The organism is Microbulbifer mixtoriginis (SeqCode), from assembly GCF_052466765.1.
The window spans coordinates 2727501-2958186 of the sequence record NZ_CP174289.1; the positions used below are offsets into that span (position 1 = coordinate 2727501).

A 230686-nucleotide genomic window follows, 5' to 3' on the forward strand; every position below is an offset into this window, starting at 1 on the left:
ACACACGGCGGGTGCTAACGTCCGTCGTGGAAAGGGAAACAACCCAGACCGCCAGCTAAGGTCCCAAATACCAGTTAAGTGGGAAACGATGTGGGAAGGCCCAGACAGCTAGGAGGTTGGCTTAGAAGCAGCCATCCTTTAAAGAAAGCGTAATAGCTCACTAGTCGAGTCGGCCTGCGCGGAAGATATACCGGGGCTAAAACTGGTAACCGAAGCTGCGGATGCTCTTAGGAGCATGGTAGAGGAGCGTTGTGTAAGCCGTTGAAGGTGGATCGGGAGGTCTGCTGGAGGTATCACAAGTGCGAATGCTGACATGAGTAACGACAAGGGAGGTGAAAAACCTCCCCGCCGGAAGACCAAGGGTTCCTGTCCAACGCTAATCGGGACAGGGTTAGTCGACCCCTAAGGCGAGGGCGAAAGCCGTAGTCGATGGGAAACAGGTTAATATTCCTGTACTCGCTATTGCTGCGACGGAGTGACGGAGAAGGCTAGGCCAGCATGGCGATTGGTTGTCCATGTTTAAGGTTGTAGGCTGGGGACTTAGGCAAATCCGGGTCCCTAAGGCTGAGAACTGATGACGAAGCCCACTTAGTGGGTGAAGTGGTTGATGCCCTGCTTCCAGGAAAAACTTCTAAGCTTCAGGCAATAGTGAATCGTACTCTAAACCGACACAGGTGGTCAGGTAGAGAATACCAAGGCGCTTGAGAGAACTCTGGTGAAGGAACTAGGCAAAATGGTACCGTAACTTCGGGAGAAGGTACGCCGGTTTTGGTGATGGGACTTGCTCCCTAAGCTGAGGCCGGTCGAAGTGACCAGGTGGCTGCGACTGTTTATTAAAAACATAGCACTCTGCAAACTCGTAAGAGGACGTATAGGGTGTGACGCCTGCCCGGTGCCGGAAGGTTAATTGATGGGGTTAGCTTCGGCGAAGCTCTTGATCGAAGCCCCGGTAAACGGCGGCCGTAACTATAACGGTCCTAAGGTAGCGAAATTCCTTGTCGGGTAAGTTCCGACCTGCACGAATGGCGTAACGATGGCCACGCTGTCTCCACCAGAGACTCAGTGAAATTGAAATCGCTGTTAAGATGCAGTGTACCCGCGGCTAGACGGAAAGACCCCGTGAACCTTTACTACAGCTTTGCACTGAACTTTGAGCCTACTTGTGTAGGATAGGTGGGAGGCTTTGAAGCAGTAACGCTAGTTACTGTGGAGCCGTCCTTGAAATACCACCCTGGTATGTTTGAGGTTCTAACTCTGGTCCGTTATCCGGATCGAGGACAGTGTATGGTGGGTAGTTTGACTGGGGCGGTCTCCTCCCAAAGAGTAACGGAGGAGTACGAAGGTGCACTCAGCATGGTCGGAAATCATGCAATGAGCATAATGGTATAAGTGCGCTTGACTGCGAGTCAGACATGACGAGCAGGTACGAAAGTAGGTCATAGTGATCCGGTGGTTCTGTATGGAAGGGCCATCGCTCAACGGATAAAAGGTACTCCGGGGATAACAGGCTGATACCGCCCAAGAGTTCACATCGACGGCGGTGTTTGGCACCTCGATGTCGGCTCATCACATCCTGGGGCTGAAGCCGGTCCCAAGGGTATGGCTGTTCGCCATTTAAAGTGGTACGCGAGCTGGGTTTAGAACGTCGTGAGACAGTTCGGTCCCTATCTGCCGTGGGCGTTGGAAATTTGAGAAGAGTTGCTCCTAGTACGAGAGGACCGGAGTGAACGAACCTCTGGTGTTCGGGTTGTCACGCCAGTGGCATTGCCCGGTAGCTATGTTCGGACGGGATAACCGCTGAAAGCATCTAAGCGGGAAGCCTCCTTCAAGATTAGATTTCCCTGACTCCTTGAGAGTCCTAAAGGGCCGTGGAAGACTACCACGTTGATAGGCTGGGTGTGGAAGCGTTGTGAGGCGTTGAGCTAACCAGTACTAATTGCCCGTGCGGCTTGACCATACAACAGAGATGGTTACTAACGACTAGCTAAGCTAGCGGATTGTGGAATGAAAGACACACAATGATCGCTTGCGGTGTATTACTACAGATTGTTTTACCGACTTATTTGGGGTTATCGCCGGTCAACAGACCGAGGCAAACAGCGATAACACGGCAGGCCAAGCAAAATTGCTTATAAGACCAGCGCCAACCCAAGCCAGTTTGCCTGACGACAATAGAGTTGTGGAACCACCTGATCCCTTGCCGAACTCAGAAGTGAAACGCAACATCGCCGATGGTAGTGTGGGGCTTCCCCATGTGAGAGTAGGTCATCGTCAGGCTTCTAATCCGAAAAGGGCCACCCAATAGGGTGGCCCTTTTTTTATGTAAAAAAAATTGAATGCATCAAAAAATAAAAACAGAGAATAAAAAATAAATTCAAAATACAGAAAAATAAAAAGCCCAATCGAATTTTTACTCGCAACACTCCCGCCGAAAAATCCAACTCGCTAAAAGCTAATGAAAAAAGCGCAGGCTCTTAAAAGCTCCGAGGAGCCTTCCCTCCTATAAATAAAGCACTTTCTTAAATTTTTTCTGTAAGGAAAAAATGAAAATACAAAAAAATAGCGCGCTTTATTTAATCTGCACCTCAAGCACCACCAAAAAAACACCTGAAATTAAAAAGTGCTCTTTAGCCTAGAAAAATCATTGCGTTGAAAAAAACGGCGCAGAAATACCAATAAAAATACCGGTGATTTTTTGCACGTTTTAATGAACCTGTGCAACCACGGGGCCTGGCGCGGATATACCGCAGTTATGCACAAGTCTATCCAGACTTTCTGTTAATAACGCCAAGCGGTGGACAGTGGATAAATGGCTGGTGTTTTTTTACCCGTTGAAAAGGCCCCCGCAGAAACAGGGGCCTGAGCGTGGATATCCCTGAGTTATACACAGCTCTATCCATGGATTCTGTTAGTAATTAGCTCAAATAACACTAGAACTTATAAAACTATACAGTCAGAGCCTGTTTCTAGACCCTAGCCAGAGGGTGTCTTGCACTTTTAACTATACTGACAGGTCATAGGCGCCTAAATAGTTGTGCCGTGTGAATAACTTCCAGTTGGGACTAAGTGGTGAGGTGCACTAATGCGCTGGTCGATTCTTTATAGCTTGATTTTCCTGAGCCTGTTTCTGGGTAGTTTCACTTTTGCAAGTACCCTAATAGTGGGCAATAAATATGAAGGGACAGTCAGCTTTATTGACTTGGAAAATGGGAAGGAAATCAAGCGAACGGAAACTGGTGGATCTCCACACGAACTTATTTTGTCCCCGGATAAATCAAAGGTTGTGGTGGTTTCCTATTTGGAAGATGGCTACGTTGGCGAAGAGTTAAATGTCTTTGATGTGGCTACGGGCAAACGCTTGAGCATTATCGATATTAGCCCGCATATGGGCCCTCATGGTATTGCTTGGCTGGGAAGTGGTGATGACCTTATCGTGACCACTGAAGAAACTCATGATGTGATTAAGGTTGATACTGTTGCAGGCAAGGTACTCGGTTCTGTATCAACAGACCAGATAGGAAGCCACCTGCTGGCTTTATCTCCGGATACTAAAACTGCATATGTCACCAGTCGTGGGTCGGATACTTTCAGCGTGATCGATACGGACACTATGACCTTAAAAAAGACTCTTCCGGCCGGTGATGGTCCTGAGGCGGTATGGGTCAGTCCCGATGGGAAAGAGCTATGGATAGGTAATAATCGCTCAAAAAATATTTTCATCTTTGACACGGCTAGTTTAAAAAAGAAGGATGTCATTGATGTTGGTTACCTTCCCATTCGCATCAGTTTCCATCCCGAAGGGAAGCTGGTTGCAGTTGCGGATCTACAGGGAAACCGGGTGGTGATTTACGATGCGGCAACCCGCAAAGAGCTTAAGAGTATTGACTTAGGCGCTGCCTCTGCACGGGAACCGGCTTCTCTACTCTTTACCCCCGATGGTAAGTTTCTATATGCCGGATCACAGAGAGACGGGAAGGTGGTCGAAATAGATACCAACAAGTGGGAAATCAAGAGAATTTTTAGGGCTGGTCAGGGGGCTGATGGCTTGGAGTGGAGTCCGGTAACGATTCAGCCCGAGTAAATTCTATATAATATTTTTTAATGGTGGATGTTGTTAGAGGGCGACGGTGTAGATCATTAGATCCTGGGATTTTCCATCGATCGTAAGGTATGCGGGGATGGTGCTACTGTGGATTCCACCGGCCCGTCTTGCAACCGCAATGCTAGCGGTATTTTCAGAAAGGCAGTGTATTTTTATCTGGGCTACACCAGCTTGTCTTTTTAGTTCTTCGCAAATCCTCGCCACAACTTTCGCCATTACACCTTTGCCCTGGCAGTGAGCCGAGAGCCAGTAGCCAATTTCGGCACTCTTGTTTTTCTGATCAATTTCTTTGACACCGATTATTCCAGAGAGTTGGTCATTAAAAATGATCTTGTACCAGGCAGAGCCATTGTGTTTACTATAAATACGCTGGCAAATATATTGTTTGGTCGACTCCATATCCTGTACAGACTTTGCCCAGTACAAATATTTTTCCAAAAGTGGGCGGTTATCTTCTATTAGATAAAAAAGCTCCTGGGAATCTTTCTCCTGTAGAAATTCCAGATAAATATCTTCTGTTACCGTTAACCGCATGCGGTTTTTCTCCTTGGTGGTGGAATCTCTCAAGTGAGATGATGTTATAAAAATAAAGTTTTTTCTTAATAAGTTTACGAGGATTTGCCCCGGCACTTCAGACTTAGCGAATGAAACTCTTAAGGACTTTAGGTTTCCAGCATAAAGGTAACCGGGCCGTCATTGAGAAGAGACACTTGCATATCTGCGGCGAAGATTCCACTGGCTACCGGTGTAAATTGGGCATTAGCGCGCTCAAGAAAATAATCGTACAGGCCCTCGGCATGTTGTGGGCTGGCGCCGCGACTGAAGCTGGGTCGAAGGCCGCGTTCAGTTTCAGCGACTAGGGTAAACTGGCTCACGACAAGGAGCCCACCAGCGGCCTGTTGCACATTGTGGTTCATACGGCCGTTTTCATCGGGAAAAATCCGATAATTCAGTACCTTATGCAGTAATTTGTCTGCGCTTTCACGGTTGTCTTTAGACTCCACTCCCAACAGCAAGAGTATACCCTGCTCAATAGCACCCACCGACTGGCCAGACACCTCTACGCGGGCGTGGCTGACCCGTTGGATTAATCCTTTCATCTCAGACCTCTCTGTCTCTCTGGAACCCTGCGAGTAAATCGCCTAGATTAGCGGACTGATTCATGCTGAGAAACCGAGAATACCGTATGAAGAAACAGTTAATGGCACTCCTGGTTGGGGCTCTGGCCACAGCCGCTGTGCAGGCGGTGGAAACCTACCCCAAGAGTCAGACTATTGAGCACATAGATGAATACTTCGGTGTTGAGGTATCCGACCCCTTTCGTTGGATGGAGGATATGTCTAATGAAGAGGTTAAGGAGTGGGTCAAGGCACAGAACAAGCATGCGTTACCTCGCCTGAAGGATCTGCCAGGCTGGCAGAAGATCAACGATCGTCTCACTGAATTGTGGCGCTACGAGCGCTATGGCGTGCCCTATAAGAAAGGCGATAACTACTACTACGATTACAACAACGGCGACTGGGATCAGAACATTTTCTACCGCGCCGGGGAGCTTGCCCAGGATGGCAAGCCTATGCTGGACCCACGCAGCTTGAGTGAGGATGGCACCATCGCAGCGAAACGACTTAAGGTCAGCCCCAAGGGGCGTTACCTGGCCTATGGAATTTCGGATGGTGGCACGGACTGGACAGACTACCGTATTCGCGACTTAAAGACCGGCAAGGACCTAAAGGAGCAACTGACTGGGATCAAGTTCAGTGATGCCAGCTGGGCCCCAGATGAGTCGGGCTTCTATTACAGTCGTTACCCATTCAACAAGGATGGCAGTGCCGATGATAGCAAGCAGGTCGCTGTCTATTTCCATCGCCTGGGAGATTCCCAGGAGCGCGACCAATTGGTATACCGTATTACGGACCATCCCACTCGCAACCCTGATGCCGAGGTAAGCGATGATGGCAATTATCTGCTGTTCACCATTTTCGATGGTTATGATTCCAACGGCTTTTACTATCGCGACTTACGCGATGACACCGGCAAAGTCATCAAGCTGCTGGATGACTGGGATGGCCTCTATCAGTTTCTCGGTAATAAGGGCAGTACCTTCTTCTTCGAGACCAGTGCGGGCGCACCGCTGGGTCGGATAATTGCGATCGACCTGGCAAAGCCGCAGCGGAAATACTGGCGTGACCTGGTGCCGCAGGCAGGCAGCGCCCTGCAGAGTGCCAGCTATATTGGCGACCGATTCGTGCTGCACTATTTAAAAGATGCGAAGTCGCGAGTGCTGGTGACTGACACCAATGGTAAGAAGCAGTACGAGCTGAAATTGCCCGGCGTGGGCTCTGTGAAGGGTTTTTACGGTGAGCCGGATGAAGCGGAGACCTTTTATTCTTTCTCCAATTTCATTACCCCACCGAGTATTTATCACCTGAATGTGCAGACCGGTGAAAGCAAAATATTTAAGCAGCCGAAATACGCTGCAGACTTCTCTGACTTAACCGTGAGCCAGCACTTCTATAAGAGCAAAGACGGCACCCGTGTACCTTTATTCCTGGTGCATAAGAAGGGTATGAAGCGCGATGGCTCCAACCCCACACTGCTGTATGGTTATGGTGGTTTCAACTCTGCTCAGTTGCCACGCTTTTACAACCGCTTTGTGGGCTGGTTGGATATGGGCGGTACCTTGGCGCTGGCCAACCTGCGTGGGGGTAGCGAGTACGGTGATGCCTGGCATCAGGCGGGTACCAAGACCCAGAAGCAGAATGTCTTTGATGACTTTATCGCCGCAGCCGAGTGGCTAATCGCGGAGAAAGTTACCTCTCCAGAGAAGCTGGGTATCAGTGGGCGCTCCAATGGTGGATTACTCGCCGGCGCGACCCTGGTGCAGCGTCCGGACTTGTTTGCCGCGGCACTGCCGGTAGTGGGTGTGCTCGATATGCTGCGTTACCACACCGCTTCCGCCAACGCACGCCAGTGGTCCAGTGACTACGGTCTGAGCGAAAACCGCGAGGAATTTAAGGCATTGCATGCATACTCCCCGGTTCATAATACCCGTGAGGGCTCTTGCTACCCTGCCACCCTGATCACCACCGCCGACCGCGATGATCGTGTAGTGCCCTGGCACAGCTACAAGTTTGCGGCCGCGCTGCAGCGGGATCAGGGCTGTGAAAAGCCGATATGGCTCGCGGTGGAGACCCGGGCTGGCCACGGTGCCGGCAAGCCGGTGTGGATGCAGGTGGAGGACTTCGCCAACCAATGGAGCTTCCTCGCCCACCAGCTGGGAATGAAAATCGAGTAACCTTTCCCATCGACTCAATGTGTAGGTAGTGGGGGCCGTGTTGGTGCCCCCATTCAGACACTGCGGATTGGGTTTAACCCTGGGGCTGCATCAGCAACAGTGTTGGTGCACAGCCCACCTTGTCGAGATTGTAGTACTGCCTGCGGTTTACCCTCCCGGGGTGCGGAAGTCTTGGCAGAGGCTATCACTGGGTATGAATAACAAAAAATAATCATCCGGTGGATCTATGAAACATGCATTCGTGACCGGGGGCAGCGGCTTCCTCGGTGCCAACCTTGTCGAGCAACTGAAAGCCGATGGCTGGCGGGTAACCGCCATGCATCGCAAGACCTCCAACACAGAGAGGCTGCGCAACATGGGGGTGGAGCTGGTTGAGGCCTCCCTGAACGATTCAGACTCACTGCGCTCAGCTATTCCTGACGATGTCGATGCCCTTTTCCATATGGCGGCCAATACCAGTATGTGGCGCGGTGGCAATGCACAGCAGTGGAAGGACAATGTGGAGGGGGCGGCGAATATTGCAAAGGTTGCGAGGGAGAAAAGTGTTGGCCGTATGATCGTGACCAGTTCGATCTCCGCCTACGGTTACCACAAGGATACGATCACCGAAGAGAGCGAAAAGCGTGCAGACGATCCCCGCCATCATTATCTGTATACCAAAAAGCGTGAAGAAATAGCGGTACGCAAAGAGATCGACAAGGGATTGGATGCGGTATTTCTCAATCCTTGTGCAATCGTGGGGAAATTCGACACCAGTAGTTGGGCGCAGACATTTTTTCTAATCGATAAAAACCAATTGCCTGGCGTGCCGCCGGGTTGGGGGTCTTTCTGTCATGCCGGGGCGGTGGCTCGGGCGCATATCGAGGCGGTCGAAAAGGGTCGCTGTGGAGAGAATTATATCCTCGCCGGCACCGATGCCAGTTTTCTGGAATTTTTTGGCAAAATAGCCGAGCTGCTGCACAAGCCTGTGCCCAAGCGTACAACTCCCGCCTTCGTTATTCAGTCTATCGCCTGGTTCTCTGATGTATGGTCGCGTGTGAGTGGTAAGGAACCGGTAATTACCCCGGAAAAGGCCACCCTGGTGACGCGCCGGGTTGTAGCTAGCAGCTCCAAGGCAGAACGCGAACTCGGCTATCAATCAGAGGTGACATTGGATGCCATGTTGTGCGAATGTCGCGACTGGTTAGTAGAGCAAAAATTATTGGAGATAAAGTGAATCGCAGTAATATTATTTTTATCCTGGTTTCCTTGTTGTTGGTTCTGCAATTGATTCAGCACTATTTCTTTTCCGGAGCCCAATAGCACTAGTCCTCTCCTTTTTGCTGGCTGTGCTCGGTATTGTTACCGAGCGCCGTCACTGCTTGAGATTAAGGAAAATAAGTTTTAGGAACCTATTATGGAAGATAAACGCTGTGGCTGGTGCCTGTCCACCCCGCTATATAAAAGCTACCACGATGAGGAATGGGGTCGCCCGGTAACCGATGAGGCCACCCTGTTTGAGTTTCTGCTGTTGGAGGGGGCCCAGGCCGGGTTGTCATGGATAACCGTATTAAATAAGCGGGATAACTATCGCCGTCTTTTCGATAATTTCAATGCAGAAAAAATTGCGCGCTATACGCCGCGCAAGATAGAAAAGTTACTACAGGACCCGGGGATCATACGCAACCGTCTCAAAGTGGAGTCTGCGGTTAAAAATGCCCGCGCAACTCTGGCACTGCGAGAGAAAGGGCAAACACTCTCTGACTTTCTCTGGCAATTTACCGACGGCAAGGTGATCGTGAATAAACCCCGTTCCCTCAAGCAGGTACCGGCCAGTACAGCGGAATCTGATGTGATGAGTAAAGCGCTTAAAAAAGCCGGCTTTAGTTTTGTTGGCTCTACCATTATGTACGCCCATATGCAGGCCACGGGGATGGTTAATGACCATTTGCACACTTGCCCTGCGCGTCAGCGCTGCCTGGATGAAGCCGAGGCGGCGGGACTACTTTAGAAAGCAAATAACCGCTGTGGTTAGCCGGTTCCGATCTTTTTTATCAGCGCATTTGCCAATGAACAGGAGGACCCCTATGAGCCTTGATGGTATTGGTGAAAGTTACTGGCCTCTCTTCACTGCTGGCTTTTTACGGATTGCGGCCGCAGTGCTGGTTATTGCAGTGACTCTGGGGGTGGCCCACCTGGCGCGAAGCGCTATAAATCGATTAACCAGCCGGCTCGATGCGACACTCGTGCCGGTGCTGCGCAATATTGCGACCTGGGCTATTTATATTGTCGGGGCGCTGGTGGTTCTGGATGTGTTTGGGATCAATACCACGAGTCTGATTGCCTTACTCGGTGCCACCGGTTTGGCGGTGGGACTGGCCTTAAAGGATACCCTGCAAAATATTGCGGCCGGTTTTATTTTACTGAGTTTGCGCCCCTTTCGTGTCGGCGATGTGATTCAGTTTGGCCAGACCATGGGTACAGTGCGTCAGGTGGGTCTTTTTACCACTGCGTTGGATACTAGCGATGGCCTGCGAATTACAGCACCAAACAGCACCATTTGGGGGCAGACCCTCACCAATTACAGCCACAATCAGACTCGTCGTGTCGAAATAGTGGCGAGCATCGCCTACGGAGACGATATCGAGGCGGGTATACAGGTATTGCGCCGACTAGTGGCAGATGAACCGCGAATTCTACCGGAGCCTCAGCCGAGCTTCGAGGTTCGCGCACTGGGGGATAGTGCGGTGAACCTGCAAGTTCGGATTTGGACACCGACTGTTGAGTACTGGGATGTCTATTGGACTCTCATGAAGCGCTTGAAACCCGCCCTTGAGGGCGCGGGCTTAACGATTCCCTTCCCCCAGCGGGAACTGCATATTGTGCAGAAGCCCGAGTGGCCCGATCCCAGCTCCCCCGAGCCGAAGACATAACACAGAGCCCCAATGGTCCGCTATCTTAGGCGGAATCCTCACCAAGGCTGTTCGTCTCGACGCGCAGATATAGCGTTTGAAAGAGCTCGAATCGACAGTTCAAAGATTTCGTGTCAAAGTTAGCGGCGTTTTTTTGTACAACTTTTGACCGAGATAGGAAAATGCCGATTAAGCTGAACAACCCTTTGATCCCCAGCCTGCTGGCTGTCGCTATCCTTGCGGGCTGTCAGGGCGATAAGAGCGCTCAAGCAGGAGCGAATGCCGACAAAGCTCAAAGTGCCGTTGCCGAGGCCCCTGTAACCGTTGATGCGGTAGCTGAGACCAAGCGTCTGACCGAATGGTTGGATGCGCGTTACGAAGAGCAGCTGCAGTTCAGCCCCATGCAGCTGTCCTATCTCGGCCGCAAGGAGCAGTACGACCAGATCGACGATATGAGCGAAGCTGCTGAGGCGCGCCAGCTGGCCTGGATGGAAAAGGCCGTTGCAGAGCTGAAGAAGAACTTCGACTACGACAAACTGAGTCAAGAAGGGAAAACGTCCTACGATATTTGGGTTTACCAGTTTAAGCAGGCCAAAGCCGCCGAGCCCTTTAAGCGCCATGGCTATATTTTCGAGCAGATGGGCGGCGTGCAGTCGCAGCTGCCCAACTTTCTGCTGAACTTCCACAAGGTGGACAATATCGAGGATATGCAGGCGTATATCGCCCGTATCGGCGGTATTTCCCGGGCTATCAATCAGCTGCGCGAGCGCGCTGAGCAGTCTGCCAAAGAGGGCATTCGCCCACCGCGCTTCGCTTACGAGGGCGCGATCGAGCAGTCCAGCAAGCTGATCGACGGTGCTCCCTTCACCGATGGTGAGGACGCCCCCCTATGGGCCGGAGCCAAAGGCAAAGTCGCTGAACTGTTGGAAGCCGGCAAGATTGACCAGAAGCAGGCCGATAAGCTGACCGCAGATGCGCGCAAGGCTCTGGAGACCGAGTTCCTGCCTGCCTATAAGACCCTGGTTGCCTGGCTGAAGAAAGATGTACAGAAGGCCTCTGTAGAGCCTCAGGGCGCCAGCAGTCTGCCGAATGGTATGGCCTACTACAACCAGCGCCTGGCAAATACCACCACTACCAGCCTGACCGCCGATGAAATCCACAATATCGGCCTGAAGGAAGTAGCGCGTATTCGCAGCGAGATGGAGACCATCAAGAAGCAGGTGGGCTACGAGGGCAACCTGCAGGAGTTCTTCACCTTTATCCGTGAAGATGGCCAGTTTTACTATCCCAATACCGACGAAGGCCGCCAGGGTTACCTGGATGATTCCACGGCTTTCCTCGACAACATCACCAAGAAACTGCCGGACTACTTCGGCCTGCTGCCCAAGGCGGAGCTGGTGGTTAAGCGGGTGGAATCTTTCCGCGAGCAGGATGGTGGTGCCCAGCACTACTACCCGGGTACTCCAGACGGTTCTCGCCCTGGCATCTACTATGCGCACCTGTCTGACATGAGCGCCTACTCCACGACTGATATGGAAACTGTGGCTTACCACGAGGGCAACCCCGGCCACCATATGCAGATTTCCATCGCGCAGGAACTGGAGGATATCCCACAGTTTCGTACCCAGGCGCACTTCACCGTATATGTAGAAGGCTGGGCCCTGTACTCTGAGAAACTGGCTAAGGAGATGGGTGCATTCGAGGACCCCTACAACCTGTTTGGCCATCTGACCGCAGAAATGTGGCGCGCCATCCGCTTGGTAGTGGATACCGGCATGCACGCCAAGGGTTGGAGCGAGGAGCAGGCGGTAGAATACTTCCTGGAAAACTCTGCGATCCCTGAAACAGCCGTGCGCTCCGAAGTACGCCGCTATCTGGTGTGGCCGGGTCAGGCTACCGCCTACAAGATCGGGATGCTGAAGATTCAGGAACTGCGCAAGCAGGCTGAGGAGCAGCTGGGCGAAAAATTCGATATCCGCGGTTTCCATGACACCGTACTGGGTGGCGGTGCACTGCCGGTCCCAGTCCTGGAGAGCCGAGTGGCTGCTTGGGTGGACTCAATTAAGAGCGCTTAAAAGCTAACTTGGTTATTGAATTAAAGCCGGGCATTGCCCGGCTTTTTTATGAGGGTGACTCTTACCTTTCCCATTTTTAAATTGTTTGGCCAAAGAGAAAAAGTTAAAGCTCTCATTATTCATTAAACCTTAAGAGCGCAACGGAACTGCTGGGTAAATTTTCAAGCTGAAACTGTTGGGAAAGTTTGACAGTGAACTATGTGGGTTGGAGGGAGTTAAAAAATTGTTTTCTCAGAATTATTAGGTTGACTTAAGATTTTCTCAGCTTTTTCAGGTTTTTTAAAGTCGACGTTAATCCATTCGGTTGAGGTGTCGGATAATGTTTCTTAAGCTACATTTATTCTCTTTGATTAATTTTTCTGAGTAATATTTGAGGTGATGCAATAAGTCATAGTCGAATATGCCCACGAAAGGATGGTCAATATCTACGTTGAGAAAATCGTATTCGATACGCCCCTTTTGGGAAAGAATCTTGGCAATCTCTAAAGTGTAAAGTTGGTTTTTATCCATAGAACGCTGTATGTTGGTTAAAGCATCATGAGCCCAGTGAATGCGTCCCCATTTTCTCAGCGAGTGGTACTTCATACTTGAGCTTAGTAGTTTTGGGTATCCAGAGCACAAGACCAGTATGTAGTATTTTTTTTCTGGGAATTCATGAATAATGTCTCTTAGAATTAAACTAGACGGGTTGTTTATAGCTATAGCCGCATCTGCAAATACACAACAAATACCCTTTTCTTTAGCTGTTGGGTAAATTTTGAAGGAAGATTGAAAGTTGGACTTCATCGATTCAAAAGAGACTGGAGGGAAAGCCGTCTCGGCACTAGCTGCAGCTGTTACCAGTTGGTATAGGCTATTTGTAGGTAAATCTAGGGCCGCATCTCCTCGATTTTTGAATAAAAAGATTTCTCCACTATCTATGTTTAATGTTGGAATAATAACGTAGTTATCTAAATCATTAAATTTTAAATCTTTTGTGTAGTATTTCTCCATGATCTCATGTAGGCGTCGGCCGAAATAGGCTGGTGAGAAGAGCCCAGCCCCAGTGAGCAGCTTGTGATACCAGGGGGATTTAAAGATATAAGTAGTTTCATCTTTATAAATATTTATTAGGTAGTCTAGGTGAGAAATATTTTTCCCATAGTAGTCTGGAATAGCTTTACCTGGGATGTTGATTCCAGTTGCTATAACGGCTCCAGTGGATACTCCGGCAAAAACATCAAATACTTCATTAATCGGTTTTCCTAGGTTTTTTTCTATATATTGCAGGACATAGAGGGGGATAAGTCCGCGAACGCCCCCGCCCGTAATGATTAGTACTTTGATTGTGTCTTTATCTTGCAGATGATCTAAGTTTCTAACAAATCTTTTTGAGATAAATTCTCTGTTAAAGGTGACTGATTGAGGGAAGCATTTGTTATAAATGTAGGCCGTAAGAGCATAGGCTCCAGATAAAGTTGTTAAGGTGAAGAATAGTCTTTTGGTTAGCTGACCGGCCAGTTTCAACATAAAAGGAAACCATGTTTGTTCAGTAACTAGTCCTTAGGCAATGCACCTTTCTCATCGCGGAACTATTGTAATGTAAAATTTATACCTAATATGAAAATCGTTTGGTTTTGATTTATATGACCCCAAAGAGGAGAATGTCTTTTGATATCACCTGTTGAAAGTAAGGTGTCTAGCTTATGGAAGGAATTAGAACTTAAAAAAGGCTGTGTATGAAAAAAATTATCATTATTTTATGTTTGTTAATTGCCCAATTAGTTGCTGTTCCACTTTGGGCCAAGACGGATACTAAGGCGGTTTCTACCGAAATTACCGTGCGTGCCAAGGCCAAGGATGCCAAATTTATCGGTTCCTCCATTGGGGGTGCCATGGTCATTATCCGTGCGGCAGATACAGGGGAAATTCTCGCACAGGGCCTGACTCAAGGGAGCACCGGCGATACTGGTAAGATTATGAAGACCCCGCGTGAGCGCTATGTGCCTATCGCCGAGGGGGCGGCTAAATTCACCGCTAATCTGGAGATTAGTGAGCCAGTTTTTCTTACCATTGAGGTGCTGGCCCCCTACATCAAAAAGCAGGCCCGCGTGGTGGCGCAGACCCAGACCTGGTTGGTGCCCGGCAAGCCTATTGGTGGCGAGGGCTTGATTGTGGAAATCCCCGGCATGGTGGTGGACCTGCTCAGCCCACAGACTCACCTCTACACCGGTTTGGATAAGAGTCCATTCGAGATCCGCGCCAATGTGGTGATGATGTGTGGTTGTTCCTTCACCGATGGTGGCTTATGGGATGGCAGCAAGATTGAAGTCACTGCGATAGTGAAGCGAAATGGAGGCGAATTTGCCACAGTGCCACTGAAAATCCAGGACACTATGAATACCTTTAGTGCGCCCTTCGCCACGGATTTACCCGGCGTCTACGAAATTCTGGTTTACGCTTATGACGCTAAAACCGGAAATACCGGTGTTGATAGGGGCAGTTTTATTGTGAAATAAACTGGATTGGCCGGGGCCAAGGCAATGAGCAGAAATAGGACAGGGGACTATGAGGTGTTTATGCACGGTATGAATACGCGAGTCCCCGGCTTTTATCGCTCCGCTGTAAATCCCGGTCAGGTGCTCCTGCTGGGCCTCTGCTATGACGGGGCGTGAACAAAAGGGAGCGCTGTCCCGGCGCGAGCTGCTGGAGGAGCACCGCCCAGAACGGATCCACGCCCGCCTGGGGCGAGAGCCGAAATCTCAACGGGTCTCCGATTTTGTTCTGGGGGCCATCGATGGCTGCGTTACTACCTTTGCCATAGTGGCCGGGGCCTTCGGTGCGGGTTTTTCCGAGTCGGTCGTGCTGGTCATGGGGTTCGCCAACCTGATTGCGGATGGCTTCAGTATGGCGGTGAGCAATTACGAGGCCGTCAGTGTGGAGCGTGAACAAGCTGCGGCGGCGACGCGTATCGAACGCGAGCATATCGCACTGGTACCCGAGGGAGAGCGAGAGGAGATTCGCCAGATATTCCATCGCAAGGGATTTCGCGGGCAGGTGCTGGACGAGATCGTCACTACCATTACCGCCAATCGCCAGCTATGGATTGAGACCATGTTGGCGGAGGAATACGGTATCAGTCGGACCAAACGCAAACCTCTGGGCAGTGCTTTGGTGACCTTCTTCGCATTTATTGGCATGGGCACCGTGCCGCTGTTGCCCTACCTTTTCCCGCCACTGAACTCTTCACAACAGTTCTATAGCAGCGTTATTCTGGCGGCTTTAACCTTCTTTGCCATCGGTCTGTGCAAGGGCCTGGTATTTTCCCAAAAGGTTTGGATGGCGGGCTTCAAGACTCTGGTATTTGGTGGCGGTGCCGCCGCGCTGGCATTCGCTGTAGGCTTCTTCCTGCGCGACCTTATCACTTGACCTAGGCGGCTACTACCCGGTTGCGGCCACTGTTCTTTGCCCGGTACATACGCTTGTCCGCCTCCGCCAGTAGTTGGTTGTGAGGGTTGCCGCTTCCCTCTACCACGCCAAAACTGATGGAAACTTTTACCGGCTGTACGTAGCGGCGGCTCAGGGCCTCAACCTTGCGACGCAATTTTTCTGCCAGCACCCTGCCGCCGCGCACATCGGTATTGGGCAACAGCAACAGAAACTCCTCTCCGCCCCAGCGTGCAACAACATCCTCTGCGCGGGTGTTTTCCCCGAGAATTTTCGCTACGTCCTGCAAGATGCGGTCACCAAAGCCGTGGCCGTAGGTATCGTTAATGCTTTTAAAGTTGTCCAGGTCGCCAATCAGTATCACGTAGCGGCCCTGTAACTCCTTGTTGCGCCGTTCCATATCGTGGATAGCCCGGTAGGCCTCTCGGCGGTTCGCCAGCCCGGTGAGAGCATCGGTGGAGGCACTTTTTTCCAGTTCACCGGTGAGGCGTTCGAGTAGCTGTTGGGTGTGATGGCGACTGCTGTCGAGTAGTGCGGTGAGAGCGGTAAGAGCGCCAAAGACCGCAATAAAACGTGCGCGATAGGCGGTGTCATATTCCGCCTTCAGGCCGGGGAAATCCGGGTAGAAAAGAGCCGTCGCGGTGACTAGGCCGATGGCGATCAGCGCCACTGTGCCGGTCTTATAGCCGTATAAATTGATAAATCCTGGCACCAACATCACCGCCCACATTAGGCCAGTGTTGTTAACCCCGCCGGATAACAGCAGATAAAAGTAGAGTACCAATAAAAGAATGCCTACCAGTAGCGGTGTTTTTTGGCTGGGGCCCATCACATTGATGGTGACATAGGAGCAGAGTATCACTACTGCGGCGGCGGAAAGGGTCGTGGCCTGCAGAATATCGGCGGCGCTCAGGGCAATAACCGCCATGGCACCGGTTACTGCCATGGCAAAAATTAACATGTAGGAGGAGGCCATGATACGGCGGCGCAGGTCGATGCGCTCCAGCTCCGCCACCGGTGTGCCTAGTGCGGTGTGATGCTTGTTATACCCTGAGTTCATAGTCGTCTCTGTTCCTGTACAGACTGCAACTTCCGTCGGTCGTAAGCGCGATTCCTGTCACTTAATTCACCGGCAGAGTGAAGCTGCGCCGAGTATAGGAGGATTCGCCCGATGACCAAAGCCGCGAGCTACAGTATCTGTAAAGCAAACGTTAGAACTGAGAAACCGTGACACAAATTCATCTGACTTGGGGCAATATCCTGACATTACGTGGGGACGCACTGGTGTGCCCCGCGCACAAACATCTTATTCGCGGGCGCGGCCTTTCGGCGCAGATTTATGCACAGGGTGGCGTTGAACTTGCGACTCAGTGTGGTAGGCAACTGAAGTGTGCCGTTGGTGAGGCGCGGCTAACCAACGCCTATCATCTGCCGGTGGATTATCTGCTGCACACGGTTACGCCGCAGTGGAGCAGTGGTGATCAATGGGGCGCTTTGGCCATTGGCCAGCTACGGCGTTGTTATGAGAGTGTGTTGTGTCTTGCGAGGGAGAAGGGGTTGAAGCGTATTCTCTTTCCCGCATTGGGTGCGGGTACCAATCGATTTCCCCATGCCATTTCCGCACACCAGGCCCTGGAAGTTCTCAATGAGTATTCCGGTGAATTTGATCAACTGACGGTTTGTTTACATTCTCCCGCCGCTCTTGGAGAGTGGGAGAGGGTTGAGCGGCGTTTCTACACGGTGTGAGATTACCTGATCACAAAAGTGTACTGTCGTGCTTATTTAGTAAGGGCTAATTAAGCCTTTTCACAATGCCCTTGAAAAAGGCTGAAGAAGTTGTTCCTTAACTAGAAGTTAGGCACTTACAAAGCTGAGCGCGAGGAGATAATAAAGCTTGAAAAATCGTCCAGTGAATTTCAAGCCTCCCTACCCCGCATGGGAGCTAGACCTTCCCTCTAACCATTGGTATGTCCAGTGCCAGGTTGGCTTACAGTTTGCGAGTGGACAACGTGACGATTCGCTATTCCGATTATTGGCCAGGTTTTTATCCAGTGCTAAAGGCTTGCTGCACTTTGAGCGGGCGGGACACATCGATGTTCAGGGAGCTTATGACGATATTGCTATAGCCTATTGGGACAACGATGAATCAATGGGGAAATGGCTTAGGGAAGAAGCTACTGAGTTACGGGAAATTATTCAGAGTAAGTCGGGATTTTGGTATGAGGCATTAGCCGCTCCACGCTCACACTTTGAAGTATCTTCCTCCACACCTGTGGCTGACTGGGGGATTTTTCGCCACTTTGATATTTGTGAGCAGCATGAGCACGCTTACTGGGGTGCGATGCGGGATCGAATTAGTGCGGCGGAGAATGATGGGCTTCCGGGCCAACTGCAAACCTTGCGGGCAATACCGGTTGGGAAACAGTCAGATACAGAAATATCTCTTCCCGGTAATTTATGTATGATCCGTACAGTTCAAGGGTACTCGGCAGCCAGTTCCGCGGAGCGGCATGCCTACCGGGAATCTCTGTGTTCCGAGTATGAACAGGGGGTGCATTATTTGCAGTCAAACCCAATAGAATCGCGCTGTCTTAGTGCTCGCCTGTTAAATGATGAGCATCCTGCACTGGGCAGGCCGGACACTGAAACTATTGCTTGGTTTGCATCCCTGGCGGATTTGGAAAACTGGGTACATCACCACCCTACCCATAAAGCTATTTATGCGGCTGCGCAGTGTTATGCGAGTCGCTTCGCCTCTGGGATGCAACTTTTGTTGAGTCACGAAGTGGCAGTAGTGCCGCATGGCAAGGGGCGGGCTTTTTATCAGGGCTGCCATCCTGATACAGGGTTGAAGCGTTTTCTCAAGTAAAAGTAAAGTGTATCGGTAGCTCTCAGAAAAGTGATATAGACACCTTAAAATAAAAGCAGTGAAGTTATTTTAATGTGTTATTACATGGCAATTAAGTCGGTTCCATACGAAATTGATGACATTATTCGCAAGGTATATAAATACTCTGATTTGGGTAATTATCTCGATGAGGAGAATCGTTTTCTAAGAAATCTGGTTTCCGAGGGATCAACGCTTATAGATTTTGGTTGCGGTAATGGTCGTCATCTCAGGCTATTAAACGATCGTCTTGAACTCGGATTGGGAATAGATAATGACCGTGGGCATATTGCGAGTGCACGAAATTTGAGTAAAGGAATAAGAAACCTCCAATTTTTACTTGCAGATGCCAAGACATTTACATCGGAGCGTAGGTACTCTATCGCCATATCTATGTATAACACGGTTGGTAATATTTACCCAGCGAGTAGAGTCATCGAAGTAATGCAGAGTGTATGCCAACGTAAAGGGAAATTAATTGTCAGCGTTTTCTCAGAACAATCTATCGAAGAAAGAGTGGTGTTTTATCAGAAAATTGGTTTTGGTATAAAGCGGGTTTCAGAGAGTTCCATTCTGACAGACAAAGGTGTGGAGTCCTCTCATTATAGCAGGGTACAACTTTCTAAGTTGATTCCTGAGGCTGAAATTATACCCTGTAGCAAATTTGGGTGGCTGGCGGTTAAGTCAGTTTAAATGAATCTGATGACCGATTATCTCTTGTTAGATATTTCTTGCCACTGGGTTTTGTAACCATTTTAACCATACACTTTGTTAAAAAGTTTGTGCATCCAAAACTCGACATTATCAACACCTTCAATGGATTTATTACTGGCATGGTCTTCAATTGACAAGTCGGTCATATCCAAAAATCCTATGGCTACTAGGGTGGCTTCCCCAGAGGACTTTATTTCTTTTCTGGATGATACAAGCTCTAGAACGAGGTCATTTTCGAGTTTTTTAGCATGGTGAATAGCGAGTACCTTTGATTCTTTAGTGCTTTCATTAAATTTAAGTATCTTCATGGGGTTTAGTTTTAATTTATTGTTGTCAGGAAGGCAGCTGCCTCGAAAATTGTAAAAACTACAAGGTATTAATATTGGTGAAGGTAATTGTTGTTTCTGATATTTGGGGGCGGACAGAAGCCTTGGACGCCCTTTGTTTGCGAACTTTTGAGGATTATACAATCCTGGATCCATACTCCGGTAGTGAGATGAACTTTGAGATCGAGGGGGATGCATATAAATATTTTATCAACGAATGCGGCCTGGAAAGGTACTATTCCTATGTAAGTAGTTACATTAAAGAGCAGCGTTATAGTTATAATCTGCTGGGATTTAGTGTGGGAGCAACAGTCGCTTGGATGTTAGCCTGTAGTGATCAAGCTGAATTTATTAAAAAAACAGCCTGCTTCTATGGCTCCAGGGTTCGCTATCTTCTCAATGAGAGGCCAACCCGAAGTGTAGACTTTTTTCTGGCAAATAAAGAGCCCTCCTTTAATGTTTTGGAGTTCTCCCGCGAACTCTCCAATATACCGATGGTGACTTTACATAAAACACAGTTTTCTCATGGATTTATGAATAGTTGTTCTGAAAATTTTAATCCTGAAGCTTACAGGCACTACCGTGATTGGCTGAAAAGCTGGGCTAATGGCGCCTAGGCAACAGAGTGCGGAGAAGAAAAGGGTTGGAAGCTGAGGTCTGAAAAGGGAGGGCTAAGAAAAAAGGTCTGAATATTTTATGTAAAAAATAAAAGGACCCGAAGGCCCTTTTATTTCCTGGAAAAGTAAAATCTTAAAGATATTTACTGACAGGAGCTCGCTTCCCAGTACTGCGGCGCTGCAGCCGGAGACCACCAGTTGGGTCCTAAGGTAGAGACGTATACCTGGCCTTCGAAAGTTACCTTATCGCCAACTTCGTAGCCCGCATCACCCGCGTAGGGCTGTTGGAACACTGGGCAGGAATCTGCCGAGCCCTCATCGCCATTGTTGCCATCAGAATTTCCGTCTGTGTTGTCACCGGAACCGTTATCTGTATTGTCGCCAGATCCATTATTGGTGCCGCTGTTATCGTCTGACCCTGTACCGGAGTCGTTGCCAGAGTCGCCGCCGCTTGTTTGACAGGTGGTTTCACTCCACAGCGATGGTGCCGCACTCGGAGACCACCAGTTTGGCGCATGAGTGGATTCGTAGGCGACACCTTCAAAGACAACAACATCACCGACCGCATAGCCTGGATCGCCAGCATAGGGCTGCTCAAACGCTTCGCAGGCAGAGTTTCCGGTGCTGCCGCTATCGCCAGTGTCTCCAGTATTTCCTGTGTTGCCGCTATCGCCGGTGTCCCCAGTGTCGCCGGTATTTCCAGTATCACCCGTGTCGCCAGTACTTCCAGTGTCTCCGTTGCCATCATCCCCAGAGCTCGATCCGCCTTGCCCGAAGACCTCTAGCGCCGCATCCAGAAGTGGGTATTGGTATTGGTTATTCTCGCGCAGCATGCCGCCCCTGAGCTGCCAGATCATCACACCGCCCAGATCCTTCTCGACCACGTAACGGGAGCGCTCGGCGATTGAGGTAGTGTCCTCGAAGGAAATGAAGCCGCCATCCGGGAACCACCCATAGTGAGTGACTGCTTCTGGGTCGTAGGCGGTCTGGAATGATGCGTCGCTCTGCATTTTCTCAACGATCTGGTAGTAACGCGTCTCGGTGTCGGAACCCCAGTGAGCGACATCCTGCCCCGATGCGGCTTCGCCGATCGCGGTGGCGCCGGCGACACTGCGGCCGTAGTGGGACATGCCCAGGATGATTTTTTCTGAGGGGATATTGCCTTCAGTCATCCACATATTGCGGCAGCTGTCCGCGTCGAAGCCTTCGTAGACCTGGCCGGCATAGGGGTACAGCGGAGAAGTATGCTGAGCTACCGAGTCCCAGTCGCCACCGAAGTCGTAGGTCATCAGGTTGACGTAGTCGAGTGTTGCGCCGACCTCGGCGAAATCGTAGCCTTCTTGCGCAATCGATGGGCCGCAAGCGACGGCGGCGGTTAGCTCCAAGCGTTTGCCGGTCTCGGCTTCGACTTCATCGAAGCGCGCACGCAGCTCCTTCAGCAGTGTGGTGAAGTTCTCTTTGTCGATCGAACGGCCACCGTTGGCTGCATAGCCCGGATATTCGAAGTCGAGGTCGAGACCATCGAAGTCCCAATCGGTTAGCAGAGTTACCGCATTTTCGATAAAGGCCGCACGCGTGCTGGCGCTCTCCATCATCTCAGAGACTTTATGGGAGAGCGTCCAGCCACCTACGGAGAGAATCGCCTTGGCACCATCGTCGTGTACCGACTTTACGAAACCGGATTCGTGATCGTTCCAGCTCTGGCAGACTGCGTCCTGCTTGCTTGCATCGTACTGGCTGTAGGGATGCCAGAACGGCGGTGAGCACTTGACCGGACCATTGCCGGCGCCGCCGGAGAAAGATTGAGCCCCCATTCCGTAAAAGACATAGGGATCAGTAAAGTAGATGGTGCCCTCTTCGTCATTCCAGGCAAAGGCGTATTGCACATGGGTCAGTTTGGAAAAATCCACATTGTCGTGGGTGAAGGAGGAGTCGGCCCAATACTCCCAGTCGGCCCAGTAAGCAGAAACACGTTTGGTTTCCTGGGCGCTGACATTGGCACTCAGCACGAATGCCGCAGCAAGCGTTGCTACTTTTTTTAATCCAAATCCGCGCTCATTGCGGCACCCCACTAACATCCCTGTTCGATCCTGAAATTGCAGGAAAGAAAACATTACAGTGACCTCCCATGGGCCTTAATTACGATGAAACTTAGCGTTATAGAACTAAACTTTATAGTTGAGGAAATTGGAAAAAAACCGGGGGATAAAAGTTCCATCTGAAACTGAGAGTACCATCGTAACTAACTCATTTTTACCGATAAATTGTGCAAGAAAAGTGAAAGAATCAAGATGTAAACCGCTTTTTACAGGAGAAAATCAGTTTCTATCACATTGGGGTAATGTGATAAATGCTTGGTGGTGATGGTCGAATTATTAGAGTTATTTAAGAATTAATTTTTATGATGTGAGCAAAAAAAATAAAAATGGTATTGGTCTGGATAATACCCAAGGGCAGTTGCCTTGGTGTCGCTGTCAGCGCTTTCCAAAAATAAACAGCAATAAACGCTGGCTGCCCGGATAAAGTATTTTTTTCTAGTTTGCTTAAGTTTTCGGTGTAGGTTGTCACCAAGTGTGAAAAATAAAAAAGGGCCCTACAGGGCCCTTTTTAAGCTGAAGAAAATTTTAATTATTTCTTCGTGCGCTTACGCATATTTTCCTGCAGGATTTTTTTGCGTATGCGGATATGGTTGGGAGTCACCTCAACCAGCTCGTCCTCTTCGATAAACTCCAGCGCCTGCTCCAGGGTATGGCGGATGGGCGGAGTGAGGGTCAGGGCTTCGTCGGTGCCGGCGGCGCGAATATTGGTGAGCTGCTTGCCCTTGGTGGGGTTTACCACCAGGTCGTTGCCGCGGGAGTGGATACCGATAACCTGACCTTCGTAGATATCTTCGCCGTGGCCGAGGAACAGGCGTCCACGGTCCTGTAGGGCGAACAGAGCGTAGGCCAGAGTCTTACCGTTCACCATGGATACCAGCACGCCGTTGATGCGCTTGGCCACTTCCCCCTGTTTTACCGGGCCGTAGTGGTCGAAGATGCTGGTCATGATGCCGGAGCCGCTGGTCAGGGTCAGGAACTGGTTGCGGAAACCGATCATGCCGCGCGAGGGCACGATAAAGGTCAGGCGCACCCGGCCTTTGCCGTCCGGCTCCATATTGGTCAGTTCGGCTTTGCGCAGACCCAGCTCTTCCATAATCGGGCCCTGGTGCTGGTCTTCAACGTCGATCACCACCTCTTCGTAGGGCTCCTGGATCTCGCCGTCCACTTCTTTCTGCACCACTTCCGGACGGGAGACACCTAGCTCGAAGCCTTCCCGACGCATGGTTTCGATCAGTACCGACAGGTGCAGTTCGCCGCGACCGGATACGCGGAATTTGTCCGGGGAATCACCTTGCTCAACGCGCAGGGCTACGTTGTGGATCAGCTCTTGATCCAGGCGCTCCTTGATATTGCGCGAGGTAACGAACTTGCCATCCTGGCCGGCAAAAGGCGAGTCGTTCACCTGGAAGGTCATACTCACGGTGGGCTCATCCACGCTCAGGGCCGGCAGGGCCTCCGGAGTGTCTGGGTCGCACAGGGTATCGGAGATATTCAGTTCGCCCACACCGGTAATACACACAATGTCGCCGGCGCTGGCCAGTTCCACTTCGGTGCGCTCAAGGCCGAGGTAGCCCATCACCTGCAGAACCTTCGCCTTACGGGATTTGCCTTCGCGGTCCAGTACCACCACCTGCTGGTTGGGGGCCAGGGTGCCACGGGTGATACGGCCTACGCCGATAACACCGACATAGCTAGAGTAATCCAGGGCGGAAATCTGCATCTGGAAGGCGCCTTTTGGGTCTACCTTGGGCGGCTCAACCTTGTCCACGATCATCTGGAACAGCGGCGTCATATCGTCGGCCATATCGGTATCGTCGAGGCCGGCGATACCGTTCAGAGCGGAGGCGTAAACAACCGGGAAGTCCAGTTGCTCATCGGTGGCGCCGAGGCTGTCGAACAGGTCGAAGACCTGATCCATCACCCAGTCTGGGCGCGCGCCGGGGCGGTCGATCTTGTTGATCACCACGATGGGATTGAGGCCCTGCTCAAACGCCTTTTGGGTAACGAAGCGGGTTTGCGGCATGGGGCCGTCCACCGCATCTACCAATAGCAATACGGAGTCGACCATGGACAGTACGCGCTCTACCTCACCGCCAAAGTCGGCGTGCCCTGGGGTGTCGACGATGTTGATGCGGTAGTCGTTCCAGCGAATGGCGGTGTTCTTGGCGAGGATGGTAATGCCGCGCTCTCTCTCCTGGTCATTGGAGTCCATGACCCGCTCGGCGCCTTCGTCGCGACGGTCGAGTGTGCCGGACTGGGACAGCAGCTTGTCCACCAGGGTGGTTTTGCCGTGGTCTACGTGGGCAATAATCGCAATATTGCGCAGATTCTCTATCACTGGGGGCCTCTGGGCGTTAAATCTTGGTAAATCGGGGCGGGGGCCTGCGGGGTTTCTACAGCAGCATTCCGGCCAAAGGCGGCGATTATAGGGGGGCCGCATGACAATTGGGAGTGATTTTGAGTAAAAAATCACCGGTCGCGTTCAGAATGGCGACCAGAAGAAGAGAGCAGGGAGGGCGCGGGCGAATCTGCCGCCCGCGCCGGGCAATTACTTCTTGATGCCGTCGGGGCGGTGCGGGATCTGTGGGCGCAATACGCCCACATTACGGAAGCCTTCATCTAGCAAGTGAGAGGCATGTAGGCGGCTCATCACACCGCGCGCACAGTAAAGCAGGTACTCGCGCTCCTGATCTAGCTTGGCGAAGCTGTTATTGAGGCGGTAGAAGGGGATCGTCTCTACTTCGACACCCTCTAGCTTCAGCGGGTCCATTTCTTCTTCATCCGGGTGGCGGATATCGATGATTACTGCGTTGCCGGCCTCCTCACGGATCTCCACTTCCGGCGCCTCGCCGTCCACTTCTTCGATGACCTCGTCGATATTCTGAATCGATCGGTTGCCGATGGCGCGGTCGAGAATAGTAAAGTCGAAGCGGTTTTCCTCGGATTCAACTTTCTCGATCTTGGCACGGGTGGTGGGTTTCACCGAAATCACGCCGCAGTATTCGGGCATATTTGCGGCGAACTCTTCAGTGCCGATGGCCCGGGAGGTACGGATAATATCGGTCTTATCGGTAGTAATCAGCGGTCGCAGCACCAGGGTGTTGGTGACGCTATCGATCACTGACAGGTTTTTCAGGGTCTGGCTGGAAACCTGGGCGATGGCCTCGCCAGTTACCACCGCATCCACTTCCAGCTCTTTCGCGATAACGTCTGCGGCGCGCAGCATCATACGCTTGAGAATCACGCCCATGTGGGAGTCGTCTACACGCTCGAGAATTTCTGCCACCACTTCGTCGAAGGGCACGGTGACAAAACGCACCCGATGGGAGGCGCCGTATTTGTTCCACAGGTAGTAGGCCACTTCCTTAACGCCCAGTTCGTGTTGGCGCCCGCCCAGGTTGAAGAACAGGAAGTGAGTGCGGATACCGCGTTTCATGGTCAGGTAGCTGGCCACGGTGGAATCGAAACCGCCGGAGACCAGCGATAGCACCGGGTCCTGGGTGCCCAGGGGGAAGCCGCCGAGGCCGGGGTGCTGTTCCTCGATCACGTTGAGTTTGTCGTGGCGGATCTCCAATTTGACCGTGATATCCGGGTTTTTCAGCTTCACCCCGGCCGCCCCGGTATTCTTGTTGAGGCCGCCGCCTACGTACTGCTCCACATCGAGAGATTTGAAGTCGTGGTCGCCGGTGCGTTTTACCCGCACGCAGAAGGTCTTGTCCTTGAGGGCTGGGCCCCACACCGACAGGGTCTTCTCGTACATATCGTGCAGGTCGCCCAGGGGGAACTGGCGCACGCGGGAGAAGTTGGCAATGCCGGGGGTGTGAGAGAGCACCTCTTCAATGCGGCTGCCAAGGTGGGCCACGGCGTCCGGGGCGATCACATCGATCTTTTCCCAGTCTTTGCGCACCTGGATACGGTCGTCCAGCTGGCGCAGCAGGCGCTGTAGGTTGTCCTTGAGCTGGCGCGACATACGTTTGCGCACCGGATTGCTCTTGATGGTGATCTCGGGAAAAAATTTGACGACAAAGTGCATGGGAATCCGTGGGGTACCGCATGTTGATAGAAGGTGCGGCATTATAAACTAGCCGGACGCAAGTTGGTTGTGCACTGTTTGTGAGCAAGCTGGAGTATAAATGTGCCATTGTGGTGCATTTAGTTATGGCTGCACAGCCACAATACATCTATCCTGCCCCAGTCGGCCCAGTACTGGGGCCCGCACCGGCACCAGCCGCCGCTGCGACGCCACTGCCCTAATTTGGCACACTCTTTGCTTTATTTCACGCCAGGTAAAGAGCGAATGCCAGCAGTATAGGCATAGCGACCAAATACTTTTCAAGACCTGGAGGACAGCAATGTCAGCGAAAACACTCGGTTTGATTAATGAGAGTGAAGCTAAGTGGATAGACCTGCGCTTCACCGACACCAAGGGTAAAGAACAGCACGTATCTGTGCCCGTGTCAGAGATTGACGACGAGTTCTTCGAAGAGGGCAAGATGTTCGATGGCTCCTCTATCGCTGGCTGGAAGGGCATTAACGAGTCCGACATGATCCTGATGCCGGATGACGATACCGCTTTCCTCGATCCCTTCACCGACGAAAGCACCGTAATTATTCGCTGTAATATCGTCGACCCGATCACCGGTCAGGGCTACGAGCGCGACCCGCGTTCCATCGCGCTGCGCGCCGAGGAATACCTGAAGTCCACCGGTCTGGGTGACACCGCACTGTTCGGCCCAGAGCCCGAGTTTTTCGTCTTCGACGATATTACCTGGGGCGCCGAAATGGGTGGCGCCTTTTACAAGATCAACTCCGAAGAGGCGGCTTGGTCTTCCGGTCATAACTTCAGTGAGGGCAATATCGGTCACCGCCCCGGAGTGAAAGGCGGTTACTTCCCAGTGCCCCCGGTTGACTCCCTGCACGATGTGCGCGCCGCTATGTGTTCCGCTATGGAGCAGATGGGTTTGCGTGTTGAAGTACACCACCACGAAGTGGGCACTGCTGGCCAGTGTGAGATCGGCGTTGCCGCCAATACCTTGACCAAGAAAGCGGATGAGGTGCAGATCCTTAAGTACGCCGTACACAATGTGGCTCACGCCTACGGCAAGACCGCGACCTTTATGCCGAAGCCGCTGGTAGGCGATAACGGCTCCGGCATGCACGTGCACCAGTCCTTCACCAAGGATGGCGTTAACCAGTTTGCCGGTGATGCCTACGCGGGCCTGTCCGAGACTGCCCTATACTACATCGGCGGTATCGTGAAGCACGCGCGCGCCCTGAATGCGATCTGTAACGCATCCACCAACTCTTACAAGCGTCTGGTGCCTGGCTTCGAAGCCCCGGTTATCCTGGCGTACTCCGCGCGCAACCGCTCTGCATCTATCCGTATCCCTTACGTGACTTCTCCTAAGGGCAAGCGTATCGAGACCCGCTTCCCGGATCCGACCGCCAACCCCTATCTGGCGTTTGCTGCGCTGTTGATGGCGGGCCTGGACGGTATCAAGAACAAGATCCACCCTGGAGATGCCGCCGACAAGGATCTCTACGATCTGCCGCCGGAAGAATTGGCCGAGTACCCGACCGTTGCGGCGAGTCTGGAAGGCGCCCTGGATGCTCTGGATCAGGATCGTGCCTTCCTCACCGAAGGTGGTGTATTCACCGACGACGCCATCGATGCCTACATCGACCTGAAGCGCGAAGAAGTAGAGCGCCTGAACATGACCACGCACCCGGTCGAGTTTGATATGTACTACTCCGTGTAATGGCGAGCGGCATCACGACGATGCCGTCGAGCCGTTCTCGAAAAGCCCGCACCCTACTGGTGCGGGCTTTTTTATTGGAGGTACACTGATTGGGTTGGTTGCTTTTGCCGTCTATGGTCGATTTTGTATCTCTTGGACCCAAAAGCCCGCCCCTTTGAGACTGCGGCCCGCGTATTGGGCTGAGACAAGGACTACCGCTTCGCGGCTGAGTGAGTGATGGAAAATATGAAACTGCTTCAGGCCCTTTTCCTTGCTGTTCCCCTGGTGGCCTTTGCCGGCACCGATGGTGGGAATACCTCCAGTACTATTTACAAGGTCGTCGGCCCCGATGGTCAGGTGACTTTCAGCGATACGCCACCACCCAATGGGCAGGCGCAGGAGGTGCAATTGGCTCCCATTAATGTTCAACCCATTGCCCTGCCGCGAACCCTGCCAACTCGTAAATTGTCTCCAAAAGATGAGACTGACACCGGCAAGGAGGGCTATACAGGCCCGGTTTCTATCCAGATAGTGAGTCCCCTGGATGGCGCCACCATCCCGCCGGGACAGCGCTTTATTCCACTACAGGTAGACGTGCAGCCGGTGTATCCAGAGGGGGCGAGTTTCTTTGCGGTGGTAGATGGCAAACCCTGGCAGGGCAGCTCTTCTGGAGCGGGCCTGGATATCTCCCTGCTCGAGCGCGGCACTCATACTGTGCAGGCGGTACTCACCGACTCCAAGGGCCAGGTATTGGCACAATCTCAGGTGGTTACTCTCTATGTGAAACGTCCGGGTGGCAGATTGCCTGACAACTCGGCACCGCGTGCACCGCAAGCCCCCAGGGCTCCGGTTGGGCCGGGTATCCCCCAAGCCCAGCCCAGCCCCTAAATTTGCCCCGCCCTCAACGCCCTCACCGATAACTTCTTTTTTGGTGGGGGTCGCCGTTTTTATCCTTGCTGGTTGAATTTTGTTCTGCGCACTAAAATGGTGCGCACAGGGGTAAGCCATCTCAAGTGCTTCGGTGCATGTGTCAGCTGAATCGTTTAAAACCCCTAAGACCGAGTGGGTTGGGCAGTGCCTCCCAATAATTCCGTGCGCCATTTTGGTTTGCTTTTTGCACTGGCTAGATACAAGGGGTTATCGCGCCGGGCATAGGAGATTGTCCCGGCCCCTCGATGAAAAGCGGAAACGATTGAATGCTCAATGATCGCCAGTTGCGTCAGCTACTAGACAGCCTAACTTCAGCGGTACTGGTACTGGATGACCAGTTATCGCTTTGCTACCTGAATAATGCCGCCGAGGATCTGTTGGCTGCCTCCAATGCAAGGGTTGAGGGTATGCCTCTGCAGGAGGTGGTGAGGGAATCTAACGCCGCACTAAAAGCACTGCACAACGCGCTCCTCACAGGGGAAAAATTCACGGTGCGGCGCGCCCGCTGGCGCTTGCACAACCTAAAAACGCGCACCGTAGATTACTCCGTCAGCCCCGTACCGGAGCTGGGGGTATTGCTGGTGGAAGTGCAGCCGATGGATCGTTTGCTACGCATTGCTCGCGAGGATGCGTTGCTCAGTACCCAGGAGACCGCACGCAACTTGGTGCGGGGTATGGCTCATGAGGTAAAGAACCCCCTCGGAGGGATTCGCGGTGCCGCGCAGTTGCTGCAGCGTGAACTACCCGATGCCTCCCTCGAGGAATACACCCAGATCATCATTGAGGAGGTGGATCGCCTGCGTAATCTGGTTGATCGCTTGCTTGGACCGCGCCAGCCGGTACAGCTGGTGCCCAGCAATGTGCACGAGATCCTAGAGCGGGTGGCACAACTGGTCGAGGCCGAATGTGGGGGGGAACTACTGATTCGCCGGGATTACGACCCCTCTATCCCCGATGTGCCGGCAGACCCCGAACAGTTGATCCAGGCCTTGTTGAATATCGCCCGCAATGCCATGCAGGCCATCGATGAAAGTATTGGTCTCACTAATGGCGAAATGGTGCTGCGTACGCGGGTACAGCGCCAGTTCACGATTGGTCGGCGCCACTGCCCGCTGGTTTGCCGTATCGAAATAGAAGACAACGGCCCCGGTATTGCCGAGGAGATCCGCGAGCGTATTTTTTTCCCGATGATTTCCGGGCGCGCCGAAGGCTCGGGACTGGGGTTGTCTATCTCGCAAAACATCATCAACCAACACCGTGGCTTAATTAAATGCGACAGCCGACCAGGCCGCAGTGTATTCCAGATTTATCTGCCACTTGTTACCGAATCAGCCAATACAGGAACCTAGAGAATGAGCAATCGCGTTTGGATTATTGACGACGACCGATCAATCCGCTGGGTACTGGAGCGAGCGCTGTCACGGGAGGGGATTGAGACCCAGTGCTACGAGAGTGGTGATCGCGCACTGGATGATTTTTACAGCGACTCCCCGGATGTGGTGATCAGTGATATCCGCATGCCGGGCTCCGATGGCTTCAAATTACTGGAGAGATTCCAGGCGGAACGGCCGGGCCTGCCGATTATTATCATGACCGCGCATTCGGATCTCGACAGCGCCGTGGCTGCCTATCAGGGTGGGGCCTTCGAATATTTACCCAAGCCGTTCGATATCGACGAAGCGGTAGCGGTTACCCGTCGCGCGCTGGCGCACGCCAAGGAACAGGCCCAGGAAGAGCGTGCGGAGCCGGATAATGGCGCAAGCAACAAAGAAATTATTGGCGAAGCGCCGGCCATGCAGGAAGTATTTCGTGCTATTGGGCGCCTTTCTCATTCCAATATTACCGTGTTAATCAACGGTGAATCTGGAACCGGTAAGGAGCTGGTGGCTCAGGCCCTGCACAATCACAGCCCGCGCCGTAACAAGCCGTTTATTGCCCTCAATATGGCCGCGATTCCCAAAGACCTGATGGAGTCGGAGCTATTCGGACACGAGAAGGGTGCCTTTACCGGCGCCAGCGCTCAGCGGGCGGGTCGTTTTGAGCAAGCCAACAGCGGCACCCTGTTTTTGGATGAAATTGGCGATATGCCGGCGGATACACAGACGCGTCTGTTGCGTGTGTTGGCAGATGGTGAGTTTTATCGAGTAGGTGGCCATACACCGGTAAAAGTGGATGTGCGTATTATCGCTGCCACTCACCAGAACCTGGAGGAGTTGGTGCGCGAGCATAAATTCCGCGAGGATTTGTTCCACCGCCTGAATGTGATTCGGATTCATATCCCGCGCCTAGCGGACAGGCGCGAGGATATTCCACGGTTGGTACGTCACTTCTTTAATGCCGCCGCCGCCGATCTCGGCGTAGAGCCGAAAATTCTCAGCAAAGATGCGGAGGAGTACCTCTCCGGTCTCGACTGGCCCGGCAATGTGCGCCAGTTGGAAAATACCTGTCGCTGGATTACCGTGATGGCCTCCGGCCGTGAAGTACATATTGAAGACCTTCCGCAGGAATTGCATCAGCAGGGTAATGAAATCGAAACGCCACTGGACTGGCAAAAAGCCCTGCGTATCTGGGCCGATCAGGCACTGAGCGCCGGGCGCAAGGAAATTCTCAGTGAGGCCGTACCGGCCTTCGAGAAGGCCCTGATAGAAATCGCCCTAAAGCACACCGCTGGACGCAAGCGGGATGCTGCGGACCTACTGGGTTGGGGCCGCAATACTCTGACGAGGAAGTTAAAGGAGTTAGAAATTAATGGAAGTTAAGAATTGCTCAGCGCTTAACTTAAGGAAAAGCTTTATAAATAATTAAGCGGATATTTCTTTTAAATCTTAATCGCTGAATAAGTACATACTTTTTTTGGCTTCTCTACCAATATTTATTTATTCCACTTAAATGTATTGATAGAAGCCTGGAGAAAGTTCATGACTGCTGATGAGTTAAGTGTTCTCGATAGTGTGCCATTCCTATTCTGGGTAAAAAGTAGAGATGAGCAGTATTTATGGGGAAATCGAAAAATTTGTGAATTGGCTGGTGAGGATGTAGTGGGAAAGACCGATGACCAGCTGGTTTGGGCTGAAAATGCCTCAGCACTGAAGGCGGCAGATATTCGTGTTTTTAATTCCGGTAAGCCAGATTATTTACTTGAGCATGTGGTGAAATCCAGCAAGGGTGAGGAAACCCTTAGCGTTTGTAAGTGGCTCGATGATTTTGAGGGGCAGCAGTGTTGTTTTGGGATCTCTTTTGTTATCGAGTGACTTGAGGTTTGTTAGAGTGGGGTGGTCAAATTGGTAGTGGCCCCGTAATATCCGTGTTGTTTTAGTTCAAGGTTCCTATTCTTGTTTATCATCATAAGGTCAGTAATGTACAAGATTCTTGCCGATTTTAATTTGAAAGTGATTGTGGCTAAATCCCAGGACTCAATAGTTATAAGTCCTGGGATTCAACGAGCTTAAAGTATTTGATGAAACTAATTTTCTATATCGGTTTTTTTAAATCGGCCGATATAGCCGCCCCGGTAGTCTATCCTGCTGGAATCTGGGATGGAAAATAGAGCGTTTTGAGTCACTCGGATATAATAAAAATTCTCATCGATGTCTAGCAGCTCTGTGTCTCTCTCTCTCCATAAAACACATTCTTCAGATTGTCCTTCACAAGAGGCTAGATAAGGAAGAGTTCCATTTTCTTCAGTGTCCAGTGATGGATCATAATAGTGCTTAGTTATTAGGGTATCATTCTCAACCTTTTCCCAGGAGCCTATTCTCGGGCTGATGCCCCACTTGGATTCTGTCAATGGTTGTTCCTGATACAACGTTTCGATATGAAAAATTCCGTTATCTTTATAGGTTAGTGCATAGTTATAGTCAGTGAGAAAGGGTGCATTATATTCAAGCCTAATAGGAGTGGGTATATTTTTAGATACTTTCTCCATCATAAATCCAGAGAATATTTTCTTTTTATCGGTATTAGGGTTATTGCCTATGCCAATAAACCTCAGTGTTTTGTTGAAAAACCCAAGCGGAATGTAGCGGACTTCAGTGCCCCCCTCATACTTCACTCTTAGATCTTTATCAAAGGTGTATGAATATTTTTCACTGTTTTCTGAGGATACACCATAAACTATTTCCCCGGTGCTCTCAGTTTTATTGGTGAACTTTGCAGGAAATATGTCGCAGTCACAGTTTTGATATGTTTCTGGGTGATAAGAGGCTGCATAAAATTCCTCTGGTAGGGAGTCCCAAGGGAAAGTTAGCTTAGTGTCAGTTACATGAAAGTATCTGCTCTCAGTACTCTCGTAGTCCCCATCAGGGCCTTCACACATACCTTTAAAATCGATTTTTACTATCTGGCTATAAGGTGTTGTGAAAGCATGTTTTGCTTCAAACTCTCTATCCCGCATATTTACGCAGCTCTCTTCTATATAGTATTCCCATGTAGAGTCTCCGATGAGAGAGCCGCTTATATTGCCAAATTCATCCGTGCTTAGAGTAAACTTTCCTACTTCTGATAAGTCTGCTGATCCACTAGTTTGGTGTTGTGTGCTTAGCTCAATGAGACCGGTATCTAGAGTAGCATCTGAATCAGTTCTTCTTGTAGAGAAAATTATTTCTTCAGATGCATTGAGTTTGTAGCTTTGATCTCGCAAATATTTATTTTCTAGTAAATAATTAATAGATTTTAAATAGATGTCATGAGTATTTTTGCTTTGATTAATTATATCTTCAGACTTCTGTATGGAAAATTGAAAGTCTTTGATGAAATCTTTGGTGTTAGAGTATTTATCAACAGGAAAATAGTAGTTGTTTTTATCTGTTGTGGCGCTAGAAATAGTGGCCTTCATATAGGCGGCTAGCTGTATGGCTTCATCCAGTGGGACTTCGAAAGTATATTTTTTTAAATCCTCGACTGAAGTAATGAGTTCTCCATTGTTTGCCAAGTCAATAAGGTCTGCCATGACACCGGTGAAAGTTCCTACTGCAAATGCAGGGTTATTATTTAAATAACTTACTTCATTATTAATGGCTTTATCTTTTATGTCTGAAAATGATCCGGCATATGAGCGGAATTCGAAATCCCAGTCGTTGGGCATAGAACCCTTGGCCGAAAAAGTTACCAGTTCATTTTCGTGACTAGAGTCGACTTCAATACTAAATTCATTATTATTTTTTTGGTCGGCAATATATTCTTTCTCACCAATTCTGACAGTTATGACAGGAAAGTCCTTAAAGTCCTCGGTGAAAATACCATGTAGAGTGATTGCTGATGGGGAGGAGGGCTGTCCTGAGGTGTCGCCCCCGGTTGAAGGTGTGGATGGTGTAGATTGACTTGGGGTTGGCTCAGATGAATCGCCACTTTTGCTTCCACCTCCACTGCATGCACTAATTAATACTGTAGAAATAAGTAGTGTTCTATAGAGGTTGGTTATCCTTTTCATACATAGACTTCCAGTTGGTCGTGAAAATTTTGCGCATAATACATTTTTTATTTAAATATTCATCTTTGCGGTTGGTACGGCGGTGCTTCTACTTGTGTAGTTGGATGTGGCGTTAGTAGGTGTTTCAGCGTAGTGGCCGTTTGTGAGTCTTTACTATGGCTTCTGAGATTTTTTTAAAATATTTCTCTGAACTATGTGTGTGGGGAAATTGTGGAAAAAGTGTCTTTACAGATTGCTAAATCTGAGAGTTAAAAATTGGGGAATGATGATGGAGCCAAATAGGTAGCAGTCTTAGATATGTGATGATTGTGTTAAGCTGAAGGCTGCTTGAATGTATTGAGCTTTATCTAGTTGGTTTTTTTATAAAAAAGTTTGGGGTATTTTGAGGTATTTAAAGTTGACTCGATAATATTGAGGGGCAGCAGTGTTGCTCTGGAGTCTCTTAATTATTGAGTGAATTATTCAAAGGCAGTTATAAAAATCTGGAACTTATAAGCAATCCGGAGCTTACCTGGCAAACAAATTGATTATTGCTCTGCTCTTTCTGCTTTTTCCACGCCGAGTTTCTCTAGGTTTTTGACGATATCTTCAGCCGTAGTGGCGGGGTTGATATCTCTGTCTATTTTCAGAATGGTGCCATCTTTACCTATGTATACATTCACTCGCCGGGCGAGTTTTATAAAGGGGATTAAGACATCGTAGGCTTTGGCGACTTCTCCCGTAGGGTCGCTTAGTAGGGGGAAGTCAGCAGAATTGTACTTGGCAAACCGGACTTTCTCATCGAGTTCATCGGTGCTAGCCATAAAATAGGCAACGTTAAATGAGCGAATTTGCTCACCGTTTTTAACTAAGGATCTACATTCAATTGTGCAGTTCTTGGTAAAGACTCTGGGATACCAGGCGATTACTACCGCACTTTTTCCAACGTAGTCCTGTAGCGAGTGGGTTTTTCCATCTGTGCCCTTTAAGGAGAAGTCGGGTGCTTTTTGCCCGACCTCTAACGCCATCAGCGGCACGCTGAGTATTATGGCGACAATCAGGGTAAGCCAATATTTCATAGGGTCATCCGCTTCGGCAAAGGTGGCGTCTATGCTATTGCCGCTGTGTACTTCCAACAATTATATGACGCTGGCAGGGTGAGGACCCTCTGTAACTGTCATCTTTGCCAAGAGTGACTGAATAGTGCCTGCTGTGTGAGCCAGACTTTTCTGATATGGAGGGGGAGGTCTTATGTATTTCTGCGATAAGGCTTATGGACTTTCCTTGTCGCTGCTTTAGCTGTTTACCGTGTGGCTAGTGTTCTTCACCCTGGCTTTGGGTGTCTATTGGGGATCCAATATTCTCGACGACATCGAATCCCCTAACAGCGGTGCTGTTGCAGCTACCCAAGGTTTGTGGCGTTTATTTTAGCCTTTTCCTTCAGTATGACTTCGGATCGTTTTAATGAGCACGTAAGTTGATTACGGAGTATGTAGACTTTCGTGATTTTTATCCCCCTATCCCGGTAAGTGCGGTAGATAATGCGCGCAGTGAAGAGGTTCTCAGAGAGTTTTGGCAGTTAGTACAGAATCATATTATCAGACGCTATAAGGCCGACTATTTGCGAGCTACACCGCGTCAGATTGGTGGCAGGGCTGCCTTAGTGAGAATTCCCGCACTGCTGTGGTTGGCACTGTACTTTATGACTGTACTAGCAATGCTTGTTATTGGTTTTTAGTTGGGAACTTGCCGTGCTGGTTCGGATCGGGTGGTGCTGGCTATGGCGCTGACTTTTGCCAAGATGATTTTGTTGATTGCGGACCTGAAAAGAGCTAATGAGGGTGCGCAGATGGTGGATCAGGGACCGATGAGTAAGCTCAACCAGTGTCTCAGTGCGCTGCGAGAAGACCGGTCCAGGATTCTCGCAGCGCACCAATAATAAGAGAGTCCTAATTACGCATTATCTTTTTTATGCTGCATCAGCATATCTTTGTTTTCCGGTTTAGGGGGCATCAGCATATCTTCCGGATGGACAAACTCCCGCATAAAAATTTCCCAGAAAGCCAGGAACAGGGCTGCTAACAGGGGGCCCATGGCGAAGCCACTGATACCAAACAATATCAGGCCGCCCACGGTGGAAAATAGCACCAGGTAATCTGGCAGCTTGGTGTCCCGCCCCACTAGAATAGGGCGCAACAGGTTGTCGACCAGGCTGATAACGGTAAACCCATAAGCTAACAGAATGGTCGCCTTAACCGGCTCACCGATACCGTATAGATAGATCGCTGCGGGAAACCAGATGAGTGCTGCGCCAACGGCGGGTAACAGTGACAACAGGGTCATCAGTACGCCCCAAAGCAGTGGCGCGGGCAGGTCGAGGACCCAGAAAATAATACCGCCTAAGCTGCCCTGGGTAATCGCGACAACCAGGTTGCCTTTAATTGTGGCGCGAGTGACTTCGGCAAACTTGGCCAGCAGTAGGTGCTCGCGCTCATCCCCAAGGGGCAGTGCGTGAATGATTAAATTGACCAGCCTGTCGCCATCGCGAATCAAAAAGAAGGTGAGGTAGAGCATCAGGCCGAGCATGACAAAAAAGTTAACGGTGTTCTGCCCAACTTCTATGGCATTTTTTGCAATAAAACTGCCGGCATTCATCACGCCACCGAGAAGGCGCTGTTTTGCCTCATCGATGTCTACACCGATACCCTCGAGCATATCGTTCACTCGTGGGAAGGCATTGCGCACTTGCTCCAGGGATTTAGAGACATCAATTTGCCCTTCTTGTACCTTTTGATAGAGGGTCACTGCTTCATTGATAAAAGAAGTGGCCACCACCAGCACCGGTATTACCAACAATATGACGCACATAAAAAGCGTCAGCAGAGCCATAGAATTGGGGGAATTGGGAAAGCGCTGCATCAACAGCCGGTATACGGGATAAAAGATCAGAGCGATGGCACAAGCCCAAAAAATTGGTGTAAAGAAGGGCTTAATTAGTACTAAAAAAGCTACTGATACCAATATCAGCGAAAGAATAAATGAGCGCCTTTCTAATTTTTCCTGCACTGGGATTCCCTCTACTTCTGCAAAGCCCTGTGGTATCGGGCGCCTAATTTGCGATCTATCTAAGCAGAAGCAGGGGGGATTTACCAGCGCCTGTAACCGCAGGTGTCAACGTGAAAGCGGATACCTTTATAGATTCCCAGCCCCATATTCCATTCCTTGCCTTTGTGCTTGTGGATGTCTCTCAAGACAGGAACCAGCTGCTCGCGGGTAAATTTATTTTGCGGCACTACGTCCAGGCCACAAAAGCGCAAATGTTTACTGCCTTTGGAGCCACCAGCCTTACTGTTGTAACTGGTGGTACGCCAGCCGGAGACCACTGTAACAGGGCCGATACGCGGTACTATCTCCCGCTGCAGCACCCTGAGGGTGTAAATCATTGAGCCCCAGTTTTCCACCGGAGGAATGGCGAAAGGGGGCTCATCCAGATCCCGCCAGTCGCTGCCCTGGCGCAGGAGCTCAAACGGGCTTACTACCTGGTCCACTCGGTTGATCTGTAGAAAATTCTTCAGTTTGTCGAATAGAGCCTGGTTTGCATTTTGTTTTAGGAAGCGGCTGAACACTCGCTCGGAGGCAGCTGGGTAGCCCTGGATATCGTAAACCTCGGGGATTCCCGGCAGCGGCAGGAGTTCGATAGGACTGATGAGCCGTTCTCGCAGATCCCGTGTTTTCTCCGAGGTGAATAACAGCACAATAATAATGGCGATGAGCAGTAGCCCTCCCAGAATTATTAACCTGCGCCGTTGGTTTCGTGTATTGCCTGTCGGACGATCACTGTTGTCTTGCATAGCCATGCTTCAATCCACCAGTTGCCATGTGCGGTAGCCACAGGTGTCGATATGGAAGAGCAGCTCTTTACCGAGACCCAGGCCGAAATTGCTCTCCGGGCCCAGGCGTGCATGCAGAGCTTGCAGTTCTTCCGCGAGTTCACCTTGGCTAATGTGAGAGGTTGGAATCAGGTCGAGGGCGCAGAATGCCCGGTGGCGAGATTTGTCGGCGTGTTCTAGCTCGCGGTTGTAGCTGTCGCTACGGAAGCCGGAAATTACCGCCACTGGACCGATTAAAGGCACTATCTCATCGCGTAGTAGTTTCAAAGTGGAGACCATGTTGGTCCACTCACCCTGCGGCGGAAGGGCGAATGGTGGCTTCTCGAGCTCCAGCCATTCGCGACCCTGGCGTAGGAGGTTGCTCACTGCAGTCACTTCGCCTACCCCTTGGCTCTCTAGGTAGTCAGTGAGTGCCCGTACCCGCGTGCGGTTTTCACCATTGCGTAAGAAATGATTGAAGCTCTCTTCACTGGCGATGCGATAACCGCGGGTTTCGACATAGGGTTTTTCTTGCGACTTCAGCCATAGCCACAGCCATAATGCAGCCAACACTGCGGCGAGTAGCAGCGTCAGGCTGGCGACCACCAAAAAATTGATTCGCCGGCCGGGCGGCCGGTGGGGGTAGAGTGTCCTGAAGCGGGTAAAAGAATTGCCTTCAGTCATGGGGTACGGCTACAGCTCCGAAATATGCCTGAGACATGAAAGTCTTCGTGCCGACGCCTATTTCGTCGGCGCTTCTTTAAACACTATAGCCGCAAAAATCGACCTCTTACTGGGGGATTGAAAAACAAAAAAAGCCCCGGCACCTTGCGGTGGCGGGGCTTTTGCGCTTCTAAAAGAAGGCTATATCCAGCCGATCAGACCTTGGGACCGGCGTTTTTCACATCATCGCTGACATTGAATTTTTCAATGTTTTCGGCGAACAGCTTGGCCAGTTTACCGGCCTGGTCGTCGTAGGCAGCCTTGTCTTCCCAGGCTTCGCGCGGGTTTAGGTAGGACTTGTCGACGCCCGGTACTTCCAGAGGAATATCCAGGTTCAGGGTTTCCAGGTGCTCGGTGGCAGTACCTTCCAGTGCGCCGCTCTGGATAGCCGCAACTACTGCGCGGGTTACAGGGATCGGGAAACGCTTGCCGTTGTCACCAGAGCCGCCGGTCCAGCCAGTGTTTACCAGGTATACCTTGGAGCCGAAGTCTTCGATGCGCTTCATCAGCAAGTCCGCATATTCACGCGGGGCGCGCGGCATAAACGGAGCGCCGAAGCAGGTGGAGAAAGTCGGGTGAATACCGGCCTCTGCACCCAGCTCGGTAGAGCCTACGCGCGCGGTGTAGCCAGACAGGAAGTGGTATGCGGCAGCCTCTTTGGAGAGGATGGATACCGGGGGCAGCACACCGGATACATCGCAGGTGAGGAAGACGACGTTCTTCGGCTCGCCGGCGCGGTTTTCCAGCTGGCGCATCTCTACGTGCTCCAGCGGGTAGGAGCAGCGACCGTTCTCGGTGAGGCTGGTGTCACAGTAGTCGGCGGTACCGTTCTCGCTGGTGACTACGTTCTCGACGATAGCGCCGAAACGAATAGCGTCCCAGATTACCGGCTCATTCTTTTGGCTCAGGTCGATGGTTTTGGCGTAGCAGCCACCTTCCATATTGAAAACTGCACCTTTGCTCCAGCCGTGTTCGTCGTCACCGATCAGGTAGCGCTCAGGGTCTGCGGACAGGGTGGTCTTGCCGGTGCCGGACAGGCCAAAGAACAGGCAGGTATCGCCGTCTTTGCCAACGTTGGCGGCACAGTGCATTGGCATCACGTCTTTTTCCGGCAGCAGGAAGTTCTGCACGGAGAACATCGCCTTCTTCATCTCACCGGCGTAACGCATACCTGCCAGCAGCACGCGACGCTGGCCGAAGTTGATGATGACGCAGCCTTCGGAATTGGTGCCGTCGCGCTCTGGCTCACAAACGAAGTTGGGAGCGTGCAGGATGCGCCACTCTTCCTTCGCCTTGGGGTTGTACTTTTCGGCGCGGATAAACATGTTGCGGCCGAACAGGTTGTGCCAGGCGGTCTGGGTAGTTACAACAACCGGTAGGTAGTGGTCTTCGTCCTGGCCGACGTGCAGGTGCTGCACGAAGGTGTCGTCACCGGCTACAAATGCCTCTACGCGGTCCCAGAGTGCGTCGAACTTGTCCTGTGGGAAGGGGCGGTTCACATTGCCCCAGGCGATGCTATCGGCGGTGGAGGGCTCTTCTACAACAAAGCGGTCCGCCGGGGAGCGGCCGGTGCGGGCACCAGTTTCAGCCACCAGCGCGCCGGTGTCGGAAAGTTTACCCTCGCCGCGCTTAAGAGCCAGCTCTACCAATTTTGCTGGTGAAAGGTTTTTATAAACCAGCGCGGTGTCGTCGATCTGTGCCATTCGTCGATTACCCGTGAATGTTATGTTGGATAGTAAAAAATAGGAGCCGTCCAAGTATTAGACAGCCAGGCAAAATTTGGGGGGCGCATTATGGCAAAATTCAAAATAAGCGGGTAGCAAACACGGTCACTTTTCGCGCTTTGACAGCGCTGTCACCCCAAATTAAGGCATTCTGGATTCATAAGATCTATGTAGTATTTTTACCTTATAGATTTTGTGAATTTTTATGTTCTAAGTCGCGAATTGCCAGTAGCTGAGGCTGCTCAGTACTGGCAATAATTTCCCTAGTGCAGGGTGTGGGGTGGGGCATTGAGCAGTGACTCTACCTGCTCGCGATCAAAGCGGTATTGGGCATTACAAAACTGGCAATCGCTGATGATTTCGCCATTTTGTTCTTCCAGTAATTTGTAAACGTCTTCAGCACCGAGAGAGACCAGGGCGCGTGCGCTGCGCTCCCGCGAGCAACTACACTTGAAGCGAATAGTGTCGGTGCCCAGGGTAGCCGGTTTCAGCTGGTGGAACAGGCGGTGAATCAGCTCGTCGTGGGGCACATCGAACAGCTCTTGAGGGGTCACGGTATTTGCCAGGTGCAGGGCGGTTTCCCAGGCGTCGCGATTTTCCTCGGAGCTGGCGGCATTATTGCCGGGTAGCACCTGCAGCATAATACCACCCACGTTGCTGCCATCGCACTCCAGCCAGAAGCGTGTCTCCAATTGTTCCGACTGGGCAAAGTAATCCTCCAGACATCCGGCCAGGCTCTCTTTTTCCAGCGGGACCACCCCCTGGTAGCGTTCACCACGCTTGGGCTCCAGAGTGATAGCGATGACGCCGCGGGGGCCGATCATATCGCTCAGGCTGGCCTCTTCACTGATTTGGGCGCCACCGGCGACACGGGCAATGCCACGCAGGTCACTGTGGTGGGTACACTCGGCCATAATCAGCGGCACATCGCCCTCACCGCGGGCCTGCAGGCTCAATATGCCCTCGAATTTCAGGGTGGTGGAGAGTAGGCAGGCGGCTGCGAGAAACTCTCCCAGCAAATGTGCTACCGGTGCAGGCAGTGGATTGTGCTTGAGCACTTCGCGGTAGGCGTCGGTGAGGGTCACCATCTGCCCGCGAATATCATGTTGGGAAAAGATAAAGCGTTCCAGCTGATCGGACATAGATCGAGTGCCTCGGTATTAAAACCGCGGGATTTTAGAGGTGGATATGTCTAAATGGTAGCCGGCCTGGGTAATTGTGGCGCCGGCACCGGATACTAAGGTTGGCTGGGGAAGGGTTACCCGCAGCGATTGGCGATTTCCCGCTTGAGCTGTTCGGCCATTCTCTGGCGCTCCCGCTCTGAATAACGCACCTCTTTGCCATTTTTGTCGATAAAGGCCACCCGTCCATTAAGTGAATGCAGGCGTTGGCGCGCTTTCGTGCAAATACGCTGTTGCTCCTGTTGGCGTGCGTATTGCTCTTGTTGCTGGCGCTGTTGGTATTCCCGCTCGGGGGCAGTGGCCGAGGACGTGATCAGACTCGGCCTCTTCTTAGTAGCCTCAGCGGCATTGATTGGGCCCAATTGTCCGGAAATATCCTGGGCCTTGCCCTCGGCCGGGGGGCGATCACTGAAGTGCACACGGCCATCGGCATCGACCCAGCGATAGAGCTCACCGGCGCTGGTGTTGGCAGCCAGCAACAGGCTGCCAACTAGGATTCCTCTCAGTCGTTTCACGGCTTCTCCATAGCCCACACAGCGGGCCTTACTCCTCTTTATTGGCCAGTCTGCTGAACAGCCCCTGCGAGTGGCGCTGGGGGATATGGTAGGTCTGCAGAATCATTGCCTCTTGTTCTTGAGCTTCGGCGTGATCTAGCACCATGCGATAGCCGGAGCGATCGCGCAGCTCTACAAAATTCTCTTTGTTGGTTTCCATCAATTGGGCAAACTCGTCGAAGTCCGCGACATTGTGGCCATTCACCGAATCGATAATCCAGTTTTTCCAATCGTGGTAACCCAGGTTGACGTTGGCGGGCAGGACCTTGAGCGCAACCACCAGCTCGCGGCGGCTCTCGTCACTCCACTGGTTGCGTGCATAGAGATAATCGATTGGCGCCTTGGAATGCCAACTCTTGCCCCACCGCTTGATCAGGTTCATGTTCAGAGGCACGAAGACCACGCCGCCATAAATGTAATAGCGCGGCTGCTGGTCAAATTGCTCACCCACCACCAGGGCGCGGGAGGGTGGCGGTGCTGCCAGGGCCACTTGCGCACTTTTTTCTTCACCGTTGCGGGAAAAGCGCACCGGTAATTTGTCGCCGACATGATGGCGGTCCACCGCGTAGTGGTAGTTAGTGCGCTGGTTTTCACGCCATTCGACGGTGCGATCGGCGGCAACCTCGAAGCCATCAACTTCCAGCAACACGTCGCCGGGTTGGAAAATTTCGGCAGCGGGGGAGTCGCTAAATACCTTGACGATCATTGCGCCGTCCTGGTCCTCGCTGAGACCGGCAGCCTTCTTCATGGAAGGGCTCTCCAGGCTCTGGGTCACCAGGCCCAACTCGGGGAAGCCCTGGTGTTCGCCGTCTTTGGCGTCTTCGAGTACATGGGCGATTACGCTGGGAGGCACAAAATAACCCAGGTTTTCGGCGCTCTGGTTGGTCTGCATGGCCACACCGACGATGCGACCACCGGAAATGACCGGGCCGCCGCTATTGCCGGGGTTAATGGCCGCGTCGATCTGGCCGGCCATCAGATAGCTCTCGGCGTGGGCATAGTACTGGTGTTCCACCCTGGACAGTACGCCGCGGGTGATCGACAGGGACTTGCCGCCAATGGGGTAGCCGTACACGGTGACCTCTTCTTGCAGGTCCGGCAGTGTGCCCAGTGTCAGTGGGCGGGTGTCTTTGAAGAAACTGTCATCATCCACGGTGAGCAGAGCCAGGTCGGCGTCGTGGGAGACAAACTTCACTCGGGCGCGGAATTTCTTGGCGTCGCCGTGGCGTTGCACCTGAATAAAGCTACCGTTGGCCACCACGTGGGCGTTGGTGAGGATCTGCTTGTTGCGGATAACCGCGCCGGAGCCAGATAACTGCTTGGGGTTAAGCAACGCCCAGGGATTGAAGTAGTCCGGGGCGGCAGCAGTGGTGTAAATTTTGATTATCGAACGCTTGAGCTGCTCGTGTTCGCGGCTATCGGCGAGGGCCGTCTGCATTCCGAGCAGAAGCAGCAGGGAGATGGCGATCAGTCGTTTCATCGTGGCTGTTTTCTATCGGGTTAAGTGGGGGCAGTTTAGCAGCTATAGACAAAAATGGCGGAATTTTCACCACTTTTGTCATTTGAGCCTACTCCTGCTCGCGCAGGAAGCGGTGGATCTGGCGGCGCTGCTTTTTATTGGGTCGCTCGCGCTGAATCCCCGCATTGGCTGCCTGGCGTTCAGTGCGCTCCTTTTCGCGCCGGGCAATGCTGTCCTCGGTCTCGCGGTACAGGGTGCGGGCGATATCGGCACCGCGACGCTGGTCGGAGAGGGCAATAACCTCCACCTCAATCAAGTCCCAGCCTTGGCGGATACTCAAAAGCGCGCCAACGGTGAGATCTTTGCTGGCTTTGACCCGATGTCCATCGGCGTGCACTTTACCACCTTCGATAGCCTGTTTGGCGATACTGCGGGTCTTAAAGAAGCGTGCGGCCCAGAGCCACTTGTCGATACGTACTTTTTCCATCGAATCCTGTTGATCAATATAAACTTGGGCCCGGGTTATGCGGGCTTATTGTTACTGCGTTGCAGTGACATAATTTCATCGAAGTGATGAATCGCCGGGAAGTCGCTGATCTGCCGTTTGGGCCCGCGGCTGTCCGGCTGACGGATACACAACAGGTGGGCGATGCCATAGTCCTGTGCGGCGGCCAACACACTCTGGTTGTCGTCAACAAACAGCGTGCGCTCCGGGTCGAAGGCCACCTCCTCGCGCAGGGCGTGCCAGAAGTTTCCACTCTCTTTGGCATGTCCATAATCGTGGGAGGAAATGATGTCGTCAAACCATGGCTCGAGGCCGGTAATTTGCAGTTTGTGGTCGAGTCCATGGCGGTGTGCATTAGTGACCAGATAGGTGGGTTTACGCAGTTGTCGCAGTCCCTGCAGGAAGGCCTCGGTATGGGGGCGCAGGGCGATGCGCTCTTCGATCTCGCGCAGTATCGCGAGGATATCCAGCTTTAGAGTTTCCGCCCAAAAGTCCAGGCAGTACCACTCCAGAGTGCCGCGGCGTGCATCAATTTCCCGCTGCAGCTCTATTTGGGCCCGCTCGGGATCGAGACCGTGTACTTCGGCGTAGCGTTTGGGTAGATGGTCGAGCCAGAAATGGTTGTCGTAGTGCAAGTCCAGCAGGGTGCCGTCCATATCCAGCAGTACGGTGTCGATACTTCGCCAGTCGAGCATGGGGCCTGTCTACCTCTCTGTGGTGGGGGTGGGAAGCCAAATTGTAGCCTTCCCAAAATATCCCCAGTATGAAGGTGGGCATTATGCCTGGGCACGGCGTATGCCGTACAGGATGGCAAACTGAGCACCGTAATAGCTGAGCATAATTGCTGTGTCGGCTAGAGGTAGCGGTGCTATGAACTTATTCACAGCGATCAATGCGTCGGACAGCATAAAAGTGAGTGCACCGGCGAATAGCAGCCCGGAATTGCCCTGATGAGCCCCGGCGCCTAGGGCCATGGCGACAATGGCAAGCAAGTAAAGAAGCACTGCTGGCGCCAGCTCCCCCGCAGCGGGAAGTATCCAGCGGGCCAGTCCCACTGCGGCCAGCAGAACAGGCAAGATACGTATCAGACTGCGGCGTTTGCGGAAGTTGGCAAAACGCAGGAAATTGGCCGCGTAGAGAAGTTGTGCCACCAGGAAAGCACCCAGGCCAAAGATAAACTGGTGGGCAAACCTCATTTCCAGGAGTACATCGCCGAGTGCGGAAAAAGCCAGGGCCGCAAGTGTCAGAGTGCGAGTGAGCCCATCCAGGTGCCGCATCGCCATCAGGGCGAGAATGGCGATTGGCAGAGCTTTCAGCGAAGCCATCCACAGCCCTTGAATTGCCATGCTGTCGAGGAGCATAAAAAGAGCGGCAAAGAATATAAATGCTACAGGCATAAATAGGCTTGCATGAGTTGCATCATGGGCATCGGAGGTCATATTCGGATTCATGGCAGCGCCTTTATTTTTGGTTTTATGTTTATCGGAAAGAAGCCAGTCACTAAATGTGGCACAAAGACGTGTTACCACCAACCGGATCGCCATGAATTCACAGCTCCGTGTGAAACCAGTTCCTTATGTTGGCGGCGATTACTTGCAGAGGGATTTCCTTGTGGGTCTCTTGGGGCGGCGTACATCTGGGTTACTATCTGCGCACAGGAAATTATAAATCGGTGGACTGCCTGTCTGCCGTGAGAGCCATTAACGGAGAGCTTCATCAATGAAGGCAGCCAATATTCTGGAAACCATCGGCAATACCCCGCATGTGCGTATCAATCATCTGTTTCGCCCAGATATCGAAGTGTGGATGAAGGTGGAGCGTTTTAACCCCGGCAGCAGCATCAAGGACCGTATTGCCCTGGCGATGATTGAGGATGCAGAGCGCCGTGGTGCTTTGCAGCCCGGTGGTGTGATTATCGAGCCCACCTCCGGCAACACAGGTATTGGTTTGGCCATGGTGGCTGTGGTTAAGGGGTATCGATTGATTCTCACCATGCCGGAATCCATGTCATTGGAGCGGCGCCAGGTGATGAAAGCTATGGGGGCTGAGTTGGTGCTTACTCCCAAGGAGCAGGGTATGGGCGGGGCTATCGCCAAAGCCGAGGAACTATTGGCGCAGCATGAAAACAGCTGGATGCCACAGCAGTTCTGTAACCGTGCCAATGCCCAGGTGCATCGTGACACCACTGCCAAAGAAATCCTCGCAGATTTCCCCGAGGGGCTCGATTACCTGATTACTGGGGTTGGCACCGGTGGCCACATCACCGGTTGTGGAGAGGTACTAAAGGAATCCTTTCCCAAGTTGCAGGTTTTTGCCGTCGAACCGGAAAATTCTCCAGTGATCAGCGGTGGTGATAAAGGGCTGCACCGCTTGCAGGGGATTGGTGCCGGTTTTATTCCCGAGATACTCAATACCAAAATGCTGGATGGTACCATTTTGGTAAATGGAGAAGACAGTTTTGAAATGGCGCGAAAGTGCGCTTTGAAGGAGGGGATTTTTGTGGGTATTTCCTCTGGAGCGAGCCTAGCTGCGCTGAAAAAGCGCGAGGGCGAATTTGCGCCTGGTAGCCGCGTATTGATTTTTAGTTATGACAGCGGTGAGCGCTACCTGTCGGTGAAGGACCTTTTCCCCTCCTGAGACTTTATACTCACCACCTGAAAAATAAGGGAGTTTTAATGAATAGGGCATTATTGGAGCAGGTGATTGCAATCTGCAAAAACGCCGGTGAAGCTATCTTGGAGGTTTATCACAGCAGTGCTGAGCTGGAGGTGGACACCAAAGCGGATGACTCGCCGGTTACAGCCGCGGATTTAGCGGCACACAGAATTTTAGCCCCTGCTCTGGCGCAGCTGATTGACGGTGTACCGGTATTATCGGAAGAGCAGGAAATGCCATCATTTGCCGAGCGCAGCCAGTGGCAGCGGTACTGGATTGTGGACCCGCTGGATGGCACCAAGGAATTTATTCGTCGCACTGGTGAGTTCACCGTTAATGTGGCCCTTATTGAAAATGGCGAACCTGTGCTGGGGGTGGTGCATGTGCCGGTGCTGGATATCACCTATGCTGGCGGCAAGGGTGATGGTGCCTTTAAGCGCACAGTATCTGGCGATACAGAAATTCATGTGCGCCCGCTTAAGCCGCGCCTGGAAGCTGGCGATGCAGTGGAATTGGTTGCTAGCCGCAGCCATGGTGCCGGCGCCGTGGATCAACTGGTAGAGCGTATCGAATCCAAATTGGGTGCGGTGGTCTGTAAAAACATGGGTAGCTCTCTCAAACTGTGTCTGGTGGCTGAAGGGGCCGCTGATCTCTACCCACGGCTCGCACCCACTTGTGAGTGGGATACAGCCGCAGCCCAGGCGGTGGTTGAGGCTGCCGGTGGCACAGTGGTGGACGATTCCTTCAAGCTGCTGCGTTATAACAGCAAAGATTCTTTGCTGAATCCGTTTTTCTATGTGATCGGTGATGCATCTTACGATTGGCAGGATTTGCTAAATGCAGAGTCTCCAGTGAACTAAGCTTGCCATGCCCCCACTTCGGTGGGGGTTCTATTTATTTTTTATCAACCTTTAAAACCAGCACAAAAGGCCGGCGCTATGCCTCTTCAGGTGAGCCGCAAAGCTTCAGATCTGAATGAAACCCGCTGTTTACGCAGGCAGCTGGAACAGGAGATTGCCTGGTTACAGCGGCAGCAGGATGCCCTGGTGGAGCCGGACGCAGAAAATCAAAAATTCCTATGGCGCACTCTTAACGGCATGATTTTTTCCCGTAGGGCACTTCTCGGAAGAATGCCGCGCTAAATTTTTCGTCGTTCGCACCTTGATAAGGTTTAAATGTCGCAGTGGTTAGGTTGTTTGGCGTCGCCCCTCCAATAACCATTCCGGTTAAATAATGCAATCCCTCGCAATGAGGTTCAACTCCAACCTAGGCAATAAATTCAAAAATTAATTATTCAGCTTTCGGTTTATTCTGAAGTAATAGGTGCGGTTGCGCAGAGTTTATTTTATTGGGGAATTTGTTGATTTTCCTTGCCATATTTCGTTCGCAGTTTTGAAACCCGTCTACGCTTTGGAAAGCCAATGTATAAGAGAATTTTCTAATGCGCTATCCGGTTGTGCTTCACAACATTGAATACGCCGGCTTTGGTGCCATAGCACCCGACCTGCCGCATTGTCACTGCTATGCCGAAACTCTGGATGCCGCTCTACAAAAAATGGCGGAGACTATTTTTCAACGCCTGGAAGAATTACGGCAAGCTGGAGAGCCGATGCCGCAGCCTCAAGACGTCGACAATTTGCGGGATAACCCAGCATTTGCCGGTGGTATCTGGGCCATTATTGATGTGGAAAGCCTTTAAGGATCATTATCCATATAAATTTGGCATTCGATTCGGATAAGTTTCTGAGGTGGATAACCATGACAGCTAAGCTTTGGTAAGGGGGATGAATTAAAAAGCGTCGTGCTGCAAGGATGGATGTAATGAAGACGGTGTTATGTGTCTTGGCCTTACTGTTATCACCATTGGTCACTGCAGTCGAATGGAATAATCCTTTCGATGGTATTGAGTCGGGTGAATATCGAATTATTACCACGCTGGGACTGGGTTCAGGGGAATTACAGCTCAATAATCAGCGGGATTTTTTTGGTTATGTCAGCGTTGGCGTGACACCCGCCGTGGGTGTTTGGCAGGTGAATTTACAATTTTCCCGCTTTGATGATAATCACGTGCGAATTAATCAGGTGGGGCTCAATTTTAAAGTGGATTTTACCCTGAATTGTTACGTTCAGTGTCTCTACTGGATGGCGGGGTGGAATTATGCCGATGTTGATCTGAATGATGTGCGTAAATATGGTTATTGGTATCACAATAAAGACAAGTGGCACCTGTATGATATTTATGACAAGGATAAAGACTGGTATTACGACGGCCATTATTACCATGTGATCGATGCCAGTGGCAGCGATTCTTTCTGGAATCTTGGGGTTGGCTACCGGTTTATGTGGAACCAGGATTTTGATACTTCCATAGAATACAACTACAACGATATTAATTCTGTCTACCGAGTGAACCTTGGGCACTTACGTACTTTAAGTCTTAATTTTTCCTATCGCTTTTAAATATAAATTTATGTTAAGCGGAAAATTTGAGGTGTTTCCCGCTTAACATACTATGTCCGGTTTTTAAGACCAGTTAATTAGTCATCGTGTTTTAAATACGGTAAATGGTTTTTATCCATAAGGTCCTGCCGGGCTCATTAACCCTATCCAACTGTGGGAAGTTGGGAATTTCTGCACCTGCACGGCTGATATGTTCTGCATAGGTTTCATCTAGTAAGTTATCGACCCCTGCAGTGAATAGCAGCCGCTGGCTTGGGCGCCAACCTGCGTTAATTGACAGTACGTCGGCGGAATCTGTGGGCCCAAAGTCCTGTCCGATAATGTTACCTTTACCGATATCGACGCGATCCTGGCTGGCAATAGCCCGCCACAGAATACCCGCCGACCACTGAGCTTGCTCATAGTGCAGCCCCAGGCGTGTTTCCAGTGGGGGCAGTTGGGCCAGGGTGGTATTGTCTGTGTCGTTGGCACCACGCACTGAAGTGACCGTAAATTCGGTGCGCCAGTTTTCGTTTAATTGATAGCTGGCATCTAGTTCTAGTCCCCAGGTGCGTGCCTGAATATTGCGAATTACCGCAGCGGTACGCTTATCTCCAGGCTCCCCCATATCCATTGCGTTGCCCATCGAGGACATGGTGCCCAGGCCTGACATCACCGCAGCCTTCTGGTAATCATTCTGTACTAACAGGTAGTCGCGGATATCACTGGCAAAAGCGGAAATACTGGCAGATAATTTTTCAGAGCGATAGATAGTACCGATATCCAGTTGACTGGTTTTTTCTGACTCTATACTGAGTGCGCTATAGGAATCTGCTGCTTCGCGGGAAAATATTTCCCAGTAATCCGGGAAGCGCTCACTGTAGCCGAGCCCGGCGTAGAGGGTGGCAGAGCTCGTGGAGGTACTTGGCAGCGCCAATTCATAGCGTATAAAACCGCTGGGCAGTTGTTCTGAGCGGCTCTCACCAGCGGTGGGGTTATCGACCGAGGACATCATCGATAGCGAAATCGTCTCGCGCAGGTCGCGCACTTCCCAGTCATCCAGTCTGGCGCCGGCGATCCAGCGTTGATCCGGAGCGAATTGCCAGCTGGCTTCAGAGAAAATGCCCAGTTGGGAAAATTCCGCATCCGTATTCCAGTTGCGCTGGCGGTAATCAACCATCGTCTGGTTCATGCTCATGCGTCCACGATGACGGTTTTCCCAGGCATCCAGGCCTGCTGTCAGCTCAAAGTTATCCGCAGGATTCAGCTGCAGACTCAGCTTGGCACCAATGGTTTCGCTGTCTAAATTCATGACGACTGGATTGGCAGCCATTCCCGAGGGATTACGCAGGCTGTAATTATCCATGATGTGATCGACATAGTTGTAATAGATCTGCACTTCGATGGTATTCAGCAGAGCGCCGATATTGCTGCGGCGGTATTTGGCTTTGTAGCTCTCGCGTGCAAATTTACTGCCATCTACTCCACGGTCGGCATAGGCCGCTTCGGCATCGCTAAAAGCTGTTTCGAATTCCAGGCGGCTGTCATCATCGGGGGTCCAGGCCAGATTGGCTTTGCCACTCCAGCGCTCGTAACCGGAGTGCACCCGATTGCCGTCGCCATCCTCATAATCATCTGCAGAGGCAGAGGTTGCCGAACCGCGCAGGGAAAATTCTGGGGTTTTGTATGCCAGGTCAAAGAGCCCGTCTTTTCGATCGGCACTGCCGCCAAGCAGGCTCGCATGCATATCCCATTCGGGTTCGCTGGGGCGCTCCCGCTGTTGGTTGAACAGCACTACCCCGGCGGAATTGCCCGGTCCGTGAGTGACGCTCTGGGGGCCTTTAATTACCTCTATTTCGTCGAGGCTTTCGGGGAAAATATAGGCGGTAGGTGGGTCCATACGGCCGGGGCAGCCACCCATAAGAGACTCTCCATCCAATAACATGCCCAGGCGCGAGCCCCCCATACCGCGCAACAGCGGATCGCCACTGGTGCCGCCTTTGCGCACCACGGAAAAGCCGGGAATGGTTTTTAGGTAATCGGCGCCGTCGTTAGCTGGTAGGGGCTGTCGAGGCATTTTCGGGTCCGTCAGTAGGTTGAGCGGCAGTTCGGTTTTTACTCCGGTGACCACCATCTGCTCCATTTCCCCCTCTTTTTTTTCATTTCCCTCACTGGCCATTAGGGGAAATGGAAAGGTGCAACCAGCAATAATTGCCAGGCTCAGTGGTGTGTGTAATGGCTTTTTCTTTTGGAGTTTAACTTTTCGCATTGTGACTTATCCGTTTCTGGGCCGAAGGTCAGGCACGGCCATGGGGAGCACGGTAAAAATAGCGCGCACGGGTTTATCCCCGCCTGCTAAGCAGCGGGAATTCCAGTTTTTTTAGTGAAGCGGGTCTACGGCTGTTGCAATATCCCAACCAGAAAAATTACCGGCAAAGGTAGTGCAGCAAAGCGCAGAAACAGGCCTCGACTATTTAGTTTTTGAAAAATAAGAAAACCGAGGTTTTAAACTGGAGGGGCGCGGATAAGGGGGCGGCTGTAGTATAAAGAAAGAGCGGTGTTAATGCCGTTGCTGAAAAGGGGGAGAATATTCCCCTCGCTGGCGAAATGCAGGTCTAATGCAGGTACATGGACAAGACTGGCAGCGGCGGAAAAATTACAGTGATTGTCGGCAAAAGAATGCGCGGTCAGTGCATCGTGGTTGTGCCCACTGTGCCCATCACTATGGCTGTGATGATGGTCCTGAGCCTGGCTGGCCAGGGCATTTAATAACAGAGCGCTGCGGCTGTCGCCGTGGCAAAAATCGTAGGGGGTGCCCGCAGAAAAAGCGGCGGGCATAAACCCTGCGGGAACCAAACCACGGGCACTGAGAAACACCAGTAAAAGCAGCAGTGCCTGCCACTGTGGCAGGTGAGGGCGGTTTTTACGGGTGCGCGGGCGACTCATAAATAAGGTTCTTGAAGTTACCGGGATAGACTTAATAAATTCCCGAAGGCAAGTGGCAACAGATTACCCGCTGGCTGTAAAAAGTGCCACTATCGGTAACAAATTTTTCTGTTTGCAAGTTAATTAATTTGTACAGTCGCATTCGGATAAAACTATTATCCGATTTTTTTAACGCAAAAGAGATTTTAAGCGTGCGCTGATGCCATGAAAAAACTGATGTTTTTTCTTCGCTTTATCACCGCTTAAAAAATTGATTTGGATCGCCTGTCGTTTGCCGACAAAACTGGGGTAACCATGCCAACAATTATCCGTCACCTTAAAGGCCACCAGAGAGCCCGGTCCCGGTAGTAGTTCATCACTGTAGTCGTCCAGGCTCTTGCCGCTGCGCAGGATACGCAGGCGTCCAGTGGGCGCAGACCAGTCGTTGTTCAGATAGATCAGTACGGTAATGAGTTTGGTTTTGGAGTCCGTATGGATACGCCCATCTTTGGCTCGGGAGTATCCGCGCAGGGTGGCCATCATCGGTTTATCAGATAGATCCAGTGCAAATTTTTCACCGAGAATACCTCGCACCTCTGTGCTGCCAAATTGTTCGACAAAACTGCGCAGGCGTTCCGAAGTTTTGACATCCTCGATATTGAAGCTGCCGCCTTTGTCTAGAGGAGGGAAGTCTGCGATCAGGGCCCTGGCCTCATCGGAGGCCAGGGAGCGCTCTAGGTAGAAATGGGGGAAAGGGGAAGTCTTTACTTCGGCACTGCTGAGTCGCTCGATAGTGATTTGGGACATGGTCAATTTAAGCTCCCTATACTGTGGGATTATTTTTTTTAGGACATCGATAACATCACTCTTTGGTTACCTCTTACATCAAATACTTTGAATTCCCGGCTTTCATTACCGGTTAGATTTTGCCGCTGCGTTTCAAACGCCAGTAGGCTTCCACTAGCGCCTGGTGCAAAAGCTCCGGACGGGAATCCACCACTAGTACATTACAGGCTTGTAACTGTTGCAATAGGCGCGCACGGCGACGAAGAAAATCCCATGCGGCTGCGCCTTCGACGGCCTCGGAAAAATCCCCGATAGGCTTTTGTGCCATTCGGTCTACGGCGGTCTCCCGCAGGCTCGCCACCATCACTAAGTGATTGCGAGTGAGCAGCCGCACTGCGGTGAGCAGTTCGCTGCTGTCTTCATCGCGCAGGTTGGTAATTAGGATCACCAGTGCGCGGCGCTTGTGGGCACCCAGCAGTTGCTGGGCGGCGCCGCTGTAGTCCGCGCTGCCAGTGCCGGAGTGCAGATCGTAGACATTGTTCAGCAACAGGTTGATGGCGCTCTCACCCTTTACCGGTGGCAGTTGCCCGCCGGAGCTGTCCTGTGCGGCGGCGAAGGCCTGCAGACCCACGGCGTCGCCCTGCTTTATCGCCACATAGGCGGATAGCAGCAGGCCATTGAGGGCATGATCAAAGTGACTCAGTTCGCCATCTTTGGCGCGCATTCGCCGACCGCAGTCGAGCATATAAATAATTTCCTGATCGCGCTCGTCCTGGTATTCACGGCTGATCAGTTTGTGCAGGCGTGAACTCGCGCGCCAGTCTACCTGGCGCTGGCTGTCGCCCTGGCGATATTCACGCAGCTGGCGAAAATCCATGCCTTCGCCGCGGCGCTGCTGCTGATGCAGGCCGAGGTGGCGCAGGGTTTGCTCGGTGGAGAGCGCCTGCAGGGAGGAAATGCCGAGAAAATTGGGGTAGACCTTTACCGACTGTTCGCGGCCGAGCCACAGGCGTGTTTGCCAGAGGCCCCAGGGTGAGTCGGCGAGTACCTCGATTCGGCCAAACTCGGCGCTGCCGCGGCGATGGGGCACCAGACTGTACTCAATGGCAACTTCCTGATCAGGCTCCAGCAGCGCCCGGCGTGGTAATCCGTTGCTGCCCAGCTGTTGCGGTACGTTGTCACATACCGATAGCTTCAGGGCCCTCTGGCCATGGTTGCGCAACTTCAAATGAGCGCAGTTGCGCACGCCCAGGGCCAAATTGCCAGGCAGTTTGCGCTGGCCCTCCAGGCCCAGAATCCTGCGTCCGGTGAGGAAATCCAACAGTGCCGCGCTGATCAGCAATCCCCCAACTGTCCACCAGAGGGACTGCAACAGCTCCGCAGATTGGGGTGCCCAGATGCGCGCGGCGCTCACCGTAAGCGCAGCCAGGCACCAGTAGCCGAGGAGCTTCACCAGGCGGTGGCTGGGCCCGGGCCTTCCCAGCTGAGGTTTTGCGTATGAAACCTCTGTCGCAGCGACATCCTGTGTCACAGTCGCGGCGCCTCGACGCTATCGATAATCATGGCCAGAGCACTGTCGGTGGTCTCGCCATCAATTTCCATATCTGGGGACAGGCTCACGCGGTGGCGCATGACAGGGATCGCCATTGCCTTGATATCGTCGGGCAGTACAAATTCCCGCCCCTGTAACAGGGCGCTGGCACGTGCGGCCTGCAACAGGCCGATACTGGCGCGGGGCCCTGCCGGGCTGCGCAACTGGTTGGCGTCGCGGGTGGCGCGCACCAAGCGCACGGCGTAATCCAGCACCTGCTGGTCCAGGGCTACCTGGGGTACCAGGGCTTGCAGTTGTTGCAGTTGCTCCACGGTTATCTCGCCGGCGGACTTCTCTCGCAGGTGCTGCTCGATGCGGCCGCTGCTGGCGGCGGCGGCCAGTTTCAGCTCGGCCTCCAGGCTGGGGTAGTCGATCAGAACTTTGAGTAGGAAGCGGTCCAGCTCCGCCTCCGGCAGTGGATAGGTGCCCTCTTGCTCAATAGGGTTCTGGGTGGCCAGCACCATAAAGGGGCTGGGTACGGGAAATGCCTTGCCATCGATTGTGACCTGCTTCTCCTGCATCACCTCTAGCAGGGCTGCCTGGGTTTTGGCCGGGGCGCGGTTGATTTCATCCGCAAGCAGTAAGTTGGTAAATACCGGGCCGCGGCGCACTTCGAAGCGGCTTTCGCCCATGTTGTACATGGCATGGCCGGTCACGTCAGCTGGCATCAGGTCCGGGGTGAATTGGATGCGGCGGAAGTGACCGCCAAAGCAGCTGGCCAGGGTGCGCACCAACAGGGTTTTGCCAAGGCCGGGTACGCCTTCCAGCAATACGTGGCCGGAAGCCAGCAAGGCCACCAACACCTGTTCGACGACCTGCTCCTGACCGATCAGCAGGCGGTTGATATTGTTGCGTAGCAGTTGCAGTTGGGCTGAGGCAGCCTGCCAGTCCGGTGCCTCGGTGTGGGTTTTTGGTTCTGGGTTCAGGGTGGTATCACTCATAGGGCTGCCTCTATACGCTGCAGATTGCGCATTTGTTCGGTAAAGGTTTCTTCGCTGGTCGCCGGTGTGCCCCAAAGGCAGGCGACCAGTTTGGTTTCACTGAGGCCGGTGGCATCACTGAGGTGCTGGCACAGTTTGCGCTTGGTCTTGGCGTTGGCGTCCGCAGCGCCGAGCCGGCGCAGCAGCTCTTCGCGCTGGCCGCGCAGTAACCGTTCGCACTGGTCGTCGCGCCAGTAGTAGTGGCCGCAGGCGGAGATATGCTCCAACAGTGAGCGCCGGGCAATCTCAGGCGGAGGTTGCAACGGGCCAAAGCGGCGCGCACGTAGAACCAGCCAGCCGAGCAAGGCGAGTAGGGCGGAGATAAAAAACTCAGAAGCGTACTTTCTCGCTAAAAAACCCAGGGAGTCGAAACGAGGGCGGGTCAGAAAGACGAAATCGCCACTTCCGGCCAAAAGCTGCAGGAAATAGGCGTGGTCGAAATGGCCGATGCGGTGGGATTGCCAGATAGTGTTATCGGTCAGCAGGGTGATAACCCCTTGACCCCGCTCAAATTGCATAAAAGGCACGGCTTCGTCTTCGCGCCATACCTTGGCGAAGAATACCGGTGCGCCCTCAGCGCTGCTGTTATCGATCCCCTCGTGATAGAGCAGTTGGCCTGCGTCGAAATGTAATTGAATCTCAGCCCCACCGGCGGTAGGCAGAGTGATCAAGTCTTCCGGTTCAACATCAGGGTTGCGGGGTTTTTTCTTTTTGGTCTCGGCCTGCTCTTCGGCTTCGTCGATTTTGCGATTGTATTCGCGCATAGCCTCACCGGGGCTCTGCTCCGGGCTCAGTTCGGCATCTTCGCCCAACAGTGGCTGCAGGGGATGCTCAAAGCGATATTCCTCGTGGCCTTCTACGATGGAGACGCCCAGGTTTTCCAGCAGCCAGTCGCGTTCGGCACTGCCTCCTTTCTCGGAATCGAACCCTGCAGTACGTGCCACTACGATGGCGTGTCCCCCGCTTTCCACCCATTGCAGTAGCTCCTCAACCCGCTGGGGGTTGTAAGCTTGGCTGGAGTTAGCGATAAACAGAGTCGCATTTGGGGACAGCCCATTCAGGACGGAGATATTTTCTGCCTGGCGCGGTTCCAGCCCCACTTGCGCCAGGTAGTGCTCGGCGGCCAGAAACAGATTGCGCCGCGCCTCAGGCTCCCAACCGCGATCCTTTTCTTCTGTGTAGCGTTCAAAAAAGGTGAGAAATAACCATACCAGTGCCGCACAGAGCAGCAGGGCGAAGCCAATTACCAGACGTTTAACAGTCATTGCCGAACACCTCCTGCCACTGTTGGCACAGGCCGCCCAGCTGCTCATCGGCGGGGGGGCGATGAGCATAGGCCAGCTGTTGCCAACTGCCGGTGAGTTGCTGCACAAACTGGCTCAGTGGGGCGCTGACTGGGCGCAGCGCTTCCTGTGGTGATCGCTGGCGCTGGCTCACCAGCTGGGCACACTCGCTTTCGGTAAGGTGGTCGCCAAACTGGAACTGGAAATCCTCAATTAAATGGGACAGGGTGGAACGATACAGGAGGCCGAGACCGGCGCGTTGATCGCCGGTCCGCCACAGGCGTATTACTTCCGCACATACGTCGTCGGGCAGGCTGGACTGACGTACATCGAGTCCGAACAGGGTTTCTGGCGCTACCGGTTTTGTTTTGGGTTTGTGTTGCCAGCGCAAGCTGTTGAGGATGGCTTCGTGGTGGCGCCACCCCAGATAGAGCAAGCCGGCAATCACGCCAATCCACAGTAGTAACTCAATGGGCTTGGCGAGCAGTGCTCCCCAGTTGATGTCTGAGGAATCATCAGCCTCCTGAGAGTTTTGCATAAGCCATTTGAATAGCCATTCGAATAGCTCAATGATCCACTCGGGAATTTTTCCTCGCTCTTCTTCAATTTTTTTCAGGCGCCAGCCGCTCTCCTGCTCAATGCTGTGAAAATCCTCTCCGGCGAGAATCTCGTCAATGTGTTGTTGCGCTTGAGCTGGGGTTTGCAACGTTTCCGCATAGGCCTGTGGCGCCGGTGCAAAGGAGGTGCCGGCCAGGACGCACAGTAACAACATGGTGGCTAGGTGGGAGGTGCTAGTGGCGGTCTTTTTACCAGCCCGCTGAGTGTGTCGGTAGCGCTCGACCAAATCGCGGAATTGAATCTCGATATCCCAGCCTTCCAGCTCGATGCGCCGGCCGATATACAGGCAAAAGCCGCTGACGATATAAAACGGCGCCACCGCCGCCATAATAAGTAAACAGAGAATATTGGATGCCCATTCCAGCGCCAGGGTCTCGCCGCGAATCAGTGGAATCCATTGGATATTTGCCACAATCTGCTCGGGAATAAACAGATAAATCAAGATAAAGGCTGCGATGAGGAAGAAGGATTCCAGGTGAATACCGGTCAAGGTCAGCCAGGTGGCCGCACCGGAGTTTTTGCGGTGCAGTACACCGATACGCGCGCTATGAGCCGTGCCTTTGGATTGCTCCAATACGGTGACCGGCATATCAAAAGAGCGGGTCGGGCTCAGGCGACGGAGGGTGATCCAGGCGAGCCAGTCGGTGCGGTTGTGGCGGAAAAACTCTTTGAGTGCTGCCAGTGCAGATACCGGTGCGCCGAACAGAGTGCGGCTGATCATGAACAGCGGCAGGCGGTCAAACACCGGTTTTAACCACCAGAGAGCGAACAGTGACCAGCCGGGATGAGCTGGGAAGAACCAGGCTAAGGCACCCAGTACCAAAGCTGCCGGCAACAACCAGACCAGAAACATCGGCAGCCAGTGCTTGCGTGACAGGGCGACACCCAGATCGATGGACTCCCAGGGCGAGCGTAGGCGTGCCCTTACCGCCATATTTTTAATTTGCATGGCTGGAATCCCCGCGCCCAGCCAGGGCGAAGTAAACGAATACCAGCAGCCACAGCAGGGCGCCGAAACCTAACTTAATTGTTATGGGCGTGGTAGCGCTGGAGGACCAGAAGGCTTCGAGGAAGGCGGCGATCACCAGCATCAGGAAAGTGCCGTACATGATTTTCATGGCCTCGACACTGGCCAGGCGCAGCGCCACAGAACGGCGGTGTTGTCCCGGCTCTACCAGCGAGCGCCCTAACAACAGGCCGGCGGCGCCGGCCAGTACTATGGCGGTCAGTTCAAAGGCGCCGTGACCGATCACAAATGGGTAAAATGTGGAGACAAATCCCACTCGCGTGATATGCCCAAAAGCCGCACCGATAAATAGCCCATTAAAGACCAGGAAAAAGATGGAGCCGAGTCCGAATAGTATGCCCCCGGCAAAAGTGCGGAAAGCAATGCCAATATTGTTCTTGATGTAGAAGCCAAACATGGCCAGATCGGTATCGGAGCCGCGCTCGCGCCCCAGCACGCGGTTGCCGGGATCGTACATCGATTCCAAGGATAATACGTCTCCTGGCGACATCACCGCATAAATCAGTGCGTCGTTATTGTAGGTGCCGATGCCCATCACTAGGGCGGGCAGTAAAAACAGTGCCGTTGCCAACAACACTACGCGGCCATTGGCGCGCACCGCCTGGGGAAATCCGGCCAACAGATAGTGCAGCCAACCTTTGCGGCGCAGAGTTTGCTGGCGGTAAACCCGGTGGTGGGCCGCTGTAACCAGCTTGTTGAGGTGGTCGATCAGGCGGCTGGTATATTGACGTTCTTTGGCCACCGCCAGTTGCTGACACAGCTCCCGGTAGACGACCGGAAGATCCAGGGTGCTCGCCTTGGTACTTTTGCTATCACTTTTCAGCCAGGCTTCCAGCTGTGCCCAGCCGTCGCGGTAGCGATTCTCAAAATCTCTCTGTCTCATAACCCCTCAGCCCCTGCCGCCCAATAACCAACTACCCACAGAGCGCAGGTATTCCAGCGCATCGCTATCTCTCTTCTCGGTAACGGGTTCGAGCAAATTGGCCAGCTCTTGTTGGCGCGCTTCGCTCAGGTCTTCGTGGCGTTCCAGTAAACTGATCAGGGCCAGCTGGTCCTGTTGTTTGAAATTGCGCGGTGGTGGAAGAGGCGTTGTATCCGGCAGGGTTACAGGCACCTTGTCCTCGTCCTTGTAGATCACCAGGGTACCTGCGGCCAAGTCACCGAGACGCTGAAAGTGTCGCCCGAGGGTCATGGCAATAACGCCGGTGGCGTAAGCGAAAGGGAGAAAGTCGGTAAAGCGCAAAAGGTTGCGCACTATGGATGCACCCCAGGAGATGGGGGTGAGATTGTCGTTGACTACCATCAGGCCGAAGGCCTTCTTACCCGGTGTCTGGCCGCCGCGAAGCACTTCAAAAAACACCGGGTAGAACCACTCGAGCAGGAAGGAGCAGACCAGCCAGATTCCTATACCGGCGGTTTCGGCAAAGGCCAAACCTATACCCAGAGCGGTCAGTATTAGGGTGCGGTAAAACACATCCACGGCAAAGGCGAGGATGCGCGGCACAGGCCCTGCAGCCCGTGCACGCAGATCGATACCCTCAGGGGTTTCGACGTTGTAGGTGGTATCCAGCAAGCTACCACTCCTGTTGAGTAATCAATAAATCAAGCTTTGCTAGAGCCGCCGAACACTTGGCGATAAGCGATACCGTAGGCCACGGACATCAATGGCAGAGCAAAAATCAAGCCGATTAAGAAAGCAAAGCTTCCTACCAAGTAAATAGCGATGAGTAGAATCAAGAAACCGAAGAAGGTGAACCAGTTGTGAGTAATTGCCTTGCGCGAGGCTTCCATAGCCTGCCAAGCCCCCATATTTTGATCGACAATTAGTGGCAGGGCCATAATGTAGGCAACCATTAGGTAAACGCCTGGAATGATAAAGAGGGTGTAGCCTATAGAGATCAGTATGTAGGTCAGAATAGATACGAGTCCCAGGGGGATGATTTTATCGAAGTAGGCAAACACTTCGGTCCCGGTTGCTTTTTCTCCTCGTGCAATCTTAATTCCCGTCATGGCCATACCTGCCATTAGAGGAGCACACAACGCCACTAATGCAATAGGGCCTACAAGAGTCAAAAGCAGGAATGATCCAATATCAAAGGCGCCTAATAATGAGAGGCCAAAGAGCGAGAACAGTATGAACGCTAATGCAAAAACACCCACAAAATAGAGTATCAGGCCAATCCAGATGGTGCCGAGGTTGTTTAGGGAGAGTTTCCAGCCCTCGCTGATGGCATCGCCAATTGAAAAGGAATAATCTCCGGCAAGCCCCTTTTCAACAGAACCAAAGTCATTACTCTCTTCCCTGCCGGCCAATTCTGCCTGGGGGGCCTGATAAATATCACTCATCCTGTTTGATTTCCTTATTAAAAGTTAACGGATTGGGATGTGCAGAGCCTTGAAGACGAATATCGCACAGGCGCGTTGTGGGAACAATGCCACGCCAGTACAGCGGCAAATTAGGTGATGAATCTTTCTCAGCATAAAATTCCCCTTAGACGTAAAGAGGAAAGGTAATAATGAAGAAATTTCTATGGGCGGGGGCTGTGATAATAATGGTTATCACAGCTGGATATGTGGCACTGCCCTTTTATGCAATGGAACAGTTGCAGCGTGCGGCGCAAATGGCGGGTGCGCAAGAGCCAGAAAAAAGGCGAGAGAGTATCGATACGCTGGAACGCTACGTAGACTTTCCGGTATTACGTGACAATTTAAGAGTTCGTTTACAGGAACAGCTGCGCTCTTCTATGGGCAATTCAATTCCACAGGAATTTGATGAGCTACTAACCGCCGGTGCGAATTTTGTCATGGGGCCATTAATGCAACAGTTTGTAACCCCAGAGGGGGTCGCAGCCCTGTTGCGTGGCGGTGAGGACTTACAGGGGATGGAACGAAAGTTGTTTGGCCAGGACACAGCACCCCAGGCAGATTTCTATCCGCAGACCCGGCAAGATTCTGAAGAAAAGCCTGAGAGCAGTTGGAGACGTCTCAAATGGCGTTTTACCGATATTAACCACCTGAGTGCGGATTACGGGGAGGCCAACCGGGCAGAACTGCGGTTGATTATGCAGCGCAATGGGCTGCATTGGCAGCTGGTGGATATCGAATTACTCAATGGCACCGAGGGGGAAGGTTGATAATGGAGATGGATAGTTCGGTTAATGTGTTTGGCGATGCACTTATTCCCTGCAGCCTGGCACCAATGACCGGTTTTTTTCGCGACGGCTGCTGCAACACCTGCAAAGAGGATCAAGGCTCCCACACGGTTTGTGTGGAAGTAAATGATGAGTTCTTGGCATTTTCCCGCAGCCGTGGCAACGACCTGAGTACGCCGATTGAGGAGTACGGGTTTCCGGGGTTGGCTCCGGGAGACCGCTGGTGCCTGTGCGCCGCCCGCTGGTTGGAGGCCCAGCAGCAGGATAGGGCACCGAGAGTTTTTTTACAGCGTACCCATGTGAAAGCTCTGGAGATAGTACCTCTACAGCTACTGCGACAATACGCTGCAGATTTGAATTAATCAGTGCGGAAGAGAAATTGGCACAGTGAGCAAGCTGTAAAGATTTGCTCCGCTGTGCCAATGTCATTTATCCAAAACCCCAATCAGGATGGCAGGAAGTCGATGGAGTAATTGCGGGTTGTGGCTTTAACATCCGCAGAACCAAAGTTAATCATGCGGATCCTCGCCAGCAGCTTGCGCTCCAGGGCGGGGTTGTTCAGCTCACTCTCAATCAACTTGATGGACGAAATAGTGCCGTTTGCTTCAATCACCAGCTGCACGGTAATTTTACCCTGCAGGGTGGGATCTCGGCGTAAGGCACGGTCATAGATCGCATTGATTGCCGCCTTGTTGGCCTCCATTATGCCGCGAATGGCATTGTCGGTTCGCGCCAACTTCTCACCCCTGACTCTCCTGGCTGCCTGCTTGGCGGAGCCCTTTGCCTGGGCCTGCTCAACCTGGGTGGTTTGTCGGCCCGCCAGTGATACGCCTCCCGTGTCAGTGCTGATGCTCCCGGCCCTGACACCGCCGCTCGAAGTTTTGGATTTGTCACTGATCATATTGCGCTGTGTTTGTGCAGCAGTGGCGCTGCCGGCACTGAGCTGACCGCGGGTAACTTCACCCGTATCAAAACTCTCACGCATATCCAATAAATCGTCGGCCAGGGCATTGATGCCGCTGCTCGCCGCTTTTTCCCGCGCTTTTTGTATAGTGGCAACAGGGGGTGTCTCTACTTTACTGGGCTCGGGTTTCGGAGCCGGTTTCGGCTTTTCCTTCTCGACTTTTTTAGGTTCTGGTTTTTCTTTGGGTTTCTCTGCGTCAGGTTTTTTTTCCTCAGGCTTCGGTTTGGCCTTGGGTTTGGGCTTCGGCTTGGGGAGCTCCTTTTTCTCCAGGATAACCTTGGCCAGTTGTGGTGGCACTCGCTCTGCCTGTTCCCGGGTCAGCTCCGGCACTGGCGCAAAGGTAACGATGGAACCGCAAACGGCGAAGACAATAAGCCCTGCACGCAGGAACTTTATAAAGCGCTGGTCTTCCTGGTTGGAAGCGGACCAGGGCAACAGGGTTTCCTGTAGTTGCCAGGGGGCATAGCGGCTGGTTGCAGTGCTCATATCAGCTTTCCACCCCCGCGGGATCTATTGGTGCTGTCTGCTCAACAGCAAAAGAGATATCGCGGTAATCTGCCTGGGCGCAGGTCTGCATAATCTGTTTGAGCAACTCATAGGGAACCTGCTCGTCACCCATAATGGTGACCGAGCGTCCCCTTTGTTTTTGCTCGTCGCTGAGTTCACCGGCGCGTTCGGCGCGGTACTCCAGTTCCTTCAAGAGGGGCTCGATATTTTCCTTACCAGCGTCAATATCGTTAATGCCTACGATCATGCGATCACCAACGAATAATTGCTGATTATTGACCCTCACGACCGTAGTAACTTCCGGCTTTTGCTGAGAAGTGGACTTGGGTAGCTTGATAGTTTTGTCTGTTTGCAAAACCTGTACATCGCTAGTGGAGTTCACCAACAGGAAAAATACCAGAATGGTGAAAATGTCCATTAGAGAAACCAGATTGAGCTTCGATTGCTGTCGTTTCTGTCGCTGACGCCGCTCCTGTAATTTGGCGGCTGCGTTAAGCATCATTTTATTTCCCCACTACGGTTGTTTGCTGGGGGGCATCGCCCAGGGAAATCTGTGGGAACAACTCGGCATCGACGACTGATGCGGCAACTACTGCTCGATAGCTGCGTGCGGTATCCATAGCTGCCACCAGGGTTTTATAGGATGTACCTTTTTCCGAGAGAATGACCAAGTCGTCTTTCTCGATGGATTTTTCCCTTAAGTTACGCTTTATCTGCTGCAATATCAGGGAAACCGTTTCCATATCTGGTTCGCCATCGGTATTCTCCACTCGCCTGACTAGTTGCCCGGCCGGGTAATTGATATCAACATGTGCGGTGCGTAATACCAGTTCCAACTGTCGATTTTCCTGTTCAGTTGCACTACTGCTTCCATCACTGATGCCAGGAAGATTGAGTTTTAAAACTGAAATATGGGAAAACACCATATTGAGCAGCAGTACAGGAACCAGGATAGTCATCAGGCTCATAAAAGAGGTGATGTCCAGCTCTGCTTCCTCATGTCCACGGCGACGAATATTTAATTTCAACATGGCGAGAGCCCTCAGGCATTCACTGCGCGCTGCTGTTCCGTTTTTTGTGGGCGGCCCATAGTCAACAGGTTTAGGAACTTTACTCCGGCCATCTGCAGGCTATCTACAATTTCATTGGTCTTGTTTTGTAGCATGGAATTAAATAGCAGAAGGGGAATTGCTGAGATAAGCCCGAATGCGGTGGTATTCATTGCTACGGAGATACTGGTAGATAACATAGTGGCTTTTTCCGCAGGGTCGGCAGCGGCTACAGCGGTGAACGCTGCGATAAGGCCCATAATGGTGCCTAACAAACCGAGTAGGGTAGCAATATTGGCCAGGGTAGCCAGGTAGTTGGTGCGCTTTTCCAGGCGCGGTACTGCTTCGAGGATGCCCTCTTCGATTGCCAATGCAATATTTTCCTCGCGCTTGGCGAATTGCAGGGTATTAATACCGGCGGCGGCAATGCGACCCATCGCGGCATCGTTGTCCCGGGCCAGTTGTAGTACATTTTGATAACTGCGTTTTTGCAGTAGCGGTAATACCTGCAGATAAGCGCGGCGATTGGCGCTCTTAGCGCGGGAAAGAAAAATCCAGCGTTCCACTACCATGGCGAGGCCGATAACCAGCACCAGGGCAATAGGATACATAAAAGGGCCGCCAGTCTGGAAAAAGCGCAATAACGCCTGAGTAAATTCCATGATGAGTGTCTCCACAGAAGTAAGTGTTTAATTAGCGATATTTTTTTGCCAAACGGCCATTCCATGGTCATTGGGCATGATGATGAATATTGTGGAGTCGGATGAGGGCTCTACAATAAACTCCTGATAAGTGAAATACCTGCGGAGGCTTATCCCTGCTCCACTGGAGTACTGAGTTTCAGCAAAAAAGCACGATTACATTAGTTTGTGGTGCTTTATGAGTATTATTATTTTTTTTATTCATTTTTTTCTTCAACAACCGGCTTGGCACTGAGCAATTGAATTTCCCGTTTGAATTCTGAGAGCTCCTGGTGCTTGAAAACGGTATTAAAATTTTGGGCCAGAGAACTATCAAGGCGCTGCAGGCTGTCGGCTTGCTTCCAAGGGATGATATACAGCACCTTAGGCTGTTCCTGACTACCGATTACCGTGGATTCCAGTGTGGTAATTTCATCCGCTCGGGCGGTGAAACCGGTGCATATTACGGACATTAGAATAATTAATTTATCTCGCATCAGAGTCTACGCTCCAGTTCTAATATCCAAGCGCTGAGTAATTTGTCTTCTTGTTCTCGACTGCTCTGGGCCAAACGGTATTGCTGTAATGCTTCTTCCGGCCTGTTTAGATAGAGGTCATAGAGAATACCCAGATTGCGGTGCGCATCGCTAAAGTCGGGCCAAAGGTTCAGCGCCTGCAGGTAGCACTGTTCGGCCTCTTCGAAACGGCCAGCGTCGCGCAGTAGGGCAGCCAACTGATTCCAGGCAAATACATTACCGTCATTGACCTCAATCGCCTTGCGAAAGCTATTTTCCGCATTCTCGGCCTGTTCACTTTTCTGCTGTACTATCCCGAGGTTTAGCCAGGGGCCAGAGAGCTCTGGCCAGCGTTCAATGACCTGCTGTAGCTGTTGCACTGCGGTTGAGCTATCTCCGTTGTTAAAGCTCTCGTGTGCCTGAGCCATAGCGACGCTGGCCTCTTTGGGAACCCGCTTGGTATCTGCCAAATAGGGGTTTTCCGTAATTACATGCTCAATTGAGGCGTCCTTCGGTTGAGCATTTTTGCTCAGCGGAAGGCTGCCACAGGCGCTGAGTGTCGCCAGAATCAGTAGTGTTGCTGTGAAGCGAAAAATACCACTGGGGCAATTGCGAAAATCAATGCAGTGCATGGCTCCACTCCAGGGTTGCTTCCGGTTTTTTATAGCGTGCGGGTAACAATTCGCCGAGTGAGGCAAAACTACGTTTGACCCAGTCGTCGTAAATTCCATCACTGGTGCGCTGAATATTGGCCTGATGCAGCTCTATAGCCTTTTCCTCGAAGGGGAAGGCCTGTTCTTCCAGTAGGATTTCGTACTGCTCCAACTCAAGGTCATTCAGGTTATTGGGGCGTTGAGATTCCATCAGGTCACGGCTGAGCTGTCGATAAACTTCAGCTAAACGGAAATTGGCCTGGGTGGTGAATTCCGCAATTTCCAGCTCGAGAACCTTGCGATAATCGGCCACGGTGGTTTTCATCGCGCGCTTTTTATTGGCGAGACTGGTTTTTAGCGGCAAGTGCAATTTTAATGAAGCGAATTTTTCATAGCTCTGCTCTGCCAATGCGCTTTGGGAATAGGCGGACAGGTAGCGGCCCCGAGGGGATTTTTCTGAATTTTTTGCTAATTGCTGTAGCCAATAATTCTGTTTATTAGGTTGATTGGTTTGCCCGTAGAGTTGCACTAACTGATATTGCGCTTCCAGACGTTGTTCAGCAGGCTTTGGCCAGAGCTTGTTGTAGTTACGGTAACTCTCAATGGCACCTTGATGCTCACCTGCTTTTTGCAAGCTTTCCGCCGCGAGGAATAAGGATTGGCGACGTACTTCTCGGTCGGGATCATTTTGTGCAAGTTGCAGTAATTCGCCGGCTGCAGCGGCAGGCATTTTCAAGGCTTCAAAAATAACTACTGCCTTGGCGGCGAGGGTAGGTGCCAGCTGATGTGCAGGATAGAAACTCCGGAAGTCTGCAAGTTCAGCACTGGCACGCTGCCACTGCTGTAATTCCATCAGGTAATTGATCGCGTCATACTGGGCGGTGGCTGCAATTTCGCTGCGTCCACTCTCCCTGATTCGCAGCAGGTGGTGCAACGCCTCCTCACTGGGAATCTCTCTGCCATCCTCGGTGAGTGCTGGTTGCGCAAGTGCCAACTCTGCCTGCCTATAGATGGAAAGTTGAAGTTGCTTGCGTGTGTCCTCGCGCAAATGGCTGTCCTTAGGCTGTATATTCAGCGCACGGGTATAGGCTTCTTCCGCAGCCATATAATCTTTCAATGAAAAGTGACTGTGAGCCAGGATCATCGCGATATTTAATTGCTGAGCCTTATTCACTGGTGGCTGCCACTGATCTACAGCTTGTGCAGCGGCAATAGCCTCGGCAAAACGTGACTGTTGTAGCAGCTTATCTGCGGCAGACAGTTGTACTGGTAAGGCTCTTTTATCCTGTGGCCAGCTCTGGGCAAATTTAAGGCTGGCCTCAATGTTGCGATCCAGCCACAGGATTTTTTGCTCGGCATCCTGGTCCGGTGTTTCTTTATGCACTTGTGCAGAGCTAAGAATGGCTGCATAACCAGCCTCCGCACCATGCTTCTTGTCTTGGTATTCCCAGGCTACCTGGCTGTATGCGCGCCAGGCTCCAGCGTAGTCGCCAGCCTGCTCGAGACATTCGGCCATCAGGAAGACCATTGGTGGAGTGCGGGGGTCCTGTGGAAAAGTCTGTGAAAACTGCCGGTAGAGTTCCGCTGCCGCTAGGTAAGCTTTGCGAGACTGAGCTTTGAGCTGCTGTTTTTGTTTACTTTTATTAGCCGGTGCCTTGCTTGCTAGCTGAGCAAGTTCCTGCGCGCGCGCGTGGTCAAATTGGGCTAACTCTTCAAGCCAGGGGCGCAGTGACTGTGCCAGGGCTTCGCGCTGACTTGCCTCTGCCTGCTGCCAATACTCACTGCGAATACCATAGCGCTGTACAAATTCCCGCTTGGTTGGAAGCACCTCATCGTGTAAGCCGCCATTTTGCAGTGTTTCAATAGCTTGCAAATGTAATGATGGCGCTTCAGTGCTATTGGGGTAGTGCTTAACAAAAGCCAGATAGGTATCCGCGCTGTTGCGGAATAACTCTTTCTCTCGATACCAATTGCCCAGAGCGCTGTACAGCAGGTGCTGATAACCTCGTGGTTTGCCATCGGGATTAAAGGACTCGATAGCTTCGGCACCGCCCAGGTAACTAAAATTCAGGGCCAGGCCACGAAGGCTATCCTCGCGCAGGCGCTTCTGGCCCAGAGGTAGTTCTGCTTCGCTGGCACGCTGCTGCAGAATATCCAGAGACTCGAGAAATATCTCCGTGGAACGGCGGTAATCGCTGGACTTAAACTCTGACCAGGCGAGCATATAGCGGGCATTATCGGAAAATGGACTTTCGCCCTTCTCCAGCAATGCGCGGAAGTCCCGTGCCGCTGCCGAATACTCCTTGCGATTGAAAGCCGCTTCGCCTCGGCGGAATAAAACCTCCTCCATAAACGGTGACTCAGGCGCGCCCTGGGCGATGCGCTCCAGTGCTTGCAGCGCGCCTGGCATTTCGCCATCCATAGCACGGGCTCGCGCCAGACGATAGAGAATATAGTCGTCTTGAGGGCTCTCTTTGGCGAGTGTCTGGTAGTGCTGCACCGCACTAGCAAAACCGACTGAAACTTCCGGGTTATCCGCCTGATGTTGCTCCAGTCGCTCCATTTCCAGATCGGCCAGGCGCAAACGAATCTGTGCGCGAATCTGCGGGTCTGGCTGGCTGGCCAGTGCTTGTTGATAGCTCTGCACGAGAGTGGCGAGATCAACCGATATCAACTCAGGGGGAGCTGATACAGGTTCTTCAGTGGAAGCCGCCGTGGCCGTGGGCAGGTCTGCAAGTGTCAGTGCGAACTGATTGCTGCAGGCGGTACTGATACAGCAGATAGCGGCAGTGAGCAGACGCAGGGAAAAGCTTCTGGAACCAAACCTATTCACTCTGCCCCCCTTCATTATCGGGCAATAGAGCTTCTGCAGTCTTTTCCTCAGTTATTTTCTCTACTGTGGCTTTGCCTTTTTCGTGAGTATTTTCGCCATCTTGCGTTTCCACCTGAGTATTTTTCTCAGGGTTTTTTGGCGGAGGCTGGCTGGCGGCCTCTAGCATGGAGGCATCCTGTAAGCGCGCGATAGCGAGGCGGGTGTGGGCCTGGTAACTGTGAATCCGCGACTGCTCTCGCTCCAGCTCAGCAATAATATCCCGGCGTAGGGCAGCCTCAACCTTTGAAGCCGTTTCGGCTATGGCTGCGCGTTGGCCGGATAATTGCGCCGCAGTGCTAGCCAGACGCTCTGTTAGCTGGGTCAATTGCGGTGCGCGGCCCACTTCTACAGAGGTTTTACCTAGTTGCTTCTTACCATCGCGTAAGCTGGATTCGAGTAGTTGCAGAGTTTTGCGCTGTTGCCACAAGCGGTGATGATACTGTTCGCTGGCTTGCCACAATAAAATGCCACGGGCTTTAGCCAGGGTCTCGCCCTGGTAGTCGGACCCCTTACCGTTACTGCGCAGCAGTTGATAGCGTTGCTCAGCGCCCTGCAGTATCTCCAGCATCTCGAATATCTCACTGTTATTTCCACCCTCCCCGTTGCTGGTAGCTTCGAGCAGAGTCAGTGCGTCACGCTCCCCCTCTATTTGGGCCAGGGCATCGTTGAGATTGCGGTAGTGTTGCTTGGCAATTTGCAGTTGCTGGTCAAACTCTGCGCTCTGGTACTGCCCGATGATGCCGGAGCGCCTTTGGTGGCGCTCTTCGATCAATGAATGCAATTGTGGAATTTTTTGTGACCAGTCATTGAGTACTCTATCCATCTGCTGCAGGTCACGCAGCTCCGACAGGCGCAGTTGGAATTGATCGCTCTGTAAAATGGGTAAGAGAAAATGCTGGTTGTCCCGCAGTAAGGGTGCGGCTTGAGCCAGTTGTAGCCAGCCGTAGCGTTGTGACTGGCTAAATTGACTGGCATCCGCCAGCGGTTCTGAAGACAGCTTCCGCTGTAAGTGCTGCAGCTGCTGCAATGTACTCTCGAAATATGTGGCTGCATCACTATAGGCGCTTAGGGCTTTATTGCGTTCAGCCTGCTTTTCATAGGCATAGGGCAGGGCGACCCTGGCCTCCCGTGCGGCGGGACTGTGTTGGTGTTCTGCCAATAAAAAACGCAGGGCATCTACCCCCTCCTGGTATTGCTCGCTGTTGATCGAAGACCAAGCGAGCCCGAGCAGAGCTTTGGTTGCCCAGGGGGTGTGCAGGCGCACTTGGGAAAATTCAGCTTGGGCCTGGGAAAACTGCTCAGACAATGCCATAGCGTAGCCAGCGCCGATATGCGCTTTGTCCGCGAGTATCAGGATATCCTCTGAGGGTTCATCCTGCTCAGTCGCCAGTGTGCTTGCGAAGCGATATTCCTCGGCGGCGGCAACTAACTCTCCTCTTCGGGCTAAGGCTGCGCCTAGATTGATATGCCCGAGTAGGCGCTCTGACAGCGGCAGATCGGCTCTTTTAAGGAATTCCTGGGCTGTGGAGATTTCTTCACTGCGCAAGGCCAGGTTAAGGGGGAGGGTGGATGAATCTATGGCTCCAGACTTTTCCAGATTTTTTGCCGCTAAGGAAAAGTCACCCTGCAAATAGTTCAGCTCTGCCAGTTTCAGCCAGGCTGCCTGGTGCAGTTTGGAATCTGTATCTTGGTTGCCGGTTTGAAGCTGTAGTTCGAAAAGTTCGGCAGCGCGCCGATGCAGACCAAAACTGAGGCTGATTCCCCCTTCGATCAACGCGGCACTGTCGCGGTGAACTTTAATTGAATCACGTTGCTTGGCGACAAGCAGGGTGCTGAGGGCATCGAAATTATTGCCTTGAAAGTACTCATACAGGGTTGCCCCGTAGGACATATCCTGGGCTTGGCGATATTTTTTGTCTTCGGATTGCGCCTTTTCCTGAGGCGCTGTTTCTTCCGAGGTAACTTCGGTCTCGGTGCCATAAGTAGGCAAACTGGCACCTAGCAAAGCGACACTAAGGGATATTATGCGGGAGAGAGGCCGGTAGCTCATGGGTAATCAGGGCGTGGGCCATTGAATGAGTTCAAAGTCCGGCTGTTGTTTGCCGGTTTTATCTGAGATGCGCAATTCGATAACAACGGGCTCATCGGTCTTTTCCAACGCTAGAGTAGCGCCCCGCTTATACTCGCGTCCCTCTGGTCCAAGACCGGTAAAGAAAGCGGAAATGGTGTAGTTACCAGATTTCAGGTTGCCTTTGTGCAGGGGTTGGATACCACCGCGTACAAGGGCACTGCGTTGGTGATCGGTATACAGATGGCTGGCTGTGAGTTTATTGTCGATATGTAATTTCACAGCGTCCAACTGAAAATAGTGACCGACATCCACAGAAACATAAAAAGCCACTTGGCTTTGTGCCGGGTAGAGCAGGTCTTCCTCCAGGATTAATAAATCCCGGTTTAACTTAATAACATCACGCTTTAGATTTTCCAGCTTTTCAGCAGAAAAAGACTCTTGCTGAGCCTGAGACGCTGCGCCTGTGAAGAGGGCGAGTGAGAAAATAAACAACTGGAGAACGCGTCCCATGGAAGGCCTTTCGCTTGCTTTTGGCTTTATTGTGTAATGGGCGCAAATTATGTCAGGGGCGCAGCTATCTGGTGTGATCCCGTTGGCAAATTTTTTACGACGTTGTAACGATTATTGTGGATTTGCCAGTCCCTGACTGAAGAACAGACGTTTGTTACTGTCGATAACCACTGCTTCAAATTGGGGCAGGCGATCAATGAGTGCCAATCCTTTTTTCTTACCCAGCACAAATACACTGGTGGAAAGTGGATCGGTATCAAAACCCCTTGGGCCGATAATACTGACACTGATTAATTTATCGCTGTCTCCAACAGCTGTGTCTGCGGGCTTTCCGGTATTTGGATTGAAAATATGATGTATACGCTCTTGCTGTTCATCAATAAAAAAGCGCTCGTAGTCACCGGAAGTTGAAATGGCAATGTCGCTCAGGGGGATTACTGCGGCACTTTTGCTTTTTTCTCGCGGGTGACGAATACCTACCAGCCAAGGTTCACCGCGTTTATCGCCTAGCATACGTGCATCGCCACCGGCGCTGACACTGGCACAGCAGACTTCAGCCTGTTCGAGAATTTGAATGGCTTTATCCACAGCATACCCTTTGGCAATTCCACCCAGGTCAATTTTTGTTTTGCTGTGACCAAAACGCAGGGTCTTGGACTTTTTATTCAAATGTAAGTGACGGTAGTTTAGCGCCTCAATTAGAGAGTCAGTAAGGGCGGAGTCTGCCTGTTTTTTGTTGCGGAAATCATAGTGTTTGCCGAGAGTAGCGTAGCTGATATCAAAGGCTCCATCGGTCAGGTGGCTGAACCAGAGAGACTTATCCACCAGAGAAAGCAGCTCATCGGAGATATTGACTGCGGTTTTGCCTGCCTCCCGATTAACGAGGGATAGTTCACTTTCTGGCTTGTAAGGTGACAACTGGTTATCTAAGCGATGGAATTCCGTCATCACCTTTTCGATCAGGTATTCAGCCTCACTGGCATTCTCGTGCCAGAGCTGAAGGCGGACTTCAGTGCCCATGATTGCACGCTCGGCATAATGCCATTCGGCCAATACTGGTGCCGCACAGAGGGCGGCACCACCTAAAAGGAAAGATCGAATAAAACGCAACATCTCGGTATCACATTATCTTATGGGGGCAAAAGCGGTCATGCTGTCCATGAGAGTCCCATTTCCGAGTCCATGGTTGGGGAAGAGGCTGGTAAAGTTACCCTGTTCGCCATGTAGGGCCAGGTAGTTCAACACTACAGTTTCCACCAATAGATTGACGTTGTTGGCGGCGGGGCTTGAAGATGTTTCCACGTCCCCGGAGGAACGCATATAACCCAGCTGCTGATGCCTTGCCTGCTCGTCGGCGCTGCCACCGAGTAATTGCGGACGCCCGGCGGGATTGTATACCAGGAAGAAAGAAGCAGCGGTTTGCTGATTGTCTCCGGTCCACACACCCTTGCCACGACCTTCGACAGAGTCGTCGATCATACCGTTGGAGAAAACCGAACCATCGCTGAAGACATAAATCATCAGTGGCTGGTTGCGACGTGCAGCATACTCCAGACAGGCGCCAATACAGCGGCCGGCACGCAGGTCGCGCATCTCACCGGTGGCGCGGTCGCCGGTATGGTAGTCGTAGCCGCCCATGGTGATAGTGCCGGCACCAGCATAGCCATTCACCACTAGTTTCATCGTTGAAGCGGTTTTGCGGAATTCTCCATCCCCACTCAGTTCAGCGCTGGTAAAAATACCGGAGGGACCGACAATATCCGGGTCTGCTTCGGGGTTTAGATCGGCGGGATTACCGAAGCGGTCCGCCAGGTCGGCGCTCTTCATATAACCGCAGCGCACCATATCCTTGATAATCGCATCGGCTCCCACGCGAGTGTTTACCTTACTCAGCTTGGCATCAGAAATACGGTACATGGATTCCATTACTGCAACCGTGTCTTCCTGGCTGAGCAGGCCCACCAGGTCGCCCACATCTACGAGGCCGGTTACATCAGAAGGTCTGTCCACTTTGGTGGGGCGAACTTCAGGGTTGATCATTGCCGACGGAGCCATGGAGTTACCACCGGAATCACTGGAGCGAGAGCCGATCAGGGCCAGTAGGGAACCATTGGCCCCGGCCTTGTTGATTCCGTACATGGGGTTATGGGGGTTATTGCCGGTATCGTTTTCCGAGCGTGCCGGGATCACCGCACCGTTGGTAGCGGTAGCAGTGCCGGAGCTCACTTTTTCCAAGATACCGCGCAACATGCCGCTGTCGCTATGGAAAGCAAGGCCCAGGTCGGTGTTAACAAACCCTTCTCCGGCTGAGGGGATCATATCGCCCGGCAGACCCTGCTTGTTGTAGCCGGCCGTGCCGAGAAAATCCATCTGACCACCCTGTTTGCCTACCAATACATTGGAGCCGGCGATATTGGCTCCACCGGCGAGGTCGAAACAAATAAATGGAATTTTCTCGGCACCTTTAGCGCTTACCCCACAGATGCCACGTAGTTTTTCTAAATCGTCGGATAGTTCCGCATGGGCATTACGTGGATTGGCGAACATGCTGAATACCGAGCCGCCGAGGATGGTAGCCATGCCCGTACGAAAACCCTGGCCGAGAAAATCGCGTCGGCTTACCGGGCGATGGTGGTCCGGGTGGCGTAGGGGTTGGTCCAGCTCAAAATGTTTTTTCTTGCTCATAGTCTTTGCGGATTCTTTATCCGATGTGCCGGTAAATTATTTTTTGAATTTTTAGCAGATTGTTAAAATTTTTTTCGACAATCTTGTCTAGGCTGTGATTAATTTTCCCAGGTACGATGCTTAAAACCGTACCTGGGTGCCAGCCCGTTTTTTTAATCAGTGAATCAGGATCATAGCGCTGCCCATGGCAGCGGCGCATACCGCCTTGACCGTGGTTTCGGTGCGATCTGATGCACAGTTATTCCCGCAATCGGTCATAGTGTTAATGAGTCGATTCAACTCATCTTCCAACCCTTGTATTTCAAACTTTCCATCCTGATCTAAATCCTGGTCAAATAAAGGGGGTGCACTAGCGAGCTGTGAATGACTACCGTCGTGCCAGGTCATTTCGTGACCGAGTAAGTTCTGTTTCAGTGGATCGATAATTAGTGCTCGTTTACTAGCGCTGTCAAAAGCTGTATTAGCGGGAGCATTAAAATCAAAACCTGGGAAATAACTTCCGCGCGCATTGGAATCCACCAGGGTGCTGCAGTATTTCACGGCAAGTTGGGTGATACCCATTTGTTGTGCAGCCAGGAATCCGCTGATATCACTGGAGACAGGTAGCTGGCGCTTCACGGCTTCCCAGGTTTCCATCACATCCGGGTGGGCGCTGGAAATGCCGGTGGCGTGAGAGAGGCTGGCGTTAATCTGCTCGAAGCGGCGCAGGCCAATACGCGGTTGGGCCTCCAGGTCTGCTGGCTCCGGTGGTGCGGCAGGTGTGGGCTCTACACGAGTAAAGCTAGCGTTGCCGATACGCTCGAAAGTAAGGAAAAACTCATCTTCCAGGGGGCCTTTATCGAGGGTAATGATAGTGCCAAGCCTCGACAGCTTCTGGCCTTGCAGGGGCACATAACTATCATCGATTTCGGCGGATAATTTAGCCCAAGACTGGCCCACTTCCGCTTCGCGACCATTAATACCGATACGCATGCCTTCGATAGCGATACCTTTCGGATCGACACTTTCATCCAGGCTGATAAAGGTAGGTTCACTGAACAGGTAGGCATAGTTGTCGAACTGCTGAACGGTAAACATTACGTAGCTTTCGGCAATGCCGGTGTGTTCTTCAACTTTAAACAGCAGGAAGTATTTTTCTCCGACACCTACTTCATAGTTGGTGGCAACATCCTCGGCAGAGAGTGCGCGAGAGTGAATCGCCAGCATGCGGATAGAACCCTGCCAGCTATTTCCGTTACTTACTTCACTACCAACCGCTAGGGCAAAGGTGTCGTCCCATGTGCTCAAAAGCCCCGCTTCGCTGGGGTCCATTTCCCCAGTATCTGCGCCGTTTACAAAGAGTTTACGGCCGTTGATCGGGTCAAAGGTCGCGACCACGTGCTGCAAACTCGCCTGTACCAGCTGGTCTGCATCATCAGTCATCAGAGCTGGCATTCCATCCGCATCGGTACTGTCACTGCGGTTCTGGAATATGTAGCTGTACTGCGCCTGGCCTAGGGTGAGGTTGCGAATATCGTCACCGCCGGAATAGGTAACCAAACGTGCGGGACCTTCCTGGGTGACATTGGCTGGTGCAGCCCAAACCTCAATAGAGTATTCGCCGGTGGCAGTGAGAGTTTCGTATAACTTACGGCTGGTTGCCGTAGCGCCCTGGGCTTTACCACCTTTAAGCTGCAAACCCCAGGACTCAATCCACTCCACATCGCCTGAAAGAGCCAAATCAATGGCTGGATTTACCCCGGAAGTGTCATAAGCCGTAGTGCCACTACCGGTTTTAAATTCATATAGGGCGATTGCATTATTTTCTATACGGCCACCACTGCTGGCGACAATACCATCGGTGAGAAGCAGAGCCTTACTAAGGATCCAATTCGGATTGACTTCAGTAGGGGCAATGCTGTCGGCAAAGGCTTGGATAGCCGCCGTCATTTCCGCTGCGTTGCTGGAGCAGTTATCCCAGCAATTGTGAAATTCACTACCCAGGCGTACAGAGAAGCGTGAATCCGCAGGGGTATCCAGGTTCATTTTGCTTTTCGCCGCCTCGTAGGCGAGATCCACATCAGAGCTAGCAAAGTAGGGTTTTTGTGTGAGCGCGGCATCTTCGCTGTGGCAACTGGCACAGTAGTTACGCAATACTGGGTAAACGGTAGTGCCGAAGTTACTACTGGAGACAGGGAAGCTCTTGCTCGCGCCCACATCGCGTTCAATTGGGGCAGTTAGTGTGACTGTATTACTGAGACCGCCGCTGGCTCGAGCCCATTCTTCAATATAGTTGGTAATAATTTCAGCGCAGGCATCGTCGCTGGAGAGCCAACAGTTGTGCCCGCCGCCCACTTTGGTTACCAGGCGTGACTCTTCCGGGAGGCTTAGGTTTACCAGTTCACGACCTTCATCGTAAGCTGCATTAATATCGTCACCACGTACGAAATGGGGGCTCTGCGCGCCCTCTACGTGGCAACTACCACAGCGATTCTGTTCGGCCAGGTTATCCCAGATATAGCGCTTGTACTGTTTGACATCTTCAGTTTCCGGTGCTGGGCCTGAATAGCTGGTGCCGTTATTGGATTGGTTCGTATTTGGCTGCTCTTCTGTATCTTTGCCACTGCCGCCACTACAGGCGGCAAGGAATGCTGCTGTACATAAAAGGGTAGATATTTGCAGGTTCTTAAAAATTTTCATTGTTATTAATCTCCCGCGCAATAAACCGCAGTATCGGCGTATACCTGCTTCAGTTTGTAACCGGAGCTGCTGAAGTTGTTAGTGATGGCTTCTATACGTGCACGATCATTGGCATCTTCAGGATCACGCAAACACACCTGGCGAAATACTTTAGTGACTTGGCAGCTGGCGAAAGCACGACTGTTAGCCAACTCCTCACCGAGAGACTTTGCCCCATTACCGCTACCGGATAGGGCACTATTCCATCCAAGATGCAGGTTGGGGCCCTCACGCCAATAGTTGTCCCAGCGATCGTCGGGAAGCTGGTATCCGTGGGGAAAGTTTGCCGCATTAATATGGTTTTTAGCTTTCACGCGACTGCCGGTTTCCGGATCTGTATCCCCTGCACCGTTGTAGTCGAGTGCCCCGTTGTTGCCCTCTGGGTCATTGTCTGCATCGTAGACATAATCGTAATAGGCGAAGGCTTGGGCCATAGGGTCCATACCGCTGTGACAGCTGACGCAGTTGTTTTGAAATACCCGGCTATCCCCCCCTGGACTGCGACTGACATCCTGGCGAATTCGATCCGGTGAACGTGTGCTGTCTTGCACCTGCTCCATATCCCGGCACATATGGTTGAGCATGGTAAAACGGAACATGGCGCGGTTGGTGCCAGCACTAAAAAAGGCCTTTGCTGCGGCACGACTGGTAATCACACCGGCAGTAGCATCGGCCGGAAGTCCATTAAGGGAAGACTGACTTTGTCTGGTGAGATTTTCTTTCAGGGAATAACCACCAGCTTCCAGAGCTTCGTAGTGATTATTGTTGCTGGTACTGTAACTTGGCAGCCCGGAGACATTTCCGGTATACAGAATATTTGCTGACAGTAATTGGCGAAAATCCATATCGTCCCGGACCATACCAATAACGGTTGCGCTGTAATCATTTAACGGCGCAAACACATCCTGTTCCTCGTTAGTCCAAGGTGTGGCCAGATTTTTCAGGGTCACATTGTAAAAGTCATCGTGTTGCATTGCCGTATAGGCAGCACTGGCAGGATCGCCATTGGCGATGTCCTCGGCCATATCCAGCAATACACTTTCAGAGGGAATTGTGCCGGTGATACGGCTGTGAATTTGCAGAGCCTGATCCTGAGGGGCCGCAAGGGCTGGGGCACTCCAAAGGCCGGCCCCGATTATTGCGCCTACCACTGTGAGCTGGATCACACGCGCTCGAGACGAATTATTTTTCATTGGTTTATTTTGTCGATGGGGTCAGTGGGGTATGTCAAGGCATACTAAAAGCGAATTTCAGGACTGTCAGAATGACTTTTAATATTTGCGTCCCAGTTGGCAAACTTTTTGTGCGCAACTTGCGAGAATTACCCTCGGCGGCAAAAACCGCACACAGAAATAATGAAGGGCCTTCTGCAAATATTACCGGCATGTTGCTGGTGCCTATGCTGGGTAGAAAAAATAATGAAATCTTTGCGTGCAGTGCCACTACTACTGTTGGTGGCTGCTTGTAGTGGTGGTGGCGGTTCCTCTAGTAGTGGGGAGCAGGCGGAAGATCCTGTAGTGGTGGATTACCCTATTGCCTTCGTGCGTCGCCAGCTTAATAAGGATGATGAAGGAGCCCTAGAGCAAGATAACCAATACCAGCCCCAGGATTTTTTCCCCGGTGCTGAACTGATTCTGAAAGATCGTGCTACAGCAAGTGCTGCAGAGACAGTAATTACCGCAGAAATTTTTACCGGTGATTACGATGTTAAAGATCTCAATACCTCCGCAGATGGACAGCGTTTGGTATTTGCCATGCGCGCACCAGAATTAGAAAATGTTGATGACGATGAACAGCCTACCTGGAATATTTGGTTATATGATCTTGAAACCAAGGAGCTGAAAAGAGTCATACAGTCCGATCTGATTGCGGAGGAAGGGCAGGATGTTGCCCCGGCATTTTTGCCAGATGGGCGTATTGTATTTTCCTCTAGTCGCCAGCGTCGTGCCCGCGCTTTGTTATTGGATGATAATAAGCCACAGTTTTCTGCCCTGACAGATGATCAGGATGAGCCCGCTTTTGTTTTACATGTGATGGAGGCGGATGGCAGTGATATTCGTCAGATCTCTTTCAATCAGAGCCACGATCTCAATCCCACAGTACTGAATAATGGACGTATCCTGTTTAATCGTTGGGATAATGCCGCCGGTGTAGACCGCTTAAGCCTGTATACCATTAAACCGGATGGTAGTGACTTATCTTTTCATTATGGTTATCACAGCCAAGAGACCGGCACTGAAAATTCACTAGCCACTTTCTCCAGGCCGCGTGAAATGCCTGATGGCCGTTTACTGGTCAACCTACGTTCGCCTTCGGGAGTAAGTTATGGCGGCGATCTGGTGGCTATTGATGGAATAAATTACAGCGAAGCCTATAGTGAAGCCGGCGGTGAGGGGGATCTGGTTGGTCAGGCCTCTATCGCCTTTGCTGAGGTCACAACTGATGGAACCCTCTCTCCCCATGGCACATTCTCCACAGCTTGGCCTTTCTACGATGGTACCAGCAGGTTGTTGGTATCTTGGAGTGAATGCCGCATTGTGGAGGAAGAGACGGAACTGCTACGTCCCTGCCCAGAAAATTTAGGGGAAGAAGAGGAACCGGTATTAGCTGATCCTCTTTACGGCCTGTGGATTTATGACTACGTGGCCGGTACTCAACTACCCATTATCGTCGCGGAAGAGGGTGAAATGATTTCCGAGGGGGTGACACTGGAGCCCCGCACGGAGCCGGCTTATATTCCCGACCCAATTCCTGGAATAGACGTAGATGGCGATCTAGTGCAGGAATCTGTGGGCATTTTGGATATCCGTAGTGTCTACGATTTTGATGGTGAGGATATAGCGGGAATAGAAACTCTCGCTGATCCTGCTATGACTACTGCCGATGAGCGTCCCGCACGTTTTCTCCGTATTGTAAAAGCTGTAGCGATCCCAGATGACGACACCCTGGACTTTGACGGTTCGGCTTTTGGTCGCAATCGCAGTCAGGGTATGCGTGAAATCCTGGGCTATACGCCTATTCAACCGGATGGTTCGGTACGGGTCAAAATACCTGCCGATACTCCCTTTGCAATTTCAGTGATAGATGCCGAGGGTAAGAGAATTTTTGAACAACACAATAACTGGTTACAGTTACGACCCGGTGAGGTACGCAGCTGTGTGGGCTGCCATACCAGTGAGAGTGAAGTGGTTCATGGTCGCGTTGATATGGAGCTGGAATCTGCCTGGAGTGGGGCTCCTACTTCAGCGGCGCCATTTATAAATACCGAGCCTGCATTACTGGCGGAAATGGGTGAAACCATGGCGCAGTTATTGGCTCGGATTGTTGGAGAAGCTGGATTAAAAGGTGATATACACTTTTCTGATGTCTGGACCGATCCAGCAGTTCGCGTTAAAGACACTGATATTTCTCTGGCTTACGCTGATTTATTGACTGAAATCCCCGCTCCATTAGCCTGCCTGGATAATTGGGGGAGCAATTGCCGCAGTGTTATTCATTACGAGCAGCACATTCAGCCAATCTGGGATCTGCCACGTCAAGTTGTGGATAATGCCGGTACGGTAATTAGTGATAATACCTGCACTGCTTGTCATTCGCCGGTAGATGCCGCTGGTGCTACACGAGTTCCCGCCGCGCAGCTGGATCTGACCGCAAGCGCGTCTTCTGTGAACGATGCTTGGTTTACCTCCTATGCTGAACTACTAGTTGATAGCCCGATATTGGATCTTGTCGGTGGAATTTTAACTCCACGGCTGAGGCAGGAGACGGATAATCAGGGCAACCCGGTATTTGAAACCGATGAAGATGGTAACTTGATTCTCGATGCCAATGGAAATCCTATACCGGTGATGATCGTTGTAACTACTTCTTCTGTCATGGCTGAAACTGCTGCAGAAAGTGCTTTTTTTCCTATCTTTTCGACCGGTGGTGCGCATACGGGACTCTTAAATCCGGCTGAACTACGTTTAATTGCAGAGTGGCTGGATATCGGCGCTCAGTACTATAACGATCCTTTTGCGGCACCGGCTGACTGATCCATGTCTATTTTAAAGAATTATCTTTTTATTTTCCTGCTGTTCGGAGTCAACTTCCTTTCTTCCTTTGTATTTGCAGAGGAAGTTGGCGAAACACAATCGATCGAGAGTCTGAGAGTCGGTGAATCTTCGGGAGATGTCTCTGAGGGATTCCTCACGGTAGAGGAAAAATCAGAAGCGGTAATTCCCACTGCGATCAATGTGGTGAGCAAGATACCGGATGACGCAGAGCAAGTTACCGTTGGTAACGCATTTATCAATATGTATCGAGGCCCTGGCCGCGGTTATCCGATTTTTCATGTGGCTGAATATGGTGAAAAAATTTGGCTGCTTAAACGCCGCACCGATTGGGTAAAGGTATTGGCTGCGCACAATAAGACTGGCTGGGTACGAGTTGCGGATTTGCAAAACATTTATGGTGAGGAGGGTGAGCTGGTGCGGGTTTCCCTTCCCGATTTTAGAAATGTGCAGGCGGGTTTCTTTTATCTGGGCTTATCCTATGGCGATTTTGCCGGAGCTAATTCCTTGGCGACAAGAATCGGTTACCAATTTACCTCTAATTTAGCTACCGAATTGCGTGCTACTCAGGCTGTTGGTGAATTTTCAGATAGCCAGGTTTATCAAATGGCAATACTGCATCAGCCGTTCCCGCGTTGGCGATTATCCCCCTATTTTCTACTTGGTGCTGGTCTAAATATCACATCACCTAACGCAACCATTATTGCTACGGAAGATCGTCAGGACACAGTAATGCTGGCAGGCATAGGCATAAAAACGTATCTATCGCGCCGCTTTGCCATAAAAGCGGAATACACAAACCACTACCTGCTCACCTCGCGGGAAAATAATCAGGAGATAGTCGAGTGGAAACTTGGTTTCGACGTATATCTGTAGGCACTGCAACCCTATCCGCGCTGTTTAGTGCTCAGGCCTGTGTCGCCCAGCAAGGTGAAGACGTTATTGCAGATATTGTCGTCTCAGACTTGGAGCGCCGAGAGGTACGTGATGCACTGATCGACAGTGAAAATATTGAATTGGGCATCTTTGCCGGAGTGATCAATGTAGAAGACTTTGGATCTAATGCCCTATATGGCACCTCTGTTTCCTACCATATTACTGAAGATATTTTTATGGAAGGCACCTATGCGCAAACTGAGTTGGGTGAATCCAGCTTTGAGCGTTTAAGTGGTGCTGCTCCTCTGTTGACCGATGAGCAACGGGAACTCAGCTATTACAATTTCTCTCTGGGTTGGAATATTTTTCAAGGAGAGTACTTCATTTCAGATGATTGGGCATTCAATACAGATTTTTATCTGGTGAGTGGTGCCGGCAATACCTCTTTTGCAGATGAAGAGCATTTTACCTACAACTTTGGTGCTGGAGTGCGCTTGTTGGCCAATGATTGGTTGGCATTACGCTTTGATGTACGTGATCACGTATTTGAACATGAATTATTTGGGGAGGCACAATCCACTCATAATTTGTCAACCCAATTAGGTTTTACTGTATTTTTCTAGTTTTTTAAAAGAATAGTCAATAAGGATTTTTAATATGTTACGACTCGTTGCTGCTTTTATATTACTAATATCGTCGATAGGTATTAGTGCCGCAGAACCCTCCCGAGATTTTACGCTGGCTTCTAACCAAGGCGCGAACCTGCGCCTGGCGGAGCAGCGCGGTGAAGTAATTATGCTAAATTTCTGGGCTTCCTGGTGTGGGCCATGCCGCCAGGAAATGCCTTTATTAGATCAGTTGCACGAGCGTTATTCCGCTGCTGGATTCCAGGTTTGGGGCGTAAACGTAGATGCACATCGATCTGATGCAGAGAAATTACTGGGAAAAATACCGGTGGACTTCCCCATCTTATTCGATAGCACCAGTGAGGTGAGCAAAATGTACGGTATTGATGCTATGCCGAGTACTGTTTTTATCGACAGAGATGGCAATGTTCGCCATATCCATAAAGGCTATCGCGATGGCGATGAGGCAGCTTATAAGAAAATCATTAAGGAATTAATCCGGGAGTAATAGAATGTTGCGCTACTTGTTGCCGCTGTTGGCGGTATCGCTATTCAGTGGCTGCACAGTAACGCCCTGGGTGGCTCCTTATGAGCGTCAATATCTGGCGGACCCGATTATGGGTTTTGAGAGAGATCCAGTCGCCGCCAGTTATATGAACCATGTTTATGAAGCCCGCGAAGCGGCCAGGGGAGCCGAAGGTGGTAGTGGAGGCGGATGTGGTTGTAACTAAGTTGTTACGTTATTTCTTTACAGTAGGGTTATTTTTGCCTACTTACGCTTTTGCTGCCGTGTTACCTGAGGAGCGAGCTGATAATCTGTACCATGCCTATAGTGGTGGAGGGGTGACCATTGATGGCCCTTCAGTGTTAATTCGTAAGAATATCGGCAACAATATTTCCTTTTCTGCTAATTACTATGTGGATATGATTTCTGGGGCCTCTATTGATGTTGAGGCAACCGCGAGTGAATATTCTGAGCAACGAGATCAATATTCCCTCGGTGCAGACTACTTGGTAGATAAAACAACAATTAGTGTTGGTTATACCAATAGCTCGGAGAATGATTATGAAGCAGAAACAGTTGCTTTTGGTATCAGCCAGGGATTCTTTGGCGACCTAAGTACTATTGATCTTCGTGTTAGCTATGGTAGCGATGATGTATATCGAAACGGTGATGAAAATTTTGCTGATGAAGCAGAGCATCGTCGCTATGCTCTCAGTTGGAACCAGATACTTTCACAAAAGTTGATTGCTGAAGTGGGCGTTGAGACGGTCTCCGACGAGGGATTTCTCAATAACCCTTACCGCAGTGTACGCTACTTGGACCCAGCTTCTGGTACTGGGTTTAGTTACCAGCCTGAACTCTACCCAAGAACACGCAACAGTGATGCCGTTTCTATCCGGGCTAAATATCGGCTGCCTTACCGTGCATCATTAAAAGGGGAATATCGCCGCTATGCGGATAGCTGGGGAATAACGGCGGATAATGTCGAGTTCCGTTACACCCACCCACTGAAAGAGCGTGATGAATGGATTTTTGAAGGTAAGATACGCTATTACCAACAAACCAGTGCCGATTTTTATAGCGACTTATTTCCCTATCTGAACGCCACTAATTTTCGCGCGCGAGATAAGGAGATGAGTAACTTTACCACCTTGGCCTTTGGTTTGGGGGTTTCCTATGAGCTACCGCAGCGTTGGTCTTTATTCAATCGAAAGAATAACATCAGTTTCTACTGGGATCATATTCTATTTGACTACGAGGATTTCCTCGATGTTACGGTGCATGGTGATAGTACGGCTATTACTCCGGGAAGTGAACCTGCCTATAGTTTCTCTGCGAATGTTATTCGTCTCTTCTGGACTGTGCGCATTTGATATTTTAAAACCCCCTCAATGGGAGAGTATGCTCCCCCATTGAGGATAGTGGTTGAATTTGGAAGAAAAGAGCCAATTACTGATCATCGGCTCGATGAATATCGTAATCCTTTATTACTGTGGCAATCCGTATCCGGTAGTGATCAAAGAAACTGACTCTACCCAATTTCTGAGCTTCCCGATGTTGGTTCTGGCACTTCCAGGATTGTACGGCTTGCTCGTCCCGCCAAAAAGAAAGTGAGAGAAAGTTGTCTGGGTTGTGGAGGCTCTGGAATCTCTCCACCGAGATAAATCCATCTATATTTTTGAGATACTTTCTCAGTTCCCGGGCCTTGGAAAAGTAGACTTCTTTGCTGTCATTTTTAGGTTTAACTTCAAAAATTACCGCGATCACCAGTTTATCCTCCCCTCAAGCGTATATAAGTAGATGGAACTGCTGTGAGGAATGAGCGCTTTTCCTCCAGGATAAATTGTTGATTTTGAGCAAATAGAAAATTGTCATGGCCACCTTCCGATGATTTCAGTCGTATTCTATATTTCTCATAGCTCGCCAGACTATCGAAGCTAATCAGGCCAAATGCACGGTTATTGGTGCCTTCATAGGGTAGAAAATAGCCTATTAGCTCTCCTCCACATTCAGGGATAATTTTGCCCCAGTTCTCCGCATACTGTCTAAATTCATAGAGCTGATAGGGATTAATACGATACTCGATAAAACAGGTGATCGTCATAGGTTTTGCCTCTGTTTGAAATTCATTGCATTCTATGACACTAATTTTTTTATGCTTCGATCTACAACGAACTATCTGGTGTGTCTATGGAGCCTGATATATCTCTGGTGGCGGGTTTGATTGGTGATAAGACTCGCTCGAAAATGCTAATGGCACTGATGGGTGGCAAAGCCCTGACGGCAACTGAGTTGGCCTGTGAAGCTGATATCAGTGCTCAGACAGCGAGTACGCATTTATCCAAACTCACCGAAGGGGGTTTACTGGTGGTGCGTAAACAAGGGCGTCATAAGTATTTTCAATTGCGCGATTATGAGGTAGCAGAGTTACTAGAGAAACTACTAAATATCAGTAGTGCTCCGGTGCAAGGAAGTATTGATACTGGTCCTAAAGACCCCGATGTTAGGAAAGCTCGAATTTGTTACGATCACCTGGCAGGAAGTCTCGGCGTAGCCCTATACGACTCTCTAATGGCAGAAAGTGTCATCATCGAAGAGTTTCAGAGTGCGAAATTGACTGAAAACGGCAAGAAATTTTTCCGTAATCTAGGTGTTGATATTGGTGGATTGAAAAATAATCGGCGTCCATTATGCAAGTCTTGTCTAGACTGGAGTGAGAGACGCAATCATCTGGCTGGCACCCTGGGTCAATGGATATTAGAGGATGCATTTCGAAAAAAATGGGCACGAAGGAGGGTGGATTCTCGTGTGATCGATTTCTCGAGCCTTGGGCTTAAGAAATTCCTGCATAACTATCGAATATCATTTGATTGTTGAATCTTGGTGCAGGCGGTAAGTGGGTATATTAACCGCCTATTAAATTATAAATTTAATGCTATTTTGAATGGCGGCTCTTTAAGACCTTGTTTCATATATTGTTGGAGCTCTATTTTTTATTGGTGATGACCTCTAGCGAATAAATAAGTTAATTTACCTTATAGGTTATTCCTGTGAATAGAAGAGTACCCAAAAAAATCGCTTTTATTGGTTCCAGTTCTATCTATGGTCGAGGTGATACCGAGTTGGGCGGTTTCGTGCAAAGGATTCGTTTCCGCTTCGAACCTTTGAATCCCAAAAACCTAGTCTACGCCCTGGGAATATTTGGTGAAAATGTTGTATCGCTTACTCAGCGGGTATCATTGGAACTTTCTGTGAGAAGGCCACATTTAATAGGGCTTTACCCCGGTTTTAATGATATTTGTCGCATTGGTGGGGCAGAAGCACAGAATACGGTAACTCTAGACTTTTTTCGTCAAGCGATGTTAGAGCTACTGCAAGCATCTAATTCGATTGCCCCCAGCTTTGTAATGACGGGTATTCCTTTCGATGAGCAGAGAACAACGCCTTATCGTGAAAGTGATAGTTATTTCTTTCGTAAAGATGCACAGCTTTATAGTCAGGTGATGAGAGAAGTTGCTTTTAGTAAGGGAGTCCCTGTGCTGGATTTTGAAAGTTTATGGTGCGCACTTGAGATTATTCCACTGCTTTCTGAGGATGGTCTCCATGCTAACCCGGCTGGGCATCAGTTACTTTGTGAGCAAACCTGGGATTTTATTTCGAGAAATTATTTATAGAACGCCTACTTTGATTAGATATGCGTTGAGGTTCTTTCAACGGTTTATATCTGATCGATATTTTTAATTTTTGTTGCGAAATTTCCATTGTCGCCTAAGAATGTTGAAGAAATTTGATAAAAGGAAGTATGAGGTGGATAGATGGGAAACAATAAAGTCACCAGTAATTTGGAATCGTTGAAAGCTCTATCTGAGGCAGCGCGGTGTGCTGAGGAGTATATTTCTGGTATTCGAGAACAAAGAGTCAGCCCATCATCTTTGGAGTTGGCTGAGTTGGAAAGATTAAACTCCTCCCTGCCTAACAAGGGGCAGGATGCTCAGCAAGTGATTGCAGATCTCCATCATTACGCCTCCCCCGCCACTGTGGCGAGTACCGGTGGTCGCTTTTTTGGTTTGGTGGTTGGAGGTTCCACACCTGCGGCAATGGGGGCCTCTATTTTGAATGCAGCCTGGGATCAGGTAGCGGTACTCGAATCATCGGCACCATCGGCCATTTACTTGGAGCGAATAGCCGCCCAGTGGCTGCTGCAATTATTAGCGTTGCCAGAAGAAAGTAGTGTTGGATTTACCACTGGTTCCTCTATGGCAAACATGGTGTGTTTGGCTGCAGCGCGCAACCGTCAATATGAGAGAATGGATATTGATTTGGCGAGAACGGGGCTCGCCGGAGCCCCACCGCTGAGGATTGTCGTCTCTGCAGAATCACATGTCACAGTGCATAAAGCCCTTTCGATTCTCGGTATTGGCAAGGATCAATTGGTGAAGGCTCCTTGTGACAATCAGGGCCGTGTGCGGGTGGACACTTTTCCCGAGCTGGATGAAACCACCATCGTGTGCTTGCAGGCAGGTAACGTGAACTCTGGTCATTTCGACCCCTTTAAAGAAATTATCCCGATGGCCAGGACGGCCGGGGCCTGGGTACATGTAGATGGCGCCTTTGGCTTGTGGGCGGCGGCATCACCCAAGCAGCGGCACCTGACTGCGGGAGTGGCGTTAGCGGACTCCTGGGCGGTGGATGGGCACAAATGGCTAAATACACCCTACGACTGTGGTCTTGCTATCTGTCGTGAAGCCCAGACGGTACACCGTGTTATGACTACTCAGGCGCCATATTTACAGGCTGGGGTCCAGGTGCCACCGAAGGATATGGTTCCCGAATTTTCTCGCCGTGCCCGAGGTGTTGAGGTCTGGGCGGCAATTCAGGAGATGGGCAGCGAGGGGGTGGCCGCTCTGGTGGAGCGGTGCTGTGGATTTGCCCGTCAGTTTGCTGATGGACTGGACAAATTAGGCTTTGAAATTCTCAATGAGGTAGTGCTGAATCAGGTAGTGGCCAGTATCAATGATGAATCCGCTTTGCAACAGATTGTGCGTATAGTGCAGGAGGAGGGTGTGTGCTGGTTTGGTACTACTGTGTGGCAGGGTAGAGTGGCGTTACGTCTCAGTGTCTCGTCCTGGGCAACTTCGGCAGAGGATATTGCTTTGTCACTGGATTCTATTCGCCGAGCAATGGAACAGGTGCTTGAGGCCAAGTGATTCTAATTCCCGCTTGGAGAGATCAACTTTTGGGCGTTGCCACTCTGTGCGGTGGCAATACTGACTAAGCGCTGTGCTCGTTTTCCCTAGAGGATTCAGAACTCCACTGCTGAATGCAGTCTATCCTTCTGGTTGGCCCATGAATTTTAAAGTGGGCTGAACTGAGAACATTGGCGCATGGAGCAGATGAGCGATTACCCAAGAGCACTGGAAATCACCTTCGATTCGGTGCGCAATGTTGGCTTGGCTGCAGCCTTGCTGGGGGCCGCAGCGGTGATTATTCAGGCTCCCTCTCTTGCATTTAATCTCAATTGGTTGGCCTATACCGAAGCGGCACTGCTGGCTGGCTTATCTGCAGTATTGCAGTTATTAAATCTTGGCGCCTGGTTTCTGTCTATGCGTCGTCTGGGCTATAACCGGTTTTGGCTTACCCTGGCCGGTGGCCTATTTATGATTTTATTGATGCACTTTTATGTGGCTGTTGCTTCGACCAGTCTTAAAGGGCTGACTTTCACTTCGATGAATTGATCCTTTATCAGATCACACCGTTTTTATAGACAAGCAGCACGGGCCAGGGAGACCCTGTCGTGAGTATGACATTCTGGATTGTTTTAATACTTTTACTGATTTTTGTTTGGTTACTGGGGATCGCTTTTTTTAGCCCAAATCTGAACCGTAATGAATTGTCCAATTTTTCCTACAACCAGTTGGCTTTTGCCGATGGTTTCTCGGTGAATTATCGGGAAGTTGGCAGGGAGGGGCGTCCGTTGTTGTTGTGCTTTCACGGTGGTGGTGATTCCTTAGGGGGTTGGGGAGAGTGGGCAAAAGTTTTGGCTAGGGATTACCACCTGATATTGGTGGATCTCCCTGGCCATGGGCTCACAGATCCCTTGCCGGGGGGCACCTATACCCCCAAACACCTGGCGGATTTTATTGGGCGCTTCATTGAGACAATGGGCTTAGAAAAGTTTGTGTTGGTTGGCCATTCCTTTGGAGGCAACGCAGTATTGCGATACCTGATTGAACATCCCGATGCTGCAGAGGCTGCCATCTTGATTGCACCGGGTGGCTACCAATGTAGCAAGGGGTTGGAAATGCCTCCAGCTATGGCACGATTTGTACTTAGTCACTGGGGGCGACGCTTTGTCTCTCATCTGGGTAGCCGTGGGTTGCTTAGAAGAATGTTAAAAACACGGTTTTTCTACAACCCAGCGGCGCTGCCTGAAAAAATGGTGGAACGTATCTACCTCCTCTCCCGTTATAAAAAAAACCGGGGAACAGTTCTTAATTTGGTGGCTAATGCCACTGTAAATTTTCAACCACTTAACGGTCTTGAAAATATCAAGACTCCCACTCTGTTTATTTGGGGTGCGGATGACCACATTATTCCCTTGGAGGTGGGTCGCTATTTTTCAGGTAAAATATCTGGCAGTCAATTGATAGCTTATGAAAATATTGGGCATATGGTTCATGTTGAAAATGCAAAAATCAGTGCCGATGATGCAATTAAATTTATCAAAGGGCTGTAGTGATTTTTTCTAAAGTGAAAAACAACAAAAAATTTAGTGGGTGCCTACCTGGAATTTATATTTATTTTAATGGTAGATTAAATATCCACTTGGATTGTTTGCCTGCTGAAGTTCAGTTTTTGATAAGAATAAATAAAAAGTTAAAGGTGAAATATATTTGTACTAGCTGCTGGCAATGTTGGAATTGGCGAAAGTTCTTCAGTTAATCCTATTAATTTTCCCCCGTCGCAATATGGCCCAAGACTTGGATTGGCTCAGTAAAGTATTGGTGCTATGAAAGCTATGGATATGTTTAGGATGGTGAATTTTGTCATGCGGAGACACGTGGTTATTAGGCACCGCTTTGTCATGGGGGAATCCGCTATGCGGGCTGTACTGTGGCGGAAGGCGATAATATTGTTGTTTCTAGTAATCCTACCTATAACAATGGCACACATATTGTGGTGTGTAATTATTTTTCCTTGGTAGATAAACGACACCGTATTTCATTAGTTAATGGTTTAAGCTGTGAAGATTTTAGAATCTGCCAGAATTATGCTGTTTGCTCTTGCGTTGACAATATGTGTGCAGGGGGAGAGCCAAAGATTGGAATGTTTCAGAAAAAAATAATTTTGTAGATCATTATGGCGATGGTTTGGATGGAGGTATTGTACCTTGGATTGTTTATAACCCTTGGCGATCATCACTACAAGTGACTGAATTTAAATATAGTTTAGCTGACAACAAGATAATTTACCCTGGATTTAATATATCAAGAATGGTGGTGTGCATCACTATAAGATATTTCTTGATGAGGATTTCCTGGCAGAACTCGCCGTCTAAGTTACAGTGATTTAGAAGCGAAATAATATAAACTGTCGCTATAGAATAATTGCTGTAGACCATGCTGGATAAGAGAGGCCTTCTGGTTGTCTGGATATGCTCCCTGAATAAATTGATAAAGTACTTGCCTTAGGTTAAGTAAGTTAAAGGTAAATAAGTGCCAGTTTTTTATGAGGTCTAAGCTCTCTTTATAATGTGAGTATGTATCGTTTTTATTTTCTTTTTGAAAGTGAAAGCTCTTTGAAACTTATATGATAGCTGTTTGCCAAATGAGTTTATAAGTTGAAGGGTTTAATTAAAAGCTAAAAGTTTTCTATCTATTTATATTTGGTTTTTTTAAAGGTGTGCATTTGATGAGTAAGGTATGTGGGTGGGATCTCTATTAAGTAGCGTTCTTTTTTCTCGTTCATGTGATTTATCTTTTTCTATTGTTCGTTAATTGGAAACAAAGTTAAGCCAATATTGAAACAATAATATCTAATAGATTTCACAGAATAGAGGGCCATCATTAATATAATCCGCCGGGATTTATACCAAGCACAACTATATTCACCGAGACTGATATGAGTGAGCTATTTAAGCTGATCACAGCTATTTCTTTATCCGCATTTCTGGTTGCCTGTGGGGGGGGCGGAGGCAGCTCTGATAGTGAGAAAGATAATAGTCCTGGGGTTATTGATAATAATGGCAGTGGGACCTCTGATCCTGATCCTGATCCTGATCCTGATCCCGATCCCGATCCCGATCCCGATCCCGACCCTAGTCCCGATACTATTAGTGGCGGTGAAGGTAGCGTTAGCGAGGATAATGAGACGTCTACCTCTGGCAAGTTGATTGATAGCGTTGATGCCGAGCAAACTTTTGGAAGGCTTAACGAATGGGGAAAATACGGTCTGCTTGATGTTTCTCTTGATGGTACCTGGAGCTATACCCTGGATGCGGGCCTGGCTGACCCCTTGAGCGCTGATGAATTGGCAATTGATGAATTTATGGTTGGTGTTGGAATAGGTGATGACATCACATTAATTACTATTCAGGTGACAGGTGCGGATGATGCTTACACTTTTAGCCCTGAATCCCCTCTTGCTACTTTACTCGTGGGGAGCAGTGAAGAAGCCAAGGGTACTCTGAAAATCATAGATGTCGACAGCAATACCCCAGGATTTGTTGAGAGTAGCATTGCTGGGAATTATGGTGATTTTAGTATTACCGACGTCGGTGACTGGAAATATACCTTGAATGACACAGCGCAGAGTCTCAGTTCAGGGGATGCGGTCACAGATACCGTCACTTTCACATTAACTGATGGTACTGAAAAATCTGTTAATTTTTCTGTTGTTACTGTTGACCCTAATGGCAATGGATCCTTTGAGCTCTCTTTGGAACAAAAGCGCGTAATGCTGGATACCCACAATGAGTATCGCCAAAGGTGTGCTATGGGAGAAGCTGGAGAGGGTAACGGTCCAGAGAGTTCCGGTAATATGCAGACACTTTTCTGGGATGAGGCTTTGGCCAAGATGGCGAAGGAGAGAGCTTCTGCGTGTTATTTTGGACACTTCAATGAAGCGGAGGGAATTAGGCAATCTTTCGATAAAGTTAAAGATGAAGTCTCTTTTGTGTTGCCAGCAGGTAATATTGAAATTGGAGAGAATGTTTCAATCAATATTTTCAATCCGCCGGCATCGCAATATAGCGCTGAAACATGGGCTGGTTCAGTTGAATCCTGGTACGCTGAGAGTAATTCCTATGATTGGGATATGAAATTTTGTCATGATGAAACATGCGGACATTGGGCCCAGGTATGCCATGGAGAAACCCGCTATGTAGGCTGTGCTGTAGCGGAATGCGATAGTATTGTTGGTTCTAATAATCCTGCCTACAACGATGGCGCACATGTACTTGTCTGTAATTACTTTCCTTCGTTGAATAAAGGTGACATTCCCTTCACTGATGGATATGGATTTAAAACTTGCAGGACGTGTCTTAATTATGACCTTCCTTTCTGTGTAGACAATATGTGTACCGGAGGAATAGCCAAAAACTGGAATGCTTCTGAGAAGAAAAATAAGAATATTGATCAATGTACCGATGGCTTAGGTAGGGATATAGTACCCTGTAATTATGGTAACCATCCTCCACCCGCTCAAGTTACGGGGTTCAAATATACGGTCTCTGATTGGCAGGTAGATTTGTCCTGGAATGAAACCATCAGGAATGGTGGTGTGCATCATTATAAGATCTTTCGTGGAGAGGAACTTATAGATAAAACACGTCAATTATCCTATAGGGATTCTGATGTGAAGCAGGATGCTACTTATCGATATAAAATCATTGCGGTAGACCATGCTGGTCAGGAAGGCTTGCCTGCTTATTTGGATGTAAGTACTAATTCAAATTAGTGAAGAGTAAAAGTTAATATGATTTGAGGGCGGGGGAAGCCAATATATGGTGGAGTTCAAGCTCTCAATTCATAATTGCTTAAAAATTTTACTAGCCTAATATTACTTTTATATTTTTACTGTTGAGTGTTGACTGGTTATTGCATAAAAAATAATTTTAATGGGATGTTCAAGTTGGATTTACCTACAGAATATTTTCAAGTGCTTCCTCATTAGATGAGGATGGTCTTTGCTTTTTATAGCAAATCGAGGGAGTTTTCCTTAGATAAAAAAGGGCCGCATAGCGGCCAGGTTTGGGGGGATAAAAGAGGTAGAATTATTTTATTTTAACCAAGTCGTAATCACCCAATGCGGGCACTGTCAGGTGAATTTGTGATTCCAGACGGTCGATGGATTGCAGGGAGGCACATAGCTGCTCCGCAGTGTGTTCAATTTGCTCAGCGCGTTGTTCCAGTAGTTCTTCCGCTTCCTCGGTAACACGCTCCTCAATACTCTGACCGCCAGTGAAGGCTGCCTTGAGTGCGTGCCAGGCAATAGTTCCTGCGGCATCCTTGGCCAAGCGTTCGATGCGGGGCTCAAATTCTTCAGAAATCGTCTCGTCGATAAAGTTACCAATCTCAGTATCGCCGAGATAGTAGATTTCTCCCTCGCGATTGAGACGATCTTCGGTGCGCTGGATTAAATCTGCAGAGAACTGCTTAAGCTCCTGATTTTCTGGATGATCTGGCCCGGCCAGGGCGCTAATAGCAATAGATAAGCCATCCATAGCGATATCTACAGCCTCTAAAGTGATTAGCAAGGTATCACGGCCGGCTGCATGCAGTTTTTGGCGATATTCCTGTAACAGCTCTTGTTGTTGATCATCCAGGGTGATCATGTCTCCATTTACTATAAGCTGTGCAGGTGAGTGAAAAGACACCAACAGCTGCTTATCGCTATCCTCGTGTATTTCGAAAAAATCGGACCCCACTTTTACGGTGTAATCCAGGGTGGACTCACAGTTGTCAGTATCGATATGAATGGACTCAAGTGCCATAACTTGGCTGGCTCCACCCAGGCTGATCAGGGCTGATATCGCAAGTGGCTTCCACATATTTATATCTCTGTATTGTACCTTTCCCATTGAGACGAGGTAGGGGCTGTGAATAGATGCAGAGAATAGGAAAAAATTGCAGGTTATTTTTTATACAGATCGGGACTTCTCTAAGTGCTACCCTAGGCCGCGGTCCAATGCGGTGATGGTGCTGCAGGGTATAGGCTCTAAATAATTAAGAATTGGGGGATGGCAAATGTCATTCAGCAGGCAGTTGATGGCTTTGTGCTTAGTGTTGTTAAGCACAGTGGCTCGGTCTGGGGATATCGCCGAGTACACGGCGGATATGCGCAAGTACAGTGGTTATCACGATTTCTACTGGGATGAAAACAGCGGTCGGGTGCTGTTGCAGATTAATGAGTTTGAGCGTGAACTGCTGCTTCTCACTGGTCTGGCCCAGGGGCTTGGATCCAACCCTGTGGGTCTGGACCGCAATCAGATAGGTGAGAGCCGTTTGGTTAAGTTCCAACGTGTGGGTAACAGGGTGCTAATGCACCAAGTGAACGCCAACTATCGCGCTGAATCAGAAAACCTGGCAGAACGCCGCGCGGTCGAGGAGGCTTTTGCCTCTTCTGTGCTCTGGGGTTTTGAAACCTTGGCACAGGAGGATGGCGTTGCCCTGGTGGACTTTACCCCTTTCCTGCTCAGCGATCAGCACGGTATTAGTGCTCGCTTGAAACAGGCGGAGCAAGGCAATTACTCTGTGGATAAGTCCAAGTCTGCAATCTACTTGCCCCGCACCAAAAATTTCCCCAAGAACAGTGAGTTTGAGGCTCAACTGACTTTTTCTGGTAGCAAGCCTGGTAAGTATTTGCGTGAAGTGGTGCCAACTCCCACTCTGGTTTCGCTGCGTCAGCATATCTCTCTAGTAGAGCTTCCTGATAAACAGTACCAGCCGCGGGTATTTCACAGCCGCAGCGGTTATTTCCCCTTCACTTTCCGTGATTACGCTACGGCAATTGACCAGCCTCTGGATCAGCGCCTTATCTACCGGCACCGCCTGGAGAAAAAACCGGGTAGTGATGAAGTGGTTGAGCCTATTGTTTATTACGTGGACTCCGGTGTGCCGGAGCCTGTACGCAGCGCGTTGGTAGAGGGAGCCAGTTGGTGGAACCAGGCTTTTACTGCAGCCGGTTATAAGGATGCCTTCCGCGTGGAAATCTTGCCGGAAGGTGTAGATCCGCTGGATGTGCGTTACAACGTAATCAATTGGGTACACCGCTCCACCCGCGGTTGGTCCTATGGGTATTCTGTTTTTGACCCCCGTACCGGCGAGATTCTCAAGGGCAATGTAACTCTGGGCTCCCTGCGTGTACGCCAGGACTTTCTAATCGCCCAGGGGCTTTTGCAGCCCTATTCCGATATATCTGCTAATACTCAGGCCTTGCAGGCGATGGCGTTAGCTCGAATTCGTCAGCTGTCTGCTCACGAAGTGGGGCATACCCTGGGTCTTGCGCATAATTTTGCCGCGAGTGCCGTAGAGCGCGCTTCCGTGATGGATTATCCGGCGCCGCTGATTGCCCTGTTGGACACCGAGCTGGATTTCTCCGAGGCATATGCCACTGGTATTGGCGATTGGGATAAGTTAGCAATTCGTTATGGCTACGGAAACAGTGGGGAGGAACAGTCCTATCTGGATAACATCATCGAAGAAGCGGAGAAGCAAAAGCTACGCTTTATTTCTGACCCCGATTCCCGCGCGATAAACAATGCTCATGCAGCCTCCCATTTATGGGATAACGGCAGGGATCCCCTGGAAGAGTTCAGCCGTTTAACCGAGCTGCGCCGCCATGCTCTGGATAATTTCTCCCGCGCGGCAAATCCCAAATCCGCACCTCGCTCTGACCTGGAGGAGACCCTGGTGCCAGTTTACTATGGGCATCGCTATCAGGCCGAAGCCGTGGGCAAGTTGATTGGTGGGTTGGATTACGATTACTTATATAACGGCGCTGAGCAGAATAGCTACACGCTAGTACCGGCTGAGCGCCAACAGCAAGCCATGGATGCGCTAGTTGAAACTCTGTCGCCAGAATTTTTGGCATTGTCAGAACAGGTTCTTCAGCTAATTCCCCCCAAATCCTATGGTTATGAACGCACCAGGGAGAGCTTCCCCTCTCACACCGGTGTTGCCTTCGACGCAGTGGCTTTGGCCGAAGCAGCAGCGGGTCACACCCTGTCGATCCTGATGGACCCACAGCGGGCGGCACGTATGGATCAGCAGAATGCACGTAGTAGTGAAATTCCCGCATTCGATAGCCTATTAGAGAGGCTTACGACGGGAGCTCTAAATAATGAACAGTATTCCGGTTTACACGCGTCAATTCACCAGCGTATCAACCATGTATACATCCAGAAGCTGATGCTGCTTGCTAGTGATCGCACTGCCGCTGAATCGATACGAGCCAAGGCACAATTACAGCTGGCCAAATTCCAATTGGCACTTGGGCAGAAAAAATTATTTGGTGAAGATTCGCAGGGATACAATGCCCATTATTATTTCCAAGCCAAACGCATTGAATCTTTTATGCGCGGTGAACTTGAAGTAAAAGCCGGGGACATTAAAGCGATGCCACCGGGTTCACCAATCTGAGTCTTGTCGCGTTTGAGATTAAGCCTGAGATCACCCGGAATAATTGCCGGGCGATCCCAGGCAAGATCAGCTGCGAATGAACTGAGATTTTTTTATCCAGTGACTGCCGCGATACTTTCTCGTAGAGGCGGAATTGCGTTTTGCCCAGAAGAAATGGCGATTAAACTGGAACTCTACTTCATAACCTTCTGCCAGGGCTGCCAATGGCATCGCTTGCCAGCTGGTCTGACGCCGTTTGCTGGTGGCTTCCAGTAGGTACTCCTGGCCATCCAATATGGCAACTACCCAGGCGTGTCCCTGGCCTTTGTGTGTCCCCAGTGCTACTCGCGCGTCCACGCCCAGCTCAATCAGCCAGTCGGCCAGTAAGATGGCATGATCTTCGCAGTCGCCGCGCTTTTGATAATAAGCCTGACGGGATGTCTGCCAGATATCGGAAAGTCCGGCATACTGTAGATGGTCGTACTGATACTCCTTTTGCATCGCCAAAGTATATAGCGGTACCCAAAGCTCGCGGGTTTGGAAAGGTTTGAAGCCCACCAGGTAACTATTGGCAAAATGGTGCTGTTTATCCAGCCCTCTTGCAGTGGCTGTGACTGCCTCCAGCCCTTGCCAGTTCCAGATGGAAACCTGTGCGCTCTCCTCAAGAGAACGCTTGGCCACTACCTGTTGGATCGTTTCTTCCGATAGTGGATAGCTGGTACCCACTACTCTTACCACCCCATTTTGGCGATCTATGGTGTCAGCGTTAGTAGAACCATAGGCCCTACTTGCTGAATTGAGGGGCTGCTTTGACGAAGGTTTTAATTCAGGCTTTTGAATTGTATTGCGTAGAATTTCTGGCAGCGTTAACAGCACAGAGAAAATAAGCAAGGGGACAATCCATTTATACACGTTTTTACCCTTTCAATCCGAAAGAAATAATGATGGCAACAAAAATCAAAATTGTGGACGCAAAGATAGAAACTGCGATATTGCCATTTTTCAATTCACCTTCGATGTCTACTGTACGTAGCAGTTTTTTGTCGATTGTTATTAAGGCGATTATTCCAATAAAAAGAGCCAAAACTGTGTAGATTAGGTTGATGCCGAGATTAAATAGTGTTGCGGTTATAAATTCTAATTGCATATTTTTTATTTCGATAAATCAGATTTAAATTTTACCGATTATAACATCTTTTACTTAATTTCTCTGTCTTGTTGTATGTGAGTAAATACAATATCTTGTTTTTTTCATTGATTGGTGTTGAAAATGCGTTTTGTTTCAGTTGCGGGCCTGGCGGCTTCCCTTTTTATGTTGTCCGCTTGTGGTGAGCGGGTAGAAGTGCCGCCTGCACATGTTGGCAAGGTGTTAACGGAGAGTGGCTACAAGCCCGAAGTGGTACCGCCTTCCAAGTTTCGCTTGGATATGTGTATGTTTTATTGTGACAAGTTGGTCACAATGACAATTGCAGACTTTGGTCATTTGGAAAAATTTAAAGTCTTTATGCCCAAAGATCAGCTTAATATGAGCTTTGATGTACGTATGACCGGTGCCATCAGTAGAGAGGCTATCGATAGTGTTTTCGATCGTATTCCGCCTGACAATGACAATATTTCGGTAAATCGCGTTTATGGTACTTATGCACAGCCGGTAATTAGAGATGTGGTACGCCGTGTTGTAGCCAAGTACTCCATCAATGAGATTGCTTCAAGCCGAGAGTCTCTGAGCCACGAGCTGTTCAATGAGGTATCCAAAGCCCTAAAAGGCACACCCATAGAGATTAAGCGTTTGGGACTGGCGGATATACAATTTCCTAAGGTCATCACTCAGGCTAAAGAGCGTGCGGCCGAGCGCCGTGAACTCATAGAGCAGGAAAAAGCTCAATTTCAGATTCAGAAGATACAGATGGAGCGCGATTTGGAGAGGGAAAAAATGAATCGTGCCATTGCCCGTGAAAAAGCGATTGGACAGAAAGAGGTCAATGATCTGCTTGCCAAATCGGTGACGGATAAATATCTGGCTTATAGAACCTTGGAAGTCCTAGATAAAATGGCTGAGTCAAACAACAAGGTATTTTTGCCTGTAGAGGCATTGGGGACCATCGGCATGCAACACGCGGTCCTTAATGATCAAGTAAAGCAGGTGGCTGGTAAATAGTGTTTGTAGATAAAGGCTAGAAGCAACTTCTGGCCTTTTATAACCTGGCGAGCAGATTTTTGTTGGGGAAATTGGATACTTATAAAATATTAAACATTATGTAAGTATTTAGAGCTTCTATTTCTGGAAAGCTATAGCTCAGAGCACACTTGGCTGTTCCTGCAATAACAGGCCATATTATTTCAGCTGCTGACTGCTAATTCTAATCAGAGGTTGAATCCTTCCCAAAGGAGGAGCAATAAGCTCCCCCATCTGAGAAGGTTTGATCAGAATTACATGGAGCCGGTGCAACCATTGGCCGCCAGGTAATCAAATGCGGCTTTGGCCTGAACCAAGCCATAACCATAGGCATTGTCACGGCCAGCATCACCCAGGTCCTCTGCGGTAACATGCAGGGCTGTGCGAATTTCGCTATTGCTACAGTTCGGGTAGTGGCTCCAAACCAGAGCAGCTACACCAGCAACATGTGGGGTCGCCATGGAGGTGCCATTAAAGTAAGCGTAATCCTGTGCTTCGGTCTCTATCGTGGCACTGGCACCCAGCTGGGTTAATAAAGCGCTGCCATCCGCATCGGAAATACCCACGGAAGGAATATGAGTCTCCACGCCACCATGGGTACCGTAAAGCATTCCGGCTACGTTGTTGTAGATGATCGCTCCAACACCACCACCGGCTTCGCAGTTCAGAACTTTATCAGCAAAGCTGATATTGCCACGTTGAATTAGACAGATTTTACCTGCTGCACTTACGCAGGCAGATTCAGCGGTACCACAATCTTCCAAGGCTCCGGTAATCGTCCCAATGGGAGTACCAGTCATAGCTGCGGCTTCGACTTCAGCCCCTGCTACTTCCAGGGTGGCTGCCTGGCCGCTGCCAGTGGGGATGGAGGACAATACCTGCACGCCAGGCCCAGCGAGTTCAACCTGATTGGTTTGCTGGGAGAAACCTGCGATGTTTTTGTTGCTGTCGATCGCTGCTACGGAGACAACGGAGTTGTAAGAGGCAGGGTAGTTATGACGGGTATTGCCATCATTACCAGCGGCGGCAATTGAGAGAATGCCGCGTTTATTGAGATTATCGAAACCGCGTCTCTCAAAGAAGCTGGCTCTGTCACCACCGAGGCTCATATTAATTACATTTGCACCATTCGCTGCACAATCTTCTGCAGCGGCAATCAGGGATGAAGAGTAAGCCCAGCCATCAGCACCAAATACTTTGACGATGTGCAGATTGATATTGCTGTTAGGCATTACCCCCACAACGCCAGCGTTATTATTCATGGCGGCAATAGTGCCGGCTACATGGGTACCATGGCCATTTTGATCTTCATACCAGTTGCCAGTACCCTCTGGATCGTTGCTACCAGTAACGGCATTGCCTGACAGGTCTTCGTGGGCCAGGTCGTAACCGGAATCAATGATACATACGGTACGGTTGCCAGCTTGTAAATCGCTGAGTTGGTCTGCCTGTACCATAGGGATACCGTAAGGTACTTCCTGAGACAGTGGATAACGTTTCAGATCCTCTTCAATAAAGGCGACATTGGGGTTCCTGCGTAGTGCCATTAATGCTTTTGCCGGCAGGTGTGCAGCCATAGCGTTATGGTTGCGAACGTCAAGCGCTTTACGGCCGCCGTTTTGCTGAACCAGAGACCTGACGGACTCCCCCTTGCCTTCTTTGAATGTAACGATATAGCGCTTGTCTTCGGCAGTGGCAGATGTCGCTAGGCTTAATGCCAGGGCGCCGCTGGCAAATATCGAAAGGGCCTTTTTCATGAGTTACTCCTTAACAGATATTATTTTATTTTTGGGGAAAGGAAATCCTTACGGGAAGCAAATCCCGCCTTTCCCCGTCATGAAAAATAACAACCTTTTAGTTTTTGAGGAATCAAAAACGTGCTTTTTATTTAAAAAAATATATTTTTAATAGCTGGTTAAAAATTGGCGGTTTTTTCATTGAAAGGTTTTCATTTGAAAACGTTTCTTTACGGCGGGTATAAAAATAAAAAATAATACTTAAGTATTTAAATTTAGTTTTAAAGGTGTGTGAATTAGAAGCCAGGCACACTTTTGTGTGCCTGGTCAGTATTAGGGGGCTAGTTCAGGGTTGTTTTTTCTATCGGATTGCCATTGGTATCGAGTTCAATAATCTGACCAATGTTAAGTTCAAGAATACCGTTTTCTATTTTGCTTTTATCACCAACAATCACCCAGATAAACTGATCTGGCTTGATAGTGTCCTGGGCCAATTTGTGTATTGCCTGAAGGTTTACATTGCGGATTTTTTCTGCATAGCTATCCATATAATCCAGAGGGCGGTCATAAGTGATTATGCTCGAAACTGCACTGGAAACAGCTTTAATGGTTTCAAAGCTACCTGGTAACTCATTGACACTTTTATTTTTTACTTTTTGCAACTCCTCTTCCTGAGCTGGTTTTTTGCTGATATAACTGCGCAACTCAGTCTGCAGTTCTAGCAGGGATTCTCTGGTTTTATCTGTTTGTACCGGTGCATAGATCATTAATGGCTGCTGGCCTTTCGCTCCCGTTAAAAAGGAATAAGCCCCATAAGCCCAATGCTTATCTTCGCGCAGGTTCATATTTAGGCGAGCGGTGAATGTGCCGCCAAAAATATCATTCATCATATGCATCGCATCGCGCTCAGCAATCTTTTCGGAGGGCGCCAGCAAGCCGCCAATAATAATACTTTGTTCTGCGTCAGGCTTGTTAATTAGATAGACACTGGCTTTTTGAGGATGTGCTACTCGTGTAAGGTTTTTCTGGGGCAGGGGACTTTCTGGTGCGCTCCAATCGGCAAAATGCTGTTCCAATTTCTGTGTTAATACCTCGAGGGTGATATCACCAACAGCAACTAGGGTGGCATTGTCTGGACGCAGCCAAGTTTTATGGTAGTCCACCAAGTCATCACGATTTAATGACTCTATAGAAGTCTCTGTACCGGAACCGGTAAATGGTACGCCGTAGGCATGGCCCTCTCCATAAAGTAATGGCGGTAAGCTGCGTAACGCCATTTGTACTGGACGAGTTTTTTCTTGTTGAATAGCAGCGATCCAGCGCGACCGTTTACGTTCAATTTCCTCTTCTGAGAAAGCCGGGTGCATAACAATGTCGGCGAATAGCGCTAGGGAGTCATCTAAGTTGGTTTTCAAGGCATTGAGGCGCACGGTAGAAGTGTCGATGTCGGCTCCTGCGCCAATATGAGCACCCAGTATTTCCTCTCTCGCACTGATCTGCAGTGCATCCAGTTTGCTGGTGCCCTCTTTCAGCATGGACATCGCATAGCTGGATGTGCCCAATTTGTTGCCTTGATCTGCGGCATATCCGGCATCAAACTGCAGGCGTAGATCCACGACAGGTACAGAGTTTCGTTCAGCCAGGACTACTTTAAGTCCGTTAGAAAGCTCGGCTGTTTGTAGCTTGGGGAAGGGTACACTGGGGAAATTGCCCGTCTCAGGTAGTTTGCTGCGGTCAGCCCCGCTTTTGGTTGCTTTGTATTCGGGGAAGGGCAGAACCTCAAGATTGTAATCACCACTGGACAACCATTTCTGTGCAGCTTCACGAACCTTTTGTGGGGTGATTTTTTGTTTCTCACTCAGTGCATCCAGATAGGCATTGGGGCTGTTTTTATAGAGCTCGCCACGGGCAAGGAGTACCCCTTTACCGCTCCAGCCTCCGACTTGCTCGAGGCTGCGCACCATTGAGGCGTATTCGCTCATATTTACCCTGGCCAGCTCCTCCTCGGTTGGCCCTTCGGCAAGGAATTTCTCCAGCTCTTCCTCAATGGCGGCTTCCACCTTAGCAGGGGCTACACCGGGCTTGACGTCTGTGGTAATAGGGAAGATGGAGGAGAGTTCGAATTCATGCAGGCCCACGCTGATATTGGTGGCGATTTGGTCCTTGTAAACCAGACGCTTATACAGGCGTGAATTCTTGCCGTCACCGAGCACTGCTGCGGCCAGAGCAATAGCATTGGCGTCTTCGTGGGTGAGGTTGGGGGTATTCCAGACTTTATACAGGCGGGGCTGGGCTACGCGGTCGAACATTTGCTCGCGGCTGGATTGATCCCGTTTTGCAATCCAGGCCTTTTTCTTTATTAGGGGAGGGCCGGCGGGGATATCGCCAAAGTAGTGGCTCACTTTAGCCTTGGCCGTTTCCACGTCGATATCGCCAGCTAGGACCAATACGGTATTAGCTGCACCATAGTATTGTTTGAACCATTCATGCACATCCTCAAGGGTTGCGGCATTGAGGTCTTCCATCGAGCCGATGGTGGTCCAGGAATAGGGATGATTGGCGGGAAAGATCGCTTTTTGCATACGCTCCCAAACTTTGCCGTAGGGTTGGTTTTGCCCTTGGCGCTTTTCATTCTGTACCACCCCGCGTTGCTCATCGAGCTTTTCCTGGGTAATCACTCCCAGTAAGTGGCCCATTCGATCGGATTCCATCCAAAGGGCCATGTCCAGTGCGTTGGTCGGTACAGTTTCAAAGTAATTGGTACGGTCTAGCCAGGTAGTGCCGTTCATTCCTGTGGCACCGGCCTGCTCAAAAGGTTTGAAATACTCATCGTTGTAATTTTCTGAGCCGCTGAACATCAAGTGCTCAAATAAATGGGCAAAACCTGTGCGTCCAGGTTTTTCATCCTTGGAACCAACGTGATACCAGACTCCCACGGAAACAATGGGAGCTTTGCGATCTTCATGAACGATAACGCGCAGGCCATTCGGCAGGGTAAATTTCTCGAAATTGATGGAAAGCGGAGCTGTGGCACTTGCTGTGGAGGTTAATGCTGAGCTGAGAGAGTTTTGTTCGTGATTATTATTTTCTGGTGCTTTTCCGCAGGCAGATATAGCCAGAATCAGTGCCAGGGGTACACTGTACTTTCGTACAATTTTCATAGTATTTCCTTGTCGAATAATCCTAATAATCGGTATTGGGGGCGCTTTTGAGTGGCAGGCAATTAACGCTGAGTCTCTTATGAGTTTCTTATTATAAAATTTTTTCTGAAAACAGATTGGCTAATTGTTTGCTGCTTTCTCCATGAATACGACACTAGTTCATGGAGGAGTTACCTGTGCAATACGATCTAAAGAGTTAGTGGGTCTGCTGTAGACCTATATTGATGCACGATGAATTGAGCTTTATTACTGAATTCTTATAGCGGGCGAGGGAGCCCCTGGCAAATACGCTGCTTTACGTGTAGGTGGCTCCCAATAAAAAGCCTAATGACTTAGTAGGCTTGGCGAATGATATCGATTCCTGGTGTGATGGCACGGTTCCATGCCGCTTCGATCTCAGGGGAGAACGCACTGTCATGTTGGCGTAGGGTGGCTATCAGGGCATCCAGCCACAGGCGGTACCATTCTGGGCGAATATTATAGCCAGTGCGGTCGTGGCTTTTACCCAGGGCGCGCAGTTTGGTGTCAGACATACCACGGGAGTAAAGCACTAATTGCATAATGCCGTTACGCAACAAATGCCGCTGGGCCTTCATATCTGTATTGGCAAACAGATTGCGAATATCCGCGGAGCTGCCCATAAAGCGATCGTAAAAGTCCTTAAAGAATTCCTCATTGTTGCAGCAGCGTCCGTAACTTTGAAAGACTATATCGCTGTCGGATTGTTCCATAGGTAAGAAATCTCCATATGTGCCCCGCCGCTACCGTGGTATACGCCGGGTCTTGTGTAGTAGTGCTTATTCGATGGGGTCGGCGATTCTAGCGGTGTGGCTTTTCAGCGAAAAGAACTTTTGTATCAATGGGTTACAGAGCAGAGAGGCAAGAGAACACGAGTCGTAAGGATGAGGCTGGATCTCTCAAGCCATAGGTTCTAGTTGAGTCTTTCGTGCAGCTTCTCTGCCAAATACCTAGCTCGCGTATGGAGTTAGGAGTTTATATGAGCGCGGCTATAAGTTTGGCATTAGGTGCCTGCAGGTGCTTCTGCCAAACAGGCTTAGAGTGAATTTCGATCTTTTCTGGCTCTGACATTAAAACTGCCATGTTTTTCCTTGTTTAACTGTCGGCAGTGGTGCGGCGCAGTTGATATACTCCGCGCCCACATTTTCAGTTAATCGAAGTAGAAGAGGATTGGCGAATGGCGGTCAAATTGATGACAGATCTGGAGCTTGCGGGTAAGCGCCTACTAATTCGCGAGGACTTGAATGTACCGGTGAAAGATGGTCGGGTAACTTCTGACGCCCGTATTCGCGCGGCGCTTCCCACTATCCAGGCCGCCATTGATGCTGGCGCCAAAGTACTGCTGATGTCCCACTTGGGCCGTCCTACAGAGGGGGAGTATGCGGATGAATTCTCCCTGGCTCCGGTAGCTGCGCATTTAAGTGAACTACTCGGTCGCGAAGTGGCCCTGATCAAAGAGTGGCGCGATGGCGTCGAGCTGGCTGAGGGCGATGTGGCGTTGCTGGAGAACGTGCGTTTCAATGCCGGCGAGAAAAAAGACAGCGAAGAGCTGGCTAAAGCTTACGCGTCACTCTGCGATATTTTTGTAATGGATGCCTTTGGCACTGCGCACCGCGCTCAGGCTTCCACACACGGTGTGGCCAAGTTTGCTCCAGTCGCTTGTGCCGGTCCATTACTGGCAGCCGAACTGGATGCTCTGGAGAAGGCACTGGCTGAGCCAGCCCGTCCATTGGTTGCGATTGTGGGTGGTTCTAAAGTGTCTACCAAGCTCACCGTATTGGAGAGTCTGGCGGATAAAGTAGACCAGCTGATTGTGGGTGGTGGTATCGCCAATACTTTCCTCGCCGCTAGCGGCAAGCCGGTGGGCAAGTCTCTCTGTGAGCACGACTTGGTGGATACCGCCAAAAGTTTGATGCAGAAGTGCGATATTCCTGTGCCCGTTGATGTCGTGACCGGTAAGGAATTCAGCGAAGCAGCTGTAGCGGAAACCAAGGCCGCCGATGCTGTGGCTGAAGACGATATGATTTTTGATATTGGTCCACAATCTTCTGCAATGCTGGCGGAGATTCTTAAGGGCGCGAAAACCATTATCTGGAATGGCCCTGTAGGCGTATTCGAATTCGATCAGTTTGGCGCTGGCACTGAACATCTGTCTAAGGCCATTGCCGATAGTGATGCCTTTTCTATTGCCGGCGGTGGCGACACCCTTGCGGCTGTGGATAAATATGGTATTGCCGATAAGGTATCTTATATTTCCACGGGTGGTGGTGCCTTCTTGGAATATGTTGAAGGCAAGAAGCTGCCCGCGGTAGCCATCCTGGAGTCCCGCGGCGAAGACTGAGTACCCAATAATGCCCTCCTCTTAAATGTGGAAGGCAATAAAAGCAAAAAATTACAAATACGACGAGTAGACGAGAAAGGAATTTAATATGGCTCTTATCAGCCTACGCCAATTGCTGGACCACGCTGCCGAGCATGGTTACGGCGTACCGGCCTTCAACGTAAACAATTTGGAACAGATGCGCGCGATTATGGAGGCGGCCAAGGAAACCGACTCCCCAGTAATCGTGCAGGCCTCCGCCGGTGCGCGTAAATACGCCGGTGCGCCCTTCCTGCGTCATCTGATCCTGGCCGCCATTGAGGAATTCCCGGAAATTCCAGTGGTAATGCACCAGGACCACGGCACCAGTCCGGCAGTGTGCCAGCGTTCTATCCAACTGGGTTTCAGCTCCGTGATGATGGACGGCTCCCTGCGTGAGGACGGCAAAACCCCGGCTTCCTACGAATACAACGTTGATGTTACTCAGCGCGCAGTAGATATGGCACACGCCTGTGGTGTTTCTGTTGAGGGTGAACTGGGTTGCCTGGGTTCCCTGGAAACCGGTATGGCCGGTGAAGAGGACGGTGTTGGTGCTGAGGGCAAGCTATCCCATGATCAGCTGCTGACTGACCCGGAAGAGGCTGCGGACTTTGTACAAAAAACTAAGGTGGATGCCCTGGCAATCGCCTGTGGTACCAGCCACGGTGCCTATAAATTTACCCGCCCGCCTACTGGTGACATCCTTGCTATTGACCGTATCAAGGAGATCCACGCGCGTATCCCAGGCACCCACTTGGTGATGCACGGTTCTTCCTCTGTGCCTCAGGAGTGGCTGGCGGTAATCAATGAGTTCGGTGGTGAAATCCCCGAAACTTACGGTGTGCCGGTAGAGCAGATTTGCGAGGGCATCAAGCACGGTGTACGTAAGGTCAATATTGATACTGACCTGCGTCTCGCCTCCACCGGCGCCACCCGTCGTTTCCTGGCCGAGAACCCGTCAGAATTTGATCCACGCAAATTCTACAAGGCTGCTATGCAAGCTATGAAGGAAATTTGTGTTGCGCGTTACGAAGCCTTCGGTACAGCCGGTCAGGCCAGCAAGATTCGTCCGCTCAGCCTCGATGCCATGAGTGAGCGTTATGCCGCTGGCGATTTGGAACCGCAAATCAAGTAAGCGCTTACTTATCTTGCAGTGAAGAAAGGCGGACATTGTGTCCGCCTTTTTCATATTTAAGTCACTATTCACTCAGCCTGTCTCTTCCCACCCAGTGAAAATGCAGTACCATTGGTTCAATGGAAACCTTGCAAGACATCAACACCTACGAAAGTAGCCCGGTAATTCAGCGCCCGGACTACTCGGCTTTGCGGCAAAAGCTGCCGCAGCTGGACTTTGCCAATGATACGGCACCGCTGCTGACTGAGATGCAAGATTACCGAAATTTTTACGACTTACATTTTCCTCTCTCCTATAAAACCGGTGTCGGCACTTTTACTGCGGCGGGCTTTGAGCTGGTGTCCCAATATTGGCTGGTTGAAAAACCACGCGGTACCTTGTTTATCTGCCATGGTTATTTCGATCACACCGGTATTTATGGACCAGCGATTCGTTTTGGCCTCGAGCGCAATCTCAATGTGGTGATTTTCGATTTTCCTGGCCACGGCCTCTCCAGCGGCGAGCGGGTGGCTATTCAGACTTTCCTGCAATACCGCCAGGTATTTGATCGTCTTTTATCGGTTGCCGAAGGGAAACTACCCAAGCCTTGGCACGCCCTGGGGCAAAGTACTGGTGGTGCTGCCTTATTAGCGCACTTGCAATACAGTCGTAAACAGCCACTAGATAAGGTTTTTCTGTTGGCTCCTCTGGTGCGCCCGGCCAATTGGCTTCTGGTGAAATGGAAGTACTATCTTGGACGCTTGTTTATTAGTGAACCCAGTCGAGAGTTTACGATTAATACCCACGATGCCGAATTCTCCCGGCGCCAGGCCCTGCGCGACCCCCTGCAATCCAGGGTAATTTCCATGTGTTGGCTCGGCGCCATGGTGGATTGGATCAAGACTTTCCCCAAAAGCGCACGCAATCCACGCAAGATCTTGGTGGTACAGGGCACCGGTGATGGCACGGTGGATTGGCGCTATGATATGCGCGCAATTCGCGATCGTTTTCCGCATTGCCACCGAGTATTAATTCGCGGTGCCCGCCACCAAATGATCAATGAAACCCAGCCCTATAGGCATCAGATACTGGCTGCTATGGATGACTGGTTAAATAGATAGGCTAAAAAGCCTCTCATTCCCCAATTTTATCTATGCTAATTTCCCACTGATTTTCTCATATTATTACATTGAGAGGCTTTATTGGGCTCGGTAATTCTATTGATTGAGCCTTTCATCACATGTTTCATGTTTTTCAAAGTGAGAGGGAGATTCTTACCAAAGGATTTCTCCGGTAATTAGGGAGGTGAACAAGGGTAAGAAAATGATTGAGGGGGAAAGAGTCGAGAGAGGCAAATTTCTTTCTCAAGTAATATGTACTTCATTTCGGCACCCAAGGAAAGATCATAAGTATTTACATTCCTGTGCCGTGTCAGCAGTCTACTAACATTCTTCCATGACTGAAAAATTGTGATGGATTGTTGTTGGGAGCTTTTGGCTTAAGCAGAAAGTCCCGTTACTGGTGTATTTTAATTCTGAACAAAGTTTAATGGGTTATCAATTTGTAAAAAGCAAATTTTCGGAGTTAGACTGCCGAATTTAGTAAGCCTTAAAAAGTTTGTAATGAAATATGAAGTGGAGAATTCTTACATTTTTGAAAAAAAAATAACTGTTTTCGATAGGTGAAGTACTCGTTGATGGTGGTTTTGTGAAGGTTCTTCTGGCTTGACCTGAATCGACATTTTTGTTTCAGGTCAAGCATATTGAAATCAAGGTATGAAAAGTTTGAGGTGGAATTATATTTTCTATCTTGCGTTCTTATTGATTATTCTGCTTATTATCATGTTTCTTCTTTAGGCCACTGCCAAGCCAGCCAAATAATTACTAACTTAAGAGTGATTTCAATAAAGCCTAGATAAAAATAGAAGTACCATGATGATATGAGCATTGTGGCAGCCAAGAATATAATAAATATTGTGGCAACAATTATATTAAGTCATTGGCAAATCTTCGGCTTTAGCATTAAGGTTAGTGCAACCATAATGCATGGTATTGATACTATTATCGCCACTGAAAGCAGTGAACCTTGAGTAACTGCACCGAATGGGCCAAATCCCTCTATAATTCTCTCAATTTTTCCTATCTTGAACGGTCCAAAGAAATCTCCATATATATAACAAAATAATACTGATGCCCACAAAGCAGATATTTTAATTTTCACATTTACATAAGGTTCAGATAAACTGACTGTGGTTTTTCGTGTTTCTTTTTTGTTACTCATGAAGTCCTCTAGACTTTATGTACGGCTGCTTCTTTACTTGAGTTGGTTTCAATTCTTGGCATACTTTCTTTGAATTCTATACATAGAGCGTTATCATGCAATAAGGAAATTATTAGATGGTGCCATTAACATTGTGTTTTCAGATTAGCCCACATATTCTTCGTCTTCGCTTGCTCTATATGATTTCATTTTGCCTATAACAGCTGATATCGACTTTTCCCCTCTAGTATTTAATCTAAACTTCATCTTCTGATAGTTGATTAATATTTATCCTCTATGCCTCCTTTTGTTCGAGAGTTTATGTTTAGGCTATTAGTGTTGCTATCTGGAGATTGACGGAATGCTGAATGAGAGCGTTGAATGGCAGTATGCAGCGAGAAAGTGTTGACCAATTTTTAGTCGGGGTAGATGATAGTCATACTGGAGAAGACGTGGAGTAAGAGGAACTCAGTTATTACTACCTAGATAACCTTACAGGTTGTCTTGTCATTTACTATTGAACAGGAGGGTGTAATGTTTAGTCATATCATGGTTGGTGCTAATGATGTTCAGCGGTCTAAGGCGTTTTATGATGCTGTTTTAGGGGCTCTGGGCTATGAGCCAGGTGTTATTGATGAAAAAGGTCGCTGCTTTTACTTCACTAAAACCGGTGTCTTTGCTATTTCCAAGCCTATTGATGGGGAAGTGGCTTCTCATGCCAATGGCGGTACTATTGGTTTTAGTGCAAAGAGTACTGAAGAAGCTGATGCTTGGCACCAAGCAGGCCTTGCTAATGGCGGGGTTGCTTGTGAAGATCCTCCTGGAATACGTGAGGGTGTAGCTGGCAAATTGTATATTGCCTATCTGCGTGACCCTGCAGGAAATAAAATTTGTGCCTTACATCGAGTGGGGTAAAGTTTCTGATTTGATAGAATCGCCAGCCTTAAGTGTGCTGGCGATTCTTGGTTCGCTAACGAGACAGGCTAATGTGAGTAGCCATTAAATTTTATTTTTTATGTTGCCTTAATTTATTTTTTCTTCTGGATTTTTGAAAATGGTTGTTGGTTCCCCTTCAGGGCCAGAGTAGAAAAGAATGATAGTTACTGGTTCACTACCATCGTTGCGACCATAATGCCATTTATTGGTGACCTCAATAAAAGCATTTCCCTCTCCGAGAGTTAGTGTTTCTTTTTGTCCAGGAAGAACAATAGTCAACGTGCCTTTCTCAATATACACACCGTTTAAAACAGGGTGTTTGTGTACTGGCATTTGCTTTCCTGGGGGGATTTTTACGCGAACAATAGTTAGCTCTTGTTGACCCGGTTTCATTTCAGGGAGTTTATGCCCCTCCCAGTCTTTGCTTGAAGCCACTAATTTTTCGAACGTTACACCACCAATATCTGCCTCTCCCTTAGCACTTAAGGGAAGTGTTAGGCATGCAGATACAAGAATCATAGTTTGAAGAGACTTCATAAGGAGTTTCCATATGATTTTCTGGTTAGAGTTTAGAGCCGCTATTTTCTGTTGATTGCTTTTGTTGTATGTCTTGCTTATTTGTGGGTTTTTTACTTGTTTTATTGTTCTTGCTGTCTGATGGATACTCCACCCTACATTGTCCGCGTCCACTATCTGCCAGTGTTATTTTATCTAAGTCATCCATTACTCTAATAGGGCCCGAGTAATAGTTGCTCATGCCGGCAATAAATTCCTTTTTATCGGCTTCCGTTACCGGGGGTGGAATAAGATGAGTCAAAGCTACAGATTTTACCCCAGCTTTAGTTGCCATTTTGGCAATATCCAGGGTGTTAGAGTGATAATGAATGATTTGATCCGCTTTTTCATAGCGAAGTCGTGCCCTGCGATTGTTCCCAGTTTGCTTGAGTTTACTAATGTATTGGGCATAGCTGAGGGCTTCAGAAATTAATAAATCCGCGTCACGTTCAATATTTTCCAGGCCATCGAATACATGGGTATCTCCGGTGATAATGACTTTACAAGGACCGAAACGTATCTCATAGCCAAATGCTGGGAATACGGGTTCATGATGTACGGCAAAGACAGAAACCGTAGTGTTTCCATGGTGCCAGACTTCCTGAATAACTTCCGATTGATCTCCGGCAATGTTTATTAGGTGTGGAGTGGCAACAGCTAAAACGGGATCGAGTATCCCTTGTCTATTTGCTGATCTAAAGAGAATATCGGGTCCAAAACTCTTCCTGATCCCCTCCATAATGTTGAAAATACCGTAGGGCCCATAAATATTGATCGGTTTGCTGGCGCCTACAAACCAAGATTCATTAATCACCATTGCCAGACCCCCAAAATGATCGGAGTGCCAGTGAGTAATAAATATAGGATCCACTTGAGCTAAGTTAAGATCTAGCTGGCCGATACGCGCTGTCGTACCTTCACCCGCATCAACTAGGAATAATTTTCCACTACTACGTATTGCTACACAGGCAGGGTGGCGCAGCCATTGATAGGCCGGGTCCGGGGTTCCGGTGCCACAGAAGTAAATATGCATCTTGCCATCGTCTTCCACATAGGGAGGATAGTGACGAAGGGATTCAGGTTGTTTGGCTGTCGAATGAGAAGACAGAATTGAGAAGAGTAGAATTGCCAGGAAAAGTTTGGTGAAAACTCTCAGCATTTTTTTGCCAATCGTTGATCTTGGAGATAAACCAAGGGTAAGCCCGGATCTATAAAACTTCCATTTTGTTCATCCCTAGACTTCAGATCTTATCTTTTTAAGTTCTTTTAATTACCGAGGTATAAAACCAGTCTTTGCTTTGGTTACATTTGCTTAAATAAGTGCATATAGCGACTGCTGACAGGCAAAACTTTCTGGCAATATTTTAAATGTAATTGAGCTGTATCTACGTCTCGGATGACATGTTGAATGGCTTTAAAGTTAACGACTACTGAGCGATGCACTTGTACGAAATGTTCGTGGATCCAGCTGGGCAGAAAGGTCTTTTAGAGGCGTTTTAATCAGTGCTTCAGATGTCTTCCCCTGTGATTCACTCCAGGCTATTAGCGTATATTTATCATCGGAACGTAAATAGTGGATATCCTCTACCGCGATTAAACGCAGGGTGTTTCCAATAGAGGCTTTAATCCAGCGCAAATAAGTGCTTGGTTGCGTCTTTTGAAACTGCTCGCTAATTTGTTCCAACGACTGAAGGCTGTTTTTTACTGAGCTTGTCATATGCAGGCGTTCTTGCAGACGAGACACGGTGTTGGCTAGTCGGTCGCTTTCCAAAGGCTTAACCAGATAATCTAGGGCTCCTTGCTGGAAGGCCTTCACGGCATATTGATCGTAGGCGGTAATAAAGACCAAATGGGCGCGGCGGCCAATTTCCTGTGCTGCCTCAACGCCGAAAATACCCGGCATTTGGATATCGAGAAAGCAAATATCCGGCTGGTGGAGTTCAAATAACTCTATGGCTTCTCGACCATTACGCGCCTCCGCCACAACTTCCAATTCGGGCCATTGGGCGGCAAGTTTGCGAATAAGGGCTTGACGCAGTAGGGGCTCATCATCGGCGACCAGGGCGGTAGCAGTGCACAGTGTCATAGGTGTTGTTTCCTGGCGATAGGGTAGTGGATTTCTGCAAGCATTCCCCGAGGTTGTAGAGCCGATAATTCCAGCGAAGCCGTTTCCTCAAAAGTAAGGCGTAAACGTTCTCGCAATGTTGAAAGTCCTGTTCCCATTCCGCTGGTTTTACCTTGCATGCCCACCCCGGTATCTTGAACTTTTACCCTGCACATACCTTTATGTAGGAGTACACGTATTTTTATTTCACCGCCGCTTTCGCTGGGATCTATGCCGTGGCGAACGGCATTTTCAACAAGGGTCAATAATGCCAAAGATGGGCAGGGGAGTGAGTGAACCTCTTCATCGGCATTGATAGAAAAATGCAGGCGATCGGGCATGCGCATTTTCATCAGGGACAGGTAAGCTTTTACTAGGGACAGTTCTTGTCCAAGAGTGCTCTGGCTTGAATCCAACTGTGGAATGGTTGCACGCAGATAGGTGATCAGGCTGTCCAGTAGTGCTGGTGCCTGTGGAGAGGCGGAATCCACCAGCTCGCGCACATTGGCGAGCGTATTAAAAAGGAAGTGTGGCGTTACCTGGGACTGTAACAATCGCAAGCGACTATCCAGTGCCTGCCGCTCCAGTGCGCCCCGCGCACGTTCAAATTGTCTGGCCTGCTCGCGTACTATTTCATCGCGCTGGCGCAATAGGGCGGACATGGCGATCCAGGGGGCAAACAATACACCGGTTACCATAATGGCAAGAAAGCCCAGGTGCTGGTCGTGGTTTTGCCAAAAGGAGGGCCCACCTGTGCCCATCTAGACGGTCAGTAAGGCCAAGGGTATGGATAGAGCTACCCCAACAACTTGAAGGGCCTAGCGCGGTAATGATTGCGGTAACTTTTGGGGACAATGTTCCAACAGGCGGTAAGACAGCGGCGAGGCCAGTGCAGAACTGCTGGTGCGCACCAGCAGTTCTGGATAAGTACCTTTCCAGTAAAGTCCTAGGAGCAGGGTCCAAGCCAGTATGGCGATTAGCACCGTAAGTAACTGCTGCCGGCCGGGAAGCGGCAACTTATCGATTGAAAGTCGAGGGGGTTAGTGCATGGCGGTACTTAATCCTTATCCGTAGCCGCCATTTTCACACACTGGGCTGGCGAAGCTTATCCTTAAAGTGAGGCCTTGCCCTGCAAATGGAGTTTGCGTCTTTGCGCCAGGGCATCCATTGAGTAGAGCGCTAGCCCCATCCATACAAACATAAAGGTAGTGAGTTTGCCCTCGCTAAATGGCTCACCAAGCATTTGGGTGGCGACCACCAGCATTAGTGAGGGCCCGATGTACTGCAGGAATCCCACCGTGGATAAGTTCAGCCTGCGCGCAGCAATTGTGAATAACAGCAGTGGCACTAGGGTGACGGGGCCGGCCAATACCAACAGACTGTTTAGTTCCCAGCCGTTGTTCAATAAGTTACTGGTGGGGCTGGCGCTCCAAAGCAGGTAGATCAAGGCTACCGGCAACATATACAGGGTCTCTATGGCCAGCCCGGTAAGGCTTTCCACCGGCGCACGTTTGCGCGCAAGCCCATAGAGGGCGAAAGACCCAGCCAGGAATAGGGCGATGACCGGCACACGGCCGAACTGCCAGAGTTCGTGGACAATACCCATGGCGGCAAGCGCCACCGCCAACCATTGTAGGCGCCGCAATTTTTCCCCTAGGAATAAAACTCCCAGGACAATATTGATTAATGGGTTGATGTAGTAGCCGAGACTGCTTTCCAGCAGGTGGCCATTGTTAATAGCCCAAATAAATACCAGCCAGTTACCGCCAATCAGTGCGGTAGTAAGGGCCAACACCCGCATTTTCTTGTGGTCGCGCAGAGTGCGGATAAGATCGGGCAATTTGCCCAGCAGTAACATAATCAGCAGCGCCAGCGCGAAGGACCAGATACTGCGGTGGGCGAGGATCTCAGCTGCGGGAATGCCTTGTAGCTGATTAAAGTAAATTGGGGCCAGCCCCCAAATAAGGAAGGCGGCAACGCCGGCGAGAAAGCCGGTAGTGGCGGTATCGTTGTTGCGCAAGGGAACACCTGCTATGGAAAATGCGATGTTGGCTTGGGCCCGGTCACGCGAGAGGGTGCGTGTGGGACTGAACCAACAGAATAGGAGCTGCTATTGTAGAAGTGAGCGCCATGGTGGATCAATCCTTTTATCGATCAGCCGAACGCGCAGAAAGACGGGTGGCAGAGGAGTCGCACACCCGTCCATAGAGGGCTTTCTAGGGAGCTAGAACAACACGCGGCAGCGCAGGGTGCCGGGGATATTCTTCAGTTTTTCCAGCGCCAGGTCCGAGTAAGCCGCATCCACATCAATCACCACATAACCCACTGTCTCGTTAGTCTGCAGGTACTGGGCAGAGATGTTGATGGCATTATCTGAGAACACCTGGTTAATGGCGCTCAATACACCGGGGACATTTTTGTGGATATGCAGCAGGCGATGGGTACCGGCGTGTCCTGGCAGTGCCACCTCGGGGAAATTCACAGAGCTGGTGGTGGTACCGTTATCGGAGTAGTGCGCCAGTTTTTCCGCCACCTCGGTGCCGATATTTTCCTGGGCTTCCATGGTGGAGCCGCCCACGTGGGGAGTCAGCAGGGCGTTGTCGATGCCGCGCAGTGGGGAGAGAAATTCATCGTCATTGCCGCGTGGCTCTACCGGGAATACATCAATAGCGGCACCGGCCAGGTGCTTACTATTGAGGGCTTCTGCCAGGGCTTCAATATTCACCACGGTGCCACGGGAGGCGTTTAGCAGTATGGCGCCGGGCTTCATTTGTGCGATTTCTTCGGCACCCATCATCATTTTGGTAGAGGGCAGCTCGGGTACATGCAGGGAAACGACATCGGACTCGCGCAGTAACTCCTGCAAGGAGCCTACCAGGCTGGCGTTGCCCAACGGTAGCTTGGTGATGACATCATAAAATTTCACCCGCATACCGATGGCCTCAGCCATGACTGATACCTGCGAGCCAATAGCACCGTAACCGATAATCCCCAGGGTTTTACCGCGGGCTTCGAAGGAGCCCACTGCGGATTTGAGCCAGCCACCGCGATGGCACACAGCATTTTTCTCTGGGATGCCGCGCAGCATGAAGATGGTCTCGGCGATAATCAGCTCCGCCACGCTGCGGGTATTGGAATAAGGCGCGTTAAATACGGCAACACCGAGCTCAGTGGCCGCTTGCAGGTCCACTTGGTTGGTTCCGATACAGAAACAGCCAACGGCAACTAGTTTTGGGGCATTTTCTAGCACCTTGCGGGTCAGCTGGGTGCGGGAGCGAATACCGATAAAGTGGGCATCCGCGATCTTCTCGATCAACTGATCTTCGGGCAGGGAAGTTTTTAGAAACTCAACGTTGGTGTAGCCACGGGAGGCCAACAGATCAATAGCCGACTGGTGTACACCTTCCAGCAGCAGGATGCGAATCTTGTCTTTTTGTAGGGACTTTCTTTGATCGGAATTGTGCGGAGCCATAAACTATCTCTTCACTGAGTGCGGGTAACGCGATGTAAAAAGTGCTTTGCCACTTCTAAGAGGTGCCGAAGTCAGGCGAAGGCGCGATCATAGCACATGCTGGTTATATCGCTTTATTCGAAATTCCTATCCTAACTATCTTATTTATTTATGTACCAACACCAATTTACCTGTGGCAGTGAAGTTCCTTACAAGCTGAGCAAGATTATCTGTGTGGGGCGCAACTATGCCGACCACGCCGCCGAGTTGAATAATCCGGTACCTGAGGAGCCGTTGCTGTTTATCAAACCGGCTACTGCGGCAGTAGACATGGCCAAACCTATTCACCTGCCCACGGGACGTGGCAGCTGTCACTTCGAGGGTGAGTTGGCACTGCTGATCGGTAAGAAATTGACCGATGCCAATGCGACAGAAGTTCCCCCGGCAATTGCTGGTCTGGGTCTCTCGCTGGATCTCACTCTGCGTGATTTACAAGCACAACTGAAGCAAGCCGGGCACCCCTGGGAAAAGGCCAAGGGCTTTGATAATTCCTGCCCCCTTTCTTCTTTCGTCAAATTGGACTGGTTGCCGGATTGGGACAAGCTTAGTTATTCGCTGTGGCTAAACGGGGAGCAACGCCAGTGTGGTAAAACTGAGCATATGCTCACCCCGATACTCGATTTGGTAGCCTATATCAGCAGTTACTTTACTCTTGAACCCGGAGACGTGGTGTTGACTGGCACCCCAGCGGGCGTCGGTGAGCTGCATCACGGCGACAAGCTGATGATGCAGTTACAGGATGATTGGTTACAGGTGGAGTCTGAGGTCGTGTAATTCTACTTAGGGGCCTGCCTCTTGGGGCCCCTTAATGTACTTGCCAAGCCACAATAAGCCGGATGCCAGCAACCCCTTTGATTTGTGATCACATTTTCGATATAACCTGAAAAAACTAATAGTCTCAGACGAGGTGTGCCATGAAAGAAGAAAATAATATCCCGCAAAACCTGCAGGAGTGGCAGGCTCTGGCGGCCTCACTCAAGATTGAAGGCCGAGCCTTTATCAATGGCGAGTATGTAGATGCTCTATCTGGGGAAACTCGTGCCACCTGTAACCCCGCCAATGGTGAAGAGTTGGCGCAGATTGCCAGCTGCGGTCCACAGGATGCCGATCTGGCAGTCAATGTGGCACGCGAGACTTTTGAATCCGGTGTCTGGTCGAAAATGCCGCCGATGCAGCGCAAAAAAATCCTGGTGCGATTTGCCGAACTGATCGAAGAACATTTAATGGAAATTGCCCTGTTGGAGAGCCTGGATGCGGGTAAGCCCATTGGTGATACCATGGCCGTGGATGTTCCCGGGGCAGCCACCACTATTCGTTGGAGTGGCGAGGCCATCGACAAGATCTACGATGAAGTTGCTCCTACAGGCCCGAGTGAGCTTGGTCTGGTAACCCGCATGCCGCTGGGGGTGGTGGCGGCAATCGTGCCCTGGAATTTCCCATTGTCCACCACCGCCTGGAAGTTGGGGCCGGCGTTGGCCACTGGCAATAGTGTGATTCTGAAGCCGGCCTCCAATACCCCGCTGACAGCGATTAAATTGGCTGGTTTGGCCAAGAAAGCAGGCCTGCCCGATGGCGTACTGAATGTATTGCCGGGACCAGGTAGTAGCTTGGGTAAGGCGCTGGGCCTGCATATGGATATCGACTGCCTCACCTTCACCGGTTCCACCGAAGTAGGCAAGACCCTCACCGAGTATTCCGGTCAGTCAAACTTGAAGCGCACTTTCCTGGAGTTGGGTGGAAAGAGCCCGAATATTGTCTTTGCTGATGCCGACTTGGATAAGGCCGCCGATGCAGCAGCACTGGCCATTTTCTATAACCAGGGGGAAACTTGTACTGCGGGTTCACGCCTGCTGGTGGAAAAGAGCATCGCCGATGAGTTTATTCAAAAGGTAAGCAAGGCTGCCGAGCGCTTTAAGCCCGGCCACCCACAAGATCCCAATACCGCAATGGGTGCGCTGATCGATCGCAGTCAGTTCGATACGGTTGAATTCTATGTGGCCAAGGGCCTGGAGCAGGGCGCGCAGCTGGTATGTGGTGGTCAGCCGGTGGATGAGGTGGCCGGTGGCTACTATTACGAGCCTACCGTATTTCGCAATGTGACTGGCGAAATGACTATCGCCCGCGAAGAGATTTTCGGCCCGGTACTGTCGGTGATCGAATTTGAAACAGAGGAGGAGGCGCTCGCCATAGCCAATGATTCCATCTACGGGCTGGCGGCGGGTATCTGGACCAACAACTTGGGCCGCGCCCATCGTATGGCCCGCGATATCTATGCGGGCTCTGTGTGGGTCAATAACTACTTTGGCGGGGATATCACCGTCCCATTTGGTGGCTTTAAACAGTCGGGCAACGGCCGGGATAAGTCCCTGCACGCCTTGGATAAGTACTGTGAATTAAAATCCACCTGGATAGATCTCAGCTAGATTTACTCTTCCTGCATCTTAGTAGCATAAATTTACAAAAGGGCCACGAATAGTGGCCCTTTCTTTACCTCGCTAGTTTATTTATCACCCCTTTTATTTTCCTGTCACCTAGCTATTCAATCTGGCGTGAATTATTTAGTCAGCTATACCTAAGTTATCGCCTTTTAAAAATGCCTTCGGCGACATGGCCCATAAGCTGGGCTGGAGTCTGTGGAAAAACCAGCTTGAGGAGAATTGGCTTGAGAAAAATCTGCCTGTTTGTCGTTATCCTGGCTGTCAGCGGAATAACACCTCTACGGGCAGCGGAGGCCCCCAGGTTTGGAGAGATTGCGGGGCTAGTCAGTGTGGAGCGAATATATGCCCAAGCAATGCGCACCACACAGGTCCACAGTTTGATTGGCAATTGGATGGAAGTATTTGTCCGACATGGCGATGCGGTGGAAAAGGGGCAACTTTTGGCGGTTTACAAAAGTACTAGGGGGAGGGCTGTGTTGGAATATATTGCTAGTCGTTCCGGGCGGGTACTTATTAATAGCCGGGCAGCACTGAATACCGTAGAAAGTGTTCTGGAAATCATCACGGTCCCCCATGAAGAATATTGTCGACATGTAGATTGCACAGCTGCGACAGAGGAATAGAGCTGATCTATTGGGTTCATCTACTGGTTGTGGGTATTCTGGGGGTTCTGGAACAGGGCCTCTTACCTCATGAAACTCATTTATACCCATGAAAACCGCCTCTTGGTGGAGCTGGTTAAAAGTCGCCTGGAAGTTGCCGGTATAGCGGTCAAACTGAAAAATGAATTTGCCCAGGGTGCATCTGGAGAGCTGGCCCCGAACCAAGCTTGGGCGGAACTTTGGTTGGAGCGAGACCGAGATTATGAGCGGGCCTGTCAGCTATTACAGGATGCCGAAGCTGAACAGAGAGGCTGGACCTGCCCCAGCTGTGGTGAAGAGAACGGGGCGGCCTTTGACTATTGTTGGCAATGCGGAAAATCACGGCCGGTAGCCTGTGAAGAATAGCTATTTTCATGTGTCCAAATTGTATTCCTTCAAGCAGAAGTAATGTTCTTAGCCTGATAAAAATAAAGCATTAATTTTTGGCGCAACGACTTCTAAGTGTTTATTTAGAGTGTGTATTGAAAGCTAACTTATCCTGTGTAGAAAACGTCAGTTAAGGGTGACCTATGAGCGATCAACCTCACGGTGTTTCTATCGGTTTGGAGCAACAAGGCAATCACTTCTTTTTGACTCTACGAGCTCGCGGAAAACTGACGCATGAGGATTACCAGACCATGGTACCCATGCTCAACTCAGCTATTGCCGGTGTAGAAAACCCCAAGATTGATTGTCTAATGGATGCCAAGGAGTTACAGGGTTGGGAGCCACGCGCTGCTTGGGACGATTTAAAATTAGGGTTATCTCATGGCCGTGAGTTTAATCGGATTGCGGTAATCTCTGATAAGCGCTGGATGAAAATAGCTAGTAAAGTGGGGAGCTGGTTTATCAGCGGTGAGTATAAAGTATTTGATTCTGAAGATAAGGCCATGATCTGGTTGCGTCAAGGCGAATAGAGTAGCTTAATATGGCCTACTCCCTGACACTCTCTTCTGAACACTGAGTTAGTAGAGAAGTCAGGTGACTACAAAAGATAAAGTTTGGTGCTGACTGTGCCATATTGGCCTCCCCTAGTTACGGGAAGAGCATTTCAGAATAATTAATGGATAAGGAATTTTTATGTTCGAGTGGATAGCCAGCCCGGAAGCCTGGGTTGCTCTGGCTACATTGGCAGCGCTGGAAATAGTTCTCGGTATCGATAATATTATTTTTATTTCTATTCTCGTTGGGCGCCTTCCGCCCCATCAGCGCGAACCGGCTCGTTTTATTGGCCTGACCCTCGCTATGGTAATGCGCCTAGCATTATTGTTTTCCATCGTCTGGATTATGGGGCTGGTAGAGCCACTGTTTAGTATTTTTTCAATGGAGATATCCGGCCGAGATATTATTTTAGTGGGAGGCGGCTTGTTCCTGATCGCTAAAGCCACACATGAAATACACAATAGCTTGGAGGGTGCTGAGACTGATTCGGCCTCACTGGGGACCGCCGGTTTTGGCATGGTGCTCCTGCAAATTGCCATTCTCGACATCGTATTTTCACTCGATTCTGTGATTACTGCCGTAGGTCTGGTAGATGAAATCTCCATTATGGCTGTCGCCATTGTCCTAGCAGTAATGGTTATGCTGGTAGCCGCTAAACCAATAGGTGACTTCGTCGATCGCCATCCAACGGTTAAAATTCTCGCGCTGGCATTTTTGATTATGGTTGGACTTACCCTGGTGGTAGAGGGCTTTGATGTGCATGTACCCAAGGGGTATATCTATTTTGCCATGGCATTCTCGATGGCAGTGGAGATGCTTAATTTACGCCTACGTAGTAAGAAAGAGCGCAAAACAAAGCCGGTGCGGTTACATCATGCATTACGTGAGAATGATAACTAGTATATAAAACTAGTCTTAATTGGGCGAATGGTAAATCAGCACTTCGCCCAATTTAAAGTGACTAATATATTGTAAAACTTAGTAATTACTTCTTTTGTTTTTCAGTATTAGGTAGGTTAATCCTAGTGCTAGAGTCGCAGCTGCTAGCCCGATTAATTCTCCCGCACTGACTTTATCCAGATCCAGAATTATAAACTTACGCGCAAGCGCCAGTATAGCAATTAAGACTACAACGGTAGTTTGAATAATACTCTGCTGCTTGGTTACCACATATTGCAGGGTGTGGCTGAACTCCAGTGCAATCAGTAAGGTAATAATCTCACCGAAAATAGTCTGGAATACTTTGTGATCAAGAGGATCTTTCATGCCGATCAATAGCATGGAGTATACAGAATAGGCAAGACGACTAATGGCGATAATAACAATTACAATAATGATAAAGGTGAGAAGTAGTGCAATAAAGCTTTCGAATTTACGGTAATAATTCTGGATGGCACTTTCTGGCTTGGCAGTCTCTTTATCTGAATTACTCATAGTTAATTGCCTGTGAAAGTAGGCTAGGCATATTAAGTCTTTAGAATTTCTTAATGAGGCTATTCATAAAATATATTTACTCCATACCTGTTATGACTTCATTTTTCATCAATGAAATAACTTTAGTACTCATTGGCATTAATCTGTGTAAGATAACCGGAACCTCATAAGAAACACCAATTCCCAGCTGGGCACTGCTGTGTGGCATTATGGTGATGTCGTATTTAGTCCAAATTGAGACAGGTTGGGTTTGTTCCAAGAGGTGTATTGACTTGTTTAAAGATTTTAAGAAGTCACTACCCACGCGCAGCTGTTTCCCTCCTTTATATGGCAGAAAATTTGCCCAATAGCTACCATGGTGTGGGGAGGCAATAGAGATAAATTTATGCACCTTATCAATACCGCTCATGGCTTGTAGGTAATAGCGCGCGACAATTCCCCCCATGCTAAATCCTATCAACGTACAAGTCTCCTCTCCCTTAAGTAGATTCTCCATCTTTGCCATTAATTGAGCGGACAAATGCTCCATACCGTGCCAACCTGAGTTGTAACGCAAGTGAATGTAATGTGTGTTATAGCCTGCCTCAGAAAGTATACGTTGCATTTTTAACAGAGAGGTACCCCGGTCAAAAATCCCGGGGACTAATAGAACAGTATGGCTTTTGCGGCTCATGCGTGACAGGTATTCAGTTGTTTAGAGTTGGTATGTTTGGGGTAACGCGATTAACTTATTAGTTTCTCGACTGAAGAGTGTAGTTTGCAAGTCAAAGGCGTGGGAATTTGCTTGGTGACACTAATAATGTATTTATAAGTTATGTTGGCATGTAGAGAATCATTTGGTGTCGATAATGTTACTGTTGTGTATTTTTCCGAATGCTGCTTATTTTTTTTGCTGAGGCAGTAGCCTTTTATTTTATTTGTTGTGAGTGATCGGAGTGAAATATGAAGATGCCTTCAAATCGTTCTAAGAATTCAGATTGGCCTGAACTTCACTTTCAAGATTGGTCAGATACAGTGGCCACATTACATCTGTGGACTCAGATCATTGGTAAGATTCGCTTGGTTCAGACACCTTGGACAAATCACTCCTGGCATGTGCCTTTTTATATATCAGCAAGGGGATTGAATACCTCTCTGATCCCCTATGATGGAAGAGCTTTTTCTATTGAATTTGATCTTCTTGAGCATCAACTTTCTATATTGGTCAGTGATGGTGGCAGGCGGATCATACCGTTAACGCCAATGTGCGTTGCCGATTTCTATGTGGCGGTTATAAATATAATGAGGGATCTTGGTCTTTCAGTTGAAATCTATACCACACCTAGTGAGATTGCCAATAGTATCCCCTTTGAAGAGGATAGGAATCATTGTCATTATGACTCAAGGTTTGCAACCCGTTTTTGGCAGGCGCTAGTGCAAATAGATAGAGTTTTTAAAGAGTTTCGTTCCCGTTTTATAGGGAAATGCAGTCCTGTACATTTTTTCTGGGGAAGTTTTGATTTAGCGGTTACACGTTTCTCTGGCAGAGAGGCACCTCTGCATCCTGGAGGTGTTCCAAATTTCCCTGACTGGGCTGCTCAAGAGGCATACTCTCATGAAGTCAGTAGTGCTGGGTTTTGGCCCGGCGGAGGAGGTTATAAAGATGCTGCATTTTATTCTTATACGTATCCCGCATCTGATAAATTTTCGGATCAAGAGGTTAGTCCGGATTCTGCGTTTTATTCAAAGGAGCTGTCTGAATTTATCCTTCCTTATGATGAGGTGAGGAAGTCTACTGCACCAGATGAAACATTATTGGCTTTTCTGCAGAGTACCTATGAAGCTGCAGCGAGCACTGGAGGGTGGGATCGGAGTGCTCTGGAGAAAGAATTTATTCCAAAAGCTAGATAGAAATATTGATAGCAAAATCATAGGTATGATTATTAAGGTGGATGTAATCTTGTTTTTGTATGGTGATTCCTGAGCTGAAAATAAACTATCTTACACGTAGTTAGGGAGGGAAAAATAAAGTTATAATTTCTTGTGTGTTTATTTTTTGCTAAGCTTGGATATCACACTATATGTAGTGTGATATCCAAGGGTATGGATTGGAATGAGTATTACTCTCAATTGTTAGTGATAAATAAGCCGGGTAGGAATTCTAGAGGTAATCATTAATATCCCAAGCCTTGCGCTGAAGATCGGTGGCCAGAAGTGTTTTCATAAGTGCGGTATGACCTGAGCCCGCAATTGCGATAACCTTGGTTCCTGGTTGAGCCTTAGCTTGGATGTTGGCATACATGCGAAAATTCCTATGCCACCAACTGACTGACGCATCTGCTCCTGAGAAACCCTCACCAGAATCAATATCATTTACCATGAGATATAAATTCATATTTTTTCTGTCTCTCTCAAGAGAGTTATCAATTTGGAGCAACTGTCGTAAGGGGAGTGTTTTGTGCTGCTTACTAGCTAAAGTTCCAAAATCTGCTATTTCGGCATCAAATATTTTTTTTCTTACAGGCGCATTGGTACTCATATAGCTCATGAGTTTTTCCCCATTCCAGTGCACTTGATTTTCATCATAGCAAATAACACCATTCAGTTTCGCTTTGGCTGCAATGCGAAAACCCAGCTGTTGGTGCTCATTAACTTCGAGTTTATGTTTTCCATTCAGGTAAGATTGAAATTTTTTATCAATATTTTTCTGTTTACTTGGGTCACACTCTAGCATCACATGGGTGGGGGATTCACCGGCTAGTTTCTCGGTTAATTGCTCCAAATAGGCTTGATTTTCTGGCGTTAGCACATCGATAACATTTAACTTTACTGTATCCCGGCCAGGGTTTGCAAAATGAAAGGTACCGAATAACATTACCTGGGCTTGCGGTACTTCAGGGCTGGATGATACTTCTTTTTCTGCAGCCCAACTTGAGCAAGAAGCCAGGGCTATGATACTGCTCAAGAGCTTTATAAGATTTCTCATTGTTCCCCTAACTCTCTATCCTTTATTTCTAATATTTTTTATAAGTATTCATTAACATCCCAAGCCCGGCGACTTTTATCAACCTCTAGAAGGGTCTTTAGGATAGCAGTATGACCTGAGCCACCGATAGCAATTACTTTAGTTCCTGGCTGGGCTTTGGCCTGTATATTAGCGTACATCCGGAAATTACGGTGCCACCAGCTTGCTGCTGCATCGGCCCCAATAAAACCTTTACCTGCACCTATATCATTTTCCATAATATAGAGATTCATATTATCTTGATCTTCCTTTGAGCTATTATGGAATTGCAGTAATTGACCTAAAGATAAAGTGCTGTGCCTGAGAGATGTATCCTTGCCGATCTTCTCTATAAGTTTGTCATGAGTTCTTTTTCTCTCCGGTGCTTCTTTGGTCATATAATCTCTTAGTTCAGCACCTTTCCAATGAACATTTCTTTCGTCATAACAAAGTACCTTGTCCAGTCCCGCTTTTTCCGCTATACGAAATCCCAGTTGCTGATTCTCATTTACGCTGAGGTCATGGTTGCCATTTTTATAAGAATTGAACTTGCGATTTATTGTTTTTTGATATGTCGGCGGGCATTCAATTAATACGTGGGTGGGCCCCTCATCTGCAAGCTTGCTAGTAAGTTGCTCCAAATAGCGCTGGTTATTGGGAGTAAGTACGTTGATTACCTCTGACTTTACTGAATCCAATCCAGGATTATGAAAATGAAAAACACCAAATAGCATTACTTGGGCTGCTGGTGTGTCCTGTTCTGGTATTACGGGTTTTTCAGTGGCGTAGCCAATAGAGTTGGCAGCTAAAGCAAATGTACTAGCTAAAATTAAGGTAAGCTTTCTCATTATTATACTCCCTGTGTTCATTAAAATGAGTGACGGTTGTTATGTCACTCACTATTAGACGCTGTAGAATCACAGGGAGATGCAGTATCAATAAATTTATTGTCTACTATTTAAATAAAGCTATCTGGTATTAATGGTTTAAAGCTTCATTGATCACCTTGTCTCATTGAAACTATTTATCAGAAAGGCCTTATTCTTAAATGGCTAGATGTTTCCTCTCATTCTTGAAACTATCGTCTCAGCATTTTTCATCCTTGCAGCTTGGGCTACTTCTGTCACTACAATTGTTTTTCCAATTGGTGATAAGGATATGCCTGCAAGCTTTAAGTGTTGAATAGCGAAAGGGATACCAATGATGGTTACAAAGCAGGCAATAGCATGTACCAAATGACCAATCGCCAGCCAAATTCCGGCAAATAGGAACCATATGATATTGCCGATCAAGCCAAGTCCACTGGTCCCAATATCTTCGTTTAGGGTCAGCTCCTTGCGTGAAATAGCCTCACGTCCAAAGGGAAAGAATGAGAACTTGCCCATTACAAAGCAGGCCCTACCCCAGGGAATACCGATAATGCTGACAAAAGCGATTAGTGCAAAAAACCACCAGCAAAGGCCCATAAAGACTCCGCCAAGAATAAACCATAAGAAATTGCCCAGGGTTCGCACACTTACTTCCTCGAGAGTTATTGTGGGGACTTAATGCAGTTGCTGTTCAGGTACCAGGGCTAAAACCTTGCCAGGCGGCGCCTAGAAAGGCGATATCTTCCCCCTTTTGATATGCCCATACCACTCTGACGCGGTAGAGAGCTTCTATAGATGCATTAGGGCAAAAATATGAATGAAGCACAATGGCTGGCATAGAGTGATAAATCTCACCGGCTGGCGAAAGAGAGGTGAGCGCACTAGAAGAAAGCCCAATACTGCTAAAGATTACCGTTTATTAGCTTTTATACTTTATGGGATGAGTTCGTTGGCTGGGGCATTGGCATTCAGTAGCCGCTCGCATTGACTCTTGCCAATAATTGGCAGTTGGTTATCCAAAAATCCCATTTGTTTAAGTACAGAGGCTTGATCCCAATAGATATGTTCTGAGCTGATCTTATCGCCGTCAAAGTCAATTACTGCAACATGGGGAACAGACAGTTTCCTTCCCGTGGCTTCGATACCTGGAGCGAACCAATCCATACGCAGGGAGTGTGTCAAATGCAGGATAAACTCATCGATAACTCTGTGTTTTCCTACTGTGCGAGTCAGTAGCTCCAGGCTAACATCGGCCGGCATCTGCGGTATAAAAATATCCCGATAGAAGTTCCTCAGGGGTTCCTTTCCGGTTGCACCTGTGTTTACCGGGACGTGAATTAAAACAGGGTTGTCGGTCATAGTGGCGATAGCAGCATCAGCATCCTTTAGCTCAAACTCGGCTGCTGTATGGGTTTCCCAGACCGTAACAAGTCGTTCTTCTTGCTCACTCATGTCTATTACCACTCCATATTCCAAAAGGAGATAGGTACCAATGGCAATGTGATCCGCTCAATTGAGCCTTACCTTTATCGATATCTCTACCAATGTCTAGATCAAGGTTTCTCTGCCACGGGCATCCAAAAGAAAGAATAGTTGCAATATAGATTGAAAAATTGGGGATGCTGGTGTTTCTAGATGTTTATAGTGAATTCTGTTGAATATCAGCCTGGGAGACTGGTTTTATTTAGGTAAAGCTTGACTGGATATTTATGGTGAGGGAGGGGTAGAGGCGCTTTACAGAACTTTTGGCTAATTTTCAAATTCAATGTAAAGCGCTGAAATCTCTTAACCGCGCCAGTAGTTATTGGCGGCAGCTACTGTCTGAAAGTTGATGGCAACTACCTGGGATGAGGCGATCAAGCTATCTGCGTTTTCCTCGTAGGAAGCTCTCAACTTGCCTCTGACCTCATCCGAAGGTTGGGTGTATTTCACTCCCATTCTGGATAGTTTCATGGCCAATTCAAACCCTTGCTGTGCATTCTCGGTAATCAAACTTTCTAACCACATGTGTGACATGAACTTCCCTCTCTTGTGTATAAAATCTGTGGTGGCTTAAATATACCGACTTAACATTAAAAATGAAGGCCTAAATTGTGACGTCCTTCAATATTGTTAAGCCAGTACATACTTACTGATATATTGATTAAATTGGATAAGATCAAAAGACCCTTTGATTTCAAATTTGACCTTTCCCACCTCGCTGAGATACACCACGATTTCACAGTCCAGGTCAAAGGTGCCAGAGCTTTCTACAGAAAACGCCTGTATTTTACTGTAGGGCAGTGATGTGTATTCGACCTTGGAGCCGGTAATTCCCTGGACGTTGGCTGCGATAATTCTTTTGTTGGTAAAAACCACCTGATCGCGAATGGTTTTGAACCCTGCGAAGATAGATTCACCTTCAATTAAAAACTTATTGAAATCATCTCTAGCCTCGGAGATATCAATAGGCTTCAGTTTGAATATGGGTGAATTTTCAAAGTCGATCATAAAGCTTCCATGTGATTCATTTTGACACGCAGTCATTGTATATATGCTGCATTTTTATAACAGTGCAAACCTTTGGGTTTATTGCCAGTCATTAATGGCTTATAGGTCTTTCGTCTGGGAAGCAGTAACCTAGACCAATTTAGGCTGTGGCTTTGCCGATAGTTAGTTTTTAATTACTAAAGCCCGCAAAAATAGCTGCACAGCCGGGTGGTCTGCTGCATTCTTTTTAAAAGTGGCAGCATTCTGAATGCGGTAGTGAAAACGCTCGGCCAGTAGCGGCTTCAGTTTGCCGCACGCCACATATTTTTGTGCGAGATAATCCGGTAGAAAGCCCACAAAACAGCCAGATAGAATCATCGCGAGCCTTGCGGCCATGTGGTTAGCGGTGGAACGGTTGGGAAATAATCGGTAAAGGTGAGCCGCGCCAGAGAGCACGGCATGACTGGGGGCTGCCAGTTCCTGCTGAGTAAGTAATTCCTCGCTGACCTGATCCGCTTGGGCACATGGGTGTTGGGCGCCACAGTAGAGTGTGGATTGGTGGTGGAATAGCGGCTGGTATTCCAAGCCTGGTCGACGTGTGTGCAAGGGGTTAATCCCCACATCGGCGCGGCCGGCGAGTATCTCCAGCTCCAGTTCCTGGGGTGCGGCAAGTTGTACCTCCAGGTGTAGCTGAGGGGCCTGTTGGCGAAGGTGGGCAATGGTTGCCGGTAAATCCAGTTGTGGTATCTCCAGCACATCGTCTGGCATCACCAGACGCAGATTTCCGGTGAGGTGAGACTGAATGGCATTCACCTGGCTTTTAAAGGCTTCCAGGTGGCCATCCAATTCGAGGATGGCCTCGAAGAGTGACTCCCCCTCAGGTGTCAGTTTGAAGTCGGCACGGCCGCGGGAGCGCAGGCACAATTGCATACCCAGGCGGGCTTCCAGGTCGGAAATATGTACGCTAATGGTGGAGCGGCCGATATTGAGCGCTACCTCTGCAGGCGCCAGGCCACCGGCGCGCACCACTTCACGGAAAACGCGCAACAGGCGAAGGTCTATATCGCTGAGGCGCCCGCCCAAGGCGCTTTTTGTCTTGCCCATCTGCCGATTTATCCCGTGTTATTTGAGTTAGTTTGCCGTAGCTTAGGCACTGCCCGCGGAGTGGGGATTGGAGTGGACAAGCCACTTCACCCTTAAGTTTGATAAATATAAACTTTAGTTCGAAAAATACTACTATTCTCCCTGGGCTGCTGCGGCCAGAATCGCCGCAATACCATTAATAACAGTAAATTATCAGGAGTTTTCCGGTGGAACTGGCGAATCCAAACCTGTTGAAGTCTCAGAACTATATCGATGGAGAGTGGCGGGATGCTGCGGGCACCGCAGAGGTGCGCGATCCGGCCAATGGCGAAGTACTGGGCTTAGTGGCCGATGGTTCAGCGGAGGATGCAGAGGCGGCGGTAGCCGCAGCCAGCGCCGCCTTCCCGGAGTGGAGCCGCCGCACCGCCGGCGAACGTGCCGCCATCCTCAAGCGCTGGTACCAGTTGATTATGGATAACAGCGATGATTTAGCGCGTCTCCTCACTTTCGAGCAGGGCAAGTCGCTGGCGGAGGCCAAAGGGGAAATCATTTATGGCGCCTCTTTTATCGAGTGGTTTGCTGAAGAGTGTCGCCGAGCCTACGGCCAGACGATCCCTACCCACAATCCGGCGATGCGCCTGAGCACCATCCGCCAGCCGGTGGGTGTGGTGACCTGCATCACCCCCTGGAACTTCCCCAACGCCATGATTACCCGCAAGGCGGCACCGGCGCTGGCAGCCGGCTGTACTGTGGTGATCAAGCCGGCACTGGAGACCCCGCTGTCCGCATTGGCGTTGTGCCAGCTGGCAGAGGAGGCGGGTCTTCCCAAGGGCACCATCAATGTGGTGACCGGCAGTGACTCACCGGGCATCGGCAAGGTACTGACCCAAGATCCGCGCGTGGCTAAATTTACCTTCACCGGCTCCACCGCTGTGGGCAAGCTGCTGATGGCACAGTGCGCCAGCACCGTGAAGAAGATGTCCATGGAACTGGGTGGCAATGCGCCCTTTATCGTATTTGACGATGCGGATATGGAGACGGCGGTGCAGGCCTGCGTGGCGACCAAATTCCGCAACGCCGGCCAGGTGTGTGTGGCCACCAATCGCATTTATGTGCACGAGTCGGTACACGATGAGTTTGTGGAAAAGCTGCGTGCCGAAGTGGCCGCACTGAAAATCGGCCATGGCTCCGAAGATGGTGTCAGCATGGGGCCGATGATTTATCGCCGCGCGGTGGATCGGGTACAGGACCTGGTACAGGATGCGGTAGAAGCCGGGGCGAAAATTGAGATTGGCGGTGAGCAGCTGCCCAATGGAGAAAACTATTTCGCGCCCACCCTGCTGACCGGCGTCACAGATGCTATGCGGGTGGCTCAGGAGGAGAACTTTGGTCCCATCGCCGCAGTACAGAAGTTTACCGATGAAGCCGATGTGATCCGCCGTGCCAACGATACCCCTTACGGTTTGGCTGCCTATGTGATGAGCGAGAACATTCGCCGCGCGAACCGTGTGGTGGAAGCGCTGGATTACGGCATGATTGCCTGTAACACCGGGGTATTCTCCACCACCGTAGCGCCTTTTGGCGGTAACAAAGAATCCGGTATCGGCCGCGAGGGCGGTGTCGAAGGCATGGCCGAATTCTACGAAACCAAATACTGCTGCTTCGGCGCCTGATTTTTAGTTTCGAACGGCAGTGCCGTGCGCTTGTCTGAAATTGCACAAGCGCCTGAAAAAATTCGTGGGAGTCGCTGGCTCCCCAACGTAAATATTTTGAAGTTTCAGGGAACTTGCGGAGATACAGTTTATGTCTGATATGCCAACCAACGCTTTCTGGATGCCCTTTACCCCCAACCGCACCTTTAAATCTGCCCCGCGGATTGTTGAGCGCGCCGAGGGTATCTACCTTACCGAAAAAGGTGGTCGTCAGATTATTGATGCCACCGCCGGTCTCTGGTGCAGTAATGCCGGTCATGGCCGCACAGAAATTGCTGAAGCTATTTATCACCAGGCGAAAACCTTGGATTACAGCTCCATCTTCAATTTTGGTCACGAGTTGGGCTTTGAATACTCCGAGCGCTTGGTGAAGCACACTCCCGATGGCCTGGACCATGTATTTTTTGGTAACTCCGGTTCCGAGGCCGTAGAGACCGCGCTGAAAATTGCTCTGCAATACCAGCGTGCGCGTGGCAAGGGCACTCGCACCATGTTTATCGGTCGCGAAAAGGGCTACCACGGGGTGAATTTCGGCGGTATTTCCGTGGGTGGTATCGCTCCCAATTACCAGGGCTTTGGCCAGCCGGTGAAAGCGAACCATATGCGTCACACTCTGGATATCGAGCGCAACGCCTTTAGTCGCGGTTTACCGGAGCATGGTATAGAGCTGGCGGAAGATCTGGAGCGCCTGGTGGCTTTCCACGGTGCCGATCAAATTGCTGCGGTCATTGTCGAGCCGTTTGCCGGTGCCGGTGGTGTAGTACTGCCACCCAAAGGTTACCTGAAGCGCCTGCGCGAGATCTGTGACAAGCACGATCTGCTGCTGATTTTCGATGAGGTGATTTCCGGTTGGGGCCGCACCGGTTCCGCATTTGCTTCTATCGAGTTCGATGTGACTCCGGATATGATCACCTCCGCGAAAGGTATTACCAATGCGGCGGTGCCTTTGAGTGCGGTGTTTGTAAAAGACGAAATTCATAACACGGTTATGAATTCAGCCGCCGAAGGTATGGTGGAATTTTTCCACGGTTACACCTATTCCGCACATCCAGTGGCCTGCGCTGCGGGTATGGCGACTCTGGATATTTACGAGCGCGAAGGTCTGCTCACGCGCGCGTCTGGTGAAATCGGGCAGCACTGGGAAAATGCCCTGCACAGCCTGGCGGATATGGACAATGTGATCGATGTGCGTAACTACGGCCTGGTTGGTGCTATCGAGCTACGTGCCCCTGAAAACCTCAAAGGTAAGTTCGGAGGCAAGGCTTCCCTTATGGCCTGGGAATCTGGGGTAATGGCGCGTGGTATCGGCGATGCCCTGTGTATGTCCCCACCGCTGATTATCGAAAAACACGAGATCGATGCGATTGTGGATAAACTGCGCGGTGTGATCGGCGAGTTGGCCTGACCCATACCCTCCGCCGGCAGCCTTAGGGCTGCCGGTTGTCTCCTTTTCCGCTCCTTTTTTCTCTCGCTAAAACTCCTCAGTACTAAGCACCCGCCTCCTAACTTTTCACTTGCCTGATTTTTCCGTTCACAAGATTTCTGCGCCTATTTGTCGTTAAGGGCTACACTGAAATTAGCGGCCTGCGGCGCGATCATAGTCTTTGCAGAGTCGACTATTTGGTCGCGGCCGTGGGCCGCCGCTCTCTTATTTTTGCTGGTTCCAGGGAAAATATGTTCGGCTCTGCAAGGCTTCACAGCCTGGCGCTTCACTCAATGCTGATCTGTAACCCGGGGACTGCTTATGTCCACTGATACTTCTCCTATCCCCGCCGGCCCCATATTGAAGGTGCTCTCCGCCAACTGGTGGTTACTGCTGTTGCGCGGTGTTATCGCGGTAATCTTTGGTGTGCTGACATTTATCTGGCCGGGGTTGTCACTACTCACCCTGGTTTTGCTCTTTGGTATTTATGCCCTGCTCGATGGTATTTTTTCTTTGGTGGCGGCAGTTATGGGGCGGCATGCGAGCACACCTCTTTGGTGGCTGATTGTGTCCGGGCTGATCAGCCTGGCTGCGGGTATTGTGACTTTTATGTTTCCCCAGGTAACCGCTTTGGTACTGGTGATTTTTATCGGTGCCTGGGCATTGGTGCGGGGAATATTTGAAATTGTTGGAGCGATCCGACTGCGCAAGGAAATCGACAACGAGTGGTTGTTGATTGCGATCGGTGTACTCTCGGTAATTTTTGGCCTGGCAATATTGGTGAGCCCTGGAGCCGGAGCCCTGGCACTGGTATGGGTGATCGGGGCCTATGCCATTATCTTTGGCCTGCCCATGATCTGGCTGGCATTCCGCTTGCGCAAGCACAATAAAAGCGAAAGCTGAAAAAACTATCGAAGGGTACCGGTGCAATATTCGGGTGTCTGCACCGGTTATTGGTTGGAAGATTTAGCGTGTACAGGGTGGGGAAATTTCCTCACCCTGTACGGGATAAATAACAAAAAATAGCGGCTTATTTATTTGCCAGCGCTACCGATTTTGGTAGAGCCTCCATCAGCGACTGGCCTTTTTCCTGCAATGCCATACACAACTGAATACGCTCTTCAGTCTGCGCTAGGCTGCGCTGGTAGCCGGGCGTCAGCTTGCCGTGCTGGGCGAATAGCTGCTGCAATTCATCCAATTGTTTTTTATCGCAGAAGGCATTGGCAAATGCGGGTGTATGGCGGCGGATCTGCGCGGGGATTTTATCCACAACCTGGACAAAATTATTGCGCAGCCAAGCCCAGTGTTGCTCCTGCACCAGCGGCTGCGCCAGGGCGTAGCGAATCATTGCAAAAGACTCCCGCGGACCCATCTGTTCGCTGAGTGCTAACTTTTGGATAGTCTCTATTTGCTTGGGGCTATTACTGCTGCCGATGGCATTGGCACTGGCGTTTTCAAAGCGTGGATCATCCAGCTCGGTGCGCACTTTAATCAGGTGTGTGAGGAAGTCCTCTCCGGCATCCTGGATAGCCACGGTCAGGGCGGCTTCGTACAGGTCGGAGTTCAATGTCTGGGGATCGCGCTCGGTGTTAAAGCCGGTAAAGGCTGTAGCCTTTTCCATTAACTGATTGCGGGTATCCGGGTCTTCTGCCACCAGTGCCATAAAACCGAGTAGGGCGCTGTGTAGCATTTGCTGGTCAGCATCTTCGCTGCTCGCGCTGTTGCTCAATAGTGGCAGATACAGGTTCTGGGCAAAGTTTAGGAAAGCCAAGCGCTCGGCATCGTCGAGATAATTATCGCGGTACTTACGCAGGTAGCGCAGAGGCATGGTAATTACCTGGCGCTTGTCTGCTTTCGCTGACTGGCGCACAACGTCGAGCAAGCGGGGAGCAGGTAGCTTACCGGCTTCGAAGGCAGCGAAGGCGCTGTCGATAATTGAAAGTTGCTCCGTAGGGGCGAACTGGGTGAAGCGCTCGGTAAGGGCCTGCCACTGGGGCTCGGGCAGGTTCCAGCGGTAGTAGCCGCTGCCCTGTGCGTTGGGCATTACCCAGCTGGGGCAGCTGCCTGCAGCGAGTTCCAGGGTCTCTTCTTTACCGGTCAGTATCTGACACTGCTGGGTGCCGCTGTCGCTGCTAAAGCAGAAGGGGATACTCCACTGCTGTGCGGTTGTAGCAATAGGGGAGCCAAGGGGTTTGTAGCGGCTCTGGGTGACATGCAGTTTGGCCTGGGCCGGATTGCTGCAGTCCAGGGCCAGCTCCAGTTGCGGTACACCTTTTTGTTCGACAAAACTGCGGAAAGTCTCTGTCAGTTCCGGGGTATTGGTTTCCTTCCCGATCACTTTGTAGAAAGAAGGGGAGTCTGCCTCACCACCGTTAAAAGCTTCCAGATAGCGGCCCAGGGCCGGACGGAATTTCTCCGCGCCGAAGTAGTTATCCACCATATTGATAACGCCCAGGCTCTTGGAATAGGTGATGGAGTCGTAGGCGTTGCGGATATTGTTGTTGTCGCTAACAGGCTCGCGAATGGCGCGGGTGCTGGCAAGGGAGTCCAACTGCATAGCGCCGATTGCGTAGGTGGCGGCGTTCAGGTCGTGGCCGCCCTCGGGTTCCATAATACGCAGGGCCAGTGGTTCGCCCCAGGTGGCGAAGCCCTCTTTTAGCCATAGGTCGTCCCACCAGGGGGGAGTCACCTGATTGCCAAACCACATATGCGCGATTTCATGGGCGTGTACCTCTACCAGAGCCAGGCGTGCGCCGGGAGCGGGGTTATCGCCCACCAGAATGCGTTGCTCGCGATAAGTGATGGCTGCAGACAACTCGGTGGCGCCACTGGGCCACTGGGGCGCGGCGATAATATCGAGCTTTTTAAAGGGGTAGGGGCGCTGCAGTTGATTCTCGAAGGTCTCCACCATTTTGGGGGTGATATCGAGGATGTAATTCATATCGCCACCGCGGCCCTGACGCGCAAAACCGCGCAGGGGGATAGGGTCCTTGCGGTACTTACTCGGTGGAATAGCTGCGCGCTCAACCACATCGAAGGGACCTACCGAGAGGGACAGCAGATAAGTGGACATGGGGGGAGTGGTGGCAAAAGTCACTTTCTCCATGCCGCCCGGCACAGTCTCGCGTTTTAATTCCGGCCCATTACTGATAGCGGCGTAGCCCTCGGGCACAGTAAGGCTGATTGAAAAGGGCGCCTTTAGGCCGGGTTCGTCGAAACCGGGCAGATATTTGCGCGCCTGGATGGACTCAGACTTGGCCAGGGCATAGGCATTGCCCTGCTCTTCCACTTTAAACAGGCCGGCCAGGTTGCGATCAAAGTCGGCGGCATAATCCAGCTGTAGGGTGAAGCTGCCGGCCGGCAGTTGCTCGGAGAATTCAACCGTGGCGACGCCGCTGTCGAGGACCTCGCGGTAGCTGGCTTGCACTTCACGCCCGTCTGCCAGTTGCGCAGTGGCTTTGGTTACCGACAGGTTCTTGCCGTGCAACCAGATATGGTTGCCGGCCTGGTCCAGCTGAATGTCGATAGCGACACGGCCACTGAAAGTATCTTTGCGAGGATCGAGAGTCAGGTCCAGGTGGTAGGCGCTGGGCTTTACTCCTTGGGGAAGCTTGCCCTCAGGGGCTTCTCTGATGTCCAGGGCTGTCATTTGAGCGCTGGATTCCTGGTCGATTTTCTGCGGGGCCTTTTCCGCCGGGTTACACCCGGCGACTGTTACTGATAACAGCGCCGCGCTCAGCAGGGCGAGCGGTATCTTCTTGTTCATAGAGCGATGGGGTACTTGGCCAAAAAAAGGCCATTGTACCGCTTTGGCGGAAAATTACGTGGGGCTGTGGGAGTTGAGATAGATCCAGGGGGAATGCCATGCCCGGCGATCAAGCGCTGGGCATGGTGATGGCTGTGAAAGTTTACAGGTGTGGGACAGTTAAACTGGAAACCTTGCTGCTGCTATAGGGCACAGTGATGGTGTAGTTGGTATCTTGTGGCTTCTTGTAAATAGGGCCTTGAGTATCAATAGCCATAACTACTCGGTGACCGGCAGGCACATCGTAGCTGGTGGTGAACAGTTCAACCTCCACTTTTTGCTTCTTACCTGGCTGTTCAGTGCGCACAGTAATTGGTGCGTGGGTGATCAGGCGGCCAAGGCCAAAGAAATTGACATCGTAGAGATGTACATTCATTTGAACCTCGCTCTTACTGGGCTCGATCCACATCTCTAGCTTTGGTGCGCCGCGGACTTTCAGGGTCTCAGACTGCCTTGGTGACTTGTATTCGATGGCATAGTAACCGTTGATTGCCATCATAGGTGCGTACACCGGAATGCCGAAACCTTCTAAGGCATCGGAAACCAATGGGATACCGGTACCAGCAAAGGTATCCCAGCCCCCGTGGAATTCATTACTCCAGCTCCAGCCATCATATTTACCGCTCTCCATACTGCCGCTATTGAACATGGTAAAGCGTGGTTGTAGATACCAGGTGGTGCTCTCTTGGGTTACTGGGTAGTCCTCATAGTGCTCTAGCTTGTTGCTGATACGCACGGTCATGTCCACTTTAGGTTCGCGGTTGATTCCGTTGTCTTTGCCCTTCAGGTGGTGATCGAACCAGCGGAAGCTGGTAGACCAAATGTGTCCATCGTTGCCAGAGAGTGTCTCGGTAATGGCGTGGGTACCAGGGTTTAGCATCAGCTTCTTGGGCCCCTCAAGTAGGGAGAAGAAGTCTGTCATGCTGTTGGGCTTGAAAAGATAATCGGCAAAGTTATTCGATACTAGTACTGCAGTGCCATTTTCATTTAGTTGATCGACATAGCTTATTGCCGAGCGTTTGGCGCCGAACTCTATAACTTGCTCCATGTTCTGGCCGCTGCGCAGGTCATCCCAGACTTGCTCAAGTTCAGCTTCTTTATCGAAGGCGGTAGTGACAAGTAAGCTACCCCAGACCAAGTTAACGGTTTCATTGGGGTAAAGCGCTTCAACTACATCGGCCCAGCCGGACAGCGCAGCAACCGCATCAATACGGGAGTCTTGCGCGGCGCTTAGTAGGGAAATACCGCCACCATAAGAAATACCAGCCATTCCCAGTTTGCCCACGGAGTAATTGGATTCGAGCCAATCAATCAGCACACCCACATCGGCAATGCTGTTCTCTCCGGCCACGTCCACCAGTCCACCGGAGTGGCCAAAGCCGCGGGTGGAGTAACTCAAAACCAGGTATCCATTTTCAGCCAGCTCCTTGGCCTGGAAGTGGTATTGGCGTTTTTCCAAGCCCCAGCTGTTGGTGAAGATCACGGTAGGGTAGCCCTCCGCTGGTGCCGGGGTTTCCGGCACAAACAGGTTGGCATCGAGTACCGTTCCGTCGAAAGAGGTAATATCCAGGTCGGAAATATATTCAGGGGCCGACCAGGCATGCGCTGACATCATAGCGCCGCCAAGCAGCGCCAGTAGTGGTGTAGTTTTCATTTTTTTCTCTCATCAAAGTAAATTATTTTTATTTTTTGACCATGATTAATACATTGGTCAGGAGCGCAATATATAGAACCCGGCCGCGTATTTGTATGCTGTTTGATTAAAAAATGAGACGCTTGTCTCGTAGTTTGTCGCTGCCCCCATTAGGTTTTTATATCGACTTTTTTAAATTCACTTTGTCCAGATGGTCACATAAAAATCGCCTAAAAAGTTCATTTCTTATTCATGTTGATCTTTTTTTGATCAATAAAAACCGGTAATGTGTGCTTCTACGATTTGGCCACGGAGGGCTTCGGCAACAATGACTCGGTGGCCTGAACTATGGTTTCTCGCTCAGCTGTTTTCTTAGTACTTTTTTTCGTTTTCTCACTGTCTGCCAATGCTGCATCCCGCTATCTCGGCGAGGAGATCTGGTATCAGGTAGACAGTAAAAACTTTCGGGTTATTACCGATGGCGATCCCAAAGCGGTAAAAACCCTGGTGGCCGATCTGGAGCGCTATCGCGCCGTGGCCATAGAGCTGTTGGAGGTAGACCCCAGCGTCCCTAAGCTCACAATTTATGCAGCCGGGGACCGCAAAACCTATGCGGGTCTGGTTGGGGCTGAGTTGGCGGAGATGACCAACGGCCTGTTTGATACCTCCGCCGAGGGCAGTTATGCCCTGGTGAACCTGGATGGCCGCAGTGTAAAAAAACAGCTTAAGGCCCGTGAATTTCTCTTTCACGAATATACCCATTTCCTTAGCTATAACGGCAATACCACGCATTTCCCCTACTGGTATAGCGAGGGCTTTGCCGAATTTATGGCGACTATGTCCTTCCCTAAAAAGGGACGTTATGAACTGGGCGAAATTCCCCAGGAGCGCGCTCAGACTCTGATGTATGCCGGCTTGATGCCGCTCGACCGGCTGCTGCGTGCAACGGTGTACGATACCGACCCCGAGGAGAAAGCCGATATCTATGCCAGCGGTTGGTTGCTGTCCCACTGGTTGATGATGGAGGGCGATAAGGCGGAAGAATTTAAGCAGTTTGTCAAAGACTTCAACGATGGTGCAGATCCGGTGAAATCACTGGAGAAAGCCCTGGGAATGTCGGTAAAAGAGCTTGAAAAAGTATATGTAGCCGCATTTGACTCAGGGGAATATGAGGTGGTCAGTGGTGATATCCCTGCTGATTTTAAAGAGGTAACACCTCGAGTGAAGCGCCTGCAAAAGCGGGAAGCAGTAAATGTACTGGCGAACTTTATTGCCCAGTCTGGTTACAACCTACAAGCCCTCGACGATCTGATTACCTATTCCTACCATACAGGGATCTACAGCACTGAGCTGGCTGCCATTAAGGCGAGTGCGGATCTGCGTATAGGGGATTTTCCGCAGGCCAGTCATTTGCTTGCCAGTGTACCAAAAAAGGATCGCCGGCAACCCTGGTACCTGAGTGCCCACGCCTGGCTGACGGTGAATCAACAGGCCACGGTGCCCAACGATGCCCGCGATTTACGCAGCCTGAAAAAGGCCCGTGAAGAGTTCGACTACCTGGTGAATAAAGAGCCTCAGAATGCTTCTCACTGGTTTGGTCTGGCCATGGCTATGGAAATGTTGAGCTATCCCCGTGAGGAATATCTATCCAAGCTTGAAGAAGCTTATAAGCGCGCACCGCGGGAGCTCCATATTGCTCAGTGGCTGGCAGAAGAACTCTATCAACAGAAAAATGCGGAATACTTTGCCCGGGTGGCAAAGCCGCTGATGTTCGAACTCCCGGATGAGGAGGAGAACCGACAAATAAAAATGAGATTGGCGGAGCTACAGGGCAAGCCTAAATCCAGCTAATAACAATAAGATGCTCACAGAATAATAGAGGGGCTGTCACTTGATGTAAGAGACAACCCATAGTCGCCAACGTATATTTGCCCGGCAATTTGGTTTGCCGGGCTTTTTTTATTGAGGCTGCGGAAAACTGGTACGATTTGGCTTATTGTTACTGATGTTGGGTTTCTTCCTGATAAAGGGGAGTACTACTTAACTACTAACATTATAATGATGACGCCTTACCCGGTGCTTTTTAACTATTGAAAGACATCGAACAGAAGTCAGAATTTGTTTTTAAATACCTATAGACGCCGATGCCTTGCGGCGACAGTAATACTCTACGCTGCACTAATTCGCTAGTTAGTCCAAAAGTGGATGGATAACAATAACAATTTCGCTGAAATAAGGTTGAACTGTGCATAAAAAAATAGTCGCGATCACTTTTCTGATTGTCGCTCTTATGTGTTCAGTAAGCTGTGAAAAGCGCTCTTCGCAACAAGTAGAATCACAGCAGGTTGAACCCCAACAGGTCGTCGCTGAACCCACTAAAGAACCTGAAATTGTTTTTGCGAACTACCCGGAACTCGGAGACCTACCCGCCTTACAGGAGCGAGGCATCTTGCGCTTACTTGCCACCCGAGGCCCTGAGGAGGATGCCCTGCCGCGTTCTGGCTTGCCGCAGGGAGAGTGGCGGGAGCTTGCAGAGAAATTTGCCTACAGCCGCAACCTAAGGCCCCAGTGGGTTTATGTGGATAACTTTTCCGGTTTGATCCCCGCTTTGGCAGAAGGCCGAGGTGATGTGATCGCCACTAATTTTTCCCGCACGGCCAAAAGACGCTCGCAGGTGGCGTTCACACGGCCGCTACAAACGGTGAATGAACTAGTAATTACGCTTCGTGATTTGAATAGCCCGCTACAGGAGGTAGCCGTACGCCGTGGCAGTGCCTATGCCGAAACCTTGAGTGAAGATACAGATCAGGCCTATAAGATCACGCTCCTGGATGGTGCGGTGGCAAACAGCGCATTGTTAGATGCTGTTGTCGCAGGTAAGTATCAGGCAACCGTGATGGACAGTAATTTGGCTGATGCGCTTTTGCCCGATTATCCGCAGCTCGCTGCCAGCGATCAGCTGGAATCCAGCAGAGATATTGCCTGGGCAGTGCGTCTCAATGCCACAGAGCTACGACGTGAGCTCAATGAATTCCTGACTGCAGAACTGGTATTGGCCGGGCAAAACTCCAATAAAATGATGCGGGATTGGAAGGGTATTTTAGCGGATGGCACTCTACGAGTACTGACCCGTAATCATCCAGCTTCTTACTTTATTTGGCGTGGGGAATTGATGGGGTTCGACTATGACCTGCTGAAAAAATTTGCTCGTGACCATAAGCTTCGCCTCAGTATGGTCGTGCCCGATGCGGATATGGATTTAGCAGATGCCCTGCAGGCAGGTATGGGCGATATGATCGCCTCGTCACTGACGATTACCGAGATGCGCCGTAAGCAGGGGCTCGTTTTTACACGCCCCTACCTTGAGGTGACTGAACAGCTGATTGCTCCCAGCAAAGATATCTCCCTGCAAGGAGATGTGCCCTTAGAGCAAATGCTGTCGGGAAAGATGGTGGCTGTAAACCCGCAAACCAGCTACCGTGAGAGTCTCTCAGAGATGGTGGTATTGCAGCAGGAGCAGGGAATCGCCCCACTTCAGATATCTGAGCAGCTAGGTGCAACAACCGAATATTTAATCGATGCCGTTGCTCAGGGGTTATTTCCCTATACGATTGCAGATTCTCATCTGGTTGCGATCGAGAGCACTTATCGCGATGATTTTAGGGTGGTGGCTGAATTGCCCAGTGTCAGAGAAATAGCCTGGGCTGTGCGTGCAGATCAAAGCCAACTGCTGGGAAAATTAAATAACTTTTTAAATAAACACGATCGCGATTTGTTTTTTAATGTTACTTACAATAAGTACTTTAAAGAGAAAAAGCGTATTCTTCGCCATCAGGAAAATCGCCTGCGCAGTAGTAGTGATTCACTTTCACCCTACGATCCTATAGTCCATAAATATACGGATAAAACGGATCGTGACTGGCGCATGGTGGTTGCTCAGATGTACCAAGAAAGCCAGTTCAATCCCCGCGCCCGTTCCTTTGCCGGGGCTCAAGGTCTGATGCAGGTGCTCCCGCGTACTGCTCGCCAATTAGGGGTTGATAATCTTTATGAGCCTGAGAATGGCATCCGTGCGGGAGTCTCCTATCTAGATTGGCTGGATCAACGCTTCCCACAGATGCTTTCGCAGGAGCAAAAAATATACTTTACTTTGGCTGCTTATAATGCCGGCCATGGCCATGTACGTGATGCTATAGCCCTTGCCCAGCGCATGGAATTAGATCCCAATAAATGGTTTGGCCATGTAGAACAGGCCATGCTGTTGTTATCCAAGCCTGAATACTATCGCCAGAGTCGCTTTGGCTATGTACGGGGTCGGGAGCCGGTTAAGTATGTGCGGGAGATACGGGATAGATATATAGGCTATCTCGGTGTAGAGCGTAATGGGCCTCCTAGGGGAGGCGAATGGTGATTCTAGCCCTGATGGCCTTATACCATAGCCGCTATTGCCTCAATCTCTAGTTTTAGGTCAGGGTGAATCAGATTAGAAACTTCGACTAGTGAACAGGCTGGCAAGTTTCCGTCATAAAACTGAAATAACGCTTTGCGCAGGTTACTGGTCTGTTCGATGTCCTTTATGAAGATTGTTAACTTAATGAGATCAGACTTGTTCCGCCCCTCGTATTCCAGGATATTATCTATCTGAGAGAGTACCTCTTGGGCTTGATCTAAAAATTCTTTTTTCTGAGAAGTGGTTTCCTGTGCGGTCAAGCCCGAAATGTAGAGCGTATTTTCATGGATAACAGAATGTACATAAGGGCCTTTTTGTGACGGTAGAAAGGGATATTCTCTTTTTTTAAGCATAATTAATCCAAGCTTATACGAAAAATTACAAATCTAGGGGTTGTGGTTTCCAGTTCATTTTTATAGTCGACGCTAAGGTCTCTTGTGGACCAACTTTAGCGGCTCCGCCAATAATATAAATGGAATCGTTAATTGTAACAGCACCGTGTCCATGGCGAGCCATAGGGAGAGAGATTTCTTTTCTCCACTGATCACTAATTGGGTTGTATGACCAGATCGAGTTAAATGCAGAGCCTGTTTTCCAGTAACCGTTGGGGCCAAAGGCTTCTCCACCGGTAACTATTATCTTTCCCTTTAATGGTGTGGCAGTTAGCCCGGCAAGTGATTGGGGTAGCGGTCTTATTTTATTCCACTTGTCCAAGCTGGGATCATAGACTTCCGCGTAGGAGAGATTCCTAGCCTTATTATTTCCATTGCTAGCTTGGCGCCCACCAATAGCATAGATTCTATTGTTTAATGCCGCACCTGCTGCGGAATTTCGGCTGATAGTCGCCGGAGCTGCAGTTTCCCAGTTGGCATTGTCTATCAATATATAATGATTTTTCGCATCGCTATTTTTAAGTTGGTCGTTAGGTGTTTTTCCACCGATAATATGGATGCCTTTTGATGTGTTGGCATAGATGCTTTCGGCCATGGGAGCCGGCAAGCGGGGCCCAGAGGTCCAGATATCTTCACTGTTGGACAGCTTATAAACAGTAGCCTTGGCCTGCCAAGCATTGTTTTTTACTCCATTGAAACCTCCAATGCCATAAAGATATTTGGAGTTTGCAGTCATACCTAGATGGTGTATAGCTTCTGGGAGTGGTGGACCATCTCGCCAAGTTTTGGTTTGGGGTGAGAATATATAGGTGCGATCTGTAGGGGCTAGACCGTAAAATATGGAATTAGATGATGGAATAAAACCACCTGAAATATAGATTTCTCCAAAGAATACAGAGGGGTATATTTCCTGAACGGCTGTTTTTAAGTCTGGTAGTTTAATGAATCGTAGTTTATGGGCAGATTGCCATGTTCCAGCTTTCCCCTCCATTCCACCGAGTATAAATGGTGCCGCTCCGATAATTTTTAAAAAATCTCTTCTAGAGTAAGGCATATGTTTGTATCTCTCCTTGAGTTAAATGGTAAAGCTTGCTTACAGCCTAAGTTTTTTTGTAAAAAATAGACTGTGTGGATCCTCTCTATAGTTGGAAAATGGCCCGCAGGATTTAAAGCCATTTTGATAGTAAAGTGCTATTGCTGGAGCAAAATTTAACCTGTTACCAGTTTCAAGCTTTACCTCACTGTAACCCCGTCTTCTGGCTTCATTTATTATCTCCTGTAATACTGCTTTAGCGACACCTTTGCGTAGGAAAGATTGGCTGGTTTTCATTGACTTGATTTCTCCCAGAGTAGAGGAGACTTCCTTGAGGGCGCCACAGCCTGCTAGAACGCCATTGATCTTTGCGCTCCAGAAGGTGATTTTGGGATCAACTAACTCTTCTGGTTTGAGGGCGTGCACACTTTCAGGGGGGGAGTGCTGTTGCATTTCTTTTAGGTGCTGCGCCAATAACTCTACGACGGTACCATCTGATAGATCGTCTTTTTGAACCGCTATATACATAGAGATGCCTTTGTTATTTTAAGTATAGATACCATTGAGGTTTAATTTATGCAGGTCTAAATTATGTTGGGTAGTAATTGTTTTCATTGATTTATAGGCATTTATCCATTGGAAGGCGAGTTCAATAAATAAGGGCCCATAGGCCCTTAAATATTCTTATAGTACTGATTCTTTTATTTTTTTGTGCACTCTACAGGACATCTATAAAAATAGAATCCGATGTTATCCTTTATCCTTTATCCTTTATCCTTTATCCTTTATCCTTTATCCTTTATCCTTTATCCTTTATCCTTTATCCTTTATCCTTTATCCTTTATCCTTGATGAGTAAAGCTTGCCCCATTTTGATACATCGTTCACTGGTGTAGAGGTGATTTTTTAATGCTTTAACCAGTGTGGGCTTAAATTGAGGGTTTTCTTCAAGAATGGTGCTTATTTTTTGAGCGCCCTCATCTGAGCACATTAGGGGAAAAATATTGGTGTAGCTACTGATTAGCTCTGAGGAATCCTCATTATTAATTTGCTCCAGTGCGTAAAGGATTTTTTCGCTGTTATTATTAAATAGGGAGATTTGTTCATCTTTAAATAGAGAATAAGAGGCCTTGCGCAGTTCACTTAACTTGAAGTTAACCCTGTGCTGAATTAGGTTTTCTAACCATTTTTGTTTGATTTCTGGTAAAGGTCTTACTACTTCGGCAGCAATGGCATTCAGTTTTGATCTGTCTGAGCTATCTTTGCTTAGTTCACGGACAATAGCTTGTTCATAATCAGAATATAAATAGCGATTTTGCAGGTGAATTAAATCCCAGCGCATATCCGGATCTAAGTTCAGTCCTTTAACTGAGAGCTCACCCATCAGTAATAGTTTGGCATTGTTGAGCGCGCTGTTCGAATGAGCTATTTCGGTAAATAGCTCAAACCAAGTCTTTTGTTGATCGCTGCCTGCAGGTGCCTGCTGTAGCCGCTCCCACGCAAAATCCTCCATGGTTTTTAGAATTTTACTACGGCGCTGTTGATCAATAGGAACTTGGTTTAGATAACTATGGACATAATTTAAATAGCGCGCATTGAGTCGTATAGCACTGATATCTTGTTCGGCGACACCATTATTAATAACAAAACTGATGTATTCATCAAGGGGGATTTTTGCATCATAGGCGCTGTCGAATAGGCTTTGCCAAAGCATAAGACGGGTGAAAGGATTTTCAATGGCATGGAGGTATTGAGCCATATTTTTCAATGTGATTGAGTCAAGAGTTACCTTGGCAAAAGCCCAATCTTCCTCGTTAGGATAGAGAATTTGAGGGCAGGATAACCCTTTAGCACTCTCTACTTTGGTTAATGCATCGCTGTACCTTACCGACAGGGTGGCATAGCGTTTCATAATCCCCCCATCCATACGATAGAAACCGAGCTGAGTGCGTTGTTCGCGTAGCGTCGGGTAATCATCTGGAGCTGTCTGTGTCAGAGTAAGGTCGGTAATCCGATCATTTTCACATTCGAAACTTGCTTCAATAGTGTTAAGACCGGCTTGATAAAGCCATTGTTGTTGCCATTCCTCCAGATTGATGCTGGCGGCCTTGCCCAGATGATTAATAAAATCATCAAGTGTAGAATTTTTGTAAGAAAAATCTTTCAGGTAACTGCTAACGCCTTGACGAAATTTTTCTTTACCGAGGAAATAGGGTAATTGTTTGAGTATAGAGCCCCCTTTGCCGTAGGTAATACCATCAAAATTGCTAAAAGCTTCTTCGGTATTTTTTACTGGTAGCTGGATGGCATGAGTAGTGGGCCTTTGATCGGAGTAATAAGCCCACTGTTTAGTACCAAGATAAAAATTTTCCCAGGCATTGGAAAATTCACTGTTCTCTGCTAAAGATAGGTTGGCCATATAAGTGGCAAAACTTTCATTTAGCCAAAGATCGTCCCACCAGTTCATGGTCACTAGATTGCCAAACCACTGATGTGCCAATTCGTGAGCAATAACATTGGCCAAGCGCATACGCTGGGCCTGGGTTTTTTCTCCACGAGATACGTAGGCATCATTAAAAGTGACTGCCCCCACATTTTCCATGGCACCCGCATTGAAGTCGGGTACCAGGATCTGATCATACTTATTAAAGGGGTAATCTATTCCAAAATAGGGTTGAAAAAATGCAAAGGACTGCTTGGTGAAGGTAAACCAGTCTTCGGTTTTAACATATTGTGCCAGGCTCTGGCGGGCCATCAGGCGTAGAGGGATACCTTTGGTGTTATCCTCCCAAATATGGTAGGGCCCAGCGTGTAATGAGAATATGTAGGATGAGAACTTTGGAGTTTGTGGAAAAAACCAATGCTTTATTTCACCCTCGTGCTCTACTCTATGTTCACGCTCCGCACTGATTACTACCCACTCTTTTGGCGCTGTGACATCTAGTGTATAGCGAGCTTTAAGGTTTGGTTGGTCAAAATGTGGGAAAAGGCGGTTGGCGTCATAGGGTTGAAAATCAGTATATAAATAGACTCTACCATCTACAGCGTCTTTAAATCGGTATAAACCCGACCCATTATTTGAATAAGGATGTCGATAATTTATTGTAATTGTATGCTTCTTATTGGGTAGCTGTGTATTATCAATACGAATAAAATGTCCATTGTAACTGAAAGGAGTCTTTTGGTTATCCACCTGTACAGTTTCAACAGTACCTCCAGAGAAATCGACAGTTAGAGGCTGTTGTAAGGGTTTGTTGAATTCAATTTCAGTTACAACTGTGCCGGAAAAATTGTCTCCGTTGCGATCAAGATGAATACTCAGTTGGTAATCTACTTCTGCAATTTGCTGTTTTCTCAGCTTTGCATATTTCTCAGATAGCCCCGCGATCTCCGCTCTTGTTACAGGTTTTGTTGTAGAAGTTTGTGCGGCTTCTGTACTACCTGGCTTTTGCTCACAGGCAGCGAACATGATACTGCACAAGAGAGTGGTAATAAGTCTTAATCTTTTAATCTTGGTTTGGTTGATCATGGTGGTCTCACCGATCGGTTAGTTGTTATTGCTGTGATTCTATATTGGTCCGCAATGTATGCACCGAGAATCTTACTATTGGTGCTATACAATAAATAGATGAAATGACCCAAATAAAAAGCGGTTAAAGTGGGTTAGTCTTCAAAATTATATCCCATGTAGATTCGGGATTATTTTATTAATCGGGCTTGAGCGTTAAGGGGGTGTTCTTATGGGGTGAATTGCTGTTTAGCAAGGGGGGAGCCGCTAACAGAATAAAAACGCTATTGACCGTTAGCAACTTCAAGAACAGACTCAGCGAGGGCGTTTACCAGTCCATCAATCTCTTCACGGCGTGTAATAAATGGCATGCCCAATTGAATGGTGTCTCCGCTATAACGAACATAAAAGCCTTTCTCCCACATCTTTAAGGCAATGCGGAATGGGTGTAATAAGGGCTCCCCTGGGGCTCTCTCAATCGTTAGCGCGGCGGCTAGGCCACAGTTGCGGATATCGTAAACCAGAGGCAAGTTGCTCAGCTGATGTATATATTCTTCCAGAAGATAGGCAAGCTCTGCTGAATGCTTGAAAAGGTTATCTCTCTCTAGAAGATCCAAGGTCGCAAGTGCTGCTGCACAGGCTACTGGGTGCGCTGAATAAGTGTATCCATGGGGTAGCTCCAACTGGTAGTCGGCTCCTCCTTGCTGCATAAACGTCTCATAGATCGTTTGCTGCACCACCGTGGCTCCCATGGGGATGACTCCGTTAGTGAGTTGCTTGGCGATGTTGATAATATCTGGAACTACGCCAAAAAGCTCTGCACCTGTGGCAGTGCCCAGTCTGCCAAATGCGGTGATTACTTCGTCGAAAATCAGCAGGATTTGGTGTTGCTCGCAAATATCCCTAAGTCGCTGTAGGTAACCTTCTGGTGGGGGTAAAATACCGGCGGAGCCAGCCATTGGCTCAACGATGACAGCGGCAATATTGCTAGCATCGTGTAGCTCAATAATTTCTAATAGTGATTCGGCAAGGTGTGCCCCATATTCAGGCTGTCCGCGACTAAAGCGATTTTCCGGCAGTAGTGTATGGGGAAGGTGAGCGGTGGAGAGCGCCGGACCATAGATGGCTCGGTTGGCTCCGATGCCGCCGACACTAACTCCACCAAAATTCACTCCGTGATATCCCTTACTTCGACCAATCAGTTTGGTCTTGCTGGCCAGCCCTCTTTTGCGCCAATAGGCACGGGCGATCTTCAGCGAGGTCTCCACTGCTTCAGAGCCGGAATTGGTGAAAAATACCCGATTGAGGCCCTCCGGCATTAAGCGAGTGATTCGTTCCGCCAACTTGAAGGAGCCGGGGTGGCCAAACTGAAAGGAGGGGGCGAAGTCTAGAGTCTCCAACTGCTGGTTAATGGCTTTGGCGATTTCTTTTCGATTATGACCCGCGCCACAGGTCCACAGGCCTGAAAGGCCATCGAAAATCTGGCGACCATCAGCGCTGGTGAAATAACATCCATCAGCGGCTGTAATAATTCGTGGGTCTCGTTTGAACTGCCGGTTACCGGTGTAGGGCATCCAGTGTGCATCGAGTTGTGTTTGGCTGAGCCCTGCGAGCTTGTCGTTCATTTTTATTTTCCGACAATTGGGACAGTTATCTTAGACAATCTTTAAATAGTTCGTTGTTACCACTTGAAGCCCTAAAGATACATTGTGAATTTATTTAAGGCCCTCCCAATTCTGGACCAACTTTTCTATTTAATAAATTGCCTAAAACTAACTTTAGTTGCATAAGTGGGGGCTTTTGAGAAAGGTTTGAAGTATGGGGCTTGATTGTAGCTTGTCGGTTCTAGCGTAGTTATTAGACTGGAAGAGGTGGAGAGAGAGGAGTCTTAAGGATACTGACAATTCAATGATAAAGAAGGGGAAGTACCGGGGACTTGAGTCCCCGGTAACAAAGAGGATCAGACTGCAGTAGCAATCCGGTCAACGTAAGGGGCGAGTTCAGGCTTGTTCTCCAGGATTTCTTCCCGGGTGAGGCCATCGATCTCATGAGGGAATACCAGCCACTCTTCAGTCTTGTGGATAAAGTAATCCGGCTCGCGCTTCGCTTTGTTGTTTTTCGGCTTGTAGTAAGGCGTTGCAATACGAATCTCTGGCGTGTTCTTTTTACAGGCTGCGCGCAGGTCTTCAATTGTTTGTTCAATACTCAGGCCGGAATCGTGTACATCGTCAACGATCAGTAGGGAGTCGTGGGACTCAAGGCGCTTAATCAGGTAGTTCAGACCATGCACTCGGACTTTCTTGTCGCGCTCGCCGATACCGAGGTAGGAGGAAGTTCGGATTGCGATATGGTCCGCATCCACACCCATCACATGAAGCAATTCTTGTACTGCGATACCTACCGGAGCGCCGCCACGCCATACTCCAACGATGTAATTAGGGCGGAAGCCGCTCTGATAGATTTGTTCGGCAAGCGCGTAGGAATCAATCAGCAGTTGCTGTGCGCTGATAAAATGCTTTTTCATCTGTGTACCCCTCAGAAAAAGGCGAACTTGGCAATAAAGAGAGCCGCTAACACGTAGACACTGATGCTGACGTCTTTACTGCGCCCGCTCAGTGTTTTGATGACTGCGTAGGCAATAAAGCCCAGAGCAATACCGTGAGCAATAGAGAATGATAACGGCATCATTACTGCCGCAATCACCGCCGGAGCGGCTTCGGTGATGTCATCCCAGTCGATGGAAGACAGACCGGAGGTCATCAGGACGCCGACATACAGCAGAGCTCCGGCAGTCGCATAAGCGGGAATCATCCCGATCAGCGGGGAAAAGAAGGTTGCCAGCAAGAACAGACCAGCGCAGACCACTGCAGTCAGACCGGTGCGTCCACCTGCGGTAATGCCCGCGGTGCTCTCAACGTAACAAGTAGTAGTGGACGAACCCAGAACAGAACCGACTACAGAAGCGGAGCTGTCTGCCATCAGGGCTTTGCCCATGCCCGGCAACTTACCGTTTTCATCGAGAAGCTTGGCGCGGTCGGAGACACTCAGCAGAGTGCCGGCAGTATCGAACAAGTCTACGAACAGGAAGGCGAAGATGACACTGATCATACCCACTTCAAATGCCCCGGCGATATCCAGTTCGAGGTAGGTGGGCGCCAGGCTCGGTGGTGCGGAGACCAGGCCGGTGAACTCTACTTTACCAATAGCAAGTGCAATAACGGTAACTGCGAGAATGCCAATCATTACCGAGCCGAGCATACGGCGGTAGGACAAAGCCACAATAATAAAGAAGCCCAGAGCAGCCAGCATAGCTTCAACAGACTTAAGGTCCCCCAGGGTCACCAGGGTGGCGGGGCTGGCAACCACGATCCCTGAGCTCTTCAGGGCGATAATCGCCAGGAACAGTCCAATACCGGCTGCCAGCGACTGCCTCAGGGAGGTGGGAATACTGTCGATTATCCATTCCCGCAACTTAAAGATACTAAGCAGTAGGAACACTACCCCTGATATAAACACTGCACCCAGGGCAACCTGCCAGCTATAGCCCATTTCGCCCACCACTACATAGGCGAAGAAGGCGTTGAGGCCCATTCCCGGCGCCAGTGCGATGGGGTAGTTGGCGTACAGCCCCATAATTAGACAGCCGATCGCAGCAGCAAGACAGGTCGCCATAAACACGGCGCCCTTATCCATACCAGCCGCCGCCAGGATGTTGGGGTTTACAAAAATGATGTAAGCCATGGTCAGGAAAGTGGTCACACCGGCAATCACTTCCCGGCGAACATTTGTCTGACGCTCAGACAGCTTGAACAGCTTTTCCAATAAAGAGGCGTCGCCAGCCGCCTGGGGAATACCAGACCCTGGGGTCGCTGATGTTTGGATATCAGAGGGTTTCATATCAGAAGTGGTACTTTACTAGCAGGTTAACATTGCGCTCGTTGGAGTCGGTATTAAAGGTTCCATCTTTGAACCCAAATTTGTCATTCCAATGCACGTATTCAATACCGGCATACAGGGCTTTCGGCTCACCCCAGTTGGCGCCCACGTCCCATTTGAGCTGGGAAGTGAAATTCATACTTGGGTGTGTATTTTCTGCGGCGCTGGTCCAATCGATAAAACCGTCGTATACGAAGCTGGAGTCTCCCAGGGTAAATGGCATGGCCCAAACCAGGGTCAGCTGCTCGTTGCTGGCCTTGTCATCGTTATCGCGGCGGTAGGCGTTTACTTGGACAAAAGAAAAACCCGGAACTGCAAGGTCGAAACCGAGACCTGTCAGAACGTTGGTGAAATGCGGGCCTGTGGCTGTGAGGTGATCGGGGTCATCCATATTGCCCAGCTCTACAGTGGTTGCCACTAATACGTCGGTTACCGGCCCCCAAGCCAGTTCACGATCGCTGAGCTTCCCCAGGCTCAGACGAGGAGAAATTTCTGAATAGAGCTCCTTTGAACCATCTTCTGAATGCAGATAGTCGGCAAAGATAAACAGGTCTCCCCAGCTGTGGCCACTGGCGTGTTCAAAGGTCACTACAGAGCGCTCGGAATCATCGGTGGTCAGGCTGTAGTTCATTTCATAGTCGCGGCCATACAACAGGCTGAGGCTGTTATCGCTCCAAGTCATTTCTGCTTGGGCAGCTACAGACAACAGGCCGGAGGCCAGTAGTAGCAGGGGCTTGGTTGGTTTCATTGTATTACCTCTGTTACAGCGACAGGCGGAAACCGCACTGGCGGCCGACACTTGGGTCGGCAGTTGGTTAAAAAATAGTCGCGGAATATACCCGAGTTTACCGAGTGTTTTCCAGTATTTTTTTTCAGCAATAGCCTCTAGGTGAGTAGCCTTAAAGCAATGAAGTACTAATAAATTTTTAAAAATAAAAACTAAATACCTTTTAGCGGTTGGGTAAGCCTACAACCGGGAAAAAGACCTATTGAAGGGCTGGCCTGATTTTTGGTTACGAGAACCGGTACTTTTAATAAGGAAAGGCTGTGGACCAATACCTGCTGCCTGCAAATAGGGCGCCAGGCGGTATAGGGAGCACTAATAAGGTGCAAGAGTTTGTAAGGCAAAGCGTTGTGGAAAGACCTGGAGGGAACTGTATCAAGCGGAGCTGAGTACACCTTGTGCACGAGTCATCCTACTAACATGCACCATTGAGGTGCATAATGAAGATTCTATGTAAGGCTTTCTTTTAATAGTGGGCCCTGATGTAGGAGTGACTTGTGAGTAACTTCGTTATTAATCAGAGTCAGTTCTTCCCAGCAACACATGTGTTAAAGTACTGCGCTCAATTAGGAGGATATTTCAAGGCTTGCCGGTTAGTAGTGACCTGATTACGCCTTCTGTTGTTTTTTTGAGCACTTGGTGGGAGAGACTCACGAACCGCCCTATAAATAGGTGCAATATGTGTCTCTCGGGGCTCTGGCAGCTGCCTTGTTATCCGGAGTCATCTGGGAAGCCCTTGATCGGCCCTGGTGGCGTAAATAATAAATTGGGGTCGCTATACCCCGTATGTACCAATTGGTTGCTTGAGAAATCTATCCCCCAGGGTGTTGGCTTGTGATTATATGTCAATCAGCGGGATGAAGAAGAGCGGCCGGGAGTGGGAGGTTTTATGAAATCCAATTGCTTGCACCTTGCAATCCCCGCAGGGGATCTTGAGGTAGCCAAGAAATTTTACTGTGGCGTTTTTGGCTGTAAAACTGGAAACAGCGAAGAAGGGCGCTGGGTAGATATCGATTTCTGGGGCAATGAACTTACTTTGCATCAGAGTGAAGAGAAGCTGCCGAACGTACGCCATAAGGTTGATATGGGAGCGGTAGCTGTTCCCCATTTCGGTATTCACCTGCCGGATGATGAATTCCAAGCCCTGAAAGCTCGTATCGAAGCTGCTGGCCTGGAGTACTTGGATAAGCCATATCGTCGCTTCGTTGGCAGTGAGTACGAACAGGAAACTTTCTTTATCGAAGATCCGAACGGTAATGTGCTGGAAATGAAAACTATGGTGAATCCAGAGCTGATGTTTAAATAGCGCTATGGACCACAGTTAGCACACATTGAGTTAGCCCGAGGTACCATACGTATGGTCTTTTGTATTGTATCTTGGGTTAATTTAAATTTTTTACCTCCTATTATTTTTTTCCTTTCTTTTCCTGCCCTTATTGTTTCGTGTTTTTGAAAACCATTTTATAAGTGAAAGTGCTGCCTGCAGTGTTGATGGTTGCGAGGTTATTTTATTTAAGCCTTTTGGCTAGAGCAAAAGAGAGGATTTTCTAATTGCAGCTTAAAGAATTTATGAAACTATTGGCTTGAGCTTGGATATCTTTTTTTTCCTTCGTTGTCAATTTATCTAAGAGGCTGAGCATCATAGACATTCTTGGGTTTTTCTTAAAATAGTTCCGCTTTTCTAAGAGAAAATTCCAATAAAGACTATTGAAGGGACATGCATCTTCACCAACTCTCTTCTTTACATCGTATCGGCAGTTATCACAATAGTTGCTCATTTTATTGATATACGAGCCACTGCTTATATAAGGCTTTGTTGCGACCAGTCCGCCATCGGCATATTGACTCATACCGCGAGTGTTCGGTAACTCTACCCACTGAATAGCATCGATATATATCCCTAAATACCATGCATCTACTTGGTCTGGGTCGGTTTGTGTTAAAAGGGCAAAGTTACCAGTTATCATTAAACGCTGAATGTGGTGGGCATAGGCATGCTCAAGGCTGTTTTTGATAGCGCTTTTAAGGCAGTACATATCCGTTTGCGCTGTCCAATAGAAATTGGGCAGAGAATTATGATTTTGTAGTTTGTTGATCTTCGTATAGTTTGGCATCTCTTGCCAATAAATACCGCGCATATACTCCCGCCAGCCAAGAATTTGCCGGACAAACCCTTCTATTTGATTCATATGAATTTCCTTCTTGTTGGAATTCCAATGATCAATAGTGCGATTGATAACTTCACTGGGGGATAGTAATTTGCAGTTAAGAGAAAAACTCAGGCGGCTATGAAAAAGGTAGGCCTCGTTGGGGTCCATCGCATCCTGGTAATCGCCGAAGTGTGGTAAAAGATATTTACAAAAATGGTTAAGGACTTTGAGGCTATCTTCTCTACTTGTTGGCCAGGTAAAATGCTTGGCGTTAATAGAACCAATGGTTTTTATTTTTGCGGTTTGGATACGTTTAAGTGTTTTTTCCACATTCTTTCGAAATAGGTATTGTCGGGGAATTTGAGGGGCTTCACTCCATTTTTTTCGATTCCCTTTATCAAAATTCCACTGGTTTCCTTCAGGATCCCCCTTTTCATCGACAAGTATATTGTTTTCCCTGCGCATATGGCGATAGAAGCTTTCCATTAAGAGAGTTTTCTTTCCCCTAAAGAAATCCTTCAAGTAGTTTCTGGTGGTTAGAAAATGTTCTGTGTCATAGGATTTATACTCTATCTGCAATTCTTGAACTATTGTATTTAGTTGCTCTTCAAGACGATACTCATCAGGTAGTTGATATTCAAATCTCTGAATATCTAGCTGAGCAACTATTTGTTGAATATTTTCTTTAAGATTTTGTCGATTTTCTTTGCAGTCAATCTGATAGTAAATGACTTGATGACCATGTGATTTCAGCCACTCGGCAAACGTTTGCATGGATTCAAAAAAGGCAACCACTTTTTGAATATGATGAATGGCGTAATCTGTCTCCTGTCGTATCTCGGCAATATGGTAGAAAATATCTGGACTGCTTGATTTATACCAAGAGTGCTTATGGTTGAGCTGGTCGCCGAGTATTAATCGTAGCGTTTTCAAAAGGAAAGCCTTTTTGGAATACAGTTTTTGTCAAAAGGTTATATTTGGTTAAGAGTAAAGCTACTTGTATGCTTTTCAGGTCTCATAACTTCTAAAGTTTAGTAGTTCATCGCAGATTGAAGTTACGCTTTTACGCCAAAGTCATTGATTTTATGATTATAGTGTACTGTGTGTGTTCACTATTTAGGATTGTTATAGTTGCTTTATTTTGCCTATTGATTGACGCTATTTAAGTGAGAAATAGCATAGGGGGCATAAACCCTAAGAGTCCTTAAAGTTGACTGCTACCATTTACAATTGATCAAAACCTCAAGATCTCCGAAGGATGTAAATACGACTTGAATTGTGGGCTTAGCAGTTCTTCAGCGAATACCTTTCACTGCTTTACTGCAAATATTTCTTATGCATCTGAATATTCGGGCGATTCTGGATCATGTTATTCCTCTGGCAGTTTTTTGAGTTGGTCTAAACGATAACTTTTTGAGCAATTAGTCGGTCAATGTCCTTAGTGTTAAACCCTAGTGAGCTCAGTAGGGATCGGCTATCGGCACCCAGTTTGGAGCCTGCTTGGTGTTGTATATTTTTCTTTCCATTAAACTTGAAGGGCGTGTTGATCTGTAGGAGAGGGCTGTCACTTTTGGTCTTTGCGTTTACAACCATTTGCCGCTCTTTGAATAATTTACTTTCTGTTGCTTCACTAAAGTTGAGAACAGGCTCAACGCAGGCGTCGAGATCAGAGAAAATATTAATCCATTCACTCAGCTTACGTTGTTGTATAACCTCGGAGATATCTTGTTTCAAGCTCTCTTGCTGATCGCTCTCTAGTACCCGAACCATCCAATCCGGATGCCCAATTCCTTGAAAGAAAGCTTTGGCAAACTGAGGTTCAAGGCTACCAACGGATAGATAGCGGTCATCGGCTGTACGGTAATAATCATAGTAACTTCCACCGTTAAGCAGTTCCATTTCCACCTTAGGATCTCCACCATTTGCGAGAGCACTGGCTCCGCTTATGGCATTCAAAGCATAGGCACAGTCGGTCATACTGATATCGATATAGCCACCGCTGCCTGTTTGTTGGCGGTGATACACGGCGGCAAGAATTGCCATGGCTGCATGGTGGGATCCGCCGGCAATATCGGCAACTTGCATACCACTCAGACTGGGTCCGCTGCTCTGCCGACCGGAATAGCTGGCGAGCCCTGAGAGTGCAAGATAATTGATATCATGCCCAGCACGCATTTTAAGAGGGCCATCTTGTCCGTATCCGGTGATTGAACAATAGATAATATCTGTGCGTATATCACTGAGGTCTTCATAGCCAAAACCAAGCTTATCCATGACTCCTGGGCGGAATTGTTCAATGACAATGTCGTATTCAGAAAGTAGTTTTTCAATAATTTTTTTTGCTTCATGGCTTTTTAAATCTAAAGACAAAGATTTTTTGTTGCGATTAATTGTTGCATGAGCTGCGGAAACGGGATCCTCACTGTCGATCATAGGAGGAAGCCCCCTAAGCATATCCGGACGATTCGGCGACTCTATACGTAGAACCTCCGCACCCATGTCCGCTAATAACATAGTGGCGTATGGACCTGGAAGCAGGGTGGTGAAATCGAGTATACGTAGGCCTTGCAGGGGGGTGATAGATTTATTCATTGCTTATTTTATATATTATTGTTTGGAGGTTTACGTAAAGAAATTTTCAGAAGTTAAACATGCAATTAATCTTTTATATGACAAGTATGAACGAATTTTGTGGAAGAGTTTTATTTATTAGTTGATAGCAAATAGAGATTGGTGTAGATGAAATCGTAAATTCGATCGGCGATTAATTGTTCTCTTATTAATACAGTGGCGGGTTGAACCCGGCGGTAGTGTAGGCCGCCGGGTTATTGCGCTTAGTTGTCACGGAGAATTTCACGGGAAATAATGAGTTTCATGATTTCATTCGTTCCTGCATAAATACGTTGTACCCTGGCGTCAGCCCAGGAACGGGCAATAGGATACTCCCACATATAGCCGAATCCACCATGGAGCTGAACGCACTCATCCAGCATCTTACATTGGAAGTCGGTAGCGAGTAATTTGGCTTTTGCTGCAGTGGCTACATCAAGCTTTTTCTCGTAATGGAGTTCCAGGCAACGATCCACAAAGACTCTGAGGGCAGAGAGTTCACTGTCCAGTTCCGCCAGTTTGAACTGTGTATTTTGAAACGCGGCTATAGGTTTTCCAAAGGCTTTGCGGTCTCGTACATAGTCAATAGTCCACCCTAATGCTGCTTCCGCATTGGCAATGGCAAAAATAGCTACACTGAGTCTTTCCTGTGGTAATTCCTGCATTAGGTAGACAAAACCTTGGCCTTCAGCTCCCAGTAAATTCTCCTGGGGTACTCTGACATCATCAAAGAAAAGCTCGGAGGTATCCTGAGCCTTCATGCCAATTTTTTCCAGATTATTGCCTCTTTTGAATCCTTCCGATTTGGCATCAACCAATAACAGGCTTACTCCGGAAGCCCCTTCACTGGGGTCTGTTTTTGCAACAACGATAACTAGATCGGCGTGCTGGCCATTGGTTATAAATGTCTTGGAACCATTGAGTAGATAGTGATCGCCACGCTTGATTGCGGTTGTTTTTACTCCTTGCAGATCGGAACCCGCGCCGGGCTCTGTCATGGCGATGGCCGTTACAATTTCACCGCTGATACATTTAGGTAAGTACTCCTTTTTTTGCTCTTCACTGCCGTAATTAATAATGTAGGGTACGGCAATATTGGAGTGCAGCCCCCAGCCGATGCCAGAAAGACCTGCACGGGCGATTTCCTCATCAATAATAGAGTTATAGCCGTAGTCCAGCCCAAGGCCGCCGTAGGATTCGGAGATTTGAGGGCAGAGAAAGCCCATTTCACCGGCCTTATTCCAAAGAGCACGATCGACCTGCCCATCTTTCTCCCACTGACTGTGAAAGGGGATGGCCTCGTTTTCGAGGAACTTTCGCACGGTATCGCGAAAATGCTCGTGGTCTTCGTTGTAAACGGTTCTCGGTATCATTCTGAACTCCAACATTCGTTTTTATTATCTGGAATTGTAGACTCTTCGCATTTGTGCAATTGCGGGACTGCCCGGCCGTGGCAGCCCCGTTAATTCTGCTGAGTCTTCTCGCTCATCAGCGACTTCGTAGTCTTTATGTGACTAATGGGTATCCTTCAACTCCTCCTTGGACTCGGCGAGTGCTATTAATGTTTCCGGGGGAGAAAATCTGTCCCCGTAGGTTTCGGTAAGTTTTTGGGCGCGCTGTATAAAAGCTTCAACGCCATATTGGTTAATATATTGCAGGGCTCCGCCGGTCCAGGGAGGAAAACCAATACCAAAAATTGAGCCGATATTGGCCTCTCGCACGCTGCGTAGCACTTTTTCTTCGTAGCAGCGCAGTGTCTCTATGGCCATGATAAATAACAGGCGCTCCTTGATATCCTCAACAGGGGGTTGTTTGGCCGCTGGAAACTCCTGCTGCAGGCCTTGCCAAAGGTGTTTCTTACCCCCTTCTGGATAGCTGTAAAAACCGCCACCCGCCAACTTGCCGGCGCGGCCAAGTTCCAGCATATGATCAATTACAGATTCTGCAGGATGTGTGGGGACACTTTTACCCTCCTTCTGCAGGTCGTTAATCGTCTGTTGGCGAATCTTTCCCATCAAGGTGAGAGAGACCTCATCACTCACAGCTAGAGGCCCTACTGGGAATCCGGCCAGGGATGCGGCATTTTCAATCGTGGCGGGATTTATCCCTTCGCCAAGCATGCCAATTCCCTCATTGGTAAAGCAGCCAAAGACCCGAGAGGTGAAGAAGCCTCGGCTATCGTTAACAACAATCGGCGTCTTGCCGATTTGTAAAACGAAGGCGAAAGCCTGGGCCAAAGTCTCTTCACTGGTTTGCTTACCACAGATGATTTCCACCAGCGGCATTTTGTCTGCCGGGGAGAAAAAATGCAGGCCGATAAAGTTATCTGGCCGAGCAGAGGCCTGAGCCAGGCCGGTAATTGGTAGTGTGGAGGTGTTGGAGGCGAAGACAGCGCTGCTATCCAGTTGGGCTTCTGCCTCGCGGGTAACTTCGGCTTTTAACTCTCGGTCCTCGAACACTGCTTCAATGATCAACTCACAACCTCTCAAGTCGGCGGCATTCTCTGTTGGGTGAATATGAGACAGGATAGTCTGTACGTGTGCCTCGTCTGTTCGGCCGCGCTCCAGACGTTTTTGCAGGGCCTTTTCTGCATAGTTTTTACCTTTTAAGGCTGCCTCGGTGGAAATGTCTTTCAGCACAACCTCAATGCCCTTGCTGGCACAGGCATAGGCAATGCCGGCACCCATCATTCCGGCCCCGAGTATGCCGATCTTTTTGATAGCTGTGGTTTTCGATTCGCGTGCGGCTGGTGGGAGAGAGGTGCCGGCCTTCAGCGCATTAAGAGCAAACCAGAAGGTGCCGATCATATTTTTTGCTACTTGACCGCAAGTGAGGTCGACAAAGTAACGCGATTCGATACGCGTGGCGGTGTCGAAATCCACTTGGGCGCCCTCGATAACCGTCGCCAGTATCGCTTCAGGAGCGGGCATACAGCCGTGGGTTTTCTTTTCCAGCATGGCGGGGGCAATCATCAACAGCTGGGCATTTTTAGGATTTTTGGCGTCACCGCCGGGCATACGGTAACCGGGCTGGTCCCAGGGCTGTAGGCTCGGTTGTTCACCGTTGCTGAGGATATGGTCCCGAGCCTTATTGAGCAGCTCTCCGGCATTTTGGGCTGTCTCATGGATTAAACCACTTGCCAATGCTTGCTTGGCTTTTACCTGCTTGCCTTCCAGCAGGAAAGGCAGTGCATTTTGAATACCTAGCAAGCGGGGCATACGTACACAGCCTCCACCACCAGGCAGCAGCCCAAGGGTGACTTCCGGTAGCCCTATTTTTACTGAGTTCTCTTCCAAGGCGATCCTATGATGGCAGCTGAGGGCAATTTCCCAGCCGCCGCCGAGAGCGGCACCATTGATTGCCGCTACAACAGGTTTGCCCTGAGTTTCTAGCCAGCGCAAGTTTGCCTTAAGGGCCTCACAAGAGTTAAAAAACTCCTGAGCCTCACTTTTCTTTGCGGCATAGAGGGACTTGAGATCGCCGCCGGCGAAAAATGTTTTTTTAGTGGAGCGAACAATAATCCCCGCATAGTCCCACTGTTTTATCTCCTCCACCGCGGCCTGTAGTGAGTCTGTAAAATCCCGATCCATTACATTGGCGGAGGCATTGGGGTTGTCCATAATCAGGTGGACAATGTTATCGCTGTCTCTTTCCAAGCGTATAGATTTCATATTTTCCCCCTAGACTCTTTCGATAATAGTTGCCACGCCCATACCGCCACCTACACATAGGGTGACCAAGCCATAGCGCAACTGACGTTGCTCTAATTCATCAAGCACGGTGCCAATTAACATGGCACCAGTGGCGCCGAGAGGATGACCCATAGCGATAGCGCCGCCGTTTACATTGATCTTCTGCGGGTCGATATCCAATTCATGTTGGAAGCGCAGCACTACTGCAGCGAAGGCTTCGTTGACTTCGTACAGGTCTATGTCATGGGCGCTTAGGCCCGCAGCCCTGAGGGCTTTACGAGCGGAGGGAGCGGGTCCAGTCAGCATGATGGTGGGCTCGGTGCCGACTACTGCGGCGGAGACGATACGTGCCCGGGGTGTCAGGCCCAGGTCTTTTCCGGCCTGCTCACTGCCGATAAGAATGGCGGCGGCGCCGTCCACAATGCCTGAGGAGTTTCCTGCGGTATGTACGTGTTCGATAGCTTCCACCTGGGGGTAGCGGGAAATCGCTACGCTATCGAAGCAGAGGTCGCCCATGGCGGTAAAAGATGGGGAGAGATTGGCAAGCCCCTCCATGGAGGTTTCTGGGCGCACCAACTGATCGCGATCGAGAAGTAACAGGCCGTTCTGGTCCCGCACGGGGATTACGGATTTGTTGAAGGCACCACGTTGCCAGGCACTTGCAGCCTTGCGCTGGGATTGCAGAGCAAAGTTATCCACATCTTCCCTGGAAAAGCCCCCCAGCGTGGCAATTAGGTCGGCTCCGATGCCCTGGGGCGCGAAGCCTGTTTCTATGGCGGTTTGTGGGTCCATAGCCCAGGCACCGCCGTCACTGCCCATGGGCACCCGCGACATAGACTCAACGCCACCGGCCACTACAAGCTGTTCCCAGCCAGAGCGGACCTTGGCGGCGGCTAAATTAACAGCTTCGGCACCGGAGGCACAAAAACGGTTTAAGGTGACGCCGCCAATATCCCAGTCCCAACCGGCACCGAGTGTGGCGACCTTGGCGATGTCAGCGCCCTGCTCACCGACAGGTGTTACGCACCCCATTACCACATCATCGACCCTGGTCGTATCCAGTTGGCTGCGCTGTTGCAATTCGCGCAGCAGGTTGGAGAGCAGGGTGATGGGTTTGACTTCGTGCAGCGCGCCGCTGGGTTTTCCTTTGCCACGCGGGGTGCGGATCGCATCGTAGATATAGGCTTCACTGGGCACGGTTATGGCCTCTTTATTTTTGATTGTGGGTACAACCATAGTTGTGTGGGGTTTCGGCGCAATGATGAAAGACGCCAGGGGGGGTGACGTGGTTGTCAGCTCAGGTAATTAATGCAGCGAATTTTTTTACTTTACTTATTCCAAATCAAACTAACTCGATGAGTGGTGTGCCGTACACTCAAATAAGGCGCTTTATTTTTTATTTTCGGCCAGCGAATAGCAGCCGATTAGATTGTATTTAAGCCGCAATAGCCCCACCGAAAAATTTAGTTGTGGGTTTTGGCTCACAGGAAAAAGCCTTTATCTGGGTTGATTCACCACCAACACCATTTAAAGAGTGGCTTTAGCTTGCGGTTGTCTGGCAGTGAGGATTGACTATGGCAGAGAATCTACTGGAACTGGCGGCGAGCCAACTGGGCACCTCGGGTATCGGTACCCTGGCATCTGCACTAAACCTTCCGGCAGAGAAAGGTCAGTCAGCACTGGATACTGGAATTGCATTTGTTCTTGCAGGCATGCTGAATAAAGCCAGTAGTAAAACTGGTATGGCTTACTTGTTCAATATGGTTACGGACACTGAAGTTGCGGATCTCCCCAGTGTTTTGCAGCAGTTTGCAGATAAGGCAAAGTTGGAAGCCTCACTGCCAGTCGGTGATGCCATACTGCAAAAAGTATTTGGTACCCGGGTCGAAGAAGTGACCAAAGTAGCCACTACAGAACTGCCGGGTAATGAAGGTGGCCACCTATTAAAGTTGGTGCTGCCACTGGTGATGGCCCTGCTAGGCGCTCAGGTAAAAGCCAACAAAATGGACGTCTCTGACTTGGCTTCATTTTTAATTGGTCAGAGAGAGTTTTTACGCAACAAGGTCCCTGATGCACTCCTGGATGCTCTTGATGTAAAAGGGTTTGATAATCTGGGGGCCGCCCTGGTTACCCATGGCCATGCCAAGCCTCAGGAACCTCGGGAACAAGCCCTGCATGGCCATGTGGAAAAGAAAAAGCCCGTAAGTTTTAGCAGCTGGTTTTTTCCGTTATTAGTGGTACTAATTGCCCTCTATGCCTTAAATATGTGCATGGACAAGGGTAGGCAGGAGGAAGCGGCAGGCCAACCTTTTGAGACTCCACAGGAACAGGCCTTTATGGAGGCGCCTTCACAGCCAGCTGGCGATACTCCTCCCAATGAGAATAGCGCCCAGGCTCAGCTGGGCCCAGATAAATTCTCTAGTAACTTGCGGGATTACTTGAAGAGCTTTGATCGGGACCCGAACCAGGAATTTATTCTGCGAGTGAAGTTTGAAAAGGGCACGGCAAAAATTCTTGATCCCCAGTCCGCTGATATTGATGCACTTGCACAAATTATGCAGGAAAACCCACAGCTTACGGTTGCTATTGAAGGGCATGTACAAGGGGAGGGCAATGAAATTAAAGAGCAGGAAATTTCGCAAGAGAGAGCGGATGTTGTGCGGGAGCTATTGCTGCAAAAGGGGATTGCGGCTAATCGTATGACGGCCACCGGTATGGGATCCGCTAAACCTGTGCAGGAAAGTGAGACAGGGCAAACAACACCGCAGCCGATGAACAATGAGCGTATTAGTGTACGAGTGGTTAATACCGAATAGATATTTTCACAATCTTGGCAAGCAAATAGCCCTACATTTCTGTGGGGCTATTTATTTTGTGAAGCGATAAAAAACGCCCATTAATGTTGGAAATTTAATGCTGGCAATCAGCTGCGAAATTTCTCGCGGTAGGCGCCGGGGGCGAGGCCGGTCCATTTTTTAAATGCGCGATTGAAAGCACTGGGTTCAGAAAAGCCGAGTCGTTCGGCGATTTCTGCCACTGCGGTTTCCTGTTGTTTTAGCTGGTACACGGCCATATCGCGGCGTACAGAGTCTTTGATGTCCTGCCAGCTGTTGCCCTCGTCTTTTAGGCGCCGGCGCAGCGTTTGCGGGGAGGTGAACAGGCGTGCGGCCACATCGTCGAGGGAGAGATTTTCAATACTGTTCTGTTGTTGCAGCATACGGCGTATACGACCGGTAAAGCTGTGGTCAGATTTATATTGGGTGAGCAGGCACTCCGGTGCTCTGGATAAAAAGTCTGCCAGTTGCTGCTCATCCCGCACCAGCGGCATTTGTAAATAGCGGGTATTAAAAACCAGGCAGGTTTCAGCCTGGTTGAAGTAATGCCGGCACGGGAACATATCGCAGTAGTCCTCATTGTAATCCGGTGGAGGGAAGGCCAATAACACCCGTTCGAGCAAAATGGTGCGATCGATCAGCCAACTGAAAAAGCGCAGCCAGATAACGGCAATGGACTCTACGAAAATCTGATTAGGCAACTGTTTTTCGTTGCTGTGATGAATGATCAGCCTGGCCTCTTCGCCATCCTCTACCAGCTTGATATGCAGGTCGTCGCTGACCATGCTGATAAAGCGTGCTGAGCGCAATAGAGCTCGCCGCAGGTTGGGGCAGCTGATGCAGGCGTGGCCCATCATGGCAAAAGTACCCGGTAGCCAGGGGCGGGCTAAAAACCCGCCTGACTCATCATTCAATAAATCCCACTCAAGGCGCAGTAGACTGGCCATCTGCTCACGGCCGATGCGGCTGTCGGAATCTTCAAGATGATCGGGATCTATCCCGCTGTCCCGCAGCAACTGTTGGCAATCCAGCCCCGCTGCCTGGGCGCCCACCAGCTGGGCGCGAACTACTGCGGCGAGGATACCTGGGTCCGCATCGCGGAGTTTGGGAGTCTCGCTTTCCACTGTCTCAGCCCTCAACGTGATCTTGTTTGCTGGATGTAATTTTTACGTGCAAGCAGAGATTATGCGCAAAGCGAGCGTGAAAGTCAGGTTTATCCCCAGCGGGTGTAAGAAAAGGGCAACTCTGGCGAGCTGCACGGTAAAGGAGCGCTAATGAAAACTGTAGCTATTGTAGCTTTTTCCGCGAAGTTAGACGTATGTTCATTGATTTATCGCCACCACTTATCAGATAGAGTGTAAGTGGTCGTAGCAATATCACTTTTCTTCGCTCTTTGCGTGAAGAGCAAGTCCCCCATCATTTGGCTATGTTTTTCTCCAGGCGTAGGGAGTATAAATGGTCCAACAAACCCAATGATCAGCTTTTGGATAAAGCGTCTCGTAGGGTGGCTATAAATTAGACTAAAAAGTCAGATAAGATAAGAATAACCTAAACATGCCAATGAGGGAGTGGCCCGATGCCGTCAGCATCCGTCGAAAGCCAGCTGAATCCGACTATTTGTCGGCGTATGTTGATCGCCTATCTGATCGAACAGATTCCCCGCCCCAACAATCCAGCCCTGGAAGAGGCAACCGGGTGGCCGCGACGCACGGTTCAGGACATTATTGCCAAGGGATTACCAGGCCACGGCACACAGGTGGAGTTTATTCAGGAGGGGGTACGCCATAATGATGGCTATTACCGGCTTCACGACTGGGGCTCATTCGACCGCAATTGGGTAACAAGCAACTTATCGGTGATCTGTCGGGTGCTGGGAGTCAGCATCGAATAGCCTTTTCTTCGCGGATACTCACCAATAAAGCATTTTATTTATTCTGAAAACCAGCTGACCGGAATTAGCACAAACACGTAGGCACAATTGAAAAGTTGCGCCGACCAGTGGCCGGCGACGAAATCCAATTATTTGTTAATTGAGCAGATTGGCGGTGCAGTGAGATATTGTGTCGGAATTACTGCGGTTTTTGGTTATGTCCCTGTTGCAGTATTTTATTGACCTTTTCCAGTAGGGCAGGATTAGATTTAATACTGCTGGCAATTTCCTGATATTTACTCTTTGATAACCCTGCCTTTTCTATAGCTGCGACCATCTTGCCCTGTGCCTCCTTGTTGAGGGCTTCAGCCTCTTTGATATCTGCAGCGGCCTTGAGCTTGGGGGCATACTCCCGGCTCAACATCACGATTGAGCGATAGGCATCAGCAAACTGCTTGAGCTGAGGTTCACTGAAGGAGACTTTTGGGGCCTCGGCCTGTGAAGTTGCTGTCTGGGCGGTCGCAAAGGGCACTGTGAGCAACAAGGCGAAAAGAGCGAGATATTTAAAAGGGAATTTCATTGGGCACTCCTGAAAGTTGGGGGGCGCTTTTGCTTCTACAGAGCAATACCCAGTCACACTGCTCAAATGCCTGGGTGTTGCTGCGGAATCCATCGGTAATTGAAAGCGTTGGCAATCAACTCTGAGACATTAGTTTCAGGGTAGTCAGTTTCAGAGCGGCTGTGGCGCCATTCCCCGCCACCGCAGCAATTTTTATCGGCGGTGGCTCAGGGCTAAAACAGGCCGAGGAACTTCCTGCGTTTTGGCAGAGACTGCTCACAGCTGTTGAGTTGTTGCTGGTAGCGCTGCGCTTTTGCCGAAACCTTGTGGGAAACCTTCTTGAGCCAGGCTTTATTTTTAAAACTACGCCGATTAAAGCCGCCGTGCCCCTCGTGGTAAGCCAGGTAGAGGTGGTAAGCGTCGCGAGTGCGGATTTGGCAGCGGCGCGCACTGGTATTGTTATACCAGCCAACAAAATCGATAGCGTCGCCAAAATCATCTCGATCGGCGCCATAGTTAAAGCTGGAACGTTGATATCCGCGCCAAGTGTTGCCGAGTGCCTGGGCGTAGCCATAGGCATCCGAGGGCCGAGGACCGGGAATAAAGCCGAGGATCTTGGTGCGCGGGGGGCGCGCATCATGCACAAAGCGCGACTCTTGGTGCAGAATGGCCATCATAACAGCCACAGGTGATCCCCATTTCTCCTCGGCAGCCTTGGCTTCCCGGTACCAGCTCTTCTTCTCACGAAAAATAGAGCAGATATTATCGAGGTTGCTCGGCGGGCTTGTGGCACAGCCCGCGCTCAGTGTCACGGCACCCAACAGTGCCGCCAGCAGTTTCTTATTCTTGTTTCCCATAATGTCTCTAGATTATCCAGCGGTGATGGTTTTCACTCCAGAGCTGGTGCCGAGCAGCAGCACATCCGCTGGGCGCTTGGCAAAGATTCCGTTAGTGACAACGCCAGTGATATTGTTGATTGCGTCTTCCAGGTCCTTGGGTTGCTCGATCTTCAAGTTATACACATCTAAGATGGCATTGCCATTATCGGTAATCACACCCTGGCGATAGACCGGGTCTCCCCCCAGCTTTACCAGCTCGCGGGCTACCAGCGAACGGGCCATGGGAATGACTTCCACCGGCAGGGGAAAGTCGCCCAAAGTCTCTACCCACTTACTGTCATCGGCAATACAAACAAATTCCTCAGCACAGGCGGCGACAATTTTCTCGCGGGTCAGGGCCGCACCGCCACCTTTGATCAGCTCCAGGGCGGGATTAGTCTCATCGGCACCATCCACATAAAACTGCATGCCATCCACGCTATTCAGTTCATAGACTGGGATACCGTGGGCCTTGAGTCTCTGTGCGGAAGCTTCAGAGCTGGCGACGGTGCCGTCAAATTGGCCTTTGATCTCTGCCAGGTAGTCGATAAAGAAATTGGCTGTGGAGCCGGTGCCAACGCCGACGATGGAATCGGCCTCCAGGCGCGGGGAGATATAGTCGATGGCGGCGCGAGCAGTAGCCTGCTTCAGTTCATCCTGGGTCATACGCTGGATAGTTTCCTGTGCAATTATTTCTGCTTTATCTGTTTCTTTCGATAAAAAAAAGCGCAATAAATCTAAAAAAATGGCAATTATGCTGATCAAGGCTTAGACTGGCCTGCCGGTGTTGCGCTTGCGGCGGCTCCATGACCGCCCACTCCTGCTACTACGCTTGCCTGAGTCGCACACAGAAATTAACCGCAACGGCAGTTGATACACGCCATGCCCAAGTCCTATATCAAGCGCATTTTAGACGCGCGCATTTACGATGTCGCCATTGAGACGCCTTTGGAGCCAATGCGCCAGTTGTCCCACCGTCTGGGCAACCGAATTTTGCTCAAGCGGGAAGACCTACAGCCGGTTTTTTCTTTCAAGATTCGCGGCGCCTATAACAAGTTACTGCAACTGCCCCCGGAGCAACGAGCGCGCGGAGTAATTGCCGCCTCTGCGGGTAATCATGCCCAGGGGTTGGCGATGGGTGCTGCACAATTGGGGGTGCGCGCGACTATTGTGATGCCAAAGACCACCCCGCAAATTAAGGTCAGTGCCGTTCGTATGCGCGGTGCTGAGGTGGTGCTGTACGGGGATACTTTTGATGAGGCGGCCAGCCGTGCCCGCCAGCTGGTGAATGAACGCGACTTGGTATTTGTACACCCTTATGACGATCCGGATGTGATCGCCGGACAGGGCACCGTAGCCATGGAGTTATTGCGCCAGCATTCGGGTAATCTCGAGGCGGTTTTTATCCCGGTAGGCGGCGGCGGGCTTGCTGCGGGCATGGCGGCTTACATTAAATATGTGAGGCCGGAGACCCGTGTCTATGCGGTGGAGCCAGAGGAGGCGGCTTGTCTTAAAGCGGCCCTGAAGAGTGGTGAGCGTGTCCGCTTGCCGCAGGTAGGGTTGTTTGCCGATGGCGTTGCGGTGGCACAAATTGGCGAGGAGACCTTCCGTGTGTTGCGCGAAACAGTGGATGACGTGATCACGGTTAGTACCGATGAAATTTGCGCGGCGATCAAGGATATTTTTGAAGACACTCGCTCAATTGCCGAACCGGCCGGGGCAGTAGGCTTGGCCGGCTTAAAAAAATATGCAGAGCAGAGTGGTGGCCGCAATGTGGCTCTGGCGACGGTGTGTAGTGGCGCCAATATTAATTTTGACCGGCTGCGCTATATCAGTGAGCGCACAGAAATTGGTGAGAAACGCGAAGCGGTGCTGGCCGTGCGTATTGAAGAGCGACCGGGCAGCTACCTACGCTTTTGTCGCGATCTTGGGGACCGTGCTATCACCGAGTTTAATTACCGTTATGCAGGCGATGGTGAGGCGCATATTTTTGTCGGCTTGCAGGTTTCTGCCGGCAGCGACCGCAGCCAGTTGGTAGAAGAGTTGGAGCGCAAAGGTTATAGCGTGACAGATCTCACCGATAATGAAATGGCCAAATTACATATCCGCCATTTAGTCGGTGGGAGAGTTCCGGGCTTGTGCCACGAGGTGGTCTACCGCTTTGAGTTTCCGGAGCGCCCCGGTGCGCTGCGGAAATTTCTCGAGCAATTAGCGGGCCGTTGGAATATCACCCTGTTTCACTACCGGAATCACGGTGCCGCTTACGGCCGGGTTCTAGCGGGTATGCAGGTTGAGCCCTCTGAGCGCGAGGAGTTATTGGATCTGTTGGAGCAACTGCAGTTTCCCTTTTGGGATGAAACTGAAAATCCCGCTTACAGCTTCTTTCTGGGTAGCTGATCCCAATTTGGGGGCATGGCGAGAAAGGTATCTCTTCACTTTCTTTTCGAGTAGACCAGGGTTTAAGTTTTGTCGAACCCCCTTGAGCAAAAATGCGACAAAAAACGCAGAAATTATTCAATAAACGGTTACTATTCCGACGATTGTTCAGTATCTTCTTTTGTCGTGGAACTTTTGCTATGGCTTAGGTCATAAGCGGGGTGAAACGCATATAACAAAAAAATTGATCGTACAGGATGGTCCCAATGAAAGCCGATGCGCTGACAATCGCCGTGGTTGTCTTTGTCGCGGGCGTTCTGCTGAGTACTAGTGGTTTGACCGAGGTATTTGCCTCGGAAAAAGAGCCGCCTGCTGCTCTGCAAGAGGGAGTGGTTACCCGTTAGGCTGATGCCGGGGGGCGCTCTGCCCAAGCACAAACAAAAAAGGCCGGATACCTATGGTGTCCGGCCTTTTTTGTTTGTGCTTTTGCGCCTAGCTAGTTTTTTATAGGCCGTTGAGTGCTCAAAAACTTTGGCATTATGTGATGTTTGTCAGAGAGTTGCTGCTCACGAATTACCGGCAACGATAGATACGCTTCTCTGTCACCACCATATCGAGAGGAATATCCCAGTTATCCGTTGGCAGCTGATCCACACATTGCAATTGGTGGGCGGCGCCAATTAGCAGTGGCCCACTACCGGGCAGCAGTTGTTTGTGTTCAAAGGTACGATCATAAAAACCCGCGCCCATCCCCAGACGGGCGCCATTGGGATCGAAAGCTACCAGTGGTACCAGCACTAGGTCTAATATGCCTGCGGCCCGGCTGGGGCTTCGCACTGGCTCAGGAATATCGAAACGGTTTCGAAAAGGTAGCGGGCTGCCATTCCACTGCTTGAAGCCCAGGTGTGGGTGTGGTTCCACCGGTAGTATTGGCAGGTAGAAGTGCTTCTTGGGAAAGCGTTGCAATAGAGGGCGAACATCTAACTCACCATCCATTGGCCAGTAAATACCAATATGGAGGGCGCGCTTCATCTGCGGAATTCGGTTCAGCAAAGTGATGGCAGAGCGGCCATGCAGACGCTGTTGGTAGGCACTAAGCTGCCTCCGCCCCGCACGCATACGCCATCGCAGCTGCGTTTTATTTTCGCTCATGAATTGGGGGAGTATAGAAAAAGAAATGGAAACCCCGAGTGTGCGGCTGTAGACGGAGCCTTGAACCGTAAGGTTCAAGGTGGCAGTCTCCGGGGTACATAAGGCTTTCCGCTGCATGGCGGACCTGCACACCAGCACCCGCTGGAAACCACCAGGGTAAGATTATCGGCTCAAGGACATAGTCTGCTGGCCAACACCCCAGGGTATGTACTAATTATAACTTGTTGAAAGGGGGGCTGTTAACCGCAAATTGGGATGTTTTGCGGCACTGCTGGCAAAAGTTATGACTGGGCCTCGCTTTCTGGGTCGGTATCCCCCAGGGCGTTTTGCATCTTATTTTGAAGCCGTTCCAGGATTTCTTTCTGCAGGGGAATACTGCTTAATTCCGCTTTCGCTTGGATAAGTTCGTGGGCAATATTGAGCGCGGCCATCACGGCAATACGCTCTACGCCAATAACGGTGCCGGTGGTTCGGATTCGAGACATGCGCTCATTAAGTAATTGAGCGGAAGCCTGTAGTCCCGCACGCTCGCCGTCGGCACAGGCAACGCGGTACTCTTTGCCGAGAATGGAAACGGTGACGGTTTCAGAAGTTAATGCAGAGTCTGCCATCAGGATTCTTGCGTAAGCCCTTTGAGACGATTAATCATGGCTTCAACCCGCGATCGGGCGGCCTCATTATTTTTAATTAAGCGCTGGCGTTCGCGCAGCCAGTCGGCTTCCTGCCGGCGCAGTTCACGATTGTCATTAGCCAGCTGTTGGCAGCGGGCGATCAGTGAATCCACGGTGCTTTCTAACGCTTGCAGCTTATCCATATTTCCTGCGTTTGAGGTCTACGTCTGAGTTCGCAACACGACAGACTGCGAGGGATTCCGCTACTATATTGCCGGCGAAATGGTGGGTCAATCGCTCCACCTGCGTGGACAATCACAAAATTGTCCTTAGAACCCCGATTCTCATGCCTGCTGCTGCCACCGCAGCGCATCGAATCCATCCCGATTAAGAAAAACTGTGCGGTAATCATGACTTCAGAAAACAACCGATTTGAGCAACTCGCCAATGCCATTCTCTCCGCGGGTGGTCAGGTGGACCCGAGTGAGTTACACGGCTTTACTTGTGGCCTGTTGGCTGCCGGCGCTGAACCGGATAAAAGACGCTGGCAAAAAGAACTGGCGGAGTTGCTCGACCTTGAGGCGGTACCCGCAGATCTGGATCGGGACTTATTGCAATTGGCGGAGGAAAGCAGCAAGCAGCTGAGTGGATCGGATTTCTCTTTTCAGCTGCTCCTCTGCGACGATGAAGATATTGTCAGCCGCACTCTGGCCCTGGGGCACTGGTGTGAGGGTTTTTTACACGGGTTTGGCATCGGTGGGGCAGAAGTAAAGATGCAGCCCACTAGTGAAGAGGCGCTAAAAGATATTGGAGCTATCTCCCAAGTGGATGCCGATCACGTTGAAGAGAGTGAAGAAGCTGAACAGCAATTAATTGAGTTGCAGGAGTATGTGCGGGTTGCGGTGCTCAACATATTTACCGAAGTGCGCGGCAGCCACTCCGGCAGCGGCCCCACCGTCCACTGATGAGCGGCAGCGAAAGCGCAAAAGATCCGCTGATTAGCGGGGCGGAATATGCCCTGCGACGCGCCCGGCTTATGGCGGGGTTGGCCCCGGATAGCCTGGCGATCATCTCATCGGCTGGGGAACAGCTGCGCTCCCGCGATACCTACTTTCCTTTTCGACAGGACAGCGACTTTCTCTACTTAACCGGATTCGATGAGCCGGAATCATTACTGGTGCTTCTACCCGGCCGCAATCAGGGAGACACTCTGCTGTTTTGTCGCGAGCGCGATATAGAAAAGGAACTTTGGGATGGGCCACGTCTGGGACCAGAACGCGCAGTAGCTCAATTTGGTCTTTCGGATGCTTTTCCCATCGGCGACCTCGACGATATTCTGCCCGGATTAATGGAAGGGCGAGAGCGTATTTACTTCCCTATGGGGCGCTATGCCCATTTGGATCGACGGCTGCGCGCTTATCTACAGGCGATACAGGAGGCGCCCTCCAGCAAGGGGGCGCCGGAAATGCTTGACCTGGATTATCAGTTGCGCGAGCTGCGTCTGCTCAAGAGCGAACGGGAATTGGATTTGATGGCCCGTGCAGGGGAAATTAGCGCCGCTGCACATCACTGCGCCATGGTGCGCTGCCAGCCGGGACTTTACGAATACCAGTTGGAGGCGGCTCTCTTACATAGCTTTATGGATTCAGGTGCCCGGGAAACTGCCTACCCGACAATAGTCGGCAGCGGTCGCAATGCCCTGATTATGCACTATTGCAGCAATAAGGCACGGATGCGCGATGGTGACTTGGTATTGGTCGATGCGGGTTGTGAATACCGGGGGTACGTCGCCGATATTACCCGAACCTATCCGGTCAATGGCCGTTTTAGTGATGCGCAAAAAGCAGTGTATGAAATTGTCCTGGCGGCGCAGGCGGCAGCAATGGAGCAGGTTTGTGTCGGCAACCACTGGGATCAGCCTCATGGTGCCAGTGTTGAGGTAATCACACGCGGCTTGCTGGACTTGGGGCTGTTGCAAGGAGACTTTCGTGAACTGATCGATTCGGGTGCCTATCAGCGTTTTTATATGCACCGTGTTGGGCACTGGTTGGGTATGGATGTCCACGATGTGGGCGACTATCGGGTACAGGGCGCTTGGCGGCAGTTGGAAGCGGGCATGGTGATGACTATAGAGCCCGGTATTTATATTCCGGCAAACGATGATCGCATACCTCTGGAATTTCGCGGTATGGGGATTCGTATTGAAGACGATGTTGTGCTCACTGCCGAAGGTGTGAGGGTTTTGTCTGAGGGTGCTCCAAAAGCCGTGGCAGACATTGAGTACACCATGCGCCATGGGCGGGATTTACTGACCCGCTAATTTAATTTGAGATTTTATTATTCAGTGGGCAGAGCTATTTAGACCACTGGGTAAGGGAGGTTTCCATGAGTGAGCCGCTAGAGCGGGTAGATGTGGCCATTGTTGGTGGTGGTATGGCCGGTGCCAGTCTGGCACTGATGCTGGCACATTTCTGTCCTCACCTCAGTGTCCAGTTAATGGAGCAGAGGTCTCTGCCCAATGCCTCAGCTAGTGTGCAATTGCCCAGCTTTGATACCCGCGCCACAGCGATTGCTGCCGGCAGTCTGCAGCTGTTTGAGCAGCTGGGTCTCTGGCCGGCACTGCGGGAGTACAGTGCTCCAATCAAACGTATCCAGGTGAGTGATCGCGGCCATGCCTTTGGCGCGGCCCTCTCTGCAGGCGCACAGAAGCAGGCCAGTTTTGCTGGAATGCTGGGAGCAGTCATCGAAAATGCGGCGCTGGGGCCCATCCTGCACAATGCTCTAAATGACACTGCGGTCAGGCTTATCTCCCCAGCTCGGGTAACTTCGGTGCAGATGGACAATGAGGGCGCTAACTTGCGTTGGACAGCCGTGGATGGCGGTTCGGAACAGGTATTGAAATGTGACCTGTTGGTTGTTGCTGACGGTGTCGATTCACCGCTGTGCAAGCAGCTGGGCATGGAAATTGACACAGTAAAGTACCAACAGAGGGCGTTGGTCACTACTGTTGCTCTACAACGGGACCACGATGGCGTTGCCTATGAGCGCTTCACTGCATCCGGCCCCATGGCGCTGTTGCCTCTACCTCGTCGTGAGGGAGTACACCGCGCCGCTGTGGTTTGGGCCTGTGCCGAAGAGGAGGCCGACGTAGTTTGTGCGCTGCCAGAGCAGCAGCGCTTGCAACGCTTGCAACAGCAATTTGGGTGGCGAGCCGGTCGATTTATAAGAGCTGGGGCCCTACAAGGGTATCCTCTCAGTCTTTCTCTGGCTCGTGAGCAGTGGCGTCACAACCTGGTTTTGTTGGGTAATTGTGCCCACTTCTTGCACCCGGTGGCGGGTCAGGGGTTTAACCTGACCCTGCGCGATTGTTATGCCCTGGCCCAGTCACTGGCGCGGTCGCAAGTGCAGAGTGGCGCAGTGGGGCAGCTGGAGTGGCTGGCGGCCTATGGGGAAAACCGAAGGCTCGACCAGCAGTTAACCGTAGGTTTCAGTGACCGAATCCCGGCATTGTTTTCCTCGGCTAACCCTTTTCAGCAAGTAGTACGCCAACTGGGGATGCTTGGCCTTACACTGGTACCGCCACTGCGGCAGCAGTTTGCTGGGCAGGCGGCAGGATTTGGGCTTTAACCCCAAGCCAAAATGGCGGGGTTTCAAACGTTGCACCGCGATGGGCGTTAAATTTGGCACAACAGTGGAATTGGCTAGATATGAATAGACACCGTTTGGACTTTGCCATTGTCGGCGCGGGAATGGTGGGTATGGCTCAGGCAGCACTGCTCGCTGTGCGCCACCCAAATATGCGCTTGGCGCTGTTGGAGGCTTCTCCAGAGACCACTGTGCAGCAATCCGATAGCTACGAGCCGAGGGTTGTGGCGCTTACCCAGGCGTCACGTGAGTTGCTCGAAGAGGTTGGAGCCTGGGAGGATATCTCCGCGCAACGGGCCTGCCCCTACGTGGAGATGCGCGTTTGGGATGCTGATGGTACTGGTTCGGTGCGCTTTAACAGCCGCGATGTGCAATTGCCCAATCTGGGACATATCGTCGAGAACAATATTATCGTCGCCGCTTTACGCGCGCGGCTAGAGGCCCTGCCCAATGTTGAGCTGGTTAACAGCTTCCGCTTGGAGAGCTGGTGGCGCGACTGTGGACTCTGGCATTTACAGCCGCGGGGCGAGCAGTCTGATGATGGGGTCGAAGGTTTGCGCGAGCAGGCTGAGATAGTGCAAACACGCCTGCTGATCGGCGCTGATGGGGCTCGTTCCAAGGTACGTGATTTATTGCGCATCCGCTGCCAGGAAACCGATTACCACCAGACCGCTCTGGTCTGTGTAGCCCGCTGTGAGAAGTCTCACCGACACACCGCCTGGCAACGCTTCATGCAAAGCGGCCCCTTGGCCTTCTTGCCGATGGCCGGCCTCGGAGACGACAACCACTGTGCCGTGGTTTGGTCGGCGGATGATTCTCTCGCGCGTGAATTACTGATGCTGGATGATCAGGCGTTTGCCCTCAATCTTGAAAAGGCCATTGAGAGCCGCCTCGGTAAAGTGGAATCCGTCAGTGAGCGTTTCTCTTTCCCCCTGCGCGCGCGCCATGCAGAGCGCTACCACGGACCCGGTGCGGTGCTGGTTGGGGATGCCGCTCACAGTATTCACCCACTTGCGGGGCAGGGGGTTAACCTGGGCTTCCAGGACGTACGCGTACTCACCGATGAAATAGATCGCGCTTTGTCACGCGGCCTGGAGCCGGCACATACCTCGGTATTGGCGCGCTATGAACGCCGCCGCCGTGGAGATAATGCCTCGACATTAAAGGCTATGAGCGCCTTTAAATCCCTGTTTGGTGCCGGAGATTTGCACTGGCGCTGGCTGCGTAATACCGGCTTGAGTATGGTGGACGCCAGTCCCATGCTAAAGAAGCGTATTATCTTGCGGGCTATGGCGGTTTAAATCGGATCTGTCTTAAATTACCCATCGGCCAGACCAAAGCTGGCCGATGGGTATATCAATAAAACCGTTAGAGCAGCCTGCCTGCCAGCTGATAATTTACCTCCGTAGCACAAGCCGGAATTAAGGGTTTCCCGAATTGAGTCAGTGGATTTTTGTTTACAGTTTCCCCCTCTCCAAGGATCTCGGTGCGCTGGCGCGGTTTATCCAGCGCCACCAGTTACCTTTGCGTATCACCGAGGAAAAAAATCAGCAGTTACTACTCTGCCCTGATGCTGGTTTGGCAGAAATGCTTAAGCCTCTACTGCAGCGTTGGGATTCTGGTGAGCTGGATCTCGATCAGGTACAAATGCAGAGGGCAGAGGAGCGAGAGTCTGGCAGTGAAGGGGTGCAAACCTCTGCGGTTGCAACTGACAGCCAGCCTGGAAATACAGGGGATAATCCTGATAAAAAACACAGTGATGTGGTCTCTGTCCTGCCAAGTTTTCCGTTGGACAGGACTCCACTCAGCCTTTTATTAATTGCGCTGTGTTTTTTCGGCTGGTTTTTACAGATTAATAATTTATCCAGTGGCTTATTAATTTACCCCGATCCAAATGCTGCGGACTCTTTTTCACAATCCTCACTGGCCTGGCATTTGGAGCGGGGGCAGTGGTGGAGAATATTCACGCCAGCAGTTGTGCACTTCTCTCTGCCCCACGCACTGTTTAATGCCCTGGGGATCTGGATTCTGGGCAGGCCAATAGAGGCCCGTGGTGGCAGTATTTTATTTGTTGTATTGGTGCTGCTCGGCGCCGCCACCTCCAATCTGGCCCAGTATTTTTGGCAGCCTGGGATTCTTTTTGGCGGTATGTCTGGCGTCGTTTATGCCTTGGTCGGTTTCGCCTTGGTTTTACAGCGTTTTCAGCCTCTGTGGCGGGATATACCTGCAGGAATTCTCACTGTAGCCCTGGTGTGGCTGCTATTGTGCGCTCTGGGTGTTGTGACTCTATTAACTGGCGTTGGGGTGGCTAACGCCGCTCATATCGGTGGGTTACTCAGTGGCTTAATAATTGCTCTTGTGTACAGCGCATTAAGAGGTCCGCGAAGATTTGCCTCCGTGTAGAGAGTTTAAATATAGCGAGGATGATAAGCCATTATCGCGTAGTGCGATCTCTTATGGTTATCGAAATGTCTTATAGGGATCGTTAATGTTTATCTGAATTCAGGCTCAGGATGGAAAAATTAACAAAAAGTACCCAATCTTTGTTCCAATGAATTGGTCTGATTCAGCCTTTATTTCCTTATTGATTGAGACGAGCTGAGTGGCCTGAGAGCTGGTCGGAATAGTGGGCCAGTGGATAATTGCGTACTCTATCTTCCCCAGGGTGCGTTTGACACAAAAGGCATAAAATATCTCTCTGCATTGTTACTCAGCATTAGGCATGGACTGTTAATGTTGAGATTAGGAGTCGGTATTTTCTCTCTCTCCGCCTTGTCCTGAGCGTTTCCCCGTATACCTCCGAAAATATCAATAAATCCAGGAAGGAACTCTTATGAGATGTATTTTCGTACTGATATCCTCGCTCTTACTAACAATGGCTGCTGGAGCTGAAGAGGCTCAGCGCTTGTCAGCCGAAGTGCTTTGGAAAATAAAGCGCGTGGGCACTCCAGTGATTTCTCCCTCTGGTAAACAGGTAGTAGCCTCTGTGACAACTTTTGATCTTGAACAGGATAAGGGGGAAACCCGCCTGTGGTTGCTCTCTACTGATGGTGGTATCCAGAGGCCATTAACGGCTGTTGGGCTCAGTGTTTCGGAGCCGGTATTTTCCCCAGATGGTAAACATTTGGCTTTTATTGGCAAACGAAGTGATGACGATATCAAGCAAATTTTGATATTGCCTATGGCTGCTCCCGGAGAGGCGGTGCGTTTGAGTGAGGTACCGACTGGTGTCTCATCGATAAAGTGGGTGGGGGACCACCTTTATTTTATCTCGCGTATTTGGCCGGATAAAGCGCCGGAAGAAATGGCTGGCCGAGTTAAGGAAGAAAAAGAGAAAAAGGTGTCTGCCTATGTCTGGAATGCATTGCCTTTTTCTTTTTGGGATAACTGGATAGATGAGCAGCGGCAGGCGCATGTATTCAGAATCCCAGCCAAAGGCGGTGCGGTAGAAAATCTGACTTTGAGGACGGGTTTAAAGCTTCCCAACTGGATCCAGGGGGCAGAAAGTTATGACGTATCGCCCGACGAGTCACACCTCGCTATTGTGGCCGATTCCAAGAAAAGTGGTACTCGCCCAGACTTCGATGTGTTCCTGCTGGAGCCCGGTTCCCCTAAAGCCAGAAATTTGACCTTGGCCAATGAGGCGCCAGACTTCAATCCAAAGTTTTCACCGGATGGCCGTTTGTTAGCCTTTAATCGCCAGCTTATATCGGGTTTTTATGGTGATACGCGCCGCCTGGTGGTACACAGGTTGCGCTCTAGGCTGAACACTGTTTTACATGAGGAATGGGATAGATCCACGGATGGTATGGTTTGGGCACCCAGTGGGGGTGGTCTCTATGCCGCAGTCGACGACCAGGGCACTCGGCGAATTTACTATCTGCCCGTCGGTAATGGCGACCCAAGAGTAATCACCGATTCGACCGATTTTAGTAATTTGTCTGTTGCCAGTGATGGCACTCTGGTAGGTATTAACCAGAGCTTTCTCTATCCGCCAAGGGTGGTCAGTATTGATGCAAGAAATGGGGGAGTGGAGCGGCTGGATAGCTTTAATGATGATTTATTTGCCAATATCGATCTGGGAACTTACGAGTCGGTGACATTTACCGGAGCGGAAGGCGCCGATATTCAGATGTGGGTGCATTATCCACCGGGCTTTGATCGGAATCAGAAGTATCCATTAATGCTGTTACTCCACGGCGGTCCACACAATGCCGTCACCGATACCTTTCATTTTCGCTGGAATGTGCAAACCTTTGCCTCTTGGGGCTATGTGACCGCCTGGTTTAATTTCCATGGCTCCTCCGGGTTTGGTCAGGCATTTGCAGATTCCATCAATCCAGACTGGCTCAGTCGGCCGTATACCGACACCATCGCTGCAGCCGATTGGTTTAAATCGCAGAGTTGGATAGACAAGGATCAGTTAGTGGCAGCGGGAGGCAGTTACGGTGGCTATTTGGCGAGTATTCTATTGGGTCGTGAACATCCATTTAATGCCCTGGTAATTCATGCTCCGGTGTATAACCTCTACTCCATGCTGGCAGCAGATTATTCGGTACACGGGGTTCGCTTTGGCGAATATTGGCAGAGGCCGGAGATTTACCCCTCAATTTCACCGCATACTTATGCGGCTCAATTCAAGACGCCGAGCTTGGTTATTCACGGTCAAAACGATCTGAGAGTGCCGGTTGGCCAATCCTTCGAGTTGTTTCGCACTTTGCAAGAGCGCGGTGTTGAATCGCGCCTGATTTACTATCCCGATGAAAACCATTGGGTACTAAAACCGAATAATTCGTTGCACTGGTACGGACAGGTGCGCGAGTGGGTTGAGCGCTTTGCCGTACCTAATAGAGGCACCGAAGCCTCTGCCAGTGTAACGAAGTAAAGCTCGTTGGCAACTGGAGAGAGTTGGCTTTCTCTCCACTTGGTTTGTCCTGGAGCCTCTGTCGGTAACGGCATGAGGCTCCAGGTATACGCAATAAGTCCTGGATAAAACGCTTTTCTAGCCAATGCCTTACTCTCAAGGGAAGATTGGCCGGTTAAATTCATTTTTATTGCGGCTTTGATGCTTTCTGGGCTTGTTGTGTCACGGACAGTGCGCAAGAATTCAGCTCTAATTCTGCTGTAACCAGGGATATATGTTTCTCTTAATTACCTATATTTTTATCGCTCTCGGCTTTTCCTTTTTGTGCTCGATTGCCGAGTCGGTCATTCTCAGCGTCACCACGCCCTATGTGAGACTTCTTGAGAGGGAAGGGCACAAAGCGGGGCCTCTGTTGCGCAAGCTGAAAGGGGATATCAATGCGCCCCTAGCCGCGATCCTTACCCTGAACACTATTGCCCATACTGCTGGTGCCGCTGGTGCTGGTGCCCAGGCTGCAGCGGTTTTTGGCAACCAGTATCTGGGTATTGCCTCCGCAATCCTCACCTTGTTGATTCTGGTGTTCTCGGAAATTATTCCTAAAACCCTAGGGGCGGTTTACTGGCGTCAGCTGGCTCCATTTACTGCCTACGCGTTGCGCGGACTGGTGTGGTTGCTCTACCCCTTTGTGAAAATGTCCGAGTGGCTCACACGGGGCTTATCGCACGGACCCACCCTTACGGGCTTCAGCCGCGATGAGTTTGCGATTATGGCGGAGATCGGGGAGGCCGAGGGCCAGCTGGAGCAGCGTGAGTCCAGTATTCTGCGCAACCTGTTTTTTACCCTGCGCGACCATTCTGTACGCGAGGTGATGACGCCGCGCACCGTGGTATTTTCCCTGCCCGAGGACGCCACTCTGGCTGAGGTCTACGAGGAGGTGGAAAGGGGGCGCTTCTCCCGTATCCCGGTATATGAAAACCGCGATCAGGACTGTGTGGTGGGGTTTGTACTTAAACAGGAACTACTGCTCGCCTATGCCAAGGGGGAGGGCGAACGCAAATTGTCCGAGTTCCGCCGCGAAATGTTGATGCTGCCGGAAACCGCCACTATATATCAGGCCTTCCAGAAAATGCTGTCGCGCCGGGTGCAGATCAGTGCGGTATTGGATGAATACGGCAGCCTGGAAGGGGTGGTTACCCTTGAAGATCTTCTCGAGACTCTGCTCGGTGAAGAGATTGTTGATGAAGCGGATAAAACTCCGGATCGCCAGGAGCTGGCCAAGCGCCTGTGGCGCTGGCGCTCAAAGAGACACGGTCTCAAGGTGGATGAATCTGCGCAGCAGGAGCAGGATACTGAGGAGGCTGGTGAAGGTCGTGATGGCCGGGAGGGGCGCGATAGCTAATTTCTACATCTGATAGCTTGTGCTTTCCCTGCCGGTGGTCCTGACGGAATCTTTGACGGCCTCCGGCGGGCTCTACAGGTTTTGATTCCGATGGCTGCTAGGCTTCTGTGCAGATATGTCGCAGGCCATTGCCTGCTGGCAAGGTCTGTACCCAAGCCGCTAGAATACGCCGCTTCGGAACCTGACGGACTGAGATTTTAAAATGGGAAACAGAACGCCTCTGTATGACACACATGTCGCTATGGGCGGCAAAATAGTGGATTTCGGTGGATGGGATATGCCGCTGCACTACGGTTCGCAGCTGGATGAGCACAACAAGGTGCGCACCGATGCGGGAATGTTTGATGTCTCCCACATGACCGTGGTCGATGTCGATGGCGCTGACGCCCGCGACTACTTGCGCTACCTGCTGGCCAACGATGTGGCCAAGCTCGATGGCAATCCCGGCAAGGCACTTTACACCGGCATGCTGAATGAGAAGGGCGGCGTGATTGACGACCTGATCGTCTACCTGCGCGACCCCGGTTATCGCGTGGTGGTAAACTGTGCAACCCGCGAAAAAGACCTGGCTTGGATGAACAAGCAGGCGGAATCTTTTGAGGTCACTCTCACTGAGAGACCTCAGCTGGCGATGATCGCCATCCAGGGCCCTAACGCTCTCAGCAAGACAAAAGAAGTCCTGGGTATCGACTGGACTGCGGCGATTGATGCGCTGAAAGTGTTCCAGAGCGTGGCCCGCGGCGAGTGGTTTGTGGCGCGTACCGGCTATACCGGTGAAGATGGCCTGGAAATCATGCTGCCCGGCGAAGATGCCAGTGGTTTCTGGCGTGCTTTGGCCGAGGCTGGCGTTGCCCCTTGTGGCTTGGGTGCGCGGGATACTCTGCGCCTCGAGGCGGGTATGAACCTGTATGGCCATGAAATGGATGAGGAAACCTCTCCACTGATCGCCAATATGTCCTGGACCGTCGCCTGGGCGCCGGAGAGCCGCAATTTTATCGGCCGCGCAGTGCTGGAAGAGGAAAAGGCTAAGGGCATCGAACACAAGCTGGTCGGGCTGGTTCTCGAGGAACGCGGTGTTCTGCGTGGGGGCCAGTATGTGATGGTGGACGGTAGCGAAGAGCGCGGTATCATCACCAGCGGAACCTTCTCGCCTACCCTGGGTTACTCCATCGCCCTGGCGCGGGTACCGGCCAGCGTCGGCGATACCGCCGAAGTGGAAATCCGCAAGAAACTGCAGCCGGTCAAGGTGGTTAAGCCCTGCTTTGTGCGCAACGGCAAATCGGTTATTTAAGCGCCGCACCACAGGTGTCAGCGCCATTCAGACAATATATACAGATGCTTAATCAAGGGATCACAGCATGAGCGAAATCCGCAATGAATTAAAATACCTCTCCAGCCACGAGTGGGCGCGATTGGAAGAGGATGGCACAGTTACTATCGGCATCAGTGACCATGCCCAGGACGCTCTGGGTGATGTGGTATATGTTGAAACCCCCGAAGTGGGCAGCACTCTGGCTGCCGGCGACGAGGCCGGTGTAGTTGAGTCTGTTAAGGCCGCTAGCGATATCTACTCCCCGGTATCCGGTGAGGTCGTAGAGGTGAATGAAACTCTGGAAGAGTCCCCGGAGACCGTGAACTCCTCTCCTTACGATGACGGTTGGTTTTTCCGTATCAAGCCCAGCGATGTGAAAGAGCTGGACAATATGCTGGATGCCGATACCTATCGCTCGGAGTCTGAGGACTAATTCCTCACGCTCACTGAGTGCAAAAACCGCTGCTATTGGCAGCGGTTTTTTGTTTAAAGATGGTGTTTATTCGGTACTTGCCGGGTGAAGGATGCCTTTCAGACCTATTTTATGTAGGAATGCGCCGACGGTGTGCTCGATTTCCTCAGCACAATCCATTTGGATCACTTGTTGCAGTAGTAACTTGGTATCTGCTTGGCGTACCGCGCGCAGAGTTGCCTTTACTCGCGGTAGATTGGTGGCGTTCATCGACAGCATGTCGTAGCCCATGGCCACCAACAATAGGGCGCCCCCGGGTTCTCCTGCTAATTCTCCGCAGATGCCGACTCTGGTGCCCTCAGCGTGCGCGGTGCTGACAATCTCTTGCAGAGCACGCAACACTGCGGGGTGTAGGGCGTGGTAGATATTGGCAACGCGACTGTTATTGCGATCCACAGCCAGTAAGTACTGAGTCAGATCATTGCTGCCCACTGAGATGAAATCAGCGCGCTCGGCTAATTCGCGAATCTGATAGATCGCCGAGGGCACCTCCACCATGACCCCGAGCGGCGGCATCTCAATTTCATAATCTTCTTCCAGAAGTTCCCGGTAGGCTCGTTCGATCAGTTTGCGTGCGGCTTCGAGTTCATTGAGCCCACTGATCATGGGCAGCATGATACGCAGGTTGTTGAGCCCTTGGCTGGCCTTCATCATGGCGCGCACTTGCGCCAGGAAAATTTCCGGGTGGTCGAGGGTTACGCGAATGCCGCGCCACCCCAGGAATGGGTTGGTTTCTTCAATGGGAAAGTAGGCCAGTGCTTTGTCGCCGCCTACATCGAGGGTGCGCATGGTTACCGGCATGGGGGCAAAGGCTTCGAGTTGTTCCCGGTAGATTTCCCGCTGTTCCTCCTCGGAGGGAAAGCGGTCGCGCAGAAGGAAGGGGACCTCGGTGCGGAACAGGCCGACACCCTCGGCACCGCGCTCTAGGGAGCGAGTGACATCAGCCATCAGGCCGGTGTTGACCAGCAAGTGAACCCGGTGTCCATCGGCAGTTTCAGCAGGTAGTTCTGCCAGGTGATCCAGACTGTGGGCGAGTTGTTGCTCTTCGGCGACGATCTCGTCGTAACGGCGTTTGAGCTCTACGCCAGGATGAATGTGCAGGTCGCCACGGTAGCCATCCACCACCATATCCACATCGTCGATAGTTTCGTAGGGCAGGTCTTGCACGCCCATAATCGCCGGCAGCCCCATAGCGCGGGCAATGATGGCCATATGGCTGTTGGAGGAGCCTTTTACGGAAACAGCACCGATCAGCTTCTCCCGCGGCACTTCGGCCAGCACCGCGGCAGTGAGCTCTTCCCCAACCAGAATGGTGTTGTCTGGATAATCGCGCTCGCTCTGCTGTTGCTGGTGTAAGTGGGTGAGGACACGGGCTCCCAGGTCTCGCACGTCGGCGGCGCGGTCGCGGAAATAGGAATCGGACATGGCCTCAAAACGGCGTACGTGTTCGAGCATGACTTCGGCCCAGGCCCTGGGGGCGCTCAGCTGCTGTTGAATGCGATCGCAAACCTCTACGGCGAGAGAGTCGTCGTCGAGCATACTGATATAGGCATCGAAAAGTGCGCGTTCTTCGCGGTTGAGTTCGTCTTTGAGGCGCTCACCCACTTCGCGAATCTCCTCTCTGGCGGAGGTGAGCGCTTGCCGGAACAAAATCAATTCCTCTTCGATGTCCAGGCACAGGGAGTAGGGCACGGTAGCCAAGTTGGCCCTGGGGGTGACGATATGAGCACGACCTATGGCGACACCTGGCGAGGCGGGAATACCGGAGAAGTGGGTTTCCTGGCGCTGCCGGCGGATGGTAGCCAACATGCCAGTGGCTTCGGCGTGGGCAATCACCCCGGCAAGCTGGGCAGAGAGGGTGACGAGAAAAGCTTCTTCACCTTCATCGAAACGGCGCTGCTCTTCCTGCTGGACAACTAGGACACCGAGCACTGCGCGGTGGTGGATTATCGGTGTGCCCAGGAAAGCGCTAAATCGCTCCTCACCGGTCGAGGGAAAATACTGGTAGGCGGGATGTGCCTCGGCCTTTTCTAGATTGATGGGCTCTTCGCGGGTGACCACATTACCAACCAGGCCCTCATCGGGTGCTAATTGCACCTGGCCCACGGCACTTGGTAGCAGGCCATCGGTGGCCATTAGGACATAGTTGCCGGTTTCTTTGTCGCGAAGGTAAACAGAGCAGACACGGGTGTGCATCACTTCGCGCACTCGCCGCACAATGATTTCAAGCACCGCCGGCAGGTCCCTGGCGGAGTTAACTTCCTGAACGATACTGCGCAAAGATCCGAGCAATGGCCTTTCCTCGCCAGTCAACGGAGAATGAATTAGGCCCAGGAGAGCCTGGGCTTGGTGGTGCTGGAGTGCAGCTGATGCTGCGGAATTACTCGCCCCGCTCGCGCAACCAGCGCCTTTCCAGCTGAATTTGTTGTGGGGCCAGTTCGGCCAGCGCGCGCCGATAAACCTCGCGCTTGAAGGTCACCACTTTACTGAGTGGGTGCCAGTAGCTCACCCAGCGCCAGTGGTCAAATTCGGGCTTATAGCCGTTGTCGAAGCTGATGCAAGACTCTTCGGCTTCTAACTTCAGTAAGAACCACTTTTGTTTCTGGCCAATGCACAGGGGTTCAGAGCGCCGGCGGATCAGGCGCTGCGGCAGGCGATAGCGCAGCCAGCCGCGGGTGCAGGTGATAAGACTGACCTGATCGCGTGTAAGCCCTACTTCTTCGTATAGCTCCCTATATAGTGCCTGTTCGGGAGTTTCGCCCGGATTTATACCGCCCTGGGGAAATTGCCAGGCGTCCTTGCCACCTACCCGCCGAGCCCACAGTGCCTGACCGCGGGCATTCAGCACAATGATACCGACATTGGGGCGAAAGCCCTCTGAGTCTATATTGCTGCTGTTGTCGCCACCCTGTCCCCGGTTGCGATTGTTGCTACTGGGGTTGTCGCTGCGATTTGACTGCTTGGCAGGCTTACGGCGGTTTCTTCGCCCGGCAGGTGCCGGTTTGCCGTCGCCCAAAATACCATCCTCAATACTTTTGTGTGCGGCCGTGCGCTGCACTTACTTGTCCCGCATTGTTCCACAGAGGTGGGTTTACAGCAATTCAGTGACGCAGTCCGTGTGATAGGGGCGAGTGCGCGGTAAAATCGACCGCCACTCTAGTGGTGGTTGCTTTACCCTGGCGGTGAAATAGCCTTTGCGAATCTATAGTTTACGGGGGAGTTGGCGATGCACTTGGCAATTTTTGATCTCGACAACACGCTGATCGGCGGAGACAGCGATCACGCCTGGGGTGAGTTTCTGGTGGAGCGCGAGCATGTGGATAGCGAACGCTATCGTTTGAGCAACGATCGCTTCTATCAGGACTACCAGCGGGGTGAGTTGGATATCTTTGCCTACCTGGAGTTTGCCTTGGAGCCGCTGTCACAAATTTCTCGGGGTCAACTGGAGAATCTGCAAAGTGAATTTATGCAGGAGGTGATCAGCGAGTTGTGGCTACCGGCAGCGCAAGAGCTAATCGGTGAACATCGTCGCAAGGGACACCACATCATGATTATTACCGCCACTAACCGCTTTGTGGTGGAGCCGATTGCCGCCCGCCTGGGGGTGGATACCCTGTTGGCGACTGAGCCTGAAGAGCACGAGGGTCACTTCACCGGCCGTGTCGTGGGAGAGCCCTGTTATCAGGCTGGCAAGGTGTTGCGCCTGCGCCAATGGCTGGCGCAAAACCCTGAATACGCGGGTAGGGAGAAATGGTTCTACAGCGATTCCATCAACGATTTGCCTCTGCTCACGGAAGTGGAGCATCCGGTGGCGGTCGACCCAGATGCCCAACTGCGAGCAGAGGCGCAAGTGCGTGGATGGCCAATTATCAGCTTGCGCGATCAGGGCTAAATGGCGATTTTGGCCAAGAGAAAAGTGCGACCTTGGAAAACATGAAAAGAGGAAGTGAGTGAACGGATATTGCCTTCGGTCTCTGGCCACAGCCCTATTGCTGGGAGTACTGGTTATCGTAGTTGGCTGCGAACAGCGAACCTCTCAGCCTTTAAAGGAACAGAAGCGTGCCCCAGAGGCCCAACAGGTTGATGAAAAGGTGGCCTCGGATCTCTCGCTGGCAATCTGGCAGGCGGGACAGGCTCAGGTATTGCACGCTCATGCCTCCGTGGAAACGTTGCGGAGAGCTGTCGATGCCTTGCTTGCCCAGCCCGATGAGGAGCAATTGGAGGAGGCCAGGCTCGCCTGGCTGGATGCGCACCGCGAGTTCGCAGCAACTTTGCCCTATATCCAACTGGCTTTTTCGCCCTCGGACTTACGCAGTCAAGGTCGCAAGCTCTTATTGGCACTCGATAGCTGGCCCGCCCAGCCAGGTTATCTGGATACTGTGCCGGGTTATTCCGATAGCGGCATCGTCAACGACACCGCTATCGAACTGACTTTGACAAACCTGCGCAAACAACATCGCCTCACTGCACACGAAGAGGCGAGCACCGGCTTTCACGCACTTGAGGTGATGCTCTGGGGCCCCACAAGTGAGCGCATGGCGGAAGACTTTGTGGCAGTTAGCGAAGGGGAGAGGCCGGAGGCTCTGGCGGCCAATCGTCGCCGTGAACTAACCAGCCTGATTGCCAAGGGGATTGAAGAAGATATGGCCGGGCTAGCACGTCGCTGGCCCACTTCGGCCAATAACCTATCCCGAGAGTACCTAGCCCTAGGACCGGTAGCGCGATTGCAGCAGATTCGCGCGGCACATACCCAGGTGATTGATGAGCAGCTTTTGCGCCGTCTCCCCGAGGGCTCGGAGAGTGATGTAGAAAGTGGCCGCGCGGCAGACTCGAAGCAGGCGCTACTGGCAATTATGGCGACCTTGCAGTCTAACTGGATCCCCTCCGGAGGTGGTGGTCTGGCCGAGGTGCTTCTTGACCGTCATCAGGTCAATGCTTTGGAGGAGGCCTTTTCAGATTTTGAGGCCCTATTGTTAAAGATGGAGGATCCATTCGAGTTGGCAGAGCTTGGGCAGCTGGCCAAAGCGCGCAAGTTGCTGGAGCGGATGGCAGGTTTGATGACTGGTACCACAGAGGTGCCAGTATCAGAGAAGGATGTGATGCCGGTGTCTTTACCGGCCGTTGAGGGCTAAAGGAAATAAAAAACCCCGGCAATAGCCGGGGTTTTTTGTGAGATGTCTATAAGCTTACCAGCGACGTACAGGGCCTGTGTCCACGTGCACGAAGTTACTCTTCGGGTAATAGCCGACACCACCTGCCTTTAGGTTCAGCGCCGCCTGCCTCAGTTTTGACAGGGGTACACCGGGCATGCGGATATCTAAGGCCATACCGCGGGTATGGTAGCTGCGCTTGGCCACGCCCCGACCCGCAGCGCGTAACTTCGCATTGGTCTTGGGCGAACGGTACCCGGAGATAATCTCGATGGTACCGGTGTAATTGAACTTTTCCTTCAGCTTATACACGATATCAAATAGTTTCGGGTCCATGCGGGTCACTTCGTTAGCTCGGTGGTCCCGCAGCAGCTTATTGAACTGTTTCAAACCACCGTTGCTGTAGTTTCCGTTGCTCCAGTAGGCGGCCTCCAGCTTCTCCCCTGTGTGCAGGTTGCGCATCTTCAGGGTGCGGGAGCTACCTACTTTCGCGAAAGTCGGTCCGGCGCTGACCGCCGCCGCAGTTGCGCAGGTCACTGCCAGGAATCGACGTCTGGATGGATTCTTCATAATTCCGCCTCGTCGTTAAATCTCTTCGGTGTGCTCTTGATTGAGCGCATCCGGGTACGGCGGAAAATGTACAAAAAATAACCATTTGTTACAAATTGTGACCTGCTAATTAGGAAATATTTGAAGGCTTTCGTTGGTAAATTTTTTTACGGATGCTACTCCCATTGCGTTCTCGTAGCTGCTGGCGGGGGAATTAGCATTAGAAACAGGAGACAGCGTTGTCATTCAGTGGGCAAGCTTAAAAAATCATTTTTTTTGCGACTATTCAGTTTTTTTCCTAAAGCAGAGGCACTTTTTTGGGGGGCGCCTGGGGCATTGACCTATTTATCCCTGTGATAAATATCTCGGCGGAATTGAGGGCGCCCTTCGGCATCTATCCAAGCTGTCATATAAACGATAAAGAGTTTAGGGGCGGGTTTGATGGCTACTTTTAGAGGTTCGTCCCCGGTTGCGGCCTCGGCGATGCGGGTCCTGTCCCACCCCTGGGTTTCTAGCAGGTTATAGGCCAATTCCTCGGGTTGATGCAGGCGCACACAGCCGTGACTAAAAGCTCTATGGTGCTCTGTGAACAGGCTTTGCGCCTGGGTGTCGTGTAGGAATATGGCCTGCTTATTGGGAATAACGAACTTCACTTTACCTAGGGTGTTATCTGGCCCGCTGACCTGGCGCATGGTGGCGTGGCCACCTGCGGCCCTCTGCAAGCTTTCATCGGTGATCGGGGAAGTTTTGCCACCGCGATACTGGATGACCCGATAACCGCGGCGGTGCATGGCTGCAGGGTTGTGCCGTGCTTTGGGGAGTAACTCTGTGATGAGGATACTGCGCGGCACTGTCCAGGTGGGGTTGAATACCACACTGGTAATGCGGGTGTGTAAATTGGGTGTGCGGCTGCTGTTCTTGCCCACCACGGTTTTCATATCCAGCTTGATACGTCCATCTTCCACCAATTGCAGGCGGTAGTTGGGCACATTTACCAGCACATAGCGCCCTTCTTTCTGAGAGGGGAGCTTGTCCCAGCGCTGTGCATTTCTAACCATCTGTTCTGCTCTCTCGATGGGGGAAACCGACAGGGCCGTGAGGGTTTCTCCCTCGGCAACACCACTTGGCACCAAGCCGTGGCGGCGCTGGAAACGCTCAAGTGCCGACTGCAATGCGCTGTCGAAACGCATAGGGTCCTTCTGTGGAGATGATACCGGGCCGGGTTGTCCACGATAATCGCCGTATAGTTCGAGCAGTTTTCGCAATTGCAGCACCCGCTCGTTCTTATCTCCGGCTTGCAGGGGGCCACCCTGGGGTATAGGGCGCCAATGTTTGGCTAGGTTTTTGTAATGCAGGGCTTCGCTGCGCAGTTGGTCTCCCATAAGGGCAATATCCAGAGCTGCAGCACCCTTGGAAGACTGGCCGCCGCTTATTGAGGCGGCCGAGGCAATGGCCACTGTCAGGAGAGCAGCTAACCCTAGATGGCGGGGATACCAAGCCATAGTGAACTCCCACCAGATTGATGATACTCAGCCACGATTGGTCCCTTTTCCGGCTTTGTCCCGTTGATAGATATCCGGGCGGAACTGCAGTTGGCCGTTTTCATCCACCCAGGCAGTCCAGTAGGCGATATATACCGGTAAAGGGTTTTTCAGCGCTACGCCATGGGTACGACCGCTCATCAGCGCTCGCTCAATGCGGGCGTTGTTCCAGCGATTTTGTTGGGCGAGCATCATGCGAGCAAATTTCAGGGGTTTTTCCAGGCGTATGCAGCCGTGGCTGAAAGCGCGTTGAGATTTCTTGAACAGGTGCTTGCTGTTGGTATCGTGCAGGTAAATGGCGTGACGGTTAGGTATCACAAATTTGACCCGTCCCAGCGCATTTCCCGGTCCTCCTTTTTGCTGCAGGGTTACCTGGCCCCGGCGCACTGCGGCGACATTTCCACGGGTGAAAGGTACCGCCCGGCCGCGATGATTGATTAAGCGGTAGCCCTTGGCACTCAGCGCCGAGCTGCCCTTTGGCAGAAGCTCCCGTAAGGCGATATTGGGGGGGACTCGCCAAACTGGATTGAATTCCAGGCGTGTCATGCGCGTGGTAAGTTGTGGGGTCTTGTGCTTGGGCTTGCCCACCACCACTTTCATACGGAATTGCTCGCGCTCGTCGTCGATCAAGCGCAAGTTGAACTCGGGAACATTAACGACGATATAACGGGGCCCTAAATCCTTTGGGAGGTTTTCCCAGCGTTTGATATTGGCTGCCAGAATCCGAACCAGCTTATCCGGGTTAGTGTTGAGGCGACTGCGGGTGCGCTCATCCACCAGGGCATCCCCTTTTAGGCCGTGGCGGCGCTGGAATCGGCGCACAGCCTCTTGTAGGGGCTTGTCGTAGACGTCACCTGTAAGTGTTTCTTTGGAGCCTTTGCTGGGAAAATCCCTGGGGCGGAAATCGCCGTAGAGCATTAACAAACTGCGCAACTGAGCTATTCTCGGTCCCCGGCTTCCCGGAGTAATTGGCTGTCCGCCATCCAGCGGTTGCCAATGATCCCCCTCGGCCAGTGTCTGGTAGCGAGCCAGCTCCTCACTGAGGAGAGTGTACTGTCTGCCATAGGGGGAAAAGGGATCTCTCCCTGGCACAGGTAGATCAAGGTCTGCCCCTGCGCTCGCCAAGGACGGGGAGCTATCAACCCCCAGCACAAGGGCCAATATAAAAGCCATGGTGCCACTGTGGATTGATTTGCTCTGCAAGGAGGAGAGATAGCCAGCACCCATAAGTCACCCCAGTAAGCGAAATCGGATCAGAGAGACTGATCACCCTGCTCACATTGGTAACTTGTGACTCTTGAGCCCTAAATAATTTTGAGGAATGGATCGGGGCTATGCGCCGAGGAAAAAGACTATGAGGGGGTATTATTGGAGGCTATGGGACGGCCCCGAAGGCCGCCCCATACTTGCTCAAAATTGATTGTCGCTCAAACCATCCTTGCGATAGATATCGGGGCGAAAATTCAGCCGGCCCTTTCCGTCCACCCAGGCAGTCCAGTAGGTGATATAGACCTTAACCAAGCGGACTAAGTCGACCTCGGTGGTCTTCTCTCCGACAGTGAGCTGGTCGATGCGCCACTGGTCCCAGTCCCCCTGAGGGCGCAGAAGAGCCTCAGCCAGGTGGCGGGGTTTTTCCAGGCGGATACAGCCGTGGCTGTAATCCCGGTCTGTGAGAGAGAAGAGAGTGCGGGCGCGAGTATCGTGCAGGTAAATATCGTGTTTATTGGGAATTTCGAATTTCACTCGCCCCAAAATATTTTCCTCTCCACCCATCTGGCGCATAAGGAAAGACCCAGCACCGGCGGCTGACAAGTTACTAGCGGTCAGCGGCAGGTGTTCCCCTCTGCCATTGACGACTCGGTAACCCATGTTCTCCATGCCTGCAGGATTCTTGCGTGCCTTGGGCAGAATTTCATTCACCAAGATACTGCGTGGCACTGTCCAGGTGGGGTTGAATACCACCTTGCTGACCCGGGTGGTGATCTCGGGAGTAGCGTGTTTCTTCTTGCCCACGACCACATTCATGGCCAGTTTTACCCGGTTGTTCTCCACATACTGGAGGCGGTACGCGGGTATATTCACCTGGATAAAGCGATCCCCAAGGCTGGCAGGAAGCTCTTCCCTGCGCAGGATATTCATCTCAACAATTTTTGCTCGCGCTGAGGGGGATAGGTTGAGTCGCTTGCGTGTGCCGCGGCCCACAATTCCGTCTGGCTTGAGGCCGTGGCGCTTCTGGAAGCGTAGTAGCGCTTCATGTAGGCCCCGGTCAAAGCGGTTGGGGTCTCCTCCGCCATAGCTATAGCGGCTCTGATAGTCCCCGTAGAGGGTGAGCAATTCTCTCAGGCGGGCCACATGGGGGTGGCGAGCACCCATCGTCATCACCGGCCCCGGAGGTATCGGGCGCCAGCGGCCACTGTCGGAGATTCTGCGCAGGCGTTCCAGCTCGTTTCGCAGGGCATAGACGTCGCTACCGTAAGGCGTGTTTTCTTCGAAATAGGGCCCCTCACTGTTTTCTGAGCGTGCTGCCCTGGTTCTTTCCTGGGGATGACTATTGCGGCCCTGATTGTAGTAAACCCTGCTGCCGCCTCTCGTTGCTCCAGAGGAACCACTGTCACTGGAGGTGTTGTAGCGTGTGCGATAGCGGCGAGTGTCAGAAGGCCTTGAAGAGCTGCGTTCGTTGTCAGTGTTGTAGTCGCGGGAGTAGTAGCGACTGCGTGGTTTACTGCCGATCATGCGCGCTCGATCATAGCCGCGAAAGTACTTGCGTCCGCTGGGCTCGTTGGATGCCTGCTGTGGGGCATTGCCGAAGGCTACCATGCGAAATCCTTGGTGCTCCCGCAGAACCGGTGTAATTCCTCGGCGCGGACGGCTTTTGGGGGTGATTCTGTCGAGCTGGGTATCCTGTGCGTAAGAGACGAAGGCGTCTGTCAGCAGAATATCCAGTACTGCGGCCATTTGCAGGCGCTGGGGAGTGTCCCGCAAGGTGCGGTCGAAGTACCCCAGGTGGTAACGATAATCCACCATGCTGCTTGGGTTGCCAGAGCTGGCAGCTGTTAGCTGCTTGAGGAGATCGTTGGCGCTGTCACTCAGGTTGTAATTATCAAACCACAGCAGGCGATAATTAGTACGCTGGTAAATCCTGCGCACTGCCGCCGGGTTGAAAATGGGATCTTGGGCCGGCCATGCATCTGGGTTTTCCTCCAGCCAGTGCACCAAATGTGGGCGTACTGCACTCTCCGGCAATACTGGCACCGTTTTCTGGTTAGCGGAAAAGGCGTAATAGAGGATGGAGACACAGAGACTGCCTAGCACCAGCAGGGGCAGTAGTGATTTGCGTTTGCGCTGCTCTGGGTTGAAGTAAGACATGGTACCTCAGCGATACTGCAGGGGCCCGGTGTTGTCTTGTGGATAATGCCGGACGCCAGATCGTTCATACCTTCCGAACCTGTGGCGAGCCCATCCAGAGACTGTTAGGTGTCTAGCGTTGACTCGCACTTGTCATGCGTCCCGCGCGACTTCCTCTAATGTAAGACCACAATTGGCGTCACGCTTGCGCGAAACTCAACCAATCTCAGCCTGTGAAACTAAGTATGGCAATAAATGCGGAATTTGCTTGGCGTTTCTTTCCTCTGAGGATAAGAGGCTTGGTAATCTGTGATGAAGGCACGCAAATCTTAGCCCTTACCGCGATATGGTTCTGTTATTGACAGAAATTTGTCTGCTATGGCTTCGGGGCTTGGGCGATTAGATACGGCCAATTTTTTCAATAACCCCTAAAAACCCTACAGATTTCAGGGGCTTGGGATAAAGGATTCAGGGGATGGAAAAGTGGCGAATTGGCCCATACGGATTGCCCTGGGAAAAGCTCTGTTCCCATAACTGGGTCTGGCCATCCCGGTGAACTGCTATGAGGGTGCTGGCACGTGTGCCATAGCCTTGCAGAGTGTCGCTTAAATCTTGCCCGCCTGGCAGTTGATTCTTTCTCTGGGATATCTGCACAAATATTGGCGACAGGGCGCGCTCCATTGACAAACTCACGCCGGTATCTGGCAGCTCCGCATCTGCAGCGGGGGCCCTGTCCTGCAGCAGGTTGAAGGCCGGTTCAATAAAGTTCTCCCGGCCAATGGGGCCTTCAATTTGCCGTGTAATTTGTGCCAGCCCCGCCTTGCCCTTTTCCACCTTGGGCCAGGGAGCATCGGGTGCGCCATTGGAGATACCGTGTACTCCGGCAGAGAAAGCGAAGGGCTTATGCCTATTGCCCGCGCAGTAGAGGGGGGGGGCTTTATCCAGTGCGAATAGCAGCGCATTAAAGCCCCGATAGTGCTGTCCTTCGAGTTCCCCTGCGAACTGCTCGGGGGAATCATCGCCGGTTAGGAATTTATAAGGAATTTCCCCGCGAGATAGGGCATTTTCGGGCTCTGCCCTTCCGGGCTCGCGGATATTGGTCACTGCGGCCACCCGCCGCGCAGAGATCCCTGCCCAGGTTCCGCCAGCCTGCAGGTCGCGCCCAGCGACTATTTGCCTCCCCTCTGGCCCATTCTTCCAGGGTTCGGCGGGGGCACTCTTCCTGACGTAAAATTCATCTCTATTGGCGATAAGTAGCAGCGGGTAGTCGGGATGGCAACGGTAGGCAAACAACAGTAGGCACATAGTGTTTTCCTAAAGGTGGGCTTTTAGCGCGCCTCTTTCGCTGGGGGGCGCTTTGCGACCATAATACGCTCTTCGCCAACAATCTCGATTCCCCCATGCTGACTTATCCAGAAATCAATCCGGTGGCCATTGCTATAGGCCCTTTAAAAGTACATTGGTACGGGCTGATGTACCTGTTCGGTTTCGTTGCTGCCTGGTGGTTGGCGCTGCGGCGTAGCACTCGGCCCTGGTCTCCAGTTATTAAATCGGAAGTGGAGGACTTGATTCTCTACTGCGCTATCGGTGTGGTGGTCGGTGGGCGCCTCGGCTACATGTTTTTCTACAACCTGCCGCAGTTGATGGAGAATCCGCTCTCTCTGTTCAAAGTCTGGGAAGGGGGCATGAGTTTCCATGGTGGCCTGGTTGGCGTGATGTTGGCCACCGTCATTTATGCCCGAAAAATTGGTTCAACTTTTCCCGCGCTGATTGATTTTGTCGCCCCACTGGTACCTATCGGCCTGGGACTGGGGCGTCTGGGTAACTTTATCGGTCAGGAGCTCTGGGGCCGCCCAACAGAGGGGCCCTGGGGAATGGTCTTTCCCAAGGACCCGGAGCTGTTGGCCAGGCATCCGTCGCAGTTATATCAGGCCTTCCTGGAAGGGCTAGTGCTCTTCGCAGTGCTCTGGTGGTTCTCCAGCAAGCCGCGCCCGCGCCTCGCCGTTGGCGGTATGTTTGTGTTGCTCTACGGAATTTTCCGTTTCCTGGTGGAATTTGTCAGGGAGCCAGACGGTCATATCGGCTTCGACTTGTTCGGCTGGATGACTCGCGGTCAGCTTTTGAGTCTGCCGATGATTATTGCCGGTATCGCTCTATTGGTTTGGAGCTATCGTACCCAGCCGCTGCCCGAAGGGCGCGGCAAGGGTGGAAACAAAGAAAACCGTTCTCAAGTAAATGGCGGAGCCTAGTTAGAAATGAAGCAGTACCTCGATCTAATGCGCCATGTGCGCGAAAACGGCACAGTAAAAGGGGATCGTACCGGCACCGGTACCCTGAGCGTATTTGGCTACCAGATGCGCTTTAACTTGGCAGAGGGTTTCCCTTTAATTACTACAAAGAAGTGTCATTTACGCTCCATCATTCACGAACTGTTGTGGTTTTTGCAGGGAGACACCAACATTCGCTACCTGCAGGAAAACAAGGTGCGAATCTGGGATGAATGGGCTACCGAAGATGGGGATTTGGGGCCAGTTTACGGCCACCAGTGGCGCTCTTGGCCCACGCCTGATGGTCGTAAAATTGACCAGGTGGAAGAGCTGGTGCAGCAGTTGAAAACCCGTCCAGATTCCCGCCGTCTGATGATCAGTGCCTGGAATCCGGCGGACCTGCCCGATGAGGGCGTCTCCCCGGCGGAAAATGCCCGTGAAGGGCGCATGGCGCTCGCCCCTTGCCACGCCTTGTTCCAGTTTTATGTGGCGGATGGCAAGTTGTCCTGCCAGTTGTACCAGCGCAGTGCGGATATCTTCCTTGGGGTGCCTTTCAATATTGCCTCCTACAGCTTGCTAACGTTGATGCTGGCCCAAGTGTGTAACCTTGAGCCAGGTGAGTTTATTCATACTTTTGGCGATGCCCACCTCTACTCCAATCATCTGGAGCAGGTTGATCTGCAGCTGCAACGGGAACCACACCCCCTACCGACAATGCACCTCAATCCGGATGTCAAAGACCTGTTCGCCTTCCGTTTCGAGGATTTCGATCTGCAGGATTACCAGGCGTATCCACATATTCCGGCTCCAGTTGCGGTTTGAATAGGAGAGACACTGTGGATACCCCGATTGCCCTAATCGCGGCTGTGGCCCGTAACGGTGCCATTGGCAGAGATAACGAGTTGCCCTGGCGTCTTTCTGGCGACCTGCAGTTCTTCAAGCGCACTACTATGGGCAAGCCTGTGGTGATGGGACGTAAGACCTTTGAGTCGATTGGCCGCCCGCTACCTGGACGTGTCAATATCGTGATTACCCGCAACCCTGATTGGCAGGCCGACGGTGTCGAGGTGGCAAGCACCTTGGAAGCTGCACTGGAACTTGCCGATAAGCACGCACAGGAAGCAGGGGCCGGCGAGCTGATGGTGATCGGCGGGGCACAGATTTATCGCCTCAGTATGCCCTATGCCGCGCGGCTCTATGTTACCGAAGTAGATGCTGAAGTGGCGGGAGATGCATTTTTTCCTGAAGTTAATGACTCATGGGTCGAAGTTGCACGAGAGTGTTACCCTGCTTGCGACAAGAATGAGTATAACTACGCATTAGTTCAGTACGACAGATTTAAATAAAAACAATTTGATTAAAAGTTGATCAATCTGTTAAATTCTGCGACAGCCAACACAGGGAATAGCGCCGTCAATGTGTGCAAGCGACCCGGTCTTGTTACCCGGTTGTTACTTTGCTACCCACGCGGGCCGATGCTGGCAATCGGCATTTGAATAATCAAATCGGCTGTTTACAATGTGCGGCTCTTAGCTGTCTTCTAACCAATGTTTTTAAAACAAAAGGACACCGCGTTGTGGCAGCTATCTCATCGCGACCATGTTGTGAAATATTGAACCCACTGGGGGGTCTAATGAAAACCAAGCGATTCATGGCTGTGGCGCTGACCACTGCGCTGTCTGCCGGCGCGCTCTACGGCAGCGTAGCCACTGCGGATACTCTCGATAACGTACTCGCCGTCGGCCAGCAGAAAACCACTGCGGCCCAGGCATCGCAAAAACGCATCGACAAGATTGCCGAAGAAACCAGCAGCCTGCTGCAGGACTTCAAGGTGGTCAATAAAGAAATCGATGGTCTGCGAGTGTACAACCGTCAGCTGGAAAAGCAGCTGGCCAACCAGCTCGAAGTGATCAATGAGCTGGACGAGTCCATTGCCAACGTTACTGTAATCGAACGTCAGATCCAGCCGCTGATTTTGCGTATGCTGGACGGCCTGGAGCAGTTCATCGAACTGGATGCACCGTTCAAGCTGGACGAGCGTATGGCCAACCTCGAAGGCGTTAAGAACAATATGGATCGTTCCGATATTACTGTTGCGGAGAAATTCCGCCAGGTACTGGAGCTGTACAATTTCGAAGCGGAATACGCGCGTAAGATCGACACTTACGGCGATACCCTGAATGTAAATGGCCAAGAGCGCCAGGTGAACGTGCTGCAGATCGGCCGTATCGCCCTGCTGGCTCAGACCACCGACTCCTCGATCTCCCTCGCCTATGACAAAGGCCAGAAAGCCTGGGTTGAGATCGATGCTGGCGAATACCGCCGCGCTCTCATGAACGGTCTGAAAATCGCCAAGAAGCAGGCCACTATCGATATCATGACTATGCCGATCGCGGCTCCGGAGGCAGCGCAATGAAATCCTCTATCGCCAAACGCGTACTAGTTGCAGCAGCGGCTGGCCTGATCAGCTTCTCTGCTGTCGCCCAGGAAAAAGCAGCTTCTCTCGATGACCTGCTGAAAATGGTTCAACAGTCCAAGGTTGCTGAATCCAAAGAGCACAAGCAGCGTGAAGCTGAGTTCCGTCGCCAAAAGGCCAATCAGCAATCTTTGCTGAAAAAGGCTAAAGACACTCGCACTGCGGAAGAAAAGCGCTCTGCTGAACTGGAAAAGAAATACCAGGAGCAGGAAGTTGCTGTAGATCAGAAGCGCCAGCAATTGGACGAGCGCCTGGGCTCTCTGAAAGAGCTGTTCGGCCATATGTCTTCCACTGCGGCAGATCTACGCTCGAACATTGGTTCCTCCCTGGTTTCCGCCCAATATCCCAACCGTACCGAATTTATCGACGGTCTGCTGGCCAAGATGAACAGCGCTACCAAGCTGCCGACAATCGAGGAAATCGAGCGTCTGTGGTTTGAAGTTCAACGTGAAACTCTGGAATCCGGCAAAGTAGTTAAGTTCAACGCTACCGTGATCAAGCCCAACGGTGAGCAGGCTCAACAGGAAGTTGTCCGTGTTGGTAACTTCAACCTGGTTTCCAACGGTAAATACCTGGAAATGAACGACGCCTACCAGCTGGCCGAGCTGATTCGCCAGCCAGATGCCAGCTTCCAGAAGATGGCGGAAGGCTTACAGGCCTCCACCGCTGGCTTCAGTGCTTTCGGTGTTGATCCGACTGGTCCTACCGGCGGCTCCTACCTGAAAGCCATGATCAACAGCCCCGATATTGTTGAGCGTTGGCACCAGGGTGACATCGTTGGTTACATCATTACTGCTGTTGGTGTATTCGCAATGCTGCTGGCTATCTTCCGCCTGATCGTACTGACTGGCGTGAGTGCCAAGGTAAATGCTCAGCTGCGCTCTTCTACCCCGAACACCAATAACCCGCTGGGCCGTGTACTGGCTGTTGCGGAAGAGAACAAAGGTGTCGATGGTGAGACTCTCGAGCTGAAGATGGAAGAGGCGGTCCTGAAAGAGCGTCCGGCCATCGAGTCCGGTCTCAACCTGCTGAAGATTATTGCCATGGTAGCTCCGCTGCTGGGTCTGTTGGGTACCGTTACCGGTATGATCGTAACCTTCCAGGCAATTACCATCTTTGGTGCTGGTGATCCTAAAGCAATGGCTGGTGGTATTTCTTCTGCCTTGATCACTACCGTTCTCGGTCTGTGTGTGGCTATCCCCACTGTACTGATGCACACCATTGTTAATGCTCGTGCCAAGCGCGTCCTGCATATTCTTGAAGAGCAGAGCGCTGGTATCGTGGCGGAAAACGCCGAGCGTAAATAAGAGGAGGCGGCAACATGCACGCATTAATCGACGCATGGGCCGCCGTCAACGCCTTTATGGCGTCGGGCGGGCCAGTACTGTTCCTGATCGCCGGCCTGACCTTCTTTATGTGGACGCTGATTTTTGAACGTGTTTTCTACTTTAACAAAGCGTTAAAGAGTGACGTTCAGGGTGCGGTAGACCAGTGGGAAGAGCGCAGTGAGCGCAAATCCTGGGCCTCCCACCAGATCCGCTACGCGATGATCTCCCGGGTTTCCGAGAAAATTCAGGACAATATGGACATGATCCAGGCCTGTGTTGCCCTAGCGCCCCTGTTCGGGCTGCTGGGCACGGTTTGGGGCATGATCAACGTGTTCGATGTTCTCGCAATTACCGGTGGCGGTGACGCTAAGCAGATGGCCAGTGGTGTATCCATGGCAACTATCCCGACGATGGCGGGTATGGTTGCGGCCCTCTCCGGAGTATTCGCCAACACCTACCTCGCCCGTAAGGCCGAGCGTGAGACCCAGTTGTTGGAAGATCATCTGACCATGGATCACTAAGCACACATCAGCGAATAGGCCAGCTTATTTGCTGTGAAGGTTTAGCCAAGCCAGAAATTTTCGCCAGGGGCGCTCTCTGAGGGCCCCCGACGAGAAAGTTCGCTAAGAGAGTTGCTATGAGCAAAAGACAAAATACGGCAGAAGAAGAAGCCGGCGCTATTGACCTCACGCCTATGCTGGACGTGGTGTTCATCATGCTGATCTTCTTTATCGTCACTGCGACCTTTATTAAGGAACCGGGTGCTGATGTTGTTAAGCCGGAAGCGACAACCGCAGAACTCAAAGCCACCTCTATTCTGGTAGCGATTAACGATAGTGATGAGATCTGGATTGCCAAAGAGAAAGTTGATGAGCGCCAGGTAAGAATTGTCCTGGAGCGCCTCTACTCGGAAAACCCGAAAGGGTGGTTGGTGATTCAGCCCGATAAGGAAGCGAGTATTGAAAAGATCGCCCTGATTGCGGAAGCAGCCAGGAAGATTGGTATCAAGAAAGTTTCGGTCGCGACAGAAAAGAGTTAACAGCTATGAATCCGGTAAGACTTCTTGGGGCAGGTACGCTGGCAGTAGCCACAACCTTTGGCCTCATCTTCACCATGCATCAGCTGATTCAGGCAAATATGGGCGCTCCAGAGGAAAAGGAGCAGTTCAAAGTTGCCGATGTGGTGATGCCTGAGCAGAAGATCGAAACACAATACGACACGACCAAGCCGGTGAAACCGGAGGATCCTGAAACTCCGCCGCCGGAAATGCCTGAGCCGGAGTTTGAGGAGCCGGACATCGATGGCGGTATCAGTATCTCTGCGCCCAAGGCGTCTGGCGGTGTCAAGCTGTCTGGTTTTAGCTTTGGTGAGGGTGACTACCTGCCCATCGTTAAGGTTCAGCCCCAGTATCCACGCCGTGCACTTCAGCGGGGTATGGAAGGCTATGTAATCGTAGAGTATACGGTGACCACCAATGGTTCTGTGCGCGATCCTATTGTGATCGAAGCCTTTACCCTGGATGGCAAGCCCACCTCTGTTTTTAACAGGGCCGCACTCAAGTCCGCGCTGAAGTATAAATACAAGCCGCGGGTAGTTGATGGCAAGCCGACCGAAGTCCCGAATGTGCGGACTAAGATCAGCTTTAATATGGCTAAGGACTAAGGAGGAAGCACTATGAAGTTGACAAGCATTAGCAAAAGTTTGTCCAAGCTCGCGCTGCGCACCTCAGTAGCATTGCCCCTGGTCTTGGCACCAGCACTCAGTGTTACCGTGCTCGAAGCAGCGGGTGTTTCCGCACCTTTCGCCTCTGCCCAGGCCCAGGAGCAAAAAAAGCCCAGCAACCAGAAGAGCCGCAAAGTACCGGCTATGCGCGAAGCCGCGTATAAAAAGTTGGAGAAAGCCCAGGAAGCTGCTGATGCAGAAGATTGGGCGGGCGCTTTAGTTGCACTTCAAGAGATGGATGCGAGTAAGAAACGGTACAACGGCTATGAGATAGCTCAGATGTACAATTTCTTCGGTGTGGTTTACTACAGTACCGAGCGCTACAAAGAGGCCATCCCCTACTTTAAGAAAGTGCTGAACCAGGGCGAAAAAAACCTGCCGGTTGCACTTGAAGTGGGAACCTTGTTTACCCTCGCGCAGCTCTACTTTGTTACCGAGGATTACAAGCAGGCGATTAATTACCTGAATAAATGGTTCAAGGTCTCTGATCGTATAACTGCCGACTCTTATGCATTGCGTGCCCAGGCCTATAACCAGGTTGGTAATCAGAGCAAAGCGCTGGCGGATATCAATATTGCGGTATCCATGTATGAGAAAGAAGGCAAGGTGCCCAAGGAAGGTTGGTACGGTCTTCAGCAGTACGTGTACTTCGAGCGCAACGACTACAAAAAAGTAGCTGGTGTTCTTGAGAAGCTGGTACAGCACTATCCCAAGCCTGTGTACTACAAAACACTGGCGGCTATGTATGGCGAGCTGAAGCGCGATAAAGATCAGCTGCATATGATGGAAGCCGCTTATCTGGCAGGTGCGCTGGAGAAGGATCGGGACCTGTTGAATATGGGTTATCTCTTTATGGGGCACGAAATGCCTTATAAAGGTGCCAAGGTGATTGCCAAAGGTATCCAAGAGAAGAAGATCCCTCGTACAGCCAAGAACCTGGAAACGCTTGCTCAGGCGTATCAGATGGCTCAGGAGCTGCAAAAAGCGATTCCCCAGTTGGAAGCTGCAGCTCAATTGTCTGATAAGGGTGAAATCTACTCGCGCCTGGCCGGGATCTACCTGGACCTGGACCAGAATGAGAAGGCCGTTTCCATGGGCAAAAAAGCTCTGGCAAAGGGCAAGATCAAGCGTGTCGACACTCTACATATTGTGTTAGGTATGGCTAATGCCAACCTGAAGCGCTATGACGCGGCAATAAAAAGTCTTAGAGAAGCCTCGAAAGATGAGCGCTCTGAGAAGTTTGCCAAGCAGTGGATGGAATTTGTGAAGGGTGAGCAGGAGAGGGAAAAGCAATTGGCAATTTAATCGCTTAGTTACTTTTCAATCCCAGAAAAGCCGTACAGAGATGTGCGGCTTTTTTTATGCCCCGGTTTCCTCTTTCAGTAATATTAAATGCTGCTATAACCTGTATTTACGAACTATTTGCATTTTTTCGTGAATTGGCTAATGATTAAAGTCAGCTGATCAGCTTTTTCCATTTCGGCATTCAGATGCCTTTTACGCGCCCTAATAACAATAGGAGAGGTGTTATGGATAGAGCTTGCACGCCATTTTCCAGCCCCGATTTTTTCCCTACCCATTTGCTTACTGGTTATGCCAAAGGCTTGGCTTACGCTGCTCTGATTACTCTCGGTTTGATTTTTGCAATGAGTCAGTTGATCTCCACAAATTTTGTGGAGCCGGTGGCCAAGCCGTTACCGACGATTCAACCTATAGATATGACCGACAAGAAAGTGGTTACCCAGCAAGAGTATCAGGCTCCGCCGAGCCCTCAGGATCTTCCGCCACCGCTAGAGCGTACTGAGGTGATTAGAGAAGTGGAGACTATAAATACCATCCCAACGATTACTCCTCCGGTTACTGAATCTGGTAATAATCCAGCTATCGTATCGAGAGAGCCTGTGCCTGTTTATAAGGCTACACCGCGTTACCCGAGCACGGCTATGCGCAGAGGTATAGAAGGTTATGTAGTTGTGGAGTTTACGATAACCAAAACCGGTGCGGTGCGCGATGTGCGTGTTATTGCTGGCTATGACAGCGCCGGCAATCCAACCAATGTATTTAATCGTTCGGCACAGGCTGCGGCAGAGCGGTTTAAATATCAGCCACAAGTGGAAGATGGCCACACCGTCGAGCGGTATGGTGTTCGCAATCGGATCACCTATAAACTTGCACAATAAAAAAACGGCCCGTTTGGGCCGTTTTCTAATTTCTGTATATCTGCTTAATCAATTTCCCTTACCGCACCGCGATCAGCGCTGGTGGCGAGTAATGCATAGGCTTTTAGGGCCTTGCTGACTTTGCGGGGGCGCTCGTTTTGGGGTTTCCAGCCCTGCTGGCCGAGCCCTTCCATTTCCTGGCGGCGATTCTCAAGCTGCTCTTCACTGAGGGCAATCTCAATTTTGCGCGCCGGTATATCGATTCGGATTGGATCGCCATCCTGCACCAGGGCGATATTTCCTCCAGATGCAGCCTCTGGAGAAACGTGGCCGATAGAGAGGCCAGAGGTGCCCCCGGAAAAACGTCCATCGGTAATCAGGGCACAGTGTTCCCCAAGGCCCTTGGATTTTAGGTAGCTGGTGGGGTACAGCATTTCCTGCATACCAGGCCCGCCTTTAGGGCCCTCATAGCGAACAATTACCGCCTGGCCTTTCTGTACTTTACCTTCGAGAATATGGGCAACCGCCTCTTCCTGGCTCTCGACAACATGGGCCGGGCCCTCAAATTGCCACAGTGTCTCGTCCACACCAGAGGTTTTTACTACACAGCCATTAGGGGCCAGGTTACCGAATAAAACTGCCAGCCCGCCCTCAGCAGAATAAGCGTGCTCGGCTGAGCGAATGCACCCTTGCTGACGATCGGCATCCAGAGTTGGCCAGCGACAGGCCTGGCTAAATGCGGTCTGTGTGGGAATACCTGCGGGACCAGCCCGGTAGAAGTCATGCACCGATTGCTGATCGGTGCGAGAAATATCCCATTGCCTTAGTGCATCCGCTAATGAGCCACCGTAGGCGGTGGGCAGGGAGGCATCAATTAACCCAGCAGATTCCAATTCGCCGAGAATCGCCATTACCCCACCGGCTCGGTGGACGTCCTCCACATGGTACTTCTCTGTGTTAGGTGCGACTTTGCACAGTTGCGGCACCTCGCGTGAGAGTCGATCGATATCCTGTAAGTTGAAGTCGATATCGCCCTCCTCGGCTACGGCGAGTAGATGCAATATCGTGTTGGTCGAGCCGCCCATGGCGATATCGAGAGCCATGGCATTCATAAAGGCTGCGCGGTTGGCGATATTGCGAGGCAGGGCGCTCCCGTCATTTTCTTCGTAGTAACGCTTGGTCAGCGAGACGATTTCTCGTCCGGCGCGCAGGAACAATTCTTTGCGGTCCGCATGGGTGGCCAACAGGGTGCCGTTGCCTGGCAGTGAGAGGCCCAACGCCTCAGTCAGACAGTTCATGGAGTTGGCGGTGAACATGCCGGAGCAGGAACCGCAGGTGGGGCAGGCAGAGCGCTCGTACTCCGCAACCTCTTCGTCAGAGGCTGTATCTGTGGCGGCGATCACCATGGCATCCACCAGATCGAGCTTGTGGTCGGCCAGTTTGGTCTTGCCAGCCTCCATTGGTCCGCCGGATACAAAAATAACCGGGATATTCAGGCGCAGGGCAGCCATCAGCATGCCCGGAGTGATCTTGTCACAGTTGGATATACATACCAGGGCATCAGCGCAGTGGGCGTTGACCATGTATTCCACCGAGTCGGCGATAATCTCACGGCTGGGCAGGCTGTAGAGCATGCCATCGTGGCCCATGGCGATACCATCGTCTACGGCGATGGTATTGAATTCCTTGGCGACACCGCCGGCTCGCTCGATCTCCCTTGCCACCAGCTGCCCCATATCTTTGAGGTGTACGTGCCCGGGTACAAACTGAGTGAATGAATTGGCGATGGCGATAATCGGCTTGTGGAAATCCGCATCGGTCATACCTGTGGCACGCCACAGGGCACGGGCGCCGGCCATATTGCGTCCGGCGGTGGAGGTACGGGAACGATATCTGGGCATGGTACAAGCATCCGGCTGTGTAAATTAGAGCGTCAGCTTAGCAAAAAAAGCCTATATCTGGGATGTTTTCGCGCAGTGCGGATCCACTGCGCTACTTACTAGGATAGGTATTGCGATAGGAGAGAGTTAAGACATACCGTCCTGGCCGAGCTGTTTGCGCAGAATGCGTGAATTGCGCTGGATGTTGTACAGGGATTTACGTGAGGCTGGCAGATCACTCACCCCGACCTGATCAAACCCCTGTTCGATAAACCAGTGTTCGGTTTGGGTGGTGAGCACATAGAGCTCGCGGATATTGACCGCTCGGGCTTGGCGTTCGAGGTGGCGCATCAGCTTGGCGCCGCGCCCACCGCCACGAAAATCTGGGTGGCTTGCCACGCAGGCAATCTCTGCGGCAGAAGTATCGTCGCTGTCGTCTCCAATAGGGTAGAGTGCGGCACAGGCTACGGGTGTACCATCGACCTCCACCAGGGTGAAATGATCTATCTCGGCTTCGAGCTTTTCCCGTGAGCGTCTTACCAAAACGCCTTGCTTCTCCAGTGGGCGAATCAGACCGAGAATCCCCCCTACATCGGTGATTCGCGCCCGGCGTACCACTTCATAACTATCCCGGTAGATCATGGTACCGGCGCCTTCACGGCGAAAAAGCTCCTGGATCAGAGAACCATTCTGGCAGTAACTGAGCAGGTGGACCCGGGCTATACCTGAATTGCAGGCCTGAATGGCACACTGCAGGGTTTTGCTCTGTATTCGGGTGGCGGATTGCTCGGCCTGCACAATACTGAGCTCGTTGATCGGATTACCATCAAGCATTAATTGCGCCGGCTCGCGGAACAGCACCAGTTTCTCGGCTCGCAGGACTCTAGCGGCCTCTGCGGCTAGGTCCAGGTAATTAATATTGAACAGTTCGCCGGTCAAAGAGGTCCCCAGGGGGGATAGTAGCACCAGTGCGCCCTGGTCTAGTGCCTGTTCAATAGTGTTGACTTCCATGCGCCTCACTGTGCCGGTCCAGCCCAGGTCGACACCATCCAGAACGCCGCATGGGCGTGCAGTAACCAGATTTCCAGAGATTACCTTCAGCGCTGAGCGCGCCATGGGGGAGTCGGGGAGCCCCTGGGAAAAGGCCGCTTCGATATCGAAGCGCAATCTGCCCACTGCGGCTTTTATCACTTCCAAGCTTTCCCGGTCGGTAACACGCTTGTTGCCGTGAAAACGGCCCTCAATGCCGCGCTCTTGCAGGGCGCGGTTGACTTGTGCACGGCAGCCATGCACCACTACCAGGCGGACTCCAAGGCTGGCGAGCAGCGCCAGATCGTGGACCAGGTTGCGAAAGTTGCTGTGTTCGAGCCCGTCGCCGGGAATGCCGACTACCAGAGTGCGACCGCGCAGGTCATTGATATAGGGCGCCGCATGGCGGAACCAATTGAGGGAGGCGTTCTCGTCGGTCACTAATACCTTTCCGTCTGTCGATGTATTTGCTTGTGTAAGGGGCGGATAAAAATTTAACTGAAGCCGGGCCGGCCTGAATGGTTTAGAGGCAGAAGCGTCCGATCAGATTGCGCAATATTTTTACCATCGGCTCTATACGATCGAGCTCCAGGTATTCATCCGGTTGGTGAGCCTGGTCTATATCACCGGCGCCAAGCACGATAGTGTCAATATTCATGCTCTTCAAGTAGGGGGCTTCAGTGCCGAAGGCGACACTCTGGGCGCTGTAACCGGTGAGCTTTTCTGCAACCTTGACCAACTCAGAATTAGGATCCTGTTCGAAGGGTTCGGTACCGGGAAACAGAGAAACCATATCGAAATGAATTCTACTGTTGTCGATACATGCCTGCAGCCTTGTATTTAACTCACGGCGCAATTCCTGCAGTGACATACCGGGTAGTGGGCGTACGTCAAACTGTAACTCCGCATGGCCGCAAATTCGGTTGGGGTTGTCACCACCATGGAGACAGCCAAGGTTGAGGGTGGGTACGGGGACGACAAATCCGGGGTTATTGTACTTTTCCTGCCACTCCCCACGCAGACGTAATAACTCCCCAATAACCAAGTGCATGGCCTCCAGGGCATTAGCACCGAGGCTAGGATTGGAGGAGTGCCCCGATTGTCCCGTGATACGAACGGCCTCCATCATCACTCCTTTGTGCATGCGAACCGGGTGCAAGCCAGTCGGCTCGCCAATTACCGCGTAGCGTCCTTGCGGTCGCCCTGCTTTGACCAATTCTCTGGCGCCGGTCATTGAGGTCTCTTCATCGGCGGTAGCGAGAATGGTCAGGGGCTGGCGCAGAGGTTTATCGATAAAGCTGCGGGCGGCTTCGATGGCCAGTGGGAAAAAGCTTTTCATATCACTGGTGCCCAAGCCATAGAGGCGATTGTCGCGCTCCTGCAGGCTGAACGGGTCTGAATGCCAGCGACCATCGTCGAAGGGAACCGTGTCGGTGTGTCCGGAAAGGATCAGGCCGCCTTCAGCGCCCTCATGTGCGCCAAGGGTGGCAATCAAGTTGGCTTTATTCGTGCTGTCTGGCAGGGGCATCAATTCCACTGTGAACCCTAGGGTATCGAGCCAGTCTGCGAGTTTCTCCACCACCGGGCGGTTGCCCATGTCCAGCGCTGGATCGGTGGCACTGACACTGGGGCAGGCGATTAATTGTCGAAGCTGGGTCTTTAACTCAGGTACTGCGATAGGCGCCATGGGAATTGTCCCCTATTTTGTTGCGTCGCTCGTTGAGGATAACCGCCAGTGCGATTGCGCATCCACCCAGAGCGAGTCTGGGAATATCCGCATCGCGGTTCCAGATTAACAGGTTTACCAGTAGGCCAGCGGGTACCAGGGCATTGTTCATAGCCGCGAGAGTCGCCGCGGAGACTAGGGTGGCGCCCTTATTCCAGAGGAAATAACCGAGGCCGGAGGCCACAAGGCCGAGCCACAACAATACTCCCCATTGGGTTAGGGTTTGTGGATACCTGGGCTCGCCCAAAAAAGCCCATGCGCATACCGTAATGACTGCCGCACCTAGAAAAAACCAGCCAAATGTCTGCCTGGGCGGGAGAGATTGATCCCGCTGCATAAATTGCTTGTAAGCAACCTGGCCGACGGCAAAACACAGGTTGGCCCCCTGAACCACGGCAAAGCCTAACCAGTAATCGCCACTGGGGGAGTCCCAGCGGATAATGGCCGCCCCGAAGACTGCCAGCAGTGCGATGGCCAAATTCCACAGTGATAGGCGTCGCTCAATCAGATCATAAAACAGTGCAATGTATAGAGGGGTAAATATGGTAAACAGTAGCACCTCAGGCACACTCAGCAGCAGGAATGACTGATAGTAAAAAAGGTACATGGCCCCCAGCTGTACGGCACCAATGGCCATTAGAACAATGGCGTCGCGAGCACTAGAGCGTCGCCACTGTAACAGGGGCAGAAATACCAGAGCGGCCAATAAAACCCGAGTCATCGCCGAGAAATAACTGTCGACCTGACCGGCGAGGTAAACTCCGATCAGGCTGAAAGAAAAGGCCCAGAGCAGGGTGACAAGGATCAATAAAGGCATGGGAATGCTTTCTCGGGAACGGATGATATGCGGCAAATAGCTAGTGGCTGGTGAGTATTGCGCGGGCGAAGAATAAATGGAAGTGGTTGCCACTTACTGCGATGAGTAGTGTTCAATGAAGCTTGCTCAATCGAAAAAGAGGGACAAAAACATTGCCCTCATCGTTTGGAGTGGCTGTCATATACTACGATGCGCCCGGCTGTTATTGCGGGCAACTTGGTTGCCCCAACGCAGTAGGTTTACATTGCAGTCGTTGCGGTCGATCAGCACTTCGATCAGGCACAGGCCACTACGCTTCTTGGCTTCGGTGATTGCCTGATCCAGCTCGCCTTGGGTGGTGACCCTACACCCCCAGGCGTTGCCTTCCCCTGCACTAAAAGTCTCGATCAGCTTGGCGTAATCCCAATTCTTAATCGTGTTATAGGGGCCATCGTGGATCTCCACCTCAATGGTATAACCACCATTGTTGATCAGGAAAATAATCGGGTTAACCCCGTAGCGAATCATGGTGGATATTTCCTGGGCAGTGAGCTGGAAGGAGCCGTCGCCAATGCAGGAGATCAGGCGCCCTTTGCTCATTCCGAGGGCGTAGCCGAGGCTGGCTCCCACAGACCAGCCGATGCTTCCATATTGCATCTGAATCTCAAACTGTGCTCCCTCGGGCAATGAAAGCTCCATACCGTTAAACCAGGAGTCCCCAGTCTCCACCAGTAAGGTACTTTTGCGATCGAGCAGCTTCTGTATTCGTGCGAACAGTTGTCTAGTGGTGAGTGGTGTGTCGGGTTTACCGGGTTTGGGGATATGTTTAGGGCTGCTCACCCTGTGGTAGGCCTTCAAGGCCCCATCGTTTGCACTTAGTTGTCCTACAAGGGCATTTAGCAGATCCCTCATATGCACATTGCTGTAGCAGGTGTCCCCCAGTTGAACAGAAGTAGGTTGCACCAGGATGGCTTTATCACCCTGAAAGCACAGCTGATGGCCGGTTGTTGTGTAATCGGTAAACAGGGGACCGGCAAATAATAGAGCATCTGCTGTATCCACAATCTCACTGCATCCAGGGGTGCTCACAGGGCCCCAATAGATACCCATAAAGCTCTCAAGGGTCTCGGGAAGTAGACCCTTGGCATCGGGCATTGAGGCGAGACCATATTTACAGCTATGGGCCAGATCGCACAGGGCTTTTTGCGCACTGGCTGCACGCACCCTGCTGCCAGCAATTAAAACCGGGCGCTCGGCACCATTTAAGAAATCGACGATATGCTTCACAGCGGCGGCGAGGGAGTCGGGATCGCTGGTAGGGCGTCGGGCAAAGCCGCGCGGAATTGGCGCCGAGGTTGGGGCATTGGCGACATTGGCGGCGACCTCTATATACACTGGTTTGCGCCGCAACATGGCGGTATCCAGTGCGCGATCTATAGCGGCCGGTGCCAGTTTGGGGTGGTGGATGATTACGGTCTCGGCGGTAACGTAAGAGTACATCTCGCGCTGATAGCTGTAGTTCACTTCGCCCAGAGTGTGGTGCAGGTACTCCCACTCGGCTTCCGAATTGGTATTTGGGCCCCCGGAAATGGCAATCAGAGGGAGATCCTCCGCATAGGCCCCTGCGACTGCGTTGATCATGCTGAGCCCGCCAACAGAAAATGTGACCACGGCTGCGGCGGGTCCCTGGGTTGCCCGAGCGTAGCCGTCAGCGGCATAACCTGCATTCAGCTCATTGCAGCAACTGATCATCTTTAGGTCAGGCTCCAGCAGTAGCTGGTCGAGCAACACCAGATTGTAATCGCCAGGCAGGGCAAAATAGTGGCGGATACCCACATCCTTCAAGCGCTGTGCCAGGTAGGTGCCAACGGTCCAATGTCTAGTGTCACGTGTCGTCATGTGGCGATATTCATTCTCAGCTGGTGATCGCTACTCGGCAGGCGGGACGGTTTCGGGTAGATCTGGGACAGCTTAGTTCAGTTTCTGAGGGGGTGATGAGGGGGTGGCTCTGGCCAGCCAGTAGGACAAGAGCGGTTCGCTTGAAATAAAAAAGGGAAGCTGAGCTTCCCTTTTTTTGATGGATATTGCGCAGCCGCAATTAGCCAAACAATCCCTTGAAGAAGTAGAAGAACAGGATTGCAATTCCAGCGCCAGCGGGCAGGGTAACTACCCAGGAAGCGGCGATGGTGGTAATCATACGCAGGTTCAGCGCACCGATGCCACGGGCTAGGCCAACACCCAGTACCGCGCCCACCAGGGTATGGGTGGTGGAGATGGGCAGGCCAGTGCCGGAGGCCATAACCACGGTAGCAGCGGCGCCGAGTTCTGCAGCAAAGCCGCGGCTGGGCGTTAGCTCAGTAATTTTACGGCCAATAGTCGCCATTACTTTAAAGCCATAGGTGGCGAGGCCCACCACAATACCCAGGCCCCCAAGCAACAGAATCCATGAAGGCATGGTTGCCTTGGCGGTTACCGCACCCACTTGGATGGTGTTGACTACCGCCGCCAGTGGACCAACGGCATTGGCCACGTCGTTAGAACCATGGGCGAAGGCCATGGCACAGGCGGTGAAAATCATCAGGATCGCGAAGACACGCTCCACATTGGCAAAGCGGTTTTCTGCTTCGATGGAGGTGTCACGCTTGATACGCTTGAGCATGGTGACGCCAACGCCTGCGACCAACAGTCCCACAATTGCGGCAATTCCGGCGTCCTGCAGGAAACTGAGCTTGATATCTGCGTCTTTGAGAACGTGCTTCAGACCCTTGGTCAGAGTCACCATGGCGATCATCCAGCCCACGGCGAACATATAAAAAGGAATGTAGCGCTTGGCGTTGGCAAATGGATCCTCGGTATCAAGGATCAGGCGTTGCACGCTGCGGAACAGTAGGAAGGAAATAGTACCTGCCAGCAGCGGGGAGACTACCCAGCTCGCTACAATGCTACCCACCTTGCCCCAGGCCACCGCATCGGGGGAGATACCCACTGCGGAAAAACCGACAATAGCGCCGACAATGGAGTGAGTGGTGGATACCGGCCAGCCTAGGATACTGGCCACCAGTAGCCAAGTGCCGGCGGCGAGTAGGGCGGACAACATGCCGTAGACGAGCAGTTCGGGCTGCGAGGCAAAGATTTCAGAATCGATAATGCCTTTGCGGATTGTGGCGGTTACCTCACCACCGGCTAAATAGGCGCCCGCAAACTCGAAAATCATGGCGATGACAATCGCCTGTTTGATAGTCAGTGCTCGCGAGCCGACTGAAGTGCCCATGGCGTTGGCGACATCGTTGGCACCAACACCCCAGGCCATAAAAAAGCCCGCGACACAGGCCAATATCAACAGAATATGGCCATATTGACTAAGAATTTCCACGTTGAACCCCCTAACGTGCCAACAACAACTGCAAACGGTTACCCACGCTGTGGGCGCGATCGGCCAGTTCGCCGATCCATTCAATCACCCGGTAGAGGAACATCACATCCACCGGCGGTAGGTCTTTTTCGATAGTGAACAGGGAGGCGCGAATTTCGACTTCCAATTTATCCGACTTGCGCTCCAGTTCATCCAGCTCTTCGGTCATACGCTTGGCGATGGTCACCTCGCGCCCGGCAAAGCCGCTCTCCAGCAACTCATCCAGTTCATTGATCGCGCGCAGGGCCTGGGCGGAAGTGGCCACGGCGCTCTCTACAAAAGTGGTCATCAGAGACTGCAGACTCTCAGGGATCTGCATTTTTCTACCGACCGCCAGCCCGGCAATATCCTGCGCTGTGTTGGCCACTTCGTCTTGGGCGTGCAGCAGCTCTAGCAGGTCGGAGCGGGAGACAGGCATAAACAGGCTGTCTGGCAGGTGCAGACGCAGGTCTCTCTTGATGTCATCGGCGCGATTCTCTGCTGCAGAGATACGCAATTGAATCTGCTCCGCTTCTTTCAGGTCGCCTTTGATGAGGGCGTCGAAGAAGGGGATCAGGTCGGCTGAAGCCTCGTGGGCCGTAGCCATATGCTTCTCGATCGGCTTGATCGGTGAGCGGCCAAACAAATTGGCAATATTCGACAGGGCCATGGTTAGCTCCATTGCTCAGGGTGCGAAACGGCGGCATGGTACCCCAATCGGAGCCACTTCGGTATTAGTGCGTTAACGATGCACTGTAGGCTTTGATTGATAGGGCTACAATGCGTCGTCATATGAGAATAAGGGGGCATGCCGATGACAGAGAGTAGAGCGGCGGACAGGTTGCTGGATTTACGTGGATTACTGGAGGACCTCGTTGCCCAGGGCTACGTGAGCAGGCTGGATGCGAACCGTATTGTGGGTACTCCGCGCACTGCGGAGCAGGCACAGATGCATCCGCTCAGCTATATCGCCAGTTGCGATCTGGCCAGCCAGAAGAGCCCAGGCACTTTACTGGGCGACGAGCTACTCAGTGCCTGGCTGGCGGAGTGTGCGGACCACCCCCTCTATCATATCGACCCGCTCAAAGTGAATGTGAGCGCGGTAACCGAGGTAATGAGTTTCCAGTTCGCCAAGCGTCACCAGATTTTGTGTGTCGAGGCTGGTGCAGAAGAGTTAACCGTTGCCACGGCCCAACCCTTCACCCACGGCTGGGAGGAGCAGCTGGAACATACTAGTGGGCGTCGGGTGCGGCGGGTGGTGGCAGATCCTGCAGATATCAAGCGTTACTGTGTGGAGTTTTACTCTCTGGCGAATTCCATTTCCGGCGCCAGTGGACTGCAGGGTACCTCTGCGGCGAATAATTTTGAGCAGCTGCTGGAGTTGGGCAGCCTTAAAGACCCGGAGGCCAATGACCAGCATATCGTTAATATCGTCGACTGGTTGTTACAGCACGCTTTCGATCAGCGCGCCAGTGATATTCACATCGAGCCGCGGCGTCAGGTGGGGCGTATTCGTTTTCGTATCGATGGGGTACTTCATCCGATCCATGAACTGCCCGATCAGGTCAATGCGGCGGTAACCAGTCGTCTAAAAATCCTTGGACGAATGAATGTGGCGGAGAAGCGCAAACCTCAGGACGGCCGCATAAAAACCAAACGGCCCGATGGCAGCGAGGTGGAGCTTCGCCTCTCCACTCTGCCCACCGCCTTTGGCGAGAAGCTGGTGATGCGTATTTTCGATCCCGAGGTACTGGCGCGCTCTTACAGTGACCTGGGGCTCTCCGGCACCGATTTGGCCCGCTGGCAGACGATGCTGGCGCGGCCCAACGGCATTGTGCTGGTTACGGGCCCTACCGGCTCGGGTAAGACCACTACCCTATATACCGGCCTCAAGCAGCTCGCCACCAGTGCAGTGAATGTCTCTACCGTGGAAGATCCTATCGAGATGGTGGAGGAGAGTTTTAATCAGACTCAGGTCCACCATTCTATCGGCTTCGATTTTGCCGCGGGCATCCGTACCCTGATGCGCCAGGACCCGGATATCATCATGGTGGGGGAGATTCGCGATCTGGAAACCGCGCAGATGGCGGTACAGGCAGCGCTCACCGGCCATTTGGTGATCTCCACTCTACACACCAACGATGCTCCCACGGCGGTTACTCGTCTGTTGGATTTGGGATTGCCTCACTACCTGCTTAAGTCCACCATCCTCGGTGTTATGGCCCAGCGCCTGGTGCGGACTCTCTGTCCTTCGTGCAAACGTGAAGACACAATCAATGAGGCAGACTGGCATTCTCTGGTTCGCCCTTGGAAAGCGCCTCTACCCGAAAAAGTGTATGCCCCCGAGGGCTGCCTGGAATGTCGTAACACTGGCTACAAGGGCCGCCAGGGGATCTATGAAATCCTACCGTTTAGCGAAGCGGTGCAGACCATCGTCACCCCCGATTGCGACCTACAACAGCTGCGTCGCCAGGCTATGCGCGAGGGTATGAACAGTCTGCGTCTGTCGGGGGCCAAGAAGGTGGCTACTGGCCTGACTACGGTGGCGGAAGTATTGCGTGTTGCACCGCCTCCGGATATCGCTTTTTAATTGGGCCCAAATTCCCCAAGTAGTTTGAATTTAAAAATTGTGGGGCGGGAGAGCTGCCCCTGCAGAATTCCACATTTGGAAATAAGGATCGATTTCCCATGATTGATAGCGCCATCTGCCCTGAACCCCTGCGCCCGCAACTGCAGAGTCTGTGGCAAGACTGGCGCGAGGCGGCGGGCCCGGCATTGGCGGCTGAGGCAGAGGCGTTGCTACAAGATAAAGCACTTGGGTTGGCACTGGCACGTAGTTTTATCGGTTCTGAATTCTTTTATCGACTGTGCTGCCGCCAACCGGATTTCCTCTTGGAACTACTGCAACAGGATGATCTGGGCCTGCAATTGCCGTGCTTTGATAGCGATGAAACTTTAGATCTGGCCCTGCGGCAGCTGCGCAACCGAGCGACCGCCGAGGTTATTTTCCGGGATTTTGCCGGTCAATGGGATATTCCCAGGGCCTGCCTGCGTCTCAGCGAGCTGGCAGAGCTGGCTATTAGCACGGCTTTGCAGTGGCACCACCACCAGCTGGCACAGCGTTATGGCGAGCCCCGGGATAAAAGTGGGAGGGCTCAGTCTTTGGTGGTGCTGGGTATGGGTAAGCTGGGCGCGCGCGAGCTGAATCTCTCCTCGGATATCGATCTGATCTTCGCCTACCCCGACCCGGGACATACCGATGGTGATCAATGTGTGGAAAACCAGAAGTTTTTCCAGCGCTTGGGTCAGCGTCTGATTAAATCCCTGGATGCCATCACGGCGGAGGGCTTCGTGTTTCGTGTGGATATGCGCTTGCGCCCCTATGGTGACAGCGGTCCATTGGTGAGCCATTTTGCCGCTCTGGAAGATTACTACCAGACCCAGGGGCGCGAGTGGGAGCGTTACGCCATGGTCAAGGCGCGTCCGGTGGCTGGCGATCAAAGCGTTGCCGCCGAGTTGATGGAGCTGTTGCGGCCATTCACTTACCGTCGCTATATTGATTTCAGTGCTATTGATGCCTTGCGCGAGATGAAAGCGCTGATTCAGCGACAGGTACGCGCCCGTGGCTTGATTGACAATATCAAGCTGGGACGCGGAGGTATTCGCGAACTGGAGTTTATCGTGCAGGCTTTCCAGTTGATCCGCGGTGGACGTGTGCCGGCGTTGCGAGAGCGCAATTTGTTAACAATCCTGCCTTTGCTGGAAGCTGACGGCCATGTGGAACCTGGTGTCGCCGATGAGTTGGGCAACTGCTACCTGCTGCTGCGTCGGGTGGAGCACGCCTTGCAGGCTTATAAAGACCAGCAGACCCAAGCGCTGCCGCAGGACCCAGCAGAACGCGAGCGGCTCGCATTCGCCCTTGGCCGCGACAACTGGGATCAGTTGTCCAGGGAGCTGGCTGGCGTTCGCAATGTGGTGGAGCGAGAGTTCGACACGGTTATTGCACCGCCGGAGGAGATTGCCGAGCCCCATGTGGCGGAAGAGTGGCAGGGATTGTGGAGTAGCTGTGGCGATGAGAGTAGTGAAGAGATCAATCTGCAGACCCTGGAGAATGCAGGTTTCAGTCCGGAGCCGGAGGCTCTGGAGTTGCTGCGGGATCTCAATCACTCTCCAATGGTAGTGGCACTGCCAGCATCTTCGCGTGAGCGCCTGGATCACTTTATGCCCTTGTTGCTGGCCGCAGCCAGTTTGCAGGAAAGACCATTGTTGGTTCTCGGTCGGGTACTCCCCCTGGTGCGCTCAGTATTGCGCCGCAGCGCTTACCTGGTGCTTATCAATGAGAACCCCCCAGTACTCAGCCAGCTGGTACAACTGTGCAGTGCCAGCCCACGAATCGCCGAGCAGCTGGCGCGTCACCCCATCCTGTTGGATGAACTACTGGATTCTCGCCGCCTGCTGGCACCGGCCACGGCTGAAGATATTGCCGATGAGCTTCGCCGCGAACTGCTGCGTGTCGATCCAGCAGATCTGGAGCTGCAGATGGAAACACTGCGCTATTTCAAGCAGAGCCAGAGTCTGCGTATTGCCGCTCAAGAGGTCAGCGGGGCATTACCGCTGATGGAGGTAAGCGACTCTCTCACCTGGCTGGCGGAAGGTATATTGCAGCACTCACTCAGCCTAGCCTGGGCGCAAATGGTGGATAAATATGGACAGCCGGCCGGCGCCACAGCTGAAGATATGCATTTTGCCATTGTCGCCTACGGTAAGCTTGGAGGGCTGGAATTATCCCACGGCTCCGATTTGGATATTGTTTTTGTGCACGATGCGGACCCCCAGCTTGTTACTGACGGCGCAACCAGCATCGACAATTTGCGTTTCTATACTCGCCTGGCGCAGCGCCTGATTCATATCCTGCAAACCCGTACCCTGAGCGGACCGCTGTATGAGGTGGATACCCGTTTACGCCCTTCGGGCAATTCGGGCCTGTTGGTCACCTCTATGAAAGCCTTTGAAAAATACCAGCGCGAAAGTGCTTGGACCTGGGAGCATCAAGCGTTGGTGCGCGCCCGCCCGGTTGCGGGTAGCGAACAGCTCTGTAAGGACTTTGAGGCCCTACGCCTGAAATTGCTTTGCGAGCCCAGAAATGAGGGGAAATTGCGCGAGGAAGTGGTTGGGATGCGCGATAAAATGCGCTCTCACCTGGATAAAAGCAATGATCAAAATTTCGACCTCAAGCACGGCCCGGGCGGTATTGTCGATATTGAATTTTTGGTTCAATATGCTGCTCTGGCCTGGGCGCAAACTGCGCCCTCGATCGTGCGATACACTGATAACATTCGCATTCTCGAAAGTCTGAATGACGCGGGCCTGATGCCGGCCAAACAGGTCGAGCATCTGATCGACGCCTACAAAGCCTACCGATCTGAAGGTCATCGCCTGGCACTACAACAACTGCCAGGGACAGTGAGCGATGACCGTTTCACAGCGGAAAGAAAGACCGTTCTAACAAACTGGCAGCAATTACTCGGTTAAAACCGGCTTGGTCCTGCTGCCCGATTAAACTGTTTTTCAGGATTAGTGGGAGTTGCCCTATGTCTTTTGCCGACCGTGATGGCGTTATCTGGTTTGACGGTGAGTTGGTTCCCTGGCGCGATGCGCGCGTGCACGTCCTAACCCATACCCTGCACTACGGCATGGGTGTTTTTGAGGGGGTGCGCGCTTATGAGACCGATCGCGGAGCCAGTATCTTTCGCCTGCAGGATCATACCCGTCGTTTATTTCGCTCCGCGAAGATCATGAATATCCCTATGCCCTATGAAGCGGATGAGCTGAATGAGGCTCAGCGTCTTGTAGTCAGGGAAAATAATCTCCAGCACGCCTATTTGCGCCCAATGGTATTTTACGGCTCTGAGGGGATGGGGTTGCGTGCAGAGGGCCTTAGTACCCACGTAATCGTCGCCTCCTGGGAGTGGCCCAGCTATATGAGCCCAGAGGCATTGGAGCGTGGCATCAAGGTCAATACGTCCTCTTATACTCGTCACCACGTCAACATCAGCATGTGCAAGGCGAAGGCCAACGGTAATTATATCAACTCAATGCTGGCCCTGCAGGAGGCGATTCGCAACGGTTGCGAAGAGGCGTTATTGCTCGATCCAGAGGGCTATGTGGCCGAGGGCAGTGGGGAAAACTTTTTCATCGTCAGGGATGGGATTATTTATACCCCGGAGCTGACCTCCTGCTTGGATGGCATTACCCGCGATACGGTGATTGAGTTGGCTAGGGAGTGCGGTTACCGGTTGGTGGAGAAGCGTATCACTCGCGATGAGGTTTATATCGCCGATGAGGCCTTTTTTACGGGTACCGCCGCAGAGGTGCTGCCTATCAGTATGCTCGATGGCCGCTCCATCGGCAGTGGTCGCCGCGGCCCAATCACCGGTCGCTTGCAGGGACTTTATTTTGATGTAGTGCATGGTCGCAGTACCGCGCACCGAGGTTGGCTGAGTGATGTGGATGACACCGGCCTTCATGACACAAGCCATGTTGCTGTAGCCTAACTCACCAGATTTGGGCTAAGTTCAGATCCTCCCAATTTCAGGTGGAGGGCACTTTAGAGTGCCTTCCCTGACCAGTCTCCAGGGGAAAGTAGTACCCTGCCTGTTGTTCTCGTAGAATGCTCAAGTAAATTATCCCTCTGTACTCAATAGGTGTTAGCCCATTGCAGACTTGGTGTGAATCGAAAGCGTTGCATAGCGAGTTCAATCTTTACCCCTGTTTAATGGGGTGCTGGTAAATAAGTCATTAAGGGCTGTGGGAGTTATTGGTGTTACCAATTAAAAACCTTGCGAAGGATTGGAAAGGCATTTTTGCTCAATTTTGGCAGCGCAATGAGCTGATCGATGTATCTACAAACTTGCAAATGCTAGGAGGCGCTCTGCTGCTTTTATATGCAGCACTATTTCCTTTGGGGAGCGATTTTGCAGATACCGCTAAAACTCTATTTATTGTTCTTACTTTTTGGGTACTTTTTACCCGTGGAAGAAACTGGCTCAACTCACCAGTCGGATGGTTCTTCGCTGCTGCTTTATTAGTTCAGATGTTGTCCTGGGCTGGTATGTTAATGGCATACCCAGAATGGGCCGAGTCTTCCCCGAAATTCCACCGCCTGGGGCAGTGGTTTGTATTCGCTGCCATAGCCTGCTGGTTGGGCGGCAGTACTCGCAATACTTTAATTCTCTGGTTGACGGCACTACTTGCTCTGCTTTTGGCACCCTGGGTAGCGGGAGGGGGATTTGCTGAGTGGATAGATGGAGCTAGGGGGCAGCGAGTCGAATTTGGTTTCCATAATGCCCAGCATACCGCCATTCTTTTTGGTGTTGCACTGTTGGGCCTAGCCGTTTTCTCTCGTCGCTTATTTAGGTATACAGGACTGTTATCCATATCGAGCTTAGCCTGGGCTGTTGCTGTTGGTATATGTGCTCTGGCCGTGCTTTATTCACAGACTCGTGCGATTTGGTTTGCTTTGGCCGTATCTCTCTTCACTCTCTTAATCGTTTGTGTGTTTATAGTTCTTCGCAAGCAGGGTAAGGGAGTTTGGTTGCGTTTAATAGCTTGGGGGACGGTCATCGGTGTGGCCATGGTCGCCCTTTGGGTGAAAGTTGGGGATGTGGTGAGCAAGCGCCTCGGGCTCGAGAGGAACACCGTTGATGCTTTGCTTTCAGGTAATCTTGATTCGATTCCCTATTCTAGTATCGGTGTCAGGATCCATAGCTGGCATGCTGCGATGAATTGGATAGCTGAGCGCCCATTGCTTGGTTGGGGCGGTAAAGGTCGACGTCTCGTTATTCAAAATCTGCAAGGTATGCCATCGGAGTTCAAAAATACTATTGGGCATCTACACAATAGTTATCTTGATTTACTGGTGAACTATGGAGTTCTGGGCGCGTTGGTATGGGGAGTTTTCAATTGCTGGGTATTCATATTGGCTTATAAAAGCTGGCGCAGGGGTGTTTTACCTGGCGACTTCTTCTTATTTTATATCGGTTTTATGATTCTCTGGCTGATTGCGAATTGCTTTGAATCCTATCTTTTTTACTCCAGTGGCCATTTTATTTTTGGCATAGTGGTTGCTGGTATTGCTACCCATATTTTTCGCTGCAGGAGTGAATTTAGGCCTGAACCTGGCCGGAATCTCTAAGTGAGAACCTGAGGGGCTAAGCCCCTCAATGTCTTGTAGGGTACTTATACTTTCGGGCGTCCCACACAATAATAGTCCATGCCGCTCTCAGCCATGTGTTGGGGTTCATAGAGGTTACGGCCATCAAAAATAACCGGATTAGTTAACGCCTTGGTAACGGCCTTAGCATCAATGGCCTTAAATTGCTGCCACTCGGTAGCGATAATCAGGGCATCTGCCCCAGATAACGCAACTTCCTTAGTGCCACAGAGTTGCATGTCTTCGCGCACACCGTATATCCGTTGGCACTCCTCCATTGCCTGAGGATCAAAGGCTTGAACCTTTGCACCGAGCTGCCAGAGTTGTTCCATCAAGGTACGGCTGGGCGCTTCGCGCATGTCATCGGTATTGGGTTTAAAGGCAAGCCCCCACAAAGCAAAGGTTTTTCCTTTCAGGTCCTCGCCAAAATGCTCTGTGATTTTTTGTAGCAGATAGCTTTTCTGGGTTTGGTTACGCTCCTCCACAGCATTCAAAATACCCGGGGATACCCCCATTTGAGTTGCTGTAGAAATCAATGCTTTCACATCTTTCGGAAAGCATGAACCGCCGTAACCGATACCGGCGTAGATAAACTGGTAGCCAATGCGAGGGTCAGAGCCAATACCCTGGCGTACCTGCTCGATGTCTGCGCCCACATGATCGGCGATTTGTGCCATCTCATTCATAAAACTGATTTTGGTGGCCAGCATGCAGTTAGCGGCGTATTTGGCCAGCTCCGCACTGCGAACATCCATGGTGATGATTTTTTCATGGTTTCGGTTAAATGGCGCATAGAGCTGACGCAGTGCATTCTCTGCGGAGGTGCTGCGAGTACCAATAATGATGCGATCTGGTCGCATGCAATCGCTCACTGCAGAGCCTTCTTTAAGGAATTCTGGGTTTGAAACGACTTCGAAAGGGATATCTTCGGCATTACGCGCAGCCAGTCGATCAGCAATGGCCTTACTCACTAAATCTGCAGTGCCCACGGGAACTGTAGATTTATTGACGATCACCTTGGTTTCGCTCATATAAGTGGCGATAGATTCGGCCACTGCCAGCACATGGCGAAGGTCGGCTGAGCCGTCTTCGTCAGGAGGGGTTCCGACGGCGATAAAGATGACTTCCCCGTGCTCTACGCCCTGTGACGCATCAGTGCTGAAATTCAGTGTTCTATTTTTTAAGTTGCGCTCAATCAGCGGGGATAGGCCAGGTTCATAGATAGGGATGATCCCTTTTTTCAGATCTTCGACTTTCTTCTCATCGATATCAATGCACAAAATATTGTGGCCAACTTCAGCCAAAACTGCGGCCTGAACCAAGCCGACGTAACCGCTGCCAAATACCGTTACATTCATGAGTATCCCATTACCTGTCACTGGAGGGGCTGTGCCGCCCAAAAATATGCGCGCTAGTGTACCAGATATTGCCCTTAGGCCTTGGGGCGCAATTGGCATATCCCGTGCTCTCATATTCGCCGACAAGTGGGCAATAAGCTATGCTTGCGGCCTTTTACTGGCAGGGGTTCATTGGCTTTGCAGCTGAAGGTATGGCGTTTTCTCGATGGTAACCGGGCGCATGAGAAACAGAGTGCAGCGTTGGTTTGTGGCCTGGGTAAAAGTTTTGCTGGGCAGGTACAGAGTTTTGATATCCCCGCAGAGTTGAGCGCTTTGCGCATTTTCCTGGGGCGGACACAACAACTCGATCAGTTGCCTAAACCGGATTTCCTAATTGGAACCGGCCGCAAGAGCCGTATGCCGATGTTGGCCGCGCGCCGCCGTTACGGTGGTCGCGCAGTGTCGATAAATCGTCCGCAGCTACCTTTTGGCTGGTTTGATTTTGCAATTGTGCCGGAGCACGATCGGCCACCACCTCTGGAGAACATTATCCTAAGCCAGGGTGCCCTAACGGAGCCTCTACCCGATATTGGCCCTCAGGCTGGGAAGGGGTTAATTTTGCTCGGTGGACCGAGTAAACACTATTCCTGGGATCTTCAGGCTATCCGGGCACAGATAGAGCCATTGATAAGACAACCTCTTGATTGGCAGATTTCCAATAGCCGCCGAACGCCAGGGAGTACATTGGAAGCCTTGTCCGAGGGCAATGCCCGCTTTATCGATTGGCGCTCATGTCCTCCCGGTTGGATTCAGGAGCAGATGGCCACGACTGAGCAGATTTGGGTGAGCGAAGATAGTGTTTCCATGCTGTTTGAGTCCTTACAGAGCCGCGCGAGGGTGGGGGTAATTCGGGTTCCCGGCCGGGATAAGTCCAATAAGGTCCGAGCTGCGGTGCAGAGGTTGATCGATCAGGGGGTCGTCAGTGAACACCTGGAAGAAGTGTTAGCGCAGCCGCCTCGCCAGCCTCTGGATCAGTACCTTTTATGTGCCAGGGCACTATTGCGCCGTTGTGGGCTATTGGCCAATTAGCCTTTCAGGCCGCGGGCTTCAAACTTTCGCCAGGGTATCTTCTTGTCGGAGACTTCCCATTCCACGCGCAACCACATACGTTGGATACGGCGGTGGATATAACGCCTGGCAAAGAAACTGGAAAATTTCGGTAGTGGCAGGAACGAGGCGCAGCCCAGGCCATCGATAAGATAAATCTGCAAACGCCCGTTTTCTCGGCGTAAGACTAGGTTGTGCGCGATCAGGTTTTTGGTCAGTACACCGTATTCCAAGAGCCAACTGGCAAACTCTTGTAGTGCAATACGCACCTCTTCATCCAGGCCGTGTTTGTTTAAATATTGGCGTAGGGTAGGTGCCGGAGTTCCGCTTTCATCTAAGATCATATCGGTCACTGCGGCGGGGCCGAGGCTGGTCTGCTGGATTCCATACCAGCGGGGTAGGTGCTGCCACAGTCCGGCGCTACCCCGTTGAAGGGCACTTTGGCTATAGCCCTCCTGCTCACGTAAGTTATCGTCAAAGCTATCCAGGCCGCGTCCACGCTTATACCAGGGGGCCCTATCCAATAGTATTTGAGTGCGTCCAGGGCGCATCACTTTGACGCACAAGTGAGGCTCCTGCGGATGCTGATAGCAAAAGCGATTGCCTCCACTGGCGAAGGGTTCACGATTGTTCAAATCTATCATGGCGCCATATTTCTCTTATTGTTGTTAAGCATAGTGCGATAGATTTCCATGGTGTGGGCGGCTTGTCGCTCTAAGGTAAAGGCTTCTGTGAGCTGGGGTCTTTGTTGAGGAGTGTCTAGTATCTCCAGGGTCTTCTTGAGGAGCATTTGTCGGTCCCCTTTATTGACCAGTCCCCGTGGGAAGCAGGCTTGCAGGGATTCCGCCGGGCCGCCGATATCATAACCAATAATCGGTGTGCCTATTGCGGCGGCCTCGATAACGGTGCGGCCAAATGGCTCCGGGCGTTGTGAGAGATTGAAAACCAAATCGGACTGCTTGTACCAGTAGCGAATATCAGAGCGATGCCCAACAAAGCTGACACGATCCTCTATCCCCAGATTTCGTACTTTTTCTTTTAGTTCTTCTTCGTAATGGGCTTTATTCGCTTCGCTGCCACCGAGGATTACTCCATAAATGTGGGGGTCTAAGGGGGCGAGTTTAGCAATTAGCTCAATAAAATCTTCCTGACCTTTCCAGCGGGTCAAGCGCCCCGGCAATAACAACCAGCGTTTCCCTTGGAGCTGTGGAAACTCCTTACAAGTTCGCTCCATCCAGTCAGCTGGGAGACAAATTTGGGGGTGAAACTCTTTGGTATCGACCCCGCGATAGACAATCTGAGGGGGCCTCTGTAGGTCATTAGGGTAGTTCTCCAGCAGGTAATCGTTTACGCACTGTGAGATAGCGATAACCTGCTCGGTTTTTGCCATGATCGCACTGTAGCGGTTGGTCGAGTAGAGCCCGTGCGCTGTGCTCAGCAGCCGGGGACGTTTGTCCACGGGCATTTTTTTCCAGGCCAGGTAAGTAAGCCAGGCGGGCACCCGGGAGCGAACGTGCAAGATATCTGCATTTAATTTCTGCAGCAGATTACGCAAAGGGCGCACTTGTAGCAGGCTGGTGAGGGACTTTTTATGGATTGGCAGGGTGATATGCTGTGAGCCTTCATGCTGTAGCTGCTCCACCATACGGCCGCCACTGGAAATGACAATGGATTCATGGCCGGCATGGACCAGTGCACGGGCAAAATCCAGGGTTCCCCGCTCAACTCCGCCCGAGTTTAAGGCGGGCAGTAGTTGCACAACTTTCAAGTGACCAGCTCCGAGTGACCAAGAAGAAAATGTTCTGCCAATGATATGATGGCCAGGTTTTGGCTTCCTGGCAGGGATCTCATTATATGCAGTGAAGCCTGAACCAGTACAGCTGGTGGTACGCCTTACCAGTATTTGTTTTCTCCCCGTGAAGCACTTTTGTCGATGCGAGTTCTGTATAACGTTATTTTTCGAGCGGCGATGCCGCTTATTTTGCTGCGTCTGTGGTGGCGTGGCCGCAGCCAGCCCGAGTATCGGCTGCGCCTGGCTGAGCGCCTGGGAAAAGTGCCGAAGCGCCTTAGTTCTGCGCCTTTACTCTGGGTGCACTCAGTGTCTGTGGGGGAAACGCTGGCGGCGATACCGGTGATTACCCAGCTGACGGCTCGCTACCCTCAGTGGCAGTGGTTGGTGACGACGAGCACCCCCACAGGTTCTGAGCGGGTGACTGAGGCGCTGCGCCCTATTCTTGGCGGCCGTTTACTGCATTACTACCTGCCTTACGACCTGCCAGAGTGTCTGACGCCATTCCTGCAGGCTTTACGTCCGAATATGCTTGTCATTGTGGAAACTGAATTGTGGCCGAATCTCCTGCACCTTTGCAGAAAGCGCAATATACCGACGCTGCTGGCCAACGCTCGGCTCAGCGAGAAATCTGCGCGCGGCTATGGAAAGTTTCCAAGATTTACCCAGTCAATGCTGGCAAATCTGGATAAGGTCGTCGCTCAGTATGATGTGGATGCTCAACGCTTTGTAGAATTGGGCTTGCCGGCGCCGCGGGTGCTGGCCAGTGGCAATATCAAGTTCGATCTGGATATCGGTTTAGGGTTGGTTAGTGAGGCCCAGGCCCTGGCCCACCAGTGGCGTGGGCCTGAGGAGCGCAAAGTGTGGCTGGCTGCCAGTACCCATGCTGGTGAGGATGAAATTATTCTGGATGCCTATCGGGCATTGCTAAAGACCAGTGAAAATTTGCTGTTGGTGTTGGTTCCCCGACACCCACAGCGCTTTGAAAGTGTTGCACGGCTCTGTCAGGAAAGGGGCTTCCAGGTGGTTAGGCGCAGTGAAGGGCGGGCGCCATCTGTCTGTGATCAAATACTCCTGGGGGATACGATGGGAGAGCTGCTGCGCTTCTTTGGCGCGAGTGATATGGCCTTTGTGGGTGGCAGCCTGGTTCCTGTGGGCGGACACAATATGATTGAGCCAGCAGCCTGGGGGGTCCCGGTGGTATGCGGGCCTTTCCTGCATAACTTTTCCACCGTTGCCCAATTGCTAAAGGATGCTGGCGGCATGGTGATTGCCGAAGATGCAGCGAGCATAGCTGAACAGCTGGGTCTTTGGTTGAAAAATGATCGCCAACGTATGGCTGCAGGGCAGAATGCCAGAGTGGTGGCACAGGAAAATAGTGGCGCTTTACGACGTCTGCTGGATGAAATTGAGAGTCTGATGCCTGATTTGAAAGATCAGTGAGTGGATCAAACTCCACTCACTGATAGAGGTACTACTGATAAATATGCGCTTACTTAGAAGGCGCTGGTGTACCGGGAGGACTGGACTCGCCTACGCGGAACACATTGTGTGCTGGATTCAGCATACTATCCAATTCTTGCAGATCCTTTGGTGACAATAGCCCCGCCACCAACTTGAGATTCAGGGTGTTGATGATGTAGTCGTAGAGGGCGTTGGCATAATCTGTCTGTGACTGGAATAAGGTACGTTGAGCCAGCAGCACATCGACGATATTACGTGTGCCTACCTCGTAACCCGCCTGGGTAGCATCCAGTGCACTCTTGGCGGAGACTACCGCCTGTTGCCGCGCCGCCACACGGGAAACATCGGTCACTACTGCACGGTGCAGGGTGCGGGTCGACTGGATAGTGTTACGCTCGGTCAGGTTGCGCAGGTCCTGGGCCTGGAAGGACAGGTTGCGCGCCTCGCGGCGATTGGCGCTAAGCAGGCCACCGGTATAGATGGGAATATCTAAGGTAATTGCTACGGTAGTGTCGCGGTTGTCTAAATCGCGAGGAAATGTCGTACTTCGGTTTCGGGTTCGAAATTCTCCATCAAAAATTGCCCTTCTGGTTTGGTCACCTTCTGAGGTGAATTTATTGTAAGAGACTGAGCCAGTCAGCGTAGGCAGGTGCTCACTGGCAGCCGAGCGGGCGTTGTAGCGAGCTGCCTCGGCATTCAATCGCGCAGCCTTGAGATCGAAATTGTTAGCGAGGGCAAAGTCGACCCAGTCGGCACGATCCGCCGGGACCGGCGGCGCTACCTGAAAGCTCTCTATCAAAGGGGCTACCTCATCGTGATAGCCACCGGTCAGTACCGAGAGGGCGTCAAAGGAAGAGAGTAAGTTATCCTGTTCCGTTAAGCGGCGGGCAACCGAGCTATCGAAAGCCGCTTGGGAATCATAGACGTCGGTGATTGCCGTCAGCCCCACCTCGAAACGCTGCTGGGTTTGTTCCAGCTGCTTGGCTAGGGCCTTTTCTTCAGAGACGGCCGCTTCCAGCACATCATAGGCGCGCAATACATCGAAGTAGGCAGTCGCTACGCGGATCATCATATCCTGCTGGTTGGCGCTGTACTCTGCGGTGGCCCGTTCAGTTAGTTTCTTGCCTTGCTGATAGCCAAACCAGGCGGGGGCATCAAATATCGCCTGGCTCAGGGTGGCATTGTAAATCCTGTCGTCAAAGGTGCCTGTGTCTCTTTGAAGAAAATCAATGAGTTCAACATTCTCAACGTCATCTACATCGTCATTAACGGGTTCTGCTTGACCTGATTGATAATACTCGTGATTTCTCAGCGCCTGGATTTGAGCGTTCACCTGTGGCAACAAAGGTGCACGCAGCTGGTTTTTTGCCTCAATTCCAGCGTGGTAACCCGCGCGGTCTGCAGCCAGCTGGGGGTCGTTATCCAGCGCCTGCATATAAATATCCCACAGGGTGTCGGCCTGGGCCTGCATGGCGCCGAAGCCCAGCAGGGTAGCGGCGATTAGTTTCTTCAGTGGACGCAACTGGCGGCCTTTCGGCGCTTTGCGGTTACTTCTTTTCATCTGTTTCAACTTCCTGTGGCGGGTGCGGTCTTCAAGCTTCTGTCAGTTCTCTGGAGCGGCACTCGAGTTCTGGTTCTCGGTGGGTTCCCTTGGCTCGCATGGTCCGGTGGTGCTGCCAGTCTCCCCAATTAGCAGTCGCGAGAGTGTACCCGCGGCCAGTCTAAGCGTCGAGGCGACGCTTTCGGCTTTTTGGTATATCTTCGTTAAACCGACGCGAATGTGCGTTTACCGGTATCTGCCTGGCAGTATCAGGGCAACATTGAATAGGGCAATGCCCCTACATTGCAATAGACGCGCCATGGAAGTATTTGGATGCGGCAAAAATTGTGCAGAATAAGGCAAGGACCTCTGGCACATGGATCAGCTGCGCAACAAAGAGCCGATACCCTGGCAGCGTGCCTGCCACGAGTGCGACCTGTTATTGACTGGCAGCTTGGCACCGCCCGGTCAAAAGCTGGTTTGCCCCCGGTGCCGCTGCACGCTGCACCGCAATAGCAATCACAGCGTCTATTACACCATTGCTCTGAGTCTCACCGGGCTGTTGTTATTTATCCCCTCTGCCAGCCTGCCATTACTCAAATTCTCAATTTTCTCTTTTGGTGCCGATAATACCCTATTGAACGGAGTTCACTCCCTCTACAAAGCGGGATTTATCTGGCTGGCGTCTTTGGTGTTGTTTTGCAGTGTGCTGGCGCCTCTGGGCAAATTTCTGCTGTTGTTATTTATTTGTTGTGGCAGTACCTGGAGGCTTTTGGATCGAGCGGTTGCCTTTGCCGTACGCTGGTATCAGCACATCAAGGAGTGGGGCATGCTGGATGTCTATATGTTGGGTATTTTGGTGGCATTAATTAAATTGAGAGACCTGGGGAAAATGGATGTGGAGCCGGGGCTCTACTGCTTTGGTGCCATGATGTTAGTGGCAAACCTCTCCTCTCTTAGTTTCGATCAAAATGCCATTTGGCAGCGAATTGCGCTGCGGCGTGCCCTGCGTGAGGCGGCCACATGAGTGCCCCGCAGAAAGCCTTCAAAAATGGAATGAGCAGCTGTTTGAGCTGTCATCAGCTGATTATTTTACCGGCCCGGGGAGGGCGCTGCCGCTGCCCTCGCTGTGGTGCGAGTGTTTATGGACGCATTGATGGCAGTTTGATGCTTACCTGGGCACTGACAATCACCGGTGCTTTGTTGTTACTGCCAGCAAATATCCTGCCGATTATGAGTGTTGTTTACCTTGGCGCCGGTGAACCCAGCACAATTATCAGCGGTGTTATGCAACTGTATAACAGCGGTATGTGGGGCATCGCTCTCATTGTCTTTGTGGCGAGTATCGCCGTGCCGGTAATGAAACTACTGGGATTGGTACTGCTCTTGGTACAGATCCAATTGCGATTGCATTTTGTGCCCTCTCAGGCGATGAAAATATATCGGGTGGTTTCCGGAATCGGGCGTTGGTCGCTGCTGGACCTGTTTATGATTTCCATTCTGGCGGCGCTGGTGGACATGGGATTTATCGCCCGAGTGGAAGCAGGGCCGGGCAGTACCGCTTTTGCCTCGGTGGTGGTGGTCACCATGATGGCGGCGCGTTCTTTCGATCCGCGCCTAATATGGGATGCCCATGATGGCGATCTGTATGCAACCGCAGTAGAGCCGGAAACGGCTCACAGGAGTGCGGCGGAGAATGGCTGACAATACGCCAGTGGATAATGACACCATAGAACCCAGCGCCTATGAAGGCCCTCAGCGGGGACAAGTGCGCAGGAGTCGCGGCCTGCCGCTTGTGTGGATATTGCCACTGGTAGCGGGTTTGATTGCCGCCTGGTTACTTTACCAGGATATGGCTGAGGGGGATGTGCACGCGAGCATCCTGTTTCACTCCGGCGATGGTCTGGTGAAAGGCAAAACGGTGGTGAAATATTCCGGTGTGGATATCGGCATAGTGCAGGATGTGCGCCTGGTACCCAATGCCAAAGAATTGAATGGTGCCGACGGTGTTTTGGCTGAAGTCAGTCTTAACCGCAGTGCCGAGTACCTGCTGGTTGAGGGCACCGAGTTTTGGGTAGTGAAGCCGGAACTCTCCATTACCGGTATCAGCGGATTGGAGACTTTGCTATCGGGTAATTACATTGCGGTGGAGTCCGGCAGTGGCAAGCGTAAGCGGGAGTTTGTCGCTCTGGATCGTCCACCGGCATTTATACGCGGCGACGGTTTACGCGTGGTACTGAAATCCCGCCGGCTCGGCTCCCTCAGCCGGGGCTCACCAGTGTACTACCGCCAGTTACGTGTGGGGCAGGTGGCCGATTACAGCCTCGACGAAAATGGCAGAGAAGTCAGTATTGAATTATTTATCCGGCGCGAGTACGGCTATTTGGTACATCGTGGCAGTCGCTTTTGGAATAGTTCCGGGATTTCGATTGAAGGAGGGATCAGCGGTATCAGTATCAACCTGGAATCTCTCGCCGCTCTTTTTGCCGGTGGTGTCAGTTTTTACACGCCGGAATCCCAGCGCCAGTCGCCATTGGCGGTCAATGGCACAGAATTTAAGTTATATAAAAACTTCGCTGCCGCAGATGCGGGTATTGCCGTCACTTTAAATTTTGACCGAGGTGTCGATGTGACACCCGGTAGTACCAAAGTGTATTACCAGGGCATCAAAGTGGGTGAAGTCAGTCGCGCTAAAGCCAACAAGAGTATGAATGGAATGGAAGTACGTGTCCTGATGGACCCGGCGACCGATGACCTGCTCAGTGAAAATACTCGCTTCTGGTTGGCGCCGCCCACTTTTGATTTTAGCGGTGGCTTGAATGAATTAATTCAGGGTAACCGTATCGAGGTAGATCTGCGTCGGGGGAAGCGTTCTCAGCGCACTTTTTCCGCACGCGCTTCGGCACCACAAATGGACCCTAGGGTCCCTGGACTGCATTTACGCCTCACCTCCCGCAACCCGGGCTCACTGCAGCGCGGAGCCCCCGTATATTTTCGCCGTATCGAAGTGGGCAAGGTACAGGGGATGGAATTGCGCAGAGATGGCGAAGGCGTAGAGGTGTATGTGGTGATTGAACCGCGCTATGCACACCTGGTTAGGCCAGGTGCCCG

General features: G+C 51.0%; 201 protein-coding genes, 2 rRNA genes and 1 other RNA gene (2 of these 204 only partly in view). 94 read left to right on the forward strand and 110 right to left on the reverse strand.

Annotated features, from left to right (window positions below):
* The 3 genes from ACJJIV_RS12115 to ACJJIV_RS12125 all read left to right on the forward strand — a co-directional run.
* A 23S ribosomal RNA gene (locus ACJJIV_RS12115) occupies positions 1-1957 on the forward strand; it begins 925 nt to the left of the window's first position.
* Positions 1958-2161: 204 nt separating this feature from the next.
* A 5S ribosomal RNA gene (rrf, locus tag ACJJIV_RS12120) occupies positions 2162-2277 on the forward strand.
* 805 nt (positions 2278-3082) lie between these two features.
* Positions 3083-4081 carry a YncE family protein gene (locus ACJJIV_RS12125; protein WP_444889108.1) on the forward strand — a complete coding sequence of 333 codons (999 nt, stop codon included), beginning with the start codon at positions 3083-3085 and terminating at the stop codon, positions 4079-4081.
* Between the two features lie 33 nt (positions 4082-4114).
* Here the strand turns inward: ACJJIV_RS12125 and ACJJIV_RS12130 are convergent, their stop codons facing one another.
* Positions 4115-4636, reverse strand: a complete 522-nt coding sequence (locus tag ACJJIV_RS12130; RefSeq protein WP_444887500.1) for a GNAT family N-acetyltransferase — start codon at positions 4634-4636, stop codon at positions 4115-4117.
* 128 nt (positions 4637-4764) lie between these two features.
* Positions 4765-5202 carry a D-aminoacyl-tRNA deacylase gene (gene dtd, locus ACJJIV_RS12135; RefSeq protein WP_444889109.1) on the reverse strand — a complete coding sequence of 146 codons (438 nt, stop codon included), beginning with the start codon at positions 5200-5202 and terminating at the stop codon, positions 4765-4767.
* Positions 5203-5264: 62 nt separating this feature from the next.
* On the opposite strand from dtd, the gene ACJJIV_RS12140 reads away from it, so the two are divergent.
* The 5 genes from ACJJIV_RS12140 to ACJJIV_RS12160 all read left to right on the forward strand — a co-directional run bounded on the left by ACJJIV_RS12140 (position 5265) and on the right by ACJJIV_RS12160 (position 12363).
* The gene (locus tag ACJJIV_RS12140) at positions 5265-7397 is read left to right on the forward strand and encodes a prolyl oligopeptidase family serine peptidase (RefSeq protein ID WP_444889110.1); all 2133 of its coding nucleotides are present in this window, start codon (positions 5265-5267) and stop codon (positions 7395-7397) included.
* A gap of 226 nt (positions 7398-7623) precedes the next feature.
* Positions 7624-8613, forward strand: a complete 990-nt coding sequence (locus tag ACJJIV_RS12145) for an SDR family oxidoreductase (protein WP_252083739.1) — start codon at positions 7624-7626, stop codon at positions 8611-8613.
* 180 nt (positions 8614-8793) lie between these two features.
* Positions 8794-9387 carry a DNA-3-methyladenine glycosylase I gene (locus ACJJIV_RS12150; RefSeq protein ID WP_444889111.1) on the forward strand — a complete coding sequence of 198 codons (594 nt, stop codon included), beginning with the start codon at positions 8794-8796 and terminating at the stop codon, positions 9385-9387.
* Positions 9388-9463: 76 nt separating this feature from the next.
* Positions 9464-10309 (forward strand): mechanosensitive ion channel family protein, encoded by an 846-nt coding sequence (locus ACJJIV_RS12155; RefSeq protein WP_444889112.1) that lies wholly within the window; start codon positions 9464-9466, stop codon positions 10307-10309.
* Positions 10310-10470: 161 nt separating this feature from the next.
* Positions 10471-12363, forward strand: a complete 1893-nt coding sequence (locus ACJJIV_RS12160) for a DUF885 domain-containing protein (RefSeq protein WP_444889113.1) — start codon at positions 10471-10473, stop codon at positions 12361-12363.
* A 291-nt stretch (positions 12364-12654) separates the two neighbouring features.
* On the opposite strand, the gene ACJJIV_RS12165 is transcribed toward ACJJIV_RS12160, so the two are convergent.
* Positions 12655-13872: a patatin-like phospholipase family protein gene (locus tag ACJJIV_RS12165; RefSeq protein WP_444889114.1), complete on the reverse strand. Its 1218-nt coding sequence runs from the start codon at positions 13870-13872 to the stop codon at positions 12655-12657.
* 209 nt (positions 13873-14081) lie between these two features.
* Here ACJJIV_RS12165 and ACJJIV_RS12170 point away from each other — a divergent pair, with 209 nt between their 5' ends.
* The 3 genes from ACJJIV_RS12170 to ACJJIV_RS12180 are packed head-to-tail and all read left to right on the forward strand — an operon-like array spanning position 14082 to position 15771.
* Positions 14082-14861, forward strand: coding sequence for a hypothetical protein (locus ACJJIV_RS12170; RefSeq protein ID WP_252083734.1), 780 nt, complete (start codon positions 14082-14084; stop codon positions 14859-14861).
* A gap of 24 nt (positions 14862-14885) precedes the next feature.
* Positions 14886-15017: a hypothetical protein gene (locus tag ACJJIV_RS12175; RefSeq protein ID WP_444889115.1), complete on the forward strand. Its 132-nt coding sequence runs from the start codon at positions 14886-14888 to the stop codon at positions 15015-15017.
* On the forward strand, positions 15004-15771 hold the full coding sequence (locus ACJJIV_RS12180; protein WP_444889116.1) for a VIT1/CCC1 transporter family protein: 768 nt from the start codon (positions 15004-15006) through the stop codon (positions 15769-15771). The genes ACJJIV_RS12175 and ACJJIV_RS12180 overlap by 14 nt, the downstream gene beginning before the upstream one ends.
* Before the next feature lies 1 nt (position 15772).
* On the opposite strand, the gene ACJJIV_RS12185 is transcribed toward ACJJIV_RS12180, so the two are convergent.
* Positions 15773-16849, reverse strand: a complete 1077-nt coding sequence (locus ACJJIV_RS12185) for a GGDEF domain-containing protein (RefSeq protein ID WP_252083732.1) — start codon at positions 16847-16849, stop codon at positions 15773-15775.
* Positions 16850-17016: 167 nt separating this feature from the next.
* Here ACJJIV_RS12185 and ACJJIV_RS12190 point away from each other — a divergent pair, with 167 nt between their 5' ends.
* From ACJJIV_RS12190 to ACJJIV_RS12200, 3 genes are all read left to right on the forward strand, one after another.
* A complete protein-coding gene (locus ACJJIV_RS12190) occupies positions 17017-17535 on the forward strand; it encodes a macro domain-containing protein (RefSeq protein ID WP_252083731.1) in 519 nt (172 codons plus the stop codon).
* 148 nt (positions 17536-17683) lie between these two features.
* The gene (locus ACJJIV_RS12195) at positions 17684-18658 is read left to right on the forward strand and encodes a phenylacetaldoxime dehydratase family protein (protein WP_444889117.1); all 975 of its coding nucleotides are present in this window, start codon (positions 17684-17686) and stop codon (positions 18656-18658) included.
* An 84-nt stretch (positions 18659-18742) separates the two neighbouring features.
* Positions 18743-19369, forward strand: coding sequence for a class I SAM-dependent methyltransferase (locus ACJJIV_RS12200; RefSeq protein WP_444889118.1), 627 nt, complete (start codon positions 18743-18745; stop codon positions 19367-19369).
* Between the two features lie 62 nt (positions 19370-19431).
* Here ACJJIV_RS12200 and ACJJIV_RS12205 read toward each other — a convergent pair whose 3' ends face one another.
* A complete protein-coding gene (locus ACJJIV_RS12205; RefSeq protein ID WP_444889119.1) occupies positions 19432-19698 on the reverse strand; it encodes a hypothetical protein in 267 nt (88 codons plus the stop codon).
* A gap of 77 nt (positions 19699-19775) precedes the next feature.
* Here ACJJIV_RS12205 and ACJJIV_RS12210 point away from each other — a divergent pair, with 77 nt between their 5' ends.
* Positions 19776-20333, forward strand: a complete 558-nt coding sequence (locus ACJJIV_RS12210; protein ID WP_444887485.1) for a dienelactone hydrolase family protein — start codon at positions 19776-19778, stop codon at positions 20331-20333.
* Positions 20334-20476: 143 nt separating this feature from the next.
* Here the strand turns inward: ACJJIV_RS12210 and ACJJIV_RS12215 are convergent, their stop codons facing one another.
* From ACJJIV_RS12215 to thiI, 3 genes are all read right to left on the reverse strand, one after another.
* Positions 20477-22447 (reverse strand): glycoside hydrolase family 18 protein, encoded by a 1971-nt coding sequence (locus ACJJIV_RS12215; protein ID WP_444889120.1) that lies wholly within the window; start codon positions 22445-22447, stop codon positions 20477-20479.
* Between the two features lie 514 nt (positions 22448-22961).
* Entirely contained in the window at positions 22962-24770 is a 1809-nt protein-coding gene (gene typA / locus ACJJIV_RS12220; RefSeq protein WP_444889121.1) for a translational GTPase TypA, read from the reverse strand.
* A gap of 210 nt (positions 24771-24980) precedes the next feature.
* Positions 24981-26465, reverse strand: coding sequence for a tRNA uracil 4-sulfurtransferase ThiI (gene thiI, locus ACJJIV_RS12225; protein ID WP_444889122.1), 1485 nt, complete (start codon positions 26463-26465; stop codon positions 24981-24983).
* 319 nt (positions 26466-26784) lie between these two features.
* On the opposite strand from thiI, the gene glnA reads away from it, so the two are divergent.
* From glnA to ACJJIV_RS12250, 5 genes are all read left to right on the forward strand, one after another.
* Complete coding sequence (gene glnA, locus ACJJIV_RS12230; RefSeq protein ID WP_252086040.1) at positions 26785-28191, forward strand: glutamate--ammonia ligase; 1407 nt, start codon at positions 26785-26787, stop codon at positions 28189-28191.
* Positions 28192-28416: 225 nt separating this feature from the next.
* On the forward strand, positions 28417-29058 hold the full coding sequence (locus ACJJIV_RS12235; RefSeq protein ID WP_252083723.1) for a DUF4124 domain-containing protein: 642 nt from the start codon (positions 28417-28419) through the stop codon (positions 29056-29058).
* Positions 29059-29366: 308 nt separating this feature from the next.
* Entirely contained in the window at positions 29367-30449 is a 1083-nt protein-coding gene (glnL, locus tag ACJJIV_RS12240; RefSeq protein ID WP_252083722.1) for a nitrogen regulation protein NR(II), read from the forward strand.
* 3 nt (positions 30450-30452) lie between these two features.
* Positions 30453-31859, forward strand: a complete 1407-nt coding sequence (ntrC, locus tag ACJJIV_RS12245; protein WP_444889123.1) for a nitrogen regulation protein NR(I) — start codon at positions 30453-30455, stop codon at positions 31857-31859.
* Positions 31860-32018: 159 nt separating this feature from the next.
* Positions 32019-32351, forward strand: coding sequence for a PAS domain-containing protein (locus ACJJIV_RS12250; protein ID WP_444887482.1), 333 nt, complete (start codon positions 32019-32021; stop codon positions 32349-32351).
* A gap of 212 nt (positions 32352-32563) precedes the next feature.
* Here ACJJIV_RS12250 and ACJJIV_RS12255 read toward each other — a convergent pair whose 3' ends face one another.
* Together ACJJIV_RS12255 and ACJJIV_RS12260 are read right to left on the reverse strand one after the other, a co-directional pair.
* Positions 32564-34528, reverse strand: a complete 1965-nt coding sequence (locus ACJJIV_RS12255) for a hypothetical protein (protein WP_444889124.1) — start codon at positions 34526-34528, stop codon at positions 32564-32566.
* Between the two features lie 527 nt (positions 34529-35055).
* A complete protein-coding gene (locus ACJJIV_RS12260) occupies positions 35056-35586 on the reverse strand; it encodes a peroxiredoxin family protein (protein WP_252083718.1) in 531 nt (176 codons plus the stop codon).
* 398 nt (positions 35587-35984) lie between these two features.
* On the opposite strand from ACJJIV_RS12260, the gene ACJJIV_RS12265 reads away from it, so the two are divergent.
* Entirely contained in the window at positions 35985-36245 is a 261-nt protein-coding gene (locus ACJJIV_RS12265; protein WP_444889125.1) for a hypothetical protein, read from the forward strand.
* Positions 36246-36446 carry a hypothetical protein gene (locus ACJJIV_RS12270; protein ID WP_444889126.1) on the forward strand — a complete coding sequence of 67 codons (201 nt, stop codon included), beginning with the start codon at positions 36246-36248 and terminating at the stop codon, positions 36444-36446.
* Positions 36447-36460: 14 nt separating this feature from the next.
* Here the strand turns inward: ACJJIV_RS12270 and ACJJIV_RS12275 are convergent, their stop codons facing one another.
* The 10 genes from ACJJIV_RS12275 to ACJJIV_RS12320 form a co-directional block, all read right to left on the reverse strand.
* On the reverse strand, positions 36461-37573 hold the full coding sequence (locus tag ACJJIV_RS12275; protein ID WP_444889127.1) for an AI-2E family transporter: 1113 nt from the start codon (positions 37571-37573) through the stop codon (positions 36461-36463).
* A gap of 80 nt (positions 37574-37653) precedes the next feature.
* The gene (locus ACJJIV_RS12280) at positions 37654-38364 is read right to left on the reverse strand and encodes a D-Ala-D-Ala carboxypeptidase family metallohydrolase (RefSeq protein ID WP_444889128.1); all 711 of its coding nucleotides are present in this window, start codon (positions 38362-38364) and stop codon (positions 37654-37656) included.
* 3 nt (positions 38365-38367) lie between these two features.
* Positions 38368-39060 (reverse strand): D-Ala-D-Ala carboxypeptidase family metallohydrolase, encoded by a 693-nt coding sequence (locus ACJJIV_RS12285; protein WP_444889129.1) that lies wholly within the window; start codon positions 39058-39060, stop codon positions 38368-38370.
* Positions 39061-39254: 194 nt separating this feature from the next.
* A complete protein-coding gene (locus ACJJIV_RS12290) occupies positions 39255-40802 on the reverse strand; it encodes a phosphoenolpyruvate carboxykinase (protein ID WP_444889130.1) in 1548 nt (515 codons plus the stop codon).
* A gap of 284 nt (positions 40803-41086) precedes the next feature.
* Positions 41087-41965 carry an Hsp33 family molecular chaperone HslO gene (gene hslO, locus ACJJIV_RS12295; protein WP_444889131.1) on the reverse strand — a complete coding sequence of 293 codons (879 nt, stop codon included), beginning with the start codon at positions 41963-41965 and terminating at the stop codon, positions 41087-41089.
* 116 nt (positions 41966-42081) lie between these two features.
* The gene (locus tag ACJJIV_RS12300) at positions 42082-42519 is read right to left on the reverse strand and encodes a DUF4124 domain-containing protein (RefSeq protein WP_444889132.1); all 438 of its coding nucleotides are present in this window, start codon (positions 42517-42519) and stop codon (positions 42082-42084) included.
* Positions 42520-42547: 28 nt separating this feature from the next.
* Positions 42548-43996: a S1C family serine protease gene (locus ACJJIV_RS12305; protein ID WP_252083709.1), complete on the reverse strand. Its 1449-nt coding sequence runs from the start codon at positions 43994-43996 to the stop codon at positions 42548-42550.
* Between the two features lie 130 nt (positions 43997-44126).
* Positions 44127-44504, reverse strand: coding sequence for an Hsp15 family ribosome-associated heat shock protein (locus tag ACJJIV_RS12310; protein WP_444883081.1), 378 nt, complete (start codon positions 44502-44504; stop codon positions 44127-44129).
* A 35-nt stretch (positions 44505-44539) separates the two neighbouring features.
* Positions 44540-45217 (reverse strand): GMP/IMP nucleotidase, encoded by a 678-nt coding sequence (yrfG, locus tag ACJJIV_RS12315; RefSeq protein WP_444889133.1) that lies wholly within the window; start codon positions 45215-45217, stop codon positions 44540-44542.
* 81 nt (positions 45218-45298) lie between these two features.
* The gene (locus tag ACJJIV_RS12320) at positions 45299-46066 is read right to left on the reverse strand and encodes a lysoplasmalogenase (protein ID WP_444889134.1); all 768 of its coding nucleotides are present in this window, start codon (positions 46064-46066) and stop codon (positions 45299-45301) included.
* Between the two features lie 175 nt (positions 46067-46241).
* Here ACJJIV_RS12320 and cysK point away from each other — a divergent pair, with 175 nt between their 5' ends.
* From cysK to ACJJIV_RS12345, 5 genes are all read left to right on the forward strand, one after another.
* Entirely contained in the window at positions 46242-47159 is a 918-nt protein-coding gene (gene cysK / locus ACJJIV_RS12325; protein WP_252083705.1) for a cysteine synthase A, read from the forward strand.
* Positions 47160-47197: 38 nt separating this feature from the next.
* The gene (gene cysQ, locus ACJJIV_RS12330; protein WP_444889135.1) at positions 47198-48037 is read left to right on the forward strand and encodes a 3'(2'),5'-bisphosphate nucleotidase CysQ; all 840 of its coding nucleotides are present in this window, start codon (positions 47198-47200) and stop codon (positions 48035-48037) included.
* A gap of 78 nt (positions 48038-48115) precedes the next feature.
* Positions 48116-48319, forward strand: a complete 204-nt coding sequence (locus ACJJIV_RS12335; protein WP_444883076.1) for a hypothetical protein — start codon at positions 48116-48118, stop codon at positions 48317-48319.
* A gap of 299 nt (positions 48320-48618) precedes the next feature.
* Complete coding sequence (locus ACJJIV_RS12340) at positions 48619-48876, forward strand: type II toxin-antitoxin system HicB family antitoxin (RefSeq protein WP_252083702.1); 258 nt, start codon at positions 48619-48621, stop codon at positions 48874-48876.
* A gap of 122 nt (positions 48877-48998) precedes the next feature.
* The gene (locus tag ACJJIV_RS12345) at positions 48999-49637 is read left to right on the forward strand and encodes an outer membrane beta-barrel protein (RefSeq protein ID WP_444889136.1); all 639 of its coding nucleotides are present in this window, start codon (positions 48999-49001) and stop codon (positions 49635-49637) included.
* 91 nt (positions 49638-49728) lie between these two features.
* Here ACJJIV_RS12345 and ACJJIV_RS12350 read toward each other — a convergent pair whose 3' ends face one another.
* From ACJJIV_RS12350 to ACJJIV_RS12395, 10 genes are all read right to left on the reverse strand, one after another.
* On the reverse strand, positions 49729-51885 hold the full coding sequence (locus ACJJIV_RS12350) for a TonB-dependent copper receptor (RefSeq protein ID WP_444889137.1): 2157 nt from the start codon (positions 51883-51885) through the stop codon (positions 49729-49731).
* Between the two features lie 236 nt (positions 51886-52121).
* A complete protein-coding gene (locus ACJJIV_RS12355) occupies positions 52122-52562 on the reverse strand; it encodes a hypothetical protein (protein WP_444889138.1) in 441 nt (146 codons plus the stop codon).
* Positions 52563-52730: 168 nt separating this feature from the next.
* On the reverse strand, positions 52731-53348 hold the full coding sequence (locus tag ACJJIV_RS12360; protein WP_444889139.1) for a 2OG-Fe(II) oxygenase: 618 nt from the start codon (positions 53346-53348) through the stop codon (positions 52731-52733).
* Positions 53349-53460: 112 nt separating this feature from the next.
* Positions 53461-54858 (reverse strand): DUF58 domain-containing protein, encoded by a 1398-nt coding sequence (locus ACJJIV_RS12365; RefSeq protein WP_444889140.1) that lies wholly within the window; start codon positions 54856-54858, stop codon positions 53461-53463.
* Entirely contained in the window at positions 54855-55859 is a 1005-nt protein-coding gene (locus ACJJIV_RS12370) for an AAA family ATPase (protein ID WP_444889141.1), read from the reverse strand. Before ACJJIV_RS12370 ends, ACJJIV_RS12365 begins: the two co-directional genes overlap by 4 nt.
* Positions 55856-57163 carry a DUF4350 domain-containing protein gene (locus ACJJIV_RS12375; protein ID WP_444889142.1) on the reverse strand — a complete coding sequence of 436 codons (1308 nt, stop codon included), beginning with the start codon at positions 57161-57163 and terminating at the stop codon, positions 55856-55858. Before ACJJIV_RS12375 ends, ACJJIV_RS12370 begins: the two co-directional genes overlap by 4 nt.
* Positions 57153-58748, reverse strand: a complete 1596-nt coding sequence (locus ACJJIV_RS12380) for a DUF4129 domain-containing protein (RefSeq protein WP_444889143.1) — start codon at positions 58746-58748, stop codon at positions 57153-57155. The genes ACJJIV_RS12375 and ACJJIV_RS12380 overlap by 11 nt, the downstream gene beginning before the upstream one ends.
* Complete coding sequence (locus ACJJIV_RS12385; protein ID WP_444889144.1) at positions 58738-59709, reverse strand: stage II sporulation protein M; 972 nt, start codon at positions 59707-59709, stop codon at positions 58738-58740. Before ACJJIV_RS12385 ends, ACJJIV_RS12380 begins: the two co-directional genes overlap by 11 nt.
* Positions 59710-59715: 6 nt before the next feature.
* A complete protein-coding gene (locus ACJJIV_RS12390) occupies positions 59716-60399 on the reverse strand; it encodes an RDD family protein (RefSeq protein WP_444889145.1) in 684 nt (227 codons plus the stop codon).
* Positions 60400-60428: 29 nt separating this feature from the next.
* Complete coding sequence (locus ACJJIV_RS12395; protein WP_444889146.1) at positions 60429-61172, reverse strand: hypothetical protein; 744 nt, start codon at positions 61170-61172, stop codon at positions 60429-60431.
* A gap of 170 nt (positions 61173-61342) precedes the next feature.
* On the opposite strand from ACJJIV_RS12395, the gene ACJJIV_RS12400 reads away from it, so the two are divergent.
* Positions 61343-61960 (forward strand): DUF2939 domain-containing protein, encoded by a 618-nt coding sequence (locus ACJJIV_RS12400; protein ID WP_444889147.1) that lies wholly within the window; start codon positions 61343-61345, stop codon positions 61958-61960.
* Between the two features lie 2 nt (positions 61961-61962).
* The gene (locus ACJJIV_RS12405) at positions 61963-62340 is read left to right on the forward strand and encodes a DUF2237 family protein (RefSeq protein ID WP_252083689.1); all 378 of its coding nucleotides are present in this window, start codon (positions 61963-61965) and stop codon (positions 62338-62340) included.
* Between the two features lie 83 nt (positions 62341-62423).
* On the opposite strand, the gene ACJJIV_RS12410 is transcribed toward ACJJIV_RS12405, so the two are convergent.
* From ACJJIV_RS12410 to ACJJIV_RS12470, 13 genes are all read right to left on the reverse strand, one after another.
* Positions 62424-63428 carry an AgmX/PglI C-terminal domain-containing protein gene (locus ACJJIV_RS12410; RefSeq protein ID WP_444889148.1) on the reverse strand — a complete coding sequence of 335 codons (1005 nt, stop codon included), beginning with the start codon at positions 63426-63428 and terminating at the stop codon, positions 62424-62426.
* Position 63429: 1 nt separating this feature from the next.
* Positions 63430-63951, reverse strand: coding sequence for an ExbD/TolR family protein (locus ACJJIV_RS12415; protein WP_444887456.1), 522 nt, complete (start codon positions 63949-63951; stop codon positions 63430-63432).
* A 1-nt stretch (position 63952) separates the two neighbouring features.
* Positions 63953-64480 (reverse strand): ExbD/TolR family protein, encoded by a 528-nt coding sequence (locus ACJJIV_RS12420; protein ID WP_252083687.1) that lies wholly within the window; start codon positions 64478-64480, stop codon positions 63953-63955.
* An 11-nt stretch (positions 64481-64491) separates the two neighbouring features.
* Positions 64492-65160: a MotA/TolQ/ExbB proton channel family protein gene (locus ACJJIV_RS12425; RefSeq protein WP_252083686.1), complete on the reverse strand. Its 669-nt coding sequence runs from the start codon at positions 65158-65160 to the stop codon at positions 64492-64494.
* A 236-nt stretch (positions 65161-65396) separates the two neighbouring features.
* Entirely contained in the window at positions 65397-65675 is a 279-nt protein-coding gene (locus ACJJIV_RS12430; protein ID WP_444889149.1) for a hypothetical protein, read from the reverse strand.
* A complete protein-coding gene (locus ACJJIV_RS12435) occupies positions 65675-66325 on the reverse strand; it encodes a tetratricopeptide repeat protein (RefSeq protein WP_444889150.1) in 651 nt (216 codons plus the stop codon). Before ACJJIV_RS12435 ends, ACJJIV_RS12430 begins: the two co-directional genes overlap by 1 nt.
* Positions 66312-69179 (reverse strand): tetratricopeptide repeat protein, encoded by a 2868-nt coding sequence (locus ACJJIV_RS12440; protein ID WP_444889151.1) that lies wholly within the window; start codon positions 69177-69179, stop codon positions 66312-66314. The genes ACJJIV_RS12435 and ACJJIV_RS12440 overlap by 14 nt, the downstream gene beginning before the upstream one ends.
* Positions 69172-71268 carry a tetratricopeptide repeat protein gene (locus tag ACJJIV_RS12445; RefSeq protein ID WP_444889152.1) on the reverse strand — a complete coding sequence of 699 codons (2097 nt, stop codon included), beginning with the start codon at positions 71266-71268 and terminating at the stop codon, positions 69172-69174. The genes ACJJIV_RS12440 and ACJJIV_RS12445 overlap by 8 nt, the downstream gene beginning before the upstream one ends.
* A 6-nt stretch (positions 71269-71274) precedes the next feature.
* Positions 71275-71799 (reverse strand): AraC family transcriptional regulator, encoded by a 525-nt coding sequence (locus tag ACJJIV_RS12450; RefSeq protein WP_444887451.1) that lies wholly within the window; start codon positions 71797-71799, stop codon positions 71275-71277.
* Between the two features lie 111 nt (positions 71800-71910).
* Positions 71911-72912 carry an FAD:protein FMN transferase gene (locus ACJJIV_RS12455; RefSeq protein WP_444889153.1) on the reverse strand — a complete coding sequence of 334 codons (1002 nt, stop codon included), beginning with the start codon at positions 72910-72912 and terminating at the stop codon, positions 71911-71913.
* Between the two features lie 12 nt (positions 72913-72924).
* Positions 72925-74484: a hypothetical protein gene (locus ACJJIV_RS12460; protein ID WP_444889154.1), complete on the reverse strand. Its 1560-nt coding sequence runs from the start codon at positions 74482-74484 to the stop codon at positions 72925-72927.
* 156 nt (positions 74485-74640) lie between these two features.
* Positions 74641-77163, reverse strand: a complete 2523-nt coding sequence (locus ACJJIV_RS12465; RefSeq protein WP_444889155.1) for a LamG domain-containing protein — start codon at positions 77161-77163, stop codon at positions 74641-74643.
* Between the two features lie 5 nt (positions 77164-77168).
* The gene (locus tag ACJJIV_RS12470; protein ID WP_252083677.1) at positions 77169-78395 is read right to left on the reverse strand and encodes a hypothetical protein; all 1227 of its coding nucleotides are present in this window, start codon (positions 78393-78395) and stop codon (positions 77169-77171) included.
* A 225-nt stretch (positions 78396-78620) separates the two neighbouring features.
* On the opposite strand from ACJJIV_RS12470, the gene ACJJIV_RS12475 reads away from it, so the two are divergent.
* Genes ACJJIV_RS12475 through ACJJIV_RS12500 form a run of 6 tightly spaced genes read left to right on the forward strand, consistent with a single transcriptional unit; the run spans position 78621 to position 84634 of the window.
* Entirely contained in the window at positions 78621-81236 is a 2616-nt protein-coding gene (locus tag ACJJIV_RS12475; protein ID WP_444889156.1) for an HzsA-related protein, read from the forward strand.
* 3 nt (positions 81237-81239) lie between these two features.
* The gene (locus ACJJIV_RS12480; RefSeq protein ID WP_444889157.1) at positions 81240-82130 is read left to right on the forward strand and encodes an SH3 domain-containing protein; all 891 of its coding nucleotides are present in this window, start codon (positions 81240-81242) and stop codon (positions 82128-82130) included.
* Positions 82100-82753, forward strand: a complete 654-nt coding sequence (locus ACJJIV_RS12485) for an outer membrane beta-barrel domain-containing protein (protein WP_252083674.1) — start codon at positions 82100-82102, stop codon at positions 82751-82753. The genes ACJJIV_RS12480 and ACJJIV_RS12485 overlap by 31 nt, the downstream gene beginning before the upstream one ends.
* A gap of 34 nt (positions 82754-82787) precedes the next feature.
* Positions 82788-83264: a TlpA family protein disulfide reductase gene (locus tag ACJJIV_RS12490; RefSeq protein ID WP_444883052.1), complete on the forward strand. Its 477-nt coding sequence runs from the start codon at positions 82788-82790 to the stop codon at positions 83262-83264.
* Between the two features lie 4 nt (positions 83265-83268).
* Positions 83269-83487: a DUF4266 domain-containing protein gene (locus tag ACJJIV_RS12495; RefSeq protein WP_020414172.1), complete on the forward strand. Its 219-nt coding sequence runs from the start codon at positions 83269-83271 to the stop codon at positions 83485-83487.
* The gene (locus ACJJIV_RS12500) at positions 83474-84634 is read left to right on the forward strand and encodes a DUF3570 domain-containing protein (RefSeq protein ID WP_444889158.1); all 1161 of its coding nucleotides are present in this window, start codon (positions 83474-83476) and stop codon (positions 84632-84634) included. Before ACJJIV_RS12495 ends, ACJJIV_RS12500 begins: the two co-directional genes overlap by 14 nt.
* A gap of 76 nt (positions 84635-84710) precedes the next feature.
* Here ACJJIV_RS12500 and ACJJIV_RS12505 read toward each other — a convergent pair whose 3' ends face one another.
* Together ACJJIV_RS12505 and ACJJIV_RS12510 are read right to left on the reverse strand one after the other, a co-directional pair.
* Positions 84711-85028, reverse strand: a complete 318-nt coding sequence (locus tag ACJJIV_RS12505; protein ID WP_444889159.1) for an antibiotic biosynthesis monooxygenase family protein — start codon at positions 85026-85028, stop codon at positions 84711-84713.
* A gap of 4 nt (positions 85029-85032) precedes the next feature.
* Positions 85033-85365, reverse strand: coding sequence for an NIPSNAP family protein (locus ACJJIV_RS12510; protein WP_444889160.1), 333 nt, complete (start codon positions 85363-85365; stop codon positions 85033-85035).
* 86 nt (positions 85366-85451) lie between these two features.
* Between ACJJIV_RS12510 and ACJJIV_RS12515 the strand changes: the two genes are divergently transcribed.
* The 6 genes from ACJJIV_RS12515 to ACJJIV_RS12540 all read left to right on the forward strand — a co-directional run bounded on the left by ACJJIV_RS12515 (position 85452) and on the right by ACJJIV_RS12540 (position 93218).
* Positions 85452-86138: an ArsR/SmtB family transcription factor gene (locus tag ACJJIV_RS12515; RefSeq protein WP_444889161.1), complete on the forward strand. Its 687-nt coding sequence runs from the start codon at positions 85452-85454 to the stop codon at positions 86136-86138.
* 173 nt (positions 86139-86311) lie between these two features.
* Entirely contained in the window at positions 86312-86935 is a 624-nt protein-coding gene (locus ACJJIV_RS12520; protein ID WP_444889162.1) for a GDSL-type esterase/lipase family protein, read from the forward strand.
* A gap of 141 nt (positions 86936-87076) precedes the next feature.
* Positions 87077-88468, forward strand: coding sequence for a pyridoxal phosphate-dependent decarboxylase family protein (locus tag ACJJIV_RS12525; protein ID WP_444889163.1), 1392 nt, complete (start codon positions 87077-87079; stop codon positions 88466-88468).
* A 177-nt stretch (positions 88469-88645) separates the two neighbouring features.
* Entirely contained in the window at positions 88646-88996 is a 351-nt protein-coding gene (locus ACJJIV_RS12530) for a hypothetical protein (protein WP_444889164.1), read from the forward strand.
* 65 nt (positions 88997-89061) lie between these two features.
* A complete protein-coding gene (locus ACJJIV_RS12535; protein WP_444891716.1) occupies positions 89062-89997 on the forward strand; it encodes an alpha/beta fold hydrolase in 936 nt (311 codons plus the stop codon).
* 1385 nt (positions 89998-91382) lie between these two features.
* A complete protein-coding gene (locus ACJJIV_RS12540) occupies positions 91383-93218 on the forward strand; it encodes a VCBS domain-containing protein (protein ID WP_444889165.1) in 1836 nt (611 codons plus the stop codon).
* A gap of 316 nt (positions 93219-93534) precedes the next feature.
* On the opposite strand, the gene ACJJIV_RS12545 is transcribed toward ACJJIV_RS12540, so the two are convergent.
* The gene (locus ACJJIV_RS12545; RefSeq protein ID WP_444889166.1) at positions 93535-94311 is read right to left on the reverse strand and encodes a DUF2884 family protein; all 777 of its coding nucleotides are present in this window, start codon (positions 94309-94311) and stop codon (positions 93535-93537) included.
* 196 nt (positions 94312-94507) lie between these two features.
* Between ACJJIV_RS12545 and ACJJIV_RS12550 the strand changes: the two genes are divergently transcribed.
* Positions 94508-96901, forward strand: coding sequence for a zinc-dependent metalloprotease (locus ACJJIV_RS12550; RefSeq protein ID WP_444889167.1), 2394 nt, complete (start codon positions 94508-94510; stop codon positions 96899-96901).
* A gap of 66 nt (positions 96902-96967) precedes the next feature.
* Here the strand turns inward: ACJJIV_RS12550 and ACJJIV_RS12555 are convergent, their stop codons facing one another.
* Together ACJJIV_RS12555 and ACJJIV_RS12560 are read right to left on the reverse strand one after the other, a co-directional pair.
* Entirely contained in the window at positions 96968-97792 is an 825-nt protein-coding gene (locus ACJJIV_RS12555) for a transglutaminase domain-containing protein (protein ID WP_444889168.1), read from the reverse strand.
* A gap of 4 nt (positions 97793-97796) precedes the next feature.
* The gene (locus tag ACJJIV_RS12560; protein ID WP_252083660.1) at positions 97797-98027 is read right to left on the reverse strand and encodes a DUF350 domain-containing protein; all 231 of its coding nucleotides are present in this window, start codon (positions 98025-98027) and stop codon (positions 97797-97799) included.
* 123 nt (positions 98028-98150) lie between these two features.
* On the opposite strand from ACJJIV_RS12560, the gene ACJJIV_RS12565 reads away from it, so the two are divergent.
* Complete coding sequence (locus ACJJIV_RS12565) at positions 98151-99038, forward strand: SPFH domain-containing protein (RefSeq protein WP_252083659.1); 888 nt, start codon at positions 98151-98153, stop codon at positions 99036-99038.
* A 272-nt stretch (positions 99039-99310) separates the two neighbouring features.
* On the opposite strand, the gene ACJJIV_RS12570 is transcribed toward ACJJIV_RS12565, so the two are convergent.
* From ACJJIV_RS12570 to ACJJIV_RS12580, 3 genes are all read right to left on the reverse strand, one after another.
* A complete protein-coding gene (locus ACJJIV_RS12570) occupies positions 99311-100813 on the reverse strand; it encodes a S8 family serine peptidase (RefSeq protein WP_444889169.1) in 1503 nt (500 codons plus the stop codon).
* A gap of 320 nt (positions 100814-101133) precedes the next feature.
* Positions 101134-103953 carry a M16 family metallopeptidase gene (locus ACJJIV_RS12575; RefSeq protein WP_444889170.1) on the reverse strand — a complete coding sequence of 940 codons (2820 nt, stop codon included), beginning with the start codon at positions 103951-103953 and terminating at the stop codon, positions 101134-101136.
* A 332-nt stretch (positions 103954-104285) separates the two neighbouring features.
* The gene (locus ACJJIV_RS12580; RefSeq protein ID WP_252083656.1) at positions 104286-104684 is read right to left on the reverse strand and encodes a globin; all 399 of its coding nucleotides are present in this window, start codon (positions 104682-104684) and stop codon (positions 104286-104288) included.
* A gap of 464 nt (positions 104685-105148) precedes the next feature.
* Between ACJJIV_RS12580 and ACJJIV_RS12585 the strand changes: the two genes are divergently transcribed.
* The 3 genes from ACJJIV_RS12585 (at position 105149) to ACJJIV_RS12595 (ending at position 108565) form a co-directional block, all read left to right on the forward strand.
* Positions 105149-106312, forward strand: coding sequence for a phosphoglycerate kinase (locus tag ACJJIV_RS12585; RefSeq protein ID WP_444889171.1), 1164 nt, complete (start codon positions 105149-105151; stop codon positions 106310-106312).
* 88 nt (positions 106313-106400) lie between these two features.
* A complete protein-coding gene (gene fba / locus ACJJIV_RS12590; protein WP_252083654.1) occupies positions 106401-107465 on the forward strand; it encodes a class II fructose-bisphosphate aldolase in 1065 nt (354 codons plus the stop codon).
* A gap of 119 nt (positions 107466-107584) precedes the next feature.
* Positions 107585-108565, forward strand: coding sequence for an alpha/beta hydrolase (locus ACJJIV_RS12595; protein ID WP_252083653.1), 981 nt, complete (start codon positions 107585-107587; stop codon positions 108563-108565).
* A gap of 874 nt (positions 108566-109439) precedes the next feature.
* Here ACJJIV_RS12595 and ACJJIV_RS12600 read toward each other — a convergent pair.
* Positions 109440-109724: a DUF6326 family protein gene (locus ACJJIV_RS12600; protein ID WP_444889172.1), complete on the reverse strand. Its 285-nt coding sequence runs from the start codon at positions 109722-109724 to the stop codon at positions 109440-109442.
* A gap of 513 nt (positions 109725-110237) precedes the next feature.
* On the opposite strand from ACJJIV_RS12600, the gene ACJJIV_RS12605 reads away from it, so the two are divergent.
* Complete coding sequence (locus ACJJIV_RS12605; protein WP_252083651.1) at positions 110238-110618, forward strand: VOC family protein; 381 nt, start codon at positions 110238-110240, stop codon at positions 110616-110618.
* Positions 110619-110726: 108 nt separating this feature from the next.
* Here ACJJIV_RS12605 and ACJJIV_RS12610 read toward each other — a convergent pair whose 3' ends face one another.
* The 8 genes from ACJJIV_RS12610 to serA form a co-directional block, all read right to left on the reverse strand.
* Entirely contained in the window at positions 110727-111176 is a 450-nt protein-coding gene (locus ACJJIV_RS12610) for a cupin domain-containing protein (protein WP_444889173.1), read from the reverse strand.
* A gap of 25 nt (positions 111177-111201) precedes the next feature.
* Positions 111202-112353: an MBL fold metallo-hydrolase gene (locus ACJJIV_RS12615; protein ID WP_444889174.1), complete on the reverse strand. Its 1152-nt coding sequence runs from the start codon at positions 112351-112353 to the stop codon at positions 111202-111204.
* Positions 112354-112496: 143 nt separating this feature from the next.
* Positions 112497-112637 carry a LytTR family transcriptional regulator DNA-binding domain-containing protein gene (locus ACJJIV_RS12620; RefSeq protein ID WP_444889175.1) on the reverse strand — a complete coding sequence of 47 codons (141 nt, stop codon included), beginning with the start codon at positions 112635-112637 and terminating at the stop codon, positions 112497-112499.
* Complete coding sequence (locus ACJJIV_RS12625; RefSeq protein ID WP_444889176.1) at positions 112615-113280, reverse strand: LytR/AlgR family response regulator transcription factor; 666 nt, start codon at positions 113278-113280, stop codon at positions 112615-112617. Before ACJJIV_RS12625 ends, ACJJIV_RS12620 begins: the two co-directional genes overlap by 23 nt.
* A complete protein-coding gene (locus tag ACJJIV_RS12630; RefSeq protein WP_444889177.1) occupies positions 113277-114059 on the reverse strand; it encodes a sensor histidine kinase in 783 nt (260 codons plus the stop codon). The genes ACJJIV_RS12625 and ACJJIV_RS12630 overlap by 4 nt, the downstream gene beginning before the upstream one ends.
* Positions 114060-114116: 57 nt before the next feature.
* Positions 114117-114281 carry a hypothetical protein gene (locus ACJJIV_RS12635; protein ID WP_444889178.1) on the reverse strand — a complete coding sequence of 55 codons (165 nt, stop codon included), beginning with the start codon at positions 114279-114281 and terminating at the stop codon, positions 114117-114119.
* A gap of 128 nt (positions 114282-114409) precedes the next feature.
* Positions 114410-115318, reverse strand: coding sequence for an EamA family transporter RarD (rarD, locus tag ACJJIV_RS12640; protein WP_444883034.1), 909 nt, complete (start codon positions 115316-115318; stop codon positions 114410-114412).
* A gap of 204 nt (positions 115319-115522) precedes the next feature.
* Positions 115523-116770, reverse strand: coding sequence for a phosphoglycerate dehydrogenase (serA, locus tag ACJJIV_RS12645; RefSeq protein WP_444889179.1), 1248 nt, complete (start codon positions 116768-116770; stop codon positions 115523-115525).
* Between the two features lie 150 nt (positions 116771-116920).
* Here serA and ACJJIV_RS12650 point away from each other — a divergent pair, with 150 nt between their 5' ends.
* From ACJJIV_RS12650 to ACJJIV_RS12675, 6 genes are all read left to right on the forward strand, one after another.
* Positions 116921-117583 carry a fumarylacetoacetate hydrolase family protein gene (locus ACJJIV_RS12650; RefSeq protein WP_444889180.1) on the forward strand — a complete coding sequence of 221 codons (663 nt, stop codon included), beginning with the start codon at positions 116921-116923 and terminating at the stop codon, positions 117581-117583.
* 140 nt (positions 117584-117723) lie between these two features.
* Positions 117724-119232 (forward strand): aldehyde dehydrogenase, encoded by a 1509-nt coding sequence (locus ACJJIV_RS12655; protein WP_444889181.1) that lies wholly within the window; start codon positions 117724-117726, stop codon positions 119230-119232.
* A gap of 239 nt (positions 119233-119471) precedes the next feature.
* Entirely contained in the window at positions 119472-119870 is a 399-nt protein-coding gene (locus tag ACJJIV_RS12660) for a biotin/lipoyl attachment domain-containing protein (protein ID WP_252083642.1), read from the forward strand.
* A gap of 69 nt (positions 119871-119939) precedes the next feature.
* Complete coding sequence (locus ACJJIV_RS12665; protein ID WP_252083641.1) at positions 119940-120254, forward strand: putative signal transducing protein; 315 nt, start codon at positions 119940-119942, stop codon at positions 120252-120254.
* A 164-nt stretch (positions 120255-120418) separates the two neighbouring features.
* Positions 120419-120805, forward strand: coding sequence for a SpoIIAA family protein (locus tag ACJJIV_RS12670; RefSeq protein WP_444883031.1), 387 nt, complete (start codon positions 120419-120421; stop codon positions 120803-120805).
* Between the two features lie 163 nt (positions 120806-120968).
* Positions 120969-121730 carry a TerC family protein gene (locus tag ACJJIV_RS12675; protein ID WP_444889182.1) on the forward strand — a complete coding sequence of 254 codons (762 nt, stop codon included), beginning with the start codon at positions 120969-120971 and terminating at the stop codon, positions 121728-121730.
* 78 nt (positions 121731-121808) lie between these two features.
* Here the strand turns inward: ACJJIV_RS12675 and ACJJIV_RS12680 are convergent, their stop codons facing one another.
* Positions 121809-122264 carry a phosphate-starvation-inducible PsiE family protein gene (locus ACJJIV_RS12680; protein WP_444883029.1) on the reverse strand — a complete coding sequence of 152 codons (456 nt, stop codon included), beginning with the start codon at positions 122262-122264 and terminating at the stop codon, positions 121809-121811.
* Positions 122265-122340: 76 nt separating this feature from the next.
* On the reverse strand, positions 122341-122937 hold the full coding sequence (locus ACJJIV_RS12685) for an esterase/lipase family protein (RefSeq protein WP_444889183.1): 597 nt from the start codon (positions 122935-122937) through the stop codon (positions 122341-122343).
* A 269-nt stretch (positions 122938-123206) separates the two neighbouring features.
* Between ACJJIV_RS12685 and ACJJIV_RS12690 the strand changes: the two genes are divergently transcribed.
* Entirely contained in the window at positions 123207-124154 is a 948-nt protein-coding gene (locus tag ACJJIV_RS12690) for a DUF5996 family protein (RefSeq protein ID WP_444889184.1), read from the forward strand.
* 250 nt (positions 124155-124404) lie between these two features.
* Here ACJJIV_RS12690 and ACJJIV_RS12695 read toward each other — a convergent pair whose 3' ends face one another.
* The 7 genes from ACJJIV_RS12695 to ACJJIV_RS12725 all read right to left on the reverse strand — a co-directional run bounded on the left by ACJJIV_RS12695 (position 124405) and on the right by ACJJIV_RS12725 (position 129689).
* Positions 124405-125229, reverse strand: a complete 825-nt coding sequence (locus ACJJIV_RS12695) for a DUF5694 domain-containing protein (protein WP_444889185.1) — start codon at positions 125227-125229, stop codon at positions 124405-124407.
* Between the two features lie 38 nt (positions 125230-125267).
* Positions 125268-126095, reverse strand: coding sequence for a DUF5694 domain-containing protein (locus ACJJIV_RS12700; RefSeq protein WP_444889186.1), 828 nt, complete (start codon positions 126093-126095; stop codon positions 125268-125270).
* Positions 126096-126299: 204 nt separating this feature from the next.
* The gene (locus ACJJIV_RS12705; protein WP_252083634.1) at positions 126300-126761 is read right to left on the reverse strand and encodes a YccF domain-containing protein; all 462 of its coding nucleotides are present in this window, start codon (positions 126759-126761) and stop codon (positions 126300-126302) included.
* A gap of 288 nt (positions 126762-127049) precedes the next feature.
* Complete coding sequence (locus tag ACJJIV_RS12710) at positions 127050-127568, reverse strand: nuclear transport factor 2 family protein (protein ID WP_252083633.1); 519 nt, start codon at positions 127566-127568, stop codon at positions 127050-127052.
* 333 nt (positions 127569-127901) lie between these two features.
* A complete protein-coding gene (locus ACJJIV_RS12715; protein WP_152455425.1) occupies positions 127902-128132 on the reverse strand; it encodes a hexameric tyrosine-coordinated heme protein in 231 nt (76 codons plus the stop codon).
* Between the two features lie 96 nt (positions 128133-128228).
* Complete coding sequence (locus ACJJIV_RS12720) at positions 128229-128606, reverse strand: PH domain-containing protein (RefSeq protein ID WP_444889187.1); 378 nt, start codon at positions 128604-128606, stop codon at positions 128229-128231.
* Between the two features lie 162 nt (positions 128607-128768).
* The gene (locus tag ACJJIV_RS12725) at positions 128769-129689 is read right to left on the reverse strand and encodes a LysR family transcriptional regulator (protein ID WP_252083631.1); all 921 of its coding nucleotides are present in this window, start codon (positions 129687-129689) and stop codon (positions 128769-128771) included.
* 206 nt (positions 129690-129895) lie between these two features.
* Between ACJJIV_RS12725 and ACJJIV_RS12730 the strand changes: the two genes are divergently transcribed.
* From ACJJIV_RS12730 to ACJJIV_RS12740, 3 genes are all read left to right on the forward strand, one after another.
* Entirely contained in the window at positions 129896-131341 is a 1446-nt protein-coding gene (locus ACJJIV_RS12730; protein WP_444889188.1) for an NAD-dependent succinate-semialdehyde dehydrogenase, read from the forward strand.
* A 130-nt stretch (positions 131342-131471) separates the two neighbouring features.
* Positions 131472-132785 (forward strand): omega-aminotransferase AptA, encoded by a 1314-nt coding sequence (aptA, locus tag ACJJIV_RS12735; RefSeq protein ID WP_444889189.1) that lies wholly within the window; start codon positions 131472-131474, stop codon positions 132783-132785.
* A 339-nt stretch (positions 132786-133124) separates the two neighbouring features.
* A complete protein-coding gene (locus ACJJIV_RS12740; RefSeq protein WP_444889190.1) occupies positions 133125-133706 on the forward strand; it encodes an HdeD family acid-resistance protein in 582 nt (193 codons plus the stop codon).
* Positions 133707-133833: 127 nt separating this feature from the next.
* On the opposite strand, the gene ACJJIV_RS12745 is transcribed toward ACJJIV_RS12740, so the two are convergent.
* Both ACJJIV_RS12745 and ACJJIV_RS12750 read right to left on the reverse strand, forming a co-directional pair.
* The gene (locus ACJJIV_RS12745) at positions 133834-136569 is read right to left on the reverse strand and encodes a M1 family metallopeptidase (RefSeq protein WP_444889191.1); all 2736 of its coding nucleotides are present in this window, start codon (positions 136567-136569) and stop codon (positions 133834-133836) included.
* Between the two features lie 142 nt (positions 136570-136711).
* Entirely contained in the window at positions 136712-138262 is a 1551-nt protein-coding gene (locus tag ACJJIV_RS12750) for a CocE/NonD family hydrolase (protein ID WP_252083618.1), read from the reverse strand.
* Between the two features lie 327 nt (positions 138263-138589).
* Between ACJJIV_RS12750 and ACJJIV_RS12755 the strand changes: the two genes are divergently transcribed.
* Together ACJJIV_RS12755 and ACJJIV_RS12760 are read left to right on the forward strand one after the other, a co-directional pair.
* A complete protein-coding gene (locus ACJJIV_RS12755) occupies positions 138590-140092 on the forward strand; it encodes a hypothetical protein (protein ID WP_444889192.1) in 1503 nt (500 codons plus the stop codon).
* 394 nt (positions 140093-140486) lie between these two features.
* On the forward strand, positions 140487-142652 hold the full coding sequence (locus ACJJIV_RS12760) for an MltF family protein (protein ID WP_444889193.1): 2166 nt from the start codon (positions 140487-140489) through the stop codon (positions 142650-142652).
* 17 nt (positions 142653-142669) lie between these two features.
* On the opposite strand, the gene ACJJIV_RS12765 is transcribed toward ACJJIV_RS12760, so the two are convergent.
* From ACJJIV_RS12765 to ACJJIV_RS12800, 8 genes are all read right to left on the reverse strand, one after another.
* Positions 142670-143044, reverse strand: a complete 375-nt coding sequence (locus ACJJIV_RS12765) for a RidA family protein (RefSeq protein WP_252083615.1) — start codon at positions 143042-143044, stop codon at positions 142670-142672.
* 25 nt (positions 143045-143069) lie between these two features.
* Complete coding sequence (locus tag ACJJIV_RS12770; RefSeq protein ID WP_444889194.1) at positions 143070-144137, reverse strand: Kelch repeat-containing protein; 1068 nt, start codon at positions 144135-144137, stop codon at positions 143070-143072.
* A gap of 39 nt (positions 144138-144176) precedes the next feature.
* A complete protein-coding gene (locus ACJJIV_RS12775; RefSeq protein ID WP_252083613.1) occupies positions 144177-144644 on the reverse strand; it encodes a GNAT family N-acetyltransferase in 468 nt (155 codons plus the stop codon).
* A gap of 306 nt (positions 144645-144950) precedes the next feature.
* Complete coding sequence (gene pepN, locus ACJJIV_RS12780) at positions 144951-147644, reverse strand: aminopeptidase N (protein WP_444889195.1); 2694 nt, start codon at positions 147642-147644, stop codon at positions 144951-144953.
* 263 nt (positions 147645-147907) lie between these two features.
* On the reverse strand, positions 147908-149248 hold the full coding sequence (gene aptA, locus ACJJIV_RS12785; protein WP_444889196.1) for an omega-aminotransferase AptA: 1341 nt from the start codon (positions 149246-149248) through the stop codon (positions 147908-147910).
* Between the two features lie 335 nt (positions 149249-149583).
* Positions 149584-150147: a phosphoribosyltransferase gene (locus ACJJIV_RS12790; RefSeq protein WP_252083610.1), complete on the reverse strand. Its 564-nt coding sequence runs from the start codon at positions 150145-150147 to the stop codon at positions 149584-149586.
* An 11-nt stretch (positions 150148-150158) separates the two neighbouring features.
* The gene (locus ACJJIV_RS12795; RefSeq protein ID WP_444889197.1) at positions 150159-151520 is read right to left on the reverse strand and encodes an NCS2 family permease; all 1362 of its coding nucleotides are present in this window, start codon (positions 151518-151520) and stop codon (positions 150159-150161) included.
* Between the two features lies 1 nt (position 151521).
* A complete protein-coding gene (locus ACJJIV_RS12800; RefSeq protein WP_444887412.1) occupies positions 151522-152307 on the reverse strand; it encodes an outer membrane protein OmpK in 786 nt (261 codons plus the stop codon).
* A gap of 925 nt (positions 152308-153232) precedes the next feature.
* Between ACJJIV_RS12800 and ACJJIV_RS12805 the strand changes: the two genes are divergently transcribed.
* Entirely contained in the window at positions 153233-153649 is a 417-nt protein-coding gene (locus ACJJIV_RS12805) for a VOC family protein (protein WP_226642070.1), read from the forward strand.
* Between the two features lie 241 nt (positions 153650-153890).
* Here ACJJIV_RS12805 and ACJJIV_RS12810 read toward each other — a convergent pair whose 3' ends face one another.
* The 5 genes from ACJJIV_RS12810 to ACJJIV_RS12830 form a co-directional block, all read right to left on the reverse strand.
* Positions 153891-155426: a cryptochrome/photolyase family protein gene (locus tag ACJJIV_RS12810; RefSeq protein WP_444889198.1), complete on the reverse strand. Its 1536-nt coding sequence runs from the start codon at positions 155424-155426 to the stop codon at positions 153891-153893.
* A gap of 465 nt (positions 155427-155891) precedes the next feature.
* Complete coding sequence (locus ACJJIV_RS12815) at positions 155892-157085, reverse strand: CaiB/BaiF CoA transferase family protein (protein WP_444889199.1); 1194 nt, start codon at positions 157083-157085, stop codon at positions 155892-155894.
* 242 nt (positions 157086-157327) lie between these two features.
* Complete coding sequence (locus ACJJIV_RS12820) at positions 157328-158476, reverse strand: acyl-CoA dehydrogenase family protein (protein ID WP_444883005.1); 1149 nt, start codon at positions 158474-158476, stop codon at positions 157328-157330.
* Between the two features lie 141 nt (positions 158477-158617).
* The gene (locus ACJJIV_RS12825; RefSeq protein ID WP_444889200.1) at positions 158618-160774 is read right to left on the reverse strand and encodes a 3-hydroxyacyl-CoA dehydrogenase NAD-binding domain-containing protein; all 2157 of its coding nucleotides are present in this window, start codon (positions 160772-160774) and stop codon (positions 158618-158620) included.
* Positions 160775-160783: 9 nt separating this feature from the next.
* Entirely contained in the window at positions 160784-161992 is a 1209-nt protein-coding gene (locus ACJJIV_RS12830; RefSeq protein WP_444889201.1) for an acetyl-CoA C-acetyltransferase, read from the reverse strand.
* 377 nt (positions 161993-162369) lie between these two features.
* Here ACJJIV_RS12830 and ACJJIV_RS12835 point away from each other — a divergent pair, with 377 nt between their 5' ends.
* On the forward strand, positions 162370-163611 hold the full coding sequence (locus tag ACJJIV_RS12835) for an OmpA family protein (RefSeq protein WP_444889202.1): 1242 nt from the start codon (positions 162370-162372) through the stop codon (positions 163609-163611).
* Between the two features lie 107 nt (positions 163612-163718).
* Here the strand turns inward: ACJJIV_RS12835 and ACJJIV_RS12840 are convergent, their stop codons facing one another.
* Positions 163719-164753: an AraC family transcriptional regulator gene (locus tag ACJJIV_RS12840; protein WP_444889203.1), complete on the reverse strand. Its 1035-nt coding sequence runs from the start codon at positions 164751-164753 to the stop codon at positions 163719-163721.
* A 452-nt stretch (positions 164754-165205) separates the two neighbouring features.
* On the opposite strand from ACJJIV_RS12840, the gene ACJJIV_RS12845 reads away from it, so the two are divergent.
* Positions 165206-165520, forward strand: coding sequence for a helix-turn-helix domain-containing protein (locus tag ACJJIV_RS12845; protein WP_252083600.1), 315 nt, complete (start codon positions 165206-165208; stop codon positions 165518-165520).
* Positions 165521-165698: 178 nt separating this feature from the next.
* Here ACJJIV_RS12845 and ACJJIV_RS12850 read toward each other — a convergent pair whose 3' ends face one another.
* The 3 genes from ACJJIV_RS12850 to rpiA all read right to left on the reverse strand — a co-directional run bounded on the left by ACJJIV_RS12850 (position 165699) and on the right by rpiA (position 167602).
* Positions 165699-166079 (reverse strand): DUF4168 domain-containing protein, encoded by a 381-nt coding sequence (locus ACJJIV_RS12850; protein ID WP_252083599.1) that lies wholly within the window; start codon positions 166077-166079, stop codon positions 165699-165701.
* A gap of 212 nt (positions 166080-166291) precedes the next feature.
* Positions 166292-166915, reverse strand: coding sequence for a transglycosylase SLT domain-containing protein (locus tag ACJJIV_RS12855; protein ID WP_252083598.1), 624 nt, complete (start codon positions 166913-166915; stop codon positions 166292-166294).
* Positions 166916-166927: 12 nt separating this feature from the next.
* Positions 166928-167602 (reverse strand): ribose-5-phosphate isomerase RpiA, encoded by a 675-nt coding sequence (gene rpiA / locus ACJJIV_RS12860; protein ID WP_252083597.1) that lies wholly within the window; start codon positions 167600-167602, stop codon positions 166928-166930.
* Between the two features lie 216 nt (positions 167603-167818).
* Between rpiA and ilvA the strand changes: the two genes are divergently transcribed.
* Positions 167819-169333, forward strand: coding sequence for a threonine ammonia-lyase, biosynthetic (ilvA, locus tag ACJJIV_RS12865; protein ID WP_252083596.1), 1515 nt, complete (start codon positions 167819-167821; stop codon positions 169331-169333).
* A gap of 245 nt (positions 169334-169578) precedes the next feature.
* Complete coding sequence (locus tag ACJJIV_RS12870; RefSeq protein ID WP_252083595.1) at positions 169579-169716, forward strand: hypothetical protein; 138 nt, start codon at positions 169579-169581, stop codon at positions 169714-169716.
* Between the two features lie 169 nt (positions 169717-169885).
* Here the strand turns inward: ACJJIV_RS12870 and ACJJIV_RS12875 are convergent, their stop codons facing one another.
* From ACJJIV_RS12875 to ACJJIV_RS12890, 4 genes are all read right to left on the reverse strand, one after another.
* The gene (locus ACJJIV_RS12875) at positions 169886-170464 is read right to left on the reverse strand and encodes a 5-formyltetrahydrofolate cyclo-ligase (protein WP_252083594.1); all 579 of its coding nucleotides are present in this window, start codon (positions 170462-170464) and stop codon (positions 169886-169888) included.
* 27 nt (positions 170465-170491) lie between these two features.
* A non-coding RNA gene (gene ssrS, locus ACJJIV_RS12880) (6S RNA) lies at positions 170492-170672 on the reverse strand.
* Positions 170673-170745: 73 nt separating this feature from the next.
* Entirely contained in the window at positions 170746-171075 is a 330-nt protein-coding gene (locus ACJJIV_RS12885) for a cell division protein ZapA (RefSeq protein WP_252083593.1), read from the reverse strand.
* Positions 171075-171278, reverse strand: a complete 204-nt coding sequence (locus ACJJIV_RS12890; RefSeq protein WP_152455364.1) for a TIGR02449 family protein — start codon at positions 171276-171278, stop codon at positions 171075-171077. The genes ACJJIV_RS12885 and ACJJIV_RS12890 overlap by 1 nt, the downstream gene beginning before the upstream one ends.
* 120 nt (positions 171279-171398) lie before the next feature.
* Between ACJJIV_RS12890 and ACJJIV_RS12895 the strand changes: the two genes are divergently transcribed.
* From ACJJIV_RS12895 to gcvH, 9 genes are all read left to right on the forward strand, one after another.
* Positions 171399-172040: a UPF0149 family protein gene (locus ACJJIV_RS12895; RefSeq protein WP_444889204.1), complete on the forward strand. Its 642-nt coding sequence runs from the start codon at positions 171399-171401 to the stop codon at positions 172038-172040.
* Positions 172040-173395: an aminopeptidase P N-terminal domain-containing protein gene (locus tag ACJJIV_RS12900; protein ID WP_444889205.1), complete on the forward strand. Its 1356-nt coding sequence runs from the start codon at positions 172040-172042 to the stop codon at positions 173393-173395. The genes ACJJIV_RS12895 and ACJJIV_RS12900 overlap by 1 nt, the downstream gene beginning before the upstream one ends.
* A 65-nt stretch (positions 173396-173460) precedes the next feature.
* Positions 173461-174702 carry a 2-octaprenyl-6-methoxyphenyl hydroxylase gene (ubiH, locus tag ACJJIV_RS12905; RefSeq protein ID WP_444889206.1) on the forward strand — a complete coding sequence of 414 codons (1242 nt, stop codon included), beginning with the start codon at positions 173461-173463 and terminating at the stop codon, positions 174700-174702.
* Between the two features lie 80 nt (positions 174703-174782).
* On the forward strand, positions 174783-176021 hold the full coding sequence (locus ACJJIV_RS12910) for a UbiH/UbiF/VisC/COQ6 family ubiquinone biosynthesis hydroxylase (protein WP_252083590.1): 1239 nt from the start codon (positions 174783-174785) through the stop codon (positions 176019-176021).
* Between the two features lie 136 nt (positions 176022-176157).
* Positions 176158-177123 (forward strand): rhomboid family intramembrane serine protease, encoded by a 966-nt coding sequence (locus ACJJIV_RS12915; RefSeq protein ID WP_444889207.1) that lies wholly within the window; start codon positions 176158-176160, stop codon positions 177121-177123.
* Between the two features lie 430 nt (positions 177124-177553).
* Positions 177554-179605 (forward strand): alpha/beta hydrolase family protein, encoded by a 2052-nt coding sequence (locus ACJJIV_RS12920; RefSeq protein WP_444889208.1) that lies wholly within the window; start codon positions 177554-177556, stop codon positions 179603-179605.
* 253 nt (positions 179606-179858) lie between these two features.
* Positions 179859-180983, forward strand: coding sequence for a CNNM domain-containing protein (locus ACJJIV_RS12925; RefSeq protein ID WP_252083587.1), 1125 nt, complete (start codon positions 179859-179861; stop codon positions 180981-180983).
* 202 nt (positions 180984-181185) lie between these two features.
* Positions 181186-182274 (forward strand): glycine cleavage system aminomethyltransferase GcvT, encoded by a 1089-nt coding sequence (gcvT, locus tag ACJJIV_RS12930; protein WP_252083586.1) that lies wholly within the window; start codon positions 181186-181188, stop codon positions 182272-182274.
* 67 nt (positions 182275-182341) lie between these two features.
* The gene (gene gcvH, locus ACJJIV_RS12935) at positions 182342-182728 is read left to right on the forward strand and encodes a glycine cleavage system protein GcvH (RefSeq protein ID WP_252083585.1); all 387 of its coding nucleotides are present in this window, start codon (positions 182342-182344) and stop codon (positions 182726-182728) included.
* A gap of 66 nt (positions 182729-182794) precedes the next feature.
* On the opposite strand, the gene ptsP is transcribed toward gcvH, so the two are convergent.
* Both ptsP and ACJJIV_RS12945 read right to left on the reverse strand, forming a co-directional pair.
* Positions 182795-185059, reverse strand: a complete 2265-nt coding sequence (gene ptsP / locus ACJJIV_RS12940) for a phosphoenolpyruvate--protein phosphotransferase (RefSeq protein WP_444882988.1) — start codon at positions 185057-185059, stop codon at positions 182795-182797.
* An 88-nt stretch (positions 185060-185147) separates the two neighbouring features.
* On the reverse strand, positions 185148-185654 hold the full coding sequence (locus ACJJIV_RS12945; RefSeq protein WP_252086035.1) for an RNA pyrophosphohydrolase: 507 nt from the start codon (positions 185652-185654) through the stop codon (positions 185148-185150).
* Positions 185655-185993: 339 nt separating this feature from the next.
* Here ACJJIV_RS12945 and ACJJIV_RS12950 point away from each other — a divergent pair, with 339 nt between their 5' ends.
* Complete coding sequence (locus ACJJIV_RS12950) at positions 185994-186659, forward strand: histidinol-phosphatase (RefSeq protein WP_444882987.1); 666 nt, start codon at positions 185994-185996, stop codon at positions 186657-186659.
* Between the two features lie 58 nt (positions 186660-186717).
* The gene (locus ACJJIV_RS12955; protein ID WP_252083582.1) at positions 186718-187899 is read left to right on the forward strand and encodes an imelysin family protein; all 1182 of its coding nucleotides are present in this window, start codon (positions 186718-186720) and stop codon (positions 187897-187899) included.
* Positions 187900-187953: 54 nt separating this feature from the next.
* On the opposite strand, the gene mepK is transcribed toward ACJJIV_RS12955, so the two are convergent.
* The 5 genes from mepK to ACJJIV_RS12980 all read right to left on the reverse strand — a co-directional run bounded on the left by mepK (position 187954) and on the right by ACJJIV_RS12980 (position 194657).
* Positions 187954-188487: a peptidoglycan L,D-endopeptidase MepK gene (gene mepK, locus ACJJIV_RS12960; protein ID WP_252083581.1), complete on the reverse strand. Its 534-nt coding sequence runs from the start codon at positions 188485-188487 to the stop codon at positions 187954-187956.
* 320 nt (positions 188488-188807) lie between these two features.
* Positions 188808-189968 (reverse strand): L,D-transpeptidase family protein, encoded by a 1161-nt coding sequence (locus ACJJIV_RS12965; RefSeq protein WP_444889209.1) that lies wholly within the window; start codon positions 189966-189968, stop codon positions 188808-188810.
* 27 nt (positions 189969-189995) lie between these two features.
* On the reverse strand, positions 189996-191234 hold the full coding sequence (locus tag ACJJIV_RS12970) for a L,D-transpeptidase family protein (protein ID WP_444889210.1): 1239 nt from the start codon (positions 191232-191234) through the stop codon (positions 189996-189998).
* A gap of 183 nt (positions 191235-191417) precedes the next feature.
* The gene (locus ACJJIV_RS12975) at positions 191418-193373 is read right to left on the reverse strand and encodes a L,D-transpeptidase family protein (protein ID WP_444887395.1); all 1956 of its coding nucleotides are present in this window, start codon (positions 193371-193373) and stop codon (positions 191418-191420) included.
* A 447-nt stretch (positions 193374-193820) separates the two neighbouring features.
* Positions 193821-194657 carry an NRDE family protein gene (locus ACJJIV_RS12980; RefSeq protein WP_444889211.1) on the reverse strand — a complete coding sequence of 279 codons (837 nt, stop codon included), beginning with the start codon at positions 194655-194657 and terminating at the stop codon, positions 193821-193823.
* 95 nt (positions 194658-194752) lie between these two features.
* Between ACJJIV_RS12980 and lgt the strand changes: the two genes are divergently transcribed.
* The 10 genes from lgt (at position 194753) to ACJJIV_RS13030 (ending at position 203325) form a co-directional block, all read left to right on the forward strand.
* Positions 194753-195601: a prolipoprotein diacylglyceryl transferase gene (gene lgt, locus ACJJIV_RS12985; RefSeq protein WP_252083576.1), complete on the forward strand. Its 849-nt coding sequence runs from the start codon at positions 194753-194755 to the stop codon at positions 195599-195601.
* 6 nt (positions 195602-195607) lie between these two features.
* On the forward strand, positions 195608-196441 hold the full coding sequence (locus ACJJIV_RS12990; protein ID WP_444889212.1) for a thymidylate synthase: 834 nt from the start codon (positions 195608-195610) through the stop codon (positions 196439-196441).
* A 14-nt stretch (positions 196442-196455) separates the two neighbouring features.
* The gene (locus tag ACJJIV_RS12995) at positions 196456-196965 is read left to right on the forward strand and encodes a dihydrofolate reductase (protein ID WP_444882982.1); all 510 of its coding nucleotides are present in this window, start codon (positions 196456-196458) and stop codon (positions 196963-196965) included.
* A gap of 287 nt (positions 196966-197252) precedes the next feature.
* Positions 197253-198035: a DUF3450 domain-containing protein gene (locus tag ACJJIV_RS13000; protein WP_252083573.1), complete on the forward strand. Its 783-nt coding sequence runs from the start codon at positions 197253-197255 to the stop codon at positions 198033-198035.
* The gene (locus ACJJIV_RS13005) at positions 198032-199402 is read left to right on the forward strand and encodes a MotA/TolQ/ExbB proton channel family protein (RefSeq protein WP_252083572.1); all 1371 of its coding nucleotides are present in this window, start codon (positions 198032-198034) and stop codon (positions 199400-199402) included. Before ACJJIV_RS13000 ends, ACJJIV_RS13005 begins: the two co-directional genes overlap by 4 nt.
* 14 nt (positions 199403-199416) lie before the next feature.
* Positions 199417-199944: a MotA/TolQ/ExbB proton channel family protein gene (locus tag ACJJIV_RS13010; protein ID WP_152455321.1), complete on the forward strand. Its 528-nt coding sequence runs from the start codon at positions 199417-199419 to the stop codon at positions 199942-199944.
* Positions 199945-200060: 116 nt separating this feature from the next.
* Entirely contained in the window at positions 200061-200462 is a 402-nt protein-coding gene (locus ACJJIV_RS13015; RefSeq protein ID WP_252083571.1) for an ExbD/TolR family protein, read from the forward strand.
* Positions 200463-200467: 5 nt separating this feature from the next.
* On the forward strand, positions 200468-201085 hold the full coding sequence (locus ACJJIV_RS13020; protein ID WP_252083570.1) for an energy transducer TonB: 618 nt from the start codon (positions 200468-200470) through the stop codon (positions 201083-201085).
* Positions 201086-201097: 12 nt separating this feature from the next.
* Complete coding sequence (locus ACJJIV_RS13025) at positions 201098-202450, forward strand: tetratricopeptide repeat protein (RefSeq protein ID WP_252083569.1); 1353 nt, start codon at positions 201098-201100, stop codon at positions 202448-202450.
* Between the two features lie 224 nt (positions 202451-202674).
* A complete protein-coding gene (locus ACJJIV_RS13030) occupies positions 202675-203325 on the forward strand; it encodes an energy transducer TonB (RefSeq protein ID WP_252083568.1) in 651 nt (216 codons plus the stop codon).
* Positions 203326-203369: 44 nt separating this feature from the next.
* On the opposite strand, the gene ilvD is transcribed toward ACJJIV_RS13030, so the two are convergent.
* The 7 genes from ilvD to ACJJIV_RS13065 form a co-directional block, all read right to left on the reverse strand.
* Entirely contained in the window at positions 203370-205205 is a 1836-nt protein-coding gene (gene ilvD, locus ACJJIV_RS13035) for a dihydroxy-acid dehydratase (protein ID WP_444889213.1), read from the reverse strand.
* 126 nt (positions 205206-205331) lie between these two features.
* Positions 205332-206654 (reverse strand): amino-acid N-acetyltransferase, encoded by a 1323-nt coding sequence (gene argA, locus ACJJIV_RS13040; RefSeq protein ID WP_252083566.1) that lies wholly within the window; start codon positions 206652-206654, stop codon positions 205332-205334.
* Between the two features lie 82 nt (positions 206655-206736).
* On the reverse strand, positions 206737-207900 hold the full coding sequence (gene argE / locus ACJJIV_RS13045) for an acetylornithine deacetylase (RefSeq protein ID WP_444889214.1): 1164 nt from the start codon (positions 207898-207900) through the stop codon (positions 206737-206739).
* Positions 207878-208756 carry a carboxylate/amino acid/amine transporter gene (locus tag ACJJIV_RS13050; RefSeq protein ID WP_444889215.1) on the reverse strand — a complete coding sequence of 293 codons (879 nt, stop codon included), beginning with the start codon at positions 208754-208756 and terminating at the stop codon, positions 207878-207880. The genes argE and ACJJIV_RS13050 overlap by 23 nt, the downstream gene beginning before the upstream one ends.
* Before the next feature lie 177 nt (positions 208757-208933).
* Entirely contained in the window at positions 208934-210634 is a 1701-nt protein-coding gene (locus ACJJIV_RS13055; RefSeq protein ID WP_444889216.1) for a thiamine pyrophosphate-binding protein, read from the reverse strand.
* Between the two features lie 199 nt (positions 210635-210833).
* Positions 210834-212108, reverse strand: a complete 1275-nt coding sequence (locus ACJJIV_RS13060; RefSeq protein ID WP_252083562.1) for an inorganic phosphate transporter — start codon at positions 212106-212108, stop codon at positions 210834-210836.
* Positions 212109-212118: 10 nt separating this feature from the next.
* A complete protein-coding gene (locus ACJJIV_RS13065; RefSeq protein ID WP_252083561.1) occupies positions 212119-212796 on the reverse strand; it encodes a TIGR00153 family protein in 678 nt (225 codons plus the stop codon).
* Positions 212797-212940: 144 nt separating this feature from the next.
* On the opposite strand from ACJJIV_RS13065, the gene tfpB reads away from it, so the two are divergent.
* The 4 genes from tfpB (at position 212941) to ACJJIV_RS13085 (ending at position 220320) form a co-directional block, all read left to right on the forward strand.
* Positions 212941-214716 carry a type IV pilus assembly ATPase TfpB gene (tfpB, locus tag ACJJIV_RS13070; protein ID WP_252083560.1) on the forward strand — a complete coding sequence of 592 codons (1776 nt, stop codon included), beginning with the start codon at positions 212941-212943 and terminating at the stop codon, positions 214714-214716.
* Between the two features lie 98 nt (positions 214717-214814).
* Positions 214815-217658 carry a bifunctional [glutamate--ammonia ligase]-adenylyl-L-tyrosine phosphorylase/[glutamate--ammonia-ligase] adenylyltransferase gene (glnE, locus tag ACJJIV_RS13075; protein WP_444889217.1) on the forward strand — a complete coding sequence of 948 codons (2844 nt, stop codon included), beginning with the start codon at positions 214815-214817 and terminating at the stop codon, positions 217656-217658.
* 59 nt (positions 217659-217717) lie between these two features.
* On the forward strand, positions 217718-218680 hold the full coding sequence (locus ACJJIV_RS13080) for a branched-chain amino acid transaminase (RefSeq protein ID WP_444889218.1): 963 nt from the start codon (positions 217718-217720) through the stop codon (positions 218678-218680).
* A 266-nt stretch (positions 218681-218946) separates the two neighbouring features.
* A complete protein-coding gene (locus tag ACJJIV_RS13085) occupies positions 218947-220320 on the forward strand; it encodes an O-antigen ligase family protein (RefSeq protein ID WP_444889219.1) in 1374 nt (457 codons plus the stop codon).
* 44 nt (positions 220321-220364) lie between these two features.
* Here the strand turns inward: ACJJIV_RS13085 and ACJJIV_RS13090 are convergent, their stop codons facing one another.
* The gene (locus ACJJIV_RS13090; RefSeq protein WP_444889220.1) at positions 220365-221696 is read right to left on the reverse strand and encodes a UDP-glucose dehydrogenase family protein; all 1332 of its coding nucleotides are present in this window, start codon (positions 221694-221696) and stop codon (positions 220365-220367) included.
* A gap of 177 nt (positions 221697-221873) precedes the next feature.
* Here ACJJIV_RS13090 and ACJJIV_RS13095 point away from each other — a divergent pair, with 177 nt between their 5' ends.
* Complete coding sequence (locus ACJJIV_RS13095) at positions 221874-222764, forward strand: ELM1/GtrOC1 family putative glycosyltransferase (protein ID WP_444887378.1); 891 nt, start codon at positions 221874-221876, stop codon at positions 222762-222764.
* Here ACJJIV_RS13095 and ACJJIV_RS13100 read toward each other — a convergent pair.
* Entirely contained in the window at positions 222761-223426 is a 666-nt protein-coding gene (locus tag ACJJIV_RS13100) for a YrbL family protein (RefSeq protein WP_444887377.1), read from the reverse strand. The genes ACJJIV_RS13095 and ACJJIV_RS13100 overlap by 4 nt on opposite strands.
* The gene (locus ACJJIV_RS13105) at positions 223423-224541 is read right to left on the reverse strand and encodes a glycosyltransferase family 4 protein (protein ID WP_444891717.1); all 1119 of its coding nucleotides are present in this window, start codon (positions 224539-224541) and stop codon (positions 223423-223425) included. The genes ACJJIV_RS13100 and ACJJIV_RS13105 overlap by 4 nt, the downstream gene beginning before the upstream one ends.
* A gap of 174 nt (positions 224542-224715) precedes the next feature.
* Here ACJJIV_RS13105 and waaA point away from each other — a divergent pair, with 174 nt between their 5' ends.
* On the forward strand, positions 224716-226014 hold the full coding sequence (gene waaA / locus ACJJIV_RS13110) for a lipid IV(A) 3-deoxy-D-manno-octulosonic acid transferase (RefSeq protein WP_444889221.1): 1299 nt from the start codon (positions 224716-224718) through the stop codon (positions 226012-226014).
* 49 nt (positions 226015-226063) lie between these two features.
* On the opposite strand, the gene ACJJIV_RS13115 is transcribed toward waaA, so the two are convergent.
* Positions 226064-227596, reverse strand: a complete 1533-nt coding sequence (locus tag ACJJIV_RS13115; protein WP_444889222.1) for a TolC family outer membrane protein — start codon at positions 227594-227596, stop codon at positions 226064-226066.
* Between the two features lie 355 nt (positions 227597-227951).
* Between ACJJIV_RS13115 and ACJJIV_RS13120 the strand changes: the two genes are divergently transcribed.
* The 3 genes in view from ACJJIV_RS13120 to ACJJIV_RS13130 are tightly spaced (each overlapping or abutting the next) and all read left to right on the forward strand, a layout consistent with a single transcriptional unit that may run on beyond the window.
* Positions 227952-228602, forward strand: coding sequence for a paraquat-inducible protein A (locus tag ACJJIV_RS13120; protein ID WP_444889223.1), 651 nt, complete (start codon positions 227952-227954; stop codon positions 228600-228602).
* Entirely contained in the window at positions 228599-229279 is a 681-nt protein-coding gene (locus ACJJIV_RS13125; protein ID WP_444889224.1) for a paraquat-inducible protein A, read from the forward strand. Before ACJJIV_RS13120 ends, ACJJIV_RS13125 begins: the two co-directional genes overlap by 4 nt.
* Positions 229272-230686 carry the 5' portion of a PqiB family protein gene (locus ACJJIV_RS13130; protein WP_444882965.1) on the forward strand. Its footprint extends 970 nt past the window's final position, so only the first 1415 of its 2385 coding nucleotides appear in the window; it begins with the start codon at positions 229272-229274; its stop codon lies off the right edge, out of view. Before ACJJIV_RS13125 ends, ACJJIV_RS13130 begins: the two co-directional genes overlap by 8 nt.

What these genes read in the sequence shown, in the direction of transcription:
- ACJJIV_RS12125 (WP_444889108.1), top strand. Translation starts at nt 3,083, where the DNA reads ATGCGCTGGTCGATTCTTTATAGCTTGATTTTCCTGAGCCTGTTTCTG.
- ACJJIV_RS12130 (WP_444887500.1), bottom strand. Translation starts at nt 4,636, where the DNA reads ATGCGGTTAACGGTAACAGAAGATATTTATCTGGAATTTCTACAGGAG.
- dtd (WP_444889109.1), bottom strand. Translation starts at nt 5,202, where the DNA reads ATGAAAGGATTAATCCAACGGGTCAGCCACGCCCGCGTAGAGGTGTCT.
- ACJJIV_RS12140 (WP_444889110.1), top strand. Translation starts at nt 5,265, where the DNA reads ATGCTGAGAAACCGAGAATACCGTATGAAGAAACAGTTAATGGCACTC.
- ACJJIV_RS12145 (WP_252083739.1), top strand. Translation starts at nt 7,624, where the DNA reads ATGAAACATGCATTCGTGACCGGGGGCAGCGGCTTCCTCGGTGCCAAC.
- ACJJIV_RS12150 (WP_444889111.1), top strand. Translation starts at nt 8,794, where the DNA reads ATGGAAGATAAACGCTGTGGCTGGTGCCTGTCCACCCCGCTATATAAA.
- ACJJIV_RS12155 (WP_444889112.1), top strand. Translation starts at nt 9,464, where the DNA reads ATGAGCCTTGATGGTATTGGTGAAAGTTACTGGCCTCTCTTCACTGCT.
- ACJJIV_RS12160 (WP_444889113.1), top strand. Translation starts at nt 10,471, where the DNA reads ATGCCGATTAAGCTGAACAACCCTTTGATCCCCAGCCTGCTGGCTGTC.
- ACJJIV_RS12165 (WP_444889114.1), bottom strand. Translation starts at nt 13,872, where the DNA reads ATGTTGAAACTGGCCGGTCAGCTAACCAAAAGACTATTCTTCACCTTA.
- ACJJIV_RS12170 (WP_252083734.1), top strand. Translation starts at nt 14,082, where the DNA reads ATGAAAAAAATTATCATTATTTTATGTTTGTTAATTGCCCAATTAGTT.
- ACJJIV_RS12175 (WP_444889115.1), top strand. Translation starts at nt 14,886, where the DNA reads ATGAGCAGAAATAGGACAGGGGACTATGAGGTGTTTATGCACGGTATG.
- ACJJIV_RS12180 (WP_444889116.1), top strand. Translation starts at nt 15,004, where the DNA reads ATGACGGGGCGTGAACAAAAGGGAGCGCTGTCCCGGCGCGAGCTGCTG.
- ACJJIV_RS12185 (WP_252083732.1), bottom strand. Translation starts at nt 16,849, where the DNA reads ATGAACTCAGGGTATAACAAGCATCACACCGCACTAGGCACACCGGTG.
- ACJJIV_RS12200 (WP_444889118.1), top strand. Translation starts at nt 18,743, where the DNA reads ATGGCAATTAAGTCGGTTCCATACGAAATTGATGACATTATTCGCAAG.
- ACJJIV_RS12205 (WP_444889119.1), bottom strand. Translation starts at nt 19,698, where the DNA reads ATGAAGATACTTAAATTTAATGAAAGCACTAAAGAATCAAAGGTACTC.
- ACJJIV_RS12215 (WP_444889120.1), bottom strand. Translation starts at nt 22,447, where the DNA reads ATGTTTTCTTTCCTGCAATTTCAGGATCGAACAGGGATGTTAGTGGGG.
- thiI (WP_444889122.1), bottom strand. Translation starts at nt 26,465, where the DNA reads ATGCACTTTGTCGTCAAATTTTTTCCCGAGATCACCATCAAGAGCAAT.
- glnA (WP_252086040.1), top strand. Translation starts at nt 26,785, where the DNA reads ATGTCAGCGAAAACACTCGGTTTGATTAATGAGAGTGAAGCTAAGTGG.
- ACJJIV_RS12235 (WP_252083723.1), top strand. Translation starts at nt 28,417, where the DNA reads ATGAAACTGCTTCAGGCCCTTTTCCTTGCTGTTCCCCTGGTGGCCTTT.
- glnL (WP_252083722.1), top strand. Translation starts at nt 29,367, where the DNA reads ATGCTCAATGATCGCCAGTTGCGTCAGCTACTAGACAGCCTAACTTCA.
- ntrC (WP_444889123.1), top strand. Translation starts at nt 30,453, where the DNA reads ATGAGCAATCGCGTTTGGATTATTGACGACGACCGATCAATCCGCTGG.
- ACJJIV_RS12250 (WP_444887482.1), top strand. Translation starts at nt 32,019, where the DNA reads ATGACTGCTGATGAGTTAAGTGTTCTCGATAGTGTGCCATTCCTATTC.
- ACJJIV_RS12255 (WP_444889124.1), bottom strand. Translation starts at nt 34,528, where the DNA reads ATGAAAAGGATAACCAACCTCTATAGAACACTACTTATTTCTACAGTA.
- ACJJIV_RS12260 (WP_252083718.1), bottom strand. Translation starts at nt 35,586, where the DNA reads ATGAAATATTGGCTTACCCTGATTGTCGCCATAATACTCAGCGTGCCG.
- ACJJIV_RS12280 (WP_444889128.1), bottom strand. Translation starts at nt 38,364, where the DNA reads ATGGCTATGCAAGACAACAGTGATCGTCCGACAGGCAATACACGAAAC.
- ACJJIV_RS12285 (WP_444889129.1), bottom strand. Translation starts at nt 39,060, where the DNA reads ATGACTGAAGGCAATTCTTTTACCCGCTTCAGGACACTCTACCCCCAC.
- ACJJIV_RS12290 (WP_444889130.1), bottom strand. Translation starts at nt 40,802, where the DNA reads ATGGCACAGATCGACGACACCGCGCTGGTTTATAAAAACCTTTCACCA.
- hslO (WP_444889131.1), bottom strand. Translation starts at nt 41,965, where the DNA reads ATGTCCGATCAGCTGGAACGCTTTATCTTTTCCCAACATGATATTCGC.
- ACJJIV_RS12305 (WP_252083709.1), bottom strand. Translation starts at nt 43,996, where the DNA reads ATGCAGACGGCCCTCGCCGATAGCCGCGAACACGAGCAGCTCAAGCGT.
- ACJJIV_RS12310 (WP_444883081.1), bottom strand. Translation starts at nt 44,504, where the DNA reads ATGGAAAAAGTACGTATCGACAAGTGGCTCTGGGCCGCACGCTTCTTT.
- yrfG (WP_444889133.1), bottom strand. Translation starts at nt 45,217, where the DNA reads ATGCTCGACTGGCGAAGTATCGACACCGTACTGCTGGATATGGACGGC.
- ACJJIV_RS12320 (WP_444889134.1), bottom strand. Translation starts at nt 46,066, where the DNA reads ATGGCGATCCGGTTGGTGGTAACACGTCTTTGTGCCACATTTAGTGAC.
- cysK (WP_252083705.1), top strand. Translation starts at nt 46,242, where the DNA reads ATGAAGGCAGCCAATATTCTGGAAACCATCGGCAATACCCCGCATGTG.
- cysQ (WP_444889135.1), top strand. Translation starts at nt 47,198, where the DNA reads ATGAATAGGGCATTATTGGAGCAGGTGATTGCAATCTGCAAAAACGCC.
- ACJJIV_RS12335 (WP_444883076.1), top strand. Translation starts at nt 48,116, where the DNA reads ATGCCTCTTCAGGTGAGCCGCAAAGCTTCAGATCTGAATGAAACCCGC.
- ACJJIV_RS12340 (WP_252083702.1), top strand. Translation starts at nt 48,619, where the DNA reads ATGCGCTATCCGGTTGTGCTTCACAACATTGAATACGCCGGCTTTGGT.
- ACJJIV_RS12345 (WP_444889136.1), top strand. Translation starts at nt 48,999, where the DNA reads ATGAAGACGGTGTTATGTGTCTTGGCCTTACTGTTATCACCATTGGTC.
- ACJJIV_RS12350 (WP_444889137.1), bottom strand. Translation starts at nt 51,885, where the DNA reads ATGCGAAAAGTTAAACTCCAAAAGAAAAAGCCATTACACACACCACTG.
- ACJJIV_RS12355 (WP_444889138.1), bottom strand. Translation starts at nt 52,562, where the DNA reads ATGAGTCGCCCGCGCACCCGTAAAAACCGCCCTCACCTGCCACAGTGG.
- ACJJIV_RS12360 (WP_444889139.1), bottom strand. Translation starts at nt 53,348, where the DNA reads ATGTCCCAAATCACTATCGAGCGACTCAGCAGTGCCGAAGTAAAGACT.
- ACJJIV_RS12370 (WP_444889141.1), bottom strand. Translation starts at nt 55,859, where the DNA reads ATGAGTGATACCACCCTGAACCCAGAACCAAAAACCCACACCGAGGCA.
- ACJJIV_RS12375 (WP_444889142.1), bottom strand. Translation starts at nt 57,163, where the DNA reads ATGACTGTTAAACGTCTGGTAATTGGCTTCGCCCTGCTGCTCTGTGCG.
- ACJJIV_RS12380 (WP_444889143.1), bottom strand. Translation starts at nt 58,748, where the DNA reads ATGCAAATTAAAAATATGGCGGTAAGGGCACGCCTACGCTCGCCCTGG.
- ACJJIV_RS12385 (WP_444889144.1), bottom strand. Translation starts at nt 59,709, where the DNA reads ATGAGACAGAGAGATTTTGAGAATCGCTACCGCGACGGCTGGGCACAG.
- ACJJIV_RS12395 (WP_444889146.1), bottom strand. Translation starts at nt 61,172, where the DNA reads ATGAGTGATATTTATCAGGCCCCCCAGGCAGAATTGGCCGGCAGGGAA.
- ACJJIV_RS12400 (WP_444889147.1), top strand. Translation starts at nt 61,343, where the DNA reads ATGAAGAAATTTCTATGGGCGGGGGCTGTGATAATAATGGTTATCACA.
- ACJJIV_RS12405 (WP_252083689.1), top strand. Translation starts at nt 61,963, where the DNA reads ATGGAGATGGATAGTTCGGTTAATGTGTTTGGCGATGCACTTATTCCC.
- ACJJIV_RS12410 (WP_444889148.1), bottom strand. Translation starts at nt 63,428, where the DNA reads ATGAGCACTGCAACCAGCCGCTATGCCCCCTGGCAACTACAGGAAACC.
- ACJJIV_RS12415 (WP_444887456.1), bottom strand. Translation starts at nt 63,951, where the DNA reads ATGATGCTTAACGCAGCCGCCAAATTACAGGAGCGGCGTCAGCGACAG.
- ACJJIV_RS12420 (WP_252083687.1), bottom strand. Translation starts at nt 64,480, where the DNA reads ATGTTGAAATTAAATATTCGTCGCCGTGGACATGAGGAAGCAGAGCTG.
- ACJJIV_RS12425 (WP_252083686.1), bottom strand. Translation starts at nt 65,160, where the DNA reads ATGGAATTTACTCAGGCGTTATTGCGCTTTTTCCAGACTGGCGGCCCT.
- ACJJIV_RS12430 (WP_444889149.1), bottom strand. Translation starts at nt 65,675, where the DNA reads ATGCGAGATAAATTAATTATTCTAATGTCCGTAATATGCACCGGTTTC.
- ACJJIV_RS12435 (WP_444889150.1), bottom strand. Translation starts at nt 66,325, where the DNA reads ATGCACTGCATTGATTTTCGCAATTGCCCCAGTGGTATTTTTCGCTTC.
- ACJJIV_RS12445 (WP_444889152.1), bottom strand. Translation starts at nt 71,268, where the DNA reads ATGAGCTACCGGCCTCTCTCCCGCATAATATCCCTTAGTGTCGCTTTG.
- ACJJIV_RS12450 (WP_444887451.1), bottom strand. Translation starts at nt 71,799, where the DNA reads ATGGGACGCGTTCTCCAGTTGTTTATTTTCTCACTCGCCCTCTTCACA.
- ACJJIV_RS12455 (WP_444889153.1), bottom strand. Translation starts at nt 72,912, where the DNA reads ATGTTGCGTTTTATTCGATCTTTCCTTTTAGGTGGTGCCGCCCTCTGT.
- ACJJIV_RS12460 (WP_444889154.1), bottom strand. Translation starts at nt 74,484, where the DNA reads ATGAGCAAGAAAAAACATTTTGAGCTGGACCAACCCCTACGCCACCCG.
- ACJJIV_RS12465 (WP_444889155.1), bottom strand. Translation starts at nt 77,163, where the DNA reads ATGAAAATTTTTAAGAACCTGCAAATATCTACCCTTTTATGTACAGCA.
- ACJJIV_RS12470 (WP_252083677.1), bottom strand. Translation starts at nt 78,395, where the DNA reads ATGAAAAATAATTCGTCTCGAGCGCGTGTGATCCAGCTCACAGTGGTA.
- ACJJIV_RS12475 (WP_444889156.1), top strand. Translation starts at nt 78,621, where the DNA reads ATGAAATCTTTGCGTGCAGTGCCACTACTACTGTTGGTGGCTGCTTGT.
- ACJJIV_RS12480 (WP_444889157.1), top strand. Translation starts at nt 81,240, where the DNA reads ATGTCTATTTTAAAGAATTATCTTTTTATTTTCCTGCTGTTCGGAGTC.
- ACJJIV_RS12490 (WP_444883052.1), top strand. Translation starts at nt 82,788, where the DNA reads ATGTTACGACTCGTTGCTGCTTTTATATTACTAATATCGTCGATAGGT.
- ACJJIV_RS12495 (WP_020414172.1), top strand. Translation starts at nt 83,269, where the DNA reads ATGTTGCGCTACTTGTTGCCGCTGTTGGCGGTATCGCTATTCAGTGGC.
- ACJJIV_RS12510 (WP_444889160.1), bottom strand. Translation starts at nt 85,365, where the DNA reads ATGACGATCACCTGTTTTATCGAGTATCGTATTAATCCCTATCAGCTC.
- ACJJIV_RS12515 (WP_444889161.1), top strand. Translation starts at nt 85,452, where the DNA reads ATGGAGCCTGATATATCTCTGGTGGCGGGTTTGATTGGTGATAAGACT.
- ACJJIV_RS12525 (WP_444889163.1), top strand. Translation starts at nt 87,077, where the DNA reads ATGGGAAACAATAAAGTCACCAGTAATTTGGAATCGTTGAAAGCTCTA.
- ACJJIV_RS12530 (WP_444889164.1), top strand. Translation starts at nt 88,646, where the DNA reads ATGGAGCAGATGAGCGATTACCCAAGAGCACTGGAAATCACCTTCGAT.
- ACJJIV_RS12535 (WP_444891716.1), top strand. Translation starts at nt 89,062, where the DNA reads ATGACATTCTGGATTGTTTTAATACTTTTACTGATTTTTGTTTGGTTA.
- ACJJIV_RS12540 (WP_444889165.1), top strand. Translation starts at nt 91,383, where the DNA reads ATGAGTGAGCTATTTAAGCTGATCACAGCTATTTCTTTATCCGCATTT.
- ACJJIV_RS12545 (WP_444889166.1), bottom strand. Translation starts at nt 94,311, where the DNA reads ATGTGGAAGCCACTTGCGATATCAGCCCTGATCAGCCTGGGTGGAGCC.
- ACJJIV_RS12550 (WP_444889167.1), top strand. Translation starts at nt 94,508, where the DNA reads ATGTCATTCAGCAGGCAGTTGATGGCTTTGTGCTTAGTGTTGTTAAGC.
- ACJJIV_RS12560 (WP_252083660.1), bottom strand. Translation starts at nt 98,027, where the DNA reads ATGCAATTAGAATTTATAACCGCAACACTATTTAATCTCGGCATCAAC.
- ACJJIV_RS12565 (WP_252083659.1), top strand. Translation starts at nt 98,151, where the DNA reads ATGCGTTTTGTTTCAGTTGCGGGCCTGGCGGCTTCCCTTTTTATGTTG.
- ACJJIV_RS12570 (WP_444889169.1), bottom strand. Translation starts at nt 100,813, where the DNA reads ATGAAAAAGGCCCTTTCGATATTTGCCAGCGGCGCCCTGGCATTAAGC.
- ACJJIV_RS12575 (WP_444889170.1), bottom strand. Translation starts at nt 103,953, where the DNA reads ATGAAAATTGTACGAAAGTACAGTGTACCCCTGGCACTGATTCTGGCT.
- ACJJIV_RS12580 (WP_252083656.1), bottom strand. Translation starts at nt 104,684, where the DNA reads ATGGAACAATCCGACAGCGATATAGTCTTTCAAAGTTACGGACGCTGC.
- ACJJIV_RS12585 (WP_444889171.1), top strand. Translation starts at nt 105,149, where the DNA reads ATGGCGGTCAAATTGATGACAGATCTGGAGCTTGCGGGTAAGCGCCTA.
- fba (WP_252083654.1), top strand. Translation starts at nt 106,401, where the DNA reads ATGGCTCTTATCAGCCTACGCCAATTGCTGGACCACGCTGCCGAGCAT.
- ACJJIV_RS12595 (WP_252083653.1), top strand. Translation starts at nt 107,585, where the DNA reads ATGGAAACCTTGCAAGACATCAACACCTACGAAAGTAGCCCGGTAATT.
- ACJJIV_RS12600 (WP_444889172.1), bottom strand. Translation starts at nt 109,724, where the DNA reads ATGAGTAACAAAAAAGAAACACGAAAAACCACAGTCAGTTTATCTGAA.
- ACJJIV_RS12605 (WP_252083651.1), top strand. Translation starts at nt 110,238, where the DNA reads ATGTTTAGTCATATCATGGTTGGTGCTAATGATGTTCAGCGGTCTAAG.
- ACJJIV_RS12610 (WP_444889173.1), bottom strand. Translation starts at nt 111,176, where the DNA reads ATGAAGTCTCTTCAAACTATGATTCTTGTATCTGCATGCCTAACACTT.
- ACJJIV_RS12615 (WP_444889174.1), bottom strand. Translation starts at nt 112,353, where the DNA reads ATGCTGAGAGTTTTCACCAAACTTTTCCTGGCAATTCTACTCTTCTCA.
- ACJJIV_RS12625 (WP_444889176.1), bottom strand. Translation starts at nt 113,280, where the DNA reads ATGACACTGTGCACTGCTACCGCCCTGGTCGCCGATGATGAGCCCCTA.
- ACJJIV_RS12630 (WP_444889177.1), bottom strand. Translation starts at nt 114,059, where the DNA reads ATGGGCACAGGTGGGCCCTCCTTTTGGCAAAACCACGACCAGCACCTG.
- serA (WP_444889179.1), bottom strand. Translation starts at nt 116,770, where the DNA reads ATGGCTCCGCACAATTCCGATCAAAGAAAGTCCCTACAAAAAGACAAG.
- ACJJIV_RS12650 (WP_444889180.1), top strand. Translation starts at nt 116,921, where the DNA reads ATGTACCAACACCAATTTACCTGTGGCAGTGAAGTTCCTTACAAGCTG.
- ACJJIV_RS12655 (WP_444889181.1), top strand. Translation starts at nt 117,724, where the DNA reads ATGAAAGAAGAAAATAATATCCCGCAAAACCTGCAGGAGTGGCAGGCT.
- ACJJIV_RS12665 (WP_252083641.1), top strand. Translation starts at nt 119,940, where the DNA reads ATGAAACTCATTTATACCCATGAAAACCGCCTCTTGGTGGAGCTGGTT.
- ACJJIV_RS12670 (WP_444883031.1), top strand. Translation starts at nt 120,419, where the DNA reads ATGAGCGATCAACCTCACGGTGTTTCTATCGGTTTGGAGCAACAAGGC.
- ACJJIV_RS12675 (WP_444889182.1), top strand. Translation starts at nt 120,969, where the DNA reads ATGTTCGAGTGGATAGCCAGCCCGGAAGCCTGGGTTGCTCTGGCTACA.
- ACJJIV_RS12680 (WP_444883029.1), bottom strand. Translation starts at nt 122,264, where the DNA reads ATGAGTAATTCAGATAAAGAGACTGCCAAGCCAGAAAGTGCCATCCAG.
- ACJJIV_RS12685 (WP_444889183.1), bottom strand. Translation starts at nt 122,937, where the DNA reads ATGAGCCGCAAAAGCCATACTGTTCTATTAGTCCCCGGGATTTTTGAC.
- ACJJIV_RS12690 (WP_444889184.1), top strand. Translation starts at nt 123,207, where the DNA reads ATGAAGATGCCTTCAAATCGTTCTAAGAATTCAGATTGGCCTGAACTT.
- ACJJIV_RS12695 (WP_444889185.1), bottom strand. Translation starts at nt 125,229, where the DNA reads ATGAGAAATCTTATAAAGCTCTTGAGCAGTATCATAGCCCTGGCTTCT.
- ACJJIV_RS12700 (WP_444889186.1), bottom strand. Translation starts at nt 126,095, where the DNA reads ATGAGAAAGCTTACCTTAATTTTAGCTAGTACATTTGCTTTAGCTGCC.
- ACJJIV_RS12710 (WP_252083633.1), bottom strand. Translation starts at nt 127,568, where the DNA reads ATGAGTGAGCAAGAAGAACGACTTGTTACGGTCTGGGAAACCCATACA.
- ACJJIV_RS12715 (WP_152455425.1), bottom strand. Translation starts at nt 128,132, where the DNA reads ATGTCACACATGTGGTTAGAAAGTTTGATTACCGAGAATGCACAGCAA.
- ACJJIV_RS12720 (WP_444889187.1), bottom strand. Translation starts at nt 128,606, where the DNA reads ATGATCGACTTTGAAAATTCACCCATATTCAAACTGAAGCCTATTGAT.
- ACJJIV_RS12725 (WP_252083631.1), bottom strand. Translation starts at nt 129,689, where the DNA reads ATGGGCAAGACAAAAAGCGCCTTGGGCGGGCGCCTCAGCGATATAGAC.
- aptA (WP_444889189.1), top strand. Translation starts at nt 131,472, where the DNA reads ATGTCTGATATGCCAACCAACGCTTTCTGGATGCCCTTTACCCCCAAC.
- ACJJIV_RS12740 (WP_444889190.1), top strand. Translation starts at nt 133,125, where the DNA reads ATGTCCACTGATACTTCTCCTATCCCCGCCGGCCCCATATTGAAGGTG.
- ACJJIV_RS12745 (WP_444889191.1), bottom strand. Translation starts at nt 136,569, where the DNA reads ATGAACAAGAAGATACCGCTCGCCCTGCTGAGCGCGGCGCTGTTATCA.
- ACJJIV_RS12750 (WP_252083618.1), bottom strand. Translation starts at nt 138,262, where the DNA reads ATGAAAACTACACCACTACTGGCGCTGCTTGGCGGCGCTATGATGTCA.
- ACJJIV_RS12755 (WP_444889192.1), top strand. Translation starts at nt 138,590, where the DNA reads ATGGTTTCTCGCTCAGCTGTTTTCTTAGTACTTTTTTTCGTTTTCTCA.
- ACJJIV_RS12765 (WP_252083615.1), bottom strand. Translation starts at nt 143,044, where the DNA reads ATGCTTAAAAAAAGAGAATATCCCTTTCTACCGTCACAAAAAGGCCCT.
- ACJJIV_RS12770 (WP_444889194.1), bottom strand. Translation starts at nt 144,137, where the DNA reads ATGCCTTACTCTAGAAGAGATTTTTTAAAAATTATCGGAGCGGCACCA.
- ACJJIV_RS12775 (WP_252083613.1), bottom strand. Translation starts at nt 144,644, where the DNA reads ATGTATATAGCGGTTCAAAAAGACGATCTATCAGATGGTACCGTCGTA.
- pepN (WP_444889195.1), bottom strand. Translation starts at nt 147,644, where the DNA reads ATGATCAACCAAACCAAGATTAAAAGATTAAGACTTATTACCACTCTC.
- aptA (WP_444889196.1), bottom strand. Translation starts at nt 149,248, where the DNA reads ATGAACGACAAGCTCGCAGGGCTCAGCCAAACACAACTCGATGCACAC.
- ACJJIV_RS12790 (WP_252083610.1), bottom strand. Translation starts at nt 150,147, where the DNA reads ATGAAAAAGCATTTTATCAGCGCACAGCAACTGCTGATTGATTCCTAC.
- ACJJIV_RS12795 (WP_444889197.1), bottom strand. Translation starts at nt 151,520, where the DNA reads ATGAAACCCTCTGATATCCAAACATCAGCGACCCCAGGGTCTGGTATT.
- ACJJIV_RS12800 (WP_444887412.1), bottom strand. Translation starts at nt 152,307, where the DNA reads ATGAAACCAACCAAGCCCCTGCTACTACTGGCCTCCGGCCTGTTGTCT.
- ACJJIV_RS12805 (WP_226642070.1), top strand. Translation starts at nt 153,233, where the DNA reads ATGAAATCCAATTGCTTGCACCTTGCAATCCCCGCAGGGGATCTTGAG.
- ACJJIV_RS12815 (WP_444889199.1), bottom strand. Translation starts at nt 157,085, where the DNA reads ATGAATAAATCTATCACCCCCCTGCAAGGCCTACGTATACTCGATTTC.
- ACJJIV_RS12820 (WP_444883005.1), bottom strand. Translation starts at nt 158,476, where the DNA reads ATGATACCGAGAACCGTTTACAACGAAGACCACGAGCATTTTCGCGAT.
- ACJJIV_RS12825 (WP_444889200.1), bottom strand. Translation starts at nt 160,774, where the DNA reads ATGAAATCTATACGCTTGGAAAGAGACAGCGATAACATTGTCCACCTG.
- ACJJIV_RS12835 (WP_444889202.1), top strand. Translation starts at nt 162,370, where the DNA reads ATGGCAGAGAATCTACTGGAACTGGCGGCGAGCCAACTGGGCACCTCG.
- ACJJIV_RS12845 (WP_252083600.1), top strand. Translation starts at nt 165,206, where the DNA reads ATGCCGTCAGCATCCGTCGAAAGCCAGCTGAATCCGACTATTTGTCGG.
- ACJJIV_RS12850 (WP_252083599.1), bottom strand. Translation starts at nt 166,079, where the DNA reads ATGAAATTCCCTTTTAAATATCTCGCTCTTTTCGCCTTGTTGCTCACA.
- ACJJIV_RS12855 (WP_252083598.1), bottom strand. Translation starts at nt 166,915, where the DNA reads ATGGGAAACAAGAATAAGAAACTGCTGGCGGCACTGTTGGGTGCCGTG.
- rpiA (WP_252083597.1), bottom strand. Translation starts at nt 167,602, where the DNA reads ATGACCCAGGATGAACTGAAGCAGGCTACTGCTCGCGCCGCCATCGAC.
- ilvA (WP_252083596.1), top strand. Translation starts at nt 167,819, where the DNA reads ATGCCCAAGTCCTATATCAAGCGCATTTTAGACGCGCGCATTTACGAT.
- ACJJIV_RS12870 (WP_252083595.1), top strand. Translation starts at nt 169,579, where the DNA reads ATGAAAGCCGATGCGCTGACAATCGCCGTGGTTGTCTTTGTCGCGGGC.
- ACJJIV_RS12875 (WP_252083594.1), bottom strand. Translation starts at nt 170,464, where the DNA reads ATGAGCGAAAATAAAACGCAGCTGCGATGGCGTATGCGTGCGGGGCGG.
- ACJJIV_RS12885 (WP_252083593.1), bottom strand. Translation starts at nt 171,075, where the DNA reads ATGGCAGACTCTGCATTAACTTCTGAAACCGTCACCGTTTCCATTCTC.
- ACJJIV_RS12890 (WP_152455364.1), bottom strand. Translation starts at nt 171,278, where the DNA reads ATGGATAAGCTGCAAGCGTTAGAAAGCACCGTGGATTCACTGATCGCC.
- ACJJIV_RS12900 (WP_444889205.1), top strand. Translation starts at nt 172,040, where the DNA reads ATGAGCGGCAGCGAAAGCGCAAAAGATCCGCTGATTAGCGGGGCGGAA.
- ubiH (WP_444889206.1), top strand. Translation starts at nt 173,461, where the DNA reads ATGAGTGAGCCGCTAGAGCGGGTAGATGTGGCCATTGTTGGTGGTGGT.
- ACJJIV_RS12910 (WP_252083590.1), top strand. Translation starts at nt 174,783, where the DNA reads ATGAATAGACACCGTTTGGACTTTGCCATTGTCGGCGCGGGAATGGTG.
- ACJJIV_RS12920 (WP_444889208.1), top strand. Translation starts at nt 177,554, where the DNA reads ATGAGATGTATTTTCGTACTGATATCCTCGCTCTTACTAACAATGGCT.
- ACJJIV_RS12925 (WP_252083587.1), top strand. Translation starts at nt 179,859, where the DNA reads ATGTTTCTCTTAATTACCTATATTTTTATCGCTCTCGGCTTTTCCTTT.
- gcvT (WP_252083586.1), top strand. Translation starts at nt 181,186, where the DNA reads ATGGGAAACAGAACGCCTCTGTATGACACACATGTCGCTATGGGCGGC.
- gcvH (WP_252083585.1), top strand. Translation starts at nt 182,342, where the DNA reads ATGAGCGAAATCCGCAATGAATTAAAATACCTCTCCAGCCACGAGTGG.
- ACJJIV_RS12950 (WP_444882987.1), top strand. Translation starts at nt 185,994, where the DNA reads ATGCACTTGGCAATTTTTGATCTCGACAACACGCTGATCGGCGGAGAC.
- mepK (WP_252083581.1), bottom strand. Translation starts at nt 188,487, where the DNA reads ATGAAGAATCCATCCAGACGTCGATTCCTGGCAGTGACCTGCGCAACT.
- ACJJIV_RS12965 (WP_444889209.1), bottom strand. Translation starts at nt 189,968, where the DNA reads ATGGCTTGGTATCCCCGCCATCTAGGGTTAGCTGCTCTCCTGACAGTG.
- ACJJIV_RS12970 (WP_444889210.1), bottom strand. Translation starts at nt 191,234, where the DNA reads ATGGGTGCTGGCTATCTCTCCTCCTTGCAGAGCAAATCAATCCACAGT.
- ACJJIV_RS12975 (WP_444887395.1), bottom strand. Translation starts at nt 193,373, where the DNA reads ATGTCTTACTTCAACCCAGAGCAGCGCAAACGCAAATCACTACTGCCC.
- ACJJIV_RS12980 (WP_444889211.1), bottom strand. Translation starts at nt 194,657, where the DNA reads ATGTGCCTACTGTTGTTTGCCTACCGTTGCCATCCCGACTACCCGCTG.
- lgt (WP_252083576.1), top strand. Translation starts at nt 194,753, where the DNA reads ATGCTGACTTATCCAGAAATCAATCCGGTGGCCATTGCTATAGGCCCT.
- ACJJIV_RS12990 (WP_444889212.1), top strand. Translation starts at nt 195,608, where the DNA reads ATGAAGCAGTACCTCGATCTAATGCGCCATGTGCGCGAAAACGGCACA.
- ACJJIV_RS13000 (WP_252083573.1), top strand. Translation starts at nt 197,253, where the DNA reads ATGAAAACCAAGCGATTCATGGCTGTGGCGCTGACCACTGCGCTGTCT.
- ACJJIV_RS13005 (WP_252083572.1), top strand. Translation starts at nt 198,032, where the DNA reads ATGAAATCCTCTATCGCCAAACGCGTACTAGTTGCAGCAGCGGCTGGC.
- ACJJIV_RS13010 (WP_152455321.1), top strand. Translation starts at nt 199,417, where the DNA reads ATGCACGCATTAATCGACGCATGGGCCGCCGTCAACGCCTTTATGGCG.
- ACJJIV_RS13015 (WP_252083571.1), top strand. Translation starts at nt 200,061, where the DNA reads ATGAGCAAAAGACAAAATACGGCAGAAGAAGAAGCCGGCGCTATTGAC.
- ACJJIV_RS13020 (WP_252083570.1), top strand. Translation starts at nt 200,468, where the DNA reads ATGAATCCGGTAAGACTTCTTGGGGCAGGTACGCTGGCAGTAGCCACA.
- ACJJIV_RS13025 (WP_252083569.1), top strand. Translation starts at nt 201,098, where the DNA reads ATGAAGTTGACAAGCATTAGCAAAAGTTTGTCCAAGCTCGCGCTGCGC.
- ACJJIV_RS13030 (WP_252083568.1), top strand. Translation starts at nt 202,675, where the DNA reads ATGGATAGAGCTTGCACGCCATTTTCCAGCCCCGATTTTTTCCCTACC.
- ilvD (WP_444889213.1), bottom strand. Translation starts at nt 205,205, where the DNA reads ATGCCCAGATATCGTTCCCGTACCTCCACCGCCGGACGCAATATGGCC.
- argE (WP_444889214.1), bottom strand. Translation starts at nt 207,900, where the DNA reads ATGGCGCCTATCGCAGTACCTGAGTTAAAGACCCAGCTTCGACAATTA.
- ACJJIV_RS13050 (WP_444889215.1), bottom strand. Translation starts at nt 208,756, where the DNA reads ATGCCTTTATTGATCCTTGTCACCCTGCTCTGGGCCTTTTCTTTCAGC.
- ACJJIV_RS13055 (WP_444889216.1), bottom strand. Translation starts at nt 210,634, where the DNA reads ATGACGACACGTGACACTAGACATTGGACCGTTGGCACCTACCTGGCA.
- ACJJIV_RS13065 (WP_252083561.1), bottom strand. Translation starts at nt 212,796, where the DNA reads ATGGCCCTGTCGAATATTGCCAATTTGTTTGGCCGCTCACCGATCAAG.
- tfpB (WP_252083560.1), top strand. Translation starts at nt 212,941, where the DNA reads ATGACAGAGAGTAGAGCGGCGGACAGGTTGCTGGATTTACGTGGATTA.
- glnE (WP_444889217.1), top strand. Translation starts at nt 214,815, where the DNA reads ATGATTGATAGCGCCATCTGCCCTGAACCCCTGCGCCCGCAACTGCAG.
- ACJJIV_RS13080 (WP_444889218.1), top strand. Translation starts at nt 217,718, where the DNA reads ATGTCTTTTGCCGACCGTGATGGCGTTATCTGGTTTGACGGTGAGTTG.
- ACJJIV_RS13090 (WP_444889220.1), bottom strand. Translation starts at nt 221,696, where the DNA reads ATGAATGTAACGGTATTTGGCAGCGGTTACGTCGGCTTGGTTCAGGCC.
- ACJJIV_RS13100 (WP_444887377.1), bottom strand. Translation starts at nt 223,426, where the DNA reads ATGATAGATTTGAACAATCGTGAACCCTTCGCCAGTGGAGGCAATCGC.
- waaA (WP_444889221.1), top strand. Translation starts at nt 224,716, where the DNA reads ATGCGAGTTCTGTATAACGTTATTTTTCGAGCGGCGATGCCGCTTATT.
- ACJJIV_RS13115 (WP_444889222.1), bottom strand. Translation starts at nt 227,596, where the DNA reads ATGAAAAGAAGTAACCGCAAAGCGCCGAAAGGCCGCCAGTTGCGTCCA.
- ACJJIV_RS13120 (WP_444889223.1), top strand. Translation starts at nt 227,952, where the DNA reads ATGGATCAGCTGCGCAACAAAGAGCCGATACCCTGGCAGCGTGCCTGC.
- ACJJIV_RS13125 (WP_444889224.1), top strand. Translation starts at nt 228,599, where the DNA reads ATGAGTGCCCCGCAGAAAGCCTTCAAAAATGGAATGAGCAGCTGTTTG.